This is a genomic window from Wukongibacter baidiensis (assembly GCF_050888315.1).
Taxonomy (GTDB): Bacteria; Bacillota; Clostridia; order Peptostreptococcales; family Caminicellaceae; genus Wukongibacter; species Wukongibacter baidiensis.
On the sequence record NZ_CP138202.1, the window covers coordinates 2,883,567 to 3,114,252 of the forward strand.

The following is a 230,686-nucleotide window of genomic DNA, read 5'->3' on the forward strand; positions in this document are numbered from 1 at the left end:
TCATTTAAATCAGAAGTAGCAAATCTACCACCATCAAGCTGAACCATCGGTCTTAAATCCGGTGGTATAACAGGAATAACATCTAGAATCATCCATTCAGGTTTATTATCAGAAGCTCTAAATGCTTCTACAACTTCAAGTCTTCTGATAGTTCTAACTCTTTTTTGTCCTGAACTCTCTTTTAACTTTATTTTAAGTTCTTTAGATAATTTTTCTAATTCTATCTTTTGTAATATTTCCTTTACAGATTCTGCTCCCATTCCAGCTTTAAAATCATTTCCATATTTATCTCTATATTCTCTATACTCTTTTTCTGTTAGCAATTGCTTAAAAGTAAGAGGTGTGTTGCCAGGATCAATAACAATATATGAAGCAAAATACAGTACTTTTTCTAAGGATCTTGGTGACATATCAAGTAATATACCCATTCTACTTGGTATACCTTTAAAATACCAAATATGAGATACTGGAGCTGCTAGCTCAATATGTCCCATTCTTTCACGTCTGACCTTAGACTTAGTTACTTCAACGCCACATCTGTCACAGATAACACCTTTATATCTAACTCTTTTATATTTCCCACAATGACATTCCCAGTCCTTCGTAGGTCCAAATATCTTTTCACAAAATAGCCCTTCTTTTTCCGGCTTTAATGTACGGTAGTTAATAGTCTCAGGCTTTTTTACTTCTCCCTTTGACCATTGTCTAATTTTTTCTGGTGAAGCTAACCCGATCTTAATTGAGTCAAAGTTATTAAGCTCTATCAAGGAGTTTCTCTCCCTTCTTTATTAGAATGTACTTAAAATAACTTTCTATAGATATCATTCTCTAAGTCTTTATCCATACACACTATCTACTTTTATACTTTGAATATGTAAAGTACAGAGCAAGATATTCTATAGATGTTAATACTTTTAAAAAAATTTATATATTCAAGGAAAATAATGATTTTAATCATTTTTTCCTTGAATATTTAAAATCTTGAATTTTTATTATTTTTAAATTCTATTCTTCATTGTTATTTGTATCATCTACGTTACTTACTTCGCTATAACCTTCTGGTTGCTCTTGTTCAATCCCTGCAGGATAGCTATCCATTACTCCCTCACTATCCATGATTGAATCTAGTTCGCTCATTTCTTCGTCTTCACTCTCTTTAATCTCTATCTCGCCTACTTCTTCTGTTATAACCTTTACATCGAGACATAGACTTTGAAGTTCTTTAATCAATACCTTAAAGGATTCTGGTATTCCTGGTTCAGGAATATTTTCACCTTTAACTATTGCTTCATAGGTTTTAACACGTCCCATTACATCATCGGACTTAACTGTTAGAATTTCTTGTAGGGTATGAGCAGCACCATATGCATAAAGAGCCCAAACCTCCATCTCACCAAATCTCTGTCCACCAAATTGCGCTTTACCTCCAAGAGGCTGCTGTGTAACAAGAGAGTAAGGTCCTGTACTTCTAGCATGTAGCTTATCATCTACAAGATGGTGAAGCTTTAACATATACATGTACCCAACTGTAACACGGTTGTCAAAGGCTTGCCCAGTTCTACCATCGTACAGTTGAAGTTTTCCATCTTCAGGATAGCCACAATCTTTAAGAAGATTCATGATGTCGCCTTCTTTTGCTCCATCAAATACTGGAGTTGCTACCTTCCAGCCAAGCTTCTTAGCAGCTAAACCAAGATGTACCTCTAATACCTGACCAATGTTCATACGTGAAGGTACACCAAGGGGATTCAGTACTAGTTGTAGTGGAGTTCCATCTTCAAGGAAAGGCATATCTTCAACAGGAAGGATTCTGGAAATAACACCCTTGTTACCATGTCTACCAGCCATCTTGTCTCCAACATTAATTTTCCTCTTCTTAGCAATATACGCTCTTACAAGAATGTTTACTCCCGGTGGAAGTTCATCACCATTCTCGCGAGTAAATACTTTAACATCCACAATAATTCCTGATTCTCCATGCGGAACTCTTAATGAGGTATCTCTTACTTCTCTTGCCTTTTCACCGAAGATTGCTCTCAGTAATCTTTCTTCAGCGGTAAGTTCTGTTTCACCCTTAGGAGTAACCTTACCAACCAATATATCCTGTGATGTTACCTCGGCTCCAATTCTTATTATACCTCTCTCATCAAGGTTCTTTAATGCATCTTCTCCAACATTCGGTATATCTCTTGTTATTTCTTCTGGTCCAAGTTTAGTATCTCTAGCTTCTGCTTCGTATTCTTCAATATGAATAGAAGTAAGGGTATCGTTTTTAACAAGCTCTTCACTTAAGAGGATAGCATCCTCATAGTTATACCCTTCCCAAGTCATAAACCCTATTAGAATATTCTTTCCAAGAGCGATTTCACCATTATCTGTTGATGGTCCATCGGACAATACATCCCCTACTTTAACACGCTCACCTTTATCTACAAGTGGTCTTTGGTTTATACAGGTTCCCTGATTTGAACGTTTAAATTTAAGTAGTTTATGTCTATCTCTTCCACCATCGGAATCTCTTTTGATTACTATCTTATCAGCCGAAACACTTTCGACGATACCATCGTGCTTGGCAAGGCCTACTACACCAGAGTCTTTTGCCGCTACATGTTCCATTCCTGTTCCGATTATTGGCGATTCAGTACCTACAAGTGGTACAGCCTGACGCTGCATGTTAGAACCCATCAGAGCTCTATTAGCATCATCGTTTTCAAGGAAAGGTATCATCGCAGTAGCAATTGAAACTAACTGCTTAGGTGATACATCCATATAGTCAACTTCTGTGCTAGGAACAACATCCATATCGCCTTTAATTGTCCTTGCAATAACTCTTTTATTTACAAATCTTCCTTCTTCGTCTAATATTTCATTAGCCTGACAAATAATATGTCTTTCTTCTTCATCAGCCGTTAAATATTCTATCTTATTAGTTACTACGCCTCTTTCCTTATCTACTTTTCTATAAGGCGCCTCAATAAATCCATATTCATTAACCAATGCATAGGTACTAAGTGAGTTTATAAGTCCTATATTAGGTCCCTCAGGCGTCTCTATAGGACACATTCTTCCATAGTGAGAATGATGGACGTCCCTTACTTCAAAACCAGCTCTTTCTCTTGACAAACCTCCAGGCCCTAAGGCTGAAAGTCTTCTCTTATGAGTCAATTCTGAAAGAGGATTGGTTTGATCCATAAATTGAGACAACTGACTGCTTCCAAAGAATTCTTTGATTGCAGCTGCAACTGGTCTAATATTGATTAACGCTTGTGGAGTTATAGCTTCCATATCTTGAATGGTCATTCTTTCTTTAACTACTCTTTCCATTCTTGATAAACCAATTCTAAATTGGTTTTGAAGAAGTTCTCCAACTGAACGTAATCTTCTATTACCCAGGTGGTCTATATCGTCTACTCGACCTATTCCATGGGCTAAGTTTAATATATAGCTCATAGTTGCTATTATATCGTCTTTAATGATATGCTTTGGAATAAGTTCTCTTATTCTTTCCCTAATTGCTTCTTTTATATCATCTTCGTTGTCAAAGCTATCCAAAATTTCCTTTAAAACTGGATAATGTACCTTTTCAGTAATATTCAAATCGTCTATATTAAAATCAATATGAGCTTTAATATCTACAAAGTTATTTCCAATAACCTTAACAATCTTTTCTTCTTCTCCAACTTCACTAATGATATTAATAGTCTTAATTCCTGTATTTTCAATAGCAATAGCCATTTCTTTGTTGATCTTTTGTCCCTTTTCAATTAAAATTTCTCCGGTACTTTCATCAACAACATTTTCTGCAGAAACAAATCCTATTATCCTATCCATTAGAGATAGTTTCTTGTTATACTTATATCTTCCTACTTTTGCTAAATCGTATCTTTTCGCATCAAAAAACAAGGAGTTAATTAAGTTACTTGCGCTATCAACCGTTGGTGGTTCACCAGGTCTAAGCTTTTTATAAACCTCAATTAAACCTTCTTCTTGAGACTGTGTACTATCCTTGTCTAAGGTCTTAATTAGCCTCTCATCTTCTCCAAACAAGTTTAAGATTTCTTGGTCTGTTCCATATCCAAGTGCTCTTGTAAATACTGTAAAAGGAAGCTTTCTCGTTCTGTCTATTCTTACAGAAACTATATTGTTTGAGTCTGTTTCGTACTCAAGCCATGCCCCTCTGTTTGGAATTACTGTAGTTGAGTATAGTCTCTTACCAGTTTTGTCTATTTGAACTGCGTAGTACGGCCCAGGTGATCTAACTAACTGGCTTACTATTACTCTTTCTGCACCATTAATAATAAATGTTCCTTTTTCAGTCATACGAGGGAAGTCTCCCATAAATACTTCCTGCTCTTTAACTTCTCCAGTTTCCTTGTTAATAAATCTTACCTTAACTTTAAGTGGAACTGCATAGGTAACATCTCTTTCTTTAGATTCTTCTACATCATACTTAGGATCTCCATCTAGAGAATAGTTTACAAATTCTAATATCAAGTTCCCAGTATAATCCTGTATAGGAGAAATATCCTTAAACGCTTCCATCAATCCATCTTTTAAGAACCATTCGTAGGACTTTTTCTGTATTTCGATGAGGTTTGGCATTTCAACTACTTCATCGATTTTAGAAAAACTCATTCTTGTTCCTCTACCGAGCTTAACAGGATGTGGCATTCACTCTTCACCCCTTATAGTAAAATAAAAAGGTTCGATATTTTTAAAACCTTTTATATAACACATAGGAAATTCTATTCTAAATGATAGGGCATATATATACCTTTAAAACTTCTATTTGCAAAAAGTCACGATTCTCATTGTCTTCTCGCAAATATCACTCTCAAGACATAACAAGCTCTATCTAAAGAATTTAACTTCCTTTAATGACATGGTAAAAATTATCTTCGGCTTAAAAGCAGAAGATTATTCTCTTCATTGAAGCTATTGAATTTTAGTTAGATAAACTTAAGTTTTTTATAATAATGTATAGAGATTCAAGAAAAAACATTAATTTATGCATATCAAAAGTTCCTAGAAACATTGAGATTTATATATGCATAGATTCAGTTTTACTCTGTAGATCCTATACTATTAATCAAAAATAGATTTAAATAAATGCTCATGATAATTAGATTAATTATGTAATTTTCTCTATTGCATATTACTTAAGTATTTTTCCCAAAATTGATTTTTTTATAACACATAGGAAATTATATACTTTCAAAAATTAAAATAATCCATAATTTTGTTATATCTCTAGATAAAATCTAGCTTTTGAATCTTCATATAAAGATTTTATTTTACAATTAGACATAATCATAGCATTTTACAATGTTAGCATGAAAGTAAAGGTTTGTCAAGATTTTTTTTTGATTTCTTGTTTTTTTAATTCCTATTGAAGATTATTGCTATGTTTATATCATAATCCTAATATACTATAATAAACCCTTATTTAAATCTATTTAAGTTGTAGAGACTGTAACAGCTTCTATTAAAGATCAGAAAATGTTTTTAAACAAAAAGGTACTCCAGATAAATCTGGAGTGCCCTTCAATGTTTAATATTGTATAGAAACTATTTTACTTCTACAACTGCTCCTGCGTCTTCTAACTTACCTTTGATTTCGTCAGCTTCTTCTTTAGAAGCGCCTTCTTTAACTGGGCTTGGAGCTCCATCAACTAATGCTTTAGCTTCTTTTAATCCTAAACCAGTGATTTCTCTAACTACCTTGATAACACCAATTTTCTTAGCTCCAGCACTAGCTAAAACTACGTCAAATTCAGTTTTTTCTTCAGCAGCAGGTGCTCCAGCAGCTCCACCAGCTGGCATAGCAGCCATCATAGGTGCTTGTGCGCTTACTCCGAATTCCTCTTCTAAAGCCTTAACTAAGTCTGATAATTCTAATACTGTAAGATTCTTAACCTCTTCAATTAAATTTAATACTTTTTCGCTTGCCATTTTATATTCCCTCCAATTAGTTTTTCATTATTAATTATTTTTATTGCTCTTGCTTTTCCTTAATTGCTCCTAATACATATGCAAGATTTCTAATGTTTGCTTGAAGTACATTAGCAAATCCTGAAATAGGACCATTTAATCCTCCAAGTACTTGTGCAATTAGAACCTCTCTTGGTGGTAAGTCTGCTAAACCTATTACACCATTTAAGTCGATTACTTTACCATCAACTACACCGGCTTTAATCTCTAGATTCTTGTGATCTTTAGCAAATTCTTTCGATATCTTAGCAGGTGATACAGCATCCGCAACTCCAAATGCAATACCGTTTGGTCCTGTTAAATACTGATTAAAGTCCTCAAGACCCGCATCTTTGAAGGCAAATCTCATTAAAGAGTTCTTGTAAACCTTATAATCAACACCAGCTTCTCTAAATTGCTTTCTAAGTTCAGTTGTTTCTTCAACAGTTAAACCTCTGTAGTCAACTAGAACAGCTGATTGTGATGAATTGATTTTTTCTTTAATTTCGTCAACAACTACCTTCTTCATTTCAACGGCTTTTGACATAGTCTCCACCTCCTCTTTTAAGCTTATGGTGATTCGTCCTTATACGCTCATATAATAAAGCCTCTCATACGTAGACATAGAGAGGCTTAATAACAGAATCTATTATCAATTACCTCGGTAGGCAATAATTAAGCTTAATGGACGCACCTACTGTCTACGGTTTATATTCAATTTAACTTTACCAACGAAATTTTATCATTAAGGAGCTTATATGTCAATACATAATTTCAAATTACTATTTAGTAATTTTTGCTCCGTTAATTTTTATACCAGGTCCCATAGTGCTAGTTAATGTAACACTCTTTAGGTAGGTACCTTTAGCAGCTGCTGGCTTAGCCTTTACAATGGCTTCCATTATAGTGTTGAAGTTATCCATTATCTTTTCTTTACCAAAAGATATCTTTCCAATTGGAACATGGATAATATTAGTCTTGTCTAATCTGTACTCAACCTTACCAGCTTTTATTTCATTTACAGCCTTTGCAACATCAAAAGTAACTGTACCTGATTTAGGATTTGGCATTAATCCCTTAGGACCTAACACTCTACCTAATCTACCAACTACACCCATCATATCTGGAGTAGCTACAACTGCTTCGAAATCGAACCAGTTTTCTTTTTGAATTTTTTGTACAAATTCATCACTACCAACGTAATCAGCTCCAGCTGCTTCAGCTTCGGCTACTTTGTCGCCCTTTGCAAACACTAATACTTTTTTAGATTTACCTGTTCCATGTGGTAATACGATTGCACCTCTAACCTGTTGGTCAGCGTGTCTTCCGTCTACTCCAAGCTTTACATGTAATTCAACAGTTTCATCGAATTTTGCTTTTGCAGTCTGTGATAATAATTCCACAGCTTGATCTGGCTCATAAAGAGTAGCTCTATCAACTAATTTTGCGCTATCTTGATACTTCTTGCCTCTTTTTGGCATGTTCAAAACCTCCTCAGTGGTTATAACGGCGTGTTTTTACCTCCCACACGTCTATACTATTCTTCTACTATAATTCCCATACTTCTTGCTGTACCTTTTATCATACTCATTGCTGACTCTATGTTTGCAGCGTTTAAGTCAGGCATCTTTAACTCAGCAATTTCTCTTACTTGATCAAGAGATACAGTTGCAACTTTGTTTACGTTCGGCTCGCCTGAAGCCTTTGGTATTCCTGCTGCTTTTTTAAGTAAAACTGCTGCAGGAGGAGTCTTTAAAATAAAGGTAAATGATCTATCCTGATATACTGTTATTATAACTGGAATTATTAAACCAGCCTTATCTGCAGTTTTAGCATTGAACTCCTTACAGAATTGCATTATGTTAACACCGTGTTGTCCTAAAGCCGGACCAACTGGTGGTGCTGGAGTAGCCTTTCCTGCAGGGATTTGAAGCTTAATTATACCTGTAACCTTCTTTGCCATGATTACACCTCCTTAATTTACTGTTAATCTATAATAAAAGCTCTTTTGATATTCGTTTTAATCTTAAAGCTCAAGATCAAAAATGATTATCTCTAAAGCTTTTCTACTTGTGTAAATTCTAATTCAACCGGTGTTTCTCTACCGAACATTGATATAGAAACCTTTAGTGTTTGTCTTTCATTGTTTATACCTTTAACTTCTCCAATGAAGCTTTCAAAAGGACCTGAAGTAACCTTAACAGTTTCTCCAACCTCAACATTTATTGAAGGGAGCTTGTCTTCGATGCCCATCCATTGTACTTCTTCATCAGTTAAAGGTACTGGTTTTGAAGCAGGTCCAACAAACCCTGTAACACCTCTAGTGTTTCTAACTACATACCAGGATTCATCATTCATAATCATTTTAACAATAACATAACCAGGGAAAATCTTCTTTTGCTTTACTTTCTTTTTCCCATTTTTAATTTCTACTTTTTCTTCCGTCGGAACAACTACTTCATGTATTACGTCTTCCATACCCCGGTTTTCAACTATCTTTTCGATGTTTGCCTTCACTTTTTTCTCGTGACCAGAGTATGTATGGGCAACATACCATTTAACTTCTTTATCAGACATGTTTTAGAGGGTAATTACACTTCTTAGTAAGAACCCCTTACCTCCCTTGCTTTAGATTACTATTTTGCCAACAGTTGAATTACTTGACCAAAAACTGAATCTGCCAGCCATATACCTAAAGCTGCAAGTCCACATGTCACAAGAACTACCATGGTGTATGATTGTAATTCTTTCCTGTTTGGCCAACTAACTTTTTTAAGCTCAGATCTAACACTCTTAAAGTATTTCTTAGCTCCCATTCTTTTGCTATTAGTTTGCGCAGCCATACACTTTCACACCCTTATAAATATTTGTTTTCAAACTACTTAGTTTCCTTATGAGTAGTATGAGTTTTGCAGAACCTACAGTATTTTTTAAGTTCTATTCTTTCTGGATCATTTTTCTTATTTTTTGTAGTATTGTAGTTTCTTTGCTTACAATCATTACATGCTAATGTAATTTTCACCCTCATTTCTACACCTCCTAAAACAACTTGTTCTATAAATAAAAGAGAACCCTCTTTAAATAGTACACAGTTTTCACCATTTTAATTGCACTAATTAAAACTATCACAATTTGAATTAGATGTCAATAGAGAAAATTGCATAATTGCCTCTAATATAATTTCATCGATAATGTATGGTAGAGTAAAGATTTATTGTATAGTATACAATGTAATAAATCTCTACCCAATTTGCTTTCTTAAACCACCTACATCGTTGGTAGCTTGAGAAAACAAATTGAGGATTTATGATACATTGTACGTAGTATATCCAATTTATCCATTTCGTATTTATATAGAAGCTTTTTTTCATTTTAATAGGACTAGGATCAATCCTAGTCCTACTATTTATACTTAATACAATAAGACTATTCTATTATTTTAGCAACAGCACCTGCTCCTACTGTTCTACCACCTTCACGAATAGCGAATCTTAAACCTTCTTCGATTGCGATTGGTGTAATTAATTCGATTTCCATTTCGATGTTATCTCCAGGCATACACATTTCTGTTCCTTCTGGTAATGTGATTGCTCCTGTAACGTCTGTTGTTCTGAAGTAGAACTGTGGTCTATAGTTATTGAAGAATGGTGTATGTCTTCCACCCTCTTCTTTTTTAAGTACGTATACTTGTGCTTTGTACTTTGTATGTGGCTTGATTGATCCTGGCTTACATAATACTTGACCTCTTTCAATCTCTGTTCTTTGTACACCTCTAAGAAGTGCTCCGATGTTATCTCCAGCTCTTCCTTCGTCTAGAAGCTTTCTGAACATCTCTACTCCTGTGATTACTACTGTTCTTGTTTCTTCTGTCATTCCTACGATTTCTATGTTGTCTTGTACTCTTACGATTCCTCTTTCGATTCTTCCTGTAGCAACTGTTCCTCTTCCTGTGATTGAGAATACGTCCTCTACTGGCATTAGGAATGGCTTGTCAGTATCTCTCTCTGGCTCTGGAATGTAGCTGTCTACTGCTTCGAATAATTCAAGAATCTTGTCTCCCCACTCACTATCTGGATCTTCTAATGCTTTAAGTGCAGATCCTCTTACTATCGGAGTGTCATCTCCTGGGAATTCGTATTCGTCAAGAAGTTCTCTTACTTCCATTTCTACTAGCTCTAATAATTCTTCGTCGTCTACCATGTCACACTTGTTAAGGAATACTATGATGTATGGTACACCAACCTGTCTTGATAATAGGATATGCTCTCTTGTTTGAGGCATTGGACCATCTGCTGCAGAACAAACTAGGATCGCTCCATCCATTTGTGCTGCTCCTGTGATCATGTTCTTAACGTAATCGGCATGACCTGGGCAGTCTACGTGTGCGTAGTGTCTGTTTGGTGTTTCGTACTCAACGTGTGCTGTTGAGATTGTAATTCCTCTTTCTCTCTCTTCTGGTGCCTTATCTATGTTGTCAAACGCTACTGCTTCACCTAATTGGTATCTGTGGTGTAATGTCTTTGTGATTGCTGCTGTTAATGTTGTCTTACCGTGGTCAACGTGACCTATTGTTCCTATGTTTACGTGGGGCTTATTTCTTTCAAATTTAGCTTTTGCCATCTTTCTCTTCCTCCTTAAAAAAGTAATTTTACATCACCCATAGAGATTCCAGTCAAAACTTTAATTTATACAAATCAAAATTCTCCAGAAACATCATAAATCTTGCTATGCATAAATTAAGATTTTCTTGGAAATCTATACAGTAAACTGATCCCGGTGTGTCTTGATATGTAAAAACTTATAATGGAGCCCATGAGCGGATTCGAACCGCCGATCTCCGCCTTACCAAGGCGACGCTCTAACCTGCTGAGCCACATGGGCATTTGACTATAATAGTTTACTACTTTTATTCATCTAAGTCAATAAATTTTTGCATTTATACTTTTCCAAATTATAGTTTTATTAAAATTGCAAGTAAATATACTAGATTTTAGTAATTCATATAGTTACGCCCATAGTTTTATATTTTCCTATGCAAGGATCATTATTCTTAGCTACCTCTTAATTCTAAGAATCTTTCAAGCTTTCTCTTAACTCTCTGCAGCGCATTATCAATAGATTTTACATGCCTGTCCAAATCTTCAGCAATCTCTTGGTATGACTTCCCTTGAAGATAATACATTAAGACCTGCCATTCTAGGTCACTTAAAATCTCTCCAATTTTTGCTTCTATATTAGTAACTTCTTCTCTTGATATAAGTAGTTCTTCTGGGTCAGATATTTTTTTACCTGTTAATACATCTAGTAACGTTCTATCTGACTCTTCATCATATATAGGCTTGTTCAATGATACATATGAGTTCAGTGGTATATGTTTCTGTCTCGTAGCAGTCTTTATAGCTGTGATTATTTGTCTAGTTATGCAAAGCTCTGCAAAGGCCCTAAAGGATGATATTTTATCACATCTAAAATCTCTTATAGCCTTGAATAATCCTATCATACCTTCTTGGATAATATCTTCCCGGTCGGCACCTATCAAAAAGTATGAACGAGCTTTAGCTCTTACAAAGTTCTTATATTTCTTTATTAAGTATTCTTGAGCTGCAGGATCTCCTTCTCTAGCACTTTCAACAATTTCTTCATCAACCAGTGAGCCATAAGCTTCAACATATGTCTCTATCTCTTCTCTTCGTACATTAACTCCCACTGAAATCCCTCCTGCCCATTTGTATGTATTCATAAACTAGTAGTCAAAATTTTCATACACTTTTATATTTACACCATGATATTATTATATATTAATTTACATAATCTAGTCAAGAATCAACCATCTTGTCTTCTCCATTTTTCAAGTACTTCAAGGACTCCAGCATCAATTCTATCACCAAGATTCATCCTTTTACGTTCAACTTCTTCCATTTTTTTCTCGATCTTTGTCTTCATTTGCTCATACTGAAACTTGAGTTCCCTAGGCAAAACACGGATTCCTCCACTACCTAGAATAACTTGTTGCTCTGCTAGGTCTGATGTAACTACCCTTACAATATTTCTCTTATCCTTTGCCAATTGTTCCACCATCATCTCAATATAGGAGTCAGCTGTTTGATTCTTCTTCGTAAATACTATTTCCACATTATTGATTTTATCTTTTTTCGCTTTAGCTCCCTTTACTCTATACGCATCAAATACGATAGTCACTTCTACACCCGTATAGGAATGATACTCAGTCATTTTATCTATTAATGTATTCCTTGCCTCTTCCAAGCTTCCCTCACTTATCTCTTTTAGATTAGACCATGCATTAATTACGTTATATCCATCAATTATTATGTACTCCTTCAAGTCAGACTCACCCTATCTGGATTCCCTCTGTCTTAATACTTCGTACATAATAATAGAGGCTGCAACTGAAGCATTTAAAGAACTGACTTGGCCCTTCATTGGAAGTTTTGTTAAAAAATCGCACTTTTCTTTAATTAATCTACTAATTCCTTTTCCCTCACTCCCCACTACAATGGCAATGTTTCCAGTTAAATTGCTATCATAATGTACATTTTCTCCAGCCATATCGGCACCAACGACCCATACACCCTGCTCTTTAAGATAGTCAATAGTCCTTGCTAAATTCGTAACCTTTGCAACAGGAACATATTCTATAGCCCCAGCTGAAGTTTTTGCTACTGTAGCCGTTAGTCCCACGGATCTTCGTTTTGGTATTATGACACCATGCCCTCCAGTGGCATTAACAGTTCTTATTATGGAACCTAAATTGTGGGGGTCAGTTATTTCATCAAGTATTACTAAAAATATATCTTCACCTTTATCTCGAGCCGATTCAAGAATTTCTTCTACTTCATAATATTTATAAGCTGCTACATAAGCAATTACGCCTTGATGATTATTGGAAGTTGATATCTGATTAAGCTTATTTCTATCAACATATTGCAACAGAACCTTATTGTCCTTAGCCATACCAATAATTCTCTTTATCGAACCTTCCTTATTCCCCTTAGCAATAAGAATTTTATCAATTTCTCTACCTGATTTCAATGCTTCTATAACAGGATTACGTCCTTCGATTATATTATTGTCCATAACAAACACCTCTCTCTGTGTTAACTACTCTCTACTCAATACTTTATCTTGGCTAAATGGTAATATATTGAACAAATACTTTCTTATCCTAGCCACATATTTACCCTTTATTTCAACATTTTTGTATTCATCTTCATCTTGATTTTTCACTTGAATTATTGATACCCCCGTATTATCTACCTTCTTAATACTAACAATCTTATACCTGATCAATTTATTTCTACTGAAAAATCCATTAAACTTCTCATCTATTATCTTCTCTGCATATTCTTTAAACATCACTTCTTCTTCTGTAACTGGTTTATATTCATCTAAATATAACGATTTCACTACCAAAATTCCTAATAGGACTATTATAGCTATCAAGTATATCTTTTCCTTTTTGTTCATATTCATCCCTCACTTTGTTAGTTCCAAAATAACAATAGGCTATTTATCTTGATTTCTCTCCCTCAATTATCTCGATTGATCTACTTATAATTTCTTCAACTCTCTCTTTTTTATCCGAAAGATACAGATATCCAAGCAGGCACTCAAAACCCGTAGCATATCTATAGTCCGAAACACTGGCATTCTTAGCTACGCTTCCAGATTTTTGATTCCTTCCCTTCTTAACCATTTTCCATTCTTCCTCCGTCAGTTCCTCTTCTAGAACATGTACTATTTTAGATTGAGCCCCAGCCTTTACAAATTGCGTAGCCGTTTTGTGAAGTTCATTTAACTTAAGCTTGTATTTGCGAATTATGTATGTACGTATGTAAATCTCATATATAGCATCTCCAATATAAGCAAAAACAAGGGGTGGTGTAGTCCTCAATCCCTCTTCATCTATTGATTCTAAATTTAACAAATTCAAAAACTCTTCCATATTTTACCCGCCTTCTACAAACTTTTTTGTTTGAGCTTTCATATTAAACCAGACTATTCATAGAAAGTTCAAAGCTCCCTATAAATAATCTGGTTTATATTTTACCACAAAATACTTTACCATATCTTCCCGTCTATAAGCAACTAAATATAGTTCATTAATATATTAGATTATACTTAGGCATCTACTAGCGATAGTTCCTGCTCTTGGTCTACAGGTCTCTTATTAAAAAATCTGTAGGCAGCTATCAATAATATTATTCCAATAATAAGCTGAACGATACTAAATGATGGAACTGTGTCACTTACGGTATCAGATACATACATAGCTGAAATAAATACCAAGAAGTTATTTGCAAAATGCCAAAACATACAGAGTAGTAGTGATTTTGTTTTAAGATATATAAAGCCAATTATTATACCTATAAAAAATGCATTAGCACCTTGATGCAGATTAAAATGTATTAAACCAAATATAAATCCCGAAACTATTAAAGAAGTAGCCATTCCATATCTCTTAGATAGCTGTTCCAATATTATTCCGCGAAATATAATTTCTTCAAAAACAGGAGCAAAGACACATATACTGACAAATGCTACAAATGGATTTATAAGCATGTCATCAAAGGCCTCAACAACCCACTCACTAACTTGTATTTTATCTATTAATAATCCTACGGTGTTGGCAAATATAAAAAAGTGAGCAAATAAGAATAGAATCCCAAATAAACATTCTTTTATTTTGGGCTTATTTTTAAGCTTTAGTTCAAACTCTTCTTTTCTTCGAATTCTTTTTATGATCAAATAAATAATAAGAACATTAATAAGTAACTCTTCTAACATACCTATATATGGACTAATTTGACCAAGTCCAATCTCTTCAATTATTATATCAATTATGGCAATGGGAATAGATAAGGCGAATTGCATTAAGATTATTAAAATAACTAACCCAAATGCTCTAATTATAGAACTTCCTTTTTTCTGTATAACTACCTCTTCCATTAAGCTCCCCTCCTTATGTCTAAGTATCAAGTATATATGACCAAGATTTCTTGTTATGCTTAAAGTGTCATAAGTATATTCTATAATATACTCTATCATAATCCTATGTTTATTTTTACTCTAGTTTCCATTATACGCCAAGGGAGTTTTACGTGCAATCAGTAACTAAGTAAAGTATTTAAATCATTATTCTAAAAATAATAAAACCAGAGCATAATTCACTCTGGTTCAGATTGTAGACAAAGTCTACAAGATGACAGGCTGCCCGGAAATTTGAAGTTCGAGGCGTGATGAAAGCAAGAGACCGCAGCGTATACAGACATACGTAAGGGTTCTTGATTGAGGCAACAACGAAGAAATTCGGGTTTCCGGGCAGTCTAAACCAGAGCATAAGTCGCTCTGGTTAATTTTGCAAGATAATTATCTCTTGAATGAATAGATTATCTTCTATAGATGTATCTATGAAAATATTTTTATATTTTCTATCAATTATATCCTTTACTATATATAATCCCAAACCTCTATCATCATCTTTCTGTGAATAACCTTTTGTAAATATTTTATTTAAATTTGGCTTAATATCAAAAGAATTAGCAATTATTATAGATATACTATTTTTTTCTTTATATATACCTAATATTATTTTCTTTTCAGAGGAGGGACTAGCAGCTTCAATTGCATTATCCAGTAATATCCCAACTATTCTACAAGCATCTACTATCTCAATTGCATTTACTCCTATATCTTCAAAAATTTCGATGTTGAAGTTCAACTTCGAATGTAAACACTTATCAAATTTTGCAGTCAACAGCCCTTTCAGGCTTGAGTTCTTAATATGTTTTAGTGAAGAAATACTTTTATTATTAATTTTATTATTCTCCTTTAAAATCTCCTCATAGTAGAACTTATTGAGTCCCTTTATATTTCCTTCATCAATAAAACCCTTTAATGACAACATGATATTTCTAAAATCATGCTTGAATTTTTTTCTATCTTCAAGCATTTCTTCTATAATATTCGTATAAAGCTTTAAATTTTCATACTCCTCTTGCTTATTTTTATTGTATTCTCTCTCCCTTATTGATCTAACATTAAGGTGTATATACGCTAATGTAATAATGAAATACACAGCGTAAATGATGAAGCAATATAATAAAATAAACTTTATATTTGTTCTTAAAACTCTGTTAAATATTCCATATATTGCACTGACCTTAATTAAAGTAATTATTCCATATATGCTTATTGATAATTTTTGGTTATCCAAATAATCTAGGTGACAACTCATAATCTTCTTAAGCAGCTTCATTTTAGAAAACCCTAGTGTAATTATAAAAGTACTTATGTTTCTAAAAACCTCTATGGTAAAGGAATTATTATATGTGCCTAAATCTATTTTAAATACATATATGAATGTTATTACTAAAATCATATCTGATAATATTGTAATAATATGAATGAATGTAGATATTAGAATGGCCCTGGTATATGGAATGTCTAATAGTGCTTTAATTGCAAATATTAATAAGATGTTTAAGGACGTTATTTTCAATATCAAGGGGAAATAATTTTTTATAAGAAACAATATTACTCCTAAAATTATAATGATAATATATTTAGTGACCTTTATTTTTTTCTCTTTACAATTTATCTCCTTTGCAGCAAAAACGAGAATGAAAACTCCTAAAATACTTATTGTTAAATCAACTAATGTTTTCAACACGTTCAATTAATTCCTTTGCATATTTTTTTGAAAGAGGAAATTTAACATTGTTTTTCATAAGTACATGCATGTCGCTCCTCTCCCTATTTATTCTCTTAATATATTTGGTGTTTATAACGCATGATCTATGAATTTGGTAAAAGTCACCATCCAACTCTTGACGGACTTTCTTTAAAGTTCCGTAGAATTCAACCCTCCTATTACTTGTATATAGAATAAGTTTATGGGCTATGGTAGCGGTTTCAATACAAACAATCTCACATAGTGGCAAATACATAGTACTGAAACCAGATTTTATGACGAGTCTTTCTTCTGAGGAGATTTCTTGAATTTTTTTCGTTTCATCAATAGCCGCATCAAAGGCTTCATATAAGTTAGTTTTGATATCAGAAACATTTTTCACAATAAAATCTAAGGCTTTAATTTTATACCTATATGTTGCTAAGGATAGTTCTATATGATTTGTAAGGAATATAACATACCCATATATATCTTGTGCTCTAATCTTTTTAGCTAATTGAAGTCCATTTATATCGTCATTTAGATCAATATCTAAAACGTAGATATTTTTATGTGAACTATTTTTATTCACATATTCTAATACTTCTTTATATAGAGTAGTTTCAAGAACAATCTGACCCTTTACACGCTTTCTATCGATATATTCCTCTATATAACCTCCAATCTTTTTTCTAAATCTGTTATCATCTTCACAAATTATGAAATTCATCATATAATCCACCTCCTTAAATTTAGACTATCTAAAATACTATACTTCTTGAAGGTAGTACTAATATCTATATAATTAGACTAATTTCAACAAATTCCTTTGACTACTTTTGTCAAATTTTGTATTTTTGCTAAAATTAATGCAAATATGAAATAACTGTGAAATTCATATTGGTTCATATTACTAATGTTTATCTATTAAAATACAAAAACAATTCCATCGCACTGTTTGGAATTGTTTAAAATAGACAAAGAAAAATAGAGATATTTGTATCTCTGTTCGAGTTTGTCTACTTAATTCGTATACTTTTCAAGTTATTGAAAAAAATTTTGTTACTTAACAAGTACACTCTAACTGTACAATCTTCAGATGGAGCCTCTCTCCACCTGAAGTAAAAAGTCTCATTTCACTAAGCCTATTTATATTAAGATTTTACTTATTGTTAGCTTGTTCTACCTTTATTCCCTCTTCAATATCCTTAGTAGGATTCAATATTATTTCTTCCTTTGACTTAAGTCCCGATAATATTTCTATTGTTTCTTCTCCCTCAATGCCAGTCTCAATTTTTCTTAGGCTTACTACATCATTTTCTACTACAAAAACATACTTTCCATCTTCATAATCAAATATTGAACCATTTGGAATTATAAGAGTGTCTTTCTTCTGATCTAAAATAATCTTAGCTCTAATCTCATATCCAATCTTTAAGTAATCACTTTTCTTATCTAGTTCGACTTCCAGCTTAACTCTCTTCTGTTCTATACCTAGATCAGATGTTTTGCTAAATGCTTTAGGATATACTTTACTTACATTGCCAGTCAATCCCTTCATTTTTATATCATCACTATAAACTAATACCTTATTTCCAACATCAATATCTTCTATTTCTTCAACCAATACATCAACTTCTAAATATAAATTTGCTTCATCTCCTATTTCCACCATCTGAGTTCCAATCTGAAGATAAGAGCCTTCTTTCACAAATAGTTCCACTACAGTTCCATCAATAGGAGCTTTCACAAAGGAATTTTCCTTGTTTATCTTCAATATCTCTAATTGATACTCTAATTCAGAAATTTGGGATTCATATTGCTTCTTTATATTTTTTGAAGCTTCTTTTTGTAAAGTAAGAAGCTCATTTTTTGCTATCCTTAGGCCCTCATTTTTAAGTTCTAAACTATCTAAAGCTTTTTGATACGAATCATGGCTTATAGCTCCTCCATCATAAAGCTTTTTATTCCTTTCTACTTCTCGCTTAGCTTCGTTTACTAGGATTTCATTAGTATTTACATTAGCTTCTGCTTTATCAATCAGTTCTCTTTCAGATGGTTTCACAGCTTCGGCATAGGTTGCTATTAATGATTCTATTTTAGCCTCCAACCCCTTAATCTGAAAATCTATTTCTTTTGTATCCTTCTCAATAATAATATCACCTTTATTGACCTTATCTCCTACATCCACATTGAGTTTTACAACTTCACCAGCAGCCTTTGCATATACTATTCTTTGGCTATCAGACTTAACAATAGCTGTTTCCTCAATATAGCTCGCTATATCTCCCTGGCTTACATTAAATGTTTCAACCTCTATTAATCCTTTGGCTTTAGTAATAAAGTATGCACTGACTATCATTGATAATAGAGTCAATCCAATTATTACAAACTTTCTTTTTTTCACGAAATAACCTCCCTAAGAGATTCTATTTTTTAATGCTTCAATGAAATCTAATTTATTAATTTTTTTCAACGTAGCCAATTGAGCTAATATTACAAAAATTATTGTTAAAAGTATTGCTATAAAATAGCTATTAAATGACGTTTTTATTTCTAAGGTATAAATTTCTGTACTAAATATCTCCTCAAAAGATCTCAGCATATACTGGCCTAATGGTATGCCTAGAATAATACCCATTATAGTCATCACTGTATTTTCTTTAGTTATCATTTTAAAAATTTCTCTCTTCGTAAAACCCATTACTCTTAATGATGCGAATTGAAGGCTTCTCTCTGATATGTTCATGACAGTGGAATTATAAACTATTACAAAGCCTAAAATCCCTGCAAAGAAAATCATAACCCCAATAGAAGATAATGCCAAGCTTAAAAATTTTTCAAAAATACTCTTCATATCTTCTATAGACTGTATTGAAAAAACATTTTCCATTTTCTCAAGTTTTTCTTTTACATTATCCTTTGAGTCTAAATATACTCCTGTCATCAATTCTCTTTCAGTTAATTTGTCCCTCATTTCTTCAATATTAATATATCCATTGATTCCTAATGATTGCTTAGTTATATCCTTTACTTCTATATATATATCATCTTTATTTGGGATGAATGTTTTGACTTTCACCTTATCTCCTATACTTACTCCCAAAAATTTAGCCAAACCCTCAGACAATACAATTCCATTCTTCGGTAAGTATACTTGTTGTCCTTGCAAGTCTCTAAATTCATAAAACTCAGTGTATTGATTTACTCCAATAATGTTTGCTACCATTTCCTTATTTCCATATATTATTTCAAAGGGATATTCTATTTTAGGTTCTATCTTATCTATATTTATAACGTGTTCTAAATCATTTATAATCCTAGTATTCATAGGCTTATTAAAATTAATATTGTAATCCATTTTTTGAAACTCTTCATAATGATCTATAAACATTGTTGTAAACGCATCTCTCTGAGCTGTGGGTAATAAGATAATAGCAAATGTCATTGCTATACCTAATGTGATAAAAACAAATCTTTTCTTATTCCTAAAAATATTTCTAAGTACCATTTTCCAGCTAAAAGAAAGCCTCTTCCACAATATATCTAATCTATCTAAAAAAATTCTACTACCTGTTTTTGGTGGCTCTGGTCTCATCGACTCAGCAGGTAATATCTTGATAGAATTTCTTGCTCCCCAAACGCCTGCCATAATACAAAATACAGATGCTATAAGGATCGCAGAGAATATAAAGTTATAATAAATTTTGAATTTCATCATCGGTATATTATAGTATTGTATATATACATTACCAATATATCCTGACAAAATAGTACCAAACAGAATACCAAACACTGAGCCTATAAGTCCAATTGCTAATGAGTACTTTGTATAATGTAAAAGGATACTTGAATTTCTATAGCCTAGAGCCTTAAGAACACCTATGGCAACCCTATCATTTCTTATCATCCTAGACAGCATTGCAGCAATAATAATAGCCGCTACCCCTAAGAATAATAGAGGAACAGCACTAGATGATTTTTTAACTCCTTCGATTTCTTCTGAGACCATGCGATTGCTTAGTTGATCATCTCCGATATATATTCTTTTAACTCCATACCTTTTTAATTTTTTCTCTACATCTTTTTTAATTTTATTTAAATTTTCTTCTCCATCTACCTTTACAAGAATTTCATTGAAGCTATCTTTATATCCAAAACTTTGTCTTGCAAACTCATTAGATACATATATCACCCCAAATTTTTCAGGCATAGGCAAGAGGCTTTGTTCATTTTCCATTATGTATATGAATTCAGAACTTGCAGCTATTCCCCTAACATTAAGGTTATAAATTTTCCCTTGGATTTGTGGAGTAACTACACTACCTATATCTATGTTACGAGCATTCGCAAATTGCTCTATAACAACCACATCTCTGCTTTTATTCTGAATTCCACTTCCTTTTCTCATGTAAAGAGAGTTAATATTAATCTTATCAGGTACAGATATAACCCTGACATTTACCTTTTCATCTTTATCTTCAACCTTTAAGGGTATATCAAATACTATCCTTCCTTCAACTGATTCTACTCCTTTTATATTGTTTAGTTCATCAATGGCACTCTCAGGTATTTTGACTAATTGAACATATATATCCGCAAAATTAGTTTCGTCGTAGTAATAGTTTATAGAATCCTCTAAATTTACTGCTGCCATGCTAAGGGCCGTATAAACAAAAAGTCCTACAACGACTAATACAGTCACTGCAATAAATTGACCCTTTGAATTTTTTATTAACCTTAAAAGTCTGAGGTCTAATCTTTTCATTACCACTCTATCCTTTCAGGTTCTATTACATTAGTATTAATAATGTTTTCAATAATTCTGCCACTTCTTAACTTTATTATCCTATTTGCCATCCTAGCTATTGGGGAGTTATGGGTTATTATTATAACTGTTTTTTTGAATTCTCTATTTATCTTGCTTAGTAGAGAGAGAATCGAAATTCCTGTTTTAAAATCTAATGCACCTGTAGGTTCGTCACATAAAAGTAGTAGTGGATTCTTTGCTACCGCTCTGGCAATAGCAACTCTCTGTTGCTCCCCTCCACTCATCTGAGAAGGAAAGTGATCTTTCCTATCTAAAAGACCTACATTCTTCATAACTTCATCAATCTCTAAAGGATTCTTGCTTATTTCAGTGGCTAATTCAACATTCTCCTTTGCCGTAAGATTTGCCATCAGATTATAAAACTGAAATACAAAACCTACCTTATCCCTTCTATAGAAGGTCAATTGCTTGTCATTAAATCTAGTAACTTCTTCCTCTTTTAAGAAAAACTTGCCTTTAGTGGGTTGGTCCATTCCTCCCATTATGTTTAATAAGGTACTTTTACCAGATCCACTTGGTCCCAAAATTACAACGAACTCACCATGGTTTATTTCAAAGCTAACATCCTGTAATGCATTGACCTTTACATCACCCATTTGATATTCCTTAGTTAAGTCTTTTACATTTAATAAAATATCTTTATTCATATCTGCCTCCACAACATACATCTATTTCTTAGTGGCTTTAGAAGAAAATCTTTTTCCTACATTTGATCAAAAAAATTAGTTACATACTTTATAACTTGTTTAATCTATTACATTCCAGAGATTTGACATCTCCAGAAACGCTGGCTGTCAAATCTCCAGAATGTAAAATGTTTATAGCAAGGTGTTTTATAACTACTAAGCAATAAAATCTTCTTCACTACACCAGCGAGTCAGCACAGCACCCCAAGAGAAACCTGCTCCAAAGGAAGATAATGCAATATTTTGTCCTGGCTTAATTAAACCTTTCTGCACAGCGTCTGCTAAAGCTATAATTACCGATCCAGCTCCTGTATTGCCTATTCTATCTAAATTAGTATATGTTTTAGACATAGGAAGCCCCATCTCATTCATTCCATATCTTATCATGTTAATATTAGCCTGATGAGGGATTATCCAATCTAAATCTGTTAACTCAAACTCAGCCTTCTTTGTAACGTCTCTTATTGTTTGTGGAAAAATCTTTGTGGCGAATTTCCAGACTTCTTTATTATTCATCTCTATCCTATGCAGATTATCTTCAACCATCTCTTTTGAATAGGAAATACGAGACCCGCCTTCACAAAGAACATTGTCTACTCCCCATTCTCCATCTGCTCCAAGTAGAGAAGATAAGAAGCCCGTATTTTCTTTACATGGTTTAAGTACCGCAGCACCCACTCCATCACCAAAGAAGACCGATATATCTCGATCCGACCAGTCTAACATTTTGGAGTAAATCTCACCTGAAATAACTAGTACCCGATCATACATCCCATTTTCCACAAACTGTTGTCCAATCACCAAAGCATATCCTGTACCAGGACAGCCTCCTACATTAACATCAAAAGCGGCTGCATTGGATGCTTTTAACATTTTTTGCAATATACATGCCGTAGAAGGTAACCTCTTGTCATGATTGATAGCACACACTAAAATTAAATCTATTTCATCTGCTGTCACTCCTGACATTTCCAATGCTTGTAATGCCGCAGGATATGCCAAATCAGATAACGCTTCATCTTCAGCAGCAACTCGTCGCTCTTTTATCCCTATTTTTTCTTGAATCCACTCGTCAGTTGTATCCATACTTTTTTCAAGATCCTTATTGGTTAAAACCTTTTCAGGAACATAAAAACCTACCCCAGCTATGCCAACATTTCTCTTCATATTTAGTACCTCCAACTTAATGTATTTTAAGAAAACTTATTTATAAGAATAAAATCCTTGTCCACTCTTTCTACCTAAGTGCCCAGTTTCAACCATTACTCTTATTTTCGGACATGCACGATATTTGGGATCTTTGAAATTGCTATGTAAACTATCCAATGTATTTAAAGCTACATCTAAACCTACTTCATCTGCTAAACGTAATGGACCAATTGGTAAATTCATACCAAGCTTAGCTATAGTGTCAATAGCTTCTGCATCAGCTACTCCCTGCATTAAAATATGAGCCGCTTCATTAACTAATGTTGAAACGAGACGACTAGATGCAAAACCCGGAAAATCTTTTACAACTACTGGAACTTTATTTATCTTCTTTGAAATTTCAATGGCTATATCTACTGTTTCTTCTGATGTTTCCATACTTCTAACGATTTCAACAAGATTCATAATAGGAACTGGAGACATGTAGTGAAGTCCAACAAATTTTTCTGGTCTACTTGTTTCCTTACCTAGTTTTCCAATAGGTATACTTGACGTATTTGAAGCAAAAATAGTCTCTGGAGGACATATCTTATCTAATTGAGCAAACAAAGCTTTTTTAGCTTCAGGATTCTCATTTATATTTTCAATAATTAATTTGCAATCAACCACTTGATTAATATCTGTAGTTATTTCAATATTGGCCATAATCTTTTCATATTCTTCCTCTGCTAATCGACCTCTTTGAATTTCTCTAGTAAAGTAATTTTGTAATCTATGGTCCTCCTCTCGTCTTTTTACTGCTATCACCTTATACCCATGAGATGCAAAGGTATGAATTACTCCTCTTCCCATCAACCCATGTCCTATAACAGCAACTTTTTCAATATTCATCTTAATTACCACCCTTTCTATAACTTTTTATTATAATTCCAATAGTGCTGTAGCCCAGGAAAATCCAGCACCAAAGGCAACTAGAACAACTTTATTTCCTTTCTTTATAATTCCTTTCTCAACAGCCTCAGCAAAAGCAATCCCAACAGATGAACCACCGGTGTTTGCATAACGATCTATATTACAGTAAGTCTTCTCCATCGGTAAATTCAACTTCTCCATTGAACTTTTAATAATATTTAAGTTAGCTTGATGAGAAATAACATAGTCAATCTCATCAAGAGTCAAATTGCTCTCATTAACAATCTTCGTAACTGACTCTGGAAACACTGTAGTAGCATATTTGAATATTTCTCGTCCATCCATCTTAAAAAATTGTCTTCCTTCTTTTAAACGCTTTGCAGTTAAAGGTTCTGCCATTCCTCCACCAGGTACATATGCATAATAGTAGCCTTCAGGATTAGTGAATAATTGGGTTGTTATAAGTTTTCCATCAGAATTATCTGTTGATTTTAAAACCATTGCTGATGCTCCATCGCCTAAGATAACTGCGGTTAAGCGATCTTGCCAATCTACTACTCGCGAATTCATATCAGCTGAAATTACTAATACCGTATTACATGTTCCTCCAGTAATAAAATTTGAACCCACAGACAGCGCATATAGTATACCTGGGCACCCTCCAACTCTTATATCAAAAGCAAAGGCATTAGATGCTTGTATTTTCTCTTGAACCATTACTGCACAAGCTGGACTTATGTGATCAGGCATATTTGTAGCCAACACTATCATGTCAATCTCTTCAGCTTTCACACCAGCATTTTTCATAGCCATTTTGGCAGCTTTAGCGCCTAAGTCAGAACTAAGCATGTCCTCATCAGCTATACGTCTTTCTTTAATCCCTATTTTTGATTGTATCCACTCATCACTAGTATCTAGATACGATGCCAGATCATTATTTGTTACTATTTTTTCTGGAACATAATATCCAGTCCCAGCTATTTTTACATTCTTAGTCATTATAATCCGCCTCCCTACTATACCTGAATAACCACTGCTGCCCAGGTTGTTCCGGCACCTTGCGATAGTATCAGAACGTTATCGCCTTTTTGCAATATCCCATCGTTTAACATTCGGTGATAATTTAAAAGTGCATCTGCAGTACTACAATCTCCTGTCTCTTCAATGTATCTAAGATTAGTTCTTTTTGGATCGACTTTAAATTTCTCAATCATTTTCTCAAATACACCAAACCTAATATTGGGGAAAATCATATAATTAATATCTTCCCATGCCAAACCACTATTTCTAATAGCCTCTTCTCCAACCTTATAAAACATATCTATATTTATTGGAATCATTACTTTTTTTGCCTTTTCGATATTAGTTATATGGTAGTAATACCATTCCTCATCATGAGTTTTTTCAGGTAAATTTATTGCTCCAATCTCCATTCTTGATACGTCATTCAGATCACCACGGCCAATCATGCTATGACCAAGAATAAAATTTCCCTTACTGTATCTTTGAACTATTGCAGCTACTCCTGCCTCACCAAAAACATACCCTCCAATTATTCTCTTTTTTATGGCAGCCTCCCACTTTTCAGATGTATTTACAAGAATTGTATCGATATTCTCATCAGCTTGTAAAAACCTTTTTGCGGCAACCAAACCGGCTACAAAACCACTACAACCTTGATAGATATCAAGAAAAGTCGAATTCCATGCTTGTAACTCATTTTGAATTGCTCCTGAAACTTGCCACATCAAATAATCGTGAGTACTGGCTTGAGTATTCATTATTAGATCAATTGATAGGGGGGTAACTCCTGCATCCTCCATTGCTCCCTTCGAAGCAATCACTGCCATTTGAGTAGCCGTTAATTTTGATTCATGAGGAACATTTTTCACACCAATTCTCCCTCTTCTTTCTAAGTCAAAATGCGAAGCAATCTCATCAACTGAAATTTTTTCTTTGGGAACATAACTTCCTATTCCACTCAGTCCAATCATCATACCACTCCCTTAATATCTAATTAATGCGGCAAACCAAGCTACACCACCTAAACCTACCTTGAGTATTAAATCTCCTTTTTTGATTTTTCCATCTTTCCTGGCTTTGTCCAAAAGAATATATGCGTCTGCCCCATTAAAATGCCCTAGACTAGGTGCATATTCCTTAGCAGTAGGAAGATCAGGGATTTTTAAAGCATCAAGAATTCTTTCATCAAAGTTATACTGTTGAACTAAAGTTGTCATATAGTCAAGATTTTCTAATCTATAACCAGTCTGTTTGAGAACACTCTCAGTCACTTCAACGAATTTATCAAAAACTACTGGTTTAATGTTTTTTTCATAGGTTTGCTTATCCATTTCAAAATTTTCAACAAGGTTATCATTCCAATCGGTTTCCGGAGTAAAAGGATTATCAGTACCCCCATGAGGAATGAAACCTAGCTTATGGTTCGCTATAAAGTTGCTTGTGGCAAAACCAAGATAATTAAACTGATCACAGTCTCTTTTTATAACAATTGATTGCCCTCCAGAACTCAGAAAGGTTGGCCACCCATATCCGAATAACCTTTCACCACAAGTTATTAAAACAGTATTAATGTCTGAGGACCCTCTTATTTGATCTACGGCAACTTCTGCCGCCTGAAAGTAAGCTGCACAACCACCTTTAATTTCCATGGTTATAGCATGTTTTGCGCCCAATTTATCTTTAATCCATCCACCCATCTGCCAGTGCAAATAATCTCTCATAAAACCAGTGACAATAATTAAATCTATCTCCTCTGCAGAAACATTCGCATCATCTAAAGCATTAATTGCTGATTCATAAGCCATTCTCGTAGGTTGGTCTGTATCAGAGGGTTTATATATTTTGTTAATACCTATGTTTCTATATACCTTCCCAGGCAAGTTGACCTTCTCGGCCTCTTCTTCTGTATCAACCATCGTCTTTGGATAGTAGAAACCCATTCCAGCTATCCCGACTCTTGTTTCACTGAAATCCATCTTAAGACCTCTCCTTTTTCAGTTATTTACGGATAACCATGCTTTCTACATTAATATCTATTCCATTAGCAATAGCTAACATAGTGGACCCTTTTTCAATACTTTCGTCATTTAAAAATCTGTCAAGAACTTCGATAATACCTACTGAACCAAGGTACCCTTTAGTTCTCAGTGAGTCTAAAACAATAGCACGTGGCTTTTTTATTTCTTCTAATATTGAGTCGTTGTACCTTTGATGAAAACCTGCTACTCCAACATAATCTATCTCATCTAAGGTGAGATCAGCCTTTGATAAAGCATTCTTAGCTACTTTGATACTTGAGTGAACAACATTATCTAAAATCCCCTCTAAATGGCTTTCATCTAATATGTCAAACATAAATTGACCACTCTGCACTGATTCTCTAGATAAATTATTCAGAGTTCCTCCATGTTTAAAACAAGTTACCATATTATACTCACTTATGCTTGCTTGAGAAGTACTTAACACCTGGTTATATCCAAGATCCTCTTTCAGTATGATTGCTCCTGCACCATCACCAAGAAAGGTATTGCCTAAAAATCGTCTATTAGAGTGATTCTCCCAGAGTAGTGCTGAACTAATTAATGAAGTGTCAATTGTTGGATTACTCAAAACCTGGTTACCAATCAGCTTAATAAATCCAATCGTTCCATTACTTCCGCGATGAAAATCATAAGAATGTATTAAACCATCAGTTCTACCACCTAGTTTTTGAATAACTGTTTTTGACGTGTCCATATATAAATAATCGTTGATTCCCTCAGATATCCAAACCAATTGATCAACATTTTGAGGCTCAATTTTTACCCTATGCAAAGCCTTCTGCGCCGCACTTACAGCAATGTCCGTGGTTACTATTCCACTCTTTGATACATGTACCTCTTCGATACCTATCTCCTTAGCCCAATCTAGCGATTTGCCAGTTTTAAAAGCCAGTTCATCAATTGATCGTTTCTCTTCAGGATAATGAGTTGCTACCGTTTGTATGCTCACTAACATTTTAAATTGCCTCCTTATGACTAACCTTAATTAATGCCACTTCTACTTTATTCAATTTTTAGTTACTTTTATTGAAAGCGCTTTCAAACCTAGTCCAAAAATTTTTTAGGAAAATTCCTCCTAAATCGATATCAGTATATTAACTAATACACCGCCACTCCCATTCCATAATATGTATATTTCAATATTTTTTCCCATCGGCAATCATATAAAAAAGCCTTTAATAAAGATTCTCAAGGTTGCATATCTATAAAAAAAGCTTTTTATTATATCTTTTATACTGTAAATATTGTTGTAAAAGTGTAAAATATGTAATTTAATTTTCTTATTCCCAATTATTCCATAAACATCATTTTATGTAAATATATATGTCCTAAAAGGTCCCTTTTTTGTCTCAAAATGTACTTTTTTCTAAAATTCGACTTGTTTTTTTGCGACAAAATAATCTTTTACGATTAAAAATAAACCTTTTACGACATTTCTATTGGTTTTATTACTTTTTTTCTTAAAGTATAATCTAAGACTTTAGAAGATGGATAAAAATTAATAACAGACTCAATATGTTTAGAAGTGGTATGTAGGAAGGGGGAGAAAATATGTGTAAAAAACTATTAAACTTATACGATTATATAAGAATGTATAAAGGACTTAGACTTAATACTCTTATTGCATCTTGTAAGTATTAGATCCTAGTCCTTTTTTAAGAATCTTTCTTTTTCAACTAATGTTCTATTAACTTTAGAGAACTACCCCTCCATCAATACTTAAAATAGATCCTGTGATAAATCTGGCTTCATCTGATGCTAGATACACAAATGCATTTGCTATATCTATTGGTTCAGCTATCATATTCAAAGGAGATTTTTCTCTCATGATATTCAAAACTTTTTCGGGCATTCTTTCTACCATTTCTGTCCTAGTAAATCCAGGTGCCACAGCATTTACTCTTACTCCATATTTCCCAAGTTCTTTAGCCCATGTTTTTGTCATACCAATTACACCCCATTTTGAAGCAGCATAATTTGTCTGTCCAAAATTCCCGTAAATACCTACAACTGAAGATGTATTTAAAATAACTCCTTTTTCTTGCTCTCTCATTATTCTGTTAACAGCTTGTCCGCAAAGGAATACTCCTCTTAAATTAACATTAATTACTTGTTCCCATTGTTCTTCCGTCATCTTTTCTAATCTAGAATCTGCTGTAACACCGGCATTGTTCACCAAAATATCAATTCTATTAAATTTATTAACTGCTTCAGTTATCATTGCTTCTACTTGGGTTTTATTCGTTACATCTACCTCTATTCCTATTGCGTCTCCCCCAAGCTTTTTTATCTCTTCTACCGTATTCTTAACCTTTAAACCACTTCTTGCTGCAACGATAATTTTGGCCCCTTCTTCTGCAAATCTTAAGCAAGTTGCCTTTCCAATTCCTCTGCTGCCACCTGTTATGATAGCAACTTTTCCTTTTAGTCTCATATAAAATCCTCCAAAATTTAAGTAAAATTCTGAAACTTGAATTTCTTATCACCAATTATTCCACAAATAACATTTTCTGTAAATAAAATCATCCTAAAAAGTCTCTTTATTGTCATAAAATGTACTTTTCTTCAAAATTTGACTTACTTTTTAATCTTAAATATTATTTAACGATTAAAAATAAACCTTTTAAGACATACCTGCTAATTGTTTTCTTATATGAGGATATTACATAATTCTAACTTGGCTGGGTTGCATATGCGAATATCATCATTAATTTAGTTACTTAGAATAGAGTATATTTTGGTGGTATAAGCTCTAGGGCATACTAGAAAGTTTTTTTAGGATAGTAATTATGCAATTTGCTCACATAAAAAAGAGAGCTAAATTCTTACTTTTAGCTCTCTTCTCGCAATTCATTTATATTTTCTTCCACTTAACCCCCTGAGGAGTATCTTCTAAAACAATCCCCTGAGCCTTTAAATCGTCTCTTATCTTATCAGCCAATGCAAAGTTTCTTTCTTTCCTTGCTTTTTGTCTTTCTTCTATAAGTCTTTCTATCTCATCGTCAAGGTTCTCCTTCTCTTTGCATACTATTCCTAATACCTGTGTAAGCTCTCTGAATAGATCGCAGATTTTTTCTATAAGCTCCTTTGAAGCTTCATCATTTATCTTTGTATTTACTTCCTTAACCATTTCGAATATAGCTGCAATTCCATCGGCTGTGTTTAAATCATCATCCATGGCTTCGATGAATTTAATTTTGTGTTTTTGCAAGCCTTCAAGTATCTCATTTTCTCCTGGCTTCATTTCTGCATCCTTTGCATTTTCCTTTAAATGCTCAAGATTTTCCTTTGCATTATATAGTCTATCTAATCCGTTTTTCGACTGCATAATCAGTTCTCTACTGAAGTTTATTGGGTTTCTGTAATGAGCTGATAACAGGAAAAATCTCACTACTTCCGGATCAAATTCATTTATTATATCTCTAACTGTAAAGAAATTCCCCTTAGACTTTGACATTTTCTCATTATTTATTGTGATATAGCCATTATGAACCCAATAATTTGCAAAGGGCTTTCCTGAAAAGGCTTCACTTTGTGCAATTTCATTTTCATGGTGAGGGAATACTAAGTCCTGTCCACCAGCATGGATATCTATTGTTTCTCCTAAGTACTTTGTGGACATTACTGAACACTCTATATGCCATCCAGGTCTACCCATTCCCCAAGGACTATTCCATCCTGGCTCTCCTTCTTTTTGTTTCTTCCAAAGAGCAAAATCCGTTGGATTTTTCTTTACTTCATTTACCTCGATTCTTGCTCCAACCTCTAGTTCTTCTATACTTTGCTTAGAAAGCTTACCATAACTGTTAAACTTGCTAGTATCATAATAAACATCCCCATCTACTTCATAGGCATATCCCTTATCTACAAGGTCCTTTATAAATCTAATTATCTCGCTAATGTTTTCTGTAACCTTTGGGTGTATATCTGCTCTTTTGATCCCAATAGCATCGGCATCTTTAAAATACTCGTTAATATATTTCTCGCTGATTTCCTTAGCCTCTACACCTTCTTCATTAGCTTTTCTAATTATTTTATCGTCTACGTCGGTAAAGTTCTGAACATATGTTACATCATATCCTCTATATTCTAAATATCTTCTAAGTACATCAAATACAGTAAATGGTCTAGCATTTCCTATATGAAAATAGTTATATACCGTAGGTCCACAGACATACATTTTTACCTCTCCAGGAGTAATTGGTACAAATTCTTCTTTTTTTCTAGTTAATGTATTAAATAACTTCATTGTTCTTTCTCCCTTCTTTATATATAAGTTCTTCTTCAAGCTTTATTATTCTTTTTCTTAAGCATTCTAATTCATGGGCAATAGGGTCAGGAAGCCTTACCTGATCAAGATCGGCTGTAGGTTTTTCATCATCAGTAACTCTTACATTATCCTTTATGACTACCCTTCCAGGAACACCTACAACGGTACAGTTCGGAGGGACTTCCTTTAAAACCACAGAGCCTGATCCTATCTTTGAGTTATCTCCTACCTTGAAGGGTCCTAATACCTTTGCACCTGATGCTATCACTACGTTGTTTCCTATAGTAGGATGTCTTTTTCCCACATCTTTTCCAGTTCCTCCAAGGGTAACTTCCTGATAGAGTGTAACATCGTCTCCAATTTCTGCCGTTTCACCTATTACAACGCCCATTCCATGGTCAATAAAAAATCTTTTCCCAATTGTTGCTCCGGGGTGAATTTCTATTCCAGTTACAAGTCTGCTAATCTGAGAAATAATCCTAGCTATCAAAATCAGATTTCTTTTGTAAAAGAAGTGCGCTATTCTGTGGAGAAACAGTGCATGCACACATGGATAGCATAGTATCACCTCAAACCTATTTTTAGTAGCGGGGTCTCTTTCAATTATCGAATCAAGATATTCAGCAAGATTTTTAAACAATGTTATTTCCCTCCTTTCTCCATCTATAATATATACATGTTTTCATAATTGACACTAGATTCACATAGTAATTCTTTTAAATAAAATATTGGAACATAAAAAACCCCGTCTCTGACATTATTCAGAGACGGGGATATCCGCGGTTCCACTCTGATTAGACATACATTCTTGTTTGCTAATACCTTTAAGTCAGTTATTTTTAACCGACAATACCTAGGATGTAAGTATTAACGTATCTATATGTCCATCTCAAATAACCTATAACGGAGTTACCCGTAAAGACCTACTCGTAATTTAAATCTTTCAGCCCTAAGCTCATAGGTGCACTTCAATCCATATTTAGTCTAGGGCTACTTTCAGCCGGTGATAGCCCCTCTCTAAAAACATCAACAGATCTACTCTCCTAATCAACGCCATATTTCTATAAATATTTTTTATATTATACCACATTGTTTATATATTTAAAGCTTTTTAATAAATAATTTTATATAAAATTATATTTTTATAGAGTTTTAAAGATAGTTTTTCTCTACATACTCTACTCTTTTGTTAATATTTTCTCTTCCTAAGATAGCTATTACCTTATCAATATCTGGACCGTGAAGCTGTCCTGTAAGAGCCGCTCTTATTGGCATATACAGATTCTTACCCTTTACTCCAGTTTCCTTTTGAATCATCTTGAATACTTTCTTACCAAATACTGCATCAATTGCCTCTGCATTAGCTACCTTATCTTTAAATGTATTCAAAAGGTCTTGTACATGTTCCAATTTTAATATTTCTTTTGCTTCATCATTTTCTAGCTTTACTTCTTCACCGAAAAACTGCTTGGCATACTCAGATATCTGACTTAAATAAGAGATTCTTTCTCTAGCAGTCTCCATTATCATTTTTACCCATTCGTATTTCTCTTCAACTTCATTTTCTGCCAACATACCAGCCTCAACTAAATAAGGTATACACAGCTTTGTTAATCTGTCTATATCTGCTTCCTTTATATAATGGGAGTTCACCCAATTTAGCTTATCAACGTCGAATACTCCACCACTCTTTGAAACTCTTTCAAAGGAGAATCCTTCGATCATTTCTTCCATAGTCATGATTTCTTTATTATCCTCTGGACTCCATCCAACAAGGGCAATATAGTTAACTAGGGCCTCTGGTAGATATCCCTTCTTTTTGAAATCCTTTACCGCTACATCACCGTGTCTCTTACTTAGCTTCTTCTTTTCTTTGTTAAGGATGTTTGGTAAATGTGCAAACTTAGGAAGTTCCCATCCAAATGCTTCGTACAATATTATTTGCTTTGGTGTAGACGGTAGCCATTCTTCCCCTCTAACCATATGAGTGATTCCCATTAAGTAATCATCTACTACAACGGCTAAGTGATAAGTTGGGAAACCATCTGATTTCATAAGAACTTGATCATCAGAATCATTTGTGTTCATTGTAACTGTCCCTCTTACCAAATCATCAAACACAAGCTCTCTATCCTTAGGTAATTTTAATCTTATAACATGAGGTTCACCTTTTTGAACTCTCTCTTTAGCTTCATCCATAGGGATATTTCTACAATGTCCATCATATCCCATCATCTCGCCCTTTTCCTTCTGTTCTTCTCTGATTTTATCTAGCCTTTCCTTCGAACAGAAACAGTAATATGCGTGACCACTTTCTAAAAGCTTTTCTACATGCTCTTTATATATGTCAAGTCTTTCAGATTGCATATATGGTCCATATTCACCTTTTTGAACTAATTTTTCATCCTCTAGCAGATATCCTTCATCATGGTTTACTCCTGCCCATTCCATTGCACTAAGCAGGTTTTCTATTGCACCTTCTACGTATCTTGTTCTATCAGTGTCCTCTATTCTTAGAACATACTTTCCAGCTTGTTGCTTTGCAAATAAATAATCGTACAGCGCAGTTCTTAAACCACCTATATGCAAATACCCTGTTGGACTGGGTGCGAATCTTAATCTTACAGTCATTATAAAACCTCCTAATATGTACTTTTCGTACACTACATTATATTAGATTATTATATCCTAATTTATTTTTTGTATCAAGATAATTAAAAAGATTTAACCACATATTCTTATCCTATCTTACTTTAGTAGTTGTACAACTCTTTTCAATGCTTCATCGACATTTAATTCTTCTTTTTCATTTTCCCATCTTAACTTAAACTCTACCTTATTCTCACCGGCTCCCCTTGCCACTACTATTCTCACAGGGATTCCTAAAAGATCAGCATCATAGAACTTTGCTCCAGCCCTTTCATTCCTGTCGTCTAATATAACCTCTATACTATTGTCCTTTAGTTCATTATATAGTCTTTTTCCAAGCTCTATCTGATCCTCTTTTTTAATATTGAGAATTGATACGATTACTTGATATGGAGCTACCTTAGTAGGCCATATTATACCATCCTCATCATGGTTTCTTTCCACTATCATACTCAAAAGCCTATAGATATCTATATATGTTGAAGCACCGTATATGCTATTAGGCTTGCCTTCCCTGTTCTTATACTCCATACTTTTTACATCGGTTATTCTTCCAACACTTAAAACCTTGCCAACATCAATGCCATTTTCTTTAGTCAGCTCTTCACCACATAGAGGACACTTGTCATCTTCTCCTATATAGCTTACATCTGCAATCATATCTCCAAGAAAATCCCTCTCATACCTTACGTTCTTAAGGTGATAATCTCTTTTATTAGCTCCAGTTACTAGTGAACCTATTTTCGTTATCTCTCTATCGACTATTATTCTAACACCCTCAAGCTCTACGGGCCCTACAAATCCTGGTACCGTTTCGATTTTACCATCAATATCTTCGTAGTCAGCCATTTTTATATCCTCTATAGGAACATTTAGCAAAGTGCTAAGTTTATAAAGATTAAGCTCTCTATTCCCCCTAATTATGATAGCAATAGTCTCATCTCCTGCTTTCACTAAAAGTGTCTTTGCCAGATCCCCAGCCTCTATGTTCATATATTCTTCTAATTCCTTTATAGTCTTTATATTTGGGGTATGAACTGGCTCTATTTCCATATCTTCTATGTCATTTTCCTCGATATGAAAGTCAGCCATTTCCTCTAATGCTCTATATCCACACGCTTTACAGCTAAAAATTCTTCTATCTCCTTTTTCGCAGTTAACTACTAATTCTTCACAATTTGCTACAGGGTTTTTATGGTTATAGGATTTTAGCTCAATAATACTGAGTCCAATTTCCTCAAAGATAGTCTTATAGGTTTCCTTCATCTTTTTGAATCCATCTAGCATGTTCTGCTCGTTATCATAAAAGCTAAAGCTCCTTAAGGCAGTAAAGCTTTTTGATTTCAACGCTCCATCCTTTACCTTTATCTTCTCTCTTTCTAAACTTGAAATATTGTATATACTCTTTGGTAAGTCTTTATAGGATTTAAGATCATTTCTAAGAGTAAGACAAGCAGCCCTTTCAAACTCTGTGTTTGACGGTACTATCACATTTTGAAAATCCTGCTCTTTTAATTCCCCAGACAACAAATTTAATAATTTATCAATTACCCTTTTCCCTAGAGGCAATACTGAGTATAGTCCCGGTGAAATGCCTCTAAACATTCCTGATCTCAATAAAAGCTTTTGGCTATCAATATTGAACTCATCTTCAACTTTCTTAGAAGTTTTTCCTATTAGTTTTGACATTAGCATAATATATCTCTCCTAGTTTTATTATTCATACTTACTATATTATAACAATTAATTCTGTATAAATATAAGTTTCAGAATAATTTCACTCTAATATACAAAGATTTTCAAATCTATAAATTTTATAAATACTGTTTATAGGTATATTATATTTTTCTATAATAGCTAATTTTTTCCTCTTAATCCTATATAATTCTATATGAATAAACCCATTGTTTAAGGAGGAGTTGCATTGGCTGATTACAGAGAAATGTGGAAATCACTTGATATGGATCTTGAAAAACATGACCAATTGTGTGAAGTATTACCAGAATTTTATGGAGATATTTACCTTTCCCAAGATAACCGACCTGAAGGAATGAACTATTATAACTTTGTTGTATCCGAGGTTCACGGTTTAAGAATCAAGGAGCTTGAAGACCACAGGGCTAAGGATGGCAAGGTTATTGGAACCTTCTGTGTTTACGTCCCTGATGAGGTTATAAATGCTGCCGGTGCTATAGGAGTTGGGTTATGTGGTGGTTCAGACTTTTGGGAACCCGATGGCGAAAAGGTTCTTCCGAGAAATACATGTCCACTGGTGAAAGCTTCTGTTGGAGCAAAGATTTCAGCTACATGTCCATATTTCCAATCATGTGACCTAATCGTCGGAGAGACAACATGTGATGCAAAGAAAAAGGCATGGGAGATTTTGAATGATTATATTCCAGTACACGTTATGGACCTACCGCAAATGAAAAGAGAAAAGGATAATCTTCACTGGCAAGATGAAATAAAAATGTTCATTGATAAGGTAGAGGATATGACGGGTAATAAGGTTACAGGAGAAAACTTAGCAGAAAGTATCAAACTAATCAATAAAAAACGCAAAGCTCTTGAAAGACTATATAATACTAGGAAATTCCATAAGCTGCCTATAAGCGGTAAAGATGCACTTTTAATATCCCAAATAGCCTTCTATGACGATCCAGAAAGATTTATTGAAAAAACTAACGAGTTATGCGACGAACTAGAGGAAAGAATAAAATCTGGTTTTTCAGTTTTCGAGGAGGACACACCTAGAATAATGGTGACCGGTACGCCTATGGCAATACCCAATTGGAAACTTCATCATATAATCGAAACAAGTGGTGGCGCAGTTGTATGTGAAGAAACCTGTACTGGAACAAGATACTTCGAAAATTTTGTTGATGAAAATGCTGAGACTCTAGAAGAGCAAATGAAGGCTCTAGCAGATAGATATCTAAATATCAACTGTGCTTGCTTTACTCCAAATACAGGCAGAATAGATGACATAGTTAGATTATACAAGGAGTATAGTGCCGATGGAGTTGTATACTTTAGCCTTCCTTTCTGTCAAACCTATGCAACAGAATTTAAAAAGGTAAAGGAAGCCCTTGATAAAGAAGGTATACCTGTGATTATGATCGAGACTGGTTATAGCCTACAGGATGCCGGCCAAATAAAAACTAGACTTGAAGCCTTTTTCGAGATGCTTGAGACTAATAAGCAGGCTGCGGTAACGGAATAATGAAAACTGGGTCAGAATCTTTTATTCTATTTCCAAGCCATTCCGACGGCCTAGCCTTGGAAAAGGTATTAAAGACTAACGGGATAAAGTATACTATTGTTCCTACTCCAAGGTCCCTTAGCAAGTGTTGTGGCATCTCAATACGGGTTGAAACTGGAGATATAGATTTAGTTAAGGATTTATTAAATGATAATTCTCTAATAAATGTCGACGGTATTCATACATAAAAAAAAAGAAAAAGTACTTTCTTTAATTTATAATTATTGAACTTCAAAGTTTCAAGGGGGATTGCTAATGTATTCAGTTGGAATCGATTCAGGTTCTGTTGCAACTAAGGCTGTACTTTTCGATGGAAAAATCCTAGAGAAAGTTATAATTCCTACAGGCTGGAGCCCTAAGGTCGCTGCTGAGCAAGCAATGAATTTATTATTGCTTAAAAGAAATGTACATAGAGATGACATCAAAAAAGTAATCGGTACAGGATATGGAAGAGTATCTATGTCCTTTGTAGATAAAACCGTTACAGAGATAACCTGCCATGGCAAGGGAGCTTATTTTCTTAATAATAATGTTAGAACGATCCTTGATATTGGAGGTCAAGATAGTAAGGTGATTAGACTTGATTCTAGCGGAAATGTAATAGATTTTATAATGAATGATAAGTGTGCTGCGGGGACAGGAAGATTTCTTCAAGCGATGTCCAATGTGCTGGGTTTTGATGTTATTGAATTGGATGATCTTGCAAGAGATGTAGAACCCGAAACAATAACTAGCATGTGTACGGTTTTTGCAGAATCCGAAGTTATTAGTCTTCTAGCGAGAGGAGTATCAAAGGAGCAAACTGCCTCAGGAATAGTTCATTCCATCGCAAACAGAGGTGTATCAATCTTAAGTAAGATAAACTTGTCTGATGATATAGCCTTTACCGGTGGTGTAGCTAAATCCGAAGTTATCAAAGAAGTAATAGAGAATAAAATAAAAAAATCCCTATATGTTCCACAGGATTCGCAGATTGTAGGAGCTTTAGGGGCTGCTGTTATTGGATGGAAAATAGTAGAGAGCGGTCTGTAACCGCTCCTATGTTTTTCTACGCACTTCGTACCCAGCACTAAACAAGAAATTCATATTTAACTTCATTCCATTCCTTAGCGTCAGTATCCTTCAAGCTTTTTTCTATAAATGTTACATGGTTACTATTATCAACAAGTACAACGGTTGAAGACCTTGTTCCATAGTTAGGACTTTCGATAAAAATGGACGATAATGTTCTTTCCCATTCTAGACCCATACCTGTTTCGGGAAGTTCTTCATCTTCGGGAGTCCATCTATCAAAGAGAATATCATATAAATCCTCAGCATCAATCTTATCTTTGGATTTTATAATATTTTCGAATTTTTCCTTTCCCCTCGTCAGCTTAGGCCATGGCGTATCTAAAAGTGCATTACTCAATCCATAGATACCTGGCTCTACTTCCCTTATTTTATCTTCTACATTTGAGTAATAGTAAAGAGAAGACATATTACCTACCAAGAGATTGTAGGGATTATATTCATGATACCTTTCCCTTATCCCTTTCATATAGGTTTTTGGAGCTTGACTTTCTATTAAAAAACCCTTCACTAAATCACCACGACTCTTTGGATCATCAACAAGCAAGGAAAAATCTCTGTAGTTTGTTATGGCTGCAAATTCTCCCTTTCTATTTATCCCCAGCCATGTCCCCATTTTTTCTAAATCCCTACCACCTAGAACGTGGGGGTAATGTCTCCAAAACCTTGCATTCTCAGTAGGCCGTTCATAGAATTCATCTCTATTGGTTGCTAAAATCAATTTGTATTGTGGATGACTCTTATATGCAAAAAAAATTATACACATATCTACTCTTCCTTTTGTTGAAATTGTTAGTTTCTCATAATACTAATCTCTTTCACTGCCTATTCTAATAACGTCACCCATCTTAGACATGATATAATCGTAGCCTCCATCGGAATGTGGAATGGTGCAGTCACTACAATCCTTTGTATCATGGTTATATTTAAACTTTCCTCCACATTTATCCTTTAGCATATATAGCGGACAAAAGCAAAAAAGACAATTAAACTTTTCTTCATCCTTTACTTTATGACATGGAAAATATTCGCATTTGCTGTTTTGAACAAATTTGTAGTTTTTACCCTTACCCATAGTATGTCTCTCCTTGGCTTTTTAATTTATTATAACATGGAATAGGAAAAATGACATAGGATTAGCTCCTATGCCATTATTACATTCTTATATAGTTCTAAATCTAGAAATACTTTTTAGAATTTTGATTATCATACACATCCATCAATGCCTCTCCGAAGCGCTGATAGTGCACTACCTCTCTCTCTCTTAAGAACCTAAGTGCATCCTTTATTCCGGGGTCATCAGTTAAATTTAGAAGATGCTCATAGGTTGTTCTAGCTTTCTGCTCTGCCGCCATATCATTGTGTAGATCCGTGATTGGATCTGAGGTTGATGAAATATATGCTGCAGTCCATGGAATGCCATTTGCATCTTGTGGATATATAGCATAACCATGTTGTGTATATTGGCTTCCGAGTCCTGCCTCCTCTAATTCCTTGACAGTTGCATCCTTTAACAGCATGTATACCATGGTAGAAATCATTTCAACATGGGCTAGTTCTTCTGTTCCTATATCAGTAAGCAATGCCTTCGATTTTCCTGTTGGCATTGTATATCTCTGGCTTAGATACGTCATTGCCGCACCTAATTCTCCATCGGGTCCTCCAAATTGAGTAATTAAATATTTAGCGAATCCTATATCTTTACACTTTATATCAATTGGATATTGTAGTTTTTTCTCATAAATCCACATACATTTCCCTCCTTTACGATTGTAATTCCCATGGCCACGGCTCATCTACCCATTTCCAAGGATATTGACTTGGAGAAAATCCAAAATTCATCAGTGGGCCATATTTCATTTCGTACATTCTCTTAAGCTGTGCTATTTGATTTGCGCATTTATTATATTCCATTAACGCTTCCATATTGTCTGGATGATTATCTAGATATAGATTCAAATCAAGTGAAGTAAACTCAAGCTCTTGAATCTTTTTCGTCAATTCTTTTCTTGTCATTTCTTCCATTCTTTTACCTCCTTCTTCTCCGTACTTACATATGGCTTATAAAGGTCAGGAAATATAGTTCCTCGCTTCAACGCCTCTTCCGGTGGATATATACTGGTAAATGGTTGATTTATAATATATGGCCTTGCCAATTGCCATTTTCCCATCATCATATTTGGTGCTGGATAAACGTTGTTCATTTTTTCACCCCTTTTAAACTAATTGTTCCATATCATAATATTCACAATAATTAGAATGTGTGTATAATTTAAAGTAATAAAAAATGAGATAGACAGTCTATTCTATAAACTATCTATCTCATTTATATCTCACTCTATTTCGTTTTTAAAACTTAATCCTAGTAAGCCTTTGCAACATAAACCATATGCTTTGCTTCCTTGCCACAGAAGTGACATTTGTCGCCAAGGTCTTCCTGCTCGAATGGAATACATCTTATTGTTGCACTCGTCTCTGCCTTAACATGCTCTTCACATTCTCTTTCTCCACACCACATAGCTTTTGCGAATCCAGGCTTTTCTACCATCTTTTTCTTGAAGTCTTCAAAGCTGTCTACATAATATGTGTTTTCATCTCTATGCTTTCTAGCCCTTTCAAGCATATCTCCTTGAATAGTATCTAAAAGCTTTACTATAGTTTCAGTTAATCCATCCATTGATACAGCTTCCTTTTCAAGGGTATCTCTTCTAGCTGCCATTACTTGATTATTCTTAATATCTCTTGGACCTACTTCTATACGAACAGGTACACCCTTCATTTCATATTCGTTAAACTTCCAACCTGGTGAGTAGTTTTCATTGTCATCAAGGTCAACTCTTAAGCCTGCACCTTCAAGCTCTTTTTTAAGCTCGTACGCCTTATCTAGTACGCCTTCTTTATGCTGAGCTATAGGTATAATTACTACCTGTGTTGGAGCAAGAGCTGGAGGTAATACTAAACCTCTATTGTCTCCATGTACCATGATCACACCACCGATAAGTCTAGTAGATACTCCCCATGAAGTGTGATAAGGGTTCTGCATATCTCCATTTCTATCTAAGAATGATATGTCAAATGCAGTTGTGAAGTGCTGCCCAAGGTTATGAGAAGTACCCGCCTGAAGAGCCTTTCCATCATGCATCAATGCTTCCATTGTATATGTTGCATGGGCACCAGCAAACTTCTCTTTCTCACTTTTCTTACCAACTACAACTGGTATAGCTAGTAAATTTTCTGCCATTTCCTTATATATATTCAGCATCTGAATTGTTTCTTCTTGTGCTTGTTCTTCAGTCTCGTGTAGTGTATGTCCTTCTTGCCATAGGAACTCAGAAGTTCTAAGGAATGGTCTCGTGCTCTTTTCCCATCTTACAACACTACACCATTGATTATATAGATATGGTAGTTCTCTATAAGACTTTAACCACTTCGCATACATTTCACAAATAATAGTTTCAGACGTAGGTCTTACACAAAGTCTTTCTGCAAGTTCTTCTTTACCACCATGGGTTACCCATGCAACCTCTGGTGCAAAGCCTTCAACGTGCTCTGCTTCCTTTTGTAATAAGCTTTCAGGAATAAGTAGTGGGAAATAACAGTTCTTATGTCCAGTATCCTTAAACCTCTTGTCTAAGAAGCTCTGAATATTTTCCCAAAGCGCATATCCATAAGGCTTTATTACCATGAAACCCTTTACTGGTGAATAGTCCACAAGATCTGTTTTTCTGATAACGTCTGTATACCATTGTGGGAAGTCAACTTCCATAGGAGTAATTTCTTTTACAAAATCTTTATCCTTCTTACCCATTGTAACACTCTCCTTTTATATATTATTTAACTATGAGTTTCATTTTTAAAAGTTTTAACGCAAAAGAAAAACCCTCGCTCTATTCTTTAGAGACGAAGGTTTTTTCGCGGTACCACTCTAATTAATTGTTATCAGTCCTAATTCAAATTATTAATTAGAACCTTAAACAAATTATCTTTTTACGATGATAACGGTTTCGCAACCGTATGACTTAGATATACTTATTTCGTCATAGGCTCTGGGGTTGGTTCAAAAAGCATATATCCTATGAAATCTTCCAGCCAGTGGATTTCACTCTCTAGAGGCATCATCATTTCTACTTTTCCCCTTCATAGCTCATGGTATTAATTTTTATATTGTATTTTCATATTATACACTAAAGTAATAAATTATTATACATTTTCATCAAAATCTCTTTGCCTTTAAGTCACTTATTTATAACATTATATTTAAATCATTTTATTTTGTCAACACTTACTATTGCCTGTGAAGCAATTCCTTCTCCTGTTCCTGTAAATCCAAGCCCTTCAGTAGTTGTAGCTTTAACGTTAACCCCATCGATATTAATATTTAATGCATCTGCAATATTTGCTCTCATACTTTGAATATGAGGAGCCATTTTAGGTCTTTGAGCAATAATAACTGCATCAATATTATTAACTTTATACCCCTTTTCTTTTAGTTTACTATTTACTTCAATAAGAAGTTTAATACTTGAAGCCCCCTTATATCTCTCATCGCTATCAGGGAAATGTTTACCAATGTCACCTAGAGCCACAGCACCTAACATGGCATCCTTAATAGCATGAAGTAAAACATCAGCATCTGAATGTCCTAATAATCCCTTTTCATAGGGAATGTCTACTCCTCCAATAATAAGTTTTCTATCCTCTACCAATTTATGTACATCATATCCTATTCCTACGCGCATTGTATCATCCTTTCAGTTTTAAATCAACTTTAGTAATATCATTCTCTAATCTATTTCTACATATTTCCCGGGAAATCCAAAAAATAATTCTTGATTCGACTATATTATACCAAAATTTATTACCATAAACTCTTGATATTTTTAAAAATTTTCGCTATAATTCATGCTTTTTTACATCAAATCCTATGGCGATATTCTTACACTTAACTTATATTATTTATAATTCTCTTTCTTCTAATAATAAGCATAGTCAGGATTATTAATCCCAGTATAAGGATGAAAGGAGGTTCATCCATCTCCGTGACATCACCTATGTCTAAGGCCTTCTTAGTACTTAGAATTTTTCTTTGTTTCTCAAACATAGCCTTCTCTTGAGCCTCGTTCTCTAAGACTATATATGAAGTTAGGGGACTCATTACTTCCGTAACAATACTGTTTTTCACCATGGAAAGTGAGTTTATAAAATATTTCTCTGGATGAAGTAAACTACTGTTATATGCTGCCTTTAATAGAACCCCATCATGCCATTTCGAATCTCCCAGGTTATTCTCTAGTAAGGTAAAATCATGGTTAAGCAATACAATACTATCTTCTCCACTATCTTCAAGATAATAAATTCTTTTATTAAGATTCAACTTTAAAACAGAATCATAGGTAAAGCCACTAAGTATTTTTCCAGGTTCTCGTACAGCTTCTGTTTTTAGAGAATACTTAACCAACTGACCTCTTCTATCAAGCTGATAGCAATATAATCCCTCTGGCAAAACAAACTTCCAATCCTTTATATCCTTTGAAATAACAGCATTGTGAAAATCATTTGTGGCTAGAATTATTACAGGATATTCTTCTTTGTTGTCTACGTAATTTTCATATAGAATTCGCTTAATAGTATAATCTAAAAATAATCCGCCCTGGACCTTAAGGCTTTGAAACTTCTTTTGCCACTCATCATCTAGAGGGCTTCGCTTTTCCTGATAATTTAAGGCTATTATTTCTTTAGTGGAATCCTCTATTTTATTTTTCTTAATATAGTCTTTAATTCTATCTGTATAATCGGCTATATATTTTTCATTACCCTTTGAATAGTCAATCACAAAATAATACTTTGCTTTTCTTTTTATCTTAGGTAATGTATCCTTCATTTCCTTAGTTACATATGCAGTGTCTTGATTTAAATTTATTTGTTCATCTTCTTCTAAGTCCATACTGTTACTTTTTCCTAATTTTATTTCTTTACCGTCTATAGTTAGTTTTATTGGACTCCTATGAGTAATCTCAATACCTGTTCTTCTTCTCTGATTTCCTTCAAAGGGAAAGACTTTAAATGAAACCTTATTATCTCCAATATAGTCTAATAGACCCGGATCCTTTCTTATATTCCTAATCTGTCTATATATCCAGTTGGCTGCTCTTTTATCCGCTATGAGTCCATATTTTTTTACATTCCCAACATACAAGTAATAATTGCTTATATAGCTTCCTTCAGGCAACCTGAATACTGTACTGTACTCTCTCTGTCGATAATTATTATTTTTTAGCTCTAAGTCAATCCAACTTCTATATCTCTTTGTCTGTGTGTCATATTCTGTTTTAGTCTTTACATCACTTATAAATACGGATTTTACAGTATCTGATTCGCCTACCAATGATACATCGGATTCTCCGAAGAAAATTTTTTCTAGCCTATTAATTTTCTCATTGGATATAGACAATCCATCTAAAACATATTGATTGTAAAATGAACTAATATACGGTATATCTCTATTAAAGTCTGCGAAGGATGTTCTAGTTCTGCTAATCCCCTTCATATATTTTATATTTGTAAGGGATCTTCTAACCCTAGATAAATCGATATCAATATCTTCTCTATCTTCAAAGCTTCTCTGATATGTAAATTTCAGTACTTTGTCTAAATCCGCCTTGTCATCTTGGATCATCACCAGAAAAATAGATGGTAACATTACTATTCCAATTAGAAAGGCAAATACTAGGTTTCTTGTTTTATGAAAGTTCTTCAAGTAATTAAAGTCCCACCACAATGAACGTACATGCAGATACATAAGGGCTAAAGGAACAAGCATTAGGGCCCCCAGTCCGACAAAAAGTAATCCCGCTAAGGACAATGGCAACAATGGAGCAAATATTATAAAAAAGTAAGTCGAAAAAACAAAGGTAACACTCTTGAGTATAAATAGTGTCAGCCTTTTCTTTCTATCCTCTAAGGGAGGAACTAGTATTAACAAGGAGGTAATAATACTTAGTACATAAAAACTCCAATGGCTAAAATCTCCAAATATATTTCCGATGTTTTTGTTGAGCGCCAATCCACATAGGGAGCCTATAAGTACTAAAGGTGCTAAAAACTTTCGAAGTGCATCAGGCTTTTTATTTATTCCTACATAAAGTACTCTTATAAAGAAAAATACAAAGGCTACGGTACTTGCCATAAACACTATTGGACCAATTCCTCCCATTTCTACATCGAGATTTGCTACAAGGTACCATATCCCCGGGATTCCAATAATAAATAATGTATCCTTTGAAATATTCTCTCGCCCATACTTCTCTGTAATCCAATGGGCTAATACAATCATTGCATATAAGATTGTCGGCATTAGAAGTCCAAGCATTGTCATTCCCGGTCTGAAACCTGCTAGCCGCCAGCGTTGTATATTAAGCGGTATAAACATATCATAACCCATGACGAAAATGTATAAAAAGATCGAGTATACAACTAACATAGTTAATGCCAAAATAGGATGTACATCTTTTTTCTTTCTCCAAAGTATAATGCTGTATAGGGTAAATACAATCCCTGCTCCTATGAAAAAAACAGCTAAGTTCCTCCAGTTTCCTATGCTCTCCACAGACAGCTCCGATTGTATAATACTAAATATCTTAAAGAAGACTATACAAGTTATAATATGTGGCAGCGTTATTGCGCCAATAATCAACTGTGGCTTATATATATTTCTCATTTTCCCCATCCCCTATTTTCCTAAATAATATGCGAAACTTTCATAACCAATATATCTAAACGTAGATAACCTCAGTTTATATCCCTACTTCGGTTTGCATTTCGAAATTATTTACATGTCTTATCCAATTTCATCGACTTATCAAAAAATAAGTATCCCATAATAAAATATGTAAAATAAGAAACTACTCCTATGGATTGATGCATTAAATCTTTATATCTTGGATCTAAAAATATATCTATCTTTCCCATATAAACTATTCCAATTATTCTTGAAGCATTTGCCAATATGGTCACTAAATAGCCACAGACGAAAAAGGCTAACATTGCTATTACCTTTTCTATCACACCCTCAAATTTACTAATGAAAGAAAATGTTAGCATTCCAAAAAAAGTAATAAAAAAGTTTATTCCTGCACATTTCCTTGTAATCACTATCGAAAGCGTTTCATTATAAAAACCTATATCACTAAGATAATCAAAAGAAATCCCTAAAAATGTACTGATTATTAGAGACACGGGTTTTAATATCGGTACTAATAGATTAGTGTCTATCGACTTTTTATTTAGAATTAATACAGTTACTAGAATACTAGTACTAATATAAATTACTCTATCAATCCTATTTATACTTGATAACCTATTCCTCATCTTTCACATACTCCAATATGTCACCCGGTTGACAATCTAGTTCCCTACATATAGCTTCAAGGGTGGAAAACCTTATAGCTTTTGCTTTATTGTTTTTCAGTATGGATAAGTTTGCCTGCGTAATCCCTATAGCCTTAGCTAAATCTTGAGATTTGATTTTTCTTTTAGCCATCATAATATCTAAGTTTACAATAATGCCCATGACTATCCCCTTTCTTATATTGTCAAATCATTTTCTAGCTTGACATCCACAGCTTGCCTAAAAACCTCAGCCACAACGATCCCAAAAAAACCTATGATTATAAAAGTCATGGTCATAACTATCGTAAGAATGGTTGGATAGTAGGCTATCTTTATTGCAAAAAATACCGATATAACAAAGGACGAATAACCGATATTACGTAGTGATTTTACATTCTCGTAAATAAAGGGGGTATTTTGATTTATTGAGTGAAAAAAGTTTCTTGTCTCATAGACAATCCAGTTGGCAAGTATTCCAGTTATGTATAGGAATAGTATTATAAACCAGAAAAATTTCTTATCATTTACGTGGCTAGGCTTTATCTTCATAATAAGCCATGGCAAGGACCAAGGCAAAGATATCCAAATTCCTATTCCACCTATTAATATAAGATTGATAACCCATTCAATTATTCCTGATATTCCTTCTTTCCCTATTATTTTCATCATTCCACCTCCAGCATTGTGATTTAATTATATATGATCATATATTCTTTATCAATATTTTTTTATCGTTTTTCGATATATTTTTTTCTATTTGATTGCGTTCGAGATAAAATTCAACAAAAAAATCACTATAACTTACGCTCTTATAGTGATTTTTTATTTAAATCTATTTAGTTTTAATATTTATCCTCTTTTATGACTCAATATTGCTTCTACAGTAATCAAATCCTCTGGAGTAGTTATCTTTATATTCTCATAATCCCCTTCAACCATTTTTACTTTCTTTCCCATGTGCTCAATTAGCATGGCATCATCGGTTCCCAATATATCTTCCTCTATTGCCATCTCATGGGCCTTCTTTATAATATCTGTTTTGAAGGCTTGTGGTGTTTGGGTAATCCACACATTCTCACGCTTTGGGGTAAAGTCAACAAACCTATCAGCCTTCATAATCTTTATGGTTTCTTTAATTGGAACTCCAGCAGATACTGCACCATATTCCTTAGCTCCCTTAATACATCTTTCTATGATTTGTTCAGATACTATCGGTCTAGCACCATCATGTATCAGAAGAATTTCAGACTTTTCATCTGCCTCCAAAATGCCATTGTAGACAGATCTTTGTCTTTCCTTTCCGCCTATAATAACCTTCTTTACTTTTTTAAAGTTGTATTTCTTTAAGATATTTTTTTTACATACATCAACGTCATTTTCATTAATAACTAGAATTATTTCATCAATCAAAGGACTTTTTTCAAAGACGCTTATAGTATGAGCTATGATAGGACTACCCTTTAAAAGCAAATATTGTTTATTCATTTCGGCCTTCATTCTGGTTCCTCTTCCAGCGGCTAATATTATGGCAGTATTCATATTAATTATACTCCTTTTTCTACTAAAAATATGTTTTTTCACAGTAAAACCCAGCAAAAGCTGGGCTGAGACTGCTAACAAACCCGAATTTCTTCGTTGTTGCTGAAACCAAGAACCCTTACGTATGTCTATATACGCTGCGGCCTCTTGGTTTCAGCACGCCTCGAACTTCGAGTTTCTTAACAGCCTAACATCTTGTTACAAAATGAGCCCAGCAAAAGCTGGGCTGTATATTTACTATTATATCATTTTTTTGCTACGCAGTTTTATTTATCATGTTTTTTGGTTTTGCAAATATAAGTCTTCCTGCTGCAGTCTGAAGTACACTTGTAACCATTACATCCATTGTTTCTCCTATATGCTTCTTACCACCATCAACTACTATCATAGTTCCATCATCAAGGTAAGCAACCCCTTGATTCATCTCTTTTCCTTCTTTAATAACTTGAACTACCATTTCCTCACCGGGTAGAACAACAGGTTTAACAGCGTTTGCCAACTCATTTATGTTGAGAACGGGTACACCCTGAAGCTCTGATACTTTATTTAAATTAAAGTCATTTGTGATTATTTTACCTGACATAACTTGTCCTAATCTTACTAGCTTACTATCGACTTCCGCTATTTCATCAAAGTCCTTGTCGGTTATCTTAACTTCTATTTCTAGTTCTTTTTGAATTTTGTTGAGTATATCTAGACCTCTTCTTCCTCTATTTCTTTTAAGCGAATCCGAGGAATCAGCTATATGTCTCAATTCTTCCAGTACAAATTCAGGAATAATAAGGGGTCCCTCAACAAATCCAGTCTTGCAAACATCTGCAATTCTTCCATCAATTATAACACTAGTATCCAATATCTTAGGTTTACTCTCAGAAGTATCTTTATTCACTTCCTTCTCTTTAGTACTAGTTCTCTTGAATATATTTGGAAGATTAACTAAATCATTCGTTTTCTTTGTTGCGATACTTACTCCTAAATAACCTAAGAAAATATAAACTATAACAGAAAGTATCGTACCCACAACAGGTATTGATATAATAATCGTACTAATTAAATAAGCAATTATAAGTCCAATAATAAGCCCAACAGATCCCACTATGATATCTGTAGTTGGTATTTTTTGAAGCTCTGTTTCTACCCAATTCGCACTCCTAAGACCCTTTTTCATCAACCATGGGGTTATAGCGAAAAGTACACATCCAAATATAACGGCACTAACTATATTGATAGTTAATAGTTGCCCTGGTGATAAGTATCCTATAGAAAAAAACTTTTGTATTGTAATAATTTTCGAAATTAACATTCCTATCGCATATCCAGCCGTGGCTCCTGCAAAGGTTAGTGAACCACGTATGATTTTATTCAGCATGTTAACTCCACCTCCTCCCTGTAATTATATCCACAGATTCAATTTTTTATAACTAAACAGTCTACCTTTATATAAATTATTTGTAGAATGTCTAAGCAGCTATAAATATAGTTTTAAGATCTCTATGAATAATTGGGGTGCAATTAAGTAGAACAAAATCTTCTAGGAAGATTTTGCTTAAGCACATAACGGAAATTAAGTCTAAAATTTCCTATGTGTTATAACAAAAAAAAAGAATTTGTTATAAATTATATACTATTTTCTATCTTCTATCTATATATATAACAAAATTATAACATTATTAGTGAGAGTAACCATCAACCTATTGAACAGATTGGTTGATAAGCTCTTCTACACTAAATTCGTCGGAATCATTTACTAAAACTAACTCACTTACTAATATTTGCTTTGCATTATTAAGCATCTTTCTTTCGCCAGTAGAAAGACCCTTCTCCTTATCCCTAAGCATAAGGTTTCGAACTACTCCAGCAACCTCATAGATATCTCCGCTTTTTATTTTATCCATATTAGCTCTATATCTTCGGTTCCAATTTTGAGGCATTTTTGATTCATCATCATTCAGTACAGCCAGTACCTGTTCTACTTCTCTTTCCGATATTATTTCTCTAAGTCCCATAGAATTTACATTGTCAAGGGGAATCATTACCTTCATATTTCTTAGAGGTAATCTTAGAATATAATATTTTCTTTTGCTACCCAAGATTTCCTTTTCTTCAATTGATTCTATTATCCCAGCACCATGCATGGGGTAAACCACTTTATCACCGATATTAAACATAGAAGTACCTCCTAAATGACATTCCACATTACCAGTATACAGTATTTGGTACTCGGTGTCAAGAAATAAATAATTTTATCATACACACAAATGATTGTCAATATTTTTTTAATAATTCATATATGTTTATCAAAAAATTTTATTCATCCGAATTAAAAAATTTACTTTTATTCTTTATAATTCCATTTTTTATAACTCATAGGAAATTATACACTTGTATAAAGCCAATGATAGTTTTATAATTTCCGTCATGTATATAGTCAAAATCTACTCTGAAAATCTTTATAAAAGACTTTGTTCTTATTTTCCAAACAAATCTTTCTCCTTTTAATTTGAACATCTTTATGCTAAAATAATTATGACGACATACTTTACCTCAGATTATCAATGAGTAATCTGAGTCTACTGTCTACTCGGGAGTGATAATTTGTGAAGGATTTACTATGTGATCAATTTCAAAATTCTGTTGATGAAGTGTTAACAAGACACAAAAGTATCTTGGACATCTTGACAAAGCTTCAGGAATCTTCTTCAAGGGTTAATAGAGCAGCAATTAAATCAGTTACAAGTTGTGGATGTATTAAAATCCATGCTTCTAATCAAGAAGTACCCGATGGTACCCATTATAAAGATGCAAAAAACCATATGGAGAACCATCTTAATGGAGAACTCTGTGAAGTTTGTAGAGAAAAAGTCATTCAAGAAATTGGAAGAAATTTATTTTACATTGCCGCACTAGCCAATAATCTAGATATCAATCTTTATGATGTATTAATCAATGAATGCAAAAAAATCGAAGCCTTAGGTGAATATAGTTTATATTAGAGCTTCTAGCTTCCTGCTAGGAGCTTTTTTATTCTCTTTTACTTTTTTAAAAGATGTCTATCTAAAAGTACCTGATCCCTTACTCTTCTAAGACCTTCTTTGATATTTTTTGCCCTTACTTCCCCTATACCTTCTACATCATAGAGGTCTTCTGTACTTGCCCTTAAAATCTTTTGAAAATTCTTAAAATAGTCAACAATATTCTTTATAACTGTTCCTGGCAATCTTGGTATCTTAAATAATATTCTATATCCTCTAGTTATAACTGGTATATCTAAAATATTTATATCATAGGAATATCCTAATATTCTTGCCATGCTAGGCAAATCTAAGAGTTCCTCTGAAGAGAAATTTCTTAGTTCAGTCAATATTGAGTCAATTTCAGAATTCTCGTTATCAATTCTATAGTCTCTAATTACATATTCTCTATCTTCCTTCACAAAGACAACTAACTCATCTAGCTGCATACTTACTAATCTTCCTTCACTTCCTAATTCATTTATATACCTTTCAACTTCATTAGCTATCCTCATAACCATCTCAGCTCTTTGCATAACAAGACAGACATCATATAAGGTTACTAGGTCCTCAAGTTCTAAAGCACTTAAACTTGTCATGGCCTGATCTAAAACAGCCTTATATTTTTCTAGGGTCTGAATCGCCTGATTAGCCTTATTTAATACTTTATTTGTATCCTGCAGTATATATTTGGACCAGCATTTATAGAGAGTAATTATGTTTCTACGCTGAGATATTGATATGACCAAGTTCCCCGTCTGCCTAGCAACTCTTTGGGCTGTTCTATGCCGTATCCCAGTTTCAGATGATGGTGTACCGGGATCAGGATTAAGCTGGGTATTAGCATAGAGAATCTTTCTTTGGTCAGAGCTCAGTATTATTGCACCATCCATCTTAGCTAACTCATATAGGTGGGCGGGGGTGAGCTCAGCATTTAGATAAAAGCCTCCATCAACTAGATCAACTATTTCTTGACTATCTCCAAGTACAATTAATGCTCCAGTTTTAGCCCTAAGAATACTGTCCAGACCCTCTCTTAATGTAGTCCCTGGCGCTAAAACTTTTAAAGATTCATTTATATCTTCTGTCTTCCTTTCTTCCTTAACCAATCGATTTACCTCCCAAAATTATATCCAGGGCTTCATATACATTCTCTACACCTATAATTTCAATGTCCTTAACTTCTCCAAGACCACTTAAATTTCCCTTTGGAATTACACAGGTTTTGAAGCCCATTTTTACAGCTTCTGTTATTCTCTTCTCTGCATAATTTACGGTTCTTACCTCACCTGTTAATCCAACTTCTCCAAAAATGATAGTTTGATTATCAATTATTTTATTTCTAAAGCTTGAAGCAATAGCTGCTACAATAGCTAAGTCAACGGCTGGCTCCCCTAGCTGTATCCCCCCTACAACATTTACATACCCATCTTGGGCTTGAAGCTGAAGGCCAACCTTTTTCTCAAGGACCGCCATAAGCATTACCACTCTATTATAGTCTATACCCGTTGCCATTCTCCTTGGAGTTCCAAAATTCGTAGGACTTATAAGGGCCTGAATTTCTATGAGTACCGGTCTTGTTCCTTCTATACTTGCCACAACTACCGATCCGGCAGTTTGCTTAGGTCTATGGGCCAAGAAAAGATGCGAGGGGTTTAATACTTCCTCTAGCCCATTATTAGTCATTTCAAAAATTCCTATTTCATTGGTAGAACCAAATCTGTTTTTTACGGCACGAAGCACTCTATATACATTATGCTTTTCACCTTCAAAATATAGCACTGTATCTACCATATGTTCTAAAACCTTTGGGCCGGCTATTGATCCAGTTTTTGTTACATGTCCTACAATAAAGGTTGCAATCCCTAAGCTTTTTGATAACTTCATCAGTGTAGCAGTACCTTCTCTAACTTGGCTAACGCTTCCTGGTGCCGACGTTATATTGGGATTATACACGGTTTGAATTGAATCTATAATTAATAAATTAGGATTAATTTCTTCTATATATTTTGAAATAAATTGTAAATTGTTTTCAGAAACTATATAAAGATTTTCATTATCTATGCCTAGTCTATCTGCCCTCATCTTAATTTGTTTTAGCGACTCTTCACCAGATACATATAGAACCTTTAGTCCTAGAGCCCCGATATTGTTTGCTACTTGGATAAGAAGAGTAGATTTTCCTATTCCTGGGTCACCGCCTACTAGAACCAATGAACCCCTCACTATTCCGCCTCCTAAAACCCTATCCAATTCTCCATTTGAAGTTGAAAAGCGATTCTCTGTCTCTATTTTGATATTCTTTAACTTAGTAGGTTTTTGAGAAATCACTGTGGATATCACGCTCTCTTTGCGCTCTTTTTCCACAAACTCTTCCACAAAACTTTGCCAACTATTACATTCCGGGCATTTTCCCATCCACTTAAGGGATATATATCCACATTCTTGACACACATACTTTGTTTTTATCTTACCCATAAATCCCACCTCAAATTCTCAAAATTATACATTTTTGTATAAACTTTTTAAGGATTCTACACTTGGTGTAGAATCCCTTTATTTTTATTATCTCTTATTAAATATTAATTTTTCATCTTCCACATCTACCATTATATCATCTTCTTTTGATATTTTACCCATTAATATTTCCTCAGACAGTTTATCTTCTATCATTTTTGTAATTACCCTCTTAAGAGGTCTTGCTCCATATTCAGCATCATAACCCTTATCAGCTAAATAATCCTTAGCTGCCTCTGAAATACTTATTGATATGTTCAATTCACTAAGTCTTTTTGTAAGCTCTTCAATCATTAGATCAACGATTTCTCCAATGTGTTCCTTCTCCAGCTTGTGGAATACTATTATATCGTCAATTCTATTGAGAAACTCTGGTCTAAACTGTCTTCTTAGCTCATCCATTACACTTTCTTTCATCTTTTCGTATTCATTTTTCTTTACATCTTCATCTAATCCTGCAAATCCTAATGATTTTTGTTTTTTGATTCTACTTACCCCTACATTCGATGTCATGATTATAACTGTATTTTTAAAGTCTACCGTTCTACCCTTTGCATCGGTTAGTCTACCATCATCAAGCATCTGTAATAGGATATTGAAAACATCTGGATGTGCCTTTTCTATCTCATCAAATAGTATTACAGAATAAGGCTTTCTTCTGATTTTTTCTGTAAGCTGTCCGCCCTCATCATAACCAACATATCCTGGAGGCGACCCTACTAGCTTTGCAACGGAGTGTTTTTCCATATACTCAGACATATCCACTCTAATCATTGCATCTTCATCACCAAACATGGCTCCAGCTAAAGCCTTTGTAAGTTCAGTTTTTCCTACACCCGTCGGTCCCAAGAATATAAATGAACCTATAGGCTTTTTAGGATCCTTTAACCCAACCCTTGCTCTTCTTATTGCACGAGATACTGATTCAACAGCCTCTTCCTGGCCTATCACCCTTTCATGAAGTAGCTTCTCCATATTAAGAAGCCTCTCAGACTCTTCTTCTGCCAGCTTATTTACAGGGATTCCGGTCCATATTGACACTATACTTGCTATTTCTTCTTCACCAACTGTAGCATTTTTATTAATATTTGCTCTCCAATTATTTTTTCTATTTTCAAGTTCATCTAAGATGTTCTTCTCCTCATCTCTAAACTCTGCTGCTTCTTCATAATTTTGATTGCTTACAGCCTCTTCCTTCTCTTTTCTAATCTTCTCTAGCTTAACTTCCAAATCCTTAAGATCCTCAGGCTGGGTTGCATTCATTAATCTTACCTTTGAAGCTGCCTCGTCTATTAGATCAACCGCCTTGTCAGGTAAAAATCTATCGGTAATATATCTATGGGAAAGCTCTGCCGATGCCTTTAGGGCTTCATCTGTAATTTTTACCTTATGATGGGCTTCATATCGATCCCTTAAACCCTTTAGAATTTCTATCGTATCCTCAACCGTAGGCTCTTCTACCATAATAGGCTGGAATCTTCTTTCTAATGCCGAATCTTTTTCAATATGTTTTTTGTACTCATCAAGGGTAGTTGCTCCTATAGCCTGTATTTCACCCCTGGCTAAGGCAGGTTTTAGTATATTTGAAGCATCGATTGCTCCTTCAGCCCCACCGGCACCTATTATTGTGTGCATCTCGTCAATAAATAATATTACATCACCGGCTTCTCTAAGCTCATCTAATGCCTTTGTCAGTCTTTCTTCAAACTCACCTCTATATTTTGCTCCTGCAAGCATTGAAGCTAGTGCAAGAGTTATTACTCTTTTATCCTTCAATATTTCAGGTATATTTCCTTCAAGAATCTTTTGAGCCAATCCCTCTGCTATGGCTGTTTTACCTACTCCAGGCTCTCCTATTAGACACGGGTTATTTTTTGTCCTTCTACTTAGTACCTGTATAACCCTCTCAATCTCCTTTTCCCTTCCAATAACGGGATCAAGCTTCTCTTCCTTGGCCATAACAGTTAGGTCTCTACCGTATTTGTCTAGGGTTGGGGTCTTTTTAGATTTCTCTTCTGTTTTACCCATTTTAGGTCTTTTTGAGCCTCTAGTATCTCCTAATAGTTTCAGTACCTCTCCATAGAGCTTATTAACATCAACACCCATGCCTACTAGCACCTTTGCAGCTACACCTTCACCTTCCCTCACAAGAGCGAGGAGAAGATGCTCAGTTCCTACATAATTGTGGTTTAATCTCCTAGCTTCTTCAAAGCTAAGTTCAAATACAGTTTTCGTTCTAGGTGTAACGCCTTGAAGCTCGGCTTCTTGATTACCTACTCCAACTGTAGCTTCTATTTTTTCTCTAAGTTTATCTGATTTAATGCCTAGATTCGTTAATGCCTTGGCTGCAATCCCCTGACCTTCATCTAGAAGCCCTAACAAAACATGTTCAGTTCCTATATAATTATGCTTTAAACGCTTAGCTTCCTCTTGAGCTAATCTTATAGCTTTCTGAGCTCTCTCTGTAAATTTATCAAACATAAACATAGGTATTCCCTCCCTTATCCTAAAAAAATTACTTCTCCTTCAACCGTTCCCTAATAAGATTGGCACGTTCTATATCTCTTTCATTTGTATTCAAGTTCTTACCCACAATTTTTTGCAATATTCCAGTTTGAGTGTCTACCATAAGAGTATTTATAGTCTTAACATCAACACCTTCGATTATACCTAAATCAGCACCCAGTCTAACATCTGATATAAGCTTCAATGCTTCCTTTGAACTCATTATTCTAGCATTGGTTAATAACCCATAGGACCTGCATATCTTATCCTCTAGCTTCGTTCTATTATTGGCCATGAGGGTTGCCCTTGCATCATTTTCTTTATTGCTTATCTGCTTCGCTACCTCTGCTAGGGTTTTAACTATCTCGCCTTCAGTTCTTCCTAGTGTAACCTGATTTGATATTTGAAATAAATTGCCTTCAGATTCACTTCCTTCTCCGTATAGCCCTCTTACAGTGAAACCTATTTGATTCACCGCTTGAAGTATTCTATTCATGTATCCCGTCATGGTAAGTGCTGGCAGATGGATCATCACCGAAGCCCTTATTCCAGTGCCTACATTTGTTGGGCAAGAAGATAGATATCCCACATTCTCATCAAAGGCATACTTAACACTTTCTTCAATAATATCATCTATTTTATTGGCTAAATCCCATGCCACGCCAAGCTGGAAACCTGGTAAAAGACATTGAATTCGGATATGATCTTCTTCATTTATCATAATACTTACTGACTGATCGGAATTCATCATCACCGCACTCTTATTTGATTTTTCTACTAAATTAGGGCTTATTAAATGTTTTTCTATAAAAACCTGCTTATCACTCTTTGGCACTTCACTAAGTGTAATTAATTTAAAGTCATCCTTAAGCTTTGTATTACTTTCTAAAATTGAATCACTAACGGTTTTAATAACATCTTTACTTTTTTCAGGTGTTAGCGCAACGGGAAATGGAAATTCTTCTAAATTTCTTGCAATCCTTACTCTACTGCTAATGATAATATCGTTTTGAGGGCCTTCTCCATCTATCCATTTAGTCATATTACTCACTCCCCTACTTATTAGTTTCTAAATCTTTTTCTAGAAGCTTAATTTTATCCCTTAGCTCTGCCGCACTCTCAAATTCTTCTTTTTCAATAGCTCTTCTTAATTCCTTTTTTAGAGTCATAATTTCTCTCTTTATCCTAATTCTATTGCCTGACTTTTTAGGAACCTTTCCTGTATGCTGCTGGCTTCCGTGTACACTTTTTATTAGGGGCATGAGCTTTTCATTAAATGTGTTATAACAATCGGAGCATCCTAGTCTTCCTAACTGCTTAAATTTACCATAACTCATTCCACACTTACTACAGGTTGTGGTCTTTATATAATCTACCTTTATTGGAGAACTTTGAACTGAATCTAATAATCCAGTAAGAAAATTATTTATTGTAAAAGGGTTTTCAAAACTCATATCCTGAGTTTTTCTAGCACATTCTTCACATAGATGTAGCTCTGTCTTTTTGTTATTTTTAATTTTTGTTACATGAACAGTGGCTTTGTTTTGATTGCATTTTTCACAAATCATATTATCCCTCCTAATCTTATCAAAGCAAATTGCATAATTACCATCTATTGTCATGCTACTTAAGACTAAAAATAAATTTTGCTGAAATAATGAACGCTTCTACATTCTTTCAATGAAATTTATTAAACCTTAAATTAGCATTACTATATAAAAACTCGATACTATATATACTTTTTAAAATCCCTAAAGCTATACCTAATTTATTATGCAACCCAGTCAAGTCAGAATTATGCACTTTCCTTACCTAAGAAGTGACGCAAGCATTGATTTTAAAATACTTGCCCTTACATTATTCTTTATTTCAGAATCAATCTCTATAGCTCTATTATTTATTGCAGCTAGCATTATTTTCGCTTCTCTCTCCTTAATAATTCCTCGCTCTAGGAAAAAGTTAATTAAGGATACGGCTTTGGTCATATTTATACTGTCGCCAATTTGACCTATTATGTTATATATAAGCTGGGTATCGTCTATTTTAAGCCTAATGATTCTTATGTGTCCGCCGCCTCCTCTTTTACTTTCAACTGCATATCCCTTTTCTACTGAAAATCTTGTTGTTAGCACATAATTTATTTGGGATGGGGCACAATTAAATTCATTGGCTAATTCATTTCTTTTAATTTCAATAATTTGACCTTCGGCATCCTTTATAAGTTCCTTTAAGAACGCTTCAATTATGTCACTTAGTCTAGCCATAAAATCACCCTTTTTTACTTTGACTTTCTTTGACCTTTATTTGATAATAATTCATTACTTAGTATTTTACAAGTTTTATTTTTCTTTATTTACGATTAAATTATTCCATTATTCACTATTTACACATATTATTATAATATTTCAAACTTTTTCTCGAAATAACTGTTTATATCTTTTATTTTTAATTTTGACCATCAAGAAAAATCTGTAAATTCAGTTTTTTCACTCTTAAAGGTCAAAAAAAATAAAAAAAGAGGGATCAAACTCATAAATATATATTATGAGCTTGGCCCCGATTTTAGATATGAATGTGTTTTGCTAAGCAGACAACAATCTTTCTTCAATCTCTTTTAATTGCTCTTTGCACATTGGTTCTATTCCATGTAATTTATAGCTTACATCCATTAATTTGTATTTTTGAACTCCTAGTGTGTGATATGGAAGTAATTCAATCCTATCTACGTTTTCAAATTGCTCTATTATCTTCTTTAACTTGTTCATATGGTCTTCACTATCTGTGATACCTGGCACAACTACATGTCTTATCCATATTCTAGTATTTGACTTTTTTAATATCTTAGCAAAGTCCCAAAACTCTTCAATATTTCCCCCTGTTAATTCCCTATATCCAACACTATCCACATGCTTAATATCCAGAATTACTAAATCCGTATATTTTAAAATCTCTTTATACTGTCCTTTTCCAAATCCTGCTGTGTCAATGGCTGTATGCAGTCCATGCTTTTTACAGAGCTTTAAAAATTCTATCAAGAATTCAGGCTGCACGAGGGGGTCTCCTCCCGAGCAGGTGATCCCTCCTCCCGAATTTTTAAAGTAAGTATTAAACCTCAAAGCCTTTTGTAAAAGCTCCTCAACCTTAACTCTTTTTCCGTCTTCTAGATTCCATGTATCCGGGTTATGACAATATCCACACCTTAGCTTACAGCCCTGAAAAAATACTACAAACCTTATTCCCGGCCCATCCATGAGTCCCATGGTTTCAATAGAATGAATTTTGCCCATTATATTATCATCCTTCTTTCTTTATATAGATGTGTAGCCATAAAATTTGATAAACGAAGGTAGTCTCTGAGGTTTCCTTTTGGCGATTTTTATGAATCTGTTTTAACCTTTATTCTTCTATTTAAAACAGGTTCATAGCATGAGCCAAAAGGATTCTCAGTGACTACCTGAGTAAGTTAAACATCTCTATCATGCATCTATATAGACTCATGAAAGGTTCTTTTTATAACTTCAAGCTGCTGTTCCCTTGTAAGTCTATTAAAGTTAACTGCATATCCTGAGACCCTTATGGTTAGTGTAGGATATTTTTCTGGATATTCCATGGCATCAATAAGTACTTCTCTATTCATAACATTTACGTTCAAGTGATGAGCTCCCTGTGTAAAATAGCCGTCTAAAATGGCAACTAGATTGTTTATTCTAGATTCTTCACCTTTTCCTAGGGCCTCAGGCACAATGGAAAAGGTATTTGAAATGCCATCCTCACAAATTGATCTATATGGTATCTTAGCAACTGAATTTAGAGCAGCTAGAGCCCCACTTGTATCTCTACCGTGCATAGGATTTGCCCCAGGTGAGAATGCATCTCCTTGCTTTCTTCCATCGGGTGTTGCCCCGGTTTTCTTACCATAGACAACATTTGACGTAATAGTTAATACCGATAAGGTATGATGAGCTTCTCTATAGGTTCTATGCTTCCTCAACTCATTGATAAACTTTCTTAGCACTAGAACTGCTATGTCATCTGCTCTATCATCGTCATTTCCGTATTTGGGAAAATCACCATCTATATCAAAATCTATAGTTATACCATTTTCTCTAATGGACTTAATCTTAGCGTATTTAATTGCACTTAGGGAATCACATGCTACTGATAGTCCTGCCACTCCAAAGGCCATAATTCTATCGACTTCAGTATCATGAAGAGCCATAAGCGATGCTTCATAGGCGTATTTATCGTGCATATAATGTATTATATTCATGGCATTTGCATAGAGCTCTGCCACATATTCTAGAACTTTAAAATAGTTCTGCTTTACTTTGTCATAGCAAAGTTCATCATCTTCGATCTTTTCAATTCCAGGTACTATTAGTATTCCTTCTTTCTCATCAATACCACCGTTTATAGCATAAAGGAGGGCCTTTGCAAGATTGCACCTTGCTCCAAAAAACTGCATCTGTTTACCTATACCCATTGCCGAAACACAACATGCTATACCATAGTCATCACCATAAACTGGTCTCATAATATCATCATTTTCATATTGAATAGAATCGCTCAATATAGACATTTTGCTACAGTATCTTTTAAAGGCCTTAGGAAGCTTTTCAGACCATAAAACTGTCATATTTGGCTCTGGAGCTGCTCCCAGATTAGTTAAGGTATGTAAAAACCTAAATGAAGTCTTAGTTACAAGCGTGATCCCATTTATAGTCATTCCACCTATGGCTTCAGTAATCCAATTTGGGTCTCCAGCAAATAGCTCATTATATTCTGGAGTTCTTAAATGTCTTGCCATTCTAAGCTTTATAACAAATTGATCAATTATTTCTTGTGCCTCTATTTCTGTTAATTTTCCATTTCTCAAATCTCTTTCCATATATATGTCAATAAAAGTACTTGTTCTTCCAAGTGACATTGCTGCCCCATTGCTCTCCTTAATTCCAGCCAGGTATCCAAAATATAAAAACTGAACAGCTTCCTTTGCATTTTCAGCTGGTTTTGAAATATCAGAGCCGTATGATTTAGCCATTTCTTTGATTTCCACAAGTGCTCTTATTTGATCGGCTATCTCTTCTCTTATTCGGATCAGTTTCTCATCCATAGAACCTGTTATATCATTAAAATCCTTCCTTTTTTCCTCTAGTAAGAAGTCTACTCCATATAGGGCTATCCTTCTATAGTCACCTATTATTCTACCTCTTCCATAGGCATCGGGAAGACCTGTTAGAAGCCCAGTACTTCTAGCTTTTTTCATTTCATCAGTATATACATCAAATACACCTTGATTATGGGTCTTTCGATATTTTTTAAATATCTCTTCGGTTTTTTTATCTAATTGATACTCGTATGACTTTAGTGCAGACTCCACCATTCTTATGCCACCAAAGGGGTTAATCATTCTTTTTAGTGGTTTATCTGTCTGCAGACCGAATATCACTTCATTGTCCTTATCTATATATCCCGGCTTGAAATTGGATATACCAGAAATATTTGTTTCATCAATATCAAGTACTCCTTTTTCTAGCTCCTTTAAAAGAAGCTCTTTACAGCTATTCCATAGCTTTCTTGTTCTTTCGGTAGTTCCTTCCAAAAAAACTTCATCGCCTTCGTAGGGTGTGTAATTCTTAAATATAAAATCCCTTACGTCCACTTCATTCCCCCAATTACCGTCATTAAATTCTAACCATTCTTTTCTAAGCATAAAAAAACCTCCTCGACTCATAATTACAAAGTCCAGAGGGCTTCAAAAAAATAGACAGACCGCCTGGACTTATCGCCCAGGCGGTCGGCATATCTTCAAATCACACTCCATGTGGTTAATTCCACTTCCGCCAGTCATGTGATTCATTTCAAATGAATATATTATCATTTTCTTTGCATTATTATGATATCAATTCACAAACTTTTTGTCAATATTCATCCAAATTATTCGCCAAAATTTCCTGTATATTTAATCTCTAATTTGGCCTTCACCATATATAATATATTTGATCGTTGTAAGTTCTTCTAGACCCATTGGTCCTCTAGTATGGAGCTTTTGTGTGCTTATACCTATTTCAGCACCAAATCCAAATTGGCTTCCATCTGTAAATCTAGTAGATGCATTTACATATACTGCCGATGCATCAACTTCTCTTAGGAATCTCTGGGAATTAGTATAATCGTTCGTAACTATTGCCTCCGAATGATTTGTCCCGTATTCAAAAATGTGTTCTATGGCTTCATCTATCGATTCAACAACCTTAATGGCAACTATATAATCCAAATACTCTGTAGCCCAATCTTCCTCAGTCGCTGACTTTATATCTGGTAATATCCTCTGGGCCATCTCACAGCCCCTTATTTCTACTCCATAGGAAACTAAACTTTCAGCTATTCTAGGCAGTGCGCTAGAGGCTATATTTTTGTGAACAAGTATTGTTTCTATAGCATTACAAACTGCTGGTCTCTGGGTTTTTGCATTTATTACTATATCATGGGCCATGTTAATGTCAGCACTTTCGTCGATGAATACGTGACAGTTTCCAACGCCCGTTTGTATAACGGGAACCGTGGCATTTTTCACAACCGCATTTATAAGACCGGCTCCACCTCTTGGAATTAACACATCAATATATCTATTTAATCCCATCATTTCATTTACTGCTTCCCTATCAGTCATCTCAATAAATTCAATGCACCCTTTAGGAAGTCCATTCTCTTCAGCAGCCTCTTTTATAATATTCGCCAAGGTAATATTTGAATTAATGGCCTCTGATCCGCCCCTGAGTATAACAGCATTTCCAGCCTTCACACACAGAGCCGCAGCATCTACAGTTACGTTTGGTCTCGACTCATATATCATTCCAATAACGCCCAGCGGAACTCTTATTTGACCTATCTGTAAATTGTTCTCTGTTTTCCACATCTTCACCGCTTCACCTATTGGATCTCTAAGGGAAGCAACGGTTCTCAGGCCATCGGCCATTCCCTGTATTCTGCTTTCATTTAGTAACAGTCTATCTAGCATGTATTGGGATAATCCCTTTTGCTTTCCACTTTCTATATCCTTTTCATTAGCCGCTAAAATCAAATCTTTGTTATTTATTAAAGCCTTTGCCATAGCCTCAAGAGCTTGGTTTTTTACATTTGTATTTATTGTCGTCATCTTCCTAGCTGCTTCTCTAGCAGACTTAGCCTTTTCTATTACATAATCCCTTGCATTCATTTTTTATCCTCCTTACACCACTCTATAAAATCACCATATTATTAGCGTGTACTACCTCATCATAGCTCTTGTAGCCGATTCTTTCTTCAATAATAGAGGTTTTACATCCTTTCATAATGTTAATCTCAGATGAGTTGTAGTTTGTCACCCCACGGGCTACTTCATTTCCTAAAGTATCCATAATCGATACAATATCGCCCTTTTCAAACAGACCGTCTATGGAGCTTATCCCCGCTGGCAAAAGGCTTTTTCGATGCTCTACTAATGCTTCTTTAGCTCCATCATCAACGGTTATTTTCCCCTTTATAAGGGTGTTGTATGTTAGCCAACATTTTCTACCCTGTAGAGGATTTTGATTTGCCTTGAAAAAGGTTCCTACTTTTTTACCGTCGACCACATCATTGATTATATTGGGAGAAGACCCATTTACAATAATCATGGATGCCCCTGAAGATACCGCTATTTCAGCCGACTTTATCTTCGTTATCATTCCACCTGTACCAAAGCTTGTGCCTGCTCCGCCAGCGGCTTTTTTAATCTCATCTGTGATAGTGTCTACATAACTGATTAATTTGGCATTATCATTTTCTTTAGGGTTGGAATCATAAAGCCCATCGATATCCGAAAGCAGTACAAGTAGATCACCTTCTACAACACTGGTAACCATGGCCGACAGGGTATCATTATCGCCAAATTTTATCTCATCTACTGCCACTGCATCGTTTTCATTAACAATAGGAATAACTCCTTGATTAAGTAATGCAAAGAATGTGTTACGAGCATTTAGAAATCTTTTTCTATTTAATATATCTTCCTTAGTCAAAAGTATTTGTCCTACGGTTTTTCCGTATTCTGAAAATAATTTTTCATACATATGAAGCAGTACACCTTGCCCTACCGCAGCGGCTGCTTGCTTTTCTGGAATAGTTTTTGGCCTAGTTTCAAGTCCTAATTTTCCCATTCCTGCACCAATAGCTCCAGAAGATACTAGAACAATTTCGATTCCCTGATTATGGATATTTGTCAATTGTCTTACTATATTTTCTATTCGATTCAAGTCTAGTAAACCTGTTGAATGGGTAAGGGTTGATGTTCCAATTTTAAAAACTATTCTTTTTATGTGGTTGATATGTTCTTCTCTCTCTATTTTCATATTGCTGACTAGACATAGTCTCATAATATTTATGGAGTGAATATTATGTCAGGCTGTGAGAAGAGTTCAAGTTCAAGGCACGCTGAAATCGAGTAGCGGAGCTTGCTATACCTGCAAGTGAGCAACGGAAATTTCAGCAGTAACGCAGAAATTGGACTTTTATCACAGTCTGAGACTAAAATAGTCTTGCCTCCTCCCTTATAATGTATTATCATTAAAATATTATACTAATTATTCAATTAGTTATATTCAAAATATTCATTCTTGCTATATTAATTTAGCAGATTATATCATAAAAAATGCAAATATTCAAATTGCTTATGGAGGTATATTTATGAAAAAAAATGTCGGCTTTATCGGATGTGGAAATATCGCTAGAGCCATGATAGGCGGTCTTGTGAAATCTAAAAGCATTTCACCAGAGTCCATAATGGTAAGTAATAGAACTGCAGAAAAACTTGAGAAAATAAAAGAGAACTATGGTGTACTTACTTCTCTCGATAACAAAGCAGTCGCAGAGTTTGCTGATATATTAATTTTGGCTGTTAAAACCAATAAGTATTATGACGTAATCGATGAAGTTAAGGCTATTGTTAGTGAAGGCACTGTAGTAGTGTCAATTGCTGCAGGAAGAAGTATTGACACGATTGAAAAGGCCTTTGGAAAGGATATCAAGCTTGTAAGAACGATGCCTAATATACCTGCTATTGTTGGAGAGGCTATGTCTGCTTTATGTCATAATTCTCTAGTTACTGAGGAGGAATTCAATGTCGTACTCGATATCTTTAGAAGCTTTGGTGAGGTTGAAGTTGTAGGTGAAGGGTTAATGGATGTTGTAACTGCTATCTCAGGTTCTTCTCCTGCCCTAGTATATCTCTTTATTGAATCCTTAGCCGATGGAGCAGTTCTTAAGGGTTTCCCACGAAATAAAGCTTATAAGATGGTTTCTCAAGCTGTTTTAGGAGCAGCTAAAATCGTTCTTGAGACAGAGAAGCATCCGGGCCAACTCAAGGATGAGGTTTGCTCTGCTGGTGGAACTACTATAGAGGCTATTTATGCATTGGAGAAAAAAGGCTTTAGAGGTCACGTTATTGAAGCCATTGAAAAGGGTACAGAAAAGTCTAAGAAACTTGCAAGAAAACAATAGAGAAATACTCTAGAGTGATTTCCTCTTAATTGTCATTAGGGCTTTCTCATAAGAGAATCTTATTAGTTCAGGCGACCTAGCATGTATATTAGTGCTAGGTCGCCTGAAATTTAAATGACTCATAAATTTATTGTTATACATCTCCATCATTGTTTATGGATTTTGAACTATACCCATAAATAGATTTATTCCTGTTCTATTATCCTTTATTACATACATAAAAGGCTTATTGCAGTTAAACACTACTTTCTCTTGGCTTGGCATTGCTGAAGTACATTCCATTTCAACTACGGTAACTGCTGCCGCCTCTGTTCCTTTTTCATCCACTTCTATGCTTGTGTTTTGGAATATTTTACTTACATATAAGTTTTCAGGGTCTAGATCTGCTATATTAGTTAAATCAGCTCCATTTGGATCAAAGGCTTTAGATATTCCAATATTTCTTAAGTGATCATTTAAATTAGTAGAGTTTTTATACTTAAACTTTGGAAAATAAACATCTATATTACTATTATAAGTTGCACTTTCTATCATTTTATCGATTTCCAAGTATTTTTCTGACTTAACAAAATCATTTAGATTAGCTTTAGGTAGTATAACATACATTGTAGCATCATAATAATCTAACCCAACAATTTTGCAAACATCATCTTCATAATACACTTTTCCAAAATTCCCAAACATCATGTCTACTGATTCTTCACTACCATCTGCTAAATAGAAAGGAGCCTTCTTAGTGCTTCCTTCATAAAACTCATCTCTCCAAGTACCTTTAAAATAAAGGGTATTGATCAGGTAGGCAATATCAGTAGGTTTTGTTTCTTTAATAGTATCTTTAAGTATATTATTAGTTTTTTCTTCAATCCATTTATTCATCATGTCTTTTGTCTTAGGATCACGAAAATCCACCTTCATCGCATCGGCATCGTAATATTTTTTCAGGCTGTCTACAAAATCACTCTTTACGTCTATTCCCTTCTGAAACCATGCTGAATTAGCTGTGTTCATTACTGTAACCTTTGTTTTCTTACCACCACCGATATCTCTTTCCTCAGAATAACTGTTTAAAAGGTTTATTATGTGATTATATGTTGTATTTAAAGTAGCTTCATCAGCTCCCATAGCCTCTATAATTTCATTCTTCGTTTCACCTTCAGCACCATTTGCTAACATTGCTATTGCGCTAGATAAACTCAAGGGAGAAAATAATATATTTTCCTTTGAGCTTGCATAAATACTTTCAGTAATTTTATAACCCATATTATTTAATCCAGCTATATTATTTTCATCAACTTCTAAATTTTTTTCAATATCCTTACTGGCTATTGCCCTAAAGGCTTCATTTGATAAAGTTGATACAGGATTTGCTATTCCTTCACTACATCCAGAAATAACAAAAGTCAATAACAGTATTGTAACTAATAAAACTGATATTTTCTTCTTCATAATTAAACCTCCTATTTTATTTATCATAGGGTTAGACGGTTTCTCGATGTTAAAAGTTCCCTAAAATTGGAATAAAGTTTTTTATAAAGCTATCCACAACTTCAAAAGGTCTATGATTTCTCTGTGTTATAAAATATAAAACCCCAGCATACGATCGATATGCTGGGGTTTAAATTCAAATTTTCTAATAACTAATCTTCTTTATTAGCCTCTTCAATAACCTTTTGAGCTAATTGACCTGGAAGTTCATCATATCTTTCAAATCTCATTGTAAAGCTTCCTCTTGCCTGAGTCATTGATCGTAAATCAGGTGCATATTTGAACATCTCAGACTGAGGTGCTTCTGCGATTACTTTTTGATATCCAGCTCCAGCTGGTTCCATACCAAGTATTCTACCTCTTCTCTTATTCATATCGCCCATTATGTCTCCCATGTAATCTTCTGGTATAAGAACCTCAACATGCATGATTGGTTCAAGAAGTACAGGTTTTGCCTGTTGGATTCCTTTCTTGAATGCAAGGGATGCAGCAATCTTAAAGGCCATCTCACTAGAGTCAACCGCGTGATAGGAGCCATCAAGAAGTGTTGCCCTAACATTAACTACAGGGAATCCTGCAAGAGGTCCTTTTTCTATTGAATCTCTAAGACCTTTTTCAACAGCAGGTATATATTGCTTTGGAACTGATCCACCAAATATTTTTTCCTGGAATTCAAAGTCTTCAGTTGAAGGTTCAAAGCTTATATGAACATCACCATACTGCCCCGATCCACCACTTTGTTTTTTATGTTTACCTTGTACAGTGGCATTTCCTTTGATTGTTTCTCTATATGCAATCTTTGGATCTGAAAGATCTACTTCAACTCCAAAATTATTTTTCATTTTATTAGTTATTACAGTAAGCTGCATATTACCTTGACCACCGATAAGCAATTGCTTTGTCTCGGTATTTCTTTCAACTATAAAGGTTGGATCCTCTTCAGTTAATCTATGAAGGGAAACACCTATTTTTTCCTCATCGCCCTTAGATTTAGGCTCAACACACATAAATAAGCAAGGCTGCGGGAACTGGATTCCATGATACTTTATCGGATCTTTCTTATCACAAAGTGTATCTCCAGTTTCAGTATATTGGAGCTTTGCAGTAGCACCAATATCGCCTGCAACAATCTCACTGCATTCTAATTGATTCTTTCCTCTTAGCATAAACAAAGATCCAATTTTTTCTTTTTCATCTTTATTAGCATTAAGTACTTCCATATCCTTAGCTAATTTTCCTGAGTAAACCTTGAATAGGGATATCTTACCCACAAATGGGTCAACAATTGTCTTAAATATAAGTGCTGAGAATGGTTCCTTTTCATCTACTTTTCTAACTAACTCTTTATCACTATCTGGATGTACTCCCTCGTACTCTCCATTATGCATATCCTTAGGTGTAGGCATGTAGTCATATACCATTCCAAACAAAGTATGAATTCCAATACTATTAGTTGCTGATCCTACAAGTACTGGTACAACTTCACCGGCTAAAACACCTTTTCTCAGACCTTCATGGATTTCTTCTGTAGTAAATTCCTCTCCCTCAAAAAACTTTTCAAGTAATTCTTCATCACTTTCTGCAACGGATTCTATAAGCATTTCCCTAACTGGAGCGATTTTATCTTCTAAACCAGCAGGTACTTCTACATCTACACATTCCTTACCGTTATATTCTCTTCCAATCATATCTACTACGTTCACAAACCCTTTGAATCCTTCGCCTTCTCCTATAGGTATTGCAAATGGAGCAACTTTCTTTCCAAACTTTTCTCTTAACTCACTAATTAATTTATCGTAGTTAACGTTTTCCTTATCCATTTTATTGATGAATAATATCTTTGGCATCTTTCTTTCTTCAGTATATTTCCATGCCTTTTCAGTTCCAACTTCTACACCGGAAGTAGCGTCTATGAGCATAATAGCTCCACCAGCTACTCTAAGACTACTTATAACCTCACCAGAAAAATCAAAATAACCAGGAGCATCTAAAAAATTATATTTTGAATTATTCCACTCTACAGGAATAACTGAAGTTCCAATTGAAAATCCTCTAGCTATTTCTTCTTTATCAAAGTCTGATACTGTATTTCCATCTTCTACTTTACCTGTTCTTTTGATAACTTTTGTAGTATATAGCATCGATTCCGTTAATGTAGTCTTTCCACATCCACCATGACCTAAGAGTGCAACGTTTCTTATTCTATCTACTTTATAATTTTTCATACTTCTCCTCCTCGCTAATTTCTTTGAACTTTTATACTATTCTACAAAATTTTGAAAATTCCTTCAACTATCCTATATTATATAACTTTTTTCCAAAAATATAAAGACCCATAATAAAAAATTAGGGTCTTCTGTAAATTATTTACACTTATTATCTTACCCGGATTATTCATAAAAAATTCCAAAATCTGCTGCGTCCTTTTGATTCTAAGACCCCATCAGGTTCTCGACGTACCGTTTTGGTATGCCTTCGAACCTGATGAAAGTCTTAGAATGCAAAACTACTTGCACCTTTTCAAACTTTTCATGGATAATCCGGGTTCTATTTTCTCTAAATTATACCAGACATTTTTGTAACTTCTATTCCTCTTTTCTCTATTTCTTTAATTATAATGTTAAGACCGATTGAATCGCTTGCCATATGACCTGCTACAATTATATTACCTATATTTTGCTTTTCCACCGCTTCTCTAACATCATCGGGTACATGCATACAAATTATTGTACCTACACCAGCTTCAAAGTATGCTTTAAACACATCAGCTCCACCATTAGTACCTCCAGCCATGAGAACAGCAATCTTTCCAGCATAGTCCTTCTCTGAGCCTACCCTTATAACTGGTCCTGCAATAGCATCTTCATATTCATCTATTTCTTTAAGAGCCTCAACAATATCCTTTAACGTAGTCTTTGGCTTTTCCTCAAACTTATTATTTAAAAATTCTTGAACATAAGTCTCAGTAATTATATCTGCTGGTACATGTATATTTAAGTATGGCATATTAAGTAATTTGGCTGCTGATCCAGCTCTGTCATAATTTTTTACATGCATTCCTCTTTCTACTTGTCCAATTTTTTTTCTTAATACCTTTTGAGCTTTATTTATTGGAACACCAAACTCCATCATTTTATCTATCTGAATATCCATTACTTTGTGAAAATCAACTACAGGACTTCCCGACATAGGGTGATGACTTATTACACAGTCAGCGCCTACTTCTCTTGCAAGAAGCATCTCAGGTGTTTCCATATCAACTCCAAATAGTATCTTCTTTATACCTTCACCCTCAACTATTATCCCTGAATCAGCAGGTATTTCGTCCAGCCCAGCCAACTCCAGTGCTAAATTCATTATCTCCTTAGTGTTCATATTTGAATCCTCCTATATGAAAATATTTTTCCGTATAATTTTTTTTACATATATATTTTAATATATATGAGTACTATTTGTCACTCTTAGTTTAATAATAAAGAAAAAAATCTATACATAACCCGAATTATTCATGAAAATTTCGGGCCAATTTATAAAATCTCAATTAACAATCATTGAAATTCTATAGTAATTTATGTAAAATATCAATGTATATTACTGGAAGTTTGTAAATTCTAGGAGGGATTAATTTTGAATATAGCAATAGTAGGTGCCGGAAATGGCGGTGTAAAAACAATAAATTGCTTTAACGATATTGACGATATAAATATACGCATAGTAGTAGATAAGGATGTGGATGCACCAGGAATAGCTTTGGCAAAGGAACTAGGTATTCCATGTTCTCAATCAATAGATGATATCGAATGTGTAAGCTTAGATATGATAGTTGAAGCTACTGGAAATGAAAAATTTAGTAATTTCCTTAAGGATAAATTTAGCTCTACCTGTAGTATCCTCGACTACAAAGGCACTTTACTAATGATGACATTAATTGAAAGAAATTTGAGTACTCTTGAAAAGATGGACAGTCAAATCTCTATCATAAATAACACTACCTATACAGTTAATGGACAATTACAAGAAATCATAGGTTCTATAGAAAAAATAAATCGTATTACTGAAAATCTTTTAGAGACTACCAAGATATCAAATACATATATAAAGGAAAGCGACAAAATCATACAATCTGTAAATAACATAGCACTACAAACTAAAATACTTGGTCTAAATGCTTCAATCGAAGCCTCAAGGGCAGGAGAACATGGTAAGGGCTTTGCAGTCGTAGCTAATGAGGTTCAAAAGCTTTCACAATATACTGGAGATTTTGCATCAGAAATAAGTACTATACTTAGTAAATTGTCTGATGAGGTAAAGAAAATCGATACGGAGGTCCATGCTTTAGATGGTCTTTCTCAGGTACAAGTCGATGCTTCTGATGAGGTTAGTACAGCAATAGACAGCCTTATGGGAGCTTGCACCGATAGAGTTTAAAAACGTAGTAGATTAAAAAAACTATCCTTTCTCGCTAAAGAAGGGATAGTTTTTTATCATATTTATTTTCTTAATTCTAATACCTCACGAATTATATTTTTACATATTCAAAAATTCTACTGCTTCATCCACGAGTTCCTTTATTAGCTCTTTTACCGTAACGATTTCCTTCATTCTATAGCCATTAGTACCAACAAAAACCAATCCATTTTCAACATCGCCTCTAACAGAATTTATAAGAGCGTCAGATATACAGTATGGAGTTGTAGCAGGATTACATGGCTTTAGGCAATCGTAGCATCTATTTATTTTAAGCTTTTGCTCTTCAACAGCTTTTACAAAGGCATTGCGGATAGCCCTTCCAGGCATTCCAACTGGACTTTTTACGATTTGAATGTCTTCCTCGTTTGCAGAAATATATGCATTCTTAAAATTAACATGGGCATCACATTCTTCTGTGCCAACGAACCTAGTAGACATCTGAACTCCTCCAGCGCCTATTTTTAGGAATTCTGCAATATCCTTCCCTGAATAAATTCCTCCAGCAGCTATTACAGGTATACTCTTTTTATACTTTTCTTCGAATGGCTTTAATGCTTCAATTACTTCCTTTACTAAGTCTTGAAGACTAGGCAATTTTACAGAATTTAACTGATCTAGAGAAAAGCCTAAATGCCCTCCAGCCTTTGGACCTTCTACAATTACAGCATCCGGAATATATTTATATTTTCTATCCCACATTTTTGTTATAATGGTTGCCGCTTTCCCCGATGAAACTATTGGAGCAATTTTTGTGTTGGAACCCATAACAAGCTCTGGTAAATTCTTAGGAAGCCCTGCTCCCGAGATAATAATATCTATTTTTTCTTTAACGGCTTCTTTTACCATTTCCTTATAGTTATTAACCGCTGCCATCATATTTACTCCTAGAATACCCTTTGGACTAAGGCTTCTTGCTCTTCTTATTTCTTTAATAAGACCTCTAACGTTGGCAGCATCATTATCTGTCTTAAAATCCTCTTCTCTATAGCCTATTTGAACCCCTGAAATAACTCCTATTCCTCCTTCATTAGCTACCGCAGAAGCCAAGCCTGAAAGAGATACTCCTATACCCATACCGCCTTGAACGATTGGAACTCTTGCAACCAGATCACCTATTTTTAAGTGGGGTAACTTCATTAAAATTCTCTCCTTTGAAAACTTATTAATATTCAAAGTATATGAAATATTAGTGCATATGTCAATAAGGTTACTATGTTAATTATTGAGAAACATTTCTAATTGAGTCTCATGTAAAAGTAAATTTAAACTTCACTTATACTTATTACTTCCAATCACTAAGTTTCAAGTCTATATGTTTAGTATACATCATTATATATTTTTCTATCCTTTTTGTAGAAAATTATCGAAAATTCATGCTGAGCATATATGCCCAAATGTTATAACTTCTCATATTTTTCCATTTTTATACACTTACAAGCTAGATCTCCTTCAGTTTTTCTATAAGCATGTTCTTGGTCAAGGCAGGATTTGCTTTTCCCTTAGTCTCTTTCATTATTTGACCCACTAAAAACCCTAAGGCTTTGCTTTTGCCATTTTTCAAATCCTCCACTGCCTTTGGATTCTTACTCAGCACTAGATTAATGACTTCATTTAGCGCATCCTCTCCACTTATTTGCGATAACCCTTTTTCTTTAATAATCTCCTCGGGTTCTTTACCTGTTTCTATTATATCTCTTAAGACTACCTTGGCAACTAATCGGCTTACTATTCCTTGATTTACTAGTTTAATTAATTTCCCAAGATATTCAGCCTTAATTTGTCCTACTTCTTCTTTCTTTATGGATCTCAATACCTCTACTATAATCCAGTTTGATACGTCCTTTGGTTTACAACCCAGAGAGACAACCCTTTCAAAATAATCTGCTAAACCCTTGTCAGAAACTAATATCTCTACTTCCTTTTTATTTAAGCCGTATTCCTTTATAAATCTTCTTGCTTTTTCATTTGGAAATTCAGGTAATGTATTTCTCATTTCCTCTGCTAACTCTTTTTCAATATGTATAGGCATTAGATCTGGTTCAGGAAAGAACTTGTAGTCATGGGCATCTTCCTTAGATCTCATTACTAAGGTTGTTCCCTTTCCGGCGTTCCATTTTCTAGTTTCCTGTTTAATCTTATGTCCGTCTCCACATCTAAATAATTCTTTTTGTCTTCGCTCTTCTTCTTTTAAAGCCTTTCCAACTTCTTTGAATGAGTTAAGATTTTTTATTTCAACCTTCTTATTATATCCTCTTTGTCCAATTTCTCTAATGGATATATTTGCATCGCACCTAAGGGATCCTTGCTCCATACGACAATCGGAAACCTCTATGTACTTAAGTATTGATTTTAGTGTTTTAAGGAAGATTACGGCCTCCTCAGCGGATCTAAAATCCGGCTCTGTAACTATTTCTATAAGGGGCACTCCTGCCCTGTTATAATCTACTAATGTAAAGGATTCATCATCTAAATGGATAAGCTTTCCAGCGTCTTCCTCAATATGAATACGCGTAATATTGATTTTTTTAGTTCCATCCTCCATATCTATTTCTACAAACCCATCTTTACATATAGGAATATCATACTGAGATATCTGATATGCCTTTGGCAGATCGGGATAGAAATAGTTTTTTCTATCGGTCTTGCTTAGTGCATTTATTTCACAGTTTAAAGCAACTCCGGCCTTTATAGCTAAGTTTACCACTTCTTTATTTAGCATCGGAAGGGTTCCCGGTATCCCTGTACATATAGGACAAGTGTTTTCATTTGGCTTTGCTCCAAATTTTGTCGAGCATGAGCAAAATATTTTTGATTTTGTCTCTAGCTCAGCATGTATCTCTAGCCCTATTATAGTTTCATATGACATTATATCCCCTCCCTAAACTCCGGTATCCTGCTGAATAGATTTAAGTCTTGTTCAAGGGCAAATGATGCTCTAAAGAGCTTCTTCTCACTGAAATCCCTACCAATAAGCTGGAGTCCAATTGGCATACCTGCCTCACTGAATCCGCAGGGTATAGATATGGCAGGCAGACCTGACAAATTGATATTTACCGTATATGTATCTGATAAATACATATCTAGTGGTTTGTCTATCTTCTCACCGATTTTAAAAGGTAGCACCGGTGATGTAGGTCCTAAAATAAAGTCATATTTTTCAAATGCTTTTTTAAAGTTTTCTTTGACTTTACTTCTATACTGCATTGCTTTTTTATAATAAGCATCATAATATCCCGATGAAAGTACGTAGGTTCCAAGCATTATTCTTCTTTTTACCTCATCCCCAAATCCTTCGCTTCTACTCTTTACAATTAATTCTTCTATTGTGCTGAATTCCTTAGTTCTATATCCATATCTTATTCCATCATATCTCGCCAAATTTGAACTGGCCTCAGCCGATGAAATAATATAATATGCCGATAATCCTGCATCACTAATAGGTAATGAAAACTCTTCTATATCTGCCCCAAGTCTTTCTAAGCTTTGTATGGCTTTCTTTATGGACTTATGAATTTCCTTATTAAGATCAGCCGTAAAGAATTCCTTAGGAATTCCTATTTTGAAGCCCTTCACTCCACCTTCTATCCCTGTTAAATAGTCTTCTTCTATGATATGTCTAGTACTAGTGCCATCCTTCCCATCTCCACCTTGTATTACACTAAGTCCAATAGCACTATCTCTCACAGTTCTAGTTATTGGACCTATCTGATCTAAAGACGATGCGAAGGCTATAAGGCCATATCTCGACACTAATCCATACGTTGGCTTCATACCAACTGCTCCACAAAAAGCTGCCGGTTGTCTTATAGACCCTCCCGTATCCGATCCATAGGATAGTGGTACAAAACCTGCAGCTGTGGCAGCTGCTGAACCACCGGAAGAGCCGCCTGGCACCCTGCTCAACTCCCAAGGATTTTTAGTCTTTTGAAAATATGAATTCTCCGTAGATGATCCCATAGAAAATTCGTCAAGATTAGTCTTTCCAATTATAATTGCCCCTGATTGTTTTAATTTTTCAACAACTGTAGCATTATATGGAGGTATGAAGTCCTCAAGCATTTTTGATCCACACGTGGTATTTATTCCCCTAGTACATATATTGTCCTTTATGGCCACGGGTACACCACCAAGAGGGCCTATCTCCATTCCCTTTGCAATCTTTTTGTCTACTAATTCAGCTTCCTTTAATGCCTCTTCTTCCTGTACTTTCAAAAAGGCTTGTACCTTTGTATCAAGCTTTTTAATCCTATCTATATATGAACTAACTACTTCCTTAGCTGAAAACTTAGTTTCTATAAGTCCATTTTTGATATCTTCTAGAGTCATCAATTCCATTCCTAGACCTCCAATCACTCCATAACCTTAGGTATTTCAATATTTGTATCCCTCATGCTCTTAACATTTCTAAAGAGGTCATTTTTATTCTCAAATACCTTTACCTCATCTTCTCTTAATATCGATTCTGTATTATCAAAATTATTTACCTCTATTTCATAGTACTCTTCTCTTTCTATATTTTCGAAATGGTTTAGAATATTATTAAACTCTCCTATAAATTCTTCTGTCTCTTCCTCCGAAAAGCTTAATTTAGAAAGTTTAGCTATATATCTAACTTCATCCTTATTTATTCTCATCAAATTACCTCCTTATCTTCCCTATATGGAGATTTCAGTAAAACTCTCTATACCTAGCTTACATACTTGTATTATACATTTCATATATGCAATTTCCTATCTCTATTAATATTGTTTAGAGCAAAGTCTTTTATAAAAAATTTAAAGGTACAGTTTCTTAGAATTGAACTGTACCTTTCTTATTAGTTTGAATTTTTACAAAGACTCTACATATCCCTTACTGATTAGTTTTTCTATATGCTCACTTATATATTTTTCTACATTTATTCCGTGCTGTTTTTCTAGGACCAATATCATTGTAATAGCTGTTTGAGCTACATCTAAAAGCTCTTTAGTTATTTCATTATAAGCCTCTCCATCGGATAGTTTTATTCCGTCCCTTTCGCCATTCATCCCTCTAAACTTTCCTATGGCTCTACATAGTTCACCTTGTTCCTCTGATAATTTTAAAGCCGTACTTTCAATTGTAGGTGATATAGAATTAAGATATGGTAACGATATGGTCTTAAGTCTAATATTTGAAAACTTTTTTTCTTCCTTCTCTTTTATATATTCCTTTATTTCATCTATTGATATATCCAAATTTTCAAGCTCTTTTGCCAACTCTAACACCTGTGACTTCATCCTTGTCCTCCTTAAAATGTATTGAATTTGAGATATCGTATTTTTAATTCGAGTACATACTAACATTATACATTTTATTTTTTCTTAGACAAGTTAAAAGAAGCTATTAGTAATGTGGGCCTAATATTGTAAAGTCTTACATACATTCATCTATACCTTTATAAACTCTGAAATCTGCAGCATCATCATTACAACGTTAAGTACTCCATGGACAATCATAGTACTTTCTAGCCCGAATCTTCTAAATAAAAATCCAAGGGCTATACCTATAGGAAATACTTGTGCAAACTTTACCCATTCTGGACTAAGGGTATTAGCATGGCCTATTGACCATAATATAGAAGTCAATACTATAGCAATCCAATACTTATTATCTTGTAGTTTGAATTTTACTGCAAGGAAGTTTTGAATTCCTAGTCGAAACATAATCTCCTCATTAAGGGCTATTACAAATACCATTATGCCAACGTGGAACATATCACTAAATCCAACACTTTTCAAATCAACATCTCCGCCAATCATATCCTTTAATGCTTGCGATGGCTCAGGAGAAGTAAGCTTAAAAAGAATAACTGAGTATGCTATGGAGGCAATCAGTACAATAGCTGTCCATAGAAAAAATTTCTTCCACTCAACATCTATACATGACTCATTTAGTATTTCTTTCTCTTCCGTATCGGTCTCACTTGATACCTCGGAATCATAGGGTTCTATACATACCCTTTCCTCATCATCACATTCCTTAGAATATTCTTCTAAAATTTCACTGTCTGATTCATTCCCATTACGCCTTTCCCAATAATTAAAAAGTCTTCTTATTAAGGGAACATCCTTGATATTCATCTTCATACAATGATAATTACCCACACTCACAAACATTATCGTTCTTAAAAACACTACTACTATAACCATAAAAAAGGCAAAGCCTAAAAACTCTCCCATCCTTATGAGAGTTATAAATCCATCTAAGAGAAAGATAACAATAGCAAAAAATATTCCATACTTGATGTTATCCTTAAGCCTTTGCTTCTTTGAGAAGAACTCAATTAAAAATGCTATTACTAAGATAAACATTACAATAATAAAAACTATTGAAAGTACCCCCATACTTCCCTCAACCTCCTAGAATAATTATTAACTATAGATGTGTGCCTCAGAAACTTGATAAACGAAGGTAGACTCTGAGGTTTCGTTTTTGCGATTTTTATGAATCTGTTTTAACCTTTATCTTTCAATCTAAAACAGGTTCATAGCATGAGCCAAAAGGATTCTCAGTGGCTACCTAAGTAAGTTATACTTCTCATTCACACATCTATATAAAACATTAATCAGAAATTTAATCATCTATTCCCACCATTTTAATTAGATACAAAGCATTACGCGTTGTAGAAATCCCTGATTTTAATCTGTAGTCAAAATATATTTCATTATCCCTATAATATTCTTGAAAATGATAGTTTCTTATTCTTTTGTTGCTTTCATTTTCTAGAACTCCCAGCTCCAAGTCATGGGTCGATACTAACCCTATAGCACCATCCCTAAGTAACTTGTTTATCAATTGTTTAGCACCTTCATGACGATCCTCAGAGTTAGTTCCCTTGAAAATTTCATCTAACAGAAAAAAGACTGGTCTATCCTTCGAAGCCCTTACTATTTCCTTAATTCTTAATAACTCTGCATAAAATGAAGAAATACTCTTTTCAAGATTGTCACTTACCCTCATACATGTATGAATCTCCATCATTGGACATTGAAAGGATCTCGCACAAACCGGTGCACCTATATAGGCCAATAACAGGTTTAATCCTACAGTTCTTAACAAAGTACTCTTTCCCGACATATTCGATCCTGTTATCAATAGTATTTTAGTTGGCGATTCTATTTTTAAATCATTGCATATCCGTTTATTGGTGAGTAAAGGATGACCCATGTTCTCGGCCTTTAAATTAGAAGATGTATCTATTATCTTTGGCATCGCCCATTCTGGATTATCATGCTTTATAAGGGCTAAGCTTGATAGGGCTTCCAGCTCTCCAATAACATCTAACCAAGTCTCTATCAATATACCGGATCTTCTCTTCCATATTTCCAAGGAAATCATACATTGATAGTCCCAAAGAAGAAGTATGTTTATTATGATAAAAACAGCATTGTTTCGGTTTGAAATACTTTGAGTTATCCTTTCTAGTCTATCTATTTGCTGATATGCTGTGTACCCTTCTTTACTAACAAGGCTTGCCTTTAGCCTATTAATATAACTCGACCTAAAATGTTTCTTTTCAAATTGCTCAAGCATCTTCCTATAACTTTTTATATTCTCCTTATGGTTATACACCATATTTAAAGTCTTTGTTCTTTCTTTATTCTTAAATTTCAATATTAAAGTTTGAATTCCTAATAACACGACGGGTGGATAGTAGGATACTTTCCCCATTAAATATAGAGTACAAAGTATAATACTTATTATTGGAAGCACTCGTGCTCCTATCATTACCCAGTTCTTTAAATAAAAGTTCTTTTTTTCCTTTACAAAGCTATATAATGGCTCAGAATCATGAACATCATCGGATATTACCATACCCTCTGCCATAAACCTCTGACGCCACCATAGTTTCCCCGATAGCTCGGAAAGCACTTCCTGTCTTTCATGAATTTCCTCGCTACTTTTACATGGCGCTAAAAGGTATTTTTTTAGTTTTTGTCTTCCTATATAGGTTGTAGTTATATTAATCCATTGAAACAAGGAACCCTTTCCAAAGACGTCAAGGTCCTCGGAGTAGCTGTGACTTTCATCTAGAAACTCAGCTCCGATATCACCAAAGGCTTTCCACTCTCCATCTACACGCTTTATTGACTCATCATTAATTTTATATAATGATGATGAATAATTTCTTCTAGATCTCACTTCATTATGCTTTATTACTAAGTAGATAAAAATGGCCATATATGCTGCAAGTATAGGTAACATCAATGAGTAGCTATTAGTTATATATAGGAATACCATATTTCCTATTCCTGCTAAGGCAACTGTTAGTCTCAAATTGGTGATTATCTTAAGTACCTTGTCTTGCTTTTCAAGCATTTTACTATAATATTTTTTTCTTCTTTCGTATCTTTTCTTTGGAGTTTGCAAATTATTTGCCATCCTTCCTTTTGTGGTTAGCCTCAGTTAGATTACATCTTCCCATTTAATCTTCATACTCTGTTTCCATAGGATTAGAATAGTTAGTATTAATACTCCGCAATAGACTAATAGGCCATATTTGGTAGATTTTAAAAACATATGCAGTCCCAGTGAAGCTCCACAATAACCCATGGATAAAAATAGAGACACAATATTGCCATCTTTAATATGGCTGAAATCCATAGAAAAAGGAAATTCCTTTGAAGATATTTTAAATATTATAAGGCAAAGCAAAATCAGGCTTAGCAGCATCAATATTACATCTATAAATATCCTAGACCCACAAATCATTAAAAATATCATACTAGGTATGAGGTATGCAGGAATTATGTACTTCAGCAAAAAGCCCTTAAATGCACCCCTATATACTAACGAAGGATCTTCAATAGGTAGTACCCTATAAATCCAAGCTCCTTTATATTTTTCGCTTGTTTTTAGCATTATCATAAGGTTAGACAACAGTAATAGAGTAAGATAAATTGAAAAATAGGATTTACCCTCTCCAATCTCTGCAATAACCTCATAAAAGCTTCTGTCATTACCAATGGTTCTAAAAATTATTATTAAAGGCATTACTGCTGCAAAGACCATATTAGGATAGATTCGAAGCTTGAGCTTTCTCTCATTTGATATCATCCTTTGGGTAAACCTAAAAAAGAGACTCTCCATCCTTTTAAAACAAAAAATCTTTGAAATAATCCTCCCGATACTATCCCTTATATCAATAAATCTACTTATTTTAGCACTATTATTGTTTAATTTAGAAAGATTCTTTTCAAAGTAAGGTATAATAACCTTAACATACACTATCAAGGCCACTATTGGTACTAAAATGCTTAGTATCCCCAAGAAAATATAATGGCTTCCCATATCGCCTTCTATAAAAATCTGAAATGGTGCTGCAAACCATGCTGGCGGAATAAGATAACTCCACCATCTTGGACTGAATACCATGTCATATTCAAAAACGTCAAACATCCGTCCTATGAATTGATACCCTACAATAAGTACAACAGATAAAGTTATTTGAACGTAATTTATTATATCCTTAAGCTTTTCTCCATCAAAAAACTTTAAGATTAAATAGTATAACATTGAAGTAAGGAATATAATCAATGTTGAAGATAGCAATAAATCAAAAGAAAATATTAGAAGAAACTTTATCCCATACTTTATTGTCCCAGCTATCAAAGAAGGTCCAGCAATGACCATTGTAATAATAAATATGTAAATAAATATATGAATTATCTTTGCCATATTGATTGTTCTAGAGTCAATTGGCTTACTCATCAATATATTCTTATCCTTTATATCTAGCAAAACCGATGAAAAATCGGATATCATGGTAGTCATAATCATAAACATAATCATTCCAAAATTAAAACTCATTTTAGCAAATATTGATAGCTTTGATATTATAACAAACATGGCAAATATACCTACTAGACCGTAGGAAATCAAGGATTTCATGAAATAATTCTTCTCTTCATCGTCGTTTTTTTCATTAGTCATCACCGTTGGAACCCTTCTTTGATCCATAACCAGCTTTAATTGTACAATCCTTCTCATTATATTGTAATCTACACCAAACTTCTCAAAGAGAGACCTAAATTTGTCTAGAAGCTTTAAAGATTTAAAATCCTTCATAGATTACACCGCCTTCAATATACGTATAAATTGATTGGCTATATCTTTATGCTGATTAAATCCAGTAAGTTGATTAAATATTCCTTCAAGAGAGCCCTCCTTGCTCATCTCCTTAAGATCTTCAAAGGTTCCATCGGCAACGACCTGTCCGTCGTTTAATAGTAGTATCCTATCGCTTATTTTCTCTACAACCTCCATGATATGTGAGGAGTAAAAGATAGTCTTACCCTGATCAGCAAGCTGTGCAAGAATCTCCTTTAAAATCATCACACTATTGGCATCAAGGCCGCTCAAGGGCTCATCTAAAAACAGGATATCTGGATTATGTATCATACTAGCTATGATTAGCAATTTCTGTTTCATACCCTTAGAATATGAAGAAATCCTGGAATTATAGCTATCCTCTATATCAAATAAGGACATCAACTTTTTAGCTCTTTCATTTACATCTTCTATATTCATTCCATAAACTTCTCCTAGGAAAGTAAGATATTCATGGGCCGTTAAATTGTCATATATCTCAGCGGTCTCTGGCACATAACCTATTCTGCTTTTATACTGAACACTATCCTCTAATATACTTCTCCCAAATATCTTCACTTCGCCTCTGAAGTCATTCAATATGCCTAAAAGAATTTTTACAGTGGTACTTTTTCCCGCTCCATTTGGTCCAATATATCCAATAATTTGGCCTGGATATACCTCTAAATTTATCCCTTTTAATATATCTTCCTCATCTTTTCCATAACTCATTCTTAAATCATTTATTTCAATAACTGGATTTTTGTCCATGGAACACCCTCCTATATAGAATGCGCTTATAAGCTTGCTAAATTTATACATATACATAAATTGGAAAAATCATTCTATGTTAAATTATACCATATAGATTATTGCCCTGAAAATATATTTTTATCTGCTTAAATATATAAAAAAAGGCCTTTCAGAATGACTTATTTCTGAAAAACCCTCTTATATTAATCTTTACTTCCTATAAAACATATTCTTTCTAATCCTACTCTGTCTAGCTATTTTCTTTTTATAGCTCAGATGTGCATTGCTATTGAGTTTTCTTTCCATAAAGGCCGCTTCCCTCTTTAGCTTCAAATAGTTATTAAATCTTCGCTCTGAAAGCTCCCCTTCTTCTATGGCTGATCTCACAGCACAACCGGGCTCATTTGTGTGATTACAATCGGCAAATCTACATTGGTTCGCTAGCTCTTCGATATCTGAAAAGGAAGTCTCTACACCGTCGGTATCATCTAAAAGATGTATTTCTCTCATTCCCGGTGTATCTATTAATATCCCCCCGCTAGGAGCAATCATTAGCTCCCTATAGGTCGTTGTGTGTTTTCCCTTATCATCACTTCTTATTTCTCCGGTATCCTGCTTCTCAAAGCCTAGCAAGTGATTTATTAAGGTTGACTTACCAACACCCGATGACCCGACAAAACCAACGGTCTTCCCAAAGCTTATATACTTTTCTACTTCCTGAAGACCCATTTCATTAATAGAACTCACCGCATAGATATCTACACCTGGTGATGCTTCCATTACCTCCTGTATTTTTTCATCTACATCGCTGCATAAATCAGATTTTGTCAGGAGTACAACAGGAATAGCTCCGCTGTTCCATGCAAGGCTTATATATCTTTCAAGTCTCTGTAGATTAAAGTCATGATTTAATGACATACATATAAAAATGGTATCTATATTTGATGCTATAATCTGTTCTTCATTTTTTCTCCCTGCAATCTTCCTTGAAAACTTACTTTTACGGGTTAGAACTCCACTGATAATGGCTACACCCTTTTCAGCCTCAATTCTATCAAGCACTACCCAATCTCCTACTGCTGGATAATCTACTCTATCGTTTGCATCATAAGCCATCCTACCGGAAATTTTACCTATAATTCTTCCATTCTTCGTTATAATCTTATATAAATTTCGATGTTCTTCTATAACTCTACCTAAATATTGTCCATTATATTTTTCTTCACATTCATTACTAATTGCTTCAGATAATCCCCATGCATTAAGATCTATATTTTTCACTCTGTCTACCTCCAAATTTGAATTTTGGGCATAAAAATACCCTGAAATAATGAAAATCATTCACCACTCCAAGGTTTATTAGCAAAAATATAGATCTATCCTTTAATTTAAAATGGAAATATCCAAACTATATATACCTTCTATAAACCATTCCCAGAGTAGTGTGTAGTTAAATTATTCATCTCAAATACTATGCTCATTTTTAACATAAGACACCACTCCTTCCAAATAATTATATAGTTACTACATAGACATTATAAACTATATATATCTAAATTTCAATAGTTTAAACTTATTATACTACAGAAACAATATTTTTATCCATTGTTATTATTTTCACAATCAACCTCACTACCAAAACCTTTAAGCCCTTCTTCAATGTCCGATAGCGTTATCATTAGCTCTATCATAATTGCCATGGCTCCATTATTCAATTGACTCCCTCCCAAGTGGAAAAATAAGGCGAACCTTCTCAATCTCTTATAGATAAATGTAGTATTATATCATAAAAATAGCTCTTGAGCTTGACCCCCTGGGTGTCTCACAATGAATGAAGTTCACGGTTTTGAAATTCGCCATTGTGATACACCCAGTATATCTATATCTGAAATCTATATCCAACACCCCATAATGTCTCGATATATTTAGGATTAGGTGGGTCTGGCTCTATTTTTTCACGTATCTTTCTAATATGGACTGTTACCGTAGATATATCCCCCAAGGAATCAAATCCCCATATTCTCTCAAATATCTCATTTTTACTAAAAACACGGTTAGGACTTTTGGCAAGCAATAGTAGAATATCAAATTCCTTTGAAGTCAGATTAATCTCCTCACCATTTACATGTACTCTTCTAGAATAGGTATCCAGTGAGAGCCCATTGATTTCTATTATCTCAGTAGTTTCTTTATTTTTAGTTGTGAGCCTATCATATCTACCTAAGTGTGCCTTAACTCTAGCTACTAGTTCGTTAGGGCTAAAGGGTTTGGTTATATAATCATCAGCTCCTAGTCCGAGCCCTCTAATTTTATCAATTCCTTCTCCCTTAGCAGAAACCATGAGAATTGGAATATCTAGCCTTCCCCTTAGTTCCTTACATATTTGAAACCCATCAACTTCAGGAAGCATCAAATCCAATATGATTAAATCAAACTTTTCCTTGCTTGCTCTATCCATGCCTTTCTGTCCTGAATTTTCAATTTTAACCTCAAAACCGTTTATCTCGAGATAATCTCTTTCTAGTTCTGCAATACTTATATCATCTTCAATAATCAATATCTTCTTCATGGTTTGCTCCACCTCCCTTCTTTTCCTTTTAAGGAAAAGAATATACTAGTTCCTATATTCTCCTCACTTTCAGCCCAAATCTTTCCACCATGCTTTTCAATAATTTGCTTTGATATCGCAAGACCAAGACCACTTCCAACTACAGAAGTGTTTCTGGATTTGTCTGCGCGATAAAATCTATCAAATATAAATGGTAGATTTTCCTTAGAAATTCCTTTCCCATTATCTTTAATTTCAACAACTATCTCATTATCCAATTTCTTTACATAGATATCTATCATAAGTGGGACTTCTCTTTTGTACTTTATTGCATTGCTAACAATATTTACAACCACACGTTTTAGTTTCTGCAAATCTGCCTTAACAAAAACCGGTTCACAATCATAACTTAAATCTATTTTCCCAGAAACCTTTTCTAAATCAAAGCTTAGATCTTCAACACTGAATTCAAGGAATTCTATGATATCAATAGTTTGAAAATTGAATTCTTCCTTTTCCAAATCTAATCTTGAAAACAGGAAAAGTTCATTAATAAGCAATTCCATATCATTCGATTTCTGATAAATAGTATCAATGTACTTGTTCATCTTCTCAGGAGAATCGGCAATTCCATCCTTTATACCCTCTATATGTCCCTTTATTGACATTATTGGAGTCTTTAGGTCATGAGAAATGTTAGAGATTAGGTTTTTTCTATTTTCATCATACTTTCTTTGTATTTCAATGGAATGCTTTAGTCTCAAGCGCATTTCTTCAAAGGCTGAGCTCAATTCACCGATTTCATCGTTTAAGTGTTTTTTAATCTCATAATCTAGATTTCCATTTTTCATCTCATTAGCCGCACGCCTTAATTTAACTATAGACTTTATAATATCCTTATATACAGAATAGGTTAATATTAGAGTGGTTATGATCAATATACATATAATGCTTATATTTAATATAGTTTCTGCCCTTTCAAACTCCGCTTTCATTGCTTCAATATTTGCTATTATAAAAAGGGAATACTCCGATCCATTAAGATAATAATCAAGTTGATTACCTATTGCATAACCCTCATTAAACTTTATATATTTTTCTCTACTATATTCTTCCCTAAACATAGGTAAAGCATCTACGTTCACTAGGCCCTGTAGACCCTGTGAAACATATACGATTTCGTTATCTTTTCTAGTGATGACTCCACCATGAAATTCTTTAATCTCATCTTCTATGGTTCTGATATAGGCTTCTCCAATGATGTCTTCGTTATCCTCTAATGCTGCAATATTCATTCTACGGCTAAGTTCATTACTTTTGTGCAAATATATTGATATTTTCTTCCCTGGATTAAACTTATCAAAGAGACTCTCTTTCTCTTCAAATAGAAAAAAGCCAAAGGTAAAGTTTATTATCATTATAAATATTATTGGAATAACTATCATTCCAATATATGAAAGTATTAATCGATATTTAATAGACATAAATACCCCCACAATTCTTAAGACTTAATACACAAATGTGACAATTAAGCTTATCCGTCAGACTCTAAGGCTTTCTTTCAAAGCTCTCAGAGTCTACTCTTATAAGCTTAATCATCTTACTCTTCCGAACTAACTTCATTTACTATGTTAATAGAACTTCCTTCTTCTATATATTCCTGTCCCTTTACAACTAACTTATCTCCTACATTTAATTCTCCAGATATTTGAACGTATCCATCCTTTGTTATTCCCTTGTCAACAATAACCTTCTTAGGGCTGTTTTCTTCTACTATGTAAACATAGTGTTCATTGCCCTTTGATATTATAGATTTTTTCGGTACTACTATCTGCTCTTCTAGCTTCTCTATTTCAAAGGCTATATCTGCAAACATGCCGGGTTTTAAGGATGAATCCTTGTTTTCTATCTCAATTTCAACAGGATATATATTACCATTGTTTGATCCTACCGGGCTAATGGATGTGATCTTACCTACATAATCCTTTTCTTGAACCCTAGTTCTTACATTATCGTCCACAGCAATTTTGTTTACAAAGTCCTCTGAAACATTTGCTTTTGCAATAATCGGATCAAGTTTCACGATAACAAAATCGCTAGCACCAGTCATCTCTCCAATTTCAATATTTCTACTTGCCACTATACCACTTGTAGGGCTCTTTACTATTGTATCATTTACAGAGGAATTTAGGGTAGCAGAATTTGATTCATAATCTTTTTGCGCCTGCTGATAACTTAATTTTGCCTGCTCATATGATATTTCTGCATTGTCTAAGTCCTTTTTCGTTATAACACCAGTTTCATATAGCGACTTCATTTTATTGTAATTTTCCAATTCATCATCATATCTTATTTTAGCATTATTTAAAGATGTTTTTAGCTGGCTTTTTTGTAGGTTCACATTTGTTTTTAGATCACTATTATCTAAGGTGTATAAAATATCACCCTTATTCACTTTATCTCCCAGCTTAAAGTTGATACTTGCGATCTTACCCTGAGCTTTACTTGACACACTTACTTCTTCACTTGCATATAGTTTTCCTGTAGTGCTATAGTCATTTGTTAATGCATTTTTCTCTATTTCCGCAACCTCAATGGCTATACTATTCTCCATCGACTGGTTTTGTGGTTCTTGCACTTCTGCACTTGGTCTTGCACATCCCGTTACAATAAGAGGAATAATCATCAAAGATGCAATAAGTAATTTTTTTATTTTCAATTTTATCTCTCCCTTTCATATAGAGTTCCTATAGTAAAACTTAATTTATACATATCCAGATACTCTAAGTATTTTGGAGTTCTGGATGTGTATAAATTAATTGTCTTACTTGAATCTCTGTAGATAACTGCTATTAACTCTTAATATCTATCATCCATTTAATTTTAATATCTTACTATTTTCTATCCTTAAATATCGGTATTCTTCTTTGAACCTTATTCTTAAGTCCTTCTACAAGTGAATATAGTATTGGAATAAATATAAGAGTCAAAACAGTAGACGCCACTAATCCAAATATCAGTGCAAACCCTAATTGAGCATAGTCTGGATTTTTTAAAGCTAACGGAAGTATTCCACCGATAGTTGTTATTGATGTGGCAAATACAGGAGCAAATCTAGATTTACCACCTTCTTTTATAGCCTCAATCATTCCATATCCACGTTTTCTTAGATAGTTTATATAATCTACCAGCACTATGGCATCATTTACGGCTATACCTACTAGGGAAACAATTCCCATAAATGCAAATAGTCCAAAACTATTTCTTGTAATAATTAATCCCGTAAAGGCCCCTATTGTAGCTAGAGGTACTGAGAATAATATAACCAGAGGCTGAGATAATGAGTTAAACTGAACGGCTAGTATAATAAATACTAATAAAACAGCTATCCCCATATTCATAAACATATCTGTAAAGGATTCAGTAATATCCTGTTGCTCTCCACCATATGAAACCTCAACATCCTCCGGTAAAGGATAGTTCTCTACCTTTGATCTAAATTGCCTTACTACTCCGGAAGTATTGGTTCCTTCAGTTACATTAGATTCTACTTTAACAATTCTATCAAGATCCTCATGTTCAATAGAGAGAGAACCCTTTGTTTCAACTAAGGATGCTACTTGAGAAAATGATATCTTCTCACCTTTATTAGATGTAAAGTATATTTTTTCAAAATCACTAATAGTTTTAATTTGTTCTTCAGTTGTTCTAACTATTATATCTATTTCATCTTGGTTTTCTTTAAACTTAGAAACCGTTATACCTTGAACAGCCTTTCTTATTTCAGAAGACACTGTATTGACATTTACTCCTAACAAGCTGGCTTTTTCCTTATCCACTACAACCTTGAGCTCCGGTGGTCCGTCGCCTATAGTAGTGCTTGCTTCTGTTACTCCATCAATTTCCTTTAACATTGCTTCAAAATCATTAGCTACCGTCTCGAGACTTTCAAAGCTTTCACCCTTTAGCTTAATACTAATAGGTTTACCTCCAGATGGTCCCATTCTTTGCTGCTCGACAGTTATATCAGCTCCTGCAATCTGTTTCAAATCTTTTCTTAAGCTGTCAACGATTTCATTACTACTTCTTTCTCTTTCTTCATCGGGCACTAAATCTACTGAAATCTTGGCTTCATTTTGTTTATCGCCACCACCTCTTAAGAAACCTCCACCTGTGCTTCCTACTTTACTTACGATAGTAACAACTTCTGGATATTCCAGTAATACATCTTCAACCTGTGTAACAATCTCTCCCGTATCTTCTACTAGATACCCTGCTGGAAGTTCCACCGATACGTCAAAGGTTGTACTGTCAGTAGAAGGAAACAGTTCTATTTTTAAAAGACCTAAAGGAATAGTTGATAAACTCGCTAAGAATACAACACCTGCAATCGCAACAATACTAACTCTTCTAAGTCTACTCTTTAATATTGTATCTAACATACCCACATATTTTTTTACAATTTTAGACTCTCCGTGGCCTGTATTAGAAGTTTTAAATTGTTTTATATACATTGCACCAGCAAAAATTATAGACGTTACAATTGATAATAAACCTATTGTTCCATCATCAGCAAATGCATATAAAGATAGTGCAAATACAAAGACTACAGATGCAATCTTTCTGACTAATTCAAGTTTACCCTTATTTTCATTTATCTTAGCCTTATGCTTACTTAAATATCTTGAACATAAAGCTGGAGTAATAACAAGGGATACTACAAAGGACGTACCTATAGCAAACATTACCGTAAGTGGTATAACCTTTAAAAACTCTCCCATTATCCCCGATGTTAAAGCCATTGGATAGAATGCTGCCATAGTGGTAAGTGTTGATGCAAATACGGCCGGTGCAACTTGGTTTGTAGCCATCTTGGAAGCATTAAATACATCTATGCCTTTATCTCTATAGCTATCTATATTTTCCATAATTACAATAGCGTTATCAACAAGCATCCCTAGTGCTAAGATTAAGGCAACAAGTGACATGGTGTTAAATGTCATTCCGTTATATTGTAACAATACAAAACTAGTAAGCAGTGTGAGTGGAATAACAAATGCTACAATAAGAGATTCTCTAAACCCTATAAATAGGAATAGAACAATGATAACGATAAGAAGTCCCGATATCGCATTACCCACAACGTCATTAAGACTTTCATCGACTTCTACTGCTGTATCTCCACTTATAGCCACATCAACATCATCAGGATATAATTTCCCTTCACCGTCTTTCAATAATTGCTTAATTTCATTACTTAATCCTACTATATCGGCCCCGCTATCCCTTGTGATAGATAGGGTTATAGTACGGGTAAAGATTCCCTCTTCCGAAACCCCTTTTTCATACCTTTCAGAATACGATGTTATCTCCTCGTATGTATCTTCAACTCGAGCAACATCCTTTAGATAAATAGGTGTCCCATTTTGAACAGAAATAATAGTTTCTTCAATTTCCTTAACCTCAGTAAATTCTCCAACAGTACGGATATTAAACTGCATATCATCGAGTTCAATATCTCCACCAGGAGCAGTAACATTTGAACCTCCAATGGCATTTCTTATGTCATCGATAGAGACATTGTATGCAGCCAGTTTAGAGGTTTCTACATATATGTTAATCTCTCGATCAACTCCACCTACCATATTAACTTCACTAATACCTTCTATCTTCTCAATCTCGTCTTGAATATCTTCTGCTACATTCTTAAGTGTAATTAAATCTTGTTCACCACTAATGTTTAAGGTCATGATCGCCCTGTCACTAGTGTTAAAACCTGAAACTATTGGTGCATCGCTATCCTGTGGTAAATTATTTTGAATTTCTGATATCTTGTTCGTAATTTCATTAACCTTGTCATCTATATCAGTACCAATTGCGAATTCAACAGTTACACTTGATCGTCCATTACTGGATGTGGATGTAATTGATTCAATGTCATCTACATCCTTAATCTTCGCCTCTATTTCATCGGTAATCTGACTTTCAATCTCCTGTGGTGCAGCTCCAATATAGCTTGTAGTAACCATTACAAAGGGCATTGTTATTTCTGGCATTTCTTCCCTTGGTAATGTAATATAGGATTGTAATCCTAAAAGGATTATCGCTGCAATAATTAAATAAACCGCTCTGTATCTTTCAATAAAAAATTCTGATATTTTCCCTAATATATTCTTAGGATCCTTGTTCAACCTTCATCACCATCCTCTATTTCATTGTAGGTATATAATAAAATATGGAAATTAAATAAATTGAAAGCATTTATTAATTTTTTATTAAGTAAGAATGAAATATTTATTAATTGAGGAAATGGCATAATTCTGACTTGGCACAATTGCATAATAAATAGGGTATAGCTCTGGGGAATTTAAAACTATATATAGTAGTAAGTTTTTTAGGATTGTAATTATGCAATTTGCTTAATTGAGTAAATTACATAGTTCTGACTTGGTTTAATTGGTTAAAACCTGCCTAAAGTTTTTGAAAAAAAAAGAAACCAGATCAAATATGATCTAGTTTCTACAAATATTCCTAGCTATTTTGTAAAACACAGATGTTTCTATTATCAATTTTTAAAACCTTCATCTCAAGTTCATCGGCTATATATCTAAAGGTCTCAGGAGTGTAAAATGAAATATGTGTCACATCCCGTCTATACCACCAATTCTTGAATTTTTCTTCATCTTTTGGATGAAATAGAGTCATAATTGCTAACAATCCGTTATCATTAAGATGTTCTTTTAAGAGTCTTATATTATCCATTGGATCTTTGAAATGTTCAAAAACCTCAGTTGAAGTTATCAGGTCATATTCCTTATTTTCAAAAACCCTTTCAGGAGCAAAGTATGGATCGTACATATCCACTTCAAATCCTTCATTCTTAAGTAGCTTTGCCAATACCGGTCCTGGACCACATCCAAATTCCAAGACATTCCTTATATTCGTTTTATAAGGCCCGATGCTTGTCTCAATAAACCTTTTAAACATATTAACATATCCCTCATTCTCAAAGGAATTTTCATGTTTAACATATTCTTTTAATTCATCTTTTCCCGAAATAATATGATTTTCATCTATAAAAATAAATTCACAATTGGTACACCAATAATAGTTCAGGTTAAATTGTTGATCTTCTATTACCTTTGTTTCACTATTGCATATTTTACAGGCTACATTATCCATGGCTTTTTCCTTTCTTAACAGAAATTATAGTAATTTTCTCTGAGGCTGCCCCGAAACCCAAATTTCTTCGTTGTTGCTTCACCAAAGAACCCTTACGTATGTCTGTATACGCTGCGGTCTCTTCGGTTCAGCACGCCTCGAACTTCGACTTTCGTGGCAGCCTATCATCTTGTTAACTTCGTTAACAATCTGAGGGAAATTATAATAATTTTCTATGTTTTCCTATATCATATATTTTTTTTGAAAAAAAGCAAATTTTTAAAGCACAAAATCTGTATCAGCAATATTATATAGTATAGCCTTTTTTAAGATAATTTCAAATTTTAATTTTATCGCCTATGTATCTATTAGGAAGGAGATTTATATATGAGCAGTTTACCCACCCCAAACACCTTAGATAAAGTAAGACTTAGAGAAGGAAACGATAATTTAAAAAGCTATTTTAATAAATTAGCCAAAGAAAATACTAAGGAAGCCATAAACCTAATCAATGATAATAACCTGAATTTTACATCCCTATTTGTTCTAAAGTCTGAATTAAAAGAACCGGAACTCATGGATAATCTAAACCTCAGAAATAAGATCGCATTGGAATTTATTGATGAAATATTGGAAGGAGAAAGAAGGACTTGGGTATCAAAAAATATATCCTCAGACTATGCTCAAATAGTATATTCTATGCTCAAATGGGTATTTGAAACAGGATTTCTTGATGATGGCCTCAGTAATGATTTTGATGAGATTTTGGATATGACTGCAATACTTCTATCAAAATTGTATAAAGAACAGAAGATATTACCGGCTGTAGTAGATATGATTTTCAAAAGAAATAGAAATGATTATCTTATCCATGACTTAGTTTGGGCTTTCTTTGAATCTAGGAATCCAAACAGCTTAGTTATGATTGCAAATAAACTGCTATCTACAGAAAAAAAGGATGTTCAGCTAGCTAGTAAGCTTCTGAGTTTTATACCGGGTTTAGAAAAAACTAGTGATTTGAATAATCAAAAAAAATATATAGCCTTTCTTAATTGGATTGAAGAAAATAGTTTATTTTTACATTTCACAGGCCAAAGTCTTCAGCAAAAAAGTCGACCAACGCTCTATGTAATAGTTCTAGAAGCAAAATATCTCTGTAAATTTGTGTCCGTTGATACTGGCGAAACCTTAATTTCGTTATCACAAAGGGAAAAGAATCTATTAGATGAGTTTAAAAATCTTGACCTTGATACCAAAATATTACTCTCAAACGTTTCATTTAAAATGCATCAAGAAAACATTGACCGTTGGGATAGATGGATGAAATATCCGATTTCCGAGCAAATAAAAATGGCTAAGTCTATGACGGGGGGAGAATAATGATTAAGATATCCGGTGAAAGAATTGATCCCAATAGTATTATTAGTGAATATCCACCAAATAGTATTGAGGTTGAAATCATAAATATATTATCTTCAAGCGAAGAGGTTTATGAATATAATTCAATTGAACAGCTAAAATTTGAACTTAATATGCGTTCACACATTATAAGTGCTTCAAGAGAGCTTAATGCAAGCAACTTTTCCTTTAGAATTTTTCGAAAGTCCATGTGTAATCCCGAGTATTGGAATCGCACGGATGAGGGAGGTTTCTTATTGAAGGAAGGAGTAAAACCCTCTGCTGGCATTAAGGATATCTATATCAACAGCTCATTATATGGTACCGAATGTGCCACCGCAATGGTTATAGTTTTCTATAAAGCCCTTGTGGACATATACCCCGAGGAGCTTTTCAATAAGATGTTTCCAAATATACATTTAATGAACTGGCATTATATCGATAGAGATCTTGACATCGGTTATTATGAAAATCTAGATGACTATTTGCCTGGAGATTGTAGGTACTTTAAAAATCCAGATGTAGATCCATTGACTCCCGAATGGCAAGGAGAGAATGTCATTGATTTAGGTGATGGAACCTATTACGGTCATGGAATCGGTATAGAAACTGCCGAAGAAATCATTGAAGCATTAAACGATTATAGAATCGAAGGCTCTACTACATCTGCCCATTTATTAGACTCAGCAACGCGTCCAAACTTCAAATACCTAGCTAATAGATATATCAAATTTAATACAAGAATAGCTTTTTCTAACTATAGAATTCCTCGAAGATATGATAATAGAGTTGCAGCAGTATTTTGCTAAGTTTTTATATCGATTAATAATATAAAATCAAGGTCATGTTATTAGGTGACAAAGCCTAAAATCATGACCTTTTACTTATATACTATAACTTGCCTTTAAATACTTCAATACTTCTCTTGATTGCTTCACCTACAGCACTAAAATGGTCCCCTTCAACTGAATAGTATTTCGCTTCTTTTCCATTTTCCTTTACTTTTTCTATGAATAATTTAGTCACGTTTTCTATTTCTGGTAAGTGACTTTCAGTTTCAACAAACATATGTAGAGGCTTATTCACATATTGTGGATATTTCACAGGTGTCCTTAGTTCAAATTCCTTCGACTCATTTATATCAAATGGAATTATACCCTTCAATTTTTCATTAGCATCTAACTCAGCCTTTAAGTCTAATGGAGCGGCTCCAAAGGTTGCAACCGTATTATATTTAGATGGAAGCATTGAAGCAAGAACTGCATTTCCTCCGCCTAAACTGTGTCCTGCAAGAAATATATGATCAGAGTCTACATATGGTTGCTCTGATAGATACTCAGCAGCGGCAATTAAATCATTTACCTCTCCATATAATAATTCATAATTTCCTTGATTTCCATTCTCCCCTCTTAGCATCGGAGTCATTAGGATAAATCCTTCATCAATATAGCTCTGAGCTTCTTCCCAATTCTTCTCAGTAAATCCAAAGCCTCCATGCAAGTAAACTACAGCTGGATATTTTTTATCTGCTTCATGGTTCTTAGAAATCCATGCCTTTAATGACAAATCTCCTGATTTAAATGTTATTTCAGAAGCATTATCCGCAAGAGTTAACTCTCTGCTTTTCATTGGAGAAGGCCCTTCTGTTATTAATTTAGTTTTATAATTTTGCCTCATATCATTGAATTCATTAGCTTTTTCTTGACTAGCTTTGTCTGCGGTTGAACATCCCATGATCATAGTTGAGATTAATAATGTACTTAGTAAAAATATTAAAAATTTGTTTTTCATAATACACCCTCCTAATAGTTTTTCATATCCTTAATGTTTATTCTTTGTTTTTCCAAAAATTCCTTTTATTTAGCATATATTTACACGATCTAAAATTCTATAGGTCTATTCTATATCCATATTTGCTGATAAGAGAACACAAGAACATTCGTTCTAGAAATTTTTGACAATCACATTGATAATAATTATAATATTAGATAGTTTAAAGTTAAATAATTAAATTGGAGGTAGGGGTATGAACAAGATTGAGCTTTCTAAAGAGCATAAGAAAAATGCAGTAGAAGAAATCAAGAAGTACTTTGATTCTGAGAGGGATGAGCAGATTGGAGACCTACAGGCAGAGTTGATTCTTGATTTCATAATAGATAAGGTGGGACCACAAATATATAATCAAGCAATCTCCGATATGCAAAGATATATGAGTGAAAAAGTTGATGACATGTATGCTTATATGATCTAATCCAAATTTAAAATAGTAGTATAATAGTTTGGAGTTGTCCAAAAGCTCAAATATTCTTATAAACTTAAAGGAGAGGTAAGATGAGTACTAACCTCAACACAGAATCTAACAGTAATACGCGAGAAAATAAAAACTCAAGCAAAGATACAGATTCAAACAAGCTATGGAATTTAAATTTTTTTCTCCTTTGGCAAGGACAATTGGTATCTGCCTTTGGAGATTCTGTCTATGACATTGCATTAGGATTTTGGATACTAGCAAAAACCGGTTCAACAGGGTTAATGGGAATTTTAATGGCAGCAGCAGTTATTCCTCGGGTATTTTTATCTCCTATTGCAGGAACCTATGTTGATAGACACAATCGTAAAACAATACTCATCATCGCTGATATTGTTAGGGGTATTGCTATAACCTTTGTTGGTATTGCTGCACTAATGAACTTTATTGAAATCTGGATGGTATTAGTTGGAGGAATCATATTAGGTGTCTGCGGCTCTTTCTTCAATCCTGCTGTACAATCATCTATACCCGATATAGTTCCAGGTGATAAACTAGTTAAGGCTAACTCATCGATTTCTATGGTTACCACAGGTACAAGCATAGTTGGAAAGACTGCTGGAGGATTTTTATACCTACACTTAGGTGCACCTCTTATGTTTTTAATAAATGGCATAAGTTATATTTTTTCTGCATGTACTGAAATTTTCATTAAAATCCCCAATAACCAAAGGGATATCAAGGATATAAATTTTATAGATGATCTAAAATCTGGATTTAATTATGTTAGGAATTTTACTGGACTAAAATACCTTTATATTACAATTGCATTTTTGAATTTTTTTGCACTCATGGGGATAACTTTACTTCTTCCTCTTTTTAATGTAAAGGAATACCTTGGACCTGAGAAATACGGAGTCGCAATGGGCTTTTCTCTAGGTGGAATGTTTGCTGGATTCCTAATACTTTCAATTATTGATCTTAAAAAAATGAAAAAGTCACGACTTTTTATTTGTGGTGGCATTATCAGTACCCTTGTCATGGGTCCACTTCCCTTTATTCCAAACTTTCCTATCATCGTGCTGTTGCTATTTATTAATGGTTTCTCTGTAGCTTTGCTAAACTCTATACTTCAATCTAGTCTACAGGCTGCAGTACCTACAGATATGAGGGGAAAGGTTTTCGGTTTTAGAAGAACATTATCCTCGTCGCTGATTCCCCTTGGAATGGCCACCGGTGGTATCTTAGCTGAATTTATTTCAATAGATATAATAATCGCCCTTGGGAATGTAATAATTTTAACGTTATTTACTATTTTAGCATTTGTAAAACCTGTTAGAGATTTAATTAATTATGATATAAAGGAATAAAATATACAAGATTTGAATTTTATACTTATTCTTAGGCAATTCCTCCTTAAATTGAAATATATATATAATAAAAACAGGTCATTTCTGACCTGTTTTTATTTGTCTAAAATATGTCTCTTTAGAAAAATAAAACTACCTTATAACTATATTATATCATTTGCTCAGTAAAAAAAACAGTCTTGTTCTTTACATAATATTCCTTTAAAGTAATATTATACTACAATATGAGAGAGGGGTAACAGAATGAATCTTTATTCTACCAATCGAGAGTTTATGAAATCTAAAATTGGCGATGTTGACCGGAAGGCTACAGCCGATATTGCAAATGGATTTCCCCAACCACCATTTCAGAAGGCCATACGAGAAGACTCAGTAATTATTGATTTACCAGAGATCCATTCAGAAAATGCACCAAAGGCTGATTATTTTGAATGCATATCAACCAGAATAAGCAGACGCAAATATTCAGAAACTCCAATGTCTTTATTTGAATTAGCTTTCTTGCTATGGTGTACTCAGAGTGTAAAAAAGATAATTGGTGGTTATCGGAAGTATCTCAGGGACGGCTCAGGTAGAAACTATCTACGCCCACTGGCAGTTGGTGGTTGTGTAAATTCATATGAAACTTATCTCGCTATTAATAACGTGTCAGGAATTGAAAATGGTATATGGAGATACTTACCTTTAACACATCAACTTGCTCTCTTAAAAAACGTAGAAAACCTCCCAGAAAAGGTATCCGATGTATTTACTAATCCTAGTCAAAATCAGAGTTATACTGCCAAGGCAGGAGTGGTTTTCTTCTGGGCATGCCTCCCATACCGTGGTGAGTGGATATACGAAGAAACTTCACATAAAGGTATGCTGCTTGATTTAGGCCACATATCCCATCAGCTCTATTTAGCATCAGAAGCTTTGGGCTGCGGATGTTGTGCTATTGGTGGTTATTATCAAAACAAAGCCGATGAACTTATAAATGTCGATGGAAAAGATGAATTTACAGTTTTATGTGCATCGGTTGGCCATGTTATACCGGAAGAGAAAAATTGGCTTGATAGATATCCCGATGTTCGAGAGAACCCCGATTTTTACAAATAAGCTTAATTAAATATAAAAAGATTCTGTAGAGATATAAGAATACCCCTTCCAGAGTTACTTCATGGACAGGGGTTCCTCTTTATTACAAAAGCAGCTATCTATCGGAAATCAGATAACTGCTTTATAATAAGAGAGGATTGTTATTAAATTAATTATTTTATACATCCTTTAGGGTTTAGATGATATATATTTTATAAAGTAATAACCTTACCAGTCCTTGCAGATTCTACCGCTGCCTCTATTATCTGTAGAGCTCTAATACCATCTTCACCTGTAATAATCGGCTGTCTCTTTTCGATAATGCTGTCTACAAACTCATCAATTATTCCTGTAGATGTTTGATTATCGTTAGACTGAATTGCTTCTAATTTGTAGTTGATTATCTCCTCACCAAATTTATTAACAACAATCTGGAAGTCCTTATCTGCATATATCTTGATAATTCCTTTTTCGCAATATATAACGGTGCTATTGTCTTCATCTCCATAATATGACCAGCTAAAGGCTGCTGTTCCGAAGCTTCCCTTTTCAGTTTTAAGTAGGCACACCATATTATCTGCCACCGAAATAGGATTTCCTTCTGGATCCTTTTTATCTAAACTACCTTCCATTGCACTTACCTGAACAATTTCATCATCCAATAGAAATCTCAGTAAATCAACCTTATGTATACCTAGATCTCCTGCAACACCAAGTACCGATCTATTTTTATTGAAAAACCAGGTATTTTTACTCTTATCAGTCCCCCAATACTCCGGTCCTTTATGACCAAAAACCGTGCTAAAGGTCAAGACCTTTCCTAGTTCTCCGCTATTTATTAGCTCCTTAACCTTCATATGGGCAGAAGTTAACCTTTGATTATGGCCTATCATCAAAATACCCTTAGAATTCTTTTTAGCCTCTAGGATTTTTTCTGCATTTTCAACGGTTGTTGCCATTGGTTTCTCGCATAATACATTTTTATCATTTTGTAAAGCTGCCGATGATATAACATGATGCATTTCATTGGTTGAGCAATCACTAATTGCATCTATACTTTTATCATTTATTAGATCCATATAATCGTCATATACCTTACCACCATATATTTTAGCTAAGGCCTCTGCCCTATGCCTATTAGGATCGTAAAAACCAGCGATTTCAACATTAGGATTTGCACTATACTCCGGCCCATGCCTAAACCGTGCAATTGACCCACATCCGATTATTCCAACTCTAACAGTCATATTATCACTCCTATTTATTATTTCATAAATTTATCGAGGTTTTTCTTTCCTAATAAGATACCTTCCTTAAGCTTTTTCTCTGTTCCTTCATATTCTAAATCTTCGTGCTCAATACTAATTACCCCGTCATATCCAATCTCATCTAGAGTATTGAAAAACTCTTTCCACTTTACATCCCCTGCTCCCGGTAATTTAGCTTCAACCCATCCGATGTCAAAAGGGTCCCTCTTTCCAAGCTTCTTTCCATAAATACTGTAATATCCGATATCTTGCTCTATTAATTTAGTATCCTTTGCATGTATGTGAAAAATCCTATCTTTAAACTCTTTAAGCGCTCTAATATAGTCAACCTGCAACCATACTAAATGAGATGGGTCAAAGTTAAGTCCAAAGTTATTATTTGGAAGAACGGCGAACATCTCCTTCCATAATTCTGGAGAATATGAGATTGTACCAGCTAAGCCATCCCTATCCCAACAGGGCATAGGACAGTTTTCAATCATAATTTTCACATTCCGATCTGCTGCATAGTCTAATATATCTTTAAAAACTTCTTTAAACAGTAGAAAGTTATCTTCTATGCTAAGCTGACTATTTCTACCGATAAAGGTTCCCACTAATTCAACCCTTAGCATTGAAGCAGCATCTATAACCTTTTTTAGATGATTAATGTATCTTTCTCTAATTTCTATATCCTCATGAAGATTATTATCATAGTAGGCTAGTGATGATATAGAAATATCTCTTTCATTGATATAATCTAGTATTTCAGTGGCGTACCTTTCATCAAAATTATCAACATCTATATCACATGCTGAGTAATCCCTTGTATTAATCCTTGGCCAACAGGAAACTTCGATACAGTCAAACCCATTTTCCTTTGCCCAATCAATTTTATCCCATAGGGACATATTCCCTAGGGCTCCAGTTAAGAATCCAAGTTTCATATCTCCAAACAACCCCCTTAAAATTTCTGTTGAAATCGGACTATTACTTACTGTCCTTTTTTCTTTGAAGTAATACTGCTAAAATAATTATTATCCCTTTAACTAACCCTGTTAAGAATGGAGGAATCTTAGCAGCAATTAATATTCCTTCTATCATTTGAAGCATAATTATTCCTAGGAAGGTCCCAAGGATCTTTCCTCTACCACCACTCATGGCCGTGCCGCCAATGGCAACTGCTGCAATGGCATCGAGTTCAAAGGACATCCCAGCATTAGGTGCGGTTATCGATGTAAGTCTAGAAGATAACAGGAAAGCTGAGATACCTGTCAGCAATCCAGTGATTGAAAAGCACATGATTTTTATTTTATCTATATTTATTCCCGTAAGCCTAGCGGCATTTTCATTGGAACCAACGGCATATACGTATCTTCCGAACTTGGTTTTACTCATAATTATTGCTACTGTAGCTGTAATAAGGATAAAGATTATTGCTAGATTAGGTATTTTTAAAATATTTCCAACAGCAATAATTCTAAATTTTTTATACATCTCACTGCTCACATTAAATGGCCCTCCTTGACCTAGTTGGACAATAATAGATCGATATGCGCTCATTGTTGCTAGGGTTACAATAAATGCTGCTATCTTACCCTTAGTAATTAAAAGACCATTAATCATACCTAGTGCCGTTCCAAATATAATGCAGAACAAAAGCATCAGCAAAATACTTTGAGTGCTATTGAGTACTACTACTCCTAAACCGGCAACTAGAGCAGTAGTTGATCCTACAGAAAGATCAATTTGTCCTGAGATTATAACTAATGTCATTCCTAGGGCTATGATTCCTTTAATTGCTGACTGCATAATTAAAGTAGATAAATTTGAATAAGTCAAAAAATTATCGTTAGTTATAGCTGCAATAATTACAAGACCAATAAATGAAAATATATAAGTATATTCTGCATATATTCGTTTAAATCTTACTCGTCCTCTACCCTTCTTCAGATTCTCTATACACATTTCAACCCCTCCAAATTAGATCCTGTTGCATAGTACATCACATTTACTTCTGATAACTTATCTCTACTTAATTCTGCATTGACCCTTCCCTTGTACATTACAAAACACCTATTGGCAACCTTATGTATTTCAGGAAATTCAGCACTGAATATAATAATACTTTTTCCCTCTTTGGCTAATTTGTTAATTAGTTTATAAATCTCAAACTTCGCACCTACATCAATTCCTTGGGTCGGGTTATCTAAAATATACACCTCAGCATCTATCTCCAGCCAACGAGCAATTATAACTTTTTGCTGATTTCCACCACTTAAGGATGTAATCAAATCATCTGGACTCCCTACTTTTATACCTGTGATTCTTTGGTTTTTGTTAAACCTATTTAATTCTTCACTTTTATCTATGAAAAATTTCCCATGTCCAGTCGCAAAATGGGCTATTGATAAATTATCCTTTATGCTCATATCCTTTATAATAGATCTTTCCTTCCTATTACGTGGAACCATTCCAACTCCTTGTTTCATAACATTCTTGATATTTGAGAGGTTTAACTCTTTATTGTTGAGTACCACTTTTCCACCTGTACTTTTCCGGGCTCCAAATAATACCTCCGACAGCTCTCCTCTTCCATCGCCGTGGAGTCCTGTGATGGCTATAACTTCGCCCTTGTGTAGCTTAAAGCTTATGTCAGAGAAAAATGGCTCACAGCATAGTTCATCAACCTCTAAAACCACATCCTCAGATGTTCTTTGTTCTACCCTTATCTCACTGGTGATACTTCTACCAACTAAAAGCTCCGTAGCCTTCTCTTCATTTATATCCTTTAAATCCCCCGTTTCAATGAATCTTCCATCCCTCAAAACAGTATATTTATCACATATTTCAAAGATTTCAGGCATCTTATGGGAAATATAAATAAAACTCACGCCTTCCTCCTTAAGCTTTCTCATTATCTTAAATAGATTTTCAATTTCTTTATTTGTAAGGGCCGTAGTAGGTTCATCCATAATAATTAATCTGGATTTAAATAGTAGGGATTTTGCAATTTCAACTAACTGCTTTCTTGATGTATCCAGTTCTCCAACCTCTTCCAATGGATCAATATCAATTTGCATTCTTTTAAATACCTCTATTGATTTTTCAATCATAGTTTTTTTATCGAGCATCCCAAACTTAGTTACTAATTCCTCTCCTAAAAATAGGTTTTCGAATACCTTTAAATCATTTACAACATTAAGCTCCTGATGAATAAACCTTATTCCCATAGAAGTTGCCTTTACTGTTGTCATGTTATTTACAATCTCTTCATCGAAATATATTTCTCCAGAGGTAGGCTGTATTGCACCGGCCAAGATATTCATCAAGGTTGACTTTCCAGCACCATTCTCTCCCATAAGGCCATGTATCTCTGACTTTTCAACTTCTAGAGAGACATTATTAAGTGCTGTGATGGGACCGAACTTTTTTACTATATTCTCCATATGCAATAACATATTTCGGCTTCCTTCCTAAATTAATAATATTAAATAGTTGGGGCTGTCTCATAAGGATTTCTTATGAGTACAGCCCCGGGGTGTTTCAGAATGAGTGAAGTTCAAGGTTTTGAAATTTCAACGGTTTGGCTAGTACTGACGTACGTGCCAAGTCGGTGAATATTTCAAATAACGCAGAAATTCGCCATTCTGAGCCCCCCTTTTCGATATCCTATAAACCACTCTCGTATCTAATTTTATAGATTTCAGACTTTCTAAATTCTTGCTCATTTTTAAGATCAATTTCAAGGGTATCAATTAAGTATAATCCTGAAAATTCCTCACCCTTGATTATCTTCGCGCCATATTCAACGGCATCCCTTACCATAGTAGGAGAGAAAAGGTATGTAACTTGGTCAATACCATATTCTTCTTTATAGGATTTGAAAGTATCTAAGTTTTCTCTACGTCCACCAACACCTGTAGCTAGTTTAATATCAAGCTTTGCAGGACCATTATAGCTTGTTATTGCATCTAATACTCCCAATACAACCTCATCATCATGGGTAAAAACTGCTTTTATATCCTCAATTTCCTCCACACTACTTGTTGTTAAGAATGTTTCCATTTGTTCTTGTGCCTTAGCCCTTTGCCATCCTGTACTAAATTGTTGAACTACCACTATATTTTTATCAGCAGTCTTACTAAAACCATCGGAACGTTGTTGTGGCACAGTTGAGTTATCGCCTTTAAACTCTAATATGTTCACCTTTCCCTTTGATAACTCGTCAGCAAAGTATTCATTCAAATACTTCCCAGTCTCTTCTCCGATTGTGAAATTATCACCCATTACTTCCATTGTCGGTTTGAAGTCAGTAATTAGCCTGTCATACACTACAAGAGGAATTCCTGCATCCATAACATTTTGAGCTCCAGATCTCAATTCATCACCATTATGAGGCCATAGTACAATACAATCAACCTTTTCATTGATTAAAGTATCTAATTGATTATTTTGCTCTGAGGCTTCAGCCGAAGTCAAAAACTTGTACTCAAATCCATACTTCTCTGCATACAGTTTTGTTGCAGCTTCCGCATGTTTAATACTTTCACCTAGGAAGCCATGGGTCGCATTAGGCATTACTACCCCTAAAACCTTAGTAGCTTCACCTTTACTGCTAGTATCCGCCGCTGGCTGTTCTCCCCCACATCCTGCTAGCGAAAATACTAATGCCACCGATAATATTAGCACTACTAATTTTCTCATTAAATTCCCCTCCACACCTTTGTTTTATTACAAGAGTATTATAAATCCCCTTAGGCTATTAATAATCTCCAGTTTCAGCGCGCCTTGAACTTGGAATCTCTTAACAACCTTTAATTTTGTTAATTTAATTAATACTCTGTAAGTCAAGATAGTGATTGTTATTTCATAGTAGATTCTCTAATGATCAACTCGAAGTCCATTACAGTATTATCGATATGTTTCTCTTTATTTTGTATTTTTTCTATCAGCATCCTACACGATTGACAACCTATCTCGTACATTGGCTGTGCTATAGTAGTAATAGATGGATTCATCATATTTGCAAATTGTATATTATCAAAGCCTACAATTGCGATGTCATCGGGCACTGTTAAACCGCTTTCCTTTATGGTTTTTATTGCGCCAATGGCTAATATATCAGATACTAAGAAAACAGCATCGGGTTTGTCTTCTAATTCTAGCAACTGTCTCATTGCTCTTTGTCCCGATTCAAAATCATTCTCACCATTGATTACATATTCGGCTCTATACTCTATTCCCGCTTCATCTAAAGCCTTTTCGTATCCCTCATGTCTTAATCTTGCATACATGAACTTTTTATCAGAATTAACAAGTGCAATTTTCTTTCTTCCAATGGATATTAAATGCTTTACTGCTTTATATCCTGCTGTAAAATTATCTATTGTAACATAGGGAATATCTAATTCCTCGGAAAATTCGCAGGATTGAATTATAGGATAATTTTTAGCAACATCCCTGAGTAGTTCTATATCAACCGTCGGGTCTAATGAAATTAACCCATCTGCTAATCGGTGCTTCAACATATTAAAATAAACTGTCTCCCTTTCTGGATTAGAATCAGTCTGACAAAGTAATACACTATAGCCTGATTTTCTGGCAACATCTTCTATTCCATCGATAATCAAAGTGTAAAAAGGATTTGAAATACTCGGTAAGAGGGCTAATATCATTCTACTCTCCGATCTTCTTAGATTTCTTCCTAACATATTCGGCTCATAATTTAACCTCTTAATTACTTCTTCAACCTTTATTCTTGTCTTAGTAGCAACTGAGTTACTTTTATTTAAAACTCTTGAAACCGTAGCAACCGATACTCCCGCTTCTTTTGCAACCTTTTCTATAGTAATCATGTCTACTTTCCTCCTCGAAATGTAACGGATTACATAAATCCTATATATAGTGGTGATTCCTTAACTTATAGGGGATCACCTTCATTCAATGTAATGGATTACATATTTTATAAATATAATAACGATTCCTATTTCTATACAGAATCGCTTACATTTGTAACGGATTACATTTTAATTATATCTTCCATTTTTTTCTTTGTCAATTATAAAGTACTATTTCATAAGAAGTTTTTTGTAATGGATTACATTAGATTTCAAAAGATAAGGGACTATCTCATAGATTCTACTTATGAGTATAGTCCCAGAATTTTTTATTTCTACACTATCAAAATATCGTAATCATCAAAGGCATTATGAGCAGTAAACAATATTGATAAGGTTGCGCTAAAGTATCTTGCTATTAAAATAGCCACCATTATAGCTATCTGATATTTTATTGCAGTTATCGGTATTGCACCACCTAATATCTGTCCTGTCATCATTCCAGGTAGAGCCACTAAACCCATGGTTTCTATTGATGCAATTGTAGGGTTTATCGAAGATAGCACGGCATTTTTAAAGTAAGGCGTTAGAGCCTCGATTTTATTAGCATTCAGACTCAAAGAGTACAAGTACTCATTTTTATTTTGTCTTATTCCATTATAGAAATTATTTATACATACTATATTTCCGCCTAAACTATTCCCCAGTAACATTCCGCCAATAGTTATCATATATTGAGCACTAAATAGGTTGTCTAGTCTTATAACAAAGGTGTTAAAGAACAATAGTACAACTATATTGGGAACTATAAAGGCTAAAAATAACGGAATGATAAATTTTCTTATATCAAGTTTACAGGATTTAACCGCCGAAAAGCTTGCCACAGCTATCATAAGTGCTAGGTAACAAAAGTTTATTAAAGGATTGTTAATGTCAAAAATATATTGAAGAAAAATACCAACTAAGCTAAGTTGTATCGCCATTCTGCCTATGGCATAAAATATCTTCTTCGTTATACCTAGATTTAACTTATAATTAATTATAACCATTGGTACTATTAGAAAAATCAAGCTTGCCATAGATAAGTAAGAAATTCCTGCTGCATTCATATATCTACCACTCCTCTATTTTAACGATATCATTTTTGCTCCAAATCTTATCATGGGAGATTATTAGCATCGTCTTATCCTGTTTCAAAATATAATCCACTACCTTCTCCTTCATATCCTTATCCAATCCAGAGGTAACTTCATCTAAGAGCCACACTTCTCTATCCAAGAGTATACATATGATTAAACCTAACCTCTGTCTTTCCCCTCCTGAAAGTTGCCTTACTTCTTTTTCCATAATATCTGCTGGAAGATCAAAATATTGAGTAAGACCCAGGAATTTCTCCTTAGTAATTTCTATATGTTTGTTATATTTATAGGAAAAAATCTCAAGGAGCAAATCCCAAATCTTTTTATTCATTAGATCCACATCTTGGCTTACATAACCTATATTCCTACGAAAATATGCAAGACTATTTTTTTCTAACTTCTTATTCTCAAATAGTATTTCTCCTCCGTCAAACTTCTGAAAACCTAAAAGTAACTTAAACAATGTGGATTTACCCTTACCAGAGGGAGCACTTAAAAGCACCTTTTCACCTTTACTAACCTCCATATTAAAGTTTTGAAATACTACCTTATCCTTAAAACTTAAATTTATATCCTTAAATCGAATCAACATTATCCCTCTCTTCTTCAACTTCATGTGTCAACTCAGCAGCTTTTTTTCTTGCTTCCATTAAAACCTCTTCTCCTAATTCAGTTATCTCGTAAAACTTTATTATTCTTCCATCAACATTTTTTTCCGTTTTATATAATAAACCTTCCCTTTCCATTCTGTTCAATAATGGATATAGGGTTCCAGGGCTGATCTTATACCCATGCTCCTCTAACTCTTTCATCATCCATGTGCCGTATATAGCCTCTTTTTTAGCGTGGTAAAGTATGTGTATCTGTATAAATCCTAAAAACAGCTTTCTCAATATTTTGTCTTTCATAGTTATTTCCCTCCTTTCAAGAATATCGCATATCGATATCGCGTTACGATATCATCCTATGATATTATCATATCAATAAATATATAAACTGTCAATTATAGATAAACAGCATTAACATTTAAAATAAATTGGAAAGTAAACAATGAACGCTTTTACATTTTTTCTTTTCAATTTACTATACCTTAAAGTTGTTTATCTCGCATATTTACTTTTATAGTTTGAAAACTTACCGTTGACAATTATAAAAGTTTATTATAGTATATCTGTTAATATATATTTAAATCCTGAGAAGAGAAGAGTACTTTTTATAATGTCTTTTAGCGAGTGGGGATTGGTGTGAGCCCATAAGATTGTTAAAAAGGAAGAGAGCCTCGGAGGAGTTTTTCTGAAAAAGTATATGGCAACTTTAATGTGAAAATATTCTTTGAAAGAATGTTGAAGCCTTCATTATTTTCTGCAGAATATTTTTAGTTCTAATGTTGCATATCTCAGTAAGAAAAAACGTTGCCCACGTTAAGGGTCTTAAGTGGACTTATGATTAATGAATCATAGTCAATTAGAGTGGTACCACGGATATATCCCGTCTCTTTTTTGAGGCGGTTTTTTTATTGGATTAATAATTCAGGATAATAAATATAGAAAGGGTGTTTATTTTGAAAATGATGGTTGTTGTCTTATCTGAAATTCTAAAGGAAGGTTTTAAGAAGGCTGGATATGACGAAAGGTATGGTACCGTTACGTTATCAAATCGACCAGATCTTTGTCAGTACCAGTGTAATGGAGCGTTGGCTGCTGCAAGGGAATACAAAAAAGCTCCCTTTCAGATTGCAAACGATGTAGTTAATGCTATAGATGATATCAATTGCTTTGAAGAAATTATCGTTGTTAATCCCGGATTTATAAACATAGTCTTAAAAGATGATTTTATTATAAACTACGCAAATGAAATGTATCATGATGATCATTTGGGATGCTCACAAGCCAACGAACCTAAGACTATTATAGTAGATTATGGTGGTGCTAATGTTGCGAAACCCTTACATGTTGGGCATTTGAGGGCCGCAATAATTGGTGAAAGTATAAAACGTATAAAACGCTTTAAGGGTCATAGGGTAATTGGCGATGTTCATTTAGGCGATTGGGGCCTACAGATTGGAATGGTAATCACAGAGCTTAAATCAAGAAAGCCTGAACTCCCCTACTTCGATGAGTCCTATAGTGGCGATTATCCTATAGAACCTCCATTTACTATAGATGAGCTTTCAGAAATCTATCCAACGGGAAGTAAGAACGCCAAGGAAAATCCTGAGGTTATGGAAGCAGCTAGATTAGCTACGGCGGAGTTACAGGAAGGTAGAAGGGGTTATTTTGCATTATGGCGTCACATTCTCGAAGTTTCCGTTGAAGATCTAAAGAAAAACTATGGTAAACTCAATGTAGAGTTTGATCTTTGGAAGGGTGAGAGTGATTGCCAAGCGGATATTCCGAAGGTTGTAGACCATTTGAAAAGACAAGGCCTTACAGAAACAAGCAAAGGTGCATTAATTGTACCAGTTGAAGAAGAAAGTGATAAAAAAACCATACCACCTTTTATTGTTTTAAAATCCGATGGGGCAGCACTTTACAGTACTACAGATTTAACAACTATCTACCAACGTGTAAAGGAATATGATGTTGATGAAATCATTTATGTAGTAGACAAAAGACAAGGATTGCATTTTGAGCAGGTTTTTCGATGTGCTAAAAAATCCAATATTGCTTCTGAAGATTTAAAGCTCGATTTTATTGGATTTGGCACAATGAACGGTAAGGATGGAAAGCCCTTCAAAACCCGTGAAGGTGGTATCATGAAGCTTGAGGACCTTATTGACATCCTTAGAAATAGCGTGAAAGCTAAGCTGATTAATAGCCAGTCTCAATATGATTCAGAAACTGTAGATGATATTTCCATTAAGGTTGGATTGGCTGCATTGAAGTATGGAGATCTGTCTAATCAATCCACGAAGGATTACATTTTTGATATCGATAGATTTGCAAATTTCCAAGGTAAGACTGGCCCATACATTCAATATACTATTGTAAGAATGAAGTCTATATTAAACAAGGTAGAGCCAGAGTTTTGGAAAAAATCGGGTAAAATACTATCTCCACGAAGCATCACAGAACGAGACATCCTTTTGAAATTGATAGAATTTAATAGTATGATAGAAAGCTCCTATAGTGATAATGCTCCAAGTAAAATCTGTGAATATATTTTCGAGATAAGTAATCTATTTAATCGCTTTTATCATGAGACAATCATTCTAAAGGAAGAGAATGCAGAGCAGAAAGCTTCTTGGTTAAATTTATTAAATATGAATATCAAGGTTCTTGAAAAATGCCTTTATTTATTAGGTATTGATTCTTTAGATAAGATGTAGAATGCCTCAAAACAAATGGTTCATCTCCAAAGCCAAAATATATCTGTAAGATTATATGGGTAAGTGAAAATTATAATTGCCAGAAAGAGAGTTAACAAAATAATTGTTTAACTCTCTTTTTTGATGCTATTTCTTAATATCATCTCTGTGTTCATATCCCCAAGCACACATAAAATCTAATAACGGAACCAAGGTTTTGCCTTTTTCTGTTATGCTATACTCTACCTTCGGTGGTATTACCTTATAGTCCTTTCTATGTATTAGCTCATCATTTGCTAATTCCTTTAATTGCTGACTTAACATTTTATTAGTAACTGAAGGTATAAACCTTCTGATTTCCCCATATCTTTTTATACCATTTTTTGCCAAGAACCAAAGTATTAATGGTTTCCATTTCCCTCCCATAATAGATAGTGTGAATTCTATTCCACATTCTGAAAGAGTTAGATCTTCAATTTTTTTATTATTTTTATCCATGTCAGACTCCTCCATTTCACTAGGTTCTAAATTGATAGTAATATCCAATAAGTAACTAATAACTTTAAAGTGCGTACTTTTATTTTAACCTATATTATTTATAATAAACCTGTAAACAGAAAAAATCAAATACAGAGGAGGTCATACTAATGTTTCAAGTAAACAATCTTACAGTTGCTTTAGATTTCTTTAAGCTTATTATGGGAGAACTTATTGCATTATTTATTGGAATAAGTTTTCTAGTGGCACTACTTCAAAGATATATTTCAAAGGAAACGATAAAAAATGTTTTGACAAAACCTCATAGAGGTCTTCAGAACATACTTGGAGCAGCATTAGGCGCAATAACTCCATTTTGTTCATGCTCTACAATACCGATTTTAGTTGGATTATTTAAAAGTGGAGCCCCATTTGGAGGTACTATATCCTTTTTAATTTCTTCGCCAGTTTTGAATCCGATGATTATTATTCTTTTTCTAAAATTCTTTGGATTTAAAACAACATTAATTTATGCAGCATTCACATTTGTTTTTGCAGTTATTGTAGGGTCTTTACTAGAGAGACTTGGAATGGAGAGTCAGATAAAAAATGTAGCAATCAAAGGAGGACACGATGAAGAAGTAACCTTCGATGTTATTGAAGGTTCAACTGCAGAAAGGCATAAAAAAGTCTTTAAACTTGCTTTTAAAGATACCTTTGCACTATTTATTAAAGTTCTACCATTTTTATTTATAGGAGCAGGAGTAGGCTCATTCATCTATGGATTTGTACCGGAAAGCTTCATTGCTAAAGTTGCCGGTCCAGATAATCTATTTGCAGTCCCTGTTTCAGCAATGATTGGAGTCCCGATGTATGTGCGAACTGAAACTATGATTCCAATCGCAAAGGCCCTCAATGCATCGGGTATGAGTATAGGTGCAATAATGGCCCTTATAATCGGAGGAGCTGGAGCTAGTATACCAGAAGTGACATTGCTCAATACAATTTTCAAAAGAAAAATGGTTATTGCCTTTGTTTTATCCGTCTTTTTAGTAGCCACAATTACTGGATATATGTTCAATATTTTTAACGTGATTTAGCATGAAAACTATTGATTTAAAGGAGGTGAGATAATGAGCAAAGAAAAAAAATCCATTTTAAGTAAGATATTCAAAGGATCATCTGGCTGCAATTGTGGTGTAGAAATAGTTGAGAATGAAGATAAAAAAGCAAATCCAGACAAAGAAGATGGTAAAAAACAAGATAAGTAGCTGATTTGCTTTACAAGAGGATGTATTATAAAGAACTCTATGAGTTCAGTCACAGGGTGTTTCAGAATGAGTGAAGAACGCAGCAATTCGCCATTCTGAGACGCTTCCTTCACTTTCTTACAATCTATTATCCTACCTACTCCTTCAATCTATGTCCACTTGCACTTGCTCTAAAGCTTCTTAAAAACAAATTATAAAAGGAGTCTATTGCTTGTACATTTTCAGTCTCTCCATTTATTTTTAGTACCTCCATTACCGCTTCTATTGTACACAGATCTCCTTCTCCAGCACCTTTCCTTAAAGTAAACTGGGACTTAAAGTCTGGTTCCAATGAAATAATAGGTAGTTTTTTCAGATAGTCACTTTTTCTAAATATTCTTCGAGCTTCCTTCCATGTACCATCTATTATAATAAAGGCAGGGATTTTTCCTGTGGGTTTATATTCTACTTTTCTATTTATTGATTCTTCATCCTCTGCAGGGAATATTAAATAGGGTTCATACCTTTCATCGCTTATATTCTCAATTAACTGTTTAGGCTCCTTCGTCCTTTCCCAAAGAAAAATCTCAGTTGAATCTGGATTAACTAAATTTATTAATCTTGCAGTATTTGACGGTCTATGGAACTCTCTTTTAGTTGATAGTATCCAAATCTTTGCATTAGTTTTTATCTGCGATGCTCTGTCACAAATGCAGTTTATAACTGATAAACCACACTTATTACAACTATCATATAAACTTGTTATCTGTTTTACATTGTAATTTTGATCCATGTTTCCTCCAGTAAATATCTATTTTATATTGTCTGATTTATATCTGTATATAGAGTCCCTATTATAGATAAACAACATTAACATTTAAAATAAATTTTAAAGAAAATAATGAACGCTTCTACATTTTTTCTTTGAAATTTATTAAACCTTGAAGTTGTTTATCTTTAGAATAGTTTAATATTTATAGTTTTGCTTTTTCCTGTTTCCTGATCTAGCCATTCTTCCAGCTCTCCATTTCAGAAAAATCATTTAGATAGCTTTCTAGCTCAGGAATATTAGTAATCGGTATCTTAGTTATACTTCCATTATTATCTACTAAAATGTAATCTTCGTTTTCCTCTTCTATAGCGCTCATTGTATTATTTTCCTTGGCTAATGAGTTAAAAAATTTATTAAAAAAATCTAAATCCAAGTCCTTCTTTAAAATCCTATAGTTTCTGAATCTATCACCATTCTGGTCTAGTATTCCAATATATTTATATCCCATAGTATAAATATGTAAGAATCCGCCACCCTCTGAATCAAGTATAATACGATATGATTTTAGCGTTCCAACATCAAATTCACTTTTAAACGTTCTTCTAAGTTTATAGGATTTTATATGTTCTAATAGTAAATTGATTTTCCTAATATCCTGTGTTTCAGTTTCCTTTATTTTGATACCTAAACCGCCATTATATCTTATATTTAGGTTATTATAATTAGTTTTCAAAGTATCAGTATTAATAATCTCATCAATATCTCTTGCACGAAAAGTATAGAAAATAAAAAAGACTGCAATTATTAGAACTCCTATGATAATTTTTCTATCTATACGCCATCACCCCGTAACTCTTTTCTTATAGCCTAATTATTATTTTATCATTCTATAGCTTTTACATGCAAACTATTGGAATCTAAACTCATGCTCTCTTGTTTTAAGTAAATAAAAAAGGAAACCGATTATAGAGATTTACAATTAAAGTTATGATTGTAATCTCTATATCAACAGTTTCCTTAATAAAGTTATTTTTCATGAAATTTATGTTTAGCCACGGGGTAACTACTATTTAGTTGGATAGCTACCTTCCTTAGAAGAATAAGTCTTTTATACCCTTTTGTTTCCAAATCTATTTCTATTATGCCTTCCATGACTGCTACCTTGCCCGGTGGTAAGATTTTTGTTGTTTTGCATTTCTTCATTATCTACTGCTCCAATTTCTCCAGCAAGCTCATATGCCATTTCTTTGAAGAAATTTTCCAGGTTACTTTTTCTTTTGCCTCTTCTTTTCACTAGAATCACCTCGTCTGTATTTTTTACTTGATTTCTTCCTGTATACGAGGTAAATTTTGGATTTCAAGTGCGAATTATATGTTTCAAATACTGAAAGGTGATGGAAAAAGTTAATTGATTCTTTTCCAATCTGTTTAAAAGATTTCCTAGTTAATCCTTACTAAGGTTTTACTTCCTTCCTCAATGATTATTTCCTTAGTTTTAGTACAAGCAACTAGATCTGACATGGTTTCCATCAAATGATTTATATTATTATCGGTTACTACTTCAATCTTATTTATACTTTCCTTTAATGACATATTTCTCTCAGACTTATATTTCCTTGCTTCCATTAATATTTTCTTAAGAGTTTCTCCAAAACTTAAAATATTCTCGTCAATTGTATCTGCCTGTTCCCACAATTGTTCATGAAGCGATATAGTATCCTCATAGTAAACAAAGTATGCACTAAAAATTTCTTCCGTAATGTGAGGTACATATATAGCATACAACTTTAAAATGCCTAGACATACCTTGTATAATGCATATTGTGCTGAAATACGATTTTTCTCTCCGTAGATTTCCGGTTTGTATAGTCTATCCTTTACTAACTCCAAGTAGTTGTCGCAATAATCCTTCCAAAAGAAATCATCAATAATTTGCCTTGAAATACCTATTTCATATTTATTTAGACTATCACTAGCCCTTCGCGCTGTATCATTATACTTTTCTATTATCCATCTATCAGCTGGTAGTATATACTCTGGTATGGCACCTTCATAGTCCTTTAAATGCATTAAAGTAAACTTTGCAGCATTCCATAGCTTTGTCATAAAACGCTTTGAGTTCTTTAATTCATCTTCCGAGAACATAGTATCAGTTCCTAGCTTTGCAGTTGCAGACCAGTATCTAACAGCATCTGCTGAATATTCCTTTATCAGCTCAGGTGGTGATAAGCGTGAGTTTTTCTTTGACTTACTTATTTTTTCTCCTTTTTTAGCTAATACAAACCCACATACCATGATATCCTTCCATGGTATTTGTCCAGTGTTGTAGATACTTTTTACTATTGTATAAAATGCCCAGGTTCTAATTATTTCATGGGCTTGAGTCCTCATACTCATAGGAAGTAACTTTTCACTCATATCACCTTCTTCATTCCATTTAGCATTTATCAATGGCGTAACTGAAGAAGTCGCCCATGTATCTAATACGGCTGTTTCAGGTATAAACTCCTGGCATCCACAGCTACATTTTTCTCTAGGACTATCTTCTAATGGATTAATAGGTAGGTCTTCTTCCCTTGCTAAAATGTATTTCCCACACTCACTGCAATACCAGAGGGGAAATGGTACTCCAAAAAAGCGCTGTCTTGAAATACACCAGTTCCATTTTAGGTTCTCTACCCAAGTTATATAGCGATTTTTCATATATTCGGGATACCAATTTATTTCATCAGCGGCCTTTAGAAAATCCTCCTTAGAACTTAAAATATCTATATACCATTGTCTCGAAGGAATGATCTCTATTTCACTTCCACATCTTTCGTGGGTAGATACTGCATGAACTATAGTTTCACTTTTAATTAATAGGTCATTATCTGATAATATCCTAATAATCTCTTTTCTAGCCCAATTTATCTCAAATCCGCTAATGTACGGCACATTTTCATCTATTGTTCCATCAGAACCAATAACCTTTTTATAGGGTAAATCGTATTTTTTGTACCACTCTAAATCCACTGTATCACCAAAGGTACAACACATTACAATCCCTGTGCCCTTATCTATCTGCGCATTTTCATCTGCTAATACAGGTACATCAAAGTCATATAAGGGAACTTTGGCCTTCTTACCAATATATTTCGTATATCGTGAATCTTCAGGATGTACAAAAAGCGCAACACAGCCATAGAGTAGTTCTGGTCTAGTTGTAGCTATATATACTGTCTCATCTTCAATATAAAATGGTATCCAGTTAAAGGTAGAGTCTATATCCTTTGATTCTAGCTCGGCTTGTGCTATAGAAGTCCGGCAATGGGTGCACCACAATACTGGGCTATCTTCTGCATAGGCCTTTTCCTTCTTTACTAGGTCAATAAAGGATTTTTGTGAAATCCTTTGTGCTAAAGGACTTATTGTTTTGTATTCTAAGTTCCAATCCACACTGAATCCTAGGGACTGCCATAATTCTTTAAATATTTTTTCATATTTTTCTGTAGTTTCTAAGCATTTCTCTATAAACTCACTTCTAGGCATATCCCTTGCAATAATTCCAAGCTCTCTTTCTACAAGTCTCTCTGTAGGTAATCCGTTGTCATCAAATCCAAAGGGATAAAACACGTTCTTTCCTTGCATTCTCTGATACCTAGCAATCATTTCAGCCTGAGTGTAAGAAAAAATATGTCCTATATGGAGTTTTCCACTAACTGTAGGTGGCGGGGTATCGATAGAATATATTTCCCTGTCATCATCCATTTTAAAGGAATAAATATTATTTTCCTCCCAAAATTTTTGAAGCTTCTTTTCTGTTTCAGCGTATTTATACTTTTTACCTAACATTTTAAAACCTCCTATAAAGATTTCCTAGTGAAACTAAATTTGTATATATCAAGATATTCGATGATTCTTGGGATTTTTGATCTGTATAAGTTGAAGTTTTCACTGGAATCTCTGTATTTTTTCTAGGCGCCTAGAAGTTTATATTTTAATGCCGGCAAAACAAAAATCCCTCCGTCCTATCATTAGGACGAAGGGATGTAATCTCCGCGGTACCACCTAAGTTTGTGTAAATACACACTCTCAATATATAGTACGAGATAAAAATCTTTATCCGATACTACTTCCCCTTTAACGGTGGGACTCCGGCGAAGTCTACTCTCTTATGATTTCGGTTCACAACTCAGAGGCTACCTTCCATAAACCCTTCATGGAGAATTTCCACCAACATCTCCTCTCTATGACTCAGGTGATTATGTACTCCTCCTCATCAAAGTCTTTAAATCTTATTAGCTTAAATATTGTTACAGACATTATATAGCCGCCTAAAAGTAATGTCAAGAAAAACTTATTTAATATTTTCAAAAGAAATTGTATATAGTTTTTCTTTTTTAGTACATATTATTCAAAAGTTTATTTTTTGATAATCTTATATAAAACATGTTTACACAATGGATGATTCTCATCCAGTTTCGGATGTAGGAATTCACCTTCATAATTCATACCTAGCTTTTCCATTACTCTCATTGAAGGTTTATTTAAAACAGCTGTAAATGAAACGATCTCAGAAATCCCTAGGTCAGTAAAAGCATAGTCTAAACAAGCTTTTGCACCCTCAGTGGCATATCCATTTCCCCAAAACTCATTACTTAGTCTCCAACCGATTTCAACACATGGTGTAAATTCAGCTTCAAATCCAGGTATTTTTAAACCAATGAATCCAATAAATTCTTTACTTTCCAACAATTCTACAGCCCATAATCCAAATCCATGCTTGTCAAAATGTTCATTGATTCTTTCTACTAATGAGTTACTTTCTTCTACTGTAAGTGTGCTAGGAAAATACTTCATGACCTCTGGATTCATGTTCATCTCAGCAAATGGTTCTAAGTCAGATTCCTTCCATCTTCTCAGACCCAACCTAGATGTTCTCATTATATATTCCATACTATTTCTCCTCCTTGTCAACTTCCGACTCGTTCTTTGATCTATTAAAACACCCTATCTATTAATAGTTACCATCTTCCTGTTATATTCTATTTAGACCAATAGAAACCTCTATAATATTTCAGAAAAATTCGTTCTTTACTAGTCTCAATCAAATAATTCTCAACCCATCTAAACTGATTGACATCAAACTATCTTGTGTTTTTCTAGCACCTCAACGAAGGCATTGCTTTCTATCCTTGATCCAATTACAGGTGACCATTTATTAAAAAACCACTCTAGATAGTGTTTATAACCCTTCTCTTTCCAATTTTCTATTAGCCCAATATTTCTTTTCTCATCATCATATTCTTCTATAATCCTCATAACTTCATTATCCGATGGCTTTTTATACTGATTGTCATGAAAAATATGATTTAGATCTATCCTGCCCTTCTGTTTTCTATTGTCTGTCTTAGAATACCCAAGACAAACTGCTATCATTGGCAAAACATAATTTTGCGGTATATTTAATTTATCAAAGGCTTTCTCAAGCTTATTATGATATATTTCATTTGTTATAAGAGTATCTATTCCAAGTGAATTGGCTGCAAGTATCGACGATTGTGCTAACATACTTATATCTATTAAGGCTGTAGTAAACTGCATCATATATTGACTATCAAAATCGCAATCAAGCAGCTCTGAACATCGATGCAACCTATAGAAATCAATACAGAATATTAAAACCATGTCACCTGCTAAACCAAGAGTATTAACTTGATTCTTATCTAGAATAATAACGGAGTATGATTGACGATTGGATGCATCAGCAGTTTTTAGAATAGACGCCTTAATGATCTCAATATCTTCCTTTCTAATTTTTCTAGTAGAAAATTGATTCTTCCGGGTAGTTCTCTGTCTTTCTAGTAATCTCAGAACAGTATTCATAATTTCCACCTCATTTTAGTTCGCAACCGAACTATTTATTTAAAAAAATATTAATCAAAATTATTGCTTACTCTGTCTAACATTTCTAGAAAAATATATATTTCCATATCTGTAAATCCTTTAAAAAACATGTTTATAACATTATCTGAAATCTCTTCAAAATAAGGTTTGATTCCCCATCCCTTTTCAGTTAATATTATAAAACTATATCTTTTATCCTCGGATGATTGTTCTTTTTTAACATATTCAAACTTAATTAGCTTATCTATTAACTGCGTAACTGTAGATTTAGACCGATTTATCCCCTCAGCAATTTCCTTCATTGTTAATTTTCCTTCATTTCCATATAGTATATTCAAGATATTGCCATGCGATACTACAAGTCCCTCTATCCCATACCTTACAAGTTCAGATTCAATATAGTCAAATACTTCCCCACGTATTCTTGTTATCATTGAAATTGCTTGATATTTATTCATTGTATTTTCCCTTCTTTTATTCTTAATTTCATTATAGTACGTAATCGAACTGTTTTCAAGTTAGATGTTATTCTCTATTCATATTTTTGTATTTTATTTATTTTCATACTATAAAAACAAAAAATCCTTTCGTTCTATTCTCTAGTACGAAGGGATTTAATGCTAAAAAAACTTACCTAATAATTTTTATAGAAATTTAAACATTGAAAAGGACACAGCTTGTCCCTTCCCTCTAATTGGACCAGTTTGTAACTACAGCTCCATCTTTATCAGTAAAATTACCAACTATAATCATAATAAAGTCTACTAGAGTCCAAATTCCTAATCCTCCAAATGTTACTATTTGTAAAATAGCCGTTCCAGTTTTTCCTACATAAAAACGATGTGCACCAAAACTACCTAAAAAGAAACATAATAATAAGGCCGCTGTTCTACTCTTTGTAGATTCCATAAAATCTTCCTCCTACTGTAATTTTTGAAAACTTTATATTAACATTGAAATTATAGCATAAATTGGTATAGATATAAATATCATATTTCGACTTTTTTCTCAATTTTTCTTGGTTCTTGGAGATATACTCTAAGAGAGGTTATTCAGTTCCATCGATGATCAACGCAACTACTAATGGACTATGTAGATTTGATATATTACTTTCTATATTATTCGCTTCTACCTATTCCTATAAACCGCCTCTTATGTTGGCGAATTAAAAACAGGCCAATCTATGACCTGCTTTACAAAATATTAAATACTTACTTAAAATCTTTAAATAACTTGCTAGTTTGTATTCCCTCATTGTTTTGATATTTGCCACTTGAATACTTTTCAAATTCTCCTTGAATTGTATGGTAATATATCTGGCAAATTTCCACCTCGGGATAAATCCTTATGGGCTGTATGCAATGTATTTCTAAGGTCCAATAACCACTAAAACCAACATCTCCAAATCCAGCTGTAACATGAATGTACAGTCCAAGTCTTCCAATTGAAGATCTTCCTTCAAGCATTGGTACATAATTTTCTGTTCTTGTATACTCAAGGGTTCTACCTAGGTACAGCTTTCCAGGCTCTAAAACTAAGCCTTCTGGTGGAATTATGATTTTTTTGGCTTTGTTATCCTTTTTCATATCTAGCACTTCTTCTTCATAAACTACTAGTTCATTATGCAATCTTAAATTGTAGCTGTTTGGATTTAATTGATCATCACTAAATGGTTCAATGAATATATCTTTTCCAACTCTATCCTTTATTTCTCTTCCTGATAAAATCATCTTTTTTCCCCTTTTCTGTTATATGGGTTTATGGCTTCAAATACTAACTTTTTTATATATTAACTGCATCCAGTAGTGCTCCCACAGTTTAGACAAATATGGCAGGTACCATTAGGAACCATTGACGTACTTCCGCAACTGGAACAAGTAACCTCCCTATAACCTTCAGGCACTGTTGCTTCTGACTCTATTGTAACTGCTAGTTCCATTTCTCTTTTAAATCTCATCTCTTCGTATTTTTCTTTAAGATTTTTTGCAAAATCTAGGAGTTCAACATAAGACATATCCTCTAGACCCTTTTCGCCATTGCCTTTAGATGAATTTAGTGGTTGGCTTGCTTTGCATCCGTCTCTATAAAGAGCTATACATTTTACACCAAGCTCCCATGATTTTATATGTACATGGTCAAAATCTTCTATTGTTGCACTCCTCGGTAAATTGACTGTCTTGCTTATAGCCCCTGATACAAGTGGTGTTAAAGCTGCAACATATTTCACATGCCCCATAGGCTCTATAGCTCTTTTACCCGTTCCGCATATATTAGCAGTATCAAATATTTTGTAGTGTTCTTCCTTTAGATGGGGAGCCCCTTCAATTTTTCCATCGGAAATTTTTTCAAAGGTGTATCCATTTTCAGTGACACTTTCCTTCCTTAATACATAGTCCTCAATATCCCTAATCTGATAAGATGTATAACCAAGTCTTTGAAGGGCTGCTTTAATATATGGATTTACTATCTGCATAAATCCTCCACCCACTAATTTTTTGTATACAACATGGGCAAAAAATGGCTCAATACTTGTAGTGGTACAGTCCATAGCGAGGGAAATAGTACCTGTTGGAGCAACAACTGATACCTGTGCATTTCTATATCCATATCTTTCACCAGACTCAATAGTCTTTAGCCATACATTCTTTAAAGTGTTACTTAAATCCTTAAACCCTTCAGACTGCAATAAATCATGATCTATCATCAATGGTTTGTAGTCTAGGTCTTCAAATTCTGTTTCTATAGCTCCTGCTGCACGACAATGATTCCTCAAAACCCTAAGCATATGCTCTCTATTTATTTCATACTTTGGAAAGGCTCCTATTTTCTTGGCCATTAAGGAAGATACATAATAGGACTGTCCCGTAATAATCCCCATTAACGTTGCTCCAATTGCCCTTGCTTCATCGGAATCGTATGGATGGCCCATCAGCATGTGTAGGGCCCCTGTATTGGCAATTCCAAGTCCTGTTGTTCTAAAGTAATGGCTTCTCCTTGCTATATCTTCCGTTGGAAATTGTCCCCAATGAATCGTCGCTTCAAGAACTATTTGAACTAGCGCTATAGTATGTAAAAATCCTTCTATGTCAAACTTATTTTCTTTATAGTCATAAAATTTAACCGAATTGATACTTGCTAAGTTACAAGCTGTATCATTTAGGAAATGGTATTCACTGCATGGATTTGAAGCCTCTATATTTTCTCCATTTCCCTCTTCTCCCATTGGACAAGTATTCCAAGAATTTATTGTGTCATGAAATTGTGGTGCCGGGTCTGCACATCTCCATGATGCATGGTTAAACTCCTTCCATAGCTCCTTAGCATTAGTTTTCATGTTTATACCTGAATCAGCTCTCCCCTTAAGTTCCCAAGAAGAATCTGATTCAAATCCAGTTACTTTCTTCATAAATTCATGTGTAAATCTAACGGAATTGTTTGAATTTTGGCCCGATACAGTTTCATAGGCTTCTCCATTAAAATCAATGTCATAACCCATCTTGCCTAAGGCTTTTACCTTGTCCTCTTCTCTTGCTTTCCATCTTATAAATTCATAAATTTCAGGATGTTCTACATCTAGACAAACAATCTTTGCTGCCCTTCTAGTCGTTCCGCCACTCTTTATCGCTCCAGCATTTCTATCAAAAACTTTTAAAAAGCTCATTAATCCCGACGAAGTTCCTCCGCCGGATAGCTTCTCTCCCCTCGCTCTAAGGGAGCTGAAGTTTGTACCAGTCCCTGAACCATGTTTGAATAGTCTTGTCTCCGTTACCAGTTGATCGGAAATTGACTTTTCTCCTAGCAAGGAATCATTAATACTTGTTATAAAACAAGCACTTCCTTGGGTTCTAGTATAGCTATCCTCAGACATCATTACCTTATCTTTTTCTATATCATAATAATAGTGTCCCTCGGCTTCCTTATGTATTCCATAGGATCTCTTTAGTCCTGTGTTGAACCATTGTGGACTATTTGGTGCAAATTTTTGAGACAGCATCATATAAGCAACTTCATCATAAAATATGTCTTTATTATTCTCATCAAGTAACCCGTCTGATAGTGCACTTGCAGTCCAAAAATCTACTAAACGATGTACTACTTCCTTTAATGATCTCTCATACCCATATTCATTGGATACTCCTGCTTTTCTGAAGTATTTGCTTGCTATTATATCGCAAGCATTTTGGCTATAGGTTGTTGGAAATTCTAAATTTCTCATATCGCATAGGGTTTTTCCCGTTTTGTAATCAAATAGTTTTACATCTACTTCCTTCCAATCAAAAAGATCATAAACCTTTATGTGAGGATTAATTTCTAACTCCTTAGTATAATATCTTTTAACAAGCTTCTTTATCTCCATGAAGATATCTCTCCTTTATCTACATTCTCACCTTTCAAATAGTACACAATATATTGTACCCTGAACCCGCAGCTGATAATCATAAATACCAGATAATGATTTTCAGTATCGTGTATATTATTATATAAGATTTAAGCTCCGTTTGCATTATTTTTTTATAAAAAATTTTAATATTGAGCTTTGAGAACTATAGATAGATTTTGGTGACATCATTCCTTATGTTTTAATAGAACTTCATGTTAGAAATATTGTTCTTTAATAGATACTTATTAGCACACTTTATCATTTATATTTATCTCCACGAAATCCTTCATACCACTTGTCTCTATTAATCTCTTCCATTAAGAAGGTGATTAGTACAAACTTGTACAAACAAAAATACATATGTTAAAATTAAGTGTTGTAGTAATGTACTAACATTCTAGATTAAATTTACCAACAAAATCACAAATTATATATCACAAGATTTTTATTATATAAGTCTTGTGAATATGGAGGGACAGCAATGAGTCAGATTGGAATGGGTATTCTACATTTAATTATTTCGCTATCAATGCTAGTGATCCTATTACTAGCTTGGAAAAAGAAAAGTTCGACATCTTACAATTTATTTTTATTAGTTATTTCATCTACAATAATATGGAATTTTTCTAATGCAATGTCATACCTTTCTAGTACCGATAAAGCAATGATTTTTTGGCATGAATTCAAGTTTTTAGGAGTGATTCCTATTCCTTTATTTACTTTACTATTTGCCTTGAAGTACTGTAAAAAAGATCATTTGCTATCTAAGAAACTAGTCTATATACTTTGTATATTGCCCATTACGTTTCTTTTCTTTGTATTTACAAACCCGTTCTTACATTTGTTTAGGAAATCTATCGAGATCATAAATTTAGAAACTATGACAATAGTGGTAACTGAAAATGGCATAATCTTCTGGCTTAATACTATCTATGCCTATGCAAGCTTACTTGCATCATCCATTCTATTAATTAATAGATTTTATGAGTTGCCTAAGTATTATAGAGGACAGGTAGGCGTTATGCTGATTAGTATGTTACCACCTTGGCTGATAAATATTAATTACATTTTCTCGTTTTTAGATGAAAATCTAGATTTAACATCAATATCCTTTGTTTTAACTGGATTGATTATGTACTGGGCATTGTTTTATTATAGCGTTCCTGAGATTATTCCTATTGCAAGGGATTTAGTTGTAGAAAATATGCAGGATTTAGTAATTGTAACGGATATTAATAGTAGAGTGCTTGATATAAACTTAGCTACTAAAGAGTTAGTCAAAAAAAGTAATATAAACATTCTAAATAGGTATTTCAAAGATTCGCTGAATGTTGTCTTAAAAGATAACAATGCTAAATTATATGAAACGGAGAATGGTACAGAGGTTGTTATAAATAATGATGAAGGTCAATTATATTATTCAATGCAGGAATCACCACTGTATGAAAATGAAAACAAACTAGGCTCAGTAATTGTATTTCATGATATTACTAATCTTAAAAGGATGATGAATAAGCTACAGACAATGGCAACTACCGATCAACTAACAGGCCTTAACAACCGCATTTATATAGATAACTACTTAAAGGACCTTAGTGTCCGTGATCATCTTCCCATAGCTATAATCAAAGGTGGAATCAATGGTCTTAAAATGATAAATGATGCCTTTGGTCATGATGTAGGGGACGAGATTATTATTAAGACAGCTGAGATTTTAAGGAAGCATACCGGTTCCATTGGTACTATATCAAGAGTCGGCGGAGACGAGTTCGCAATTATTTTATATAATTCAGATGAAAATATGACAAATCAGCTGCTTGAAAGAATTAAGTATGATTGCAGTATGAATAGTGTTGGTTTAGCAAAGCTAAGTATTTGCTTTGGATATAGTCTCATGGAATCCGCTGACGACTCTATATTTGAACATGTTAAGCAGGCAGATAATACTATGTATCGAAAAAAAATGATGGAAAGTAAAAGCACTAAAAGTTCAATTATAGAATCCTTAAAAACAGCATTAGAGCAAAGTGATTTCGAAACTAAAGCCCACGCGGAGAGAACTCAAAAAATGGCACTAAAACTCGGAAGAAAAGTTGGACTGAAAGATAATCAAATTAATGATTTATCAATGCTTGCAATACTACATGATATAGGTAAAATCGCCATTCCTCATCATATACTAATGAAGCCGAGCAAGCTCACTGATGAAGAATTTGAGATTATTAAAACCCACACTGAAAAGGGATATAATATAGCCTTGTCATCTCCAGATCTCGTAAATATTGCGCATGGCATATTGCATCATCATGAAAGATGGGATGGAAGAGGTTATCCAATGGGATTAAAGGGAGAAGATATTCCTATAGAATCGAGAATTATTAGCATCGTTGATTCCTATGACGTTATGACAAATGAAAGGCCTTACAATAAACCTATGACTGAGAAATCTGCTATAGAAGAGCTTAAAAGATGTAGAGGAACACAGTTTGATCCAAACTTAGTGGACATTATGGTAAGTCTACTTGAAGTAGCTGAATGTGAAGGTGCCTAAAAACAAAATCAAGTTTGATATATATAATGCTGATGTTTAGATCAAACATCAGCATTATCATATTTTATACTATATTCCATTATTCTTGTTCATATAAATATAGATTATATTCTTTATCCACCGATAAAAACTCCCGTTTCTCAAAGCTCCTCTTTGAAGCATGATTATTAGTGGCTACAAGGGCACTCATCATATCCACTTTTAATTCCTTACCATATCGCTGCCCATATTCTAATAGTTTTTGTCCTACACCTAGTTTCTGAAACTCTGGTTTGACAGCAATGAGGTCTACCCATAAACCGTGATAGTGTAGTGTTTGTACTTCTATCAAACTAATAAATCCTACTGATAAGTCATCGTACTCGGCAATAAATATTTTATTTTGAGGATTCTTTGAAATCTCAATAATTTTTCTTTCCTCATAATTACAGTCTTTAAAGGTTACAGAATCAATTTCTTTTAGCTTTTTAGCATCCTCTAGGGTGTAGGTAAACTCCCTAACAGTTATTTTATCCAATTCACTCTCCTCCCTTGTCCTCTATCTTCTAATTATACCATCATAGCCTTTAGATCTTGGTCTACAATAAAATCTGCCTCTGTCAACTCCTTCAATTTTTCTAGTGTAACTTCTGGAGCGATTTCTCTCAAAAACATTTTACCATCTTCAAATGTAAAAACGGCAAGTTCTGTAACAACCATATCTGCTTCTCCGTATCCCGTTATAGGTAGCTTACACTGTTTCTTTATTTTAGGATTCTTGTGTTTATCAGTATGCCTCATAGCAATTATTACTTTCTTCACACCGGCTACTAAGTCCATGGCTCCACCTACTCCTAACTGTTTCCCATTAGGAATTATCCAGTTAGCTATATTACCTTTTTCATCAACTTCAAAGGCTCCAAGAACCGTAGCATCTATATGCCCCGCTCTAATCATTCCAAATGAGGTTGCACTATCAAAGTAACAACATCCAGGCATCTCTGTAACTACATGCCTTCCTGCATTTATAATTTGATCGTCATAGTTGTCTTCGTCCGCCTTCGGCCCAACTCCTAGCATTCCATTTTCTGCTTGAATAAAGATGTTTTTGTCATTTATATAATCTGCTACTAGGGTAGGCGTTCCCACTCCTAAATTGATAAACATCATTTTATCTTTACCGTTAAATTCATTAGCTATTCTTTTTACAATCCTTATTTTAGCTTCTTCATTAGAAAGCATCACACTTCACCTACCTTTTAATTATATAGTCTACGAACATATGAGGAGTTACGATATGGTCAGGGTTAAGTTCTCCAATCTCGACAATCTCATCAACCTGAGCTATTACCATGTCTGCTGCCATAGCCATTATAGGATTGAAGTTTCTTGCAGTCTTATAGTAAACAAGATTTCCTAGTTTATCTGCTTTATGAGCCTTAATCAAGGCTACATCAGCCTTGATAGCCTTCTCCAGGACATATTCTTTACCATCAAATTCCTTGGTTTCTTTTCCCCGTGAAAGATCTGTCCCTACCGATGTAGGCGAATAAAATGCTGGAATTCCTACCCCTGCAGCTCTGATTGCCTCTATCATAGTTCCTTGGGGGACTAAATCAACTGTTATTTCCCCTTTATTATAACTATCTGCCACATCGGTATTCCAGTTATAGTAGGTTCCTATCAAAGATTTTACTTGTCCATTTGTAAGCAGTTTACCTAACCCTACTCCCGGGCTTCCTAAATCATTACTTATTATTGTTAAGTTCTTTGTTCCCTGCTCTGCCAGTGCGTCCACAAGATTTTCTGGGTACCCTCTAAGACCAAAGCCTCCTACCATTATTCTTGAATCCGGTTTTATATGTGAAGTAGCTTCTTCAATCCTAACGTGCTTGTTAACAGGTTTCATATTTTACTCTCCTCCGATAATATCTAAATTTCTATTTCAGTTTTTCAAAGATTGTAGTTAATCCAAGTCCACCTGCTATACATAGTGTTGCAAGTCCATATTTACTATCTCTTCTCTTCATCTCATGTAATAAAGTGGTTACAATTCTGGCTCCCGTACACCCTATAGGATGCCCAAGGGCAATTGCCCCACCATTTACATTTAATATTTCCCTATTAATATTTAGTTCTTTAATCACTGCTAAGCTCTGTCCTGCAAAGGCTTCGTTTAGCTCAATTAGATCTATATCATCTAGCTTAAGACCAGCTCTATTTAGTGCATCTATGGTGGCCGGAACAGGTCCTATCCCCATTATTCTCGGATCTACTCCACCTATTCCTGCTGAGACAAACCTTCCTATCGGAGCAATATCAAACTCTTTAGCCTTTTCCTCTGACATTAGTATTAGAGCTGCCGCACCATCATTACGTCCTGAACTATTTCCAGCAGTTACTGTTCCATCTTTTTTAAATACTGGTCTTAGCTTTGAAAGCTTCTCAAGGCTTGAATTCCTTCTTGGAAATTCATCTGTATCAAAAATTATAGTTTCTTTTTTCTTTTTTAGAATGATAGGTACGATTTCATCCTTGAACTTACCTTTATCCATTGCATCGATTGCTTTTTTTTGGCTTAAAAAGGCAAACTCGTCTTGCTCAATTCTAGATATATTGTACCTTTCAACTAAATTTTCAGCTGTTAAGCCCATTGTAAATCTACCATAAATATCTTCCGGTTGTGATTTAGGCTGACTTTCAGTATTTGGATCGATAATTTCTCCATTCCCTGCTCCATATCCAAATCTACCACCTCTAATATAGTAAGGAGCCGTACTCATGCTCTCCACTCCACCGACTACAACTATGTCTGCATACCCCGCTTGAATCTGCCAAACACCGTTTATAATAGATTGCATACCAGACCCACACTGCCTATGAACGGTGTAGGCTGGAGTTGTTTCTGGTATTCCAGCCATTAATGAAGCTACTCTCGAGATATTTGGAGCATCAGTCGTTTGCTTTGATTGACCAAGTATAACCTCATCTATCATCTCTTTAGCAATATTAGCTCTATCAATAGATTGATTTATTACAATTCTGCTCAATTCTTCGGGTAATACTTCTTTTAATGTTCCTCCTAGGTTTCCAATTGCTGTTCTTACTGCCGATGCTACTACAACTGATTTCATAGCTAGACCTCCTCATGTAGTGTATAGTTGTTATTACTTACAAAGATATAAGCAATATCAATGCCAAATCAAAAAAATAAATGAGGGTGTCTCGTAATGGCGAATTTCTGTGTTATTTGAAATGTTCACTGACTTAGTACGTACGTTAGTACTAGCCAAACCGTTGAAATTTCAAACCCTTGAACTTCACTCATTCTGAAACACCCCGGGCTGAGCTCATGAGAAACCTTTATAGGACAGCCCCTTTAGTAAACTTTCTTTTATGTTTGTTCTAACTTTTTAGAATAAATACGTATTATCTTATAAAACGCTTTCATTTCATGAATTCTAATAAACTAGAAGTTTCTATTTTATTAGAATTTTTTCACATCATATTATCTAGCTACTTATATGAATTTTTTAAAGATTATATTTTTTGAGTTTATTATATAAAGTAGCAGTGGAGATATCAAGCTGTATGGCAATCTTTTTCTTGGATTCCAGGCTGTGACCATAGATATCTAAGTATTCCTTTAAAACCTTTGCTTCAACACCTTCTACAATTTCTTTTAGAGACTTCTCTTTAGTATTTCCCATGAATTTACCTATATTATTTTTTTCAATGAGGTTTTTAGGTAAATCTTGAGCTTTCACGATAAAGTCTTCTGTAAGGTTTACGGCATATTCAATAGTATTTTTTAACTCCCTTACGTTTCCACACCAGTCATATTGATTAAATATATCCATAACTTTGTCACTAACCTTAATTACATGCTTCTTTTCCTTCATTTGCTCCTTTATAAAATGGTCTACTAGCAAAGCCAAATCGGATTTTCTTTCTCTCAGAGGAGGAAGGTTAACTACGAAAACTGCTAATCTAAAGTACAAATCCTCTCGAAATTTACTATCGCTAATTAATTCATTAACATTTCTATTAGTAGCTGCTATTACCTTAACATCAATATCAATATTTTTTTCTCCACCAATTCTTCTAATGCATTTCTCTTGCAGAACTCTTAAAAGCTTGGTTTGAAGGGTAATTGACATTCCTGATATTTCATCTAGGAATATTGTGCCTCCGTTAGCAATTTCAAAAAGTCCCATTTTCCCTTTTTGGTTTGCACCAGTAAAAGCTCCAGGCGCATAGCCAAACAGCTCACTTTCTAAAAGATGTTCGGGCAAGGTGGCGCAATTCACATCTACAAAGGGATAATCCTTTCTCTTGCTTTCATTATGTATAGATTGGGCAAATACCTCTTTTCCAGTACCGCTTTCCCCCATCAACAATACAGGACTATCTGCTCTAGCAGCTTTATAACATATGTCGGCTACTTTATTTAATCCTCCATTTATTCCTATTATGTCAGCAAACTCGAATCTGGCTTTAAATGCACTCTTAAGGACTTGACCTAATTGGCTGATCTTCTCATTATTTTCTTTTATCATTTCTAATATTTCTTTCATCCTTACAATATCCTTGACTATAACAATTCCTCCAATAAATTTGTCTTCAATAATTATTGGAAAATAGTCGTTATATGATTCTACATTGCCTATCTTTCTAGGAATATTGTATAAAGCTTTTTTACTTTGAAGTACAGATGGCAGTACCGCTCCCGGTCTCACATTAGCTAACTGTTTTCCCACTATATCATCTAAGGATAGACCAGAGTATGACATATATTCAGGATTAACATATCTAACAACACCTAGACCATCCGTCACGATTATTCCAACGCTCAGTATGTCTAATATTCTTTTGGTATTATCATCTAAAATAGAATCTATAGTAACCATTAATCTCACACCTTAATTATCTTCTAACTATTAGAATCTTTATAGTTTTTCGTATTATTTCTAATATTATTATACATTAGTACGATAGTAAATCTAAGATAATTAATATGCTAGTTCCTTTAATATTGATTAGCTCTTTTGGAAAATTGCAAAGCCAAGTTTATACTACTTTTTTTTAAACATAAGCTTAGAAAACTTCTCAACAGCTAAATCTTTAATAGATTTAAAAAGTTTTTCTTTAAATTCATCGGGGTATACCTCTTTGACTTCATAGGAATTATCTTTACATATTGTAATTATGTTCTCAACTATTTTTTTATTTTCACTGTTTTCGCAGCCCCAATCCATCTCAAGTTCATCTCTACCTCCACCTGTTACTATCTCAATCTTTGCCTCATCCTCTTGATGAAATTCAAATATATAAGTTGATAAGAGATTAGATTTAACTCTAAAATAGGGTTCTTCCTTCATTAAAATTAGAACATTATCAGATTCAAATTTATAAACTACATCTATCTGAGTTGATATTATATCTACTACTTTTCTGATTTCATTTCCTTTAATAACTAAACTTACGTTTTTCATTCCGTTCCCCTCTTTCATCTAATCAACTTGCTATAATATCTAATTATTTAAGTGGCCGACAATTTAGAATATCCTTAATTAGTAAATTGAATATATTTAAAGCCTCTTGACGTGTTTTTGCAGGAGCGGATATCACTAGACCATCTCCACTATTCCAACCACTAATAGCACTATCTGGGCTATCTTTTTCCATAATAGTCATACTTAACACAGAGAATTTATCCTTCATATATATCTCCCCTTCCATTAAGTCCTGAAGATCTCCTGAACTAATCTTGACATATTTATACATTCCATGTCCTTTTCTATTAAAGTTAATATTAGCTAGAGTGCTCTTTAAGTTTCTAAATCCAGAACTATCATCAGTGAATTCATAACCTTCAATATAAATAGTGCCTACAAAAACGTCATCTGAAAATAGCTTTCTAACATATCTACCATCTATTTTTATGGTAATATTTTCAGCAAATTTTTCATCTCCAAGTCTATATCTTACAGCAGGTAGCTCTTTGTTTATCTTAACTGGAAAAGCAAATATAACATATGCAATAATTATGACTGCTATACTCATCCATATAAATCTCTGCCTATTTATAGCTATCACCCCCATACAACTCTAAAACTTTTTAATCATTTTATTCCTTGTTTTGCTGGTAATTCTTCTTTATCATTCCATACATCAATCTATCTTCGAATATATTTGTATTTTTATTGAATATACATTCTGCCTTTAATCCTTCCTTCTTAAATCCCAGTTTCTCACACAATTTTATTGATGCACTATTATCTGGATGTATACTCGCCTCGATCCTATTTAAATTGAGCTCGTTGAAAACAAAGTCAACTATTACATCCATTACTTCACTCATGATCTTTTGTCTCCAAAATCTTTTATTCAAAATATATCCTATACTCACCTTTGAATTTCCACTTTCAATATGATGTAGAGCTACTAATCCTATAACTCTATCATCCTCTTTTCCAGCTATCCCCCACCTAATAAACCTTTTGTTTTTATAACCTTCAGATATAAAGTTTACATACTCTACAGCTTCATCTAAATTTTTCATCGGTACCATGTTCTGATATTTAAGCACTTCATCTTTAGAGTAAATATCGAATATCTCTTTATAATCCTCATCTCTTATTTCTCTTAGTAGAAACCTATTCGTTTCTATATTAGTCAACTTATTAAATAGATCATTAATATCCATCATCTTTTCCCCCACAAAATGATTCAGTTCTATAAGTACGCAGTAATAATAGCAATGTATTAATTCTATTTATTTCCATAAAATCCTTTGTTTTTTTAAATTAAAAACAGGTCAATCCAATGACCTGTTCAACTTTTCAGACCTAACACCTCTTGCTATTATTTTGCTTACATATCTAGCTAAGATGAAACAGCCTCTATATTTTTAGATGCTTTGATAAATTTTATCAGTATTATTGAAAAAACGATTGATGCTAAAATAATGCTTATAAAATTAACAACTCCAATTAAAGGACTTGGCAAATACTTGCCATAAACAACTGTTCCCAAAACTTGGGATCCAACAAACCCTCAGACCATCCCCCATTGAGCAGGAGAGAAATTACTAGATATAAACTTATTTTTAAAATAATCCTTTAATAATACTATTAAAAAAGTCCACCAAAGAATTGTAGCTACATATGCAAATACAATAACCATAAAGGACATTGCATTTATATCAAAAGCGTAAACTTTATTAACGTACACTAATACTTTATAGAAACTAAACCCTAATAAGCACATTGGAGGTATTATTAAAAAGTATGCTGGTAATAGAGGAGTATCCGGCATTACCTTTGACTTGATTTGTTGATAAAAAAGTAATGCTACTTTTAAAGCAAAAACTAAAATTCCAATTAGTAATACAATAATAGTCATAAATGCAGCAATCGACGCTATCATGGTATTATTCGATGAAGTTGCAATACCTGAGCCATATAATGCAACAGCACCAATTGCTAATACATCCAGCAACCAACCAAAGTTTAGTTTTTCATACTCAAATGACTCTGTAAATATAGTCTTAAAAACACTTACCAATAGCGATATCAATAATCCCCATAAAAAGATAAAGAAAACAAGGGCTGGTAGCATTAAGCTTTGCATATTAGCTGATATTTGCGGTACAAAAAAACTAATTGGACCGAGAACTACAACCATGCTCATTGATATTGAGATTAATGGTGAAAATATTGCTGTATTAGCTAGTGGATTTTTTATTAGTTCATTAAACCCATTAGTTTTAAATATCCATACAAAAAGCTCCTTTAGAAAAATAGCAGTGAGTAATAAATGAATTACTATAAATGTAAACATCAAACCTGTTAGAAATAGAGCTTTTAAGTGCTCAAAAGGACTTAAAGATAGTGAAGATAATTGTGAAAAAGCAACTGCACCTTCACCTTTATAAACTGTAGTTTTTAAAAAATTGAAGGGCATTAGCGCCATTCCTGCTGCCGCTAAAGATCCTTGAAATTTTAATGGTGTAAATTTTTTCATATAACTACTCTCCTCGTTTAGTATTATGTAATTTTAGTGTGTATAGTCAATGATTCTTATGCTATCACCGAGTTTTTTTGCAATTGTCTCTTTTATTTTCTCTGCATGTGGACAAGCAAAGCCAATAGGATTTCCTCTTGTGATACAGGATGCCAAAACGATAGTATCTGCACTTCTTTTTACCATTTCAAGGGCCCTTGTAACTGCCTTTTTTCCTGGACATCCTCCACATGTATTTACCCCAATGACTTCAATTTCACCTTCTACTCCTTCAAAGGCACATTTTTTCTCTTTCATTACTTTAAAGTCTGTAGTAGCTGGGCATAAATCTTCCGTTTGCATGCACCTAATTAATCCAACTTTCATTTTTATCTCCCTCGTATTCTTGTGATATATTAGAATCCTTGTTTATCAAATTCATCTAAAGCTACAATACCACTTCTATTGATTTTTCTCGTTTTTCAGTTACTAGTCCTATTTCTGATGCTACAATGCAGCCTGCTTCAAGCAGAGCAGTTTGCAATTGATCTGCCTTTTCCTGAGATACAGCTATTAAAAGGCCTCCCGATGTTTGAGGATCACACAAAAGCATTATATCTTCCTGAGAAATCTCTTTTTTCCAGATAGTTTTATCTCGTAAATATCGGTAATTATTATGAGTCCCTGGAGGAACAGCTCCCATTTTTAACAAACTCCTTGTCTCAGTAATCAAGGGAATTTTGTTAATGTTTATCTGAGCAGAGACTTGGCTAGATGCCATCATCTCATACAGGTGCCCTAATAATCCAAATCCAGTTACATCAGTACAAGCATGGACTCCAACAGACATCATGGCCTCAGAGGCGTCTTTATTTAAATGAGCCATTATTCTATATATCTCTTCTTCTATTTCTGACTCCGCAAGCCCACGATCAATAGCGCTAGTAATAATCCCTGTCCCCAATGGTTTAGTTAAGAACAATATATCCCCTGAACGAGCACCCTTTTTTCTAACTATCTTCATCGGATCAACTAAGCCGGTTACTGTCATCCCATATTTCGGTGCATTATCTTCTATTGAATGCCCTCCAGCAACACTTACTCCTGCTTCAAGGGCTTTATCGGCTCCTCCTTTTAGAATTTCTTCTAGGATACTTAGTGGCAAGCTCTTTACTGGGAACTCTACAATGTTTAAGGCATAGGTAGGTTTCCCCCCCATGGCATAGATGTCTCCAAGAGCATTTGCTGCCGCCACAGCGCCAAAGGCATAAGGATCATTAAGCACCGGTGTAATAAAATCTACTGTTTGAACCACTGCTAAAGAAGGGCTTAACTGATAAACAACTGCATCTTCTTTCAATCCGCTTACTATATTTTTATCTGTTATCGATGGTAAACTACTTAAAACTTGTTCTAGGTCCGCCGGACCAATCTTACTTGCTCAACCTGAGCCAGTAGAATAGGCTGTTAGATTAACTAATGGTTTTTTCAACAAATTTTTCACCCCAATCCATTGTTTTTCATTTTAGCATGAATTCTGTTATAATAGAAATGCATATATTTCATATTATTTATGCATAATTAGCATACCTTTTACCAGGAGGAATTTAATGGAATTTTCTCATTTGAAAGCCTTTTATCAAGTAGCGATTAGTGGTACTTTTTCTAAAGCTGCCGAGGAGTTATTTATCAGTCAACCTGCTCTTTCACGTCAGATAGCAGCGCTAGAAAAGGAACTGGACTTACAATTATTTACGCGCCAAAGTCGACAAGTAGTCCTTACAGATGCAGGAAGGCGATTTTTAGTATATGTAGAAAAAATAATAAATCTCAACAATAGAGCAAAAAGAGAAATGGCTGAATTAAAAAATCTGACTACTGGCCAACTTACACTAGGAGCTAGTACTACTATTGCAAATTATTTGCTACCTTCGATTTTAAGCTTGTATCAACGAAAAAATCCAAATATAGATATTTATTTAAACGTAGGCAATAGTTGCGAAATAGAGGAAATGGTCTATGAAGGAAAAGTAGACATCGGATTGATAGCTGGTACAGTTAATGTAAATGGTTTGTACCAAGAGCAATTCTTTGAAGACGAACTATACTTAGTAGTCCCTCAAAATCATAACTTTATAGAAACTACTAATATTACCTCTACCCAGCTTAACCAAGAGACTTTCTTGTGCAGGGAAAAAGGATCAGATACTCAACAGCTATTAGATGACTTGCTTGCAAATTTTGATATAAGTCCGAGGAAACTTACATTAGGTGATACTGAAGCAATTAAACGAGGTGTCATAAATAATATGGGAGTTGCTTTTTTGTCTAAATATACTTTTGAATATGAATTTCAATTAGGGCTTTTAGTACCTATAAAAGAGATATCCATGAAACGTTCATTTTCAATAAGTTATCCAAAATCCACAAGGTTATCTCCAGCAGCATTAGCTTTTTGGTCATTAATAAAGAAATATGAGATCCTAAATCATATTTAAACTAACTAAATCTCTATAAACATAAAAACAGGTCAAATCAGTGACCTGTTTTTATTATTCTTCTTACATTAGCAACAACCTGACTTCGTCGGTATTTTATTTCCAGTCATAATAGAATTATAAAGTTGTTCTTCATCAGGATAATTTTTTACTGAAATCACTTTCCCATCGACTGCAATTAGTGGAGTCACTTTCGATAGTACAAAATCTAAATTTGATTCGCTAACCATAAGTCTTTCACCGCTATTTAAAAGCACTTTATTCAATTTTGCGATAAACTCTTTTTTATTTTCTTCTGTCAAATTATATCTCTTAAATTCTCCAACGGAATCATATTTTTTAGAAAATCGCTCTACTAATTCAGCAATTGTTAATAAGTTGGCTGAACCACAGCTACATTCACACCCACAACTACTACCGACTCCATTGGATGATTGATTATTTAATGTTTCTTTTATCATAAAAATCTCAATTATTTTTTTATCCATACTATCCTACCTTTCATACTATTTTTATATTAAACAGGGCAAATATTTCTACATTTTCCACATGCACACTTGCTAAGGTCCCCTTCTGCATATGAAACATCTCTTATGGGACATGCCTTTAGGCATTTCATACACTTGATACAAAGGCCTGAGACTTTTTCATCAGGTATTAATGGAGCATCTGTAATAGTCGCACCTAGGCTTGTTGTTAAACCAAATCCCTTGACTATTAGAGAATTTACAGGACTCAATTCACCAACTCCTGCTTCAACTCCCAACCTCACAAGAGAAACCTCCCTACTAGACCCTTCTATTATTACAGCTTTATATCCCAATGAATTTAAATAATCAATCACTTCACTTTGGGCTGCAATTGTACCTAAATAGTCACTAAAACCTCCCATTTCATCAATGCTATCTTCCTTCTTCCCTTCAGCAAAGACTATTGCCGATTCAAATCCTTTCAATAGATTCTTAGGATGATACTTCTCTGGTGCATTCTCAAATCTTTCTTTTGTTGCGATCCCAACTTTATCAAATATACTGAGCATAGATTTTATCTTTTCTGTTATTTCTCTCTTGTTCATCTGTGACATCTTTAACCTCCTTTCTACAAGCTTTTATAAAAGCACTTCGTTAGTAAAGACGATGTAATCAAAAAAAGGTCACAGATTTTCTTACTTTTTCCGAAAATTTTTTTAGAATAAACTTCCCTAAAACAAAAAACTTCTGTTGTCTATTTCATCTAAATAGACAACAGAAGTTTTCAAGCAGTTAGATCTCATTCACACTTATTATCACATCTTATGCACTCAGCTTTTTTCTGTTTATAATCAATAACATTTCCATATACATCTACTTCAAAATCACAACATTCAAGCAATATATCTTTCAACTTAGCCTTTGCCCTTTGAGCCCTCATTTTAGAACATGATACTGTTACATCAAATTTTTCTGAAATTTCCCTATGTTTCATTCCTTTCATATCATGTAGCTCAATAACTTCTTGATACTTTTTAGGAAGCTCAAAAATCATTTTCTCTAAGCACTTACTTATTTCTTCATTCATATTATCTGAATCATTATCTTCATCTAAACCTTCTTCAATTTTCTCAATACCAACTGATACATCTTTTTTCTTCCTATAATAATCAATAATCGTATTTTTAGTTATTTTATAGATCCAAGACTTAAGCTCTGATAGTTCATCTACTTTATCAACATTTTTGTAAATCTTCACAAAAACATCTTGAAGAATATCCTCTGCATCATACTCACTTTTTACTTTACTATTAATATACTTATAAAGCTCAGTACTAAATTCATTCCAAATATGTTTGACTTTATCATTCATTCTAATCCTCCACCAATTCAAGATGAAATATATTTAATATTATATAGTATTTTATCTAAAACCTCATATGCTATGTAAAATAGAATTTGTATAATATTTTTGAGTAAAATTACAGGATTGAAAGATTGTAGATTCTCCCACTCTATTTTTGTTATATCCTGTAATATATTCTGGTAAAATAATGAAGTTTAGAAAGGAAAATTGTATAAAAAATAGAATATTTTATTATTGGCAAAAGTATAAAAACCTAGGAGATAATCTATAAAGGCTTTTGGTTAAGGGGGACAGCTAAATGTTTTCAATAGAGGGATATCATTTCAAAGAAAAACTTTATGAGAGTAAAAACACTATAATTTATCGTGGAATCAGAAATATTGATAAATTACCTATAGTAGCTAAAGTTTTAAAAAAAGACTATCCAACATTGGATGAACTGGATTTATTTGAATATGAATATAAAGTAACAAAAAAATTAGACTTTCCTGGTATTATTAAGGTCTACAATATGGAAAGTATTGGGCATAGTAAGGCGATTATAATGGAAGACTTTGAAGCCATGCCATTAAATCATTTCATGAAATTCCATCAAATTGGTCTTGAAGGTTCTATAGAAATTATCATGACAATCGTAGATACCCTAAGTAATATTCATAATAATAATTTAATTTATAAAAACCTTAATCCACAAAACATCCTTATAAATCCAGTAACTAACACGGTTAAACTTATTGACCTCGGGATTGCTACCGAGGTAAAAAAAGATACTCAATCTGCAGTGAGCCCAGAAAAACTTGAAGGAAATCTTTTTTATATTTCTCCAGAGCAAACTGGTAGAATGAATCGTTCTATAGATTTTCGTACCGATTTCTATTCCCTAGGTGTTATATTTTATGAAATGTTAACGGGTAGTGTCACATTTGAATGTAATGACAAGATGGAGCTAATTCATTGTCATATTGCTAGACAGCCTATTCCGCCATCTGAACTAAAGAACGATATTCCCATGGTGATTTCCAATATAATTATGAGGTTGATTTCAAAGACAGCCGAAGAACGTTATCAAAGTGCTTTAAGTTTAAAGTCAGACCTCGAAGAATGTTATCGCCAACTAAAATCAAATGGAAAAATTGAAAGTTTTGAAATAGGAAAGAAAGATATTCTAGAGAGTTTTCAGATTTGCGAAAAACTATATGGCAGGGAAAAAGAAGTAGAGACTTTATTCAGTGAGTTTAATAAGGTACTTGAAGGAAATGTTAGAACTATTTTATTTAATGGTCCTCCTGGAATAGGGAAAACTTTTTTAATTAATGAAATTCAAAAGCCCCTTTTACAACATAATGGATACTTTATATCTGGAAAGTTTGATCAATATAAGGATAACATTCCCTATAGCGCAATCATAGAAGCATTTTCAGAGCTGATAAAACAGATTTTAATGGAGACAGAGGAAAATCTAGAGAAATGGAAAAATAAGCTTTTAAGCTCCTTAGGAATAAACGGACAAATCATCATCGATCTAATTCCAGAACTAGAGTTGATTATTGGCAAGCAACCCTCTGTTCCGAAAATGGACCCTATGAAGTCACAAAGTCGCTTTAATCTAACTTTTCAAAATTTCATCAAGACCTTTACACAATTTTCTCACCCCTTGGTAATATTTATCGATGATTTACAATGGGCTGACCAAGCTACTTTAGGTTTATTAAAGATTCTCCTAACTGACTCCAATAGCAAACATTTACTCTTCATCGGCGCTTATAGGGCTAATGCCTTAGATGATATACATGCACTTATGACAGTTTTAAATGAAATAGATGAACCAGAAAGCAACAATATAACATATATACCTTTGAATCCCTTAGAGCTTATTCACATCAATCAACTAATATCTGATACTTTGCATTGTACATATGAAGAAAGTAAGCCCCTTGCTAGACTTATAAAACAGAAAACCCAAGGTAACGCCTTTTTCGTGGTACAACTCCTTTATACTCTTTATCATGAAGGAATACTAGAGTTCGATTCTAACTCATTAAAGTGGAGATATGATCTAGAATCTGTATCAAAAATGAAATCCTCTGATAATGTAGTTGACTTAATGATAGACCGCTTAAGGGATTTACCAAAGGATACCCAGAGAATTTTACAGATAGCCTCTTGTATTGGCAATACATTTGACTTACATACCTTATCTTTAATATATAATAAGCAATACAGGACAACTATCAATCATCTTTCAGAGGCTATTCAAGAAGGCTTTATTTTACCTAGTGACAAAAATTACAAACTCACACCAGTAACAATAGAGAATGATAATAATAGAGTCTTTAAGTTCTTACACGATAAGGTTCAGCAGGCCTCTTACTCACTAATTCCACAAAGGCAAAAGGAAATCTTTCATCTTAAAATTGCTCGTTCTCTTAAGCATAGTATTGATGAAAACAAGCTAGAAGATAAAGTTTTTGATATAGTCAATCATTTTAATCAAAGCCTTAATGAGGTTAACAGCGAGGTAGAAAAAATTCAAATAGCAAAATTGAATCTTATGGCTGGGAAAAAAGCAAAGAGATCTTCTGCCTATAATTCTGCTTTAGATTTTTTAACTATAGGAATGAGCCTTTTAAGTGAAGACAAGTGGCGGTCCAATTATAATTTGATGTTTGATTTGCATAGAGAACAGTCAGAGCTTGAGTATTTAAATGGAGATTTTGAAAAGGCAGAACTTCTGATCACTCAATCATTAGCAAAAACAAAGACTGCTCTAGATAAATCTCAATTATATATGATCTTGATTGTGATGTACACTATGTCAGCAAAATATAATAAAGCAATACAAATTGGTGTAGAGGCATTGGATAAACTAGGAGTTAGCCTACCTATTAACAATCTAAGTACAGAACTTGATAAAGAACTAAAAAAATCAAGAGAACTATTAGCCAATAGACCTATTGAATCTTTAATCGAAAATCAAGATATGACTAGTCCTGATAAAATAGCCGTGATGAAATTATTGACTAAACTAGCTCCTCTAGCATATCTGACCAACTCAGATTTATGGTCCTTTATAGCTGTAAAAAGAGTGAACCTTTCAATCCAACATGGTAATATTGCTGAATCAGCCCACAGCTATACTAACTACGGAATTTTTCTCAGTCAATATGATGAATATCAATCTGGCTATGAGTTTGGATTGCTTGGATTAAAAGTCAGTGAAAAGTGGAGCGATGCCTCACAAAAATGTAGAGCTTACTTTAATCTTGCCTGCTTTTTGATTCCATGGGTAAAGCATATGAATAATGCTGATCCTTTATATCGTAAAGGATATAAGTTAGGCTTAAAATCAGGAGATTTTCAATTTGTTGGGTATATATTCATGGTTAGTTTATTAAACTCGTTTCGAACAGGAACAAAGCTAGATTCTATTAGAGAAGGCATGGAGAAGTTTCTTTCATTTAGTCTAAAAACAAAAAATCAACATGCGATTGATACTATTTCGGGATTCAAGTTAATAATTAACCATTTGACTATAAAAAATCCTACTAATGAGAATGAAGAACTAAATGAACAGCTATTCGTAGAAAAATGTACAAGCACTAAAGACTTCCTTGCCCTATGTTATTACTATATCACACAATCTCAGATTACTTATATTTATGGAAATCCATCGAAAAGCATTGATTATATTCTTAAATCAAAAGATCTATTGACGTTTGTTTTGGGTACCACTTCTTCAGTAGAATATAACTTCTATTATTCGCTTAACCTCGCAGCGCTTTATAAAAATGCTCCAGCAAAGGTTAAAAAGCAATATAAAGAACAAATAAGTATCAACCAAAAACAAATGAAAATATGGTCTGATAGCTGCAAGGAAAATTTCTTGCATAAATATCTTCTAGTCGAGGCAGAAGCTGCTCGTATTTCATGTGAATACGATAAAGCTATAGATTTATACGACCAGTCTATAAAGTCGGCTAAAGATAATGGATTTATTCACAGTGAAGCACTGGCAAATGAATTGGCTGCAAAATTCCACCTATCTAAAGGAAGAGAAAGAATTGCTGCTGTTTATATGAAAGACGCTTATTATCTCTATGATTTATGGGGAGCAAAGGCTAAGATAAAGATTTTAGAAGAAGATTATAATGATATATTTTTACAGTCTTCTCGGAAAGAAAGATGTGATTGTTTAAATAATCCAATAGACAATGGAAAAATAATTGATATGGACACAGTTATCAAAGCCTCTCAAACTATCTCAAGTGAGATCGAGCTTGATAAGCTACTTAAAAAGCTTCTTAAAATTAGTATAGAAAGTTCCGGGGCTGAAAAAGGCTTCCTTATAATGGCCACAGAAAACAAGCTCACTATTCGAGGAGAAATTAATCATGAAAACGTAAAATTAATGAGTGATATTCCACTAGAAAAATGCGAAGATATTTCCCAAAGTATTGTCAATTATGTGGCAAGAACCAGGGAACACATAGTCTTGGATGACGCATCTACTGAAGGGCTGTTCTCAACTGATTCCTATATTGTAAAGAATAAATCAAAATCTATTTTATGTATGCCTATCATTTACAGGGGGAGTCTAATAGCCATTGGATATTTAGAAAATAACCTTTCACTGGGAGCCTTCACTACAAGTCATATTAAAATATTGAAAATACTGTTTTCACAGGCAGCTATTTCAATTGAAAATGCCGTTATGTATAATAAAATCAAAGAGCTGAACCAAGGCTTAGAAAAGATTGTACACGGAAGAACGAAAGAACTTAATGAGATTGTAAAAAAACTAAAGTCAGAAATAAGTGAAAGAAAAAGAACGGAATTGGAGCTTATTAAAAGTGAAAATCGATATCGACTTCTAGTAGAGCTATTACCCGACGGTGTTTTAGTTCATGATAACTTTGAGATTCTATTTGCTAACGATATTTGTGCAAAGTTTTTCAGAGCAGTAAACAGTAAAGGTCTGATAAATAGAAGTGTAAAGGATTTAGTCCATTCAGATTATCATGGGGTTATTGATGAAAGATTACAGCATATATTAACCACTGGAAAAGCCGCACCATTATATGACTTAAAAGTTGTAGGTGATGATGGAACATTAGTTGACATTGAGTCAATATCAACTTCATTTCCTTACCAAGGTAAGTCAGCTATTCTAAGTGTTGTTAGAGATATTACAGATCGAAAACAAGCAGAGAAATTGCGTAAAAGCGTAGAAGATAAGGAACGTTTATTGAAGGAAGCCTTTGAATATGACAGAATAAAGACTGAATTCATTGCAAATATCTCCCATGAGCTTAGGACACCTTTAAATGTAATGCTTGGAGCTATACAAATGTTCAATTTATTGTTAGATGATAACTCAAGCGAAATCAGCTATTCTAAAATAACCAAGTACTCTGGTATGATGAAACAAAATTGTTATAGATTGATAAGGCTAGTTAATAATTTAATTGATATTACCAAAATCGATGCCGGATATTTTCAATTAGATTTAAAGCAATGCAATATTGTAAGTATTATCGAGGACATTACCTTATCTGTTGCTGAATATGTGAAGGATAAAGGTATTAAATTAATATTCGATACTGATATTGAAGAAAAGATAATGCCCTGTGATCCTGATAAAATGGAAAGAATATTACTAAATCTTCTATCAAATGCAATTAAGTTCACAGATAGAGGTGGATATATATTTATCAATCTAAAAAATAAGGATCAAAGCATTCTCATATCGGTAAAGGATACAGGAACAGGTATCTTAGAAGAAAAGCAAAAGGTAATATTTGATAGATTTGTACAAGCTGATAAATCCCTCTCACGAAATAGTGAAGGAAGTGGTATCGGATTATCCCTTGTAAAATCCTTTGTTGAACTTCAGGGTGGCACGATTTCTCTAAAAAGTAAGCCTGGAGAGGGAAGTGAGTTTATTATAGAGCTACCGGTTCAAGAGTTAGTGGCACAGGATACAATAGAAGAAATAGCTATCACCGATAGCAATAAAGAAAGAATACAGATCGAGTTTTCAGATATATACTTTTGATAAGTTAAATGTTGTAAAGACCTACCATATCTTATAGGTTGCCCACAGGGTGCAACCTCAGATTGTTGACAAAGTCAACAAGATGGCAGGCTGCCCGGAAAGCTGAAGTTCGAGGCGTGCTGAAAACAAGAGACCGCAGCGTATAGAGACATACGTAAGGGTTCTTGATTGAAGCAACAACGAAGAAATTCAGGTTTCCGGGCAGCCTGAGGTTGCCCACAAGGGGGGCAACCTATATTAATTGTATTACAAATTCTTCTCTTTAATTGGATGATATAAATCAAGTTGAGTATTTTCTTTATGCCATACTCTACTTGGTGCTATGCTTTCCTCTAACCATTGATGTTTTGCCCATTGAAAATCACTTTTTTCTACCCAGCTTGATAGCTTTTCCCATCGCTCACCTATATCGTATAAAAATGCACTAGTTACTGCATATAGACCACCTGAGAATTCCTTTACCTTTATCTCCTCAGAACCCACAGTTCCACTAGGGATAGTTACCCATACTTCATAACCATATTCTGAACTACCCTGAGTGGGATTTGGGTTATTAAAACCAAAGTAGCGTGTTGTAGCTATGTTCCATAGTTCCTGCTCCTTAATCCACTTTAACATTACATCCCATGCATCTTTTTCCGGAGATGTACTTATTGCTCTATACCATGCTACCGTCATAGGTTTTAATTCTATAATTCTTACATCGTGATCCGATAGTTTATTACTTTTCCTTTCCATGATAAGCGCCTCCTTACTAATGGTCTTCTTTTTCTTTGCGTCTTTAATTTGAATTGACAATAATTCAGAGCGCTCTTGAATTAAAGATAATCCTTCAGTATGTCTATAACCTTTTTCACGTAAGAATATGAGAAATGCCTCTACTAATTCTTTTAGTACTTCCAATTCCTCAATCTCTTCTTCTAAAAATTTTAGTTTCCTTGTAAATGCATCCACAGCAACAATCAAGTCTTGGGAAGAAAAAATATTGCATATATCTTTAATAGGAATTTGCAGCTTTCTTAGAATAAGAATTTGCTCTAGCCTATTTATTGCTTCATCGTCATAATAACGATATTGAGAATCCTCTTGTCGTATACTCTTCAAAATACCGATTTGTTCATAGTAGCGTAAACTTCTACTTGATATATTATATTTTGTTGCTAGATCCCCTATCTTTATCAACTCTAACATTATCTTTTCCTCCCATGAAATTTCCGAAGCGCTTCGTTATACTAATTTTACAACTTGACGCAACGTCAAGGTCAATAAAATTTTATAAAATTTTCTCTTTTTTCTTTAAAATCCTTTTAATTTTAGCCTTTCTTTGTATATAAAAGAACAGTCCAAAATAAATGACCTGTTCTTTTATGACTTATTATATAGTATTATTTATTATACACTAGAACCATCTGAGACTACTGAAAGAATTGATTTTCAACTTAGATTTAGAGAACATGAAGTGGAGACACGCTGAACAGAGTGTCTCCATGTCATATTTTATTCAAATATTATTTGCTATTTTTTGCAACTATTATAAATCGATGTTCTAAACTTTCTACATATCCGTTCTTTTTCAGTCTATTTTCTAATTCACAAAGTTGATTAAAACATCTTTCAACTGAAAAGTTGGGAAACTCCCATACAATGATTTTAGCAAAGTATACAATTGCTCCAACATCAAAGAATTTTAAGCTAGGAAAGTATTCATTTTCGTAAAGAATGGTAAAATCAAGGTTTTTAAATTTACTTACTTCCTTATTGAGTTCAAAAGCAAGAACATCTGATTCAAAATTAGTAATCAGAAACTTTGATAATTTCTCATTGTTTTTCCCGCCCACTTGTTGAGTAATAAATATACCATCATCTTTTAGAATACGTTTAACTTCTTTAGCATTATATTCTTCATGTCTATTGATAACTATATCAAATGTATCGTCATCAAAGGGTAATTTATTATCATTAAAAACCTGTTGCACAGTTATACCTAATGGTTCAAGGGTTTCTTTACAAAGTTTTAAATTAGGCTTCCATCCCTCTGTAACTGAAGTGTTAGTATAAGTATGTTGTAGTGAAAGTAAAAATTCACCTCCACCGGTTCCCATATCTAGTAACAATTTATCTTTATTTAAGTACTTACAAATAATGCTTCTGTAATCCCAAGGGAGTTTCTCCTCTTTCAATCGGCCATCTAAATGTGAAAAATCCCATCCTCTAAACTCTCTATTTTCTTCTAATAACCATCTTTGTTTTAAAGCATTGTAATCCATAATAGCCACTCCTTTAATATTTTTTAGTAAAAAATATAATGGTGCAGCTACCTGATAGCACATTTCTTTCTCGATGCAATCTGCTATCAGATTTTACTGCACCGAGCAGTTATCTCGAATAAACCTCATATTGAGTTCACCACCTTTCATACTACTAAATGATATTTAATTAAGTTATAAAGTATTATACTATATTAATATTTATTTTTTTAATAATCTAATTAAAAAGTCACTAGTAATTAGAATTCTGTTGTTCCGGCCCCTGTTTCTACTGTGGTCTTATCAACATTTACTTCTGGAATATAGTTTAGGTGTACATCCTCTATTGTGGCACCTCGTATTGGACCACCGGAAGCAGCTCTTGCAGCTCCTGTTAATTCTTCTGGAGTTAGTGGTATTGCTTCTCCTGCAACTACTTCAACACGAGAACCATCTACACAAGTAAATTTACCTGTCATAGTAGCTCCCATAGGTCTGTTACATATGTTTGATACAACCCAGTTTACATTGTTTGCTCCAAACTGCTGATCCATCCAATTCCAGTCCCATTGTGAATAACCAGGAATACTACGGTGATTATACATGTCTTCAATTTCTTCTTGAGCGGTTAAATCCCCATTTCCAAAGGTAACGTCGACAAATGGTCTGTTTTTTGGATGATCTGTTCTTGCATTACCACCCCATCTTAAGAAACCAGAAAATGTGATATCATAGTCCATGTAGATGTTAGCCGTATAAGGTATGTCAGATTTAGTCCTATAACTCATTAATTTAATTATTCTTTTACTCTTAGGAGGTATTTTTCCAGTATAGGATGCTTCTAGATTAGTACTCTCAACTGTTGTAGTTGTGTCTGACCAAGATTGCTCTGCATTGAAGTTATACGATATTTCTTTTTCACCCTTGAAAAACAGTACATTTACTCCTACAGTTGTTTTTGTCCCTAACGATTGTCCAAATTTATAATTGCTAGATTTTGATACTGACTTGCTTGCTGTATATGCAATTTTAGTATTTGCTGTATCTTCAGTATCTCCTCTATTAACAATCTTAAAGGTTTGAGCTGCAAGAGGTTCTAGCTCCGTTATTTTCTCTTCTCCCTGCTTTACTGTTTCAGGAGCAAAATAGAATTTTACATTTGACACTGTCATTTTTAATCGCTTATCTGCCCAGTAACCACCTGCATGGGGATCACTACTATTATAACGGGCTTGTAATACGTAATTATCGCCTTCTTTTCTAAACTCAAAATCATTTCCGACATATGGACTTGCAGTACCTCCGCACCATCCAAATCCTAAGTAATGAGCAAGCAGAGCATGTTTAAAAATAAACTCTTGTGAATTAATAATCTTTGATTTAAGGATTTCTTGACTTTCCGTAGGGCTGAAGGGATATAACACTGGTGGATACTCAGATAATGAAGCTCCAGTAGCTGAACTCATAGATAATACATTTGGGGTTTCTTCACTTTCCGTAGGGTTCAACATTGGTGGAGACTCAGGTGGTAGTGAAGCTCCATAAGCTAAATTCATAGGTACTACATTTAATGTCAAACAAATGATCATAAAGGATAGCAAAATTCTCTTAATGGATCTTCTTTTCTTTTTCATAGTTTCCACTCCTCTTTAGTTAGTTTTTATATTATATTCGTTATAGAGCTATACTCTAACTACCCGATACAAACCATAAACTTTTTTCATCACTTCCTCTCTTATCATGCTTCATAGCAGAGATAGATATAGCGAGTATAATCAATGTTTACATAAGTACTTTTTAAACTTATGACGATTAGTTTATAATCACAGTTATCATATTGACATATTTAATCAAGGAAAAATTAAACTTAAAAAACATTGCTTAGGGATTCCTAAAAGGTCTATAGAAAACCCCCTAATAAAACTTAATTCATGCAAATACAAAGCTTCTAAGCTTCTGTGAGTTTAGGATATATGTAAATTAAGATCTTTAATGGAATCATTGTGAATGAGCTTGTGATGATATCACCTATGGTAGCAGTTTACTTAGAATGGTTTACAGAGGTGCATTGCTAATTACGAGTCACGGATAGTTTGTAAAAACATTTTTTCAAAGTATTATTTTCATATCGATAAATATTTTATTTCATATTTTTACAATAAAGTAATTTTTTATAAATTATATCACATTTTTCATGTTTGTCAATATATTTTTGGAATATTTGTTTAATTCAAACATTTTTTTACAAATCAAAAAAATAATATCTTCTCTTTATTCTTCCTTAAAAATACTCACTTTTCGTATCTTCTTGTAGATAAACCCACCTTTGTTTATCAGATAGATAAAACTCTATCTACAACAAATAATCTTTGTCATAAATCATTCTATTTCTATAAAATGTAAGTTGACATAGATAATAACATAGAGTACTATATAACATATAGTACTCTATGATGAATAGTTAATTAATAACATATAAAATATATGTCTGAATTACCTAACTCAAAATATCAAAGGTAAACGGAAATACACATGAAAAGTACTGGTCATGTAAAACATATATTCATATATGAAAGAACCTTCTTATAATAAAAGAGCTTGATAACAATTACTATCATAAAATAACAACTTCTAAAGAAGGTTGAAGGGAGGACAGAATTTGGAGATTAACAAAGAAATTCTTAAGGGGTATATTGATATTATTTTAGTAAGTCGTCTTAGGAAAAAGGCTATGTATGGATATGAGCTTTCAAAAGAAATTCTAAAAATAAGTAATGATTCTTTTGAAATTAAAGAGGGCTCATTGTATCTCTCTCTGAAAAGATTAGAAAAAAGTGGCTACCTTAAATCCTTTTGGGCCAATGAAACCTCAGGAGGAGGTAGAAGGAAATACTATGAAATAACCGATTTAGGCATAGATTTTTTGAACAACAAAAAAGAAGAGTGGCTTTTCTTTAAAGAAGTTATAGATAAGTTTTTGGAGGTGTAAATAGCAATGTCTAATAGGGAATTACAACCACACATTATTAAAGAAATTGATAGCTTCGTAAAAAAACTATCTCGCAACATAGATGCTAATGATATAGAAATTAGCGAATTTGAAGAAGAAATGAAATCTAATCTACTATGTAGTCTTACTGATCTATTGGATGAAGGGTATTCTGAATCCGATGCACTATCACTTGCATTTTCAAAGTTTGGTCATATTGATTACTTAAAGCATGATCTACGCAAGCTTTATAACCTAAGGAGCATATTTAGTAAAGCCCTTTTAAAAATAACTGTTTCAATGGGCATAATATGTGCTATATTATTTACTACTTTCTTTACATGGAATTTTCTTATTGTTCCATCAAAGGCTGATAATACCTTTGAGACTCTTAAGAATGAAATTGAAAATATAGATGATATAAGCAGTAGTAAGTTTAAGGAAAAAGTTAATAGTCTCGTAGATAATAATATAGCTATATATTCAATAAGTATTCTAGAAACTCAAGATGACACTTTATCCTATCAGCTTTTATATAGATATCCTACTCCACAATCAGAGACCTATTGGAAGGATGATATAGGAAAAGAAAGCTTCTTTATTTTTAAGGATGAACATTACAGCAACAATAGCGACTTCGATCTATCCGACTTAAATTATAATGTAACATTGAGTCTGAGGAATTTAGATTTTAATTTCCTAGCCCTTGCAGAAATATTCTTAGCAATTTACTGGGCTCTGTTCGCAGTCTGGGGAGCTTTGGATGTTTATCTTAACGATGACAAAGGCTTTTGGGTTATGGTATTTGCTTTAACTAATATCATTGGATATATGATATATCGTTATCAGCTAAAACAGAAAAAAATTTTATAACTAAAACAATTTAAATCATTAGAGAAGAGGCAGTTAACATGATAAAAAATTATTATAATAGACCTATAGGAAGGTTAAAATCTTCCTTAGAAAGAAAATATCCTAAACAATTAGAGGAAGTTATTTTACCTGGAAGTATCTACCTATATGATAAGCTTATGCTCAGGAAAAGTAGAAGAAAAACTAAGGGATATTTATCTCAGGACTCATTTCCTCTTTTTAAAACTATAGAGATAGAGACTATTAATAGATGCAATGGTGCTTGTTCATTTTGTCCAGTAAATAAAGACATTGATCCACGACCATTTAAATTAATGAATGAAGACCTTTTCAATTTAATTATTCAGCAGCTAAAGGATATTAACTATTCTGGAAGTATAGGGCTTTACTCAAACAATGAGCCTTTGTTGGATAAGAGAATATTTGATTTTTTACAAATTGCTAGGGATAATTTACCGGGGGCTTCCCTATATCTTTTTACAAATGGTAAGCTCTTGACCATAGAGAAATTTGAAAGGCTTATGAAATATCTTGATTCGCTCATTATCGATAATTATAATGATGATTTAGTATTAAATAAATCCGTTAGTAAAGTATATGAGTACGCTTTAACGAAGTCATATAGGAATAAGGTTCATATATATTTGAGAAAAGAAAATGAAGTACTTTTAAATCGAAGCGGACAAGCTGAGAATCGATCAAAAAATAGTTTTAGACTGAAATCCGCATGTATTTATCCCTTTGAGCAAATGGTTGTTAGGCCTGATGGAAAGATCAGTTTATGCTGTAATGATGCTACAGGTAAAGTAACCTTGGGAGATTTAACAAAGGACAAATTGATTGATGTATGGAATGGTCAGCAATATTACAACGTTCGTAGAAATATGGTAACAAATAGAAATCTTAATCCCTTATGTAGAGATTGTGATTGTGTATTAACTAGCGTTATCGGCGATGTCGCGTTATAAATATAAGTGATTCAAAGGTGACAGTTCACCCCGAACTGTCACCTTTTTTTCATGATAGCCACTAAATTTATTATTTCATTCTGCACTTTTTCATTATTATGACTCACCATAATCTCGCCCCTATAATATCTTGTGATTGCTTATCATTACTAAAAATAGCATATTAACAATTCAATCTACCAACCCTAGCCACTTTTACTTGCCATTGCAAACCAAACATCCACTTGCCTTATAAATTATATTTATTAATCTTATAATTTAAAGTTTGTCGTGAAATTTTTAAATATTTGGCTGCCTCAGACAAGTTTCGATTATTTTTAATGGAATCCTTAATTAAATTTTTTTCAAATAAATCCAATTTTTCTTTTAATGAAAGTTGCATATCATTATAGAAATCCACCTTATTTATATCATTTTCTCTTTGATAATTATCAAATATATATTCCGGTAAATCGTGTTTTTCTATTATTTTTGACGATGTAATATTAAATGCTCCCTCTATAATATTTTTTAATTCTCTAACATTTCCATACCATAAATGTTTGCAAAATAATCTCTTTACATCATCGTCAACGCCTATAATATTTTTATTCATTTTTTTATTAAACTGGTCCACAAAATAATCTATTAACACTTCGATATCATCTTTTCTTTCTCGTAGTGGAGGTATATTAAACTGCACTACACCTAACCTGTAAAAAAGATCTGCTCTCAAAGTTTTTTCTTCAATACATTTCATTGGATTTTCATTAATAGCAGATATTACTCGTATATCTGTATTTATAAATTTAGTTCCCCCAACCTTTTTAAACCTTTTTTCCTCTATAACCTTTAGAATTTTGGATTGAATATTAATATCCATTGAATTGATTTCATCCAAAAATATCGTTCCTTTATCAGCTAGTTCAAATATACCCGTACTATTTTCCGCACCTGTATAGCTGCCTTTAACTGTTCCGAAAAAAATACTCTCTAAAAGTGCAGACGGTATTGCTGCACAGTTTTGTGACATAAATGCATTATTCTTTCTCTTACTATGATAGTGTAGAGCCTGTGCTACTAACTCCTTGCCTGTCCCCGTTTCTCCATATATTAAAACAGATGAATCTGTATTTGCCACCTTTAAAATTTTATTTTTTAAAGATTTCATATTATTGCTTTTTGCCACTATATCATCAATTGTGAACAGGTTTTCTTTGGAAGTATTTTTTTTATATTCTATTTTAAGACTTTTATCCTGTTTTGAAGAACCTACATACTTTGAAACATCTGCAATGCCAATAATCTTATCTTTCATTTTAATAGGTAATGTAGTGGAAACCACCTCTACAGTTTTTCCATTGAGAGTTGTAAGTCTCTGACGTTGATTAAAAATTGGTTCACCTGTTTTTATTACCTTTAAAATTGTACTCTCGTCTTCAGATAGTTCAGGATAGATCTCTAATATATGTTTTCCTAAAACTTCATCTTCCGTAAAATCATTGATATCCAGCCTATAGTCATGATAGTATTCAACTCTACCAGTCATATCTGTAAAAAATATTCCATCAATATAATTATATACATCTAATAATTGTTCAATATACTTTCTTATCATTCTAACACCTCTTTTTCAGTTGTGTTTCCTGGTTGTAAAAAGTGAGTCTTTCTATATTTCCTCTTCAACCGGAAATAGAATGTCCATTTTCAAAGTAAATATCTTAGTATTGTTGCTATATAACACTATTTCTATTATATCATCAACCTTTATTATCTTAAAACTAGTGCTAAAAAGTTCCTTTTGAGTTGGTACAACTAGTATTTTACATATTATTCATGGAGCAAATTCATTTATAATGAACAGTTTGAAAAAAGACTAGGTTTTTAATCAATAGTAATTACTATGCCACACCTTTTATTTGTTTTTCACTTAAAAGCAAAAAGACTTCTACGAGATTATTATCTCCTAGAAGCCTTTTTAATCAAAGCTTTACTTTAAAAAACCTTAATTTATTAGGCAATATCTTCTTTTCCCTCATCATAAAATACTTTAAAGTTCGGATCAACTTTTCCAATACCCATATACCTTGCTTTATAGTCCTTCAATAGGGTCAAGAACTTAGGGCTCAGGATAAGAAGTGCTAATATATTTGCAAAAATAGGCAATGCTGTAGACATGTCTGCAAAGAGCCATACGCTAGTGCCCGGTAATTCCTTCATCACTGCAAAAATTACAAGTGCAAGTCCTGGAATAGGATAAGCCCATTTATAGAATGTAAGTATCTTATCTGTACTCTTGCTGTTATTACCAAGTATATATCTTAATAAAACTTCTATCTGAGCATAAAGTCCTGAAGAAGTAGTTACTCCAAAGAGTAGAATCCCTATAGTTAAAATAATTCTACCTAAAGAGCCTAATCCATGTTCAAATGCACTAAGGGTAAGAGCTGCTCCTGATACTCCAGATGACCATTCTCCTGTTATAACAATTGCTAAGGATGTAATACTACATATCACTATTGTATCTATAAACACCTCAAATATTCCAAGAAGCCCTTGGCGTACTGGATGATCAGTTTTTGCTGAGGCATGAATCATTGGAGAAGATCCCCAGCCTGCTTCATTACTGAAAACTGCCCGTGACATCCCAACTTTGATTACCTGTGTAAAGGCCGCTCCAGCAAATCCACCTAGAGCTGCGGTTCCACTAAATGCACTATTAAAAATCAGTCCTAAAGTTCCTGGAAGGTGAGAAATGTTCTTAAGTATAATAAAAATACCACCAAGAATATAAAATGCGCACATAAATGGTACAAGCTTTGCAGCAATTCTACCTAGGGATGACAATCCACCACTGATCATTAAATAAAGTAAAATGGTGTAAACAACACTTACAGTTACCATACTCATGTCAAATGTACTTGATACAGCCTCTGATACAGTATAGTTTTGCATTGTTATGAAGAAGCCTACACCAAATCCAAAGATAAATATGAAGGCTAGAACTTTAGATAAGAGTTTGAAATTTTTTTCTTCACCTAGACCCTTTCTCATATAATAGGTAGGTCCACCGAAGGTCTTTCCGTCTTCGTCCTTTGTACGATAGTGCACTGCTAAAGAAATTTCAACCACCTTGATTATTTGACCTAATAGACCTGCAACCCATAACCAGAATACTGCTCCTGGTCCTCCTATTGCTATAGCCGATGCTACACCACCTATATTCCCTACTCCTACTGTTGCACCGATGGCTATACTCAGTGCTTCAAACGGAGAAATAGCACCGGAATCTTTTTCAGTATCATTACTTTTAAAGAACTTTTTATATGCCTGCTTCATAGCATATCCAAAGTATCTGAATTGAAAAAATCCAGTTATAACGGTAAAGAAAATACCTACAGCTAAAATTAGAAGGATTAATGGTAACCCCCATAATATATCCCATACTATTTTTTCTATCAACGCCATAAGTTCATACACTCCTTTTTAAGATATAAAAAAGTTATCTTACGAAATAGTTTTTTAGTTATTCAATAATTGCTTTAAAAAAAATAGACTACTCTCTTTGACTTGGAATTTAGGGCTATCAACTTACAAAATTTATGCTTTCATACAGTTTTGGTTATAGACTGATTCGTTAAGATAGGTAACAAAGAACTTCTTGTAAAAATAACTGTTATAAATTTTGAATTTGCTATATATTCTAGAATGGATAACTCAGTCAGTATGATTGGTAAAGTATATATACGTTTATGCTTTTCCTATTTTGAAAAGCATAAACGCCTCATAAGATCATTTAGATTATAAGTAAAAACTACTTATTATAAGTCGATCATCATTAGACATATAGGGAAAATAACTTGAAATATCGATGTTTCTTTGCAAGATATTTGGTCTTCAAATTAAAATCTTTTCAACTAAAATCTTAGCGATAAACAACTTAAGCCCCCATCAATTTTCTGAAATTCTGACATATGGACTTCCTTAATCTTAAATCCTGCATCTAACAACTGCTTTTTTGTTTTTGGAAAATCTGCTGGCATAACTAGATAGTCGTTAACTCTTATGCAATTAGCCGCATACATTTCATCATCATTTATAATAATTTTTTCAAATTTATCAAATCTCTTATCTTCTATAAACTCTCCAGAAACTAAAACAGTGTTATCTCCTATATAGTTAACTCCTGTTTTTAAGTGGAACATCTCTATAAGCTGTACAACCTCACCAGTATACCCATATTTTTCGACTATAGATATAAACTCCTCTGCACCTTTTTTGTTTGTTCTTTTAGATAGACCTATATAGAAATGTTTATCTATTTGCATAACATCTCCACCTTCTAGGGTTCCATCAGTAATGTATTCAAATTTGTCAAAACAATCCTTCAATCCTTCTTCCATTATATACTTTTCACCATTTCTAGTATCAACACCTGGATTAGTTATTATTGCAAAGTCCTCTGTTACTACCGCCGGGTCCTCTACGAAACAGCTATCAGGATATCTTTCATCTGCTTCTAGAATCTTAACCTCTACATCACAGGTCTTTAATACTTCAATATACTCATTGTGCTGCACCTTAGCCTTTTCATAATCTGGAATTCCTAAATCCGATGTTGTTTGACCGTTTACAACTGTACTTGCTGGTTTTCTTACTATAATAGTTTTAAACATTCTTTTTCCTCCTATAACTTTATAATTTATTTTTCACACATACTTTAATTAGCAATTTGTATGCCACATCCTATAGGGTTACGCTTAAACCGCTATAATAGATTGAAAAATCAGATGATTTGTTTTATTATATTATTTTAATCATCAATGTACATTTTTAATTTTAGTAAAGTTTTTTTTACATTCTGTAAAAATTTTTACTTATAGTTCATAGATCAAACAAATAATCCAGGTTAAAGAATAAAATAAAAAATATCACAAAAACTATTCCCGACACCAGAAAAAAGAATAAATATAACCATTTTATTAATATAAATAACATATTCATTAAAAGAAGAGTGAAAATTATACAATATTATGTTAGAATGAAAAATGTAAGGAACTATATTTAATGAAAAGGAGACTTAGCATGAATAAACCTATTCTATCTGCTCACTTTGAGTCTAGAAAACCATCGGCAGTTCGTCTTGCACAAATGAAGTACGAAGAACGAAAAGTAAAGCCAGAAGCCGTTATCAATGTAGGTATTGGAAACGTTTCCCTGCCTGCAAACACTGCAATGCAAAAGAGGATGTTTGCACTAAATGCACCGGATAGTCCATTTGCTAAGGGTGTTATTAGGTATACGACAACTGCTGGAACGCAGGAATGCCAAGATGCCTTCAGAAACATTTTAGAGTGTGAAGGTTTTGATACAAGTAAGCTTCACGTTCAGGTTACAGATGGTGGATCAGCAGCAATGGAATTATTACTAATTGGTGCTTGTGGTCCAGCTGGGACTGATGAAAGTCCTTTACTTATGATTGATCCAGCATATACAAATTATATTTCATTTGCTCAAAGAACTGGAAGAAAGACTGTTACTGTAAAGCGTCAATTAGATGAAAACGGAAAATTCACTCTTCCAGAGTTTGATAAGATTGAAGAAGTAATTAAGGAGCATAAGCCAGGAGCATTATTAGTAATCCCATATGATAACCCAACTGGTCAGTTATATGATTATGATGCTATGAAAGAATTAGCAAAGCTTTGCGTGAAGTATAATATGTGGATGGTAAGTGATGAAGCATACCGTGAACTTTACTATGATGCAGACAAGCCACTTGTAAGTATCTGGGGTGTAACTGATGCAGACGTTCCAGGAATTGAAGGTAGAAGAATTAGTATTGAGACTGCTTCTAAGGTATGGAATGCGTGTGGTTTAAGAATTGGTGGATTAATTACAGATAGCCCTGAATTCAACAACCGTTCAGTAGCTGAATATACAGCTAATCTTTGCGCAAATGCTATCGGTCAGTATATCTTTGGTGCCTTAGCTCACGAAAGTAAAGAAGGAATCATCGGATGGTGCGAAGAAATCAGAGGATACTATAAGGAGAAAATCCTAAAGGTTTATAACGGATTAAAAGAACAAGAGCCTGGTCTTATTGTTTCTAGTCCAGATGCATCTATTTACACAGTTATAGATGTTAGAAATGTTGTAAAACCTGGTTTTGACGCAATTGACTTTGTATTATACTGTGCAGGCGAAGGTTCAGTTGATATTGATGGTGTTGAAACTACTCTACTAGTAGCACCTATGAACGGATTCTACGACATCGAAGCTGGTGAAACTAATCCAGGCAGCACACAATTTAGAATTTCTTTTGTTGAAACACCTGAAAATATAGCTAAAATTCCTGAGTTGTTTGTAAAACTACTTAGAAAATTTGAAGAACAAAGATAATAAATAATATGCTTAGGATTTAATATACCCCTAATCAAGACTTAGAAAGTCTTGATCAGGGGTTTTTATGTGAGTAAAGCTTAAGTAAAAGATAGTCACTAATTCCACATATATTGAATTTTGATCATTGTTATAAGAGATATCCCCATCTTCTATAGTAATTATTTTCTAAGAAAACTTCTAGAATCGTCTGACTTAACTTTATCTAAATACCTGTATACCCTTAAATTATCATCGCCTAAATATTCAACCACATCAATCTTGTTGTAAGCAAGATTCTTATTATCATCTAGCAGATCATCACAAACCATACGTCCTTTAACTTTAGCAAATATAGTTATATAGCTTTGGAAGTGATCATTCTCAATAATTTCAACTGGTGTACATTCTAAAGCAATTGGACAGTCTTCTATTATTGGTGCATCAACAATTTCAGATTTTGTATAAGTCATTCTGCTCAACTCAATTTTATTATCTTTATGTCCTGAATGAGCTCCACAAATATCAATTTCACGCATCAATGAGCGATCGGGTAGATTCACAATAAAGTCTACACCCTTTTTAATCTGATTCCCTGCATAGCTGTTCTTTCCAAATCCTAATACAATCATATCTCCTAGAGAAAATGACGATGAAAGCGTAGTCACATTTGGCACATTATTATCATTATAAAATGAGATAAGTATTACAGGAAATCCATAATACATCTTTTTATATTCAACTCGTTTTTTTGCCATTGTATCCTCCTTGTAAAAAGTTGTTCATTCACAAAACTTTCCGTAAGCCATTGCTTTTATTTCTTTCTTCGAACATTTGTTCTAGTTCTATTATAGCTAAGTTATTTTAACTGGTCAAATATTCTGTTCCACAGACAAAGGGACAGGGGCTCTCCCTCTGTCACCTTCTTTAAAGTTTAAAAATTTCTATAAGCAGAATCAGCCTTTTAGAGAAGTATACTGGCTAAGATACAGCTCGGTAGAATCTCTACCAGATTTTATGAGTTCTTCCTTTTTTTCCTCGCTTATATTGAAGTCGATTGTCTTGACTCCTAGAGTATCAATATAAATGGTTCTTTTCCAATCCGAACTGTTTAAATGATGGTCTTGTTGTCCTTCTATTATTGTATTTATCAGCGCATACGTATAAGAAAAGAAGTTCTTAATCTTACGATATCTAGGGTTCTTATTTCTCATATAAACATCGATTTTATCCTTAGAATCTAGCCTAAAACCAAGAGTTTCTTTATTACATACATAATTTATAGCTGTTTTACCTTCTTCTAGATTTATTTTCTCGTAGTGAAGTGGGATATAATAATCTTCATCAACATATTCTATAGAATCAAAAAGTCTAATTGGATAATTATTTAATACTCCTCCGTCTACATAAATATTTTTGTGAGGACAGTCTTCTTCATCTAATTTTACAGCAGTAAAAATCAAAGGAATAGACATGGATATCCTTACTGCATCAGAAATAGACATTTCGGGAGTGGTTTTACAGGAAAAAATATTACTAAAGCCCGTTGAAAGATTTGTCCCAACAAAATGAAGTTGAGGACCAATCTGCATATGCTCATGCTCTTCAAAGGTTATATCATCTTTTCCTGTTTTGTATTTAATCAATTTTGATATCCATTTTTTAAGATATTCACCTTTATGCCATCCATATTGTGTAATGAGACGATGTGTATCTCTAATGAATCCCCACTCATCGTCAAGTATTTTTTCAAAATCAAGTCCTTTTTTGGTGATCTCTCGTATCTCTTTTACCGAATAACCCAATCCTAACAAAAGAGCATTTATAGAACCGGCAGAAGCGCCACCTGCACGTATAATGTTTTCTAATATGCCTTTTTCTTCTAAAACCTCCAGAACCCCAATGTATGCAATACCTTTAGCTCCACCGCCTTCAAATACTAAATTCTTGAAATTGTAGCTCATAGCAGCACTCTCCCCTGTATATTAATAAAACTAATTTTTACGCTATCATAGAATTTATTCATTAGACTAGCTTTCATGGTAATCTAACGTTTCTCAATACAAGTGATACTAATTTAGCTGCTCTCTTACCTGTATGCTCTTGCACTAATTTAATGAACCTCTCTTAATAAAATAAGTCATCTAGGATAACAAGATAATGTCTATATTCCCAGATGACTTATTAAATATTTATTAAGTTCTCTTTTAAAATAGTATCTTTTTTTATACGCTACCATACTGATAGCTTTTTCAAAAACATCAAAACTATAGTCAATCATAACATATAACCTTAAAAGAATGTCTGTTAATTTATGGTTATTGGAATTAGCTGCTATTTACTAGTAGACTCAAATACTTCCATACTTTCATCTGAAAAATAAACTAGATACCTATCACCTACTTGTACTATCTTAGAAATATCTGTTCTACTAAATTCTTTTTCTATTGCTTCAATTAACTCAGAATCAACTGGTTCTATTTGAAGACCACTATCAGAAATAGTTTCCGTAGTGAGAGGTACAATTCCTATTGAAACAAAAATAATACATATATGAATTATTATAATCCTTTTTGATACATTTAATCTTTCAGAAAAAGTCCTTAATCTAGTATTTTCACTAAACCTAAATGAATTTAATTTCAATCCCAAATAACCTGCTATAAAAACACAGGATGTAAAACCTAATAATTGAATAGGTGTCCATATATTGAAGTTAACGCTATCATCAAGTGGAACAGTAATAAATGATATACAGTACAATACTAGATATATTAAAGTACTTTTATAAGAATTGATCTTTTTATTCTTTTCCACATTTCTTTTCTTCATTTTTTGTAAATCAGGTATTCTAACTGAATTTTTATAAAAATTATTATTCAATTTATTATTAGTGTTACAATAATCGCAAACCCATTGATGAGGTTTATGGGTAATATTTTTAACAAATGACCCTTCTACACTACAGTTATTGCATCTAACATAAGAATCTCTATATCCGCATCTATCACAAATAATAAAAATTTCAGGTGCTGTTATATCAATATAATCTCCATTAGCACATTTAGGACATAAATAATAATCTAAGTTTTCATCTTTCTGCATGGTCCGCCTCCAAATTAATTGCGCATAGCTTTTAACATTACCGATACCATTCGAGCTCTTTTCTTGAACGATATTAGGAATATTACGTTATGTGATTAATAGACAATCTATCTAGTTGTCCATTAATTTAATTTTATCATTTTTGTACATTTGTTTAATCAGTTATTATTATCCAATCTTCAACATATGATTTATCTATCACCTATCTAATGCACTTTGAATATTACTTAAATACTTAGTGAATATATGAGTATATATCATTGTTGTTGATTTGCTACGATGTCCTAAGAATATCAGAGGATCAGGTCTTCATAATTTTATATTAAGAACTCTACTGGTAAAATTCAACTCTATGGCTATATTTTATTTGCTTTCGAATTTGTGTGGCAAACAAGGCATCCCCTTGACTTATTCACTAATAGAAATTGCTTAGGCTCTGAACTAAAGGTATGACTGCTAAAATACAAACTGCAATTAAAACTCTCCAAACACCTATTTGTCCATATATGATTTGAGAATTAACTTTCTCATCCCACATGGTCGTTTTGCTCTTCTGAAGTTTAAAATAAGCATGTATCTGTGTGAGAATTTGTACTAAATGAATTCCAAATCCAAGTCCACTAATCCAAACTAAGGAACTTCGATAAAACGATTCTTTATATGACAATAGTTCACCTTTACTATCTCTTATTTTAATATTAAGAATCCATTTACCTATTGTCGTTCCAGTTTTAGATATTAAAACCGTCTCAATAAAAATCCATACAAATGGAGTTATATAGATTATATTTTGAATTGAATATATTGCTCTACCAAGATGAGCAGGAACTAATGTCCAAACAAAACTTAAAACAATTCCTATTACTATATAATCAATTGATCTAGCCCAAAATCGTATCCAAGGATGCGTTTCTTGATATTGCTCTACTGTAACTACCTTATTGTCTAATATTAGCTCATCCCCTACTTGTTTTACCTTCAAATTATTAAAGTTCTTATTGACATCTTCCTGGGAGAACCCATTTTTAGTCATACAATATATACAATGGGCTACATAACATTCTTTACCAATCATCATTACTTGATCTGTATCTATTAGGCAAGATAACCAGTCTTTCCATTCTAAATAATCTATTTCAAACTTTTCTTTGCTTATAACATCTTGTCCAAATACTTCCCAATCTTTGACTAGTGGATCATATATATTTTCCCTTTCCTCTACAAATATACACGTACTATCAATATTTGAACTATCAGTCTGTATTAATTCATTAAAAGTTTTTTCATAATTCTCATTTAGAGACTTGTCTCTGGGATACATCCTTATAATATTTTTCAACACTTCTTTAAATCTAGTTTGCAAAATCAAGTCTCTAAATGTAATGTATTTAGGATTATCTACATTCCCTAGTTTATTTCTATCTGAAACTAGAAAGTTTTTTATGCCTCTATTAGCCAGTTCTTCTCTAGCTACTTCAAGTGCCTCTTCTGTATATTCGTCATAATCTATATTGATAATTTCCAATAGTCTTCTATCTTTTAAATTCCTCATTCGTATCTTTAGTGTCTCCATTTTATTATCCATAACTCCCTTACTAATTTTGATTGAATCTATTACATCTTAACGTTATTAACGTGTTTGTAGTGTTGATTTCTCTCGGTATTAATAAACCAAGGTTTATAAAATTCAGTCTCATTTCTTTATATTTCTCCATTTTTTTACATATACCTTTTTTCTAAATCTCTGAAATAAAAAACAGGCCAAATGGCCTGTTTTCTCATAATTAATCACTTTGTCTTTCAATTGACGTGGCAAACAAAATATCCCCTAGCCGTTGTGATGCTTCTCAAAATATTTTTTCTCTCAGCATCATTTTGTCCTTCTGCTAACTCTTCGTACATATTTTCTGAGAGTCCAAAATCCATCGTGGGGTTCTCCGATATAGGTCGTTGACATTTTGCCACAAGGATTTATTCGATTAACTCCTGCCCCATATAAAATACGAGTTATCTCTAAAGCCTCTTCCTTGTCACAGCTAAGACCTACTGTTTGTAAGTATCCACTATGGCTTCTTAAAATGTTCATTAGATTTTCACGCTTTATTGGCATTACCCATATATTGCGGTAAAGCGGAGATGCTTTCAAGCGAGGCTTATAATCAACCATAACACTATAGTTTGTCTCCTCATTATTTATTAATCTCTTTTGTCCTAGAATTTCTTCCATTTTAATAAGCTCACGTGTCCATGTAATCTCTGCTTCCGTATTTATTGGCTTTTGCTTTGCCGGGTACTTTTTCGATGTTTCTTCAATCTCTCTTGCAAGCTTATGTGCAAAATCCTCTAGCTCGTCATTATTGTCGGTTTCATAGAACACACATTGAGGTGAGCTACAATACTGTTGTTCACTTAAACATATATCTAGGGAAAGTCCTTTTAAATCATCTTTTAGGGATTCATTTTGTGTAAAATATGCAAAGCTTATTCGATGGCCCCATTCTATTAGGGAGGTGGATGGAGGTGCTAATTGCCTAACTCCTGCTATTGCTTCGTCAGAACCCCAAACTACTATGGCATCCACGAGATTTGCAATTTCTTTAAGAAGTTCTTTTTCATGGGAAGCTATATCGAATACATAAATGTATGGTTTAAGTCGAGGTTCTATGTCAACTAACTGCTTTAGCAGTGATACAGATATTCCTCCTTCATAGGAGGGTAGTTTCAATATATTTATATTCCCAGATAAAAGTCCCTCAATAATACTGAGTACCGATAATCCGATCTCATTTCCTGCTCCTATATGCATTAACACTCCAAAGGGCTGATCCTTTTCCTCAATGCCTTCTTCAACCTTACTCCATACGAAGGGTTTCTCTCCAAGCTCTCTATGGACCTTTTTAGTAAGTGATTCTCTACTCAGTCCCTCCATTGTCGTCTGTATAAAATCCTTGGCCTTCCAATTTGTCATGCCACTACCTACCAATAAGCCTTCTAGAACTAAGGGATTCATTCCAGCCACTAGCTTATCTACTGCATCAATAACTATATGAGTATCTAATTCTAAAATTAAATCATTTTTTAGTATCTCCCCGAGTTCCTCTATACGGTTATCCAACTCTTCTTTCGAGATCAATTCGCCTCTAAAGATATTATTCATGACCTACCCCTCCCATCAGCTCTGTAGCGGTAATAGCGCAGGACTTTGACTTACTAGTTCCAGCTCTTCCTAGGATTTCAAAGTAAGGAGTTGTGACTCCGCAGCCACAATTCTTTCCATCTCTTAGGACTGCCATATCCCCCATGATAGTCGAGGAAATAGGCATAGATGATACCAATGGGCTTATAAAGTTTAAGAAACCCGGACTCTCATATCCAAGGGGCTCTAATGTTTTTACATCACGTATTACAACTCTACTCCATATTGGAACATGCATATGATGATTTTTACATTCTGGGTAGGCAACACTATGTTCAACGGCACTAAAAAAGTCTCTACAATTCTCAACCTTTATGCCAAGTAGCTCTTCTACCATTTTATAGAGCTCTGGCTTACTAATTTTACTATCGTTATATTTCTTCCAACCCCCACCCGTAAGAATTACAGATTTTTTATTTAATCTTAGAGGTTTTATATTTAGGCTTTTAAGCATTTTCAGCATCATGTATAAATAAGATGGAAATCCTAAAATCCTTACTGGCAGCCTTTGTTTTTCAAAGCGTTTAAGTGCCGATATTATTCCAAAGTAATCAATCTGATAGCTATCTCCTGTCCATCTTAGTGCATATGCCTTTTCTTTGGCCGGTGCAAAGCGCATCATACCATGAAGAACCTTAACATTTCCCATTTCATTTCCAGGTCTTGGCTCATATCCTAGGAGTAGATAATTAGTCGGAATAATTGAGATGAGTTTGTGATACCTCATCGACTTAATTATCATCTTAGTTCCCAGTTCTAATGAACTCTTATCCAAGAATATTTGACTCTTTTGTCCTAATGTACCCGATGAGGTAGCATGGACTTCTACCTTAGATTCATCTATGCTTAGTATCTTATGGTATTTAAAAAAATGGGCTGGAATAGGTGGTATATCGAATAAGTCTTCTATAGACTTGATTCTATCTGGGCTAAAGTTTCTCTTGGCTAATAGCTTATTATAGAATTCACAATTAAGACGATGATGCTCTATAGATTCAATCATAGCATCTATAAATAACTCTTCACTGCCTTTATGGTCATAAATTTTACTATATTTAAACAGACTCTCTCTAGCTTTCATGCTTTCATCTCCTAATTATAGAGAGTTCCAAGTAAATCTTAATTTATATATATCAAAATATCCGATGTTTCTTGGGATTTTTAATGTGTATAAATTAAAGTTTTGACTAGAATCTCTATATAGTAATGCTAGTTTAAGGATTAATCAATTTTCTTACTTAATACTTAGTATAATATTATAACTGTAAATCCCATCAAAAACTTTGTTTCCAATCCTTTTTCTAACTACCTCTATAAATTTATTAATTTCATTATCTGTTGATTTTATATTTCTTTTTATAACCTCTTGTAAAGCTCCCTGACTAAAAATAAAACCTATCAAATCGTCGGCATTCATTTGTACTTTGTTATGAACTAATATTTCTTTCATAAATCTAAAATTTTCTGATGCCTTTATAGTCTCAATATATTCTTTCCTACTCCAAAGCTTAACCTTTTCTTCTTCCTTAATACCATTATCCAAGATACTGTATACCGTTTTGAATAAATCATTATAAGCTTTTTCTACTACCCAATCACCTACTGTCGGAGAACTATGATAGTACATAGCAAAAACACCTTCGTCTAATAATACACGCGATACTTCTTTTACTGTAGTACTTGGTTCCATCCATTGAAATGAAGATGAGCAAGTAATAATATCCGCTGAACTAGATTTAAGTCCTGTATCATTACCATATCCTAGTTGAAATTCAACGTTCTTTGAATTACTACCTTCATGGGACTTCTCCTTTGCTTTGTTTAACATATCCCTATTAGGGTCAATACCTATGACCTTATCTGAACGATCCTTCCAAATATATGTTGATAACCCAGTTCCACATCCTAAATCCGCTACTAATGATGGGGGCTTATCAAGATAATTAATTAAAGTTTCAACTATAATAGATGGTGGCACAGGTCTGAATTTATCGTAATCGTCAGCGAACCCATTAAATCTTTCTACATTATTTTTAATGACTTTTTCAATATTCATATTTATTCTCCTTTTATGTACAATTATTTCTAAATAATATTTAATGAAGAACTAGGGTTAGGCTAAACTTAAAACTTTATATCAGTTTTCATATCACATTGAAAATATAAAATTATTTAAGCTTAACTTCCATCTTACTTTGTTATAATTTACAATTCATTACTTCTATTTTTTTCCACAAATCCCTTCATATTTCTCAAATTAAAAACAGGCCATGCCAATAGAAGGGGTTTCTTTCTCTGCTTTTTCTATATTAATAACAAATCACTCCTAGTTATTGTCCCTTATACTTCCACATACCATCACACTTGTACTCCAATACAAATATAATAATTAGGAGAGATCCCCGTGTACCTATAAATATAAAGGAGTTGATAAAGTGTCGTCATGTTGTTCAAATTTCACAAATTTTCTATTACCAGATAATATAAGAAAGTTGCTGAAGAAATACAGTTGGATTAGACAAAAAATCCTTAAATTTAAAAATGCACAATACCTAGTGCTTACAAATAGAAGGAATAAAAGAAGATATTTCATACAGGTTGTAGAAGAAGGTGTTTATCATGTTGAATTAAGAAGGTTGAACACAAGAAACAATAGGGGTATTCTTATAACATCTAGGACTTTTATTATAGAAAGACCAGACCTCGTTGCAAAGCAAATAAGTGAATTATTAAAACAAGATGAAAAACAATTAGTTACAAAACCATACCCTCCAGGTTTTATGACAGATATAACCTGCACTATAACCCAAGATGTTGGTAAAGGAGTATTCCCGTGGCCAGACAAAGTATTCGCTCCTTATGTAGACACAACCAATTGGCCCTACTATAATATTGCTACAAATGCTGAAGAAACAGGCGTACTATATTATATATTAGGATTTATTGTTGCAGCGAGTGCAACAAACTGCACACCCACATGGGCTACCTTCTTCGATATTTGTAGCGTACCTCAGTTAGATGAAATTAAACAGTTAAGAGATATGGGTGGAGATGTCTCTGCTTCATTTGGAGGTCAGGCAAATACACCTATATGGACGTGTGCTACTGATGCAGAATCCTTAGCTGATTGTTATAAAAAAATCATTGATTTATATGACTTTAGGCGAATTGATTTTGACATCGAAGGAGCCTGGTTAGATAATACAGATGCTAATTCTTTAAACGCTTCCGCATTAAAAATCTTACAAGATGACCTACTAACAGAGCCAATAGAAATATGGTTGACGCTTCCTGTTGCAACTTACGGTCTAACTTCAAGTGGACTGGAGGTTGTACAGACCATGATTGATGCAGGTGTTAATTTAACAGGCATTAATGCTATGACCATGGATTATGTACCTGTAGAAGATGATATGGGGCAAGCATCTATAGATGCCCTTACTGCGCTTCAAGGTCAGCTCTCTGATTTATATCCTGATAAAAGTGGTGAAGAGATATGGCAAATGATTGGAGCAACACCCCTAATAGGTGATAATGACATTGCAGGTGAGACTTTTACCTTAGATAATGCACAAACATTGCTGGATTTTGCCCAGAGCGTTAATATGCGATTATTATCTATGTGGTCTTCCAATAGAGATCTTTGTCTTTTTGATAATGAATATTCATCAATCTTTAATGACTTTACCACATAAAGAGCTTTAGCAATAGCCTTATATTTTTGTAATATACTAAGAAGAAATCATATTTGAAATCGAAAACAGGCCATATCAAATGACCTGTTTCTCTCAGCCTATGGCTTATCAATCCTAAACTCTCTGGCTTCTAAATCTGTGTGATAAACAAAACGTCCCCTGACACCTTTCTTATTCGCAGTAAATTAGGGATCTGACTCCTTTATATCAAAATAGTATTTTAATTAGTCTACTGAAATTTAATAATAACACGTTTGAATATACTAACGCTCCTAAACCTAAACTAGGTGAAAATACATTAGATATTTTAGGTAATTTCCTAAGAATTAATGAGACAGAAATAGAAAACTTAATTAAAGAAAAAGTAATATAGATAGTAAATCACATCTAATATTTATTAATATAAGCAAGGGGCTGTCTCATAAAGAGTTCTCATGAGACACCCCCATTTATTGTTCTTTAATAGCCTTTCCATTTAAGGATAAATTAGTATGCTATTTACAACTGGTCTTTCTCTTCCGTCTGATGGCCTATTTAAGACTTCACCATTGTAGTAAAATGCACTCGAACCTCCACCATCTAGGTTATATGCATCTTCCACTCCAAGTTCTAATAATTTATCTTGAAGTCTTTCAAGACTAACTCCATTACTCCATTTTCCTTGACGACCATCTATAACTATCATAATCAAGTCTCCATTACTATATCTTCCAAGAATAGTTCGAGGATGCTTTGTTTCTTTCCACGGTTTTGGAAGTGGAATCTTCTTACCATTCTTAAGCAGCATAGGTACAAAGCTTACCCCTTGGTATGGCTCAAGGTTAAGTATATCTTCAAGTTTTCTTGGAACGGTCCCTATAACTTGTCCTTTTTTATTAATACCAGCGAAAAAGAAATTCTCACCATCTTGATAAAATGGCTCTAAAAGCTTACCGTCAACAACAGTATTTGCTGTCATCTTTACATACTTCTTCCCGTTCTTTTTTGTTGGAAAGAATCCCCCTCCGTTTATAGCAAGTATTGCATTATTTCTCTTTGCCATACTAGATACTGTTTCCACCTGTCCTAGTTCATCTTTTGCTATAGCGACTTTAAAGGCCGAGGGATCAAATAGCTTCACCTTTGCAGTATAACCCCTATAACCCAACTCTTTCAGTTCGAAAATCTTTATTTCAACTTTATCAGAAATATGTGCCTTTATTGCTGGGCCGAGCATTTCTAATATCTTTTTTTCATAAATATCTTCAGAAAATTTCTTCTGCTTATCACTGAGATTAGAAAGCTCTGTAATTTTATCTCCTTGTTTATTAAAGGTTTCACGTTGGTCTTTTGCTACTTCATGAAATTTATATATTTGCTTTTCTAGGCTTACAATATCTTCGTGGAAGTTTTCGGTTACTTTATGCAACCCCTTAATATCCGTTTCAACCTCCTCTAAAGGGAGACTCAAAGCACTAGAAGTTTCAACAAAATCCATACTAACTAGCATTAAAGCTAGAAAAGGAGCTACTAAGAAAAAAATAAAAATATTAATTTTTCCCATTTGGTGCCTCCTCTAAGATTCTAAGACTCTCTTGAAGCTTAATTAATTTATCATCTAAATACTTAAGCCTTTCTTCTATATTTTCTTGGATATCGTTACTATCTGATAAGGTTGAATCTGCGTCTCTAACCTCTCTCTTTAGGTCTTTTATTTCTTCTTGAAGTCTATTAATATCAGAGCTAACTATTTTTACCTCTTCACTTAATTGCTTAACTTCCAATGCATTAGTTTGCATAACATTATTTATAGATGTATCAATATAGTCCTTTGCATAAACATATCCATAATATACAATACCACTCCAAAGGCCTATACATGTAATCGTAAGAAAAATATTAAGCAATACTTTCTTACTTTTCTTTTTTTTATCAGCTTTTTTAGTACTAGTTTCTCTAAGTTCATAGTTTTGTAATTTTATACTTTCTGACATAAAATCCCCTTTACTATTATGATTTTATAGATGCACTCCATATAAATAACCTTGAGATAGTTTAATAACAATTCCATTATAACACAGTATTTAACTCAACTTCGTTTACAGATTATCTAAATCACTCCAAATATATCCATTGACTTTTTTCGTTTGATAACAATAAAAATACCAAATTATTTATCTGATTATCTCAGAAACAAATAAACCACTGCGCAATTATTACATAGCTTTTCTTAATTTTAAATCTCTACCCTCAAACTTTTTATAATATGTTAAATATTTCCTTATAGATATAAGTATAGCCTTATTTGACTAACTATAACATAAAAAAATGAGGGGGCTAGCATTGAGATTATTTGATTTTATTAAAAGTCAATTAATAGACGTAATCGAATGACCCAATTCTTTACTTCTATTTATTGCCATGAGATTCTTTATACTTTTAAAATTAAAAACAGGCCATTTCAAATGACCTGTTTTATCATAACTTATTATTATATGCAATTTACCTAACAATATGTCCTATTTTACTGGGAAAAAGGCATATTGCTTCTAGGGTAGCTTTTATTTATTATATGTACTTTCTAGTTGATATGGCAAACAAAGCGTCCCCTGCCTTATGAAGTACACCAGACGGTTCTGTAATATATCACTAAACCGTCCTTCGACATATTATGATTCACTTGCTAATGCTGCTATTCTAATATCGCTTATGGAGACAGCACTTGTATTTCCTGGCGACCCAAAAGGGGTAACAGTTACAAAATAGTCACAGCAACCAGGACATGTTGTACAGTCACAAGCAATAAATTGGAAAGCACCTGTGCTCCTTGTAATGAGATCAAAGTTTTCAAGCACCCATACTCCTATTGGTACGGATATTTTATTATCACACATTCTGAATAATTCAATCTGTAATTGTAGTGTTAAAAGTGCAGGGTTGAATAGAAAAGTTTCAAAGCTTATAACGCTAGAAAACTCGATATTTACCATAGGCTTGCATAGGTTCGTTGTGTCGATGGCAACCTTACCTACTTGTACTCTGTCTGTGGAAGCCTCAGTAAACTTCATTACCCCTACTCCATTGCCACATTCAAGTATCATTTCTTTAGGTCTAGGATTTCTTATAATAAAATTAGGGCTACCTTTCTTTTCATATCCTTTATAGTAATCATCATTAAAATGGTCACTAGAACCCTGAGCAAATGCATTTATTCTAGCGTTGTCAATAGTCACATCCAACGAATCAAAATCTGCACTTAATTCATTAGCTGTAAGGATTACAAAATATTCACAGCAGCTTGACGGAGCTTTGAATTCACAAAATGTAAAATTAAAGACTTTCTCTGTCTGTTCAGCGGCCTGAGAACCAGTTTTATCAAATCTCCAAATTCCGCGTGACAAAGGTTCTCCATCACCACAAACTCTGAACAATTCAAACTCAAGTTTAACATCTGCAGCATTTACTGTTGAAATATTACATGCAAATTCAATTAGTACCTTGGGATTTATTAAGCATGTCGTATCCACTGTAACATTAGCTATTCCGGCAGATGGTGGAATGGCCTCAGGTATCCTAAATGATACGCTCCCGTTCCCATTTCCACATACAGCTAGTATATCCATAGGCTGAGGATGTTTTTCTTTTCTATCGTTACCCTTTAAATCATAAACTTCAGATTGATTATTTTGACAAGACCCTAATGATTGAGCAAATGCAGCCATATTCCCATTGATTACCATGGCCGTAGCATTGGTAATCTCCACTGGTGTGACAACTACAAAATACTGGCAGCAACGGGAGCAATTTGTACATTCACAAAAATTAAAACTAAATGTTTCTTCTAGACTATCGAATGCAGCAATTGCAACAATAAATTGCTCATACATCCAAGTTCCTAGTAATATTGGATTTGCATTACTACAAGATTTAAACAATTCATATTTTAACCTAACAATTCCACCTTGTATGTTAGTAGCTAAGTTAGTCATACGTACAGAACTGGAAAACTTAATTAATACTTTAGATTTATTTAAACAGGTTGCATTGAGGGTTACATGGGCTAATTGGAAGGGAGCGTCACTTGCTGAGGTAAAGGTTCTGCTTCCTGTTCCCTCGCCACATTCCAGTAATATTTTCCTTAGCATTGTATGATTAGGTTTACATTTAGCAGCAACTTTGTCTGGTTCACAGGCTTTAAGTTCTCCATAGTCATTACTATAGGACATTTATATACCTCCATTTATTTTTATAACTTTTCATCTATATCTAAAATACCTTAATAGGACATATGCTCCATTTTTACTACATCATATGTCCTTATAACAATTTGGTGACTATTTTATCTTGCCTAATCATAAGACAAAGGCAAAAGCTTTTTCTTAATCTGCCTCCTTCTCTTTGAGAAAAATTAGGAAGTTAGAAGGAAGTTAGCTTCAGACCTTCATAATTTTTTATTTCCTAAAGCTTGGACTTCAAGCTCATAACACGTAGGCGTACGACATATTTAGAATATTGCCTTTTAATTTCTCTATCTCATTTCTCTTTATTAAAGTATAAAATTAATTCACCCATCTAGTTAACCACATGTTGAGATTTTGCATTATCTAGGAAGAACCTTGTTTAGCAGGTTAAATTATGAAAGCTTTACTCTAAGCCTATTTCAACACTAATCACAACTCATTATGTCTATTTATTTCCATAAGTTCCTTCATAACTTTCATATTAAAAACAGGCCATATCAGTGACCTGTTTTATCATAATCTATAAGCATCAGAAACACCCATCTTTTATTAAATGTTTGAAAACAATATCTTATTTTACAATTCAAATAAAGTCTTCAAATTTCTTGGTATTGCTTCATACCATACATCAAGTCCAAGCATAAATATTTTAGCTTTAAATTCCTCAGAAAAAGTATCAATAGGCTTTCCATCTAACAACATATTAGTTTCTTCTTCTGTAAACGAGATAAAGTCAATAAAATTATCTACCTGACCATAGTTCATAGGGCAAATACGCTGACATATTAAACAATCATACAATGTGTGATGAGCTGTTAATGGTATCCATGATGGAAATTCACCTGGAGCCTCATTAATATATGATAAACACCTTTGATTATCTATTAAAAATCTATCCTTTGGAATAGCACCTGTAGGACATTTCTCAATACACAAATTACAACTATTACAGACTATTTCATTTTGCACCACTTCAACCCAAGTATCTTCCTCGCACATCAAATCTGAAAAATAAGCTGCATATGAAAAATTACTTCCTAAACCATCAACATACGTAATATTGTTTCGTCCATACTTTGCTAGTCCACTATGCGTACCCAATCTTTTCAATGGTAAATTACCTGCCATCTTAATTGAATTCCCATTTTCCTCTACAAATTTTCTTAAATATTCTTCTGTTTTCTTAAAATCAGGACTTACCAAACTTAAAAAAGTCTTCTTTTTTCCACCTTTAAGAAAATCAACCTTAGCATAAAATGGCTTGTTAATTGCAACGAGTATAATTGAATTAACTTTGAAATCCTCTATCTGTGTCTCAAACTTATAAAGTTCATCTATAATCCATTCTTGAAAATCATTAAGCTCTTCTTGCTCCATACAATTTTCAATAATCTCTTTTAATTCTTTTAAGTGTTCTATTGAAATAACCTTTAATCTATCGCCATGTTCAATAGCAAAATTTTCTAATTCACTTTGCATATTGGTCACCCTTATTTTTCCTTCATTTTGTACACAGCCTTGATTATTAATCCATCTCTTTAGCTTCACTAAATCTTTAGCTAATACTTCTCTTGCCACAGATTCTGTAAACCCTTCTTTAACCTTATAAGGTATACAAGATTCAACCATCTCCTCTAGTGTTTCACCTGGATTACTGAACTTTCCCTTTAGATAACAATATATACAGTAATCTTCAGACCTAGTACCATCAAGATTTTTCCCGTGCATTTCTTTTTTATCCATTTTTATACCACAACTTTGACATATATACATATTAAAATGCCCCTTTATAATATGTTTTAATAAGCTTTTGCCTATATTAGTATTATAAAAAGACTATTACGACAACATTATGTCATAGTTATTATTTATTTTTTTCTATACCTTCAATTAAACGTCTAGTAAATTCTTCTCTCAGCCAGTCTGGTTTGACTATTCTTACATATGGTATTAATCCAGCTAATAAAGAGTATAGCCACTCATCTACTGGATATGCCAATTCAATAATTATCTTCTCTTTTTCAATTCTACAATCCTTATAACTAATAGCCTCTGGAATTCTACCCTGTAGTACTTTATCAACCTCTAATATTATATTAACATTTTCTCTTTTTGAGTCTAAATTATCATCCCATGGTAATACTTCTGGTGTTTCTTTAAGCTCAAATGTCTCTTTAAGTATCTCGCATGATATTATCCTATTTAATTTAAATAATCTAAAGTCTTCCCTAAGATCGCAGTATGCATAGATATACCATGTTGAACCCATCATAGCTGCTGTATATGGACTTATGATCCTATCTGATTCTATAAGGTTTATATCTATATACTTAATTAAAACTTTATGCTGACTATCTCGTGCACTCGAAATCTTATTAATAATGGCATTATCATCAATTAAAGGATTTAACTTAATTACAATTTTTTCCTCATCAGACAGTTTTGGAAGAAGGCTAGAGAATTTATTAAATACAGATTTAACATCTGCATATGGCATAGTCTTTTCTAGGTTCTCTAGAAATGTTATTAGAACCTTAGCTTCATTCTCATTCAAAAAGTTCTTATTTAGTTTATAATTATCAAGTAGTTGATAACCACCATTTTTACCTACATCCGCATATATAGGTATCCCTGCCATATTTAATGTGTCCATATCTCTTTGTATAGTTCTTATAGACACCTCAAAATATTCAGCTAACTCATTTGCTGTAACTTTCTTTCTATTTATTAGTATCATTAATATGCCGAGTAATCTATCTATTTTCATGATATTCCTCCGTTAAAATGTGTACTTAAATACATTTTAACATAAGCTAACAGCTCTATCCTGTTACATATAAAAAATGTAACCCGAATAGAGTCAGGCTACATCAGAAAGGGTCAGGCCTTTATAATTTCTACCACAAAAGGCTTAGTATTTATTGAAGGTATTATTTATTATTTAGACCCCATTATTATAGTAATTGAAGAAAAAAGTTTCACCTAACGTTTCATGTTTCCGACATCTCTGAACCGAACCCTCGAAGCCCTTATCTTGAGCGGTGCTTGCACCCATTGAAAAAATGTTCATAGCAAACAGAGATATTTTGTTATCTGACGTGTCACTTTCACAGTGTCAATCTGTACACAAGTATTTTTTTCTTTTCTTTAAAGCCAGCTTTTAGTAAAGCATTTTCCATTGGAAAATTTAATTCGTCTATATCTGCAATAACTTTACCTATATCTCTACTAAATAAATTCTTAATTCCTTTATTCAACAAATCTACAACGTATCCATTACCTCTTTCTTCTGGAATGACACCTATGTAATTTATTGCTCCAACATTATCTTTCAATTTTTGTGGTATGATTAGTCCAATACATTTATTATTTCTATAACCTATATACCAATTATCAATTGAATAATCTATACTTTTCAATATGCTAAAATAATCTTTAGCAGCTTCCTCAACACCTAAATTCAACGCTGATAATTTGTCTTCTTGGTCTAAAGTTGCTTTTGTTACTTCCTGAATAGTTTTAATAAATAACCGCGCTCCAACTTCCCTTAATGACTTATAAAATAATCTATTTTCATTTTTAAATTCATATAATCTATCTGATATTATAAAACTTTTCTTTGATTGAATTTGCTCCATCCCTATAGCCTCATATATTTTTTTGCTCATAAAAAAAGAATTGTCATCATCTGAATGTACTTGACAATCAACTGATTTAGCTCCTTGCATTTTCATTACCTGTAAACTTTTATTTAATAATTCTTGTCCAATTAATTGAGCATTGTTTCTTTCCCACGGTAACAGTAATCCAAAGATGTATATATTCTTTTTATTATCAGAAGGCGCCCAATATCCTATTCGACCAACAGTTTTACCTTCTTCCTCCATAATAAAGCACCATTTGGGTAAAGATAAGCCATCATCCCAAAGAGATTTGACTGTTTTTCCAAAGTTAGTGCTGTCTTGTGAAAATGATGCGAATTTATTCAATTCTTTCTCTGTAATGCTGTATACTTTCATAATTATTTACCTCCCATTTACTAAACACATGTTAGATAACGTTTCGTATTCCGGACGTACCCAAACTGGAGCACATTGACACATCTTGAGCATCTTGAGTGAGAGGGTCAGGCCTTTATAATTTCATTATTTCCAGTTTGAAAACCACATATTGTTAAGGTATATACTATACCTATTAGAAAGATTATGTACAACATTTCATTTTCCACTACAAGAATATATAGTTATTAGAACTTGACGCAAATCATAAATCATTACTTCTATTTTTTTCCACAAACTCCTTCATTTCTTTAAAATTAAAAACAGGCCAGATCAATGACCTGTTTTCTCATAATCTATTATTATATTTTTCTCAACAATATGTCAGGGTTTACTGGAAAAGGGACATATTACTAACAAAAACGGACATATTGGTCCTAGGGATAGATCTTATTTAACATATATACATATAACCTATCTTTTTTATTAAAAATAATACGTTAAAAATTCAACTTATCTATCCTAATCGCTTTAGCTTCTAAATTTTGTGGCAAACAAAACGTCCCCTTGCCTTCCTAACTTTTAGACGAATTAACTATAATTATATTTGCTTTTCCAATTGATTGATCAATAAAAAACTGTTTGGTTAAGTAAAGATTATGCTCATAATAGAATGTTAAGGTTTTCTTGCAAGCTCCAAATCAATAGTATCATAAATTGTAATCAATCCACCCAATTCATCTATGGTATTTTTAATTTCAGTAAAAAATTTCTTTCTTTTCTTTTCTTCGATAGCAACATGATCGGAGTAAGTTCCTAAAAGTAAAATATATTCATCTGAAGTAAAGGTTCTTGTCCTATAATACATCTTATAATCAGTATCGATAAACCCATATTTATTAGCAATCTTGGCACGATTCTTTGCATTTTCTTCACTATATTCCTTTTCACTGCCTAATACCCCCGGCATATAAACATCATATACTTTTTGTAGAGCCTCATGCATCCCAGATCTACTTTTGTCTTTATAAGGGTGATTGGCAAAACGTGCAAATACGCCTCCGCTTTTTAGCAAATTAAAAACCTTTGTATAACCTATCTCCTCAGGTATCCAGTGAAAAGCCGATGCGGAATAAATTAAATCAAGAGAATTATCTTCACACTCAAAATCCTCAAACTTAACATTTACAACATCAAATTTTCTATAGCAGGTGAATTTCTGCTTTGCATATATTGATAATTTATCACCATATTCTACTGCGGTTAAGTAACAGCCTGTTTCAAGAATAGGAAGTGTAGCTTGTCCTGTTCCGATTCCTATTTCAACGGCTTTGCTTGATGAGTTTATTTTTTTATAAGCAAAAATATCCTCGTACAACTCCTTCACATAAGTAGGACGCCATTTGTCATATTCCTTGTAAACTGTGTTAAAAGTCCATTCAAGTCCTTTGATAATCGGCATAATTGTACCCTCCTATTTTATAAATAATCTTTATCTGTTCTAAATATTAAATGCTCCCTACTATATTAATATAATGTCCCCACATCTTGAGAGGGTCAGGCCTTTATAATTTCATTATTTCCAGTTTGAAAACCACATATTGTTAAGGTATATGCTATACCTATTAGAAAGATTATGTACAACATTTCATTTTCCACTACAAGAATATATAGTTATTAGAACTTGACGCAAATCATAAATCATTACTTCTATTTTTTTCCACAAACTCCTTCATTTCTTTAAAATTAAGGCTCTGTTTAAGAATAATGTTGAAAATGGATATTTTCTGAGTAATTAGGTATAATAAGACTGTACAAAAGATAACGGAGGTCTTGGTATGCCTAGTGTAGAATCAGTAATAAAAGACCTAAAGACTTTAGGAGCAACAGGTCAAGAAGAAGTATTAAATTATCTTGAAGAAGTAATTGTATTAGGCTCATTCGTTACTGAAGTTACAGATGAGGTTAAGGAAAATAGATTTTCAAGGGGAAAAGTATGTCCTCACTGTGACCATGATGAAGTATCAAGAAATGGCAAGTTTAATGGTAAACAAAGATATATCTGCAAGTCTTGTAGAAAAACTTTTAATGATTTTACGCACTCACCAAGATACAATAGTAAAAAAGACACAAGGAAATGGATATTATATTCAAAATGTATGATAAATGGCTACTCTATTAGGAAATGTGCAGAAATAGTTGGTATTAGTGTGCCTACATCATTCTTTTGGAGGCATAAAATCATAGATGCAATTAGAGCTTTTATGGGTATGGGAAGCGTAGGTGGAGTTGTAGAAGTTGATGAAACATTTTTCAGAGAGTCCTTTAAAGGAAATCATAAAAAAAGCAAAATTTTTACCATGCCAAGAAAATCACGCAAGAGAGGGGCAAAGGGTAGCAAAAGTAGTAAAGGTCAGAAGAGAAAAAGAGGCATATCAAATGAACAAGTTTGTGTATTATGTGCTATGGATAGAGTTGGGAATATAATGACGGAACTCATATGTAAAGGCAGGATGAAGCATACAGATATAGAAAGGTTCTTTAAGGATAGGATTGATGGAGATTCTATTTTCTGTACTGACTCACATAAGAGTTATATTAAGTTTGCACAAAATTCAGGCGTTGAACTAAAACAGATTAAGCGTGGAAGACATAAAGAAGGTGTATATCATATACAACACATCAACTCATATCATAGTAAACTCAAGAAGTGGATGGACAGATTTAATGGTGTCGCTACTAAGTATCTTTCAAATTATATGTATTGGTTTAAATGGCTTCAATTCTTTGATACAGAGAAAGATACTATCAAGAGTAAACATCTTATTGTACAGTCACACACTTCTCATTGTGATACAAAACTAAAAGATTTTAAAATCAGGAAAACAATATTTGCATAATAAACTGGGACAATAACATAAAGACACACTTATATGAAAATATGCAATAAGCGAAAGAGGTGTTAACGTTGAATAATTTACCTAATTCAGTAAATATACAATTTGATAAAGTGGCAGAAGAGTATGACTTTGTAAGTGAATTGTTTAATAATAATGATTTTTTCATTTCTAATATGTCATCTCAAAGGGGTATGGCATTAGATATTGGATGTGGTTCAGGAATACTAACGACTGAACTGTCTAAATACTATAATAAAGTCATAGGAATTGATATTTCAGACAATATGCTGAAATTAGCACAATTTAAAAGGCAAAAATCTAATATCAATTATATACATATGGATGCACATTCAATGGACTTTAATACAAAATTTGATTTTATTGTAAGTAGAACCACTTTTCATCATATTATAGATGTTCCAAGCGTATTAAATAGAGCAAAACAACTGTTAGCACCAAGTGGAAAAATGGTAATACTTGATAATGTTTCAGAAGTTGAAACACCTGCAAGATATGTATATGTTATAGGTGCATTATTAGACTTTATCCCAAATTGCTTTAAATACAATACAGATACAGCAATAAGAGTTTTCAAACACAGTACATCAAAATATTGGTTAGAACATTTAGCATCGGATAAGTATTTATCGGAACAAAAATATAAAGAAATTTATGGACAGTATTTACCTAATTGTGTTTTTATAAAAAAGGGATATTTTATGGGTATCATATGGGAAAATAAATAAGTAAGAGATATATGATTAAGAAGCTATTACCCATTATTCTTAAAATACTACATAATGGAACCTTAATATTAAGGTTCCATTATAAAACTTAAATATCAACATTATTCTTAAACAGAGCCAAAATTAAAAACAGGCCAAATCAATGACCTGTTTTCTCATAATCTATTATTATATTTTTCTCAACAATATGTCAGGGAATTACCCACACTTAGAATACCCACAACTCCTACACATCACACATCCGCCTTCATGCTCCACTTTATTACCACACTCAGGACAGGTATTCATTGCCTTACCTTCATATATGGCCTCATCAACACCTATGGTCAGCTCGTTATTACACATCTCTGACATACTACAAAGAGAGCAATTATCTAGGCATCCTGATTCTTCTCCGTATTCTATTTCTTGAGCTATATCTTCGATATTTTGATCATCTGTTATGATGCTCATGTTCATTACCTTTTCTAATGTTTTACCTATAGCATCTGGACATGATAGTACGTTTATACCGTTATTTCCTTTACCTCTTTGTCTTAGAGTTGAGTGGCATCTTATACCCTTTAGCTGCTCTATTATGGCTTCTGCGCTAATTCCTGCTCGTAATCCGATGGATATAAGTCTACTTGTTGCTTCACTCTGACTTGGACATCCACCTGCTCTACCAAGGTTAGTAAAGACTTCACAGATACCTTTCTCATCATAGTTAGCTGTTATGTATAGGTTTCCACATCCTATTCTAACTTTATCAGTGATTCCCATGGTTGTCATTGGTCTTGTTCTTGGAACTATTCCACTAACCTCTGTTGTAGCTACTTCTTCCTCTTTAGCGTCTTTTACTTTACCTATGTTTAATACCTGTCCATCTCTACTTCCATCTCTATATATAGTAACACCTTTACATCCTAGCTTATATGCAAGTATGTAGGTCTCAGCAACTTCTTCTTTAGTGGCATCATGCTTAAAGTTTACTGTTTTAGATACTGCATTATCAACATTGTTTTGGAATGCTGCCTGCATCTTGATATGCCACTCTGGCGATATATCATGGGATGTAACAAAGATTCTTTTTATATAATCAGGTATTTCCTTAATATCTTGTATGCATCCTTTTTCTGCTACCTTCTCCATTAACTCTTCAGAATAAATACCTTCTTTTTCAAGATATTCTTTGAACAATGGATTAACTTCTATGAGCTTGTCATCGTCCATAACGTTTCTAAAGTAGCAAAGTGCAAATAATGGCTCTATACCGCTTGATGCTCCTGCTATGATACTTATAGACCCTGTTGGTGCTATTGTTGTCGTAGTACCATTTCTAAGCTCTATATCCTTGTCTTTAAATATACTTCTATCGTAGTTCGGGAACGTTCCTCTTACACTTGCAAGCTGGATAGATTTTTCATTTGATCTTTTATCTATGAATTCCATAACTTCGTTTGCAAGCTTTACACCTTCAGGAGAGTTGTATGGTATTCCTAACATTACAAGCATATCGGCAAATCCCATTACGCCTAATCCTATTTTCCTGTTTGACTTAGTCATGTCTTCAATTTCTTTTAATGGATACTTGTTTACATCTATTACATTATCTAAGAAGTGTACAGATAGGTCTACTACTTCACCTAATCTTTCATAGTCAACCTTTGCTTCACCATCTATGTTTTTTATCATTTTAGATAGATTTATTGATCCTAAGTTACATGATTCGTATGGTAATAAAGGCTGCTCACCGCATGGGTTAGTACTTTCTATCTCTCCAACCTCTGGTACAATGTTATCTCTATTTATTCTATCTAGGAACACTATACCCGGCTCTCCATTTGTCCATGCCATTGATACTATTGTGTTGAATACCTCAGTAGCATTTAAACTTCCTACTACTTCCTTAGTTCTTGGTTCAAGTAAGTTATATTCACGGTTTTCTTCCACTGCCTTCATAAATTCTTCTGTAATTCCAACACTTATATTAAAGTTATTTAATTCGTCGTTTTCTTCCTTACACTTTATAAAATCCACTATATCAGGATGATCTATACGCAGGATACCCATATTAGCTCCACGTCTTCTTCCACCTTGTTTAACGGCTTCTGTGGCCGAATTAAACACCTTCATAAAGCTAATTGGTCCCGATGCAACTCCGCCAGTTGAATCTACTGTTGAACCTTTTCCTCTTAGTCTTGTAAAACTAAAACCTGTTCCTCCACCACTCTTATGTATTAGTGCTGCATTTTTTACGGCTTCAAATATTCCTTCCATTGAGTCTTCTACCGGTAAAACGAAACAAGCAGATAATTGTCCTAAATCTCTACCTGCGTTCATAAGGGTTGGGGAGTTAGGGAGAAATTCAAGGTTAGTCATTATCTCATAGAATTTTTCTTCAATATTTTTAATTTCTCCTGATGTAGTATACTTTTCCTCTGCCGATGCTATAAATTTAGCTACTCTTCTAAACATGTCTTCAGGAGATTCAATTAGGTTTCCTTCTGTATTTCTTGCCAGATATCTTCTTTCGAGTACAGTTAATGAGTTTGCCGATAGTTGCATGTTCCACCATCCTTGTCTATATTTGGTATTGTTTTCTTTTAAAGTACACTATATATTGTACCATCATCTGTTTTTATAGTCAAAGAAAAAAGATGGTACTAATGCACCATCTTTTTCTTAACCTATTATTTTAAGAATATCTTCTATGGTTTCCTTTGTGAATTCGCCTTTTCTGTATTTACGTTTTGCTACTATTGTGTCTACTTGATTTCCATTACTCATTACTTGCTTTATAAGATTTGGGATTTCGATGAAGGCTCCAAGTTCTTTAAATTCGGTATCTAGAAAAAGAAAAGTTGGTATTTTGGGTTTTCCATCAACCATATGGTCATTAAGATATTCTTCATTTCCTTCTCTTGATACTATCTTCATCTTTATAGCTTCATTTAGGTCACAGATTTTTTTGAGTGCTGGAAGATTTATTACACAATCTGGGCACCATATTTCAGCAAATACTAAGACTTTAACCTCTTTATCTATTGACTGTATTTTAGCTAGTAAATCATCATCAAGCTCTATTGTATTATATATCTTTGATATTTTCTCTATATAAGCTCCATCATCATGGGTCATGAATTCTTCAAAACATATTCCACTATTATATAGGTCTTTAATGTCCAATTTCATCCCCCTTTTGTATTGCATATAAGTTAATTATATCTAACTTTTTTTTATAATACAATTCTATGTCAAGCTTGTCATATCTATTACTATTATTGATTTCTACTGGCTTTTCAGTAATTAATCCCATCAATTACCAATTACATTTTTGTCTTATTCTTTAGATCAAGTAGAGTCTACAGTCAATAATTGTATAAATGAAAAAACCCGTAAAGAAATTTTCTTTCGGGTTTTTATTCATACAAACTGGCAACGACTTACTCTCCCAGGCGGCTGCCCGCCAAGTACCATCAGCGCTGAAGAGCTTAACTTCTGTGTTCGATATGGGAACAGGTGTATCCTCTTCGCTATTGTCACCAGATTTTTCGCTTTTAAGCGAATAAATATCATTAATTTAATTTTAAGTTTGAGGTAATAAATTGTATTTATTCTCTCAAAACTGAACAATGGAAAGTATGGTCAAGTCCTCGACCTATTAGTACCTATCAGCTAAAGACATTACTGCCCTTACACCTTAGGCCTATCAACCAGATAGTCTTTCTGGGGTCTTAATCCATAAATGGATGGGAAATCTTATCTTAAGGTGGGCTTCGCGCTTAGATGCCTTCAGCGCTTATCCCTTCCGTACATAGCTACTCAGCGGTGCTCCTGGCGGAACAACTGATGCACCAGAGGTACGTCCATCCCGGTCCTCTCGTACTAAGGACAGCTCCTCTCAAATTTCCTGCGCCCACAGCGGATAGGGACCGAACTGTCTCACGACGTTCTGAACCCAGCTCGCGTGCCTCTTTAATGGGCGAACAGCCCAACCCTTGGGACCTACTACAGCCCCAGGATGAGACGAGCCGACATCGAGGTGCCAAACCTCCCCGTCGATGTGGACTCTTGGGGGAGATAAGCCTGTTATCCCCGGGGTAGCTTTTATCCGTTGAGCGATGGCCCTTCCACTCGGAACCACCGGATCACTAAGCCCGACTTTCGTCCTTGCTCGACCTGTATGTCTCGCAATCAAGCTCCCTTCTGCCTTTGCACTCTTCGCGCGATTTCCAACCGCGCTGAGGGAACCTTTGGGCGCCTCCGTTACTTTTTGGGAGGCGACCGCCCCAGTCAAACTGCCCACCTGACAGTGTCCCAAGACCGGATCACGGTCTCTGGTTAGAACTTCAGTATTACAAGAGTGGTATCCCAACAACGACTCCGCACAAACTGGCGTCCATGCTTCTAAGTCTCCCACCTATCCTGTACATGCAATACCAAAATCCAGTGCCAAGCTACAGTAAAGCTCCACGGGGTCTTTCCGTCCTGCTGCGGGTAACCGGCATCTTTACCGGTACTACAATTTCACCGAGCCTACTGTTGAGACAGTGCCCAAATCGTTACGCCTTTCGTGCGGGTCGGAACTTACCCGACAAGGAATTTCGCTACCTTAGGACCGTTATAGTTACGGCCGCCGTTTACTGGGGCTTCGGTTCACAGCTTCGCATACGCTAACCACTTCCCTTAACCTTCCAGCACCGGGCAGGCGTCAGCCCCTATACATCATCTTTCGATTTAGCAGAGACCTGTGTTTTTGCTAAACAGTCGCTTGGGCCTATTCTCTGCGGCCACCTCGGGCTATTCACCCTAACGTGGCACCCCTTCTCCCTAAGTTACGGGGTCATTTTGCCGAGTTCCTTAACAGTAGTTATCTCGCTCGCCTTAGGATTCTCTCCTCACCTACCTGTGTCGGTTTACGGTACGGGCACCTTTTATCTCGGTAGAAGCTTTTCTTGTCAGTGTGGAATCAGCAAGTTCGCTACTTATTTTTCGCTCCTCATCACCTTTCAGGATTGCAAAGACGGATTTGCCTATCTCTGCTCCCTACGGGCTTGAACCCACTCAACCAACCGTGGGCTTTGCCTATCCTCCTGCGTCCCTCCATTCCTCAAACGATAAAGTGGTGGTACAGGAATCTTCACCTGTTGTCCATCGCCTACGACTTTCGTCCTCGGCTTAGGTCCCGACTTACCCTGAGCGGACGAGCCTTCCTCAGGAAACCTTAGGTTTTCGGCGGGTAGGATTCTCACCTACCTCTCGCTACTTATGCCAACATTCTCTCTTGTATAAAGTCCACTGCTCCTTACGGTACAGCTTCAGCCGATATACAATGCTCCCCTACCCCTGCCATACGGCAAGCCATAGCTTCGGTAACAGATTTGAGCCCCGGTAATTTTCGGCGCAGAGCCACTCGACTAGTGAGCTATTACGCACTCTTTAAATGAGTGGCTGCTTCTAAGCCAACATCCTAGTTGTCTAAGCAGCTCCACATCCTTTCCCACTTAATCTGTATTTAGGGACCTTAGCTGATGGTCTGGGCTGTTTCCCTCTCGACTACGAATCTTATCACCCGCAGTCTGACTCCCAGATAAAAGAATACGGCATTCGGAGTTTGATAGGCTTCGGTAGGCGGTGAAGCCCCCTAGGCCATTCAGTGCTCTACCTCCGTTTCTCTAAATCTGAGGCTAGCCCTAAAGCTATTTCGGGGAGAACCAGCTATCTCCGAGTTCGATTGGAATTTCTCCGCTATCCACAGGTCATCCGATAGCTTTTCAACGCTAAACGGTTCGGACCTCCACGAAATTTTACTTTCGCTTCATCCTGCCCATGGATAGGTCACCCGGTTTCGGGTCTACGGCATGCAACTAAATTCGCCCAGTTAAGACTCGCTTTCGCTGCGGCTCCAGACCAAAGGTCCTTAACCTTGCTGCATACCGTAACTCGTTGGCCCGTTCTACAAAAAGTACATGGTCGTTCATATAAAGAACTTCCACTGCTTGTAGACATAGGGTTTCAGGTTCTATTTCACTCCCCTCCCGGGGTTCTTTTCACCTTTCCCTCACGGTACTATCCTCTATCGGTCACCAGGTAGTATTTAGCCTTGGGAGGTGGTCCTCCCAGCTTCCCACAAGGTTTCACGTGCCTCGTGGTACTCTGGAGTAGTGCCAAGGATCTTCTTCTTTCACCTACAGGACTTTCACCTTCTGCGGTGGGCCTTTCCAGACCTCTTCGGTTAGAATACCTTCCTCTTTATGGCTCTATCCACAACCCCTAAAGCCGTAGCTCTAGGTTTGGGCTCTTCCCCTTTCGCTCGCCGCTACTGAGGGAATCGATTTTTCTTTCTCTTCCTCAGGGTACTTAGATGTTTCAGTTCCCCTGGTTGCCTCCAACTGCCTATGTATTCAGCAGAAGGTATCTAAGGTTTACTTAGATGGGTTTCCCCATTCGGAAATTCCCGGATCAAAGCTTGCTTGCAGCTACCCGAGACTTATCGCAGCTTACCACGTCCTTCATCGGCTCCTGGTGCCAAGGCATTCACCCTATGCCCTTAATAACTTGACCAGTGAAATTGCTTTTATAGCAATTCTGTTTCTCTCCATTGTTCAGTTTTCAAAGAACAAAATTATAATGGTAGTCTTTTTACCTTTCGATAAAAAACACAAAATTCCTCTCGAACCTAAAGGTTCGCTATAAAATTTTGTTGACTTGGTGGGCTTAAGTGGACTTGAACCACCGACCTCACGCTTATCAGGCGTGCGCTCTAACCAGCTGAGCTATAAGCCCATATTTTATTGAATATCCTTAGACATTCAAAACTAAACAGTGTAAGGTTTTCTCCTTAGAAAGGAGGTGATCCAGCCGCACCTTCCGATACGGCTACCTTGTTACGACTTCACCCCAGTCATTGATTTCACCTTCGGCAGCTTCCTCTTAAAAAGTTAGATAGCTGACTTCGGGTGCCCCCAACTCCCATGGTGTGACGGGCGGTGTGTACAAGACCCGGGAACGCATTCACCGCGACATTCTGATCCGCGATTACTAGTAACTCCAACTTCATGTGGGCGAGTTGCAGCCCACAATCCGAACTGGGACTGGCTTTTTGGGATTCGCTCCAGATTACTCATTCGCTTCCCGTTGTACCAGCCATTGTAGCACGTGTGTAGCCCAGAACATAAGGGGCATGATGATTTGACGTCATCCCCACCTTCCTCCGGTTTGTCACCGGCAGTCTCTCTAGAGTGCCCAGCTTAACCTGCTGGCAACTAAAGACAAGGGTTGCGCTCGTTGCGGGACTTAACCCAACATCTCACGACACGAGCTGACGACAACCATGCACCACCTGTCTCCTCTGTCCCCGAAGGGAAAGGTACGATTAAGTACCGGTCACAGGGATGTCAAGTCCTGGTAAGGTTCTTCGCGTTGCTTCGAATTAAACCACATGCTCCGCTACTTGTGCGGGTCCCCGTCAATTCCTTTGAGTTTCAGTCTTGCGACCGTACTCCCCAGGCGGAGTGCTTAATGCGTTAACTCCGGCACCGAGGGTGTGAACCCCCGACACCTAGCACTCATCGTTTACGGCGTGGACTACCAGGGTATCTAATCCTGTTCGCTCCCCACGCTTTCGTGCCTCAGCGTCAGTTGCAGTCCAGAGAGTCGCCTTCGCCACTGGTGTTCCTCCTAATATCTACGCATTTCACCGCTACACTAGGAATTCCACTCTCCTCTCCTGCACTCAAGCCATACAGTTCCAAAGGCTTACTACGGTTGAGCCGTAGCCTTTCACCTCTGGCTTATTTGGCCGCCTACGCACCCTTTACGCCCAGTGATTCCGGATAACGCTTGCCCCCTACGTATTACCGCGGCTGCTGGCACGTAGTTAGCCGGGGCTTCCTCCTAAGGTACCGTCATTATTCTTCCCTTAGGACAGAGTTTTACGACCCGAAAGCCTTCTTCACTCACGCGGCGTTGCTGCATCAGGCTTTCGCCCATTGTGCAATATTCCCCACTGCTGCCTCCCGTAGGAGTCTGGACCGTGTCTCAGTTCCAGTGTGGCCGATCACCCTCTCAGGTCGGCTACTGATCGTCGCCTTGGTAGGCCTTTACCCCACCAACTAGCTAATCAGACGCGGGTCCATCTTGTACCACCTGAGTTTTGACTAATGCGCCATGCGACGCTATAGTTTTATGAGGTATTAATCACCGTTTCCAGTGGCTATCCCTCTGTACAAGGCAGGTTACCCACGCGTTACTCACCCGTCCGCCGCTTTCCAGTTAATCCTTCATCCGAAGAATCAGTCATAACCTTCTCGCTCGACTTGCATGTGTTAAGCACGCCGCCAGCGTTCATCCTGAGCCAGGATCAAACTCTTAAAAAAAATCTGGCGTTTATATTTCTTTAGCTTGAATTTATATCAAACTAAGGTTTAATTCCTTACACTGTTTAGTTTTCAATGTCCAAAGTTTTGTATTCGTCGTTCATCACCGACGCTTAAATATAATATCATGTTTCAGTTTTTCTGTCAATACTTTTTTGAATCATTCCAATTGGTAATATTTGTATCTCCAATTGTTATTGCTGAAAAACTGCTGCGTTATTTGACGCTTAATTATCTTAACATAATGCATATATCATGTCAAATGAAATTTCTGGAATAGAAAAGTTAGTTATTAAAAGAGGGTATAGATATCTATACCCTCAAATTATTAACCAAACTCTAATTTTCGTAATCTTAATAAACCTCTATAACTAATCTATAGGTTTCATTGTTGGGAATAGGATTACGTCTCTAATGGATGAAGAATTTGTTAAAAGCATTATCATTCTATCTATACCTATTCCTAGGCCACCCGTTGGAGGCAGTCCAACTTCAAGAGCATTTAGGAAGTCATAATCCATCATATGAGCTTCATCATCACCAGCTTCTCTTTGCTTAACTTGATCTTCAAATCTTCCTCTTTGGTCAATAGGGTCATTTAACTCTGAAAATGCATTAGCTATTTCCCAAGTGTTAACAAAGGCTTCAAATCTGTTAGTGATTGCTGGATTTTCAGGGTTCCTCTTAGATAGAGGTGACACTTCTACAGGGTGATGTAATACAAATGTCGGCTCAATCAGATCTTCCTCACAGAACTCTTCAAATGCAAGATTTACAAGATGCCCTCTTGTCATATGCTTTTCTACATCTAAATGTAGCTTATCCTTTGCAATCTTTCTAGCTTCTTCATCACTCTCTATAGAGTAGAAGTCAATACCAGTTTTTTGTTCAACTAAGTCATGCATTGATACTCTCTTCCAAGGAGGTTTAAAGTCTATTTCTGTACCTTGGTAGTTTACAACTGTGGTACCTAATGCCTTTTCTGCACAATAAGCCACTAAATTTTCAGTAATATCCATCATATACTCATAATCTTCATATGCCGCATATAATTCTATAGCAGTGTATTCTGGGTTATGCTTGATAGACATTCCTTCGTTTCTAAACATTCTACCCATTTCATAAACCTTATCGAATCCACCAACTATTAATCTCTTTAGATAAAGTTCATTTGCAATTCTCATGTACATATCTATATCAAGAGTATTATGATGAGTTATAAATGGTCTAGCAGTAGCTCCACCAGCAATAGTGTTTAGTATTGGAGTCTCTACTTCAAGATATCCTCTATTATCTAAAAACTCTTTTACAGCTTTAATTATCTTATTTCTCTTTATGAAAGTTTCTTTAACTTCAGGATTAACAATTAGATCAACATATCTTTGTCTGTATCTTAAGTCTTGATCCTTAAGTCCGTGCCATTTTTCAGGTAAAACCTGTAAAGATTTCGTAAGAAGCTTCACTTCATCAGCTCTTACTGATATCTCTTCCTTCTTTGTCTTAAACACTGTTCCTTTTATTCCTACTATATCTCCAAGATCATATGTACTAACTATGTCATATTCTTCTTCGCCAATAGCATCTTTTCTTACATATGATTGGATCCTTCCGTCTCTATCCAATATATCTAAGAAGCTAGCCTTACCCATAGTTCTTTTTGCCATGATTCTACCAGCTATTTGTACTTCTTTCCCTTCAAACTCTTCAAAGTTATCCTTGATTCCAGTACTAAACGCAGTTCTCTCATATTTTTCAATCTTAAATGGGTCTCTTCCCATATCCTGTAGCTTTTTAAGCTTATCTCTTCTTATCCTCAGTATTTCATTGAGACCTTGTTCTTCTGCCATGTATAATGCACCTCCAATTAAATTTTGATTTCAAGTACTTTATATTTTGTCACTCCGTCTGGAATTTGTACCTCAACTAGTTCTCCTACTTTTCTTCCAATTAGAGCTTTTCCAACTGGAGATTCATTAGAAATTTTAAGTTCATATGGATCTGCTTCAGCTGACCCAACAATTGTATACTCTACTTCTTCATCAAACTCTAGATCCATAACTTTTACAGTAGATCCAACGCTTACTATATCCTTAGATATTTCACTTTCATCAACAACTCTTGCCTTTCTTAGGATAGTCTCAAGCTTAGCAATTCGCTCTTCTAATTGAGCCTGCTCATTTTTCGCTTCATCATATTCAGAGTTCTCACTTATATCTCCAAAAGCAAGGGCTTGCTTTATTTTCTCAGCTACCTCTTTTCTCTTTACCGCTTTTAAATCGTCTAATTCATCCTCAATCTTTTTAAGACCTGCTTTAGTTAAAATTATTTCCTTATCAACCATTTATTTCATCTCCTTGTGATAAAATATTTAATTGAGCAAATTGCTTTTTCTCCTTAAATATAGACTTACTATCTTACTATAGAATATATTTACTCATAAACCTTTTCTTTTCCCAATACTTATCTCACCAACAGATATTTGAGAAAGGAAACTGCAGAAATCTTTTCATTCTATGGATTGTTACAAAGTCTTGCCATTAATACTATATATGTATATATGCCAATTAATTAACAATTTAAGGAAGATTTGAATGTTTTTGTTTTTCATTTACAAGTGCAAAATTTATAAGTTTTATTGTAAATACTATAGAGTTTTGAAATTAATAATTATGCAATTTTCTCAACTATAAAATTCATTGTTTTAGTGATTCTTATTTCCCTAATATATGTTATTTTGATAAAATTATTCTTCCATTTAAATATAAATCTAGTTCTTTATGTGTATCTAATATTATAAGCACTGAGCTCCAGTGCTTTTACTTATGCGCATTATTATAATGTAGTTGTAATTTATTGTCAAGTATATAGAGTTCATATAGTAAAACTTAATTTATTTATCCAAAAACAAAATAAATATTACAAATTTTTTCTTTAAATATGCATACTATAGAGCTTCCATATACATAAGCAAATCACATGATTTATTTTGTGATATTATAGAGCTAATGTGCTTAGAAGTTCTTCCATTTCTTCTCCGCTTGTAGCTTTATTTAAACTATTTCTAATCTTAGCAGAGTTTCTTACACCCTTTAAATACCATGCACAGTGTTTTCTCATTTCTCTTATTGCTACGTGCTCACCCTTTTCATTCATTAACATATGAAGGTGTCTTTTACACATATCTATTTTTTCCTTGGTCGTTGGAGGGTCTAAAACTTCTCCGGTTTTCATGTAGTGGGTTATTCTTTTGAATATCCAAGGGTTTCCTTGAGCTCCCCTAGCCACCATTATGCCATCACAATTGGTTATATTCTTCATTTCTTTAGCATCCATTACAGAAAATACATCCCCATTGCCGAATACCGGTATAGTAACGGCTTCTTTTACCTTCTTTATTATTTCCCAGTCAGCCTTACCAGTATAGAACTGTTCCCTAGTTCTGCCGTGAATTGATACTGCCTTGGCTCCATTTGCCTCTATTATTTTAGCCACTTCAACGGCATTTACACTATCATCATCCCAGCCCTTTCTTATTTTGACTGTCACAGGCTTTTCAGAGGCCTTTACTACACTCTTTACTACTCTTCCAAGTAATTCTGGATTTTTCATCAGCGCAGATCCATCTCCATTTTTCACAATCTTTGGGGTAGGACATCCCATATTTATATCTAATATGTCATGATTATGGTTATTTATTCTCCCTGCAACCTCTCCCATAATCTCTGGATCGCTTCCAAATATCTGAAGTGCAACTGGGCGCTCCTTTTCTTCAATTTTCATTAGCCTTTTAGTTTTTGGGTCATTGTAATATATGCCCTTGGCACTTACCATCTCTGTAAATACAATGCCACATCCAATCTCCTTACAAATCACTCTAAAAGTAAGGTCAGTAACTCCGGCCATAGGCCCTAAAGCAACTGGATTCTCTATCTCTACATTTCCTATTTTCATTATATCACCTGTTTTTTAATATATTATAGGACCTTATTAGAATGCTCGATTAGAAATCCTATTTCTAGCCTCAACATTGACTATTAAGCAGTGACCCCAGCTGTTGTACTCTATTCCTCTCTATTCATCTCATATATCAATCTTAAGCCCTCTAGGGTTAAGAATTTGTCTACATGATCTATTGTTTTTGATTCTGATGATATTAATGTTGCTAGTCCTCCTGTTGCTATTACCTTAACCTTTTTATTTTTTAATTCATCCTTCATTCTTTCAACTAAATAGTCAACTAAACCTACATAACCATAAATGATTCCCGACTGCATACTTTGAATGGTATTTTTACATATAACCTTTTTGGGCTTAGCAAGTTCTACCCTTGGAAGCTTAGCAGCTCTCTGGAATAGTGCATCACTGGATATTTTTATACCCGGTGAAATTACTCCGCCTAGGTATTCACACTTTTCCGATATAGCACAAAATGTAGTTGCAGTTCCGAAATCAACTACTACTAAGGGTCCACCATATTTATGAAAGGCTGAAACGGCATTTACTATTCTATCGGCACCAACCATTCTAGGATTATCATATTTTATATTTATTCCTGTCTTTATTCCCGGTCCAACTACAATGGCATCTTTATCACAAAATTTATAGGCCATATGCTGAAGAGAATACATAATAGTCGGCACTACCGAAGATATTATTACGTCAGTAACGTCCTTCAGGTCTAATCCTTCATATTTAAATAATTGATTTACTAGCATCCCGAGTTCATCGGATGTCTTTGATTTATCTGTAGACATTCTCCAATATCTTATTAATTCTTTATCCTTATATACACCTAATACAATATTTGTATTTCCAACATCAAAAGCTAACAACACTTCAATCACCTACTCGTCATTTATAATCATCTTAAGTATAATATCATTTTTCAAAAACCATATCAATAATAATACGGGGACTAATAACCTGTTATATCCTTCTAATTTTTCATTAAAAATCCTCTGAAAGAGATTAATGAGATTCTATTGGTTAAATACTATACATAATTATCTATTCCTCTTACAGATACTTCCCCAGATATAACATTTATTATTTCTCCGTCATCCTTTTTTATAACTAATTCTCCATTTTCAGTTATGTCTATGGCCTCTGCGATAATAGTTTCCTTTTTATTAATAATCCTTACTGTTCTTCCTACAGTAACTGATTTTTTCTTACAGATATCCACGGTGCTTTTAAGGCTTCCTGTATCGATGAAGTCATAGTATAGTTTTTCAAACTCTCTTACTATATTAATTACAATATCTTTTCTCGAAACCTCTGAGCCTAAAACTCTCTTTATAGATGTAGCTATATTACTTATTTCTTCAGGAAACTCATCTATGTTTACGTTTATTCCTATTCCTACTATTACATAATTTATATTGTTTAGTTCTGCATTCATTTCCGTCAATATTCCACATACCTTTTTATTATCAAGGATTATATCATTTGGCCACTTTATTCCTGTTTCGACACCTGTAACATTAGTTATAGCGTTTGCAACCGCTGCTGCAGTTATCTCCGTTATTTTTGCCGCTTCATTAGGATATATAGGTGGCCTTAATAGCATTGACATATAAACATTTGTCCCTGGCGGTGAGACCCATTGTCGTCCCAATCTTCCTCTTCCACCAGTTTGCTCTTCACCAAGTACTATCGTTCCTTCTACAGCACCATCTAAGGCTAGTTTTTTGGCATAATTATTTGTAGAGTCAATTTGCTGAAGGTAGTAAATACTATCACCAAGCCTATTTTCCTCAAGTTCTATTAAGAGCTCGTCCTTTGATAGGGTATCTGGCTCTTCAATAAGCTTGTATCCCTTTCTCGATATCGATTCTATTTTATATCCTTCTTTTTTTAAAACATTTATATATTTCCATATAGAAGTTCTGGTTACGCCTAGTTGATTACTTAAGTGCTCTCCAGATATAAAGCTATTCTTATTCTTTTTAAGGACTTCTAACACGTCTCTTTTCAACCTTAGCCCTCCATTTCTATACAAAACTCCCCTGTATTTGCATATCTAAATTAAGATTTGAGTAAAGACTTTAATTTTATAATAAACCTTCTTCATTTTATTCTTCAAAATTCAATAGACATCAAGTATTTGAAGACTTAAAATCAAAAAGATCTATTATTAAGTTCTAGGACTCTATTCTCACTCTTCTCAATTATATATTAAATTGAACCACATGTAAAAATAAAGTTTATGGCTGTAAAGACAATTTTTCAGGGCCTATATTGAGAGAAAAAAACAGGCATATAAGCCTGTTTTTTATCCAAATAGTGATAACAGTACCCCAGCTGCAATAGCCGAGCCTATAACTCCTGCAACGTTAGGTCCCATTGCATGCATCAGTAGGAAGTTTGATGGGTTTTCTTTCTGTCCTACTACTTGTGATACCCTTGCCGCCATTGGTACTGCCGATACTCCTGCTGAACCAATTAGTGGATTAACCTTTCCTCCTGTTAATTTACACATTAGTCTTCCAAATAATGTTCCTGTTGCTGTTCCTACACAGAAGGCTAATAATCCAAGTCCTATTATCATTAATGTTTGTACCTTAAGAAATTTATCGGCACTTGCTGTTGCTCCAACTGTTATTCCTAGGAATATTGTTACTATGTTTATTAATTCGTTTTGTGCTGTTTTAAGTATTCTATCTACTACTCCTGATTCTCTAAATAGGTTACCTAGCATTAGCATTCCTAATAACCCTGTTGCTGATGGCAGTAATAGAGCTCCAAGCAACGTAACTGCTATTGGAAATATAATTTTCTCTGTTTTTGTAACGACTCTTAATTGCTCCATCTTTATTTGTCTTTCTTCCTTTGTTGTAAGGGCCTTCATAATTGGTGGCTGGATTATTGGTACTAGTGCCATATATGAATATGCCGCTACTGCTATAGGTCCTAGTAGATGTGGTGCAAGTTTAGATGTTAGAAATATTGCTGTTGGTCCATCTGCTCCACCTATTATACCTATTGATGCTGCCTCTGGTCCTGTAAATCCTAATGCAACGGCTCCTAAGAATGTTGTAAATATACCAAACTGTGCTGCCGCTCCTAAAAGTAAACTTCTTGGGTTTGCTATTAGTGGTCCGAAATCCGTCATTGCTCCTACACCCATGAAGATAAGTGGAGGATATATTCCAAGCTTTACCCCTTGATATAGATAATATAATAAACCACCTAGCTGTTTTAAGTGGGGTAATCCATCTTTTCCTACTTCGTAAACTGGATAATCCATTAGTCCTGCTAATGGGATATTAGCAAGGAGCATTCCAAAGGCAATAGGGAGCAATAGTAAAGGTTCATATTGCTTTACTATAGCTAAGTAAAGTAGTATACAAGCTATACCTAACATTACAATGGCTTGCCATGTTAAAGCAACGTATCCTGTACTTGCGAAAAAGTTGTTAATCAGTTCTAAAAACATCCTGTATTCTCCCTCACTTTCATATTAAATTTTAATCCTATATTGTATGTTATCCTAGTACTATTAAAACATCTCCTGCATTTACGGATGCTCCCTTAGTAGCATTTACTGATACTACCTTTCCACCTGCCGGTGCCATTATTTCATTTTCCATTTTCATAGCTTCTAATATAAGTAGTACATCACCATTTGAAACTGTATCTCCTACATTTACCTTTATATCAAGGATTGTTCCTGGCATTGGCGCTGTTATAGTGTTTCCTCCTGCCGGTGCCGGTGCTGGCGCAGCCGCTGGCTTTGGTGCTGGTGCTGGCGTAGCTGGCTTTGGTGCAGCCGCTGGCGCTGCTGCTCTAGGAGCTGCTGCTGGTCTTGATACTGGAGCCGATTGTACTCCTCCTACTTCCTCTACTTCTACTTCATATGCCTTACCATTCACAGTTATATTAAATTTTCTCATTATTGTTCCTCCTTCTGCTCATATGGGATTTTCTATAACATTTTATTCATTTGATCAATTCTACCTGCTCTACCCCATGCTGGAGTTGCGTCCGGTAACCTCACAATATTCCTTACAACTATATTGTGGGTAGATGTATTTAAACTTGCAGCTACCGCTGCTGTAATTACTGCTACAAGCTCTTCATCATCTTCTTTTGCTGGTGCCGGGCTCTCTGGAGCTGCCTTAGGTCTAGGCTCAACCTTAACAGGAGCTTTTTTTGGTTCTTTATAGAATAACAGTTTCATCAAGTCCAACATAAAGGATAATGCTATTAGTGCAGCAAAGGTTACTCCCATACCTAGGGCTGTGATAAGTAATCCGTCTGCAAAAGTAATACTTTCACCAAACAATCTTCCCACCTCTTTTCCTATATTACTTTAGAGTCTGCCTATATTATTTTATAGTGGAATATTTCCGTGCTTCTTAGATGGTCTTGTATCTCTCTTAGAAGCTAACATATTAAATGCATCAACAAGTCTTGGTCTTGTAGTGCTTGGTTCTATTACGTCATCAACGAATCCTCTTTCTGCTGCTTTGTAAGGCGTTGCAAACTCTGCAGTATACTCGTCGATTTTCTTTTGTCTCATTGCCGCAGGGTCCTCTGCACCTGATATATCTTTTCTAAAGATGATATTTGCTGCTCCCTTTGGTCCCATAACTGCTATTTCAGCAGATGGCCATGCGATTACCATATCTGCCCCAAGGTCTTTTGAACACATAGCTAGATACGATCCACCATATGCCTTTCTTACGATAAGAGATACCTTCGGTACAGTCGCTTCACTATATGCATAAAGCATCTTAGCACCATGTCTGATGATTCCACCATATTCTTGATTAGTTCCCGGTAGGAATCCTGGTACGTCTATTATGTTAAGTAATGGTATATTGAAGGCATCACAAGTTCTTATGAATCTTGAAGATTTATCAGAAGCATTGATATCAAGACATCCTGCAAGTACCTTTGGTTGGTTTGCTATGATTCCTACTGTGCTTCCATTGATTCTTGCAAAGCAAGTAAGTATATTTTGTGCAAAGAAAGGTTGATATTCATAGAAGTCACCATCATCTACTATTAATGAGATAACATCCTTCATATCGTATGGCTTATTTGGATTGTCTGGAATAATTGAATCAAGTTCTGGTATGATTTTATTTATATCATCACTTGTTTCAAATACTGGAGCTGTCTCCATATTGTTTGATGGTAAGAAGCTAAGTAATCTTCTAATCTGTGCTATACAGTCTTCATCATTTGATGCTACGAATTGAGCCACACCACTTGTTCTATTGTGTGTCATAGCTCCACCTAGTGCTTCTGCTGACACTTCTTCTCCAGTAACCGTCTTGATAACCTGTGGTCCTGTTATGAACATCTGGCTAGTTTGGTCTACCATGTATATGAAATCAGTTAATGCTGGTGAATATACCGCTCCACCTGCACAAGGTCCCATGATAGCTGATATCTGTGGGATTACACCTGAAGCTATTGTATTTTTGTAAAATATTTTTCCGTATCCTGAAAGAGCATCTACTGCTTCTTGGATTCTTGCTCCACCGGAATCATTAAGTCCTACTACTGGTGCTCCTACTTTTAAAGCATTGTCTAACACTTTACATATTTTTGCTGCATGCATTTCTCCAAGAGAACCACCAACAACAGTAAAGTCTTGAGCATAGGCATAAACTAATCTTCCATCTACCATTCCGTAGCCTGATACTACACCTTCACCAGGAGCTTCTAATTTTTCCATTCCAAAGTTTGTACATCTATGAGTAACAAATGCATCAAGTTCTACAAAGGTTCCTTCATCAAATAGAAGGTTTATTCTTTCCCTTGCAGTAAGCTTACCCTTTGCATGCTGCTTCTCTATTCTTTTTGCTCCACCGCCTTCCATTACTTTCTGGCGGCGTTTACGTAAATCTTCTAATTTATTTACAGCCATTATTCTACCTCCTATTGCACATATTATAGGTAAGCAACATCAAGATCTGTGATCTCTTTTAAAGTTGCTTAATTTTATCTCTGCTGATTTTATTAGCTTAAAGTCCCTTAATTATCTTTCGCTAAGTTCAACTAACACACCGTGAGAACTCTTTGGATGCATGAACGCAATCTTAGCTCCACCAGCTCCGTATCTTGGCTTTTCATCGATCATTCTGAAACCCTTTTCCTTCATGTGTGCAATTGCTTCTTCGATATTTTCAACTTTGAAAGCTATGTGTTGGATTCCTTCTCCCTTTTTATCAATGAATTTAGCAATAGGTCCATCAGGTGAAGTTGATTCAAGAAGCTCTACCTCTGTATCTCCTACTGGTAAGAAAGCTACCTTTACCTTTTGTTCCTCTACAGTTTCTGTCCCATGAAGCTCTAATCCTAATGCTTCAGTATAAAACTTTAATGTTTCATCTAAATTTTTAACAGCTATCCCAATATGATCTACCTTTAAAACTTTCATTCTAGCTCCTCCTTCAATATTATTACTAATTTAATTAATCATTTATATATAATAGTACCAACCTTCATTGGTCACCTGCATCTGTCAACTGCCTAAGGTTGTAGCTTAAAGATTTACTTTAGCTTTTCAAATACTTGTTCACAAGCTGTGTAAGGATCAATTTTTCTGATCGCCACATCTTTTGCTAGTGAATCAATCATTTCTTCTTTATTAGATTTATCTAGTAATATACCCATAAGCTTTTGTTGAACTAAGTCAATTATTTCGTTTTTACTGTTCTTAGTTCTCCTAGCTTCTTTTTCTCCAGTATCTTCTAGGTAGTTCTTGTGTTCTTCTACATGGGCTAAAAGTTCCTCTACCCCTTTATTTTCTACTGCTACAACTAATTCAACCGGTGGGCGCCAATCTGCTTTGTTAAAGTCCAGCATCATGTTAATCTCTCTTGCTGTTCTTTTCGCCCCATCTCGGTCAGCTTTGTTTACTGCAAACACATCCCCTATTTCCATAATTCCCGCCTTAATTGCTTGTATATCGTCTCCAAGACCTGGAACCATTACCATAATAGTAGTGTCACAGCTTTTAACTATATCTACTTCTGATTGACCTACACCAACGGTTTCAATGAATATATAATCACAACCATAAATATCAAGTACCTTAACAGCAGCCTGAGTAGATTCAGATAAACCTCCAAGGTGACCTCTCGCTCCCATACTTCTGATGAAAACTCCACGGTCTAAGTTAAGATCAGACATTCTTACTCTATCTCCAAGTATTGATCCTCCTGTAAAAGGACTTGTAGGATCAACAGCAACAATACCTATCTTCTTATCCCTTTTTCTAAGGGCCTTAACAAGCTTATCAGTGAGTGTACTCTTGCCTGCCCCCGGTGGTCCAGTTATACCTATTACATAGGCATTACCAGATTTAGGATATAATTTTTTAAGGATTTTAAAGGCTTCTGGATCCTTATTCTCTAATAAAGTTATAAGCCTTGCAGCTGCTCTTTTATTACCATTCAGTAATTTTTCAGCAAGTTCCATTCGTATAACACCACCTATTTTGACAAAGTCAGTAATCTTGGACGATATAGGAGTCCAACGACACCTTTTTAGCTTCAAATTTCATGTTTCAAATTACAAGTACTTTAATCCATATTCAAATGGTTCTCTTGGAACTTGTAACATGAAACTTGGAACTTTATATATACTGGTAATAGGGTGAAACCCTATCACCAGTTATGTTTTATCTAAATTATGCTTTTACGTTTTCTTTAATGTAATCTATAGTAACTTGAGTTGGAGTACCAGGAGTAAATACTTCTGCTATTCCCTTTTCCTTTAAGAATGGGATATCTTCATCAGGAATAACTCCACCACCAACAACTAACATATCCTCAGCATCTTCAGCCTTTAAAAGCTCTACTACCTTTGGAAGTAAAGTGTTGTGTGCTCCTGATAATATACTCATTGCAACTACATCAACGTCCTCTTGAACTGCTGCACTTACTATTTGCTCAGGAGTTTGTCTAAGTCCTGTATAGATAACTTCCATCCCCGCATCTCTTAACGCTCTAGCTATAACTTTAGCTCCTCTATCATGACCATCTAGGCCCGGCTTAGCAACTAAAACTCTAATAGGTCTATCCATTAAATTTTCCTCCTTATCTTTAATAACGTGTTTCCTTACTTCTATCTATAAGTTAACAGATTGTTGATATTCACCAAATACTTCTCTCATTACTCCACAGATTTCTCCTAGAGTACCATAAACTCTAACAGCATCTAATATGAATGGCATTAGGTTGTCGTCACCTTCACATGCCTTTCTTAAAGCTTCTAATTTCTCTGTAACAGCATCGTTATCTCTTTCAGCTCTTAACTTAGCAAGCTTGCCTTTTTGAAGTTCTCCAACAGATGGATCAACTCTAAGAAGTCCCTTAGGAGCTTCTTCTTCGATTTGGAACTTGTTCATACCAACAACAATTCTCTCGTTAGATTCAACTTCTTTTTGATATTGATAAGCTGCATCCATGATTTCTTGTTGGATGTATCCCATATCGATAGCCTTTGGCGCTCCACCGATTTCGTCAATCTTCTTAATGTATTCCATAGCTTTGTCTTCGATTTCTTTAGTCTTAGCTTCGATGTAGTATGAACCAGCTAATGGGTCAACTGTATTTGTAACACCACTTTCGTATGCTACAACTTGTTGAGTTCTAAGTGCTACTCTTACTGAATCTTCAGTTGGAAGAGCTAATGCTTCGTCCTTAGAGTTAGTGTGTAATGACTGAGTTCCACCAAGTACTGCTGCAAGTGTTTGTATAGCAACACGAACTATGTTATTTTCTGGCTGTTGTGCAGTTAATGTAGATCCACCAGTTTGTGTATGGAACTTAAGTCTCATTGAATTAGCTTTCTTTGCTCCAAATCTTTCCTTCATGATCTTAGCCCATAGTCTTCTTGCTGCTCTAAACTTAGCAACTTCCTCTAATAGGTCATTGTGAGCATTGAAGAAGAATGAAAGTCTAGGTGCAAATGAATCTACGTCTAGTCCAGCTTTGATAGCAGCATCAACGTATGCAATACCATCAGCTAACGTGAATCCAACCTCTTGAGCAGCCGTTGAACCTGCTTCTCTAATGTGGTAACCTGAGATACTTATTGTGTTCCACTTAGGAACTTCCTTTGAACAGTATTCAAAGATGTTAGTGATAAGTCTCATTGATGGCTCTGTTGGGAATATATATGTTCCACGAGCTATATACTCTTTTAATATATCGTTTTGGATTGTTCCTCTTAATAGATCTGCGCTAACACCTTGCTTCTCTCCAACTGCTATGTACATAGCTAGTAATACTGATGCAGGTGCATTTATAGTCATTGAAGTACTTACTTTGTCAAGTGGTATTCCATCAAATAATAATTCCATATCAGCTAATGAGTCGATAGCAACCCCAACTTTACCAACTTCACCTTCTGATAATGAATGATCTGAGTCATAACCTATTTGTGTTGGAAGGTCAAATGCAACAGATAAACCCATAGAACCTTGCTCTATAAGGTACTTGTATCTCTTGTTTGATTCTTCTGCTGTAGCAAATCCAGCGTACATTCTCATTGTCCAAAGTCTTCCTCTGTACATTGTAGGCTGTGCTCCACGAGTGTATGGATATGCTCCTGGCATTCCTAAGTCTTCGTTGTAGTCAAGATTTTCAATGTCAGCTGGTGTATATAATCTGTTTACCTCATCACCAGATCCTGTGTAGAAATTCTCTTGTCTTTCTGGTCTTTTCTCTAATGATTGTTTAGTTTTTTGATCAAAGGCTTCATAGCCTTCTTTAATTTGGGTCATTTTTTCCTTATCAAACATCATTTTTCCTCCTTTTTTGATGTCTTTTTTAATATGCTGAGAATTATAATTTGAATACAGGTTCAAACCATAATTCTCAGATATTAAAATCTCAAAATAAAAATTATATTTTTAGCTATATCACATATCACTCTATATAGGATAACATAAATCAATTAATTAGTAATTAGATTCGCTTGTTTTATACTTGTATAAAGCGGGGACTTTGTATACATATATGTGATATAGCTATACCATACTAAATTACTTAATTTTCATTGAGCCTGTTTCTAGGAATCTAGCGTGCCAAGACAATGATTCACCAATTATATGTGGTTGATGCTTAAACTTACCCTTGCTTGCTCTTTCAAAGTAGTCCTTAAGCATTGGTTTATAATCTGGGTGAGCACACTTTTCTATGATTCTCTTAGCTCTCTCAGTTGGTGAAGTATTTCTTAGATCTGCTAAACCTTGCTCTGTAACTACAACTGCAACGTCATGTTCAGTATGATCAACGTGTGAAACCATTGGCACTACTGAAGAGATATCTCCATTTTTAGCTGTCGATACAGTTGTAAATATTGAAAGATACGCATTTCTAGTAAAATCTCCTGAACCACCAAGACCATTCATCATTCTTGATCCCATTATATTTGTTGAGTTTACATGCCCATACATATCGAACTCTATAGCAGTGTTCATTGCTATTACTCCAAGTCTTCTAGCTACTTCTGGATGATTTGAAATTTCTAATGGTCTTAAAATACAGTACTTAGAGTAGTGCTCCATGTTTTCATGTAGTCTCTTTAACCCTTCTTCAGAAGGAGTTAATGAACAACCTGAAGCTACAGTTACTTTTCCTGCATCTATTAGGTCAAACATTGAATCCTGGATAACCTCTGTATAGCAAGTTAAGTTTTCAAATTTAGACTCAACTAAACCACCTAAAACTGCATTAGCTACTGAACCAACTCCTGATTGAAGTGGTAATAGGTTCCTAGGCAATCTTCCTACTTTAACTTCATGCTCTAAAAACTCAATTATATGACTAGAAATCTTTTTAGAATCTTCATCTATAGGTCCAAGTGGTCTAACATTATCCTTAATGTCACATTCAACTATCGCTACTATTTTTTCTGGATCACAAGGAATATATGGTGTACCTATTCTATCTCCAGAACTAATAATAGGAATAGGTTTTCTATGTGGAGGGTTTTCAGTCATGTATATATCATGCATACCCTCTAGTTCCATTGGTTGGCTTGTATTTATCTCAACTATTACGATGTCTGCATTGCTAATTGCTTGTGGAGATATTCCAACAGATGAAGTTGGTATAATTCCACCCTCTTCAGTTATTGCCAAAGCTTCTACAACTGCAACATCTATTTTTCCTAAGTAACCATAGTTTATAAACTGCGCAACATGACTTAAATGCATGTCTTGGTACATAACTTTACCTTCGTTTATAGCATTTCTAGATGATTTATTAGTTTGGTATGGATATCTTCTTTTCATAACACCTGTTCTTGAAAGGGCACCATCTAATTCATCACCAACCGAAGCACCAGTAATAACAGTTAATCCTATTTTTTCTCCATTTTCTGCTCTTTTAGCTATAGCTAATGGTACTGCCTTTGGATAACCTGATGGTGTAAAACCACTAGTTGCCATTATCATTCCATCTTTTATAAACATAGCTGCTTCATCAGCTGACATTATTTTATTTCTAAGGTCTTCTCTTCTTATTCTATCTGTTATCATCACGATTCCTCCCTAATATTTACATTTTTTCAATTCTATATACGAAACTATTACTTAAATATTGATTTTTCAACAAAAAAAAGCTAGATAGACTGGAATATTGTACACAAAAACTACCAGTTATCTAACTTTCCTTCATTCATTAATAGAACAAAAGGGCATTTTGTTCCCGTAAATAATAAAGTTAAATGTGGATTAATCGAGATTTTTAGTTTTCTTCTGGTTCAAAGTTATTATCTTTAATTTGCTTGAATTTCTCATGACACGTCTTAAGCGCTGAAATTAACGCTTTTTTTGCAGATCCAAAATACTTCTCCTTTAGTGCCTTCTGGAGCTCACCATAATCATTTAGGTTCTTCCCTAGCACAAGTTCTTTAAAGAACTCCTTTGCAACCCTTGTAACTAAAGAGCAGTCTGCGTCTACAATGACACCGGTCTCCTTATTTACTATTAAGCCTACGGCAATAACTCTATAGAGCTCAGTGGCAGTTATTCCCTTTGGAAGCTTAGCATATCCGGTTAAAAAGATTTCATTAGGATCCAATATATCGCCTTCTTACTTATATAAGATTGTTTTAACTATACACTTATTTTGAAATAGAGGTTAAGTTTTTTCTAACTGTCCCCTACTCCCCATTCATTTTAACATTTTTTTAACAAGATGTGAAGTATGTTGGATATACTTTTAAGACAAAATCTTCAATTTTATAAAACCTCAATATTAATCCACATTATATCTTTATAGATAACCAATATTTACATCTACTATTCTTTTAAACTGTATCAAACTATTATTACATCGGTAAGTTGTGTAGTATGATTGTGAATATAACCATTCCAAGGAGTGCAAACGGATAAGTTGCTCCATAACCAGCTGCTGGCTCATCACTACCAACTGCATCTATAGCTGCTCCAAGTCCTGGTGTGGATGTCATACCACCACATATAGCTCCTGATAACATGATCCAATTGATTTTGAATACATATTTTCCTATAAAGAAGCCAATCATCATTGCCACTACTCCAACAACTAGAGAAACTACGGCTAAGTAAGCACCAGATCCAGTTAAGGCATCAAACACCTTGAAACCATATCTTAAACCAACTATTGCTAAGAAAAAGGCTAATGATACTTGTCTTACTACTCCTAATATTTTGTTGTTCATTCTAAAGTGTAGATTTCCAATCTTACCAATGTAGCCTAAGATAAGAGAACCAATAAGAACTCCACCTGTTGAACCTAGACTGAAATATCCAAGAGGTCCAAGGTAAACTTTAAACTTACCTAATGTATATCCAAAGAAGCACGCTACTGCAAATGCTGTTAAGTCGAAGCTTACTTCTGGAATTTCCTTCACACCTGAAGTTCCTTTAGCCGCTTCCATCTCAGCTCTAAGGTTCTTCATTTCTTCGTCAACACTAATTCCAAATATTTTAGGGAAGAAGTTTACTGCAAGTATAACTATAAGAACTCCAAATGGATATCCGATAGCATGACCTACACCAATACCAGCCTCCGCATTTTTAATAAATTGATCTCCTTGCTCTGGAGTTAGCTTATAAGTTGCCAAATCAACTGTGCTTGGATCTACACCAATATCCTTTAAGATAACTTCTTTTTCTTCCAAGCTAGCTGTATTGAATTCTTCAACCCTGTGACTTGAATGGCCTCTTGCAGTTTCTATTGCAGCTGCAAGTCCCGGTGAACTGGTAAGTGCTCCCGTATAAACACCAGATACCTCGTATGGAGTAGATTTAATATTTAATGCACCACTAAGCAGTGTCATTCCGTAGGTTGCACCTGCACCAAGTAAAGTTATTATAAATCCTAAGATTACGAATTTTGCACCATATTTCTTAAGAACTACACCCATATCCTTAGCTGCTAAAAGTCCAACGGCTGCAACGAATAGGATAAGGAATAAGTAGAAAAAGTCCTTTGGTATAACTCCTGACTTTATTAATTTAACAGCAGCCTTATTTTCTCCAAGCCCTTGAGCGTATTTAAGTGCCCACCATCCAATAACTAGACCTGAGAATAGTGTTCCTGATACTCCAAAGTTGAATTTACCAAATTTTATTTTACCGAATAGCATACCTGTAAAAACTGCTAAAAACATGAGTATAAATGGATTCAATATCCAAGCTATAATATTAAAATCTATAATTTTCATATTTTTTGCCCCCTCTTCTAAATTTTATTAATCTAAAATGAATGCTTTCTCGTATTTCTCTTTTTTAACGATCCTCCTTTCAAGCTATTTTGACTTCTTGTAATTTTATAATTACACGAAACGGCATACATAAGCCTAAAGATATAATTTATTTTCATGATTTCAATAATTATCAGCTTCCTTAATTCAAGTATCTTGCTCATAATTAATTAAAAATCTGATAATCCCATATGTCGCACCGTGTAAAATCCTATCTTATAAAAATATCTATTATTCAATATCCTTCTATACACCAATCATCACTGCTCCTACTATCTTTGATACTTCTTTCTTTCACTTTCGTACAAATTATTGCCCTCACTATCTATAACAACAATAACGGGAAAGTTTTCTACCTTTAGTTTTCTAATGGCTTCAGGCCCTAGATCATCATAGGCTACAATCTCACATTCCTTTATGGAATCAGAAATCAGTGCACCTGCTCCACCGATGGCGGCGAAGTATACTGCCCCATGTTCTTTCATACCATCAATGACATTTTGTCCTCTACTGCCTTTACCAATCATTCCATTTAGTCCAAGTTCCAACAGCGGTACAGTCAAATCGTCCATTCTGTAGCTAGTTGTCGGTCCTGCTGAACCTATTACTTGACCTGGCTTTGCAGGGGCAGGTCCAACATAATAAATTATTTGATCAGTTAGGTCTACTGGAAGATCTTCTCCTCTTTGCAAGGTGTCTATAAGTCTTTGATGGGCTGCATCTCTTCCAGTATAAATAGTTCCATTTATATATACTGTATCTCCCGCCCTTAAATCCTTAAGTTTTTCTTCTGTTAAAGGAGTAGTAACTTTTTTTACTTTGCCAGACATCTTGTATTCTCTCCTTTTTGCATAAAAATATTGTTCACGCTCTTAAAATGCAAGCTTTAAATGTAGTTTTTTTCACTTTTTTAAGCAGTTTATAACTGTAAATCAAAGTCAAATTGTACGCATATTGAAACAATCGTTTTCCTAATCATGATTACCAATTAGATAATTCTCTCCTCATGCCTCGAGGCATGACAGTTTATATTAACCGCTACAGGAAGTCCTGCTATATGGGTAGCAAAAGCTTCTATATTAACTGCAAGGGCTGTAGTTCTACCACCTAAGCCTTGAGGCCCTATTCCGAGATTATTAATCTTTTCTAAGAGTCTTTTTTCTAATTCCTTGATATACTCCGTCTCATTACTTTCACCAATAGGCCTTAAGAGTGCCATTTTTGCTATTTGACAGGCTTTATCTAATGTCCCGCCAATTCCTACGCCAACAACTATAGGGGGACATGGATTAGGTCCAGCTGCACTAACGGTTTCAATAACAAATTCTTCAACTCCACTAATTCCATCGGATGGCTTAAGCATCTTAGTTTTACTCATATTTTCACTACCAAAGCCCTTTGGAGCAAATACTATTTTTATCTTATCTCCTGGAACAATATCTATATATATTATTGCTGGTGTATTATCTCCAGTATTTTTTCTAATCAGCGGATCTCCTACTACAGATTTTCTTAGAAATCCATCTTTATACCCCTGCCTTACGCCTTCATTGATAGCCTCTTTTAAGTCTCCCCCTATCAGTCTGACATCTTGGCCTATCTCTATAAATATTACTGCCATTCCAGTATCTTGGCACATTGGAACGCTTTTTTCCCTTGCAATCTCACTATTTTTTATTAGATTATCTAAAATTTCTTTTGCTATAGGAGATTCTTCATTTTCTAGGGAAGATTCAAATGCTTTAACCACATCATTTCCTAAGTTATAGTTTGCACTTATACACATATCCTTTACAGCATCTTGAATTTCCTTAACATTAACTTCTCTCATCACCCTCACCTCCATTTTTATTATTTTCACCTATTTTGTTGTGATGCGTTGAGCTTCAAATCAAGCCGCTACTCTTCAATAGTTCCTACTTTATTTTTTGAAAAATAAAAACGACATAGGAACTAACGCTTTTTGAAAGCGAAATTCCTATGCCGTTCGACATCTAAGTAATAAGTGATGGGAAATCACTTTGATAGAAATCTGGCAACACATAGTTATTGTTTTCACAAAAATGACTGACTACTTTATACTTCATATAAAATAGGGAATGTCATATTTGTGTCTTTTATTTAATTAAATTCACTTTTTTATTAATTTATCTTAATTATACACCATTTTTTATTTGTATTCAAATATTCTCGTATTTTTTTTGATTTTTTTTCCTACTTTATCCATGATGTATTTGTGTTTTTTGTTATTTTTATAACTTATTGTTGGTAGCTTCAATAAACTTAGGTACGTCAATTATGTATCTACTATGGTATCCTTCACCAATTTTTTCTTTTTCATCATAGGCTTCAATTTTAAATTTCAATTTTTTACCCTTTATCTCTATAATCTCAGCCTTTGCTGTAGCTTTCATTCCTACAGGTGTAGCAGCTAAGTGTTTTACGTCTAAATGTATTCCAACTGTAGCAAAGTTCTCAGGTAAGTGTGGATCAACTGCCTTTAGTGCAGCATTTTCCATTAATCCAATCATCATAGGCGTAGCCAAAACTAACACTGAACCACTTCCAAAGCTTGCTGCAGTATCATTATCACTAACTACTTTATCAATTTCTGCTTTCATACCCACTTCAAGTTTAAATTCCATGTTTTTTCACTCCTCAACATAATGTATTGTTAGTTTTCTTACAGAATCATTATATCAAATTATTCAATATAAATAAAAGCAAAGGGACATCGATTCCCTTCGCTTTGATCAGATTTTTCTTTGAAAAATGACCTCAAAATTAAAAACCCTCAATTTATGAGGGTTTTTATTGTTATTATATTCAATTCATTAAAGTTATTGATTTTTACAGATTGATTAGAAGTCTATTCTTCTTCTTCATCATCACGATCTACTTTAGGCCATACATCGTCATTACCTTCAGACTTTTCTAGGGCTTCCATTCCTTCTGTAAATACAATTTCAAAGTCATCTGCATTTAAGGTTTCATGCTTTAATAATGCCTTAGCAACCTCATGAAGTTTATCTAGATTTTCAGATAAAAGTCTTTCAGCAGTTTCGTATCCATTGTCTATTATATCTCTTGTTTCCTTATCTATTTGAGCAGCTACCTCTTCTGAGTAATCCTTTTTAGAAGAGAAATCTCTTCCTAAGAATACTTCTTCACCAGATCCATAGGTCATAGTTCCAAGGTTCTTACTCATACCGTATTGAGTAACCATACTTCTAGCTATATCAGTAGTTCTCTGAAGGTCATTTTGAGCTCCAGTACTGATATCATGAAGAATTAATTGTTCTGCAACTCTACCACCTAGTAGATGAATTATTCTTTCTTCCATTTCCGTTTTAGTCATATAGTATTTATCTTCCTTAGGAAGAATCATGGTAAATCCACCAGCTCTACCTCTAGGAATGATTGTTACTTGGTGAACAGGATCTGTATTAGGTAAAAGCCTAGCAACAACGGCATGACCTGCCTCATGATAAGCCGTTAACCTTCTATCCTTTTCACTTATAACTCTACTCTTCTTCTCTGGTCCAGCTATAACTTTAGTAATAGCTTCTTCCAATGTATCCATATGAATTTTCTTTTTATCTTTTCTAGCTGAAAGTAATGCAGCTTCATTCAATAGGTTTTCAAGATCAGCAGGTGTAAATCCTGGTGTTCTTCTAGCCAATACCTTTAGGTTAACATCCTCTGCTAAAGGTTTGTTGTTTGTATGAACCTCAAGTATTGCTTCTCTTCCTTTTATATCAGGTATTCCAACTACTACTTGTCTATCGAATCTACCTGGTCTAAGTAGGGCTGGATCTAATATGTCTGGTCTATTTGTAGCTGCGATGATAATGATACCTTCATTTATACCAAATCCATCCATTTCAACTAGCAACTGATTTAGGGTTTGTTCTCTTTCATCGTGACCTCCACCTAAACCGGCTCCTCTTTTTCTACCAACTGCATCTATCTCGTCTATAAAGACTATACATGGTGAGTTTTTCTTCGCCTGTTCAAATAAATCACGAACCCTTGAAGCACCTACACCAACAAACATCTCCACAAAGTCTGAACCACTTATACTAAAGAATGGAACACCGGCTTCACCAGCAACTGCACGGGATAAATAAGTTTTACCAGTTCCCGGAGGCCCAACCATAAGAACTCCCTTTGGAATTCTTGCTCCCAATTCTATATATTTTCTCGGATTCTTTAAGAAATCTACTATTTCCTTTAGCTCTTCCTTTTCTTCATCGAGACCTGCAACTTCTTTAAATGTAACTTTTTTACTGTTTTCATCCTTATGTAACTTTGCTTTACTCTTACCGAAGGACATTACTCTGCTTCCTCCACCTTGAGATTGTTGCATAAATACAAACCAAAATACAACAAATATTAAAACCATAAATACAGAAGGAAGTATATCTATAAACCACGGAGTGCCTGCTGGAGGTTCTCCTGTAAGCTTTAATCCATTTTTTATGGCTGGAAAAATGTAATTCTGAGTAAAGGTTTCAGTATTAATTGCTTCTGGTATATAAGATGTAAAGTCTACACCCTCTGCACCTTCAACCTTCAATGTACCTTTTACCCTATTGTTGGTTAGTGTCATCTCCGCCACGTTATTATTTTCTAAATTAGTTGTAAGCTCTGAAAATGGTAAATCTTTTACTTGCTCGGGCTGTTTTGTATAAAATTGAACTATCATCAATATTATGATAAATATCAATATATAAAAGCTTGCGCCTCTAAAAAACTTTCTCAAGAATCCTCCTCCTTTCAAACTCAAAAAATTAGTCTCTTAATTTTAACATATTTTAATTTTCTAGACAACCTTCATATAAGTTATTTTAATTACTTTATCGGTTTTTATGTCAATTTTATAGTTTTCACTCATTCGATATCCCACAATCCATATAATTCCTTTTTCATCACATAATATTGGAATTTCATTTCTAATTTCTTTTGGAATTTTTTGATCAATAAAATAATCCTTTATTTTCTTCGTACCCTTCATTCCTAGGGGCTGAAATTTGTCTCCGTCTTTTCTATTTCGTATAAACAAGCCTCCTTTGACCTTATCATAATCAAGAAAAATTGTGTTTCTGCCCTCTGTGCTATTATGTCTATCAGATGAGGACACTATTTCCACTTTCATAGATGCATTTAAAGCTTCAAGAGGTGTAGTTTCATCCATATATAGTTTATACTCAAAATCACGGTTTTTAATCTTTTCTTTTATAAATTTTTCTGTTTTAACATCTATACTATTATACCCAAGCTCCACAATGATATGCCCAGGCAAATCTATCTTTGATCCAACGTTATTTCTATTTGTAAGCTTAATTATTCCTTCTATATGTTTTAAACTTATATCCTTTAGATTTCCTTTAACTTCATCGATAACTCTTCTGAGGACTCTTCTCTTCATAGAAATGTGCAACATACCAAACTTCTCCAAGTCTAGAGAGTAATTATTACTATTATTTGATATGGTTATATTCTTCAATTCTTTAGCTGCTGCTTTAGCCAGATAGTCACTATCATCTCTAAGTAAGTTAGAACTTCTCCATAGAGCATCTATAACCCGAGAATTAAAATTGTTTTCTATGTATGGTATGAGTTCTAGTCTGATTTTATTTCTTGTATATATGGTTTCTAAGTTTGTCTTATCTATTCTAGGTTTCAGATTGTTTTCCTCACAATAGTCCTCGATTTCTTGTCGTGTTATATCAAGTAATGGTCTTATTATTTTCCCATCTCTTTTATATCCTATGGCAGTAAGACCTTCTAATCCTGATCCTCTCATAAGCCTCATTAGCACAGTCTCTGCTTGGTCATTACGATTTTGCGCAACTGCAATTTTAGTTGCACCTGTTTCCTTAGCAACCTTATCAAATAATTTATATCTTAGTTCTCTTCCTGCTTCTTCAAAGGTTATACCCTTCTCTTTGCTATACTTGTTAACATCATAGGAAAATATGTAGGACTTTACTCCTATCTTTTCACAAATTTCCTCTACATATTCTGCATCCTTCTTGGCTTCTATACCTCTAAATTGATGATCAAGATGAACGACAAAGATTTTTAGGCTAAGTTCTTCACATAATCTCCACAAAAGATGCAGTAGACAAATAGAATCAGGTCCTCCTGAAACGCCTACTACAACACCTTCATTTTTTTCTATGAGTTTGTGATTTTTAATGGTTTTCAAAACCTTTTCTATTATTCCCATAGTTTATCTCTCCAACTACCATTTTTTATCCCTAATCTAGACAAAACAAAAGGACTCTATGTCCTTTAATCTTCATAAAATTTCTTTAATTATAATAATTAATATTGTAAAAAAACTTAAGGCAGTTCCTATAAAAAAAGTATTAATTACTAGGTTAACTCTATCATTATATCCTATTTTCCTTTTAAATCGAAGAGTTTTATATATTTTTTTCAATTCTGAAGTAAACTCACTAAATTCTATTCTTTTCTGATATAACCCTCTTTTTAATAATTCAACAAGGTCTCTATTTATCCTTCTTGTTTTAAGTTCATATACTATGTCTGCTACAGTCATCCTAATCAATTTCTTTTCGTCTTTAATGATTAGATTAACCATCATCATACATAGTGCGAAAAGATCATAGCCAGTATCGGCCTTTCTTGCACCCATATTCCATCTAGCTCTATCGTATAGGGGGGTGAACTCTTTTATACTACTGTCGATTTGAACTACCCCACCTAGGTCTATCACTCTAATTTTTCCTTTTTCTCTATCTACCATGATATTTTCAAGCTTTAAATCAGCAAAGATATAGCCTCTTCCATGTAGGTCATTAATCATTTCACCGATTATTATTACTATTCCCACTATTTCTCTTAAATCCAACTTATTTTTTAAAATATATTCTTTGAAGTTTTGTCCATTTATATAATCTATTACTATAAAATAGTATGTTTTCCCATCTTCCTCGTAGTCATCTAATTCAATACAATTAGGTATTGAATTGATATCAGAAAACTCAACCAATCTATTCGATTCCTTAGTGATACTTTGTAAGTCCTCAGAAACTTTTAGTGCATGGTATAATTTACTTTTTATATCTAGCACTTTATAAACAGTCCCTGTTCCACCTTCTCCTAATATCCCCATAACCTTATATTGATTCTTATTCCATTTCCCCGTTATTATTTTTCCCTTTAATCTCATTTTAAACTCTTTCATTTAAATTTAAAGCGGCTAATAAGAACAAACAACTTCGGAAATTAATCATAGTGTCGTTTATCTTTATATAGCCGCTTTCTATTCTACTAACAGATCTAAACAATGCTATCTGTAAAAAGAGGTTCTTCTTGTATTATCTCATTTGAGTTCGGGGATTTATTTGAAAATATTTCTATTGCTTTATAAATGGCAGGGGCTGTTGGAGTAGTACCATTGGGTTTCATGTCGTATATTCGCTTTTTAATATATTCAACATCATCTGTAAAATCATTAATTACATTTGTCATATCCTCATTTGTTCCTGGAAAGGCTATAACTGCAATTTCACTTTTTCCTTTCCTACTGTTAAAGGAATTCATTAGATCTAATATACTATCCCTTGCTTTATGTATTTTAGGCTTCATGCTTCCACTACAATCCATGAGTATGCAGCATTTTATATGGATTTCATCGCCTAGATTCTCAACGTATTCTATGAACTTATTTCTCTTTTGAGGTTTTATATCCTCAAGTTCTGCTCCGATGATTTCTTTTAATTGCTTATTCACTACATTATTTAGGGTCTGGTTTACGGTTCTTTGTGTTACCAGCTGAAGTGTAGCACTCAGATCTTCTATATAGGTAAGCTCCCATTGTCCTTTACCACTTTGGGCTATTCTTTGTACTTCTTCTATAGGACTTTCATCATCTTCTCCTTTGCCAACTATACCTATTGCACTTACTATAATATTATTTCGGGCAGCTTCTCTAGCCGCTATAGTTGGGTCGCCTCCTATATTGGACCTTCCATCAGTAACAACTATAATTTGATCGATTTTCATTTTGTTCATTCCCCCCAGTTTTTTTCATAGGTTGTCCATTAGTTTAGTATATGCAAATCCAACGAATTTTATACTCTAAAAGAAATAAAAACTAAGGGGTGCATCGTATCCACATTGTTTGGGTCAGATCTTTCTCCGCGAAATATACTAAAAAATGGAGCTATCTCAGAAATTCGTCATTCTGAGACACCCCCATCTATGCTATATCTTTATTTACCTGAAATAGAAAGTTCACTAATCTTTAGAGATGGAGAACCAATATATCCTCCTCCTGGGAAAGTAAACTCTAAATCATTTCCTACTTCAACAACGTTTTTCATCATTTCATAGAAATTGCCAGCAACAGTGATTTGATTCACAGCTTTGGAAATTTCGCCATTTTCTATTAGGTATCCATTGGCCGATAAGGAAAAGTCTCCTGACACAGTGTTTACACCGGCGTGAAGTCCTTGCAAACCTATTATGATTAAACCTTTTGTGATATTTCCTACCATATCATCGAATTCCTTATCTCCATTTTGTATATACATGTTTGTCGGTGCAATCGATACGGTTGATTTATATGAACCTTTATATCCATTACCCGTAGACTTTACTCCATCCTTTTTTGCTGATTTAAGATTATGGAGATAGGTTTTGAGCTTGCCATTCTCTATAACGTTCTTTCTCTCCGTGGCTACACCTTCTCCATCAAAGGACCTTGACGCCACGCCACCTTCCATATAAGGGTCATCTATCAAGGTTATGATATCACTTGCAATATTTTCCTCTATCTTATCCTTTAACATAGAAAGTCCTTTTTGAACCTTTTCAGCTGAGAAGATTGAGCTATATGCTTCTATAAGGCTTGCTGCAGCCTCATTTCTAAGAATTACTGGATAGTTATCGGATTCTATACTATCGGCACCTAGCTGAGATACCGCTTCTTTTACAGCCTCTTGAGCCAATTCTTTTGCCTTAAACTTACTAAAGTCATTTGATATCACATGTTTCATTGCGGTCTTGACATCATCGCCATCCTTAACCATAACGGATAGGTATCCATATGCAATATTTGACTTATCCTCAAGGCTTAAGCCATTAGTGTTAATTAGTGTACTATGTACTGTTTGTTCACCAAATACACAGTAATTAACCGCTTCCACCCTTTCATCTGTCTTTAGGGCCTCTGCCTCCATAGATCTTGTGAATTCTATCTTTTCCTGGTTCGAGACCTTATCTAGTTCGTCATTATAACCGTTAATTTTTTTATATTCCTTTGACCCCTCAAAGATAAACTCTTCATCATCACTATCAACGACCTTCGCATTGTCTATTACTTCTTTAATAAGCATCTCTATAGAGCTTTCATCAATTTTTTCCGTGTATGAATATCCCATCTTACCTTTATATATCCCTCTAAGAGATAGACCATCTTCGTCTGAGATATTATAGTCATCTATTTCCCCTTTAAAAACCCTTATATTAAGCTTTTTACTTCTTTGGATAAAGGCCTCCATAACCTCTATTCCCTTTTCTCTACCTCTTTCAAATAGAATCTCTACAAGCTCTCTTTTATTCATTGCCATCTCCCTTTCTTCCTCCAACGGTCATAGACTGAACTCTTATTGCTGGCTGGCCTACATTTGTCGGTATGGCACCACTTTTAGAACCACAAACGCCTTGCCCATGGGCTAGGTTACTTCCTACCATGTCAATTTTATTAAGAGTTTCTGGTCCGTTTCCGATTAAGGTAGCACCCCTTACAGCTTTGCTTATCTTGCCATTTTCAATTAGATAACCTTCTCGAACAGAAAAATTGAAATCTCCCGTTGCAGTATTTACTGATCCACCACCCATGTACTTTGCATATAGGCCGTATTCAGTATTTTCTATTATCTCTTGAAGACTTTGCTTGCCTGGAGCAATATAAGTATTTGTCATCCTTGAGGTAGGAGCATATTTGTAGGACTGTCTTCTTCCTGATCCAGTAGAATCCATTCCCATTTTTCTTCCATTTAGCTTATCAACTAGATATCCCTTTAGTATCCCATTTTCTATAAGTATATTTTTCTTCATAGGAGTTCCTTCATCATCAATGTTTTGTGATCCCCAAGCATTTGGAATTGTACCATCATCTATGGCAGTTACTACGTCAGATGCAATCTTTTCTCCTATTTTATCAGTAAACACGGAAGTCCCCTTAGCAACAGACGTAGCTTCTAATCCATGGCCACAGGCTTCATGAAAAATTACCCCTCCAAAACCATTATCTATAACAACGGGCATCTTTCCACTCGGTGAAGCCTGAGCAAAAACCATAGTCTTAGCCGTCCTTGCCGCCTCCCTAGCATATTCCTCTATATCAACGTTTTTATAAAATTCAAAACCCATATGTGCTCCCGGTCCAAAGTATCCCGATTGCATCTCACCATTTGCAGAGGCAATGGCCTCAATCATAGTCCTTGTGCGAACTCTTTTATCCTCTACAAACAGGCCTTCAGAGTTTGCAATAAGGACATTTTGTTCATAGTCTAGGTAATTAACCCTTACTTGAGAAATTACTTCGTCATAGTTCTTAGCAGCAGAATAGGCTCTCCTCATCAAATCTATCTTTTGAGAATTGAGAACGTCACTCGGAGGTACTAATATTTTATGTCTATTTTGAAGCTCTTCTTTCATAAAGTTAATACTAATATCTTTTCTTGTGTTGTCTATGGCCGCGGCAGTTTCCTTAGCCACTTTAATCAAGTTCTCCCTAGATGTGTCATTTGTATATGCATATACACTCTTTGTTCCATCGGATATTCTTATACCTATCCCATAATCCCTACCAGATATTGCATTTTCGACCTTTCCACCTACCATACCTATTGCTGTATTCAGCCTATCTTCTAAAAATATTTCAGCAAATATTCCACCGGTAGAAAGAGCCGCAATCAATACATCTTCTACTAGATTTTTGTTTAGCATTTTTTCTCCTCCCAAAATAACATTATTTACTCTTAACGACGCTTCTAATAACAGTCTTTGGTATTTTATTCCATATAAATATTTTTATGTGTATTGTTAATATTTTCTAGCAATTAATATTATATACGATTTTCGACATATAAAAAAGAGGCTGACTCATAAAGTTCTCTTATGAGTTCCGCCCCAGTGTGTTTCAAGGTTTTGAAATTCAGGCAACTTATCTCTTCCAAATCTTCGTTACTAATACCGTCATATCATCATCAATTTTGTCCTGCCTTTTTTCTATTGCCTTATCCAGTATTTCATCGGCTATAGTTTGAGGATTTCTACTGTCTGACTCTCTTAAGAGTTCTACAACCCAGTTTGAGTTATTCAAGAAGTTTTTATCTGCATCCAGTATTCCATCGGACATCGTTATTACAAAATCTCCGTCACCCAGCTTTAATATTTTACTATCTAAAAATATCTCATTTATAATTCCAGCAGGTAGCGAGGATGACTCTATAATCTCTACGTCTCCATTCCTTCTTTTAACAAATGATGATACGGCACCAATTTTTATAAACTCTACCTTCGCTGTATAAAGGTCGATTATGGATAGGTCTATTGTAGAAAAAGCCTCATCCAAAGATTTTGACATAAGTACAGAGTTAATGGTATTTATAACTATATCTTTACCAAAGCCTGCTTCCATTAGCTGTTCAAGCAAGGTTATGGTTGCTATACTTTCTTTAGCTGCCTTCTCGCCAGAGCCCATTCCATCACTCAAAGCAATCATGTATTTATTATCCTTAAGGCTTTGGAAGGAATAGTTGTCACCACTTACAGCATTGTTGTCCTTAGAAACCTTTGCTATCCCGGTGTTAACTCTATATCTTTGAGCTTCTATGAGTTGAATAACACAACCACCATCAACTAAACAGTCATTATTCTTTTTTACAATTTCCTTCCCTATAATCGATGATACAAGGGGAATGATTTGATTTTCACATATTCTCCTATTAAAGCAATTTTTCTTTTCTATATCAATTTGAAATTTACCCTTTTCGTTTTCAAGAACCGTAATGTTATCAACAAATATTTTTTCCTTATCAAAGGCTACATAAAGAGCATCTTCTACGTCCTTCTTAAATTCTACTTTAGTCGTAATCTCATTAGACAGCTCATCAATAATTTGAGCCACCCCATTAAACTGCTCTGAAACCAGCTGTCTCATCTCGAAAAGTTTTTTACTCCATTTGTATCCTACCTTATATATTTCATAGGTGGAGTTTATTTTTTCTAAAAGTTTATCCTCTTTAAGGCATTTCTTTTTTAGATACGATGGAAAATTATTTTTATGCAGTTTTCCTTGGGTATCTAGGGTTGTAATAGCATCCATTATCCCATTATATGTACTATAGAAATAATTATCCCAACAGCTTCTTTTCATACTGCAGTTTGCACATATGGAGTTAGCTATATCATTGATAAGGTTTGTAACTTCATTATTTTCAATAATCTTTTCCTTCTCGGATATTTTAGAATATGTCACAGCTAGCTCTGAAAACGCTGTTGCATACTCCCTCAATTGCTTATTAGTAAACTTTTTAATTCTTTCGCTGTACAACCTATCCATTTCAATGGTATTTATTTTAGAGTTAATGATTTTAGCCATATAACCAGATAAGGCCTTCGGAGTTACAATGAAAATAGCAAAGGAAATCAATATTTCCTCTAATTGTATAATTGTCTCAGTTGATCCATTAACATAAAAGGTTAATATAGAATTACCTAATATCATTCCTAAAGCAGATGCTGTCTTGCCCATATCTTTAAAGATTCCTGCCAACAACCCTGAGAAAGCATATATTCCTATTATAATCGGAGCTCCTGTTATGGTCATGCTGGTTATAACTCCAATAGTTACCCCTACAGCTGCTCCTATGGACGCTCCTCCATTATAGGCAAAAAATAGGGTCAATAACATTCCAATAATATTTTTTAGTGAGAATCCAAATACATTTACCTCTGATAATCCAAGTACGGCGACTGCTGCTACAATGGCAATACAAATAACTTCTTCATTAGATAATACCTTCCTGTTTGAGTTATTGGTAAGCGCAGGAACGGCATAGGATAAAATATATGTAAAAACAAATACCACAATTGCTTCAAATCCAATCATAAACAAATCATATAAATAAAAATCAGTAAAAAATACGTACCCGGCTCCTGCTAGAAATGTAATTATTGCTGTTAAAAAAGCTAATTTAAACATATTAAAGTTCAGCCCTCTAATGCCAGTCATAAATAGGAGCGCGATAGATCCCAATATAAACATATACTTATATTGATCAGGCCCAGTTGTCATTATTCCAAGTAAAACAATTACTCCTAATCCAATATTCCTTTTGTCCTTTATTATCATTATTGAGAAAAATGCTACTCCAAAGGGCATTAGCCCTTCGAGAATTGAGGCTCGTCCTAACAAAAAAGCTATTAGTGCTAAAAAGATAAAATGTCTATTTATTATATGGGTAGCTTGTCCATATTTTCGACCTACCTTTTTTAAATTTCCAGTATTTAATTTTAACATAATAAAAACACCCCCTGTTAATAAGAATTATAACAATAGGTGTCTAAAATATTTGTCAAGATGACTCTAGATATTCCAAAAACTTTAAGACATTTTATATCAGCGATAGACAAAATCAAGTGTATGCTTTTATAAATTTTATTTTCGACATCATATTTCCTAGGAAATAATAGAAGAAAGACGATTGAAGTCATTTTATCAGTAGAAAGTTATAGGTATAGCTTTTTAACGTAAAAGAAAAAGACACGGTTTTCTTTTCCGTGTCTTTTTCTTAATGGAGCTGATGATGGGACTCGAACCCGCAGCCTGCTGATTACAAGTCAGCTGCTCTACCAATTGAGCTACACCAGCATAATGGCGATCCAGAAGGGACTCGAACCCTCGACCTCTAGCGTGACAGGCTAGCGTTCTAGCCAACTGAACTACTGGACCGTATTAAAAGTTTGATTATTTGCCTCTAGGCAAATAATTTGGTGGGCGCAACAGGACTTGAACCTGTGACCCCCTGCTTGTAAGGCAGGTGCTCTCCCAGCTGAGCTATGCGCCCTTAATTAGATTAAGATGCCTGGAGCATGCTAGGATTTGATCATTATCTCCAGTTTTAATTTGTGGTAGCGGCGAGTGGACTCGAACCACCGACCTTTCGGGTATGAACCGAACGCTCTAGCCAACTAAGCTACGCCGCCACAATGGTGCCGGGGACCGGAATCGAACCGGTACGGTCTTTAAGGACCGCAGGATTTTAAGTCCTGTGCGTCTGCCAGTTCCGCCACCCCGGCGGGATATTTTTTATCAGCGACAAGTAATATAATACAACATTTTTTACCCTTTGTCAATAAAAGACTACATATTTTTTTATCCATATATAGGAATATCCTGTCTCGGCTATTTCTTGTTTATATTTTCTTTCTCCCAATAAATATAGCCTTCAAGGTTATCAAAGTCACTGATTCTTATTTTCTCGATATTTAATGCTGTAAGTATTTCATATAAAATTTTACTTCCAGCCAAAATAATATCAGCACGCTTCGGTTGCAGTCCTTTAAACTTTCTACGCTCATCATTATCGCAGAGCTTAAAACGATCAACCATATTACTTATTTCTTCAATTGTTAGATTATAGTTATGGACTTTCTCTCTATCATAAATTTCTAGGCTTTGAGCTATTGCTGCCAAGGATGTAGCTGTACCGCCTATCCCTGCAACCTCTTTTATTTCAAATTTCTGTAAGTCTCCAACTATTTCATCTATTATTCTTCTTATATCATCTGCTAAACTATCCATTTCAATATCAGAAATAGGATCGGTGTCTATATGCTTATCTGTCATTCTAACAGCTCCAACATTTAAGCTCTTGGAGAATCTTATACCCTTACTATCTCCAAATACAAACTCGGTACTTCCCCCACCAATATCTATAACTAATACATTATCTACCTGTTCATCTATTCCATTAATAACTCCTATAAATCCTAATTCAGCCTCTCTTTCACCACTAATCACTTCAATATCTAAGCCTAGCTCATCTTTAGCTCTTTTTAGAAAGACTTCTCTATTTACAGCATCCCTAACGGCACTAGTTGCGATTATCTTAATGTCATCTATTCCATTGCATGAAGCCTTGTCTTTAAATTTCTTAAGTGCGGCGATACTTCTCTCTATAGCCTCTTTAGATAATGTCTTTGTTCTGTCTACCCCTTCACCTATTCTGGTCATTTCAAGGATTTTTTCATTCTCAATTATATATCCATTTTCAAGCTTTGCAGTAAGCATTCTTATAGAGTTTGTCCCAATGTCAATGACACAACATTTTTCCATAATATTTACTTCTCCTTTACGGCTTGTTTACATATATAAAACCGGGAAAAAATTCCCGGTATTATCTATTAATTATTCACCACTTCTATTAAAGCCATTGCCTCTTCTGTTGCTGGCACTCTTCTTCATGGTTTTCAACTTTTCATCGCTGTCTTTCATAAACTTTGACAGCATATCTTCAAAGCCACCGCCTTGCATCTTTGAACCATGTGATTTCGAACCATGTGATCTAGATCCGTAAGGCTTAGATCCTCCTTGTGGTCTAGACCCGTAAGGTTTAGATCCATAGGATTTAGATCCTTGTGGTTTAGATCCATAGTTTCTTGAGCCTTGATCATTTTGTGGCTTGTTATATTTTGGTCTTCCTTCATTCTTCTGATATTCAGGTTTTCTTTCTGCTTTCTTTACTTCCGGGTCGATGGCTTTTCGTATTGAAAGACTCACCTTCCCCTTACCATTCGTCTCAATAATCTTAACCTTTACTACCTGTTGTTCCTTTAAGTAATCTTTTACATTCTTTACGTACTCATCAGCTATTTCTGAAATATGACATAGTCCAGTATTCCCATCTGGCAGTTGTATGAAAGCTCCAAAATTTGTAATACCTGTAACAGTGCCATCAACTACCTTACCAATTTCCAAGGCCATTAAAAACCTTCCTCCTTAATTTTTTTTACGTTATTACCTCACATCAATTATATTTTATCATACCAACTATGTCAATATAACTTTTATCAGGTATCTCGCACTTTAATTTAATCTGACTGCTTTTCATCTTGAATAATGTATATTATCTCATTTTGCTTTACCATTTTCAATTTTTCTCTAGCTGTTTTTTCAATAAACTCTGGATTCGCACTTTCTTTGGATTTCTTTTCCATCTCACTCACTTCTTCTTTTAGTTGATCAGCTCTCTTTTGCAATTGCGTTTCTTCTTTTTGCAGATCTCTTAGTTTTATCTCTTGATTCACTATAGTTATTGATAAATATGCCAATAAGCCGCCTAAAAAAAGCAAAGCAATTCTATTTCTTTTTAAGAAGCTTCCCTTTCTTTTTTTTCTATTTTTACCCATAGCTTCACATCCTTAGATATGGTTTAACTTCAGCTCTATCTAAAGATATTCTATGAATTTATTGTTTTTCCTTCAAGTATCTCATATTATTCTATATTATTTCTTCTCTAACATCATCTTAGAGTACTTTCTTATTTCCTGAAGAATCCTATTTGGAATTCTTCTAATTCTTCTAATCTTAATGATTATTGGTTCCAAGGTCTTACGGACTTTCTTCAAAGGGTATATTAATAGTTTTATGTAGTGGATGAAAGCACCTCTTATTTTATTATAAACATAATGGATTATTCCTCTTATGGTTTTTAATACCTTATTAATGGTTTTTACAACTATCCTGCTTAATAGTAGATTGTATATTAAAGCTCCTACCATAAATCCTAGTAGAGAGTATGCTCTTAGCTGTCCATCATTACTGTATACCAGAACATGTATTGCTACTCCAGAAATAACAATCCAAAACAATAGGTCCTGTATTATGGCGACAATTTTATTAGGTTGTAGTATGGTCCTATATATCTTATAGACATCATACATGAATCCAATAACCACGCCTCCATAAAAAGTAGCTAAAAAAATATATAATTGATAATATACAAATGTAGACATATATCTTCCACCTCAATACAAGAACAAAGATTGCTGAAAACTATGATTCTTTTATTTGAACATCTTTCCAAGGAAGCCTATGCCTTTAGACCCAATGTCCTCTTTATCACTATATACAATAGAGTTAATATAACCTTCTATCGATAGATTTCCATCATCTAGGTTTAATTTCTTTATATCAAGTTCTGCTCCCTTTATGGTCATATTACCTTGTACAGTAACTAGAATGATTAGGTCAGGATTAAAGCTTGTGACGTGTTCTACACCAGAAACACTCATTTTTTTTCTATTCTCTAATACTACGTTATGAGATCTATTACTCATATTACTTATATTTCTCCTTTCTTCCAAAAAGACACCTCCCTCTCTTATAAGGATATGATACAAGTTTTAAATATATTACTATTTAACAGAGGTGCCTAAAGGAGCTAGAAAATTAGAGCAAAGGCTTTTATAAAGATTCTCAAAAATGTTTATAATTTTCTATGTGTTATAAAACAAAGGGTGTTTCAGAATGATGAATTATATTACTTGTAATTCATACATTCTGAAACACCCTAAGGCTTAAATTCATAAGATACCTTCACTAGATATCTCTTACGGTAAATTTCTATTCAATTATTCGATACATTTCCTTAGCACCATCTTTAGTAACGTGCTCTTTCAAATCCAGAATCTCGGCCTTAATGGTTCTTGTTCCAAACTCAATAACAATGATATCTCCTGCTTCTACTTCTGTTCCAGGCTTAGCGTTTTTATCATTCACTTTAACTCTACCCTGTTCGCAGGCTTCTTTAGCTACAGTCCTTCTTTTTATAATTCTAGAGTTTTTTAAAAACTTGTCTACTCTCATAAAAACAACTCCTTTTGAATTCAAAAAGTAAAAATTCAAGGGTATCGAACCCTTTCGTTTTGGTCGCATTTTTCTTCGAAAAATGACCTCAAAAAGAAAAAAGCAGCTAAGCTGCTTTTCTTTTTTAAATCTTACTCATTTACCATGTCTTTTAATGCTTTACCAGCTTTGAAAACAGGTGCTTTTGAAGCTGGGATTTCAATTACTTGCTCAGGATTTCTAGGGTTTCTTCCTTGTCTTGCCTTTCTTTCTCTTACATCAAAAGTACCAAATCCAACAAGTGAAACCTTTTCTCCAGCTACTAATGATTCCTCAACACTCTTCATAAATGCATTTAAAGCAGCCTCTGCATCTTTTTTTGTTAACTCTGACTTTTCAGCCATGCTTGCAACTAATTGTGCTTTGTTCATAATTTAACCTCCTTAGATTAATCTTTAGTTTTCAATATAATTCTATTTCATTACGTATATGCTAATTCTATGTTTTATTGAAAAATCCTTCTTTTTGAGGGTTTTTTTTTAAAATTAGGTCTTTTTTTCTATTTTTTTTGCCAAATTCCACAAATTATCCATCTCTTCGAGGGTCATTTCTTCCATTTTTTTACTATCTTTCTCAGCTGACTCCTCTATGAATTTAAATCTTCTAATGAACTTTTCGATTGTTCGATTTAGTGCTAATTCAGGTCTAACTTCTAAAAATCTAGCTACATTTACTACAGCAAATAACAAATCTCCTACTTCTTCATTGATCTCCTCCTTGTTATCACTGTCTAATACATCAATTAATTCTTGAAGCTCTTCTGAAACCTTTTTAAGGGCACCATGTACATCTTCCCAATCAAAGCCAACCTTTGCAGCTTTTCCTTGTATTTTGTAGCTTTTCATTAGAGCTGGTAATTGTTTCGGTATCCTCACAAGGGATTCAGTATGGCTCTTTTCTTCCTTTTCTTCACGCTTTATTTCTTCCCAATTTACTAAAACCTTCTCAGAAGAATCTACCTCTAACTCTCCAAAAACATGTGGATGCCTGCTTATAAGTTTGTCGCATATACCTGCTATTACATCAGATATATTAAAGTATCCATTTTCTCTAGCTATTTGGCTATGAAACACTATCTGCAGAAGTAAGTCTCCTAGTTCTTCTTCTAGAAGTTCCATATCGTCATCCTCTAAAGCCTCCAGAACTTCATAGCTTTCTTCAATAAGATATGGCTTTAAGCTTTGGTGGTCTTGCTCTCTATCCCAAGGACAACCCTCTTTACTTCTTAGTTGTTCCATAATGCTTACCAAATTATCCATTTTATATTTTTTAATTTTATTATTGTCAATTTTTTCAATAAATATACTCGTTAAGTGATCTAGCCAATCTATTCTGTCTAATTCATATAATGGAACCTTAACTATCTTTTCTTCACCATCGATTCCTGCGGCTCTAATTATTGTTATTTCATATTCATCATCATAATATTCCATAAGTTTCAACTTGACATCTGATGCAACAAATCTATTATACACTTGAGTTATTATTATGTCTACATCAAAATCTGGCTTCTGTATATCCATTTGCAAGGCATCGATAATCTTAAGTCCATTTACGGGGTCCTTACCAAGAGTGCTAATAATTGCCTCTATAAAGCTTACACCTGCTACAAATTCTAGCTTAACATCTTCTCGCTTACAAATTTCTATAAGCTTTTGTACTGTATTTTCAGCCACAAATGGGCTTCCTGGAACTGCATAGACTACATCTTCATTCTGAGATAATTCAATAAGCTTGTCCACGATTTTGTCATAGACCTCTTGAAAGTTTTCATATGTATCATAAATATTGTCAAAACTCTCTGTTTTTATACCTAGAGTTTTTATATAGTCAACAATAGGATGCCTTTCAGTTCTAAGATATAGCATATTTGCTTCTCTAATTTTCTCAAAAGCCTCTAAAGTTAGATATTGTTTTCCTCCAGGTCCAATCCCTACTACAGTAATTTTTTTTGTCACTTTTATCACCTCAAACTTGTTACTAATTCTCCATTACTTTCTATAAAATACCTTGGCAACCTTATAAAGCTTTCTTCCCCCAGGCATTAATTCAAAGTCTTCTTCGCTTAATGTTCTAGTCACAAGAAGCATGAAACCATATATTAGAGCACCTATTGCAATAGAAACAACTGTAGCCATTCTAGAACTGATACCTAGGCTTAAAAACGAATAGGAATACCTAACACCTATTGCCATGACTCCAACAGATATAACAGGCTTTATGAAGTCTTGTATGATATTAAATTTAACCTTAGTATATTTCTTTACAAAAACAAAATTAAGTATACATGCTATTGCAAATCCTACTACAGTCGCCATGACTGCACCTCTAATATTTAAGGCAGGAATAGCAATTAGTATATAGCTTAAAATAAGTTTAACTATTGCACCAACTAGTAAATTTCCAGCAGCAACAAGCTGTTTACCTAATCCCTGTAATATACCCGTAAGCGTTTGGAATAATGATAAGAAAATAATTCCCCATGCTGAGATTCTTAGAATCTCTCCAGCCCCCATAGCTGCTTCAACCTTAGAGGGGTATAGAAGAAGCATTATATCCGTAGAGAGCATCGAGAGTCCTACAGCAGCCGGCAACGCAATCAGCAACGTTATTTTGATTCCTGCTTCAACATTCTTTAGTAGTTCTACTCTATTTTTTCTAGCCACTACAAAAGCAATAGCCGGTACTAGGCTCACCTGTAAAGCTGCTGTTATCGCTTGAGGAAAGTTTATTATAGTATTACCCATACCTAGTTGTCCCCAAAGCTTATTGGCAACTTCATTTTCGTAACCTATCATCATAAGTCGTCTTATTACTATTCCTGTATCAATAGCATTCATAAGTGGTAATACTGCTGCACCCATAGTAATTGGTATAGCTATTGAAAGTAATTTCTTTATTATTTCTGTGGAAGATTCATGAGTTCCATTTGTTTTCTGTAGATCGCCAAGGTTTTTTCTTCTATATCTAAAATATAAGTATGTAACAAATATACTACCTAGAAAAGCGCCAGCAGTTGCTCCAAATGTAGCTCCAGCTGCAGCTTTTTCGATGCTGAATTTCGAAAGCTTATATGCTAAATAAAGACCCACAGAGAACCTACCAAATTGCTCTATAATCTGAGATATGGCAGTAGGCTTCATGTCTTGAAGCCCTTGAAAATATCCCCTAAATGATGACATTATAGATACAAAAAACAGAGCTGGGGATAAAGCCAACATAGAATAGTATGCTTTAGGATTTTCAACTACAAGGTTGGATATTAAATCTGCTCCTGCAAATAAGGAAACTGATGTAGTTAAACCTATTATAAAGAGCACAAAAAAAGACACTTTAAATACTCTATGGGCACCATATCTATCTCCCGCTGCTACCCTCTCAGAAACCATCTTTGCAATAGCAGCCGGTATCCCTGCTGTTGAAACTGCAAGTAAAGCTCCATAAATTGGATAGGCACTATTATAATATCCTATTCCTGTGTCATCTACTAAGTTTGTTAAGGGAATTTTAAAAGCTGCTCCCAAAATTTTAGCTATAATAGCCGCTATGCCTAATATAAAGGCTCCCTTTACAAATGAATTAGATCTCCCTTTTTCCATTCCATGTCCTCCTAATATATAGAAATCAATAAGTTTATTTAAATCTCTATAATAACTATTTGATATAGATTTATTTCTAATTAATGAGTTTTCTCAATTCTACGCTTCTCTATACATTGCAAATGATATATATTACAAAGCATATTAATTATATCAAAATATATGAAATAAATCCTATATTTTAAACAAAATATTATAATTTTAAGATTTCTAAATAATCTATAAGTATGTGAATCAGTCTAACTTCTCAATCGCACCTTCCCTTATCAGTAGATTTTTAGCAAAAAAAAGAAAAAAGTAGTAACATTATGGATATTAGCTTTTACAACTTTACATTTAAAAGCAATTCCCTTTATTGTCACTACTTCATAATGAAGTACCTTTTATAATGCTTACTTCAATATGTATAACACTGTATATTATTAGTGCTCCATTTGTTTACCTAAAAATCCTGCAGCAGTTTCAGCAATCTTTGTCTCTAGTTCTCCCATCAGTCTATCTGTGTCTTTTGAAATAAGTATTACTGAACCTATAGGATCTCCATGAGCAGCTATCGGAACTATAATTTGTGAAGAATATTTTCTCATATCACTTTCTTCAATGGTTATAGGAACCAGTTTATCTGCTTCGTTGTATACTGCTGATTCTCTTTGCTCAATTACAGATTCTAAATCTTTACTAATTCTTTTATCATAGTATTCCTTTTTTGAACCTCCAGCTACAGCAACTACATTATCTCTATCTGTAATTATAGCTATAGCATTTATGGTTTCATTTAAAGACTCAGCATATTCAGTAGCAAATTCATTCAGTTCTCCTATGGGCGAATACTTTTTAAGTATTACTTCTCCTTCTCTATCTGTAAAAATCTCTAATGGGTCACCTTCTCTTATTCTGAGTGTCCTTCTAATTTCCTTAGGAATAACAACTCTGCCTAAGTCGTCTATTCTTCTAACTATTCCAGTCGCTTTCAATTGTTTTCCCTCCTAAAATCATTTGAAGTGAACTGCTAACTTATGGTTAGTATTTGTTCATATATATTTTTTATACATATATGGTAAATTTCTTTTTTTGTTCGATAAAATAAAAACTCGGGGACATAAAATCCCCTTGTTTGAGTCATATCTTTCTTCGAAAAATGATCTCAATAAAAAAACCATGGAATTCTCCATGGATTTTTGAGACTGTTGACAAACCTGAATTTCTTCGTTGTTGCTTCAACCAAGAACCCTTACGTATGTCTGTATACGCTGCGGTCTCTTAGTTTCAGCACGCCTCGAACTTCAGATTTCTCAACAGCCTATCATCCTGTTGACTTTGTCAACAAAATGAAAAATCCATGGAATTCTCCATGGATTTTTTATCTCATTATTTAAGGAATATATTCCTCTAAATTTCTATTTTAAATTTTCTTCAAATTTTTCAATCTCTGCATTACTCTTTAATTCTTCAATTTTCTCGATAAATTTGTCTTGAATTATTTTCGCTTCTACGTTTTTCTTTTCCATTGCTAGCTCTTCTTCTGATATTTCATCTTTTAAATCAGATATAGTCTTTTTACCTTCTACCTTAATTATATGGTAACCATACTCTGTTTTTACCAACTCACTTATCTCACCGATATTAAGTGAAAATGCAGCTTCTTCAAACTCTGGCACCATTGCATTTCTCGGGAAAAATCCTAGATCTCCATTATTATCTTTAGCACTTGGATCTTCAGAATTTTCCTTTGCTAAAGTTGTAAAATCTTCTCCCGCTTTAGCCTTTTCAAGTATTTCCTTAGCCTTCGTTTCATCCTTGATCAATATATGCTTTGCTCTAACTTGAACAACATAATCCTTAGTGATTTCGTCTAACTTTTCACCCTTAAGCCCTAGTTCGTCAATCACAGTTTTTTCATATTCAGAAACAAGCATTTCCATGCTTATTTGTTTTTTTACAAATTCATCATCTAGGTTGTTCTCTGCATAAAAGGTTTTTAGCGTCTCATCTTGGTCTAAACGTTCTTTAAAAGTAGTGTAGGTTTCTTCAACCTTTGCTTCATCAACTTTAATTCCTTTTTTATCAGCTTCTTGCTTTATTAGTTCTTCAGTAATTAGTTTGTCTAGAACTTGACCCTTTACTATCTCTAAAACTGTTTTCCCATTAATTTCTTGACTCCAAATATTTTCTGTATACCATTCATTGTATCTTTTTTCTACTACAACAAAGTTCTTAGTAAAGCTTTCAAGATATATATTTTCACCATTAACCTTAGCTATTACATTTTCATCTACAGTAGGCTTGTCCTCAGGTTGCTGACACGCAGCAAGGGTTGTCATTAAAAGCATTAGCACTAAAGCTATTGACAGCACTCTCTTATTTATTTGAAACAAAAAAACCATCTCCCTCATCGATGTTGTCCTAAATTATAGAATTAATATAACAAAACTTAATTTACACATATCCAAATATTCAATATTCCCAGGAATTTTGGAAGAGTACAAACCAATAGTTTTTCTTAGATCTCTATTATTAGAACCAAAATATTTGTGATACAATTTAAATTGTTTAGAAACTTATTCTGTCCTTATATCATTTATAGTAAAATTTTATATGTACAAATATAAAACTAATTATAAATAATATGAAATATCATAAGTTTTTCTGCACAACTTTCTCATAATAACTATTATATATTATATTAATCATGCTGAAAACCTCTAATTTTTTCTAACATCTTCTCCAATTCATCTAATTGTCTATTTTGATTTCCTTTTTTATCATCCATTCTATAAATAAAGTGGGGTTTATTGCTACAATTAATAATTATTTTCCTACCAAAGTTTTCAGAAATCTTAGCTAGTAAATAAGGGTCTAATTTATATTTAGTATCAAATTCAAATTTAAATCCTTGTTTAACCTCCGAAATTCCACCTATTTTAAGCTTTTGAGCTAAAACCTTTATATAGGATATTGATATAAGGTTATACACAGGTCTAGGCAATGTTCCAAATCTATCTTCTATTTCTTCCTCAATATTATAGGAATCTTGCTTCTCCCTAATTGATGCAATCTTCTTATATATTTCAAGCTTATATCTCTCGTTAGCTATATACTTGCTCGATATAAAAGCATCAACGTTTATATCAATTGTAGTTTCTATTACATCCTCTACATCTTCTCCCTTAAGGGATTTAACTGTATCCTCTAATAATTTACAATACAGGTCATATCCAATAGCAGACATGTGTCCATGCTGTTGAGATCCTAGTAGGTTTCCTGCACCTCTAATCTCTAAGTCCTTCATGGCTATTTTAAATCCTGAACCTAGTTCAGTAAATTCTTTTATAGCTCTAAGCCTCTTTTCAGCCACCTCAGAAAGAACCTTATCTTTTTCATATGTGAGATAGCAATAGGCAATTCTGCTGCTTCGTCCTACCCTTCCTCTAAGCTGATATAATTGTGAAAGCCCAAGTTTATCAGAATCAAATATAATCATAGTGTTTACATTTCCAATATCCAATCCAGTCTCAATAATAGTTGTACATACTATTACATCAAATTCCTTGTTAAGAAAGCTTATCATTATTTTTTCTAGCTTTCTTTCACTCATTTGTCCATGGGCATAGGCTACTCTAGCCTCAGGAACCAAGGTCTGTATTGTGGATGTAATTTTTTCAATATCCTTTACTCTGTTATATACAAAGTAAACCTGTCCACCTCTTTCAAGTTCCTTTACAATAGCATCTCTCACCATTCCTTCGTTATATGGCATAACAAAGGTTTCTACGGGAAATCTATCCTCTGGTGGATCTTCAATTATACTCATATCTCTAACCCCTATAAGAGACATATGCAGGGTTCTAGGTATAGGAGTTGCCGAT

193 protein-coding genes, 7 tRNA genes, 3 rRNA genes, 1 riboswitch and 5 other annotated features (2 of these 209 only partly in view) are annotated in these 230,686 nt (G+C 34.1%); of the genes, 24 read left to right on the plus strand and 179 right to left on the minus strand.

Annotation, left to right across the window (positions count from 1 at the left end; all coding sequences use genetic code 11):
- From rpoC to R9X47_RS13325, 33 genes are all read right to left on the minus strand, one after another.
- On the minus strand, positions 1 to 767 hold the beginning of the coding sequence (rpoC, locus tag R9X47_RS13165) for a DNA-directed RNA polymerase subunit beta' (protein ID WP_432667320.1). The gene continues 2,749 nt to the left of window position 1, outside the view; 767 of the gene's 3,516 nt are visible here — the first part of the coding sequence; its start codon is at positions 765 to 767; its stop codon lies beyond the left edge, outside the window.
- Positions 768 to 1,005: 238 nt separating this feature from the next.
- Positions 1,006 to 4,671, minus strand: coding sequence for a DNA-directed RNA polymerase subunit beta (rpoB, locus tag R9X47_RS13170; RefSeq protein WP_432667322.1), 3,666 nt, complete (start codon positions 4,669 to 4,671; stop codon positions 1,006 to 1,008).
- Between the two features lie 897 nt (positions 4,672 to 5,568).
- Positions 5,569 to 5,952 (minus strand): 50S ribosomal protein L7/L12, encoded by a 384-nt coding sequence (gene rplL, locus R9X47_RS13175; RefSeq protein ID WP_432667323.1) that lies wholly within the window; start codon positions 5,950 to 5,952, stop codon positions 5,569 to 5,571.
- A 40-nt stretch (positions 5,953 to 5,992) separates the two neighbouring features.
- Entirely contained in the window at positions 5,993 to 6,517 is a 525-nt protein-coding gene (rplJ, locus tag R9X47_RS13180) for a 50S ribosomal protein L10 (RefSeq protein ID WP_432667324.1), read from the minus strand.
- 43 nt (positions 6,518 to 6,560) lie between these two features.
- Positions 6,561 to 6,695: a sequence feature (ribosomal protein L10 leader region), on the minus strand.
- Positions 6,696 to 6,752: 57 nt separating this feature from the next.
- The gene (gene rplA / locus R9X47_RS13185; RefSeq protein ID WP_432667325.1) at positions 6,753 to 7,451 is read right to left on the minus strand and encodes a 50S ribosomal protein L1; all 699 of its coding nucleotides are present in this window, start codon (positions 7,449 to 7,451) and stop codon (positions 6,753 to 6,755) included.
- 56 nt (positions 7,452 to 7,507) lie between these two features.
- Positions 7,508 to 7,933, minus strand: a complete 426-nt coding sequence (gene rplK, locus R9X47_RS13190; protein WP_432667326.1) for a 50S ribosomal protein L11 — start codon at positions 7,931 to 7,933, stop codon at positions 7,508 to 7,510.
- A gap of 92 nt (positions 7,934 to 8,025) precedes the next feature.
- Positions 8,026 to 8,547: a transcription termination/antitermination protein NusG gene (nusG, locus tag R9X47_RS13195; RefSeq protein WP_432667328.1), complete on the minus strand. Its 522-nt coding sequence runs from the start codon at positions 8,545 to 8,547 to the stop codon at positions 8,026 to 8,028.
- 59 nt (positions 8,548 to 8,606) lie between these two features.
- Positions 8,607 to 8,813: a preprotein translocase subunit SecE gene (secE, locus tag R9X47_RS13200; protein ID WP_432667329.1), complete on the minus strand. Its 207-nt coding sequence runs from the start codon at positions 8,811 to 8,813 to the stop codon at positions 8,607 to 8,609.
- A 35-nt stretch (positions 8,814 to 8,848) separates the two neighbouring features.
- A complete protein-coding gene (rpmG, locus tag R9X47_RS13205; RefSeq protein ID WP_432667330.1) occupies positions 8,849 to 8,998 on the minus strand; it encodes a 50S ribosomal protein L33 in 150 nt (49 codons plus the stop codon).
- Positions 8,999 to 9,396: 398 nt separating this feature from the next.
- Positions 9,397 to 10,590 carry an elongation factor Tu gene (tuf, locus tag R9X47_RS13210; protein ID WP_432667315.1) on the minus strand — a complete coding sequence of 398 codons (1,194 nt, stop codon included), beginning with the start codon at positions 10,588 to 10,590 and terminating at the stop codon, positions 9,397 to 9,399.
- Positions 10,591 to 10,774: 184 nt separating this feature from the next.
- Positions 10,775 to 10,851: transfer RNA gene (locus R9X47_RS13215), tRNA-Thr, on the minus strand.
- Between the two features lie 169 nt (positions 10,852 to 11,020).
- Entirely contained in the window at positions 11,021 to 11,710 is a 690-nt protein-coding gene (sigH, locus tag R9X47_RS13220) for an RNA polymerase sporulation sigma factor SigH (RefSeq protein WP_432667331.1), read from the minus strand.
- An 83-nt stretch (positions 11,711 to 11,793) separates the two neighbouring features.
- The gene (locus R9X47_RS13225; RefSeq protein WP_432667332.1) at positions 11,794 to 12,312 is read right to left on the minus strand and encodes an NYN domain-containing protein; all 519 of its coding nucleotides are present in this window, start codon (positions 12,310 to 12,312) and stop codon (positions 11,794 to 11,796) included.
- A gap of 12 nt (positions 12,313 to 12,324) precedes the next feature.
- On the minus strand, positions 12,325 to 13,065 hold the full coding sequence (gene rlmB, locus R9X47_RS13230; protein ID WP_432667333.1) for a 23S rRNA (guanosine(2251)-2'-O)-methyltransferase RlmB: 741 nt from the start codon (positions 13,063 to 13,065) through the stop codon (positions 12,325 to 12,327).
- A gap of 24 nt (positions 13,066 to 13,089) precedes the next feature.
- Positions 13,090 to 13,455 carry a hypothetical protein gene (locus R9X47_RS13235; RefSeq protein ID WP_432667334.1) on the minus strand — a complete coding sequence of 122 codons (366 nt, stop codon included), beginning with the start codon at positions 13,453 to 13,455 and terminating at the stop codon, positions 13,090 to 13,092.
- A 43-nt stretch (positions 13,456 to 13,498) separates the two neighbouring features.
- Entirely contained in the window at positions 13,499 to 13,933 is a 435-nt protein-coding gene (locus R9X47_RS13240; protein ID WP_432667335.1) for a Mini-ribonuclease 3, read from the minus strand.
- A gap of 176 nt (positions 13,934 to 14,109) precedes the next feature.
- On the minus strand, positions 14,110 to 14,937 hold the full coding sequence (locus R9X47_RS13245; protein ID WP_432667336.1) for a CPBP family intramembrane glutamic endopeptidase: 828 nt from the start codon (positions 14,935 to 14,937) through the stop codon (positions 14,110 to 14,112).
- A 403-nt stretch (positions 14,938 to 15,340) separates the two neighbouring features.
- On the minus strand, positions 15,341 to 16,660 hold the full coding sequence (locus tag R9X47_RS13250) for a sensor histidine kinase (protein WP_432667337.1): 1,320 nt from the start codon (positions 16,658 to 16,660) through the stop codon (positions 15,341 to 15,343).
- The gene (locus R9X47_RS13255; RefSeq protein ID WP_432667338.1) at positions 16,641 to 17,393 is read right to left on the minus strand and encodes a LytR/AlgR family response regulator transcription factor; all 753 of its coding nucleotides are present in this window, start codon (positions 17,391 to 17,393) and stop codon (positions 16,641 to 16,643) included. The genes R9X47_RS13250 and R9X47_RS13255 overlap by 20 nt, the downstream gene beginning before the upstream one ends.
- A gap of 429 nt (positions 17,394 to 17,822) precedes the next feature.
- The gene (locus R9X47_RS13260) at positions 17,823 to 19,067 is read right to left on the minus strand and encodes an efflux RND transporter periplasmic adaptor subunit (RefSeq protein WP_432667339.1); all 1,245 of its coding nucleotides are present in this window, start codon (positions 19,065 to 19,067) and stop codon (positions 17,823 to 17,825) included.
- Positions 19,068 to 19,079: 12 nt separating this feature from the next.
- The gene (locus R9X47_RS13265) at positions 19,080 to 21,428 is read right to left on the minus strand and encodes an ABC transporter permease (RefSeq protein WP_432667340.1); all 2,349 of its coding nucleotides are present in this window, start codon (positions 21,426 to 21,428) and stop codon (positions 19,080 to 19,082) included.
- Positions 21,428 to 22,138: an ABC transporter ATP-binding protein gene (locus R9X47_RS13270; protein WP_432667341.1), complete on the minus strand. Its 711-nt coding sequence runs from the start codon at positions 22,136 to 22,138 to the stop codon at positions 21,428 to 21,430. The genes R9X47_RS13265 and R9X47_RS13270 overlap by 1 nt, the downstream gene beginning before the upstream one ends.
- A gap of 195 nt (positions 22,139 to 22,333) precedes the next feature.
- A complete protein-coding gene (locus tag R9X47_RS13275) occupies positions 22,334 to 23,344 on the minus strand; it encodes a 3-oxoacyl-ACP synthase III family protein (protein WP_432667342.1) in 1,011 nt (336 codons plus the stop codon).
- 36 nt (positions 23,345 to 23,380) lie between these two features.
- The gene (locus R9X47_RS13280; RefSeq protein WP_432667343.1) at positions 23,381 to 24,217 is read right to left on the minus strand and encodes a 3-hydroxyacyl-CoA dehydrogenase family protein; all 837 of its coding nucleotides are present in this window, start codon (positions 24,215 to 24,217) and stop codon (positions 23,381 to 23,383) included.
- A gap of 30 nt (positions 24,218 to 24,247) precedes the next feature.
- On the minus strand, positions 24,248 to 25,237 hold the full coding sequence (locus tag R9X47_RS13285) for a 3-oxoacyl-ACP synthase III family protein (RefSeq protein WP_432667344.1): 990 nt from the start codon (positions 25,235 to 25,237) through the stop codon (positions 24,248 to 24,250).
- Positions 25,238 to 25,254: 17 nt separating this feature from the next.
- Positions 25,255 to 26,235, minus strand: a complete 981-nt coding sequence (locus R9X47_RS13290) for a 3-oxoacyl-ACP synthase III family protein (protein WP_432667345.1) — start codon at positions 26,233 to 26,235, stop codon at positions 25,255 to 25,257.
- A gap of 9 nt (positions 26,236 to 26,244) precedes the next feature.
- Entirely contained in the window at positions 26,245 to 27,237 is a 993-nt protein-coding gene (locus R9X47_RS13295) for a 3-oxoacyl-[acyl-carrier-protein] synthase III C-terminal domain-containing protein (RefSeq protein WP_432667346.1), read from the minus strand.
- A 22-nt stretch (positions 27,238 to 27,259) separates the two neighbouring features.
- Entirely contained in the window at positions 27,260 to 28,258 is a 999-nt protein-coding gene (locus tag R9X47_RS13300; RefSeq protein ID WP_432667347.1) for a 3-oxoacyl-[acyl-carrier-protein] synthase III C-terminal domain-containing protein, read from the minus strand.
- Between the two features lie 738 nt (positions 28,259 to 28,996).
- Positions 28,997 to 29,737, minus strand: a complete 741-nt coding sequence (locus R9X47_RS13305) for a beta-ketoacyl-ACP reductase (protein WP_432667348.1) — start codon at positions 29,735 to 29,737, stop codon at positions 28,997 to 28,999.
- A gap of 420 nt (positions 29,738 to 30,157) precedes the next feature.
- A complete protein-coding gene (gene cysS, locus R9X47_RS13310) occupies positions 30,158 to 31,552 on the minus strand; it encodes a cysteine--tRNA ligase (RefSeq protein ID WP_432667349.1) in 1,395 nt (464 codons plus the stop codon).
- Positions 31,539 to 32,213 (minus strand): serine O-acetyltransferase, encoded by a 675-nt coding sequence (gene cysE / locus R9X47_RS13315; RefSeq protein WP_432667350.1) that lies wholly within the window; start codon positions 32,211 to 32,213, stop codon positions 31,539 to 31,541. The genes cysS and cysE overlap by 14 nt, the downstream gene beginning before the upstream one ends.
- Positions 32,214 to 32,333: 120 nt before the next feature.
- Positions 32,334 to 32,633: a binding site (T-box leader), on the minus strand.
- Positions 32,634 to 32,725: 92 nt separating this feature from the next.
- Complete coding sequence (gene gltX, locus R9X47_RS13320) at positions 32,726 to 34,204, minus strand: glutamate--tRNA ligase (protein ID WP_432667351.1); 1,479 nt, start codon at positions 34,202 to 34,204, stop codon at positions 32,726 to 32,728.
- A 117-nt stretch (positions 34,205 to 34,321) separates the two neighbouring features.
- A complete protein-coding gene (locus tag R9X47_RS13325) occupies positions 34,322 to 35,917 on the minus strand; it encodes a proline--tRNA ligase (RefSeq protein ID WP_432667352.1) in 1,596 nt (531 codons plus the stop codon).
- A gap of 229 nt (positions 35,918 to 36,146) precedes the next feature.
- Between R9X47_RS13325 and R9X47_RS13330 the strand changes: the two genes are divergently transcribed.
- The 3 genes from R9X47_RS13330 (at position 36,147) to R9X47_RS13340 (ending at position 38,516) form a co-directional block, all read left to right on the plus strand.
- Entirely contained in the window at positions 36,147 to 37,445 is a 1,299-nt protein-coding gene (locus R9X47_RS13330) for a double-cubane-cluster-containing anaerobic reductase (RefSeq protein ID WP_432667353.1), read from the plus strand.
- On the plus strand, positions 37,445 to 37,672 hold the full coding sequence (locus tag R9X47_RS13335) for a DUF3343 domain-containing protein (RefSeq protein WP_432667354.1): 228 nt from the start codon (positions 37,445 to 37,447) through the stop codon (positions 37,670 to 37,672). The genes R9X47_RS13330 and R9X47_RS13335 overlap by 1 nt, the downstream gene beginning before the upstream one ends.
- A gap of 67 nt (positions 37,673 to 37,739) precedes the next feature.
- Positions 37,740 to 38,516 carry an acyl-CoA dehydratase activase gene (locus R9X47_RS13340; RefSeq protein ID WP_432667355.1) on the plus strand — a complete coding sequence of 259 codons (777 nt, stop codon included), beginning with the start codon at positions 37,740 to 37,742 and terminating at the stop codon, positions 38,514 to 38,516.
- A 37-nt stretch (positions 38,517 to 38,553) separates the two neighbouring features.
- Here the strand turns inward: R9X47_RS13340 and R9X47_RS13345 are convergent, their stop codons facing one another.
- The 14 genes from R9X47_RS13345 to R9X47_RS13410 form a co-directional block, all read right to left on the minus strand.
- Positions 38,554 to 39,321: an NRDE family protein gene (locus R9X47_RS13345; protein WP_432667356.1), complete on the minus strand. Its 768-nt coding sequence runs from the start codon at positions 39,319 to 39,321 to the stop codon at positions 38,554 to 38,556.
- Between the two features lie 42 nt (positions 39,322 to 39,363).
- A complete protein-coding gene (locus R9X47_RS13350) occupies positions 39,364 to 39,630 on the minus strand; it encodes a cysteine-rich small domain-containing protein (RefSeq protein WP_432667357.1) in 267 nt (88 codons plus the stop codon).
- Between the two features lie 103 nt (positions 39,631 to 39,733).
- Positions 39,734 to 40,306: a manganese catalase family protein gene (locus tag R9X47_RS13355; protein WP_432667358.1), complete on the minus strand. Its 573-nt coding sequence runs from the start codon at positions 40,304 to 40,306 to the stop codon at positions 39,734 to 39,736.
- 13 nt (positions 40,307 to 40,319) lie between these two features.
- Positions 40,320 to 40,580 carry a spore coat protein CotJB gene (locus tag R9X47_RS13360; protein ID WP_432667359.1) on the minus strand — a complete coding sequence of 87 codons (261 nt, stop codon included), beginning with the start codon at positions 40,578 to 40,580 and terminating at the stop codon, positions 40,320 to 40,322.
- Positions 40,568 to 40,759 (minus strand): spore coat associated protein CotJA, encoded by a 192-nt coding sequence (locus tag R9X47_RS13365; protein ID WP_432667360.1) that lies wholly within the window; start codon positions 40,757 to 40,759, stop codon positions 40,568 to 40,570. Before R9X47_RS13365 ends, R9X47_RS13360 begins: the two co-directional genes overlap by 13 nt.
- Before the next feature lie 158 nt (positions 40,760 to 40,917).
- A complete protein-coding gene (gene proS / locus R9X47_RS13370; RefSeq protein WP_432667361.1) occupies positions 40,918 to 42,363 on the minus strand; it encodes a proline--tRNA ligase in 1,446 nt (481 codons plus the stop codon).
- Between the two features lie 85 nt (positions 42,364 to 42,448).
- Positions 42,449 to 42,705: a binding site (T-box leader), on the minus strand.
- Positions 42,706 to 42,817: 112 nt separating this feature from the next.
- Complete coding sequence (gene ispF / locus R9X47_RS13375; RefSeq protein WP_432667362.1) at positions 42,818 to 43,294, minus strand: 2-C-methyl-D-erythritol 2,4-cyclodiphosphate synthase; 477 nt, start codon at positions 43,292 to 43,294, stop codon at positions 42,818 to 42,820.
- A gap of 203 nt (positions 43,295 to 43,497) precedes the next feature.
- Positions 43,498 to 46,272 (minus strand): MSEP-CTERM sorting domain-containing protein, encoded by a 2,775-nt coding sequence (locus R9X47_RS13380; protein ID WP_432667363.1) that lies wholly within the window; start codon positions 46,270 to 46,272, stop codon positions 43,498 to 43,500.
- A 107-nt stretch (positions 46,273 to 46,379) separates the two neighbouring features.
- Complete coding sequence (gene xrtK, locus R9X47_RS13385) at positions 46,380 to 46,922, minus strand: exosortase K (RefSeq protein WP_432667364.1); 543 nt, start codon at positions 46,920 to 46,922, stop codon at positions 46,380 to 46,382.
- Positions 46,912 to 47,124, minus strand: coding sequence for a helix-turn-helix domain-containing protein (locus R9X47_RS13390; protein ID WP_432667365.1), 213 nt, complete (start codon positions 47,122 to 47,124; stop codon positions 46,912 to 46,914). Before R9X47_RS13390 ends, xrtK begins: the two co-directional genes overlap by 11 nt.
- A gap of 14 nt (positions 47,125 to 47,138) precedes the next feature.
- A complete protein-coding gene (locus R9X47_RS13395) occupies positions 47,139 to 47,612 on the minus strand; it encodes a DUF2975 domain-containing protein (RefSeq protein ID WP_432667366.1) in 474 nt (157 codons plus the stop codon).
- Between the two features lie 180 nt (positions 47,613 to 47,792).
- Positions 47,793 to 48,482, minus strand: coding sequence for a 2-C-methyl-D-erythritol 4-phosphate cytidylyltransferase (gene ispD / locus R9X47_RS13400; protein ID WP_432667367.1), 690 nt, complete (start codon positions 48,480 to 48,482; stop codon positions 47,793 to 47,795).
- A 256-nt stretch (positions 48,483 to 48,738) separates the two neighbouring features.
- The gene (locus R9X47_RS13405; RefSeq protein ID WP_432667368.1) at positions 48,739 to 49,851 is read right to left on the minus strand and encodes a PIN/TRAM domain-containing protein; all 1,113 of its coding nucleotides are present in this window, start codon (positions 49,849 to 49,851) and stop codon (positions 48,739 to 48,741) included.
- 322 nt (positions 49,852 to 50,173) lie between these two features.
- On the minus strand, positions 50,174 to 50,650 hold the full coding sequence (locus tag R9X47_RS13410; protein WP_432404612.1) for a CarD family transcriptional regulator: 477 nt from the start codon (positions 50,648 to 50,650) through the stop codon (positions 50,174 to 50,176).
- A gap of 429 nt (positions 50,651 to 51,079) precedes the next feature.
- On the opposite strand from R9X47_RS13410, the gene R9X47_RS13415 reads away from it, so the two are divergent.
- The gene (locus tag R9X47_RS13415) at positions 51,080 to 51,475 is read left to right on the plus strand and encodes a DUF1573 domain-containing protein (protein ID WP_432667369.1); all 396 of its coding nucleotides are present in this window, start codon (positions 51,080 to 51,082) and stop codon (positions 51,473 to 51,475) included.
- Positions 51,476 to 51,513: 38 nt separating this feature from the next.
- On the opposite strand, the gene disA is transcribed toward R9X47_RS13415, so the two are convergent.
- The 10 genes from disA to proB all read right to left on the minus strand — a co-directional run bounded on the left by disA (position 51,514) and on the right by proB (position 64,887).
- Positions 51,514 to 52,602, minus strand: coding sequence for a DNA integrity scanning diadenylate cyclase DisA (gene disA / locus R9X47_RS13420; protein WP_432667371.1), 1,089 nt, complete (start codon positions 52,600 to 52,602; stop codon positions 51,514 to 51,516).
- Positions 52,595 to 53,971 carry a DNA repair protein RadA gene (gene radA, locus R9X47_RS13425; RefSeq protein WP_432667372.1) on the minus strand — a complete coding sequence of 459 codons (1,377 nt, stop codon included), beginning with the start codon at positions 53,969 to 53,971 and terminating at the stop codon, positions 52,595 to 52,597. The genes disA and radA overlap by 8 nt, the downstream gene beginning before the upstream one ends.
- Before the next feature lie 87 nt (positions 53,972 to 54,058).
- Positions 54,059 to 56,491: an ATP-dependent Clp protease ATP-binding subunit gene (locus tag R9X47_RS13430; protein WP_432667631.1), complete on the minus strand. Its 2,433-nt coding sequence runs from the start codon at positions 56,489 to 56,491 to the stop codon at positions 54,059 to 54,061.
- 34 nt (positions 56,492 to 56,525) lie between these two features.
- Positions 56,526 to 57,557 (minus strand): protein arginine kinase, encoded by a 1,032-nt coding sequence (locus R9X47_RS13435; protein ID WP_432667373.1) that lies wholly within the window; start codon positions 57,555 to 57,557, stop codon positions 56,526 to 56,528.
- Positions 57,558 to 57,570: 13 nt separating this feature from the next.
- Complete coding sequence (locus R9X47_RS13440; protein WP_432667374.1) at positions 57,571 to 58,083, minus strand: UvrB/UvrC motif-containing protein; 513 nt, start codon at positions 58,081 to 58,083, stop codon at positions 57,571 to 57,573.
- A 240-nt stretch (positions 58,084 to 58,323) separates the two neighbouring features.
- Entirely contained in the window at positions 58,324 to 58,779 is a 456-nt protein-coding gene (locus R9X47_RS13445) for a CtsR family transcriptional regulator (protein ID WP_432667375.1), read from the minus strand.
- Positions 58,780 to 59,097: 318 nt separating this feature from the next.
- Positions 59,098 to 59,802 (minus strand): pyruvate formate-lyase-activating protein, encoded by a 705-nt coding sequence (gene pflA, locus R9X47_RS13450; RefSeq protein ID WP_432667376.1) that lies wholly within the window; start codon positions 59,800 to 59,802, stop codon positions 59,098 to 59,100.
- Between the two features lie 197 nt (positions 59,803 to 59,999).
- Entirely contained in the window at positions 60,000 to 62,228 is a 2,229-nt protein-coding gene (gene pflB / locus R9X47_RS13455) for a formate C-acetyltransferase (RefSeq protein ID WP_432667378.1), read from the minus strand.
- A 67-nt stretch (positions 62,229 to 62,295) separates the two neighbouring features.
- Positions 62,296 to 62,376: riboswitch (ZMP/ZTP riboswitch) on the minus strand.
- 101 nt (positions 62,377 to 62,477) lie between these two features.
- Positions 62,478 to 63,734, minus strand: a complete 1,257-nt coding sequence (locus tag R9X47_RS13460; RefSeq protein WP_432667380.1) for a glutamate-5-semialdehyde dehydrogenase — start codon at positions 63,732 to 63,734, stop codon at positions 62,478 to 62,480.
- 22 nt (positions 63,735 to 63,756) lie between these two features.
- Entirely contained in the window at positions 63,757 to 64,887 is a 1,131-nt protein-coding gene (gene proB, locus R9X47_RS13465) for a glutamate 5-kinase (protein WP_432667381.1), read from the minus strand.
- A 334-nt stretch (positions 64,888 to 65,221) separates the two neighbouring features.
- Here proB and proC point away from each other — a divergent pair, with 334 nt between their 5' ends.
- Positions 65,222 to 66,034, plus strand: coding sequence for a pyrroline-5-carboxylate reductase (proC, locus tag R9X47_RS13470; protein WP_432667382.1), 813 nt, complete (start codon positions 65,222 to 65,224; stop codon positions 66,032 to 66,034).
- Between the two features lie 153 nt (positions 66,035 to 66,187).
- Here the strand turns inward: proC and R9X47_RS13475 are convergent, their stop codons facing one another.
- The 3 genes from R9X47_RS13475 to R9X47_RS13485 all read right to left on the minus strand — a co-directional run bounded on the left by R9X47_RS13475 (position 66,188) and on the right by R9X47_RS13485 (position 70,894).
- Positions 66,188 to 67,480 (minus strand): serpin family protein, encoded by a 1,293-nt coding sequence (locus tag R9X47_RS13475; RefSeq protein ID WP_432667383.1) that lies wholly within the window; start codon positions 67,478 to 67,480, stop codon positions 66,188 to 66,190.
- A 191-nt stretch (positions 67,481 to 67,671) separates the two neighbouring features.
- Positions 67,672 to 69,744 carry an elongation factor G gene (gene fusA, locus R9X47_RS13480; RefSeq protein WP_432667384.1) on the minus strand — a complete coding sequence of 691 codons (2,073 nt, stop codon included), beginning with the start codon at positions 69,742 to 69,744 and terminating at the stop codon, positions 67,672 to 67,674.
- A 331-nt stretch (positions 69,745 to 70,075) separates the two neighbouring features.
- Positions 70,076 to 70,894 carry a Nif3-like dinuclear metal center hexameric protein gene (locus tag R9X47_RS13485; RefSeq protein ID WP_432667385.1) on the minus strand — a complete coding sequence of 273 codons (819 nt, stop codon included), beginning with the start codon at positions 70,892 to 70,894 and terminating at the stop codon, positions 70,076 to 70,078.
- A gap of 252 nt (positions 70,895 to 71,146) precedes the next feature.
- Between R9X47_RS13485 and R9X47_RS13490 the strand changes: the two genes are divergently transcribed.
- On the plus strand, positions 71,147 to 71,947 hold the full coding sequence (locus R9X47_RS13490) for a methyl-accepting chemotaxis protein (RefSeq protein WP_432667386.1): 801 nt from the start codon (positions 71,147 to 71,149) through the stop codon (positions 71,945 to 71,947).
- Between the two features lie 99 nt (positions 71,948 to 72,046).
- On the opposite strand, the gene R9X47_RS13495 is transcribed toward R9X47_RS13490, so the two are convergent.
- From R9X47_RS13495 to R9X47_RS13565, 15 genes are all read right to left on the minus strand, one after another.
- A complete protein-coding gene (locus tag R9X47_RS13495; protein WP_432667387.1) occupies positions 72,047 to 73,126 on the minus strand; it encodes an NAD(P)H-dependent flavin oxidoreductase in 1,080 nt (359 codons plus the stop codon).
- Positions 73,127 to 73,427: 301 nt separating this feature from the next.
- Positions 73,428 to 74,855: an Asp-tRNA(Asn)/Glu-tRNA(Gln) amidotransferase subunit GatB gene (gatB, locus tag R9X47_RS13500; protein WP_432667388.1), complete on the minus strand. Its 1,428-nt coding sequence runs from the start codon at positions 74,853 to 74,855 to the stop codon at positions 73,428 to 73,430.
- The gene (gene gatA / locus R9X47_RS13505) at positions 74,855 to 76,324 is read right to left on the minus strand and encodes an Asp-tRNA(Asn)/Glu-tRNA(Gln) amidotransferase subunit GatA (protein WP_432667389.1); all 1,470 of its coding nucleotides are present in this window, start codon (positions 76,322 to 76,324) and stop codon (positions 74,855 to 74,857) included. Before gatA ends, gatB begins: the two co-directional genes overlap by 1 nt.
- A gap of 14 nt (positions 76,325 to 76,338) precedes the next feature.
- Positions 76,339 to 76,623 (minus strand): Asp-tRNA(Asn)/Glu-tRNA(Gln) amidotransferase subunit GatC, encoded by a 285-nt coding sequence (gene gatC / locus R9X47_RS13510; protein WP_432667390.1) that lies wholly within the window; start codon positions 76,621 to 76,623, stop codon positions 76,339 to 76,341.
- Between the two features lie 195 nt (positions 76,624 to 76,818).
- On the minus strand, positions 76,819 to 77,247 hold the full coding sequence (locus R9X47_RS13515) for a MazG-like family protein (protein WP_432667391.1): 429 nt from the start codon (positions 77,245 to 77,247) through the stop codon (positions 76,819 to 76,821).
- A gap of 150 nt (positions 77,248 to 77,397) precedes the next feature.
- A complete protein-coding gene (locus tag R9X47_RS13520) occupies positions 77,398 to 78,354 on the minus strand; it encodes a CPBP family intramembrane glutamic endopeptidase (RefSeq protein ID WP_432667392.1) in 957 nt (318 codons plus the stop codon).
- A 229-nt stretch (positions 78,355 to 78,583) separates the two neighbouring features.
- On the minus strand, positions 78,584 to 80,392 hold the full coding sequence (locus tag R9X47_RS13525; protein WP_432667393.1) for a MutS-related protein: 1,809 nt from the start codon (positions 80,390 to 80,392) through the stop codon (positions 78,584 to 78,586).
- A gap of 24 nt (positions 80,393 to 80,416) precedes the next feature.
- Positions 80,417 to 82,078 carry an ABC transporter permease gene (locus R9X47_RS13530; protein WP_432667394.1) on the minus strand — a complete coding sequence of 554 codons (1,662 nt, stop codon included), beginning with the start codon at positions 82,076 to 82,078 and terminating at the stop codon, positions 80,417 to 80,419.
- A gap of 3 nt (positions 82,079 to 82,081) precedes the next feature.
- A complete protein-coding gene (locus R9X47_RS13535) occupies positions 82,082 to 82,870 on the minus strand; it encodes an ABC transporter ATP-binding protein (protein ID WP_432667395.1) in 789 nt (262 codons plus the stop codon).
- Between the two features lie 192 nt (positions 82,871 to 83,062).
- Positions 83,063 to 84,133 (minus strand): ribosome small subunit-dependent GTPase A, encoded by a 1,071-nt coding sequence (gene rsgA / locus R9X47_RS13540; RefSeq protein ID WP_432667396.1) that lies wholly within the window; start codon positions 84,131 to 84,133, stop codon positions 83,063 to 83,065.
- Positions 84,134 to 84,731: 598 nt separating this feature from the next.
- Entirely contained in the window at positions 84,732 to 85,421 is a 690-nt protein-coding gene (locus tag R9X47_RS13545; protein WP_432667397.1) for a response regulator transcription factor, read from the minus strand.
- Positions 85,418 to 86,884: a sensor histidine kinase gene (locus tag R9X47_RS13550; RefSeq protein ID WP_432667398.1), complete on the minus strand. Its 1,467-nt coding sequence runs from the start codon at positions 86,882 to 86,884 to the stop codon at positions 85,418 to 85,420. Before R9X47_RS13550 ends, R9X47_RS13545 begins: the two co-directional genes overlap by 4 nt.
- Before the next feature lie 116 nt (positions 86,885 to 87,000).
- Entirely contained in the window at positions 87,001 to 88,119 is a 1,119-nt protein-coding gene (locus R9X47_RS13555) for an efflux RND transporter periplasmic adaptor subunit (RefSeq protein WP_432667399.1), read from the minus strand.
- A 175-nt stretch (positions 88,120 to 88,294) separates the two neighbouring features.
- Positions 88,295 to 91,591 (minus strand): efflux RND transporter permease subunit, encoded by a 3,297-nt coding sequence (locus R9X47_RS13560; RefSeq protein ID WP_432667400.1) that lies wholly within the window; start codon positions 91,589 to 91,591, stop codon positions 88,295 to 88,297.
- 340 nt (positions 91,592 to 91,931) lie between these two features.
- Positions 91,932 to 92,582 (minus strand): class I SAM-dependent methyltransferase, encoded by a 651-nt coding sequence (locus R9X47_RS13565; RefSeq protein ID WP_432667401.1) that lies wholly within the window; start codon positions 92,580 to 92,582, stop codon positions 91,932 to 91,934.
- 366 nt (positions 92,583 to 92,948) lie between these two features.
- Here R9X47_RS13565 and R9X47_RS13570 point away from each other — a divergent pair, with 366 nt between their 5' ends.
- Positions 92,949 to 93,941 carry a hypothetical protein gene (locus R9X47_RS13570; RefSeq protein ID WP_432667402.1) on the plus strand — a complete coding sequence of 331 codons (993 nt, stop codon included), beginning with the start codon at positions 92,949 to 92,951 and terminating at the stop codon, positions 93,939 to 93,941.
- Complete coding sequence (locus R9X47_RS13575) at positions 93,941 to 94,768, plus strand: protein-glutamine gamma-glutamyltransferase (protein WP_432667403.1); 828 nt, start codon at positions 93,941 to 93,943, stop codon at positions 94,766 to 94,768. Before R9X47_RS13570 ends, R9X47_RS13575 begins: the two co-directional genes overlap by 1 nt.
- A gap of 82 nt (positions 94,769 to 94,850) precedes the next feature.
- On the opposite strand, the gene R9X47_RS13580 is transcribed toward R9X47_RS13575, so the two are convergent.
- On the minus strand, positions 94,851 to 95,750 hold the full coding sequence (locus tag R9X47_RS13580) for an alpha/beta hydrolase family protein (protein ID WP_432667404.1): 900 nt from the start codon (positions 95,748 to 95,750) through the stop codon (positions 94,851 to 94,853).
- 235 nt (positions 95,751 to 95,985) lie between these two features.
- Here R9X47_RS13580 and R9X47_RS13585 point away from each other — a divergent pair, with 235 nt between their 5' ends.
- From R9X47_RS13585 to R9X47_RS13595, 3 genes are all read left to right on the plus strand, one after another.
- Positions 95,986 to 96,210: a DUF2164 domain-containing protein gene (locus R9X47_RS13585; protein WP_432667405.1), complete on the plus strand. Its 225-nt coding sequence runs from the start codon at positions 95,986 to 95,988 to the stop codon at positions 96,208 to 96,210.
- A gap of 80 nt (positions 96,211 to 96,290) precedes the next feature.
- The gene (locus R9X47_RS13590) at positions 96,291 to 97,577 is read left to right on the plus strand and encodes an MFS transporter (protein ID WP_432667406.1); all 1,287 of its coding nucleotides are present in this window, start codon (positions 96,291 to 96,293) and stop codon (positions 97,575 to 97,577) included.
- A 243-nt stretch (positions 97,578 to 97,820) separates the two neighbouring features.
- Positions 97,821 to 98,675, plus strand: a complete 855-nt coding sequence (locus R9X47_RS13595) for a SagB/ThcOx family dehydrogenase (RefSeq protein ID WP_432667407.1) — start codon at positions 97,821 to 97,823, stop codon at positions 98,673 to 98,675.
- Positions 98,676 to 98,866: 191 nt separating this feature from the next.
- Here R9X47_RS13595 and R9X47_RS13600 read toward each other — a convergent pair whose 3' ends face one another.
- The 9 genes from R9X47_RS13600 to R9X47_RS13640 all read right to left on the minus strand — a co-directional run bounded on the left by R9X47_RS13600 (position 98,867) and on the right by R9X47_RS13640 (position 107,788).
- The gene (locus R9X47_RS13600) at positions 98,867 to 99,901 is read right to left on the minus strand and encodes a Gfo/Idh/MocA family protein (RefSeq protein WP_432667408.1); all 1,035 of its coding nucleotides are present in this window, start codon (positions 99,899 to 99,901) and stop codon (positions 98,867 to 98,869) included.
- Between the two features lie 17 nt (positions 99,902 to 99,918).
- Entirely contained in the window at positions 99,919 to 100,848 is a 930-nt protein-coding gene (locus tag R9X47_RS13605; protein WP_432667409.1) for a sugar phosphate isomerase/epimerase family protein, read from the minus strand.
- 43 nt (positions 100,849 to 100,891) lie between these two features.
- On the minus strand, positions 100,892 to 101,869 hold the full coding sequence (locus R9X47_RS13610; RefSeq protein ID WP_432667410.1) for an ABC transporter permease: 978 nt from the start codon (positions 101,867 to 101,869) through the stop codon (positions 100,892 to 100,894).
- Positions 101,860 to 103,362, minus strand: coding sequence for a sugar ABC transporter ATP-binding protein (locus tag R9X47_RS13615; protein ID WP_432667411.1), 1,503 nt, complete (start codon positions 103,360 to 103,362; stop codon positions 101,860 to 101,862). The genes R9X47_RS13610 and R9X47_RS13615 overlap by 10 nt, the downstream gene beginning before the upstream one ends.
- Positions 103,363 to 103,573: 211 nt before the next feature.
- Positions 103,574 to 104,608, minus strand: a complete 1,035-nt coding sequence (locus R9X47_RS13620; RefSeq protein ID WP_432667412.1) for a sugar ABC transporter substrate-binding protein — start codon at positions 104,606 to 104,608, stop codon at positions 103,574 to 103,576.
- Between the two features lie 158 nt (positions 104,609 to 104,766).
- The gene (locus R9X47_RS13625; RefSeq protein ID WP_432667413.1) at positions 104,767 to 105,759 is read right to left on the minus strand and encodes a LacI family DNA-binding transcriptional regulator; all 993 of its coding nucleotides are present in this window, start codon (positions 105,757 to 105,759) and stop codon (positions 104,767 to 104,769) included.
- A 317-nt stretch (positions 105,760 to 106,076) separates the two neighbouring features.
- Positions 106,077 to 106,850, minus strand: a complete 774-nt coding sequence (locus R9X47_RS13630; RefSeq protein WP_432667414.1) for an ABC transporter permease — start codon at positions 106,848 to 106,850, stop codon at positions 106,077 to 106,079.
- A 4-nt stretch (positions 106,851 to 106,854) separates the two neighbouring features.
- Positions 106,855 to 107,472 (minus strand): ABC transporter ATP-binding protein, encoded by a 618-nt coding sequence (locus tag R9X47_RS13635; RefSeq protein ID WP_432667415.1) that lies wholly within the window; start codon positions 107,470 to 107,472, stop codon positions 106,855 to 106,857.
- The gene (locus R9X47_RS13640) at positions 107,456 to 107,788 is read right to left on the minus strand and encodes a PadR family transcriptional regulator (protein ID WP_432667416.1); all 333 of its coding nucleotides are present in this window, start codon (positions 107,786 to 107,788) and stop codon (positions 107,456 to 107,458) included. The genes R9X47_RS13635 and R9X47_RS13640 overlap by 17 nt, the downstream gene beginning before the upstream one ends.
- Before the next feature lie 277 nt (positions 107,789 to 108,065).
- Positions 108,066 to 108,379, plus strand: a binding site (T-box leader).
- A gap of 62 nt (positions 108,380 to 108,441) precedes the next feature.
- On the opposite strand from R9X47_RS13640, the gene argS reads away from it, so the two are divergent.
- Positions 108,442 to 110,208 (plus strand): arginine--tRNA ligase, encoded by a 1,767-nt coding sequence (gene argS, locus R9X47_RS13645; RefSeq protein WP_432667417.1) that lies wholly within the window; start codon positions 108,442 to 108,444, stop codon positions 110,206 to 110,208.
- Positions 110,209 to 110,334: 126 nt separating this feature from the next.
- On the opposite strand, the gene R9X47_RS13650 is transcribed toward argS, so the two are convergent.
- A complete protein-coding gene (locus R9X47_RS13650) occupies positions 110,335 to 110,685 on the minus strand; it encodes a winged helix-turn-helix transcriptional regulator (RefSeq protein ID WP_432667418.1) in 351 nt (116 codons plus the stop codon).
- A gap of 149 nt (positions 110,686 to 110,834) precedes the next feature.
- On the opposite strand from R9X47_RS13650, the gene R9X47_RS13655 reads away from it, so the two are divergent.
- Together R9X47_RS13655 and R9X47_RS13660 are read left to right on the plus strand one after the other, a co-directional pair.
- Complete coding sequence (locus R9X47_RS13655) at positions 110,835 to 111,764, plus strand: permease (RefSeq protein WP_432667419.1); 930 nt, start codon at positions 110,835 to 110,837, stop codon at positions 111,762 to 111,764.
- Between the two features lie 33 nt (positions 111,765 to 111,797).
- Entirely contained in the window at positions 111,798 to 111,935 is a 138-nt protein-coding gene (locus tag R9X47_RS13660) for a hypothetical protein (RefSeq protein WP_432667420.1), read from the plus strand.
- Between the two features lie 136 nt (positions 111,936 to 112,071).
- On the opposite strand, the gene R9X47_RS13665 is transcribed toward R9X47_RS13660, so the two are convergent.
- The 10 genes from R9X47_RS13665 to R9X47_RS13710 form a co-directional block, all read right to left on the minus strand.
- A complete protein-coding gene (locus tag R9X47_RS13665; protein WP_432667421.1) occupies positions 112,072 to 112,707 on the minus strand; it encodes a tRNA-uridine aminocarboxypropyltransferase in 636 nt (211 codons plus the stop codon).
- 211 nt (positions 112,708 to 112,918) lie between these two features.
- Positions 112,919 to 113,419 carry a hypothetical protein gene (locus R9X47_RS13670; RefSeq protein WP_432667422.1) on the minus strand — a complete coding sequence of 167 codons (501 nt, stop codon included), beginning with the start codon at positions 113,417 to 113,419 and terminating at the stop codon, positions 112,919 to 112,921.
- A gap of 375 nt (positions 113,420 to 113,794) precedes the next feature.
- Positions 113,795 to 113,980 (minus strand): hypothetical protein, encoded by a 186-nt coding sequence (locus R9X47_RS13675; RefSeq protein WP_432667423.1) that lies wholly within the window; start codon positions 113,978 to 113,980, stop codon positions 113,795 to 113,797.
- 146 nt (positions 113,981 to 114,126) lie between these two features.
- Positions 114,127 to 116,520, minus strand: a complete 2,394-nt coding sequence (locus R9X47_RS13680) for a valine--tRNA ligase (RefSeq protein WP_432667424.1) — start codon at positions 116,518 to 116,520, stop codon at positions 114,127 to 114,129.
- A gap of 180 nt (positions 116,521 to 116,700) precedes the next feature.
- Positions 116,701 to 116,960 (minus strand) — a binding site (T-box leader).
- A 130-nt stretch (positions 116,961 to 117,090) separates the two neighbouring features.
- Entirely contained in the window at positions 117,091 to 117,624 is a 534-nt protein-coding gene (locus R9X47_RS13685; protein ID WP_432667425.1) for a GNAT family N-acetyltransferase, read from the minus strand.
- A gap of 186 nt (positions 117,625 to 117,810) precedes the next feature.
- Positions 117,811 to 118,554 carry a hypothetical protein gene (locus R9X47_RS13690; RefSeq protein WP_432667426.1) on the minus strand — a complete coding sequence of 248 codons (744 nt, stop codon included), beginning with the start codon at positions 118,552 to 118,554 and terminating at the stop codon, positions 117,811 to 117,813.
- 50 nt (positions 118,555 to 118,604) lie between these two features.
- A complete protein-coding gene (locus R9X47_RS13695; RefSeq protein ID WP_432667427.1) occupies positions 118,605 to 119,033 on the minus strand; it encodes a MarR family winged helix-turn-helix transcriptional regulator in 429 nt (142 codons plus the stop codon).
- Between the two features lie 232 nt (positions 119,034 to 119,265).
- Positions 119,266 to 119,484 (minus strand): TM2 domain-containing protein, encoded by a 219-nt coding sequence (locus R9X47_RS13700; RefSeq protein ID WP_432667428.1) that lies wholly within the window; start codon positions 119,482 to 119,484, stop codon positions 119,266 to 119,268.
- A 302-nt stretch (positions 119,485 to 119,786) separates the two neighbouring features.
- Complete coding sequence (dcd, locus tag R9X47_RS13705; protein ID WP_432667429.1) at positions 119,787 to 120,305, minus strand: dCTP deaminase; 519 nt, start codon at positions 120,303 to 120,305, stop codon at positions 119,787 to 119,789.
- A 59-nt stretch (positions 120,306 to 120,364) separates the two neighbouring features.
- Positions 120,365 to 122,932, minus strand: coding sequence for a vitamin B12-dependent ribonucleotide reductase (locus R9X47_RS13710; RefSeq protein WP_432667431.1), 2,568 nt, complete (start codon positions 122,930 to 122,932; stop codon positions 120,365 to 120,367).
- Between the two features lie 505 nt (positions 122,933 to 123,437).
- On the opposite strand from R9X47_RS13710, the gene R9X47_RS13715 reads away from it, so the two are divergent.
- Entirely contained in the window at positions 123,438 to 125,507 is a 2,070-nt protein-coding gene (locus R9X47_RS13715) for a histidine kinase N-terminal 7TM domain-containing protein (protein ID WP_432667432.1), read from the plus strand.
- A gap of 79 nt (positions 125,508 to 125,586) precedes the next feature.
- Here the strand turns inward: R9X47_RS13715 and R9X47_RS13720 are convergent, their stop codons facing one another.
- The 11 genes from R9X47_RS13720 to selD form a co-directional block, all read right to left on the minus strand.
- Positions 125,587 to 126,024: a GNAT family N-acetyltransferase gene (locus R9X47_RS13720; protein ID WP_432667433.1), complete on the minus strand. Its 438-nt coding sequence runs from the start codon at positions 126,022 to 126,024 to the stop codon at positions 125,587 to 125,589.
- Positions 126,025 to 126,056: 32 nt separating this feature from the next.
- The gene (locus R9X47_RS13725; protein ID WP_432667434.1) at positions 126,057 to 126,728 is read right to left on the minus strand and encodes a 3-oxoacid CoA-transferase subunit B; all 672 of its coding nucleotides are present in this window, start codon (positions 126,726 to 126,728) and stop codon (positions 126,057 to 126,059) included.
- Between the two features lie 10 nt (positions 126,729 to 126,738).
- Positions 126,739 to 127,395, minus strand: a complete 657-nt coding sequence (locus R9X47_RS13730; protein WP_432667435.1) for a CoA transferase subunit A — start codon at positions 127,393 to 127,395, stop codon at positions 126,739 to 126,741.
- A 31-nt stretch (positions 127,396 to 127,426) separates the two neighbouring features.
- Positions 127,427 to 128,620 (minus strand): thiolase family protein, encoded by a 1,194-nt coding sequence (locus R9X47_RS13735; protein ID WP_432667436.1) that lies wholly within the window; start codon positions 128,618 to 128,620, stop codon positions 127,427 to 127,429.
- 399 nt (positions 128,621 to 129,019) lie between these two features.
- Positions 129,020 to 130,396 (minus strand): sigma-54 interaction domain-containing protein, encoded by a 1,377-nt coding sequence (locus tag R9X47_RS13740; RefSeq protein ID WP_432667437.1) that lies wholly within the window; start codon positions 130,394 to 130,396, stop codon positions 129,020 to 129,022.
- 165 nt (positions 130,397 to 130,561) lie between these two features.
- A complete protein-coding gene (locus R9X47_RS13745) occupies positions 130,562 to 130,981 on the minus strand; it encodes a hypothetical protein (RefSeq protein ID WP_432667438.1) in 420 nt (139 codons plus the stop codon).
- A 43-nt stretch (positions 130,982 to 131,024) separates the two neighbouring features.
- Positions 131,025 to 131,585, minus strand: coding sequence for a hypothetical protein (locus tag R9X47_RS13750; RefSeq protein WP_432667439.1), 561 nt, complete (start codon positions 131,583 to 131,585; stop codon positions 131,025 to 131,027).
- A gap of 31 nt (positions 131,586 to 131,616) precedes the next feature.
- Positions 131,617 to 132,198: a GNAT family N-acetyltransferase gene (locus tag R9X47_RS13755; RefSeq protein WP_432667441.1), complete on the minus strand. Its 582-nt coding sequence runs from the start codon at positions 132,196 to 132,198 to the stop codon at positions 131,617 to 131,619.
- Between the two features lie 176 nt (positions 132,199 to 132,374).
- A complete protein-coding gene (gene tsoY / locus R9X47_RS13760) occupies positions 132,375 to 133,514 on the minus strand; it encodes a selenoprotein TsoY (protein WP_432667442.1) in 1,140 nt (379 codons plus the stop codon).
- A 33-nt stretch (positions 133,515 to 133,547) separates the two neighbouring features.
- Positions 133,548 to 133,880 carry a CGGC domain-containing protein gene (locus tag R9X47_RS13765; RefSeq protein WP_432667443.1) on the minus strand — a complete coding sequence of 111 codons (333 nt, stop codon included), beginning with the start codon at positions 133,878 to 133,880 and terminating at the stop codon, positions 133,548 to 133,550.
- A 61-nt stretch (positions 133,881 to 133,941) separates the two neighbouring features.
- Complete coding sequence (selD, locus tag R9X47_RS13770) at positions 133,942 to 134,985, minus strand: selenide, water dikinase SelD (RefSeq protein ID WP_432667444.1); 1,044 nt, start codon at positions 134,983 to 134,985, stop codon at positions 133,942 to 133,944.
- Positions 134,986 to 135,103: 118 nt separating this feature from the next.
- On the opposite strand from selD, the gene R9X47_RS13775 reads away from it, so the two are divergent.
- The gene (locus tag R9X47_RS13775) at positions 135,104 to 135,991 is read left to right on the plus strand and encodes a LysR substrate-binding domain-containing protein (protein ID WP_432667445.1); all 888 of its coding nucleotides are present in this window, start codon (positions 135,104 to 135,106) and stop codon (positions 135,989 to 135,991) included.
- Between the two features lie 68 nt (positions 135,992 to 136,059).
- Here the strand turns inward: R9X47_RS13775 and R9X47_RS13780 are convergent, their stop codons facing one another.
- The 3 genes from R9X47_RS13780 to sigZ all read right to left on the minus strand — a co-directional run bounded on the left by R9X47_RS13780 (position 136,060) and on the right by sigZ (position 137,833).
- Positions 136,060 to 136,479 (minus strand): hypothetical protein, encoded by a 420-nt coding sequence (locus R9X47_RS13780; protein WP_432667446.1) that lies wholly within the window; start codon positions 136,477 to 136,479, stop codon positions 136,060 to 136,062.
- Between the two features lie 29 nt (positions 136,480 to 136,508).
- Positions 136,509 to 137,075 carry a hypothetical protein gene (locus R9X47_RS13785; RefSeq protein ID WP_432667447.1) on the minus strand — a complete coding sequence of 189 codons (567 nt, stop codon included), beginning with the start codon at positions 137,073 to 137,075 and terminating at the stop codon, positions 136,509 to 136,511.
- A gap of 185 nt (positions 137,076 to 137,260) precedes the next feature.
- A complete protein-coding gene (gene sigZ, locus R9X47_RS13790) occupies positions 137,261 to 137,833 on the minus strand; it encodes an RNA polymerase sigma factor SigZ (RefSeq protein WP_432667448.1) in 573 nt (190 codons plus the stop codon).
- Positions 137,834 to 138,125: 292 nt separating this feature from the next.
- Here sigZ and R9X47_RS13795 point away from each other — a divergent pair, with 292 nt between their 5' ends.
- On the plus strand, positions 138,126 to 143,882 hold the full coding sequence (locus R9X47_RS13795; RefSeq protein ID WP_432667449.1) for an MASE3 domain-containing sensor histidine kinase: 5,757 nt from the start codon (positions 138,126 to 138,128) through the stop codon (positions 143,880 to 143,882).
- 246 nt (positions 143,883 to 144,128) lie between these two features.
- On the opposite strand, the gene R9X47_RS13800 is transcribed toward R9X47_RS13795, so the two are convergent.
- The 3 genes from R9X47_RS13800 to R9X47_RS13810 all read right to left on the minus strand — a co-directional run bounded on the left by R9X47_RS13800 (position 144,129) and on the right by R9X47_RS13810 (position 147,762).
- Complete coding sequence (locus R9X47_RS13800) at positions 144,129 to 145,073, minus strand: effector binding domain-containing protein (RefSeq protein WP_432667450.1); 945 nt, start codon at positions 145,071 to 145,073, stop codon at positions 144,129 to 144,131.
- A 317-nt stretch (positions 145,074 to 145,390) separates the two neighbouring features.
- A complete protein-coding gene (locus R9X47_RS13805) occupies positions 145,391 to 146,149 on the minus strand; it encodes a class I SAM-dependent methyltransferase (RefSeq protein ID WP_432667451.1) in 759 nt (252 codons plus the stop codon).
- Positions 146,150 to 146,388: 239 nt separating this feature from the next.
- Positions 146,389 to 147,762: an aerolysin family beta-barrel pore-forming toxin gene (locus R9X47_RS13810; RefSeq protein ID WP_432667452.1), complete on the minus strand. Its 1,374-nt coding sequence runs from the start codon at positions 147,760 to 147,762 to the stop codon at positions 146,389 to 146,391.
- 1,025 nt (positions 147,763 to 148,787) lie between these two features.
- On the opposite strand from R9X47_RS13810, the gene R9X47_RS13815 reads away from it, so the two are divergent.
- The 3 genes from R9X47_RS13815 to R9X47_RS13825 are packed head-to-tail and all read left to right on the plus strand — an operon-like array spanning position 148,788 to position 150,958.
- Positions 148,788 to 149,117 carry a PadR family transcriptional regulator gene (locus tag R9X47_RS13815; protein WP_432667453.1) on the plus strand — a complete coding sequence of 110 codons (330 nt, stop codon included), beginning with the start codon at positions 148,788 to 148,790 and terminating at the stop codon, positions 149,115 to 149,117.
- Between the two features lie 6 nt (positions 149,118 to 149,123).
- The gene (locus R9X47_RS13820; protein ID WP_432667454.1) at positions 149,124 to 149,990 is read left to right on the plus strand and encodes a hypothetical protein; all 867 of its coding nucleotides are present in this window, start codon (positions 149,124 to 149,126) and stop codon (positions 149,988 to 149,990) included.
- Between the two features lie 38 nt (positions 149,991 to 150,028).
- Positions 150,029 to 150,958: a radical SAM/SPASM domain-containing protein gene (locus R9X47_RS13825; protein WP_432667455.1), complete on the plus strand. Its 930-nt coding sequence runs from the start codon at positions 150,029 to 150,031 to the stop codon at positions 150,956 to 150,958.
- Between the two features lie 229 nt (positions 150,959 to 151,187).
- On the opposite strand, the gene R9X47_RS13830 is transcribed toward R9X47_RS13825, so the two are convergent.
- The 3 genes from R9X47_RS13830 to R9X47_RS13840 all read right to left on the minus strand — a co-directional run bounded on the left by R9X47_RS13830 (position 151,188) and on the right by R9X47_RS13840 (position 155,613).
- Positions 151,188 to 152,555 carry a sigma-54 interaction domain-containing protein gene (locus R9X47_RS13830; RefSeq protein WP_432667456.1) on the minus strand — a complete coding sequence of 456 codons (1,368 nt, stop codon included), beginning with the start codon at positions 152,553 to 152,555 and terminating at the stop codon, positions 151,188 to 151,190.
- 395 nt (positions 152,556 to 152,950) lie between these two features.
- Positions 152,951 to 154,405: an alanine/glycine:cation symporter family protein gene (locus R9X47_RS13835; RefSeq protein WP_432667457.1), complete on the minus strand. Its 1,455-nt coding sequence runs from the start codon at positions 154,403 to 154,405 to the stop codon at positions 152,951 to 152,953.
- Positions 154,406 to 154,854: 449 nt separating this feature from the next.
- Entirely contained in the window at positions 154,855 to 155,613 is a 759-nt protein-coding gene (locus R9X47_RS13840) for a dimethylarginine dimethylaminohydrolase family protein (RefSeq protein WP_432667458.1), read from the minus strand.
- Between the two features lie 409 nt (positions 155,614 to 156,022).
- On the opposite strand from R9X47_RS13840, the gene R9X47_RS13845 reads away from it, so the two are divergent.
- Positions 156,023 to 157,339: a pyridoxal phosphate-dependent aminotransferase gene (locus R9X47_RS13845; protein WP_432667459.1), complete on the plus strand. Its 1,317-nt coding sequence runs from the start codon at positions 156,023 to 156,025 to the stop codon at positions 157,337 to 157,339.
- Between the two features lie 161 nt (positions 157,340 to 157,500).
- Here the strand turns inward: R9X47_RS13845 and R9X47_RS13850 are convergent, their stop codons facing one another.
- The 7 genes from R9X47_RS13850 to R9X47_RS13880 form a co-directional block, all read right to left on the minus strand.
- Positions 157,501 to 158,076, minus strand: coding sequence for a flavin reductase family protein (locus R9X47_RS13850; RefSeq protein ID WP_432667460.1), 576 nt, complete (start codon positions 158,074 to 158,076; stop codon positions 157,501 to 157,503).
- Between the two features lie 198 nt (positions 158,077 to 158,274).
- Positions 158,275 to 159,282, minus strand: coding sequence for a patatin-like phospholipase family protein (locus R9X47_RS13855; protein WP_432667461.1), 1,008 nt, complete (start codon positions 159,280 to 159,282; stop codon positions 158,275 to 158,277).
- Between the two features lie 370 nt (positions 159,283 to 159,652).
- A complete protein-coding gene (locus tag R9X47_RS13860) occupies positions 159,653 to 160,423 on the minus strand; it encodes a hypothetical protein (RefSeq protein ID WP_432667462.1) in 771 nt (256 codons plus the stop codon).
- A 415-nt stretch (positions 160,424 to 160,838) separates the two neighbouring features.
- Positions 160,839 to 162,008 carry a DUF6557 family protein gene (locus tag R9X47_RS13865; RefSeq protein WP_432667463.1) on the minus strand — a complete coding sequence of 390 codons (1,170 nt, stop codon included), beginning with the start codon at positions 162,006 to 162,008 and terminating at the stop codon, positions 160,839 to 160,841.
- 285 nt (positions 162,009 to 162,293) lie between these two features.
- Positions 162,294 to 163,580, minus strand: coding sequence for an acyl-CoA reductase (locus R9X47_RS13870; RefSeq protein WP_432667464.1), 1,287 nt, complete (start codon positions 163,578 to 163,580; stop codon positions 162,294 to 162,296).
- Positions 163,573 to 164,700 carry an acyl-protein synthetase gene (locus R9X47_RS13875; RefSeq protein WP_432667465.1) on the minus strand — a complete coding sequence of 376 codons (1,128 nt, stop codon included), beginning with the start codon at positions 164,698 to 164,700 and terminating at the stop codon, positions 163,573 to 163,575. The genes R9X47_RS13870 and R9X47_RS13875 overlap by 8 nt, the downstream gene beginning before the upstream one ends.
- A 153-nt stretch (positions 164,701 to 164,853) precedes the next feature.
- Positions 164,854 to 165,675, minus strand: coding sequence for a class I SAM-dependent methyltransferase (locus tag R9X47_RS13880; RefSeq protein ID WP_432667467.1), 822 nt, complete (start codon positions 165,673 to 165,675; stop codon positions 164,854 to 164,856).
- A gap of 379 nt (positions 165,676 to 166,054) precedes the next feature.
- Between R9X47_RS13880 and R9X47_RS13885 the strand changes: the two genes are divergently transcribed.
- Entirely contained in the window at positions 166,055 to 167,314 is a 1,260-nt protein-coding gene (locus tag R9X47_RS13885) for a chitinase (protein ID WP_432667468.1), read from the plus strand.
- A 475-nt stretch (positions 167,315 to 167,789) separates the two neighbouring features.
- Here R9X47_RS13885 and R9X47_RS13890 read toward each other — a convergent pair whose 3' ends face one another.
- The 7 genes from R9X47_RS13890 to R9X47_RS13920 all read right to left on the minus strand — a co-directional run bounded on the left by R9X47_RS13890 (position 167,790) and on the right by R9X47_RS13920 (position 176,994).
- The gene (locus R9X47_RS13890; protein ID WP_432667469.1) at positions 167,790 to 168,857 is read right to left on the minus strand and encodes a phosphodiester glycosidase family protein; all 1,068 of its coding nucleotides are present in this window, start codon (positions 168,855 to 168,857) and stop codon (positions 167,790 to 167,792) included.
- Positions 168,844 to 169,287, minus strand: a complete 444-nt coding sequence (locus R9X47_RS13895) for a hypothetical protein (protein ID WP_432667470.1) — start codon at positions 169,285 to 169,287, stop codon at positions 168,844 to 168,846. The genes R9X47_RS13890 and R9X47_RS13895 overlap by 14 nt, the downstream gene beginning before the upstream one ends.
- A 675-nt stretch (positions 169,288 to 169,962) precedes the next feature.
- Positions 169,963 to 171,519 (minus strand): DUF4489 domain-containing protein, encoded by a 1,557-nt coding sequence (locus R9X47_RS13900; RefSeq protein WP_432667471.1) that lies wholly within the window; start codon positions 171,517 to 171,519, stop codon positions 169,963 to 169,965.
- Positions 171,520 to 172,110: 591 nt separating this feature from the next.
- Positions 172,111 to 173,307, minus strand: coding sequence for a zinc ribbon domain-containing protein (locus R9X47_RS13905; protein ID WP_432667472.1), 1,197 nt, complete (start codon positions 173,305 to 173,307; stop codon positions 172,111 to 172,113).
- 91 nt (positions 173,308 to 173,398) lie between these two features.
- Positions 173,399 to 174,301, minus strand: coding sequence for a helix-turn-helix transcriptional regulator (locus R9X47_RS13910; RefSeq protein ID WP_432667473.1), 903 nt, complete (start codon positions 174,299 to 174,301; stop codon positions 173,399 to 173,401).
- Between the two features lie 340 nt (positions 174,302 to 174,641).
- Positions 174,642 to 175,553, minus strand: coding sequence for a GNAT family N-acetyltransferase (locus tag R9X47_RS13915; protein ID WP_432667474.1), 912 nt, complete (start codon positions 175,551 to 175,553; stop codon positions 174,642 to 174,644).
- 655 nt (positions 175,554 to 176,208) lie between these two features.
- The gene (locus R9X47_RS13920; protein ID WP_432667475.1) at positions 176,209 to 176,994 is read right to left on the minus strand and encodes a class I SAM-dependent methyltransferase; all 786 of its coding nucleotides are present in this window, start codon (positions 176,992 to 176,994) and stop codon (positions 176,209 to 176,211) included.
- A gap of 376 nt (positions 176,995 to 177,370) precedes the next feature.
- Here R9X47_RS13920 and R9X47_RS13925 point away from each other — a divergent pair, with 376 nt between their 5' ends.
- Together R9X47_RS13925 and R9X47_RS13930 are read left to right on the plus strand one after the other, a co-directional pair.
- Entirely contained in the window at positions 177,371 to 178,432 is a 1,062-nt protein-coding gene (locus R9X47_RS13925; RefSeq protein WP_432666862.1) for an IS1595 family transposase, read from the plus strand.
- Positions 178,433 to 178,500: 68 nt separating this feature from the next.
- Positions 178,501 to 179,178: a class I SAM-dependent methyltransferase gene (locus R9X47_RS13930; protein ID WP_432666863.1), complete on the plus strand. Its 678-nt coding sequence runs from the start codon at positions 178,501 to 178,503 to the stop codon at positions 179,176 to 179,178.
- Positions 179,179 to 179,376: 198 nt separating this feature from the next.
- Here R9X47_RS13930 and R9X47_RS13935 read toward each other — a convergent pair whose 3' ends face one another.
- The 49 genes from R9X47_RS13935 to mfd form a co-directional block, all read right to left on the minus strand.
- The gene (locus R9X47_RS13935; protein WP_432667476.1) at positions 179,377 to 181,725 is read right to left on the minus strand and encodes a vitamin B12-dependent ribonucleotide reductase; all 2,349 of its coding nucleotides are present in this window, start codon (positions 181,723 to 181,725) and stop codon (positions 179,377 to 179,379) included.
- A gap of 117 nt (positions 181,726 to 181,842) precedes the next feature.
- A complete protein-coding gene (locus tag R9X47_RS13940; RefSeq protein ID WP_432667477.1) occupies positions 181,843 to 182,346 on the minus strand; it encodes a thioredoxin family protein in 504 nt (167 codons plus the stop codon).
- 244 nt (positions 182,347 to 182,590) lie between these two features.
- A 5S ribosomal RNA gene (rrf, locus tag R9X47_RS13945) occupies positions 182,591 to 182,707 on the minus strand.
- Between the two features lie 94 nt (positions 182,708 to 182,801).
- Positions 182,802 to 185,724 (minus strand): 23S ribosomal RNA (locus tag R9X47_RS13950).
- 145 nt (positions 185,725 to 185,869) lie between these two features.
- Positions 185,870 to 185,946 (minus strand) — tRNA-Ile (locus tag R9X47_RS13955).
- Positions 185,947 to 186,005: 59 nt separating this feature from the next.
- Positions 186,006 to 187,538 (minus strand): 16S ribosomal RNA (locus R9X47_RS13960).
- The 16S, 23S and 5S rRNA genes sit together here with 1 tRNA gene alongside, the layout of an rRNA operon.
- Positions 187,539 to 187,909: 371 nt before the next feature.
- Complete coding sequence (gene lysS / locus R9X47_RS13965; RefSeq protein WP_432667478.1) at positions 187,910 to 189,385, minus strand: lysine--tRNA ligase; 1,476 nt, start codon at positions 189,383 to 189,385, stop codon at positions 187,910 to 187,912.
- Between the two features lie 17 nt (positions 189,386 to 189,402).
- Positions 189,403 to 189,879: a transcription elongation factor GreA gene (gene greA / locus R9X47_RS13970; RefSeq protein WP_432667479.1), complete on the minus strand. Its 477-nt coding sequence runs from the start codon at positions 189,877 to 189,879 to the stop codon at positions 189,403 to 189,405.
- A 653-nt stretch (positions 189,880 to 190,532) separates the two neighbouring features.
- Positions 190,533 to 191,489, minus strand: a complete 957-nt coding sequence (dusB, locus tag R9X47_RS13975) for a tRNA dihydrouridine synthase DusB (RefSeq protein ID WP_432667480.1) — start codon at positions 191,487 to 191,489, stop codon at positions 190,533 to 190,535.
- A gap of 110 nt (positions 191,490 to 191,599) precedes the next feature.
- Positions 191,600 to 192,373 (minus strand): type III pantothenate kinase, encoded by a 774-nt coding sequence (locus tag R9X47_RS13980; protein WP_432667481.1) that lies wholly within the window; start codon positions 192,371 to 192,373, stop codon positions 191,600 to 191,602.
- A 158-nt stretch (positions 192,374 to 192,531) separates the two neighbouring features.
- A complete protein-coding gene (locus tag R9X47_RS13985; RefSeq protein WP_432667482.1) occupies positions 192,532 to 193,515 on the minus strand; it encodes a biotin--[acetyl-CoA-carboxylase] ligase in 984 nt (327 codons plus the stop codon).
- 297 nt (positions 193,516 to 193,812) lie between these two features.
- Positions 193,813 to 194,976: a sodium ion-translocating decarboxylase subunit beta gene (locus R9X47_RS13990; RefSeq protein WP_432663319.1), complete on the minus strand. Its 1,164-nt coding sequence runs from the start codon at positions 194,974 to 194,976 to the stop codon at positions 193,813 to 193,815.
- Between the two features lie 49 nt (positions 194,977 to 195,025).
- Positions 195,026 to 195,433: a biotin/lipoyl-containing protein gene (locus tag R9X47_RS13995; protein WP_432667483.1), complete on the minus strand. Its 408-nt coding sequence runs from the start codon at positions 195,431 to 195,433 to the stop codon at positions 195,026 to 195,028.
- A gap of 32 nt (positions 195,434 to 195,465) precedes the next feature.
- Positions 195,466 to 195,825, minus strand: coding sequence for an OadG family protein (locus R9X47_RS14000; protein WP_432667484.1), 360 nt, complete (start codon positions 195,823 to 195,825; stop codon positions 195,466 to 195,468).
- Between the two features lie 48 nt (positions 195,826 to 195,873).
- Positions 195,874 to 197,424, minus strand: a complete 1,551-nt coding sequence (gene mmdA, locus R9X47_RS14005; RefSeq protein WP_432667632.1) for a methylmalonyl-CoA decarboxylase subunit alpha — start codon at positions 197,422 to 197,424, stop codon at positions 195,874 to 195,876.
- A gap of 108 nt (positions 197,425 to 197,532) precedes the next feature.
- Positions 197,533 to 197,934 (minus strand): methylmalonyl-CoA epimerase, encoded by a 402-nt coding sequence (mce, locus tag R9X47_RS14010; protein WP_432667485.1) that lies wholly within the window; start codon positions 197,932 to 197,934, stop codon positions 197,533 to 197,535.
- 113 nt (positions 197,935 to 198,047) lie between these two features.
- A complete protein-coding gene (meaB, locus tag R9X47_RS14015) occupies positions 198,048 to 198,977 on the minus strand; it encodes a methylmalonyl Co-A mutase-associated GTPase MeaB (RefSeq protein WP_432667486.1) in 930 nt (309 codons plus the stop codon).
- Between the two features lie 211 nt (positions 198,978 to 199,188).
- Positions 199,189 to 199,584, minus strand: coding sequence for a cobalamin B12-binding domain-containing protein (locus tag R9X47_RS14020; protein WP_432667487.1), 396 nt, complete (start codon positions 199,582 to 199,584; stop codon positions 199,189 to 199,191).
- A gap of 45 nt (positions 199,585 to 199,629) precedes the next feature.
- Positions 199,630 to 201,306: an acyl-CoA mutase large subunit family protein gene (locus R9X47_RS14025; RefSeq protein ID WP_432667633.1), complete on the minus strand. Its 1,677-nt coding sequence runs from the start codon at positions 201,304 to 201,306 to the stop codon at positions 199,630 to 199,632.
- A 243-nt stretch (positions 201,307 to 201,549) separates the two neighbouring features.
- Positions 201,550 to 203,049 (minus strand): acetyl-CoA hydrolase/transferase family protein, encoded by a 1,500-nt coding sequence (locus R9X47_RS14030; RefSeq protein WP_432667488.1) that lies wholly within the window; start codon positions 203,047 to 203,049, stop codon positions 201,550 to 201,552.
- A gap of 208 nt (positions 203,050 to 203,257) precedes the next feature.
- Positions 203,258 to 203,593 carry a DUF3870 domain-containing protein gene (locus tag R9X47_RS14035; protein WP_432667489.1) on the minus strand — a complete coding sequence of 112 codons (336 nt, stop codon included), beginning with the start codon at positions 203,591 to 203,593 and terminating at the stop codon, positions 203,258 to 203,260.
- 250 nt (positions 203,594 to 203,843) lie between these two features.
- Positions 203,844 to 205,223, minus strand: a complete 1,380-nt coding sequence (locus R9X47_RS14040) for a hypothetical protein (protein WP_432667490.1) — start codon at positions 205,221 to 205,223, stop codon at positions 203,844 to 203,846.
- Between the two features lie 311 nt (positions 205,224 to 205,534).
- Positions 205,535 to 206,092 carry a Fe-S-containing hydro-lyase gene (locus R9X47_RS14045; protein ID WP_432667492.1) on the minus strand — a complete coding sequence of 186 codons (558 nt, stop codon included), beginning with the start codon at positions 206,090 to 206,092 and terminating at the stop codon, positions 205,535 to 205,537.
- A 158-nt stretch (positions 206,093 to 206,250) separates the two neighbouring features.
- On the minus strand, positions 206,251 to 207,093 hold the full coding sequence (locus tag R9X47_RS14050; RefSeq protein WP_432667493.1) for a fumarate hydratase: 843 nt from the start codon (positions 207,091 to 207,093) through the stop codon (positions 206,251 to 206,253).
- A gap of 421 nt (positions 207,094 to 207,514) precedes the next feature.
- Positions 207,515 to 207,907: a thioesterase family protein gene (locus R9X47_RS14055; protein ID WP_432667494.1), complete on the minus strand. Its 393-nt coding sequence runs from the start codon at positions 207,905 to 207,907 to the stop codon at positions 207,515 to 207,517.
- A 224-nt stretch (positions 207,908 to 208,131) separates the two neighbouring features.
- Positions 208,132 to 209,970, minus strand: a complete 1,839-nt coding sequence (ftsH, locus tag R9X47_RS14060; protein WP_432667634.1) for an ATP-dependent zinc metalloprotease FtsH — start codon at positions 209,968 to 209,970, stop codon at positions 208,132 to 208,134.
- 117 nt (positions 209,971 to 210,087) lie between these two features.
- Entirely contained in the window at positions 210,088 to 211,497 is a 1,410-nt protein-coding gene (gene tilS / locus R9X47_RS14065) for a tRNA lysidine(34) synthetase TilS (protein ID WP_432667495.1), read from the minus strand.
- 72 nt (positions 211,498 to 211,569) lie between these two features.
- Entirely contained in the window at positions 211,570 to 212,466 is an 897-nt protein-coding gene (locus R9X47_RS14070; RefSeq protein WP_432667496.1) for a protein kinase domain-containing protein, read from the minus strand.
- 110 nt (positions 212,467 to 212,576) lie between these two features.
- The gene (locus R9X47_RS14075) at positions 212,577 to 213,302 is read right to left on the minus strand and encodes a VWA domain-containing protein (protein ID WP_432667497.1); all 726 of its coding nucleotides are present in this window, start codon (positions 213,300 to 213,302) and stop codon (positions 212,577 to 212,579) included.
- A 209-nt stretch (positions 213,303 to 213,511) separates the two neighbouring features.
- Positions 213,512 to 214,870 (minus strand): TldD/PmbA family protein, encoded by a 1,359-nt coding sequence (locus R9X47_RS14080; RefSeq protein ID WP_432667498.1) that lies wholly within the window; start codon positions 214,868 to 214,870, stop codon positions 213,512 to 213,514.
- Positions 214,857 to 216,254 carry a TldD/PmbA family protein gene (locus R9X47_RS14085; protein WP_432667499.1) on the minus strand — a complete coding sequence of 466 codons (1,398 nt, stop codon included), beginning with the start codon at positions 216,252 to 216,254 and terminating at the stop codon, positions 214,857 to 214,859. The genes R9X47_RS14080 and R9X47_RS14085 overlap by 14 nt, the downstream gene beginning before the upstream one ends.
- A gap of 217 nt (positions 216,255 to 216,471) precedes the next feature.
- A complete protein-coding gene (gene spoIIE / locus R9X47_RS14090) occupies positions 216,472 to 218,832 on the minus strand; it encodes a stage II sporulation protein E (RefSeq protein ID WP_432667500.1) in 2,361 nt (786 codons plus the stop codon).
- Between the two features lie 275 nt (positions 218,833 to 219,107).
- A tRNA-Thr gene (locus R9X47_RS14095) sits at positions 219,108 to 219,183 on the minus strand.
- A gap of 4 nt (positions 219,184 to 219,187) precedes the next feature.
- Positions 219,188 to 219,264 (minus strand) — tRNA-Asp (locus R9X47_RS14100).
- A gap of 39 nt (positions 219,265 to 219,303) precedes the next feature.
- Positions 219,304 to 219,379: transfer RNA gene (locus R9X47_RS14105), tRNA-Val, on the minus strand.
- Between the two features lie 62 nt (positions 219,380 to 219,441).
- A tRNA-Met gene (locus R9X47_RS14110) sits at positions 219,442 to 219,518 on the minus strand.
- A gap of 4 nt (positions 219,519 to 219,522) precedes the next feature.
- Positions 219,523 to 219,611, minus strand: a tRNA-Leu gene (locus R9X47_RS14115).
- 106 nt (positions 219,612 to 219,717) lie between these two features.
- Positions 219,718 to 220,650, minus strand: a complete 933-nt coding sequence (locus R9X47_RS14120) for a Ppx/GppA phosphatase family protein (RefSeq protein ID WP_432667501.1) — start codon at positions 220,648 to 220,650, stop codon at positions 219,718 to 219,720.
- Positions 220,651 to 220,722: 72 nt separating this feature from the next.
- Complete coding sequence (locus R9X47_RS14125; protein ID WP_432667502.1) at positions 220,723 to 221,298, minus strand: S1 RNA-binding domain-containing protein; 576 nt, start codon at positions 221,296 to 221,298, stop codon at positions 220,723 to 220,725.
- A gap of 107 nt (positions 221,299 to 221,405) precedes the next feature.
- Positions 221,406 to 221,723: an FtsB family cell division protein gene (locus tag R9X47_RS14130; protein ID WP_432667503.1), complete on the minus strand. Its 318-nt coding sequence runs from the start codon at positions 221,721 to 221,723 to the stop codon at positions 221,406 to 221,408.
- 96 nt (positions 221,724 to 221,819) lie between these two features.
- Positions 221,820 to 222,329: a spore cortex biosynthesis protein YabQ gene (gene yabQ, locus R9X47_RS14135; protein WP_432667504.1), complete on the minus strand. Its 510-nt coding sequence runs from the start codon at positions 222,327 to 222,329 to the stop codon at positions 221,820 to 221,822.
- Positions 222,330 to 222,380: 51 nt separating this feature from the next.
- Complete coding sequence (gene yabP, locus R9X47_RS14140) at positions 222,381 to 222,680, minus strand: sporulation protein YabP (RefSeq protein ID WP_432667505.1); 300 nt, start codon at positions 222,678 to 222,680, stop codon at positions 222,381 to 222,383.
- Positions 222,681 to 222,939: 259 nt separating this feature from the next.
- On the minus strand, positions 222,940 to 223,182 hold the full coding sequence (locus R9X47_RS14145) for an RNA-binding S4 domain-containing protein (RefSeq protein WP_432667506.1): 243 nt from the start codon (positions 223,180 to 223,182) through the stop codon (positions 222,940 to 222,942).
- Between the two features lie 131 nt (positions 223,183 to 223,313).
- Positions 223,314 to 223,592 carry an HU family DNA-binding protein gene (locus tag R9X47_RS14150; protein WP_432404972.1) on the minus strand — a complete coding sequence of 93 codons (279 nt, stop codon included), beginning with the start codon at positions 223,590 to 223,592 and terminating at the stop codon, positions 223,314 to 223,316.
- Between the two features lie 114 nt (positions 223,593 to 223,706).
- A complete protein-coding gene (gene mazG, locus R9X47_RS14155; RefSeq protein ID WP_432667507.1) occupies positions 223,707 to 225,179 on the minus strand; it encodes a nucleoside triphosphate pyrophosphohydrolase in 1,473 nt (490 codons plus the stop codon).
- Positions 225,180 to 225,212: 33 nt separating this feature from the next.
- Positions 225,213 to 226,820, minus strand: a complete 1,608-nt coding sequence (locus R9X47_RS14160; protein WP_432667508.1) for a putative polysaccharide biosynthesis protein — start codon at positions 226,818 to 226,820, stop codon at positions 225,213 to 225,215.
- A gap of 422 nt (positions 226,821 to 227,242) precedes the next feature.
- Complete coding sequence (gene spoVT / locus R9X47_RS14165) at positions 227,243 to 227,794, minus strand: stage V sporulation protein T (RefSeq protein WP_432667509.1); 552 nt, start codon at positions 227,792 to 227,794, stop codon at positions 227,243 to 227,245.
- Between the two features lie 423 nt (positions 227,795 to 228,217).
- Positions 228,218 to 229,195 carry a peptidylprolyl isomerase gene (locus R9X47_RS14170; protein WP_432667510.1) on the minus strand — a complete coding sequence of 326 codons (978 nt, stop codon included), beginning with the start codon at positions 229,193 to 229,195 and terminating at the stop codon, positions 228,218 to 228,220.
- 308 nt (positions 229,196 to 229,503) lie between these two features.
- Positions 229,504 to 230,686, minus strand: the final stretch of a protein-coding gene (gene mfd / locus R9X47_RS14175; RefSeq protein ID WP_432667511.1) for a transcription-repair coupling factor. Its footprint extends 2,333 nt past the window's final position; 1,183 of the gene's 3,516 nt are visible here — the last part of the coding sequence; its start codon lies beyond the right edge, outside the window — the gene reads right to left on this strand; its stop codon occupies positions 229,504 to 229,506.

What these genes read in the sequence shown, in the direction of transcription:
- proS (WP_432667361.1), bottom strand. Translation starts at nt 42,363, where the DNA reads ATGGGTAAGAAGGATAAAGATTTTGTAAAAGAAATTACTCCTATGGAA.
- R9X47_RS13475 (WP_432667383.1), bottom strand. Translation starts at nt 67,480, where the DNA reads ATGAAGAAGAAAATATCAGTTTTATTAGTTACAATACTGTTATTGACT.
- R9X47_RS13855 (WP_432667461.1), bottom strand. Translation starts at nt 159,282, where the DNA reads ATGAGCTACAATTTCAAGAATTTAGTATTTGAAGGCGGTGGAGCTAAA.
- R9X47_RS13685 (WP_432667425.1), bottom strand. Translation starts at nt 117,624, where the DNA reads ATGGAATATATAATGAGAACATCTAGGTTGGGTCTGAGAAGATGGAAG.
- R9X47_RS14050 (WP_432667493.1), bottom strand. Translation starts at nt 207,093, where the DNA reads ATGAGAGAAGTTAATGTTAAGGAAATTCAAGATGCTGTAAAGGATATG.
- radA (WP_432667372.1), bottom strand. Translation starts at nt 53,971, where the DNA reads ATGGGTAAGATAAAAACAAAGTATGTGTGTCAAGAATGTGGATATATA.
- R9X47_RS13900 (WP_432667471.1), bottom strand. Translation starts at nt 171,519, where the DNA reads ATGTCCTATAGTAATGACTATGGAGAACTTAAAGCCTGTGAACCAGAC.
- xrtK (WP_432667364.1), bottom strand. Translation starts at nt 46,922, where the DNA reads ATGAGGAATAGGTTATCAAGTATAAATAGGATTGATAGAGTAATTTAT.
- R9X47_RS13265 (WP_432667340.1), bottom strand. Translation starts at nt 21,428, where the DNA reads ATGAAAAGATTAGACCTCAGACTTTTAAGGTTAATAAAAAATTCAAAG.
- R9X47_RS13445 (WP_432667375.1), bottom strand. Translation starts at nt 58,779, where the DNA reads ATGGCTAGACTAAGTGACATAATTGAAGCGTTCTTAAAGGAACTTATA.
- R9X47_RS13460 (WP_432667380.1), bottom strand. Translation starts at nt 63,734, where the DNA reads ATGAATGCAAGGGATTATGTAATAGAAAAGGCTAAGTCTGCTAGAGAA.
- R9X47_RS14030 (WP_432667488.1), bottom strand. Translation starts at nt 203,049, where the DNA reads ATGATAACAGATAGAATAAGAAGAGAAGACCTTAGAAATAAAATAATG.
- ispD (WP_432667367.1), bottom strand. Translation starts at nt 48,482, where the DNA reads ATGAATACTGCCATAATATTAGCCGCTGGAAGAGGAACCAGAATGAAG.
- R9X47_RS13800 (WP_432667450.1), bottom strand. Translation starts at nt 145,073, where the DNA reads ATGTTAGAGTTGATAAAGATAGGGGATCTAGCAACAAAATATAATATA.
- R9X47_RS13805 (WP_432667451.1), bottom strand. Translation starts at nt 146,149, where the DNA reads ATGGATTACAATGCTTTAAAACAAAGATGGTTATTAGAAGAAAATAGA.
- R9X47_RS13735 (WP_432667436.1), bottom strand. Translation starts at nt 128,620, where the DNA reads ATGAAATCAGTTGTAGTAGCATCGGCAGTAAGAACAGCAATTGGAAAC.
- gatC (WP_432667390.1), bottom strand. Translation starts at nt 76,623, where the DNA reads ATGAGAATAAATAAGGATGAAGTTAGATATATAGCTAAACTTTCTAAA.
- R9X47_RS13740 (WP_432667437.1), bottom strand. Translation starts at nt 130,396, where the DNA reads ATGGTTACTATAGATTCTATTTTAGATGATAATACCAAAAGAATATTA.
- R9X47_RS13710 (WP_432667431.1), bottom strand. Translation starts at nt 122,932, where the DNA reads ATGGAGATAAAGAAGCTTGTTAAAAGATATTATACTAAGGAGTTAGAA.
- R9X47_RS13725 (WP_432667434.1), bottom strand. Translation starts at nt 126,728, where the DNA reads ATGCTTTCTAATGAAGAAGCTAAAATAAGGATTGTAAAAAGAATAGCT.
- nusG (WP_432667328.1), bottom strand. Translation starts at nt 8,547, where the DNA reads ATGTCTGATAAAGAAGTTAAATGGTATGTTGCCCATACATACTCTGGT.
- R9X47_RS14080 (WP_432667498.1), bottom strand. Translation starts at nt 214,870, where the DNA reads ATGGCAATGAATAAAAGAGAGCTTGTAGAGATTCTATTTGAAAGAGGT.
- rlmB (WP_432667333.1), bottom strand. Translation starts at nt 13,065, where the DNA reads ATGGACAATAATATAATCGAAGGACGTAATCCTGTTATAGAAGCATTG.
- R9X47_RS13630 (WP_432667414.1), bottom strand. Translation starts at nt 106,850, where the DNA reads ATGAATGCAGCAGGAATTTCTTACTTATCTATGGCAAGCTTGATTTTT.
- R9X47_RS13340 (WP_432667355.1), top strand. Translation starts at nt 37,740, where the DNA reads ATGTATTCAGTTGGAATCGATTCAGGTTCTGTTGCAACTAAGGCTGTA.
- R9X47_RS13535 (WP_432667395.1), bottom strand. Translation starts at nt 82,870, where the DNA reads ATGGACAAAAATCCAGTTATTGAAATAAATGATTTAAGAATGAGTTAT.
- R9X47_RS13635 (WP_432667415.1), bottom strand. Translation starts at nt 107,472, where the DNA reads ATGTTGATTCGATTTAAGGATATAAATTTAAGTTTTAAGGATAAGGTA.
- R9X47_RS13580 (WP_432667404.1), bottom strand. Translation starts at nt 95,750, where the DNA reads ATGAAAAACAAATTTTTAATATTTTTACTAAGTACATTATTAATCTCA.
- dusB (WP_432667480.1), bottom strand. Translation starts at nt 191,489, where the DNA reads ATGAAAATAGGAAATGTAGAGATAGAGAATCCAGTTGCTTTAGGGCCT.
- R9X47_RS14040 (WP_432667490.1), bottom strand. Translation starts at nt 205,223, where the DNA reads ATGAAAATTATAGATTTTAATATTATAGCTTGGATATTGAATCCATTT.
- sigZ (WP_432667448.1), bottom strand. Translation starts at nt 137,833, where the DNA reads ATGAATGATAAAGTCAAACATATTTGGAATGAATTTAGTACTGAGCTT.
- rpoB (WP_432667322.1), bottom strand. Translation starts at nt 4,671, where the DNA reads ATGCCACATCCTGTTAAGCTCGGTAGAGGAACAAGAATGAGTTTTTCT.
- R9X47_RS13755 (WP_432667441.1), bottom strand. Translation starts at nt 132,198, where the DNA reads ATGATGGATATTAATGATCTATTTAATAAGTTGACTAATATAGAAACG.
- rplA (WP_432667325.1), bottom strand. Translation starts at nt 7,451, where the DNA reads ATGCCAAAAAGAGGCAAGAAGTATCAAGATAGCGCAAAATTAGTTGAT.
- R9X47_RS13270 (WP_432667341.1), bottom strand. Translation starts at nt 22,138, where the DNA reads ATGAATAAAGATATTTTATTAAATGTAAAAGACTTAACTAAGGAATAT.
- R9X47_RS13730 (WP_432667435.1), bottom strand. Translation starts at nt 127,395, where the DNA reads ATGAAACCTGTTAACAAGCACGTTAGGATTGAAGAAGCTACTTCACAT.
- R9X47_RS13435 (WP_432667373.1), bottom strand. Translation starts at nt 57,557, where the DNA reads ATGACTAAATGGATAGATGGAGAAGGCCCTCAAAACGATATTATCATT.
- R9X47_RS13600 (WP_432667408.1), bottom strand. Translation starts at nt 99,901, where the DNA reads ATGACTGTTAGAGTTGGAATAATCGGATGTGGGTCAATTGCACGGTTT.
- R9X47_RS13605 (WP_432667409.1), bottom strand. Translation starts at nt 100,848, where the DNA reads ATGAAACTTGGATTCTTAACTGGAGCCCTAGGGAATATGTCCCTATGG.
- R9X47_RS13835 (WP_432667457.1), bottom strand. Translation starts at nt 154,405, where the DNA reads ATGGCGTTGATAGAAAAAATAGTATGGGATATATTATGGGGGTTACCA.
- R9X47_RS13575 (WP_432667403.1), top strand. Translation starts at nt 93,941, where the DNA reads ATGATTAAGATATCCGGTGAAAGAATTGATCCCAATAGTATTATTAGT.
- rplL (WP_432667323.1), bottom strand. Translation starts at nt 5,952, where the DNA reads ATGGCAAGCGAAAAAGTATTAAATTTAATTGAAGAGGTTAAGAATCTT.
- R9X47_RS13655 (WP_432667419.1), top strand. Translation starts at nt 110,835, where the DNA reads ATGTTTCAAGTAAACAATCTTACAGTTGCTTTAGATTTCTTTAAGCTT.
- lysS (WP_432667478.1), bottom strand. Translation starts at nt 189,385, where the DNA reads ATGGCAGAAGAACAAGGTCTCAATGAAATACTGAGGATAAGAAGAGAT.
- R9X47_RS13860 (WP_432667462.1), bottom strand. Translation starts at nt 160,423, where the DNA reads ATGCAGAAAGATGAAAACTTAGATTATTATTTATGTCCTAAATGTGCT.
- R9X47_RS13650 (WP_432667418.1), bottom strand. Translation starts at nt 110,685, where the DNA reads ATGGATAAAAATAATAAAAAAATTGAAGATCTAACTCTTTCAGAATGT.
- R9X47_RS13530 (WP_432667394.1), bottom strand. Translation starts at nt 82,078, where the DNA reads ATGAAGGATTTTAAATCTTTAAAGCTTCTAGACAAATTTAGGTCTCTC.
- R9X47_RS13990 (WP_432663319.1), bottom strand. Translation starts at nt 194,976, where the DNA reads ATGTTTTTAGAACTGATTAACAACTTTTTCGCAAGTACAGGATACGTT.
- R9X47_RS13915 (WP_432667474.1), bottom strand. Translation starts at nt 175,553, where the DNA reads ATGAAAGTATACAGCATTACAGAGAAAGAATTGAATAAATTCGCATCA.
- R9X47_RS13620 (WP_432667412.1), bottom strand. Translation starts at nt 104,608, where the DNA reads ATGAGAAAATTAGTAGTGCTAATATTATCGGTGGCATTAGTATTTTCG.
- R9X47_RS13625 (WP_432667413.1), bottom strand. Translation starts at nt 105,759, where the DNA reads ATGATTACTATAGAAAAGGTTGCAAAAGAAGCGGGAGTATCGGTTGCT.
- R9X47_RS13485 (WP_432667385.1), bottom strand. Translation starts at nt 70,894, where the DNA reads ATGAACACTAAGGAGATAATGAATTTAGCACTGGAGTTGGCTGGGCTG.
- pflB (WP_432667378.1), bottom strand. Translation starts at nt 62,228, where the DNA reads ATGCTTAGAAAAGAATGGTTAGAATTTAATGACGGTAATTGGGGGAAT.
- R9X47_RS13660 (WP_432667420.1), top strand. Translation starts at nt 111,798, where the DNA reads ATGAGCAAAGAAAAAAAATCCATTTTAAGTAAGATATTCAAAGGATCA.
- R9X47_RS14070 (WP_432667496.1), bottom strand. Translation starts at nt 212,466, where the DNA reads ATGAGATTAAAGGGAAAAATAATAACGGGGAAATGGAATAAGAATCAA.
- R9X47_RS13525 (WP_432667393.1), bottom strand. Translation starts at nt 80,392, where the DNA reads ATGGCAAATAATTTGCAAACTCCAAAGAAAAGATACGAAAGAAGAAAA.
- rplK (WP_432667326.1), bottom strand. Translation starts at nt 7,933, where the DNA reads ATGGCAAAGAAGGTTACAGGTATAATTAAGCTTCAAATCCCTGCAGGA.
- gltX (WP_432667351.1), bottom strand. Translation starts at nt 34,204, where the DNA reads ATGACTGTAAGATTAAGATTCGCACCCAGTCCAACAGGGTATTTGCAT.
- gatA (WP_432667389.1), bottom strand. Translation starts at nt 76,324, where the DNA reads ATGGAATTGATGACTCTAGAAGATATCAAAAATGGACTTATAGAAACT.
- R9X47_RS13695 (WP_432667427.1), bottom strand. Translation starts at nt 119,033, where the DNA reads ATGAATAAATATCAAGCAATTTCAATGATAACAAGAATACGTGGGGAA.
- R9X47_RS13430 (WP_432667631.1), bottom strand. Translation starts at nt 56,491, where the DNA reads ATGTTTGATAAATTTACAGAGAGAGCTCAGAAAGCTATAAGATTAGCT.
- R9X47_RS14055 (WP_432667494.1), bottom strand. Translation starts at nt 207,907, where the DNA reads ATGGAATTTAAACTTGAAGTGGGTATGAAAGCAGAAATTGATAAAGTA.
- R9X47_RS13810 (WP_432667452.1), bottom strand. Translation starts at nt 147,762, where the DNA reads ATGAAAAAGAAAAGAAGATCCATTAAGAGAATTTTGCTATCCTTTATG.
- ftsH (WP_432667634.1), bottom strand. Translation starts at nt 209,970, where the DNA reads ATGATAGTTCAATTTTATACAAAACAGCCCGAGCAAGTAAAAGATTTA.
- R9X47_RS13925 (WP_432666862.1), top strand. Translation starts at nt 177,371, where the DNA reads ATGCCTAGTGTAGAATCAGTAATAAAAGACCTAAAGACTTTAGGAGCA.
- R9X47_RS13715 (WP_432667432.1), top strand. Translation starts at nt 123,438, where the DNA reads ATGAGTCAGATTGGAATGGGTATTCTACATTTAATTATTTCGCTATCA.
- R9X47_RS14130 (WP_432667503.1), bottom strand. Translation starts at nt 221,723, where the DNA reads ATGGGTAAAAATAGAAAAAAAAGAAAGGGAAGCTTCTTAAAAAGAAAT.
- R9X47_RS13615 (WP_432667411.1), bottom strand. Translation starts at nt 103,362, where the DNA reads ATGTTATTGCATATGGAGAATATAGTAAAAAAGTTCGGTCCCATCACA.
- R9X47_RS13865 (WP_432667463.1), bottom strand. Translation starts at nt 162,008, where the DNA reads ATGGATAATAAAATGGAGACACTAAAGATACGAATGAGGAATTTAAAA.
- R9X47_RS13410 (WP_432404612.1), bottom strand. Translation starts at nt 50,650, where the DNA reads ATGTTTAATATCGGTGATAAAGTGGTTTACCCCATGCATGGTGCTGGG.
- R9X47_RS13875 (WP_432667465.1), bottom strand. Translation starts at nt 164,700, where the DNA reads ATGAAAGCTAGAGAGAGTCTGTTTAAATATAGTAAAATTTATGACCAT.
- R9X47_RS13995 (WP_432667483.1), bottom strand. Translation starts at nt 195,433, where the DNA reads ATGAGAAAATTTAATATAACTGTGAATGGTAAGGCATATGAAGTAGAA.
- R9X47_RS13395 (WP_432667366.1), bottom strand. Translation starts at nt 47,612, where the DNA reads ATGATGAAAATAATAGGGAAAGAAGGAATATCAGGAATAATTGAATGG.
- R9X47_RS14045 (WP_432667492.1), bottom strand. Translation starts at nt 206,092, where the DNA reads ATGTCTGGCAAAGTAAAAAAAGTTACTACTCCTTTAACAGAAGAAAAA.
- R9X47_RS13850 (WP_432667460.1), bottom strand. Translation starts at nt 158,076, where the DNA reads ATGGCAAAAAAACGAGTTGAATATAAAAAGATGTATTATGGATTTCCT.
- R9X47_RS13610 (WP_432667410.1), bottom strand. Translation starts at nt 101,869, where the DNA reads ATGTGTATAGAGAATCTGAAGAAGGGTAGAGGACGAGTAAGATTTAAA.
- proC (WP_432667382.1), top strand. Translation starts at nt 65,222, where the DNA reads ATGAAAAAAAATGTCGGCTTTATCGGATGTGGAAATATCGCTAGAGCC.
- R9X47_RS13785 (WP_432667447.1), bottom strand. Translation starts at nt 137,075, where the DNA reads ATGTCACAGATGAACAAGAGAGAAATAACAGAAAAGATAAAATCTATG.
- R9X47_RS13910 (WP_432667473.1), bottom strand. Translation starts at nt 174,301, where the DNA reads ATGAAAATAGATAGATTACTCGGCATATTAATGATACTAATAAATAGA.
- R9X47_RS13570 (WP_432667402.1), top strand. Translation starts at nt 92,949, where the DNA reads ATGAGCAGTTTACCCACCCCAAACACCTTAGATAAAGTAAGACTTAGA.
- R9X47_RS14145 (WP_432667506.1), bottom strand. Translation starts at nt 223,182, where the DNA reads ATGAGAGTAGACAAGTTTTTAAAAAACTCTAGAATTATAAAAAGAAGG.
- R9X47_RS14020 (WP_432667487.1), bottom strand. Translation starts at nt 199,584, where the DNA reads ATGGATAGACCTATTAGAGTTTTAGTTGCTAAGCCGGGCCTAGATGGT.
- meaB (WP_432667486.1), bottom strand. Translation starts at nt 198,977, where the DNA reads ATGGAACTTGCTGAAAAATTACTGAATGGTAATAAAAGAGCAGCTGCA.
- R9X47_RS13405 (WP_432667368.1), bottom strand. Translation starts at nt 49,851, where the DNA reads ATGCTGAATAAAATCATACGTGGTTCACTAACCTTTGCAGGAGCCACG.
- R9X47_RS13820 (WP_432667454.1), top strand. Translation starts at nt 149,124, where the DNA reads ATGTCTAATAGGGAATTACAACCACACATTATTAAAGAAATTGATAGC.
- R9X47_RS13295 (WP_432667346.1), bottom strand. Translation starts at nt 27,237, where the DNA reads ATGGATTTCAGTGAAACAAGAGTCGGGATAGCTGGAATGGGTTTCTAC.
- R9X47_RS13690 (WP_432667426.1), bottom strand. Translation starts at nt 118,554, where the DNA reads ATGAATACTGTTCTGAGATTACTAGAAAGACAGAGAACTACCCGGAAG.
- rplJ (WP_432667324.1), bottom strand. Translation starts at nt 6,517, where the DNA reads ATGTCAAAAGCCGTTGAAATGAAGAAGGTAGTTGTTGACGAAATTAAA.
- tuf (WP_432667315.1), bottom strand. Translation starts at nt 10,590, where the DNA reads ATGGCAAAAGCTAAATTTGAAAGAAATAAGCCCCACGTAAACATAGGA.
- mce (WP_432667485.1), bottom strand. Translation starts at nt 197,934, where the DNA reads ATGAAAGTTTTAAAGGTAGATCATATTGGGATAGCTGTTAAAAATTTA.
- R9X47_RS13345 (WP_432667356.1), bottom strand. Translation starts at nt 39,321, where the DNA reads ATGTGTATAATTTTTTTTGCATATAAGAGTCATCCACAATACAAATTG.
- gatB (WP_432667388.1), bottom strand. Translation starts at nt 74,855, where the DNA reads ATGTCATATGAAACTATAATAGGGCTAGAGATACATGCTGAGCTAGAG.
- greA (WP_432667479.1), bottom strand. Translation starts at nt 189,879, where the DNA reads ATGGTTGATAAGGAAATAATTTTAACTAAAGCAGGTCTTAAAAAGATT.
- R9X47_RS13700 (WP_432667428.1), bottom strand. Translation starts at nt 119,484, where the DNA reads ATGGAATCTACAAAGAGTAGAACAGCGGCCTTATTATTATGTTTCTTT.
- R9X47_RS13520 (WP_432667392.1), bottom strand. Translation starts at nt 78,354, where the DNA reads ATGGGGGTACTTTCAATAGTTTTTATTATTGTAATGTTTATCTTAGTA.
- R9X47_RS13920 (WP_432667475.1), bottom strand. Translation starts at nt 176,994, where the DNA reads ATGCCGATTATCAAAGGACTTGAATGGACTTTTAACACAGTTTACAAG.
- dcd (WP_432667429.1), bottom strand. Translation starts at nt 120,305, where the DNA reads ATGATTTTATCAGGAAGAGAAATAAAGGATAGAGTTGGAAAAGATATA.
- R9X47_RS13895 (WP_432667470.1), bottom strand. Translation starts at nt 169,287, where the DNA reads ATGTCAGAAAGTATAAAATTACAAAACTATGAACTTAGAGAAACTAGT.
- R9X47_RS13935 (WP_432667476.1), bottom strand. Translation starts at nt 181,725, where the DNA reads ATGCAACTATCGGCAAACTCATTAACTGTACTCGAAAGAAGATATCTG.
- R9X47_RS14120 (WP_432667501.1), bottom strand. Translation starts at nt 220,650, where the DNA reads ATGGAAAAATGTTGTGTCATTGACATTGGGACAAACTCTATAAGAATG.
- R9X47_RS14150 (WP_432404972.1), bottom strand. Translation starts at nt 223,592, where the DNA reads ATGAACAAAGCACAATTAGTTGCAAGCATGGCTGAAAAGTCAGAGTTA.
- R9X47_RS13550 (WP_432667398.1), bottom strand. Translation starts at nt 86,884, where the DNA reads ATGTCTATTAAATATCGATTAATACTTTCATATATTGGAATGATAGTT.
- R9X47_RS13640 (WP_432667416.1), bottom strand. Translation starts at nt 107,788, where the DNA reads ATGAAAGACAAAATATTGAGAAAGCTGTTTTTAGGATTTATACAGATA.
- R9X47_RS13285 (WP_432667344.1), bottom strand. Translation starts at nt 25,237, where the DNA reads ATGACTAAGAATGTAAAAATAGCTGGGACTGGATATTATGTTCCAGAA.
- R9X47_RS13280 (WP_432667343.1), bottom strand. Translation starts at nt 24,217, where the DNA reads ATGAATATTGAAAAAGTTGCTGTTATAGGACATGGGTTGATGGGAAGA.
- R9X47_RS13335 (WP_432667354.1), top strand. Translation starts at nt 37,445, where the DNA reads ATGAAAACTGGGTCAGAATCTTTTATTCTATTTCCAAGCCATTCCGAC.
- R9X47_RS13255 (WP_432667338.1), bottom strand. Translation starts at nt 17,393, where the DNA reads ATGATGAATTTCATAATTTGTGAAGATGATAACAGATTTAGAAAAAAG.
- R9X47_RS13775 (WP_432667445.1), top strand. Translation starts at nt 135,104, where the DNA reads ATGGAATTTTCTCATTTGAAAGCCTTTTATCAAGTAGCGATTAGTGGT.
- R9X47_RS13235 (WP_432667334.1), bottom strand. Translation starts at nt 13,455, where the DNA reads ATGAACAAAAAGGAAAAGATATACTTGATAGCTATAATAGTCCTATTA.
- R9X47_RS13290 (WP_432667345.1), bottom strand. Translation starts at nt 26,235, where the DNA reads ATGATGATTGGACTGAGTGGAATAGGAAGTTATGTTCCCAAAGAAAAA.
- R9X47_RS13390 (WP_432667365.1), bottom strand. Translation starts at nt 47,124, where the DNA reads ATGGGCATTATTGTAAACTTAGATATTATGATGGCTAAAAGAAAAATC.
- R9X47_RS13495 (WP_432667387.1), bottom strand. Translation starts at nt 73,126, where the DNA reads ATGAAGTTACCCCACTTAAAAATAGGTGATCTGGTTGCAAGAGTTCCA.
- pflA (WP_432667376.1), bottom strand. Translation starts at nt 59,802, where the DNA reads ATGGGCAAAATTCATTCTATTGAAACCATGGGACTCATGGATGGGCCG.
- R9X47_RS13890 (WP_432667469.1), bottom strand. Translation starts at nt 168,857, where the DNA reads ATGGGAAAAATTAATATTTTTATTTTTTTCTTAGTAGCTCCTTTTCTA.
- R9X47_RS13585 (WP_432667405.1), top strand. Translation starts at nt 95,986, where the DNA reads ATGAACAAGATTGAGCTTTCTAAAGAGCATAAGAAAAATGCAGTAGAA.
- R9X47_RS13795 (WP_432667449.1), top strand. Translation starts at nt 138,126, where the DNA reads ATGTTTTCAATAGAGGGATATCATTTCAAAGAAAAACTTTATGAGAGT.
- secE (WP_432667329.1), bottom strand. Translation starts at nt 8,813, where the DNA reads ATGGCTGCGCAAACTAATAGCAAAAGAATGGGAGCTAAGAAATACTTT.
- tilS (WP_432667495.1), bottom strand. Translation starts at nt 211,497, where the DNA reads ATGGGAATAATAGAAAAGGTTTTGAAAACCATTAAAAATCACAAACTC.
- R9X47_RS13745 (WP_432667438.1), bottom strand. Translation starts at nt 130,981, where the DNA reads ATGAAAAACGTAAGTTTAGTTATTAAAGGAAATGAAATCAGAAAAGTA.
- yabQ (WP_432667504.1), bottom strand. Translation starts at nt 222,329, where the DNA reads ATGTCTACATTTGTATATTATCAATTATATATTTTTTTAGCTACTTTT.
- R9X47_RS13355 (WP_432667358.1), bottom strand. Translation starts at nt 40,306, where the DNA reads ATGTGGATTTATGAGAAAAAACTACAATATCCAATTGATATAAAGTGT.
- R9X47_RS13780 (WP_432667446.1), bottom strand. Translation starts at nt 136,479, where the DNA reads ATGGATAAAAAAATAATTGAGATTTTTATGATAAAAGAAACATTAAAT.
- sigH (WP_432667331.1), bottom strand. Translation starts at nt 11,710, where the DNA reads ATGAATACATACAAATGGGCAGGAGGGATTTCAGTGGGAGTTAATGTA.
- rpmG (WP_432667330.1), bottom strand. Translation starts at nt 8,998, where the DNA reads ATGAGGGTGAAAATTACATTAGCATGTAATGATTGTAAGCAAAGAAAC.
- R9X47_RS13360 (WP_432667359.1), bottom strand. Translation starts at nt 40,580, where the DNA reads ATGGAAGAAATGACAAGAAAAGAATTGACGAAAAAGATTCAAGAGCTT.
- R9X47_RS14025 (WP_432667633.1), bottom strand. Translation starts at nt 201,306, where the DNA reads ATGTTTGATAAGGAAAAAATGACCCAAATTAAAGAAGGCTATGAAGCC.
- R9X47_RS13595 (WP_432667407.1), top strand. Translation starts at nt 97,821, where the DNA reads ATGAATCTTTATTCTACCAATCGAGAGTTTATGAAATCTAAAATTGGC.
- R9X47_RS13765 (WP_432667443.1), bottom strand. Translation starts at nt 133,880, where the DNA reads ATGAAAGTTGGATTAATTAGGTGCATGCAAACGGAAGATTTATGCCCA.
- R9X47_RS13905 (WP_432667472.1), bottom strand. Translation starts at nt 173,307, where the DNA reads ATGTATATATGTCAAAGTTGTGGTATAAAAATGGATAAAAAAGAAATG.
- R9X47_RS13305 (WP_432667348.1), bottom strand. Translation starts at nt 29,737, where the DNA reads ATGAGACTAAAAGGAAAAGTTGCTATCATAACAGGTGGCAGCAGAGGA.
- R9X47_RS13590 (WP_432667406.1), top strand. Translation starts at nt 96,291, where the DNA reads ATGAGTACTAACCTCAACACAGAATCTAACAGTAATACGCGAGAAAAT.
- R9X47_RS14125 (WP_432667502.1), bottom strand. Translation starts at nt 221,298, where the DNA reads ATGGCCTTGGAAATTGGTAAGGTAGTTGATGGCACTGTTACAGGTATT.
- R9X47_RS13840 (WP_432667458.1), bottom strand. Translation starts at nt 155,613, where the DNA reads ATGTTTAAAACTATTATAGTAAGAAAACCAGCAAGTACAGTTGTAAAC.
- R9X47_RS13245 (WP_432667336.1), bottom strand. Translation starts at nt 14,937, where the DNA reads ATGGAAGAGGTAGTTATACAGAAAAAAGGAAGTTCTATAATTAGAGCA.
- R9X47_RS13545 (WP_432667397.1), bottom strand. Translation starts at nt 85,421, where the DNA reads ATGAAGAAGATATTGATTATTGAAGATGATATAAGTATTGCAGAACTA.
- R9X47_RS13880 (WP_432667467.1), bottom strand. Translation starts at nt 165,675, where the DNA reads ATGAATATTGAAAAAGTCATTAAAAATAATGTAGAAAGATTTAATGGG.
- R9X47_RS13830 (WP_432667456.1), bottom strand. Translation starts at nt 152,555, where the DNA reads ATGATAAGAAAGTATATTGAACAATTATTAGATGTATATAATTATATT.
- R9X47_RS13565 (WP_432667401.1), bottom strand. Translation starts at nt 92,582, where the DNA reads ATGGATAATGTAGCCTGTAAAATATGCAATAGTGAAACAAAGGTAATA.
- R9X47_RS13870 (WP_432667464.1), bottom strand. Translation starts at nt 163,580, where the DNA reads ATGAATAATATCTTTAGAGGCGAATTGATCTCGAAAGAAGAGTTGGAT.
- R9X47_RS13845 (WP_432667459.1), top strand. Translation starts at nt 156,023, where the DNA reads ATGAATAAACCTATTCTATCTGCTCACTTTGAGTCTAGAAAACCATCG.
- fusA (WP_432667384.1), bottom strand. Translation starts at nt 69,744, where the DNA reads ATGAAAAATTATAAAGTAGATAGAATAAGAAACGTTGCACTCTTAGGT.
- R9X47_RS13440 (WP_432667374.1), bottom strand. Translation starts at nt 58,083, where the DNA reads ATGATTTGTGAAAAATGCAATCAAAACAAAGCCACTGTTCATGTAACA.
- spoIIE (WP_432667500.1), bottom strand. Translation starts at nt 218,832, where the DNA reads ATGTTAAAATTAAATACTGGAAATTTAAAAAAGGTAGGTCGAAAATAT.
- R9X47_RS13825 (WP_432667455.1), top strand. Translation starts at nt 150,029, where the DNA reads ATGATAAAAAATTATTATAATAGACCTATAGGAAGGTTAAAATCTTCC.
- R9X47_RS13365 (WP_432667360.1), bottom strand. Translation starts at nt 40,759, where the DNA reads ATGAACAACGTTTATCCAGCACCAAATATGATGATGGGAAAATGGCAA.
- R9X47_RS13275 (WP_432667342.1), bottom strand. Translation starts at nt 23,344, where the DNA reads ATGAAGAGAAATGTTGGCATAGCTGGGGTAGGTTTTTATGTTCCTGAA.
- R9X47_RS14085 (WP_432667499.1), bottom strand. Translation starts at nt 216,254, where the DNA reads ATGCTAAACAAAAATCTAGTAGAAGATGTATTGATTGCGGCTCTTTCT.
- R9X47_RS13350 (WP_432667357.1), bottom strand. Translation starts at nt 39,630, where the DNA reads ATGGGTAAGGGTAAAAACTACAAATTTGTTCAAAACAGCAAATGCGAA.
- R9X47_RS13300 (WP_432667347.1), bottom strand. Translation starts at nt 28,258, where the DNA reads ATGTTAGTGAGCATACAAACGGTAGCAACTCATTATCCTGAAGAGAAA.
- ispF (WP_432667362.1), bottom strand. Translation starts at nt 43,294, where the DNA reads ATGCGCGTAGGAATAGGATATGATGTACATAAATTGGTAGAGGATAGA.
- R9X47_RS13380 (WP_432667363.1), bottom strand. Translation starts at nt 46,272, where the DNA reads ATGAGAAATATATATAAGCCACAGTTGATTATTGGCGCAATAACGCTG.
- R9X47_RS13325 (WP_432667352.1), bottom strand. Translation starts at nt 35,917, where the DNA reads ATGCTAATGTCAAAACTAATAGGAAAAACTTCTAAGAAAGTTGAAGAT.
- R9X47_RS13515 (WP_432667391.1), bottom strand. Translation starts at nt 77,247, where the DNA reads ATGAAGTCACAGGTGTTAGAGTTGGCAAAAGAGCTTGAAAATTTGGAT.
- proB (WP_432667381.1), bottom strand. Translation starts at nt 64,887, where the DNA reads ATGAAAATAGAGAGAGAAGAACATATCAACCACATAAAAAGAATAGTT.
- R9X47_RS14075 (WP_432667497.1), bottom strand. Translation starts at nt 213,302, where the DNA reads ATGAAAATCGATCAAATTATAGTTGTTACTGATGGAAGGTCCAATATA.
- R9X47_RS14160 (WP_432667508.1), bottom strand. Translation starts at nt 226,820, where the DNA reads ATGGAAAAAGGGAGATCTAATTCATTTGTAAAGGGAGCCTTTATATTA.
- R9X47_RS13665 (WP_432667421.1), bottom strand. Translation starts at nt 112,707, where the DNA reads ATGGATCAAAATTACAATGTAAAACAGATAACAAGTTTATATGATAGT.
- cysS (WP_432667349.1), bottom strand. Translation starts at nt 31,552, where the DNA reads ATGAAGTTATTTAATACATTAACTAGAAAAAAAGAAGAATTTGTACCA.
- R9X47_RS13240 (WP_432667335.1), bottom strand. Translation starts at nt 13,933, where the DNA reads ATGGAAGAGTTTTTGAATTTGTTAAATTTAGAATCAATAGATGAAGAG.
- R9X47_RS13680 (WP_432667424.1), bottom strand. Translation starts at nt 116,520, where the DNA reads ATGTTAGGTAAAAAGTATAAATACGCTGAAACAGAAAAGAAGCTTCAA.